The 230686-nt window shown below is 68.0% G+C and carries 203 protein-coding genes (2 of these 203 cut by a window edge); 121 read left to right on the forward strand and 82 right to left on the reverse strand.

Annotated features, from left to right (window positions below):
• On the reverse strand, positions 1-542 hold the start of the coding sequence (locus EV650_RS02705) for a potassium transporter Kup (protein ID WP_134114970.1). It extends 1474 nt beyond the left edge of the window; 542 of the gene's 2016 nt are visible here — the first part of the coding sequence; the start codon lies at positions 540-542; its stop codon lies beyond the left edge, outside the window.
• Between the two features lie 94 nt (positions 543-636).
• On the opposite strand from EV650_RS02705, the gene EV650_RS02710 reads away from it, so the two are divergent.
• Positions 637-1893, forward strand: a complete 1257-nt coding sequence (locus EV650_RS02710; RefSeq protein WP_202874334.1) for an MFS transporter — start codon at positions 637-639, stop codon at positions 1891-1893.
• On the forward strand, positions 1890-2423 hold the full coding sequence (gene cpt, locus EV650_RS02715; protein ID WP_134114972.1) for a chloramphenicol phosphotransferase CPT: 534 nt from the start codon (positions 1890-1892) through the stop codon (positions 2421-2423). The genes EV650_RS02710 and cpt overlap by 4 nt, the downstream gene beginning before the upstream one ends.
• Here cpt and EV650_RS02720 read toward each other — a convergent pair.
• The 3 genes from EV650_RS02720 to EV650_RS02730 are packed head-to-tail and all read right to left on the reverse strand — an operon-like array spanning position 2416 to position 5312.
• Positions 2416-3165 (reverse strand): cysteine hydrolase family protein, encoded by a 750-nt coding sequence (locus EV650_RS02720; RefSeq protein WP_134114974.1) that lies wholly within the window; start codon positions 3163-3165, stop codon positions 2416-2418. The genes cpt and EV650_RS02720 overlap by 8 nt on opposite strands.
• Complete coding sequence (locus EV650_RS02725) at positions 3162-4712, reverse strand: AtzH-like domain-containing protein (protein WP_134114976.1); 1551 nt, start codon at positions 4710-4712, stop codon at positions 3162-3164. The genes EV650_RS02720 and EV650_RS02725 overlap by 4 nt, the downstream gene beginning before the upstream one ends.
• Before the next feature lie 54 nt (positions 4713-4766).
• Positions 4767-5312, reverse strand: a complete 546-nt coding sequence (locus EV650_RS02730; protein ID WP_134114979.1) for a helix-turn-helix domain-containing protein — start codon at positions 5310-5312, stop codon at positions 4767-4769.
• A 121-nt stretch (positions 5313-5433) separates the two neighbouring features.
• Here EV650_RS02730 and EV650_RS02735 point away from each other — a divergent pair, with 121 nt between their 5' ends.
• From EV650_RS02735 to EV650_RS02765, 7 genes are read left to right on the forward strand one after another with little or no spacing between them, the layout of a single operon-like run.
• Positions 5434-6360, forward strand: coding sequence for an MBL fold metallo-hydrolase (locus tag EV650_RS02735; protein WP_134114981.1), 927 nt, complete (start codon positions 5434-5436; stop codon positions 6358-6360).
• A complete protein-coding gene (locus tag EV650_RS02740) occupies positions 6357-7550 on the forward strand; it encodes an amidohydrolase family protein (protein WP_134114983.1) in 1194 nt (397 codons plus the stop codon). Before EV650_RS02735 ends, EV650_RS02740 begins: the two co-directional genes overlap by 4 nt.
• Positions 7547-8275 (forward strand): ABC transporter ATP-binding protein, encoded by a 729-nt coding sequence (locus tag EV650_RS02745; RefSeq protein ID WP_238173991.1) that lies wholly within the window; start codon positions 7547-7549, stop codon positions 8273-8275. Before EV650_RS02740 ends, EV650_RS02745 begins: the two co-directional genes overlap by 4 nt.
• Positions 8272-9075, forward strand: a complete 804-nt coding sequence (locus tag EV650_RS02750; protein WP_134114985.1) for an ABC transporter permease — start codon at positions 8272-8274, stop codon at positions 9073-9075. Before EV650_RS02745 ends, EV650_RS02750 begins: the two co-directional genes overlap by 4 nt.
• 23 nt (positions 9076-9098) lie before the next feature.
• Positions 9099-10268 carry a hypothetical protein gene (locus EV650_RS02755; protein WP_134114987.1) on the forward strand — a complete coding sequence of 390 codons (1170 nt, stop codon included), beginning with the start codon at positions 9099-9101 and terminating at the stop codon, positions 10266-10268.
• Positions 10269-10276: 8 nt separating this feature from the next.
• Positions 10277-11578 carry an FAD-binding oxidoreductase gene (locus EV650_RS02760; RefSeq protein ID WP_134114989.1) on the forward strand — a complete coding sequence of 434 codons (1302 nt, stop codon included), beginning with the start codon at positions 10277-10279 and terminating at the stop codon, positions 11576-11578.
• A gap of 13 nt (positions 11579-11591) precedes the next feature.
• The gene (locus EV650_RS02765) at positions 11592-12356 is read left to right on the forward strand and encodes a creatininase family protein (RefSeq protein WP_134114991.1); all 765 of its coding nucleotides are present in this window, start codon (positions 11592-11594) and stop codon (positions 12354-12356) included.
• On the opposite strand, the gene EV650_RS02770 is transcribed toward EV650_RS02765, so the two are convergent.
• On the reverse strand, positions 12349-12774 hold the full coding sequence (locus tag EV650_RS02770) for a cupin domain-containing protein (RefSeq protein ID WP_134114993.1): 426 nt from the start codon (positions 12772-12774) through the stop codon (positions 12349-12351). The genes EV650_RS02765 and EV650_RS02770 overlap by 8 nt on opposite strands.
• Before the next feature lie 187 nt (positions 12775-12961).
• Here EV650_RS02770 and EV650_RS02775 point away from each other — a divergent pair, with 187 nt between their 5' ends.
• Positions 12962-13360, forward strand: a complete 399-nt coding sequence (locus EV650_RS02775; protein WP_134114995.1) for a DoxX family protein — start codon at positions 12962-12964, stop codon at positions 13358-13360.
• Here EV650_RS02775 and EV650_RS02780 read toward each other — a convergent pair.
• Positions 13281-13925, reverse strand: coding sequence for a TetR/AcrR family transcriptional regulator (locus EV650_RS02780; RefSeq protein ID WP_166677995.1), 645 nt, complete (start codon positions 13923-13925; stop codon positions 13281-13283). The genes EV650_RS02775 and EV650_RS02780 overlap by 80 nt on opposite strands.
• 62 nt (positions 13926-13987) lie before the next feature.
• On the opposite strand from EV650_RS02780, the gene EV650_RS02785 reads away from it, so the two are divergent.
• Both EV650_RS02785 and EV650_RS02790 read left to right on the forward strand, forming a co-directional pair.
• Positions 13988-14998: a glycoside hydrolase family 113 protein gene (locus EV650_RS02785; protein WP_134114998.1), complete on the forward strand. Its 1011-nt coding sequence runs from the start codon at positions 13988-13990 to the stop codon at positions 14996-14998.
• 25 nt (positions 14999-15023) lie between these two features.
• Positions 15024-15614, forward strand: coding sequence for a TetR/AcrR family transcriptional regulator (locus EV650_RS02790; RefSeq protein ID WP_134115000.1), 591 nt, complete (start codon positions 15024-15026; stop codon positions 15612-15614).
• Here EV650_RS02790 and EV650_RS02795 read toward each other — a convergent pair.
• Complete coding sequence (locus EV650_RS02795) at positions 15601-16698, reverse strand: aldo/keto reductase (protein WP_134115002.1); 1098 nt, start codon at positions 16696-16698, stop codon at positions 15601-15603. The two genes, EV650_RS02790 and EV650_RS02795, sit on opposite strands and share 14 nt — an antisense overlap.
• Positions 16699-16770: 72 nt before the next feature.
• Here EV650_RS02795 and EV650_RS02800 point away from each other — a divergent pair, with 72 nt between their 5' ends.
• Positions 16771-18744 carry a GMC oxidoreductase gene (locus EV650_RS02800; protein ID WP_166677996.1) on the forward strand — a complete coding sequence of 658 codons (1974 nt, stop codon included), beginning with the start codon at positions 16771-16773 and terminating at the stop codon, positions 18742-18744.
• Between the two features lie 100 nt (positions 18745-18844).
• On the opposite strand, the gene EV650_RS02805 is transcribed toward EV650_RS02800, so the two are convergent.
• Complete coding sequence (locus tag EV650_RS02805) at positions 18845-19363, reverse strand: VOC family protein (protein ID WP_134115006.1); 519 nt, start codon at positions 19361-19363, stop codon at positions 18845-18847.
• Between the two features lie 82 nt (positions 19364-19445).
• A complete protein-coding gene (locus EV650_RS02810; protein ID WP_238173992.1) occupies positions 19446-20147 on the reverse strand; it encodes a LysR family substrate-binding domain-containing protein in 702 nt (233 codons plus the stop codon).
• Between the two features lie 48 nt (positions 20148-20195).
• Here EV650_RS02810 and EV650_RS02815 point away from each other — a divergent pair, with 48 nt between their 5' ends.
• Complete coding sequence (locus EV650_RS02815) at positions 20196-20582, forward strand: DUF5997 family protein (protein ID WP_134115008.1); 387 nt, start codon at positions 20196-20198, stop codon at positions 20580-20582.
• Here the strand turns inward: EV650_RS02815 and EV650_RS02820 are convergent, their stop codons facing one another.
• Positions 20583-21323 (reverse strand): alanyl-tRNA editing protein, encoded by a 741-nt coding sequence (locus tag EV650_RS02820; RefSeq protein ID WP_134115010.1) that lies wholly within the window; start codon positions 21321-21323, stop codon positions 20583-20585.
• A gap of 24 nt (positions 21324-21347) precedes the next feature.
• On the opposite strand from EV650_RS02820, the gene EV650_RS02825 reads away from it, so the two are divergent.
• The 5 genes from EV650_RS02825 (at position 21348) to EV650_RS02845 (ending at position 25964) form a co-directional block, all read left to right on the forward strand.
• Positions 21348-22082 (forward strand): sugar phosphate isomerase/epimerase family protein, encoded by a 735-nt coding sequence (locus tag EV650_RS02825; RefSeq protein WP_134115012.1) that lies wholly within the window; start codon positions 21348-21350, stop codon positions 22080-22082.
• A 61-nt stretch (positions 22083-22143) separates the two neighbouring features.
• Complete coding sequence (locus EV650_RS02830; protein WP_134115014.1) at positions 22144-23394, forward strand: ABC transporter substrate-binding protein; 1251 nt, start codon at positions 22144-22146, stop codon at positions 23392-23394.
• Between the two features lie 4 nt (positions 23395-23398).
• Positions 23399-24070: an amidohydrolase family protein gene (locus EV650_RS02835; protein WP_134115016.1), complete on the forward strand. Its 672-nt coding sequence runs from the start codon at positions 23399-23401 to the stop codon at positions 24068-24070.
• Positions 24067-24816 (forward strand): amidohydrolase family protein, encoded by a 750-nt coding sequence (locus EV650_RS02840; RefSeq protein WP_134115018.1) that lies wholly within the window; start codon positions 24067-24069, stop codon positions 24814-24816. The genes EV650_RS02835 and EV650_RS02840 overlap by 4 nt, the downstream gene beginning before the upstream one ends.
• Positions 24813-25964: a DegT/DnrJ/EryC1/StrS family aminotransferase gene (locus tag EV650_RS02845; RefSeq protein ID WP_134115020.1), complete on the forward strand. Its 1152-nt coding sequence runs from the start codon at positions 24813-24815 to the stop codon at positions 25962-25964. Before EV650_RS02840 ends, EV650_RS02845 begins: the two co-directional genes overlap by 4 nt.
• Here EV650_RS02845 and EV650_RS02850 read toward each other — a convergent pair.
• Positions 25945-27102 (reverse strand): pyridoxal phosphate-dependent aminotransferase, encoded by a 1158-nt coding sequence (locus tag EV650_RS02850; protein WP_166677997.1) that lies wholly within the window; start codon positions 27100-27102, stop codon positions 25945-25947. The genes EV650_RS02845 and EV650_RS02850 overlap by 20 nt on opposite strands.
• Positions 27103-27125: 23 nt before the next feature.
• On the opposite strand from EV650_RS02850, the gene EV650_RS02855 reads away from it, so the two are divergent.
• A complete protein-coding gene (locus EV650_RS02855) occupies positions 27126-27977 on the forward strand; it encodes an NAD-dependent epimerase/dehydratase family protein (protein ID WP_134115022.1) in 852 nt (283 codons plus the stop codon).
• Here the strand turns inward: EV650_RS02855 and EV650_RS02860 are convergent.
• Positions 27970-29331: an FAD-binding oxidoreductase gene (locus EV650_RS02860; protein ID WP_134115024.1), complete on the reverse strand. Its 1362-nt coding sequence runs from the start codon at positions 29329-29331 to the stop codon at positions 27970-27972. The genes EV650_RS02855 and EV650_RS02860 overlap by 8 nt on opposite strands.
• A 197-nt stretch (positions 29332-29528) precedes the next feature.
• Here EV650_RS02860 and EV650_RS02865 point away from each other — a divergent pair, with 197 nt between their 5' ends.
• Together EV650_RS02865 and EV650_RS02870 are read left to right on the forward strand one after the other, a co-directional pair.
• Positions 29529-35048 carry an ATP-binding protein gene (locus EV650_RS02865; RefSeq protein ID WP_134115026.1) on the forward strand — a complete coding sequence of 1840 codons (5520 nt, stop codon included), beginning with the start codon at positions 29529-29531 and terminating at the stop codon, positions 35046-35048.
• A gap of 9 nt (positions 35049-35057) precedes the next feature.
• Positions 35058-37184, forward strand: coding sequence for a transglycosylase domain-containing protein (locus tag EV650_RS02870; RefSeq protein WP_134115028.1), 2127 nt, complete (start codon positions 35058-35060; stop codon positions 37182-37184).
• Here EV650_RS02870 and EV650_RS02875 read toward each other — a convergent pair.
• The 3 genes from EV650_RS02875 to EV650_RS02885 form a co-directional block, all read right to left on the reverse strand.
• The gene (locus EV650_RS02875; RefSeq protein WP_134115030.1) at positions 37181-37516 is read right to left on the reverse strand and encodes a hypothetical protein; all 336 of its coding nucleotides are present in this window, start codon (positions 37514-37516) and stop codon (positions 37181-37183) included. The two genes, EV650_RS02870 and EV650_RS02875, sit on opposite strands and share 4 nt — an antisense overlap.
• Positions 37517-37642: 126 nt before the next feature.
• Positions 37643-37867, reverse strand: coding sequence for a translation initiation factor IF-1 (gene infA / locus EV650_RS02880; protein WP_134115033.1), 225 nt, complete (start codon positions 37865-37867; stop codon positions 37643-37645).
• 2 nt (positions 37868-37869) lie between these two features.
• Complete coding sequence (locus EV650_RS02885; protein WP_238173993.1) at positions 37870-38619, reverse strand: GNAT family N-acetyltransferase; 750 nt, start codon at positions 38617-38619, stop codon at positions 37870-37872.
• A 250-nt stretch (positions 38620-38869) separates the two neighbouring features.
• Between EV650_RS02885 and EV650_RS02890 the strand changes: the two genes are divergently transcribed.
• Positions 38870-42295 (forward strand): error-prone DNA polymerase, encoded by a 3426-nt coding sequence (locus EV650_RS02890; protein WP_134115037.1) that lies wholly within the window; start codon positions 38870-38872, stop codon positions 42293-42295.
• 20 nt (positions 42296-42315) lie between these two features.
• Here EV650_RS02890 and EV650_RS02895 read toward each other — a convergent pair whose 3' ends face one another.
• Positions 42316-43107 (reverse strand): class I SAM-dependent methyltransferase, encoded by a 792-nt coding sequence (locus tag EV650_RS02895; RefSeq protein WP_134115039.1) that lies wholly within the window; start codon positions 43105-43107, stop codon positions 42316-42318.
• A 176-nt stretch (positions 43108-43283) separates the two neighbouring features.
• Between EV650_RS02895 and EV650_RS02900 the strand changes: the two genes are divergently transcribed.
• Entirely contained in the window at positions 43284-44219 is a 936-nt protein-coding gene (locus EV650_RS02900) for an L-idonate 5-dehydrogenase (RefSeq protein WP_202874335.1), read from the forward strand.
• Between the two features lie 60 nt (positions 44220-44279).
• Positions 44280-45281, forward strand: coding sequence for a DUF2278 family protein (locus EV650_RS02905; RefSeq protein ID WP_134115041.1), 1002 nt, complete (start codon positions 44280-44282; stop codon positions 45279-45281).
• On the opposite strand, the gene EV650_RS02910 is transcribed toward EV650_RS02905, so the two are convergent.
• Positions 45278-45907 carry a LysE family translocator gene (locus EV650_RS02910; protein ID WP_134115043.1) on the reverse strand — a complete coding sequence of 210 codons (630 nt, stop codon included), beginning with the start codon at positions 45905-45907 and terminating at the stop codon, positions 45278-45280. The genes EV650_RS02905 and EV650_RS02910 overlap by 4 nt on opposite strands.
• A gap of 91 nt (positions 45908-45998) precedes the next feature.
• On the opposite strand from EV650_RS02910, the gene EV650_RS02915 reads away from it, so the two are divergent.
• Positions 45999-47294 carry a BNR-4 repeat-containing protein gene (locus tag EV650_RS02915; RefSeq protein WP_134115045.1) on the forward strand — a complete coding sequence of 432 codons (1296 nt, stop codon included), beginning with the start codon at positions 45999-46001 and terminating at the stop codon, positions 47292-47294.
• Between the two features lie 23 nt (positions 47295-47317).
• Positions 47318-48490, forward strand: coding sequence for an MFS transporter (locus tag EV650_RS02920; RefSeq protein WP_134115047.1), 1173 nt, complete (start codon positions 47318-47320; stop codon positions 48488-48490).
• Here the strand turns inward: EV650_RS02920 and EV650_RS02925 are convergent.
• Positions 48411-48995, reverse strand: a complete 585-nt coding sequence (locus EV650_RS02925; RefSeq protein ID WP_134115049.1) for a TetR/AcrR family transcriptional regulator — start codon at positions 48993-48995, stop codon at positions 48411-48413. The two genes, EV650_RS02920 and EV650_RS02925, sit on opposite strands and share 80 nt — an antisense overlap.
• A gap of 79 nt (positions 48996-49074) precedes the next feature.
• Here EV650_RS02925 and EV650_RS02930 point away from each other — a divergent pair, with 79 nt between their 5' ends.
• Positions 49075-50163, forward strand: a complete 1089-nt coding sequence (locus tag EV650_RS02930; protein WP_134115051.1) for a serine hydrolase domain-containing protein — start codon at positions 49075-49077, stop codon at positions 50161-50163.
• Here the strand turns inward: EV650_RS02930 and EV650_RS02935 are convergent.
• A complete protein-coding gene (locus EV650_RS02935) occupies positions 50132-51580 on the reverse strand; it encodes an alkaline phosphatase PhoX (protein WP_134115053.1) in 1449 nt (482 codons plus the stop codon). The two genes, EV650_RS02930 and EV650_RS02935, sit on opposite strands and share 32 nt — an antisense overlap.
• A gap of 245 nt (positions 51581-51825) precedes the next feature.
• Here EV650_RS02935 and EV650_RS02940 point away from each other — a divergent pair, with 245 nt between their 5' ends.
• Positions 51826-52110, forward strand: coding sequence for a DUF8738 domain-containing protein (locus EV650_RS02940; RefSeq protein ID WP_134115055.1), 285 nt, complete (start codon positions 51826-51828; stop codon positions 52108-52110).
• 192 nt (positions 52111-52302) lie between these two features.
• Here the strand turns inward: EV650_RS02940 and EV650_RS02945 are convergent, their stop codons facing one another.
• Positions 52303-53568 carry a S8 family peptidase gene (locus EV650_RS02945; protein ID WP_134115057.1) on the reverse strand — a complete coding sequence of 422 codons (1266 nt, stop codon included), beginning with the start codon at positions 53566-53568 and terminating at the stop codon, positions 52303-52305.
• A 48-nt stretch (positions 53569-53616) separates the two neighbouring features.
• On the opposite strand from EV650_RS02945, the gene EV650_RS02950 reads away from it, so the two are divergent.
• The 3 genes from EV650_RS02950 (at position 53617) to EV650_RS02960 (ending at position 57335) form a co-directional block, all read left to right on the forward strand.
• Positions 53617-56217 carry a CHAT domain-containing protein gene (locus EV650_RS02950; protein WP_134115059.1) on the forward strand — a complete coding sequence of 867 codons (2601 nt, stop codon included), beginning with the start codon at positions 53617-53619 and terminating at the stop codon, positions 56215-56217.
• A 69-nt stretch (positions 56218-56286) separates the two neighbouring features.
• Positions 56287-56868 (forward strand): RNA polymerase sigma factor, encoded by a 582-nt coding sequence (locus EV650_RS02955; protein ID WP_134115061.1) that lies wholly within the window; start codon positions 56287-56289, stop codon positions 56866-56868.
• Between the two features lie 5 nt (positions 56869-56873).
• Positions 56874-57335, forward strand: a complete 462-nt coding sequence (locus EV650_RS02960) for a hypothetical protein (protein WP_134115063.1) — start codon at positions 56874-56876, stop codon at positions 57333-57335.
• Here EV650_RS02960 and EV650_RS02965 read toward each other — a convergent pair.
• Genes EV650_RS02965 through EV650_RS02975 form a run of 3 tightly spaced genes read right to left on the reverse strand, consistent with a single transcriptional unit; the run spans position 57332 to position 60082 of the window.
• Positions 57332-57763 (reverse strand): VOC family protein, encoded by a 432-nt coding sequence (locus tag EV650_RS02965; RefSeq protein WP_134115065.1) that lies wholly within the window; start codon positions 57761-57763, stop codon positions 57332-57334. The two genes, EV650_RS02960 and EV650_RS02965, sit on opposite strands and share 4 nt — an antisense overlap.
• 8 nt (positions 57764-57771) lie before the next feature.
• Entirely contained in the window at positions 57772-58593 is an 822-nt protein-coding gene (locus EV650_RS02970; RefSeq protein WP_134115067.1) for an IclR family transcriptional regulator domain-containing protein, read from the reverse strand.
• Between the two features lie 22 nt (positions 58594-58615).
• A complete protein-coding gene (locus EV650_RS02975; RefSeq protein WP_134115069.1) occupies positions 58616-60082 on the reverse strand; it encodes an amidohydrolase family protein in 1467 nt (488 codons plus the stop codon).
• A 190-nt stretch (positions 60083-60272) separates the two neighbouring features.
• Between EV650_RS02975 and EV650_RS02980 the strand changes: the two genes are divergently transcribed.
• From EV650_RS02980 to EV650_RS03000, 5 genes are read left to right on the forward strand one after another with little or no spacing between them, the layout of a single operon-like run.
• On the forward strand, positions 60273-61400 hold the full coding sequence (locus EV650_RS02980) for a CaiB/BaiF CoA transferase family protein (protein WP_238173995.1): 1128 nt from the start codon (positions 60273-60275) through the stop codon (positions 61398-61400).
• On the forward strand, positions 61397-62173 hold the full coding sequence (locus EV650_RS02985; protein WP_202874341.1) for a citryl-CoA lyase: 777 nt from the start codon (positions 61397-61399) through the stop codon (positions 62171-62173). The genes EV650_RS02980 and EV650_RS02985 overlap by 4 nt, the downstream gene beginning before the upstream one ends.
• Before the next feature lie 11 nt (positions 62174-62184).
• The gene (locus EV650_RS02990; protein WP_134115073.1) at positions 62185-63048 is read left to right on the forward strand and encodes a DODA-type extradiol aromatic ring-opening family dioxygenase; all 864 of its coding nucleotides are present in this window, start codon (positions 62185-62187) and stop codon (positions 63046-63048) included.
• On the forward strand, positions 63045-63404 hold the full coding sequence (locus tag EV650_RS02995; protein WP_134115074.1) for a hypothetical protein: 360 nt from the start codon (positions 63045-63047) through the stop codon (positions 63402-63404). Before EV650_RS02990 ends, EV650_RS02995 begins: the two co-directional genes overlap by 4 nt.
• Positions 63405-63413: 9 nt before the next feature.
• Positions 63414-64496, forward strand: coding sequence for a quinone oxidoreductase family protein (locus EV650_RS03000; RefSeq protein ID WP_134115076.1), 1083 nt, complete (start codon positions 63414-63416; stop codon positions 64494-64496).
• 238 nt (positions 64497-64734) lie between these two features.
• Here EV650_RS03000 and EV650_RS03005 read toward each other — a convergent pair whose 3' ends face one another.
• On the reverse strand, positions 64735-65334 hold the full coding sequence (locus EV650_RS03005; protein WP_166677998.1) for an ATP-dependent Clp protease proteolytic subunit: 600 nt from the start codon (positions 65332-65334) through the stop codon (positions 64735-64737).
• 194 nt (positions 65335-65528) lie between these two features.
• Complete coding sequence (locus tag EV650_RS03010) at positions 65529-66458, reverse strand: nucleoside hydrolase (RefSeq protein WP_134115080.1); 930 nt, start codon at positions 66456-66458, stop codon at positions 65529-65531.
• Between the two features lie 66 nt (positions 66459-66524).
• Between EV650_RS03010 and ftsH the strand changes: the two genes are divergently transcribed.
• Positions 66525-68561: an ATP-dependent zinc metalloprotease FtsH gene (gene ftsH / locus EV650_RS03015; RefSeq protein WP_134115082.1), complete on the forward strand. Its 2037-nt coding sequence runs from the start codon at positions 66525-66527 to the stop codon at positions 68559-68561.
• Here ftsH and EV650_RS03020 read toward each other — a convergent pair whose 3' ends face one another.
• A complete protein-coding gene (locus EV650_RS03020; protein ID WP_134115084.1) occupies positions 68562-69191 on the reverse strand; it encodes a hypothetical protein in 630 nt (209 codons plus the stop codon).
• Positions 69192-69273: 82 nt separating this feature from the next.
• Between EV650_RS03020 and EV650_RS03025 the strand changes: the two genes are divergently transcribed.
• Complete coding sequence (locus EV650_RS03025) at positions 69274-69762, forward strand: MarR family winged helix-turn-helix transcriptional regulator (protein ID WP_202874342.1); 489 nt, start codon at positions 69274-69276, stop codon at positions 69760-69762.
• On the opposite strand, the gene EV650_RS03030 is transcribed toward EV650_RS03025, so the two are convergent.
• The 3 genes from EV650_RS03030 to EV650_RS03040 are packed head-to-tail and all read right to left on the reverse strand — an operon-like array spanning position 69759 to position 74146.
• The gene (locus EV650_RS03030; protein WP_134115086.1) at positions 69759-71192 is read right to left on the reverse strand and encodes a DUF4832 domain-containing protein; all 1434 of its coding nucleotides are present in this window, start codon (positions 71190-71192) and stop codon (positions 69759-69761) included. The genes EV650_RS03025 and EV650_RS03030 overlap by 4 nt on opposite strands.
• A 16-nt stretch (positions 71193-71208) precedes the next feature.
• Positions 71209-72945, reverse strand: a complete 1737-nt coding sequence (locus EV650_RS03035) for a DUF4832 domain-containing protein (RefSeq protein WP_238173996.1) — start codon at positions 72943-72945, stop codon at positions 71209-71211.
• A gap of 55 nt (positions 72946-73000) precedes the next feature.
• Positions 73001-74146 (reverse strand): ROK family transcriptional regulator, encoded by a 1146-nt coding sequence (locus EV650_RS03040; protein ID WP_134115088.1) that lies wholly within the window; start codon positions 74144-74146, stop codon positions 73001-73003.
• A 170-nt stretch (positions 74147-74316) separates the two neighbouring features.
• Here EV650_RS03040 and EV650_RS03045 point away from each other — a divergent pair, with 170 nt between their 5' ends.
• Positions 74317-75297, forward strand: a complete 981-nt coding sequence (locus tag EV650_RS03045; RefSeq protein ID WP_134115090.1) for a Gfo/Idh/MocA family protein — start codon at positions 74317-74319, stop codon at positions 75295-75297.
• 11 nt (positions 75298-75308) lie between these two features.
• Positions 75309-76301: a Gfo/Idh/MocA family protein gene (locus EV650_RS03050; protein ID WP_134115092.1), complete on the forward strand. Its 993-nt coding sequence runs from the start codon at positions 75309-75311 to the stop codon at positions 76299-76301.
• A 48-nt stretch (positions 76302-76349) separates the two neighbouring features.
• On the opposite strand, the gene EV650_RS03055 is transcribed toward EV650_RS03050, so the two are convergent.
• Positions 76350-77258, reverse strand: coding sequence for an SDR family oxidoreductase (locus EV650_RS03055; RefSeq protein WP_134115094.1), 909 nt, complete (start codon positions 77256-77258; stop codon positions 76350-76352).
• An 87-nt stretch (positions 77259-77345) separates the two neighbouring features.
• On the opposite strand from EV650_RS03055, the gene EV650_RS03060 reads away from it, so the two are divergent.
• A complete protein-coding gene (locus EV650_RS03060) occupies positions 77346-77909 on the forward strand; it encodes a TetR family transcriptional regulator (protein ID WP_134115096.1) in 564 nt (187 codons plus the stop codon).
• Here EV650_RS03060 and EV650_RS03065 read toward each other — a convergent pair.
• Positions 77866-79092 carry a low temperature requirement protein A gene (locus tag EV650_RS03065; protein WP_202874343.1) on the reverse strand — a complete coding sequence of 409 codons (1227 nt, stop codon included), beginning with the start codon at positions 79090-79092 and terminating at the stop codon, positions 77866-77868. The two genes, EV650_RS03060 and EV650_RS03065, sit on opposite strands and share 44 nt — an antisense overlap.
• Before the next feature lie 148 nt (positions 79093-79240).
• Between EV650_RS03065 and EV650_RS03070 the strand changes: the two genes are divergently transcribed.
• From EV650_RS03070 to EV650_RS03095, 6 genes are read left to right on the forward strand one after another with little or no spacing between them, the layout of a single operon-like run.
• A complete protein-coding gene (locus EV650_RS03070; RefSeq protein WP_134115098.1) occupies positions 79241-79996 on the forward strand; it encodes an SDR family oxidoreductase in 756 nt (251 codons plus the stop codon).
• Positions 79993-80205, forward strand: coding sequence for a hypothetical protein (locus EV650_RS03075; RefSeq protein ID WP_134115100.1), 213 nt, complete (start codon positions 79993-79995; stop codon positions 80203-80205). Before EV650_RS03070 ends, EV650_RS03075 begins: the two co-directional genes overlap by 4 nt.
• A gap of 13 nt (positions 80206-80218) precedes the next feature.
• The gene (locus EV650_RS03080; protein WP_134115102.1) at positions 80219-81079 is read left to right on the forward strand and encodes an RNA polymerase sigma-70 factor; all 861 of its coding nucleotides are present in this window, start codon (positions 80219-80221) and stop codon (positions 81077-81079) included.
• Between the two features lie 12 nt (positions 81080-81091).
• The gene (locus EV650_RS03085) at positions 81092-81469 is read left to right on the forward strand and encodes a sigma-70 family RNA polymerase sigma factor family protein (RefSeq protein ID WP_134115104.1); all 378 of its coding nucleotides are present in this window, start codon (positions 81092-81094) and stop codon (positions 81467-81469) included.
• A 23-nt stretch (positions 81470-81492) separates the two neighbouring features.
• Positions 81493-82566 (forward strand): LLM class flavin-dependent oxidoreductase, encoded by a 1074-nt coding sequence (locus tag EV650_RS03090; RefSeq protein ID WP_238173997.1) that lies wholly within the window; start codon positions 81493-81495, stop codon positions 82564-82566.
• A complete protein-coding gene (locus EV650_RS03095; protein ID WP_134115106.1) occupies positions 82563-83234 on the forward strand; it encodes an NADPH-dependent F420 reductase in 672 nt (223 codons plus the stop codon). The genes EV650_RS03090 and EV650_RS03095 overlap by 4 nt, the downstream gene beginning before the upstream one ends.
• Here EV650_RS03095 and EV650_RS03100 read toward each other — a convergent pair.
• A complete protein-coding gene (locus tag EV650_RS03100; protein WP_134115108.1) occupies positions 83231-84106 on the reverse strand; it encodes an EamA family transporter in 876 nt (291 codons plus the stop codon). The genes EV650_RS03095 and EV650_RS03100 overlap by 4 nt on opposite strands.
• A gap of 72 nt (positions 84107-84178) precedes the next feature.
• Here EV650_RS03100 and EV650_RS03105 point away from each other — a divergent pair, with 72 nt between their 5' ends.
• From EV650_RS03105 to EV650_RS03125, 5 genes are all read left to right on the forward strand, one after another.
• Positions 84179-85087: a LysR family transcriptional regulator gene (locus tag EV650_RS03105; protein WP_134115110.1), complete on the forward strand. Its 909-nt coding sequence runs from the start codon at positions 84179-84181 to the stop codon at positions 85085-85087.
• A 131-nt stretch (positions 85088-85218) separates the two neighbouring features.
• Positions 85219-85566: a hypothetical protein gene (locus EV650_RS03110; protein WP_134115112.1), complete on the forward strand. Its 348-nt coding sequence runs from the start codon at positions 85219-85221 to the stop codon at positions 85564-85566.
• Between the two features lie 14 nt (positions 85567-85580).
• The gene (locus EV650_RS03115; protein WP_134115114.1) at positions 85581-87773 is read left to right on the forward strand and encodes a hypothetical protein; all 2193 of its coding nucleotides are present in this window, start codon (positions 85581-85583) and stop codon (positions 87771-87773) included.
• Positions 87770-88858: a hypothetical protein gene (locus EV650_RS03120; RefSeq protein WP_134115116.1), complete on the forward strand. Its 1089-nt coding sequence runs from the start codon at positions 87770-87772 to the stop codon at positions 88856-88858. The genes EV650_RS03115 and EV650_RS03120 overlap by 4 nt, the downstream gene beginning before the upstream one ends.
• A gap of 6 nt (positions 88859-88864) precedes the next feature.
• Complete coding sequence (locus EV650_RS03125) at positions 88865-89623, forward strand: hypothetical protein (RefSeq protein ID WP_134115118.1); 759 nt, start codon at positions 88865-88867, stop codon at positions 89621-89623.
• A 13-nt stretch (positions 89624-89636) separates the two neighbouring features.
• Here the strand turns inward: EV650_RS03125 and EV650_RS03130 are convergent, their stop codons facing one another.
• Positions 89637-91367: an L-aspartate oxidase gene (locus tag EV650_RS03130; RefSeq protein WP_134115120.1), complete on the reverse strand. Its 1731-nt coding sequence runs from the start codon at positions 91365-91367 to the stop codon at positions 89637-89639.
• A gap of 141 nt (positions 91368-91508) precedes the next feature.
• On the opposite strand from EV650_RS03130, the gene EV650_RS03135 reads away from it, so the two are divergent.
• From EV650_RS03135 to EV650_RS03150, 4 genes are all read left to right on the forward strand, one after another.
• Positions 91509-92219: an alpha/beta fold hydrolase gene (locus tag EV650_RS03135; protein ID WP_134115122.1), complete on the forward strand. Its 711-nt coding sequence runs from the start codon at positions 91509-91511 to the stop codon at positions 92217-92219.
• 98 nt (positions 92220-92317) lie between these two features.
• A complete protein-coding gene (locus tag EV650_RS03140; protein ID WP_134115124.1) occupies positions 92318-92818 on the forward strand; it encodes a sigma-70 family RNA polymerase sigma factor in 501 nt (166 codons plus the stop codon).
• Positions 92819-92891: 73 nt separating this feature from the next.
• Entirely contained in the window at positions 92892-95666 is a 2775-nt protein-coding gene (locus EV650_RS03145; protein ID WP_134115126.1) for a helix-turn-helix transcriptional regulator, read from the forward strand.
• Between the two features lie 63 nt (positions 95667-95729).
• The gene (locus EV650_RS03150) at positions 95730-97070 is read left to right on the forward strand and encodes an NAD(P)/FAD-dependent oxidoreductase (protein ID WP_134115128.1); all 1341 of its coding nucleotides are present in this window, start codon (positions 95730-95732) and stop codon (positions 97068-97070) included.
• Here the strand turns inward: EV650_RS03150 and EV650_RS40635 are convergent.
• The 3 genes from EV650_RS40635 to EV650_RS03160 form a co-directional block, all read right to left on the reverse strand.
• Positions 97048-97854 (reverse strand): peroxidase family protein, encoded by an 807-nt coding sequence (locus tag EV650_RS40635; RefSeq protein WP_255512071.1) that lies wholly within the window; start codon positions 97852-97854, stop codon positions 97048-97050. The two genes, EV650_RS03150 and EV650_RS40635, sit on opposite strands and share 23 nt — an antisense overlap.
• Positions 97855-97866: 12 nt before the next feature.
• Entirely contained in the window at positions 97867-98388 is a 522-nt protein-coding gene (locus tag EV650_RS40640) for a peroxidase family protein (protein WP_202874345.1), read from the reverse strand.
• A gap of 68 nt (positions 98389-98456) precedes the next feature.
• Positions 98457-100418, reverse strand: coding sequence for a heparinase II/III domain-containing protein (locus EV650_RS03160; protein ID WP_238173998.1), 1962 nt, complete (start codon positions 100416-100418; stop codon positions 98457-98459).
• A gap of 146 nt (positions 100419-100564) precedes the next feature.
• Here EV650_RS03160 and EV650_RS03165 point away from each other — a divergent pair, with 146 nt between their 5' ends.
• On the forward strand, positions 100565-101236 hold the full coding sequence (locus EV650_RS03165) for a class I SAM-dependent methyltransferase (protein WP_134115130.1): 672 nt from the start codon (positions 100565-100567) through the stop codon (positions 101234-101236).
• Here EV650_RS03165 and EV650_RS03170 read toward each other — a convergent pair.
• From EV650_RS03170 to EV650_RS03210, 9 genes are all read right to left on the reverse strand, one after another.
• Positions 101172-101846 (reverse strand): AraC family transcriptional regulator, encoded by a 675-nt coding sequence (locus tag EV650_RS03170; RefSeq protein ID WP_134115132.1) that lies wholly within the window; start codon positions 101844-101846, stop codon positions 101172-101174. The two genes, EV650_RS03165 and EV650_RS03170, sit on opposite strands and share 65 nt — an antisense overlap.
• Complete coding sequence (locus EV650_RS03175; RefSeq protein ID WP_166677999.1) at positions 101834-103216, reverse strand: MFS transporter; 1383 nt, start codon at positions 103214-103216, stop codon at positions 101834-101836. Before EV650_RS03175 ends, EV650_RS03170 begins: the two co-directional genes overlap by 13 nt.
• 76 nt (positions 103217-103292) lie before the next feature.
• Entirely contained in the window at positions 103293-104948 is a 1656-nt protein-coding gene (locus tag EV650_RS03180; RefSeq protein WP_134115136.1) for a glycoside hydrolase family 9 protein, read from the reverse strand.
• A complete protein-coding gene (locus EV650_RS03185) occupies positions 104948-105982 on the reverse strand; it encodes an ABC transporter ATP-binding protein (RefSeq protein WP_134115138.1) in 1035 nt (344 codons plus the stop codon). Before EV650_RS03185 ends, EV650_RS03180 begins: the two co-directional genes overlap by 1 nt.
• The gene (locus tag EV650_RS03190) at positions 105979-106956 is read right to left on the reverse strand and encodes an ABC transporter ATP-binding protein (protein WP_238173999.1); all 978 of its coding nucleotides are present in this window, start codon (positions 106954-106956) and stop codon (positions 105979-105981) included. The genes EV650_RS03185 and EV650_RS03190 overlap by 4 nt, the downstream gene beginning before the upstream one ends.
• The gene (locus tag EV650_RS03195) at positions 106937-107869 is read right to left on the reverse strand and encodes an ABC transporter permease (RefSeq protein WP_134115143.1); all 933 of its coding nucleotides are present in this window, start codon (positions 107867-107869) and stop codon (positions 106937-106939) included. The genes EV650_RS03190 and EV650_RS03195 overlap by 20 nt, the downstream gene beginning before the upstream one ends.
• 83 nt (positions 107870-107952) lie before the next feature.
• Positions 107953-108951, reverse strand: coding sequence for an ABC transporter permease (locus tag EV650_RS03200; protein ID WP_134115145.1), 999 nt, complete (start codon positions 108949-108951; stop codon positions 107953-107955).
• A 28-nt stretch (positions 108952-108979) separates the two neighbouring features.
• A complete protein-coding gene (locus tag EV650_RS03205; RefSeq protein WP_134115147.1) occupies positions 108980-110689 on the reverse strand; it encodes an ABC transporter substrate-binding protein in 1710 nt (569 codons plus the stop codon).
• A 31-nt stretch (positions 110690-110720) separates the two neighbouring features.
• Positions 110721-111656 carry an ROK family protein gene (locus tag EV650_RS03210; protein WP_202874346.1) on the reverse strand — a complete coding sequence of 312 codons (936 nt, stop codon included), beginning with the start codon at positions 111654-111656 and terminating at the stop codon, positions 110721-110723.
• 120 nt (positions 111657-111776) lie between these two features.
• Here EV650_RS03210 and EV650_RS03215 point away from each other — a divergent pair, with 120 nt between their 5' ends.
• The 3 genes from EV650_RS03215 to EV650_RS03225 are packed head-to-tail and all read left to right on the forward strand — an operon-like array spanning position 111777 to position 113829.
• Complete coding sequence (locus EV650_RS03215) at positions 111777-113006, forward strand: ROK family transcriptional regulator (protein WP_166678000.1); 1230 nt, start codon at positions 111777-111779, stop codon at positions 113004-113006.
• A gap of 44 nt (positions 113007-113050) precedes the next feature.
• A complete protein-coding gene (locus tag EV650_RS03220; protein ID WP_134115151.1) occupies positions 113051-113407 on the forward strand; it encodes a VOC family protein in 357 nt (118 codons plus the stop codon).
• A 17-nt stretch (positions 113408-113424) separates the two neighbouring features.
• On the forward strand, positions 113425-113829 hold the full coding sequence (locus tag EV650_RS03225; protein ID WP_134115153.1) for a hypothetical protein: 405 nt from the start codon (positions 113425-113427) through the stop codon (positions 113827-113829).
• Here the strand turns inward: EV650_RS03225 and EV650_RS03230 are convergent.
• Positions 113806-114315 (reverse strand): winged helix-turn-helix transcriptional regulator, encoded by a 510-nt coding sequence (locus EV650_RS03230; protein ID WP_134115155.1) that lies wholly within the window; start codon positions 114313-114315, stop codon positions 113806-113808. The genes EV650_RS03225 and EV650_RS03230 overlap by 24 nt on opposite strands.
• A 55-nt stretch (positions 114316-114370) precedes the next feature.
• Between EV650_RS03230 and EV650_RS03235 the strand changes: the two genes are divergently transcribed.
• Positions 114371-114829 carry a nuclear transport factor 2 family protein gene (locus EV650_RS03235; RefSeq protein WP_238174000.1) on the forward strand — a complete coding sequence of 153 codons (459 nt, stop codon included), beginning with the start codon at positions 114371-114373 and terminating at the stop codon, positions 114827-114829.
• 56 nt (positions 114830-114885) lie between these two features.
• On the opposite strand, the gene EV650_RS03240 is transcribed toward EV650_RS03235, so the two are convergent.
• From EV650_RS03240 to EV650_RS03250, 3 genes are read right to left on the reverse strand one after another with little or no spacing between them, the layout of a single operon-like run.
• Positions 114886-115608, reverse strand: a complete 723-nt coding sequence (locus tag EV650_RS03240; RefSeq protein ID WP_134115157.1) for a DUF4386 domain-containing protein — start codon at positions 115606-115608, stop codon at positions 114886-114888.
• Position 115609: 1 nt separating this feature from the next.
• Positions 115610-115837, reverse strand: a complete 228-nt coding sequence (locus tag EV650_RS03245; RefSeq protein WP_134115159.1) for a DUF8691 family protein — start codon at positions 115835-115837, stop codon at positions 115610-115612.
• Positions 115838-115877: 40 nt separating this feature from the next.
• Complete coding sequence (locus EV650_RS03250; protein WP_134115161.1) at positions 115878-118469, reverse strand: winged helix-turn-helix domain-containing protein; 2592 nt, start codon at positions 118467-118469, stop codon at positions 115878-115880.
• Between the two features lie 105 nt (positions 118470-118574).
• Between EV650_RS03250 and EV650_RS03255 the strand changes: the two genes are divergently transcribed.
• The 13 genes from EV650_RS03255 to EV650_RS03315 all read left to right on the forward strand — a co-directional run bounded on the left by EV650_RS03255 (position 118575) and on the right by EV650_RS03315 (position 137665).
• On the forward strand, positions 118575-120383 hold the full coding sequence (locus EV650_RS03255; protein ID WP_238174001.1) for an ABC transporter ATP-binding protein: 1809 nt from the start codon (positions 118575-118577) through the stop codon (positions 120381-120383).
• Complete coding sequence (locus EV650_RS03260; protein WP_134115165.1) at positions 120376-122160, forward strand: ABC transporter ATP-binding protein; 1785 nt, start codon at positions 120376-120378, stop codon at positions 122158-122160. The genes EV650_RS03255 and EV650_RS03260 overlap by 8 nt, the downstream gene beginning before the upstream one ends.
• Positions 122161-122260: 100 nt before the next feature.
• Positions 122261-123202, forward strand: coding sequence for an ABC transporter ATP-binding protein (locus EV650_RS03265; RefSeq protein ID WP_134115167.1), 942 nt, complete (start codon positions 122261-122263; stop codon positions 123200-123202).
• Positions 123199-124539, forward strand: a complete 1341-nt coding sequence (locus EV650_RS03270) for an ABC-2 transporter permease family protein (RefSeq protein ID WP_134115169.1) — start codon at positions 123199-123201, stop codon at positions 124537-124539. The genes EV650_RS03265 and EV650_RS03270 overlap by 4 nt, the downstream gene beginning before the upstream one ends.
• Before the next feature lie 94 nt (positions 124540-124633).
• Entirely contained in the window at positions 124634-127309 is a 2676-nt protein-coding gene (locus tag EV650_RS03275; protein WP_238174002.1) for an alkaline phosphatase family protein, read from the forward strand.
• A 48-nt stretch (positions 127310-127357) separates the two neighbouring features.
• Entirely contained in the window at positions 127358-128020 is a 663-nt protein-coding gene (locus EV650_RS03280; RefSeq protein ID WP_134115173.1) for a DNA/RNA non-specific endonuclease, read from the forward strand.
• Positions 128017-128397, forward strand: coding sequence for an antitoxin YezG family protein (locus tag EV650_RS03285; RefSeq protein ID WP_134115175.1), 381 nt, complete (start codon positions 128017-128019; stop codon positions 128395-128397). The genes EV650_RS03280 and EV650_RS03285 overlap by 4 nt, the downstream gene beginning before the upstream one ends.
• Positions 128398-128517: 120 nt before the next feature.
• On the forward strand, positions 128518-130545 hold the full coding sequence (locus tag EV650_RS03290; RefSeq protein WP_134115177.1) for a HelD family protein: 2028 nt from the start codon (positions 128518-128520) through the stop codon (positions 130543-130545).
• Between the two features lie 26 nt (positions 130546-130571).
• Positions 130572-131837 (forward strand): hypothetical protein, encoded by a 1266-nt coding sequence (locus tag EV650_RS03295; protein ID WP_134115179.1) that lies wholly within the window; start codon positions 130572-130574, stop codon positions 131835-131837.
• Positions 131838-131904: 67 nt separating this feature from the next.
• Positions 131905-133392, forward strand: a complete 1488-nt coding sequence (locus tag EV650_RS03300; protein ID WP_202874347.1) for a glucose-6-phosphate dehydrogenase — start codon at positions 131905-131907, stop codon at positions 133390-133392.
• 89 nt (positions 133393-133481) lie between these two features.
• Positions 133482-135965, forward strand: coding sequence for a X2-like carbohydrate binding domain-containing protein (locus tag EV650_RS03305; protein ID WP_134115181.1), 2484 nt, complete (start codon positions 133482-133484; stop codon positions 135963-135965).
• Between the two features lie 154 nt (positions 135966-136119).
• Positions 136120-137061, forward strand: a complete 942-nt coding sequence (locus tag EV650_RS03310; protein WP_238174003.1) for a GTP-binding protein LepA — start codon at positions 136120-136122, stop codon at positions 137059-137061.
• Positions 137062-137071: 10 nt separating this feature from the next.
• Positions 137072-137665, forward strand: a complete 594-nt coding sequence (locus EV650_RS03315; protein ID WP_134115183.1) for a TetR/AcrR family transcriptional regulator — start codon at positions 137072-137074, stop codon at positions 137663-137665.
• 17 nt (positions 137666-137682) lie between these two features.
• Here the strand turns inward: EV650_RS03315 and EV650_RS03320 are convergent, their stop codons facing one another.
• Positions 137683-138483, reverse strand: coding sequence for an NPP1 family protein (locus EV650_RS03320; protein WP_134115185.1), 801 nt, complete (start codon positions 138481-138483; stop codon positions 137683-137685).
• A 225-nt stretch (positions 138484-138708) separates the two neighbouring features.
• Here EV650_RS03320 and EV650_RS03325 point away from each other — a divergent pair, with 225 nt between their 5' ends.
• A complete protein-coding gene (locus EV650_RS03325; RefSeq protein WP_134115186.1) occupies positions 138709-138987 on the forward strand; it encodes a hypothetical protein in 279 nt (92 codons plus the stop codon).
• On the opposite strand, the gene EV650_RS03330 is transcribed toward EV650_RS03325, so the two are convergent.
• Both EV650_RS03330 and EV650_RS40235 read right to left on the reverse strand, forming a co-directional pair.
• Positions 138952-139830, reverse strand: a complete 879-nt coding sequence (locus EV650_RS03330) for a helix-turn-helix transcriptional regulator (protein ID WP_134115188.1) — start codon at positions 139828-139830, stop codon at positions 138952-138954. The genes EV650_RS03325 and EV650_RS03330 overlap by 36 nt on opposite strands.
• Before the next feature lie 16 nt (positions 139831-139846).
• Positions 139847-140011: a hypothetical protein gene (locus EV650_RS40235; protein WP_166678001.1), complete on the reverse strand. Its 165-nt coding sequence runs from the start codon at positions 140009-140011 to the stop codon at positions 139847-139849.
• 163 nt (positions 140012-140174) lie between these two features.
• On the opposite strand from EV650_RS40235, the gene EV650_RS03335 reads away from it, so the two are divergent.
• From EV650_RS03335 to EV650_RS03345, 3 genes are all read left to right on the forward strand, one after another.
• Positions 140175-141563, forward strand: coding sequence for an MFS transporter (locus EV650_RS03335; RefSeq protein WP_238174004.1), 1389 nt, complete (start codon positions 140175-140177; stop codon positions 141561-141563).
• Positions 141564-141626: 63 nt separating this feature from the next.
• The gene (locus EV650_RS03340; protein WP_134115190.1) at positions 141627-142397 is read left to right on the forward strand and encodes an SDR family NAD(P)-dependent oxidoreductase; all 771 of its coding nucleotides are present in this window, start codon (positions 141627-141629) and stop codon (positions 142395-142397) included.
• Entirely contained in the window at positions 142394-143671 is a 1278-nt protein-coding gene (locus EV650_RS03345) for a wax ester/triacylglycerol synthase domain-containing protein (RefSeq protein ID WP_166678002.1), read from the forward strand. The genes EV650_RS03340 and EV650_RS03345 overlap by 4 nt, the downstream gene beginning before the upstream one ends.
• Here the strand turns inward: EV650_RS03345 and EV650_RS03350 are convergent.
• Positions 143627-144817, reverse strand: coding sequence for a PucR family transcriptional regulator (locus tag EV650_RS03350; protein ID WP_134115194.1), 1191 nt, complete (start codon positions 144815-144817; stop codon positions 143627-143629). The genes EV650_RS03345 and EV650_RS03350 overlap by 45 nt on opposite strands.
• A gap of 130 nt (positions 144818-144947) precedes the next feature.
• Here EV650_RS03350 and hpnC point away from each other — a divergent pair, with 130 nt between their 5' ends.
• From hpnC to hpnH, 7 genes are read left to right on the forward strand one after another with little or no spacing between them, the layout of a single operon-like run.
• Positions 144948-145793 (forward strand): squalene synthase HpnC, encoded by an 846-nt coding sequence (hpnC, locus tag EV650_RS03355; protein ID WP_238174005.1) that lies wholly within the window; start codon positions 144948-144950, stop codon positions 145791-145793.
• The gene (locus tag EV650_RS03360; RefSeq protein ID WP_134115196.1) at positions 145790-146653 is read left to right on the forward strand and encodes a squalene/phytoene synthase family protein; all 864 of its coding nucleotides are present in this window, start codon (positions 145790-145792) and stop codon (positions 146651-146653) included. The genes hpnC and EV650_RS03360 overlap by 4 nt, the downstream gene beginning before the upstream one ends.
• A complete protein-coding gene (gene hpnE / locus EV650_RS03365; protein WP_134115198.1) occupies positions 146650-148041 on the forward strand; it encodes a hydroxysqualene dehydroxylase HpnE in 1392 nt (463 codons plus the stop codon). Before EV650_RS03360 ends, hpnE begins: the two co-directional genes overlap by 4 nt.
• A complete protein-coding gene (locus tag EV650_RS03370; RefSeq protein ID WP_305000018.1) occupies positions 148038-149078 on the forward strand; it encodes a polyprenyl synthetase family protein in 1041 nt (346 codons plus the stop codon). Before hpnE ends, EV650_RS03370 begins: the two co-directional genes overlap by 4 nt.
• Complete coding sequence (gene shc / locus EV650_RS03375; RefSeq protein WP_202874349.1) at positions 149075-150988, forward strand: squalene--hopene cyclase; 1914 nt, start codon at positions 149075-149077, stop codon at positions 150986-150988. The genes EV650_RS03370 and shc overlap by 4 nt, the downstream gene beginning before the upstream one ends.
• Positions 150985-152478 (forward strand): 4-hydroxy-3-methylbut-2-enyl diphosphate reductase, encoded by a 1494-nt coding sequence (ispH, locus tag EV650_RS03380; RefSeq protein ID WP_134115200.1) that lies wholly within the window; start codon positions 150985-150987, stop codon positions 152476-152478. Before shc ends, ispH begins: the two co-directional genes overlap by 4 nt.
• A 2-nt stretch (positions 152479-152480) precedes the next feature.
• Complete coding sequence (hpnH, locus tag EV650_RS03385; protein ID WP_238174255.1) at positions 152481-153476, forward strand: adenosyl-hopene transferase HpnH; 996 nt, start codon at positions 152481-152483, stop codon at positions 153474-153476.
• Here the strand turns inward: hpnH and EV650_RS03390 are convergent.
• Complete coding sequence (locus tag EV650_RS03390; RefSeq protein WP_134115204.1) at positions 153473-154672, reverse strand: MFS transporter; 1200 nt, start codon at positions 154670-154672, stop codon at positions 153473-153475. The two genes, hpnH and EV650_RS03390, sit on opposite strands and share 4 nt — an antisense overlap.
• Positions 154673-154764: 92 nt before the next feature.
• Here EV650_RS03390 and EV650_RS03395 point away from each other — a divergent pair, with 92 nt between their 5' ends.
• Entirely contained in the window at positions 154765-155331 is a 567-nt protein-coding gene (locus EV650_RS03395) for a putative glycolipid-binding domain-containing protein (protein ID WP_134115206.1), read from the forward strand.
• Here the strand turns inward: EV650_RS03395 and EV650_RS03400 are convergent.
• The 3 genes from EV650_RS03400 to EV650_RS03410 all read right to left on the reverse strand — a co-directional run bounded on the left by EV650_RS03400 (position 155328) and on the right by EV650_RS03410 (position 159264).
• Positions 155328-157670 (reverse strand): GH92 family glycosyl hydrolase, encoded by a 2343-nt coding sequence (locus EV650_RS03400; protein ID WP_134115208.1) that lies wholly within the window; start codon positions 157668-157670, stop codon positions 155328-155330. The two genes, EV650_RS03395 and EV650_RS03400, sit on opposite strands and share 4 nt — an antisense overlap.
• A gap of 36 nt (positions 157671-157706) precedes the next feature.
• Positions 157707-158273 carry a DUF305 domain-containing protein gene (locus EV650_RS03405; protein ID WP_134115210.1) on the reverse strand — a complete coding sequence of 189 codons (567 nt, stop codon included), beginning with the start codon at positions 158271-158273 and terminating at the stop codon, positions 157707-157709.
• 61 nt (positions 158274-158334) lie between these two features.
• Positions 158335-159264, reverse strand: a complete 930-nt coding sequence (locus EV650_RS03410) for a DUF1996 domain-containing protein (RefSeq protein WP_134115212.1) — start codon at positions 159262-159264, stop codon at positions 158335-158337.
• 240 nt (positions 159265-159504) lie between these two features.
• Between EV650_RS03410 and EV650_RS03415 the strand changes: the two genes are divergently transcribed.
• The 3 genes from EV650_RS03415 (at position 159505) to EV650_RS03425 (ending at position 165006) form a co-directional block, all read left to right on the forward strand.
• Positions 159505-161649 carry a discoidin domain-containing protein gene (locus EV650_RS03415; protein ID WP_134115214.1) on the forward strand — a complete coding sequence of 715 codons (2145 nt, stop codon included), beginning with the start codon at positions 159505-159507 and terminating at the stop codon, positions 161647-161649.
• Between the two features lie 18 nt (positions 161650-161667).
• The gene (locus EV650_RS03420; RefSeq protein WP_134115216.1) at positions 161668-162696 is read left to right on the forward strand and encodes a LacI family DNA-binding transcriptional regulator; all 1029 of its coding nucleotides are present in this window, start codon (positions 161668-161670) and stop codon (positions 162694-162696) included.
• Positions 162697-162807: 111 nt separating this feature from the next.
• Positions 162808-165006 (forward strand): discoidin domain-containing protein, encoded by a 2199-nt coding sequence (locus EV650_RS03425; RefSeq protein WP_134115218.1) that lies wholly within the window; start codon positions 162808-162810, stop codon positions 165004-165006.
• Here the strand turns inward: EV650_RS03425 and EV650_RS03430 are convergent.
• From EV650_RS03430 to EV650_RS03440, 3 genes are read right to left on the reverse strand one after another with little or no spacing between them, the layout of a single operon-like run.
• Positions 164993-167260, reverse strand: a complete 2268-nt coding sequence (locus tag EV650_RS03430; protein ID WP_202874353.1) for an FUSC family protein — start codon at positions 167258-167260, stop codon at positions 164993-164995. The two genes, EV650_RS03425 and EV650_RS03430, sit on opposite strands and share 14 nt — an antisense overlap.
• Before the next feature lie 39 nt (positions 167261-167299).
• On the reverse strand, positions 167300-169600 hold the full coding sequence (locus EV650_RS03435) for an FdhF/YdeP family oxidoreductase (RefSeq protein ID WP_134115220.1): 2301 nt from the start codon (positions 169598-169600) through the stop codon (positions 167300-167302).
• Positions 169601-169614: 14 nt separating this feature from the next.
• A complete protein-coding gene (locus tag EV650_RS03440; protein WP_134115222.1) occupies positions 169615-170862 on the reverse strand; it encodes a PucR family transcriptional regulator in 1248 nt (415 codons plus the stop codon).
• Positions 170863-171141: 279 nt separating this feature from the next.
• On the opposite strand from EV650_RS03440, the gene dnaK reads away from it, so the two are divergent.
• The 7 genes from dnaK to EV650_RS03475 are packed head-to-tail and all read left to right on the forward strand — an operon-like array spanning position 171142 to position 178230.
• On the forward strand, positions 171142-173007 hold the full coding sequence (dnaK, locus tag EV650_RS03445) for a molecular chaperone DnaK (RefSeq protein ID WP_134115224.1): 1866 nt from the start codon (positions 171142-171144) through the stop codon (positions 173005-173007).
• Positions 173007-173477, forward strand: coding sequence for a nucleotide exchange factor GrpE (locus EV650_RS03450; protein WP_134115226.1), 471 nt, complete (start codon positions 173007-173009; stop codon positions 173475-173477). Before dnaK ends, EV650_RS03450 begins: the two co-directional genes overlap by 1 nt.
• Before the next feature lie 4 nt (positions 173478-173481).
• Complete coding sequence (locus tag EV650_RS41375; RefSeq protein ID WP_134115228.1) at positions 173482-174453, forward strand: DnaJ C-terminal domain-containing protein; 972 nt, start codon at positions 173482-173484, stop codon at positions 174451-174453.
• Entirely contained in the window at positions 174450-174749 is a 300-nt protein-coding gene (locus EV650_RS03460) for a chaperone modulator CbpM (RefSeq protein ID WP_134115230.1), read from the forward strand. Before EV650_RS41375 ends, EV650_RS03460 begins: the two co-directional genes overlap by 4 nt.
• Positions 174750-174751: 2 nt before the next feature.
• Entirely contained in the window at positions 174752-177355 is a 2604-nt protein-coding gene (gene clpB / locus EV650_RS03465) for an ATP-dependent chaperone ClpB (RefSeq protein ID WP_134115232.1), read from the forward strand.
• On the forward strand, positions 177352-177774 hold the full coding sequence (gene trxC, locus EV650_RS03470; protein ID WP_134115234.1) for a thioredoxin TrxC: 423 nt from the start codon (positions 177352-177354) through the stop codon (positions 177772-177774). The genes clpB and trxC overlap by 4 nt, the downstream gene beginning before the upstream one ends.
• Before the next feature lie 24 nt (positions 177775-177798).
• Positions 177799-178230: a BON domain-containing protein gene (locus EV650_RS03475; protein WP_166678003.1), complete on the forward strand. Its 432-nt coding sequence runs from the start codon at positions 177799-177801 to the stop codon at positions 178228-178230.
• 16 nt (positions 178231-178246) lie between these two features.
• Here EV650_RS03475 and EV650_RS03480 read toward each other — a convergent pair whose 3' ends face one another.
• Positions 178247-179188 (reverse strand): hypothetical protein, encoded by a 942-nt coding sequence (locus EV650_RS03480; RefSeq protein WP_134115238.1) that lies wholly within the window; start codon positions 179186-179188, stop codon positions 178247-178249.
• 100 nt (positions 179189-179288) lie between these two features.
• Entirely contained in the window at positions 179289-180083 is a 795-nt protein-coding gene (locus EV650_RS03485) for a PIG-L deacetylase family protein (protein WP_134115240.1), read from the reverse strand.
• 124 nt (positions 180084-180207) lie between these two features.
• Here EV650_RS03485 and EV650_RS03490 point away from each other — a divergent pair, with 124 nt between their 5' ends.
• Genes EV650_RS03490 through EV650_RS03500 form a run of 3 tightly spaced genes read left to right on the forward strand, consistent with a single transcriptional unit; the run spans position 180208 to position 182787 of the window.
• A complete protein-coding gene (locus EV650_RS03490; protein WP_166678004.1) occupies positions 180208-181188 on the forward strand; it encodes a lysylphosphatidylglycerol synthase transmembrane domain-containing protein in 981 nt (326 codons plus the stop codon).
• A complete protein-coding gene (locus tag EV650_RS03495; RefSeq protein WP_134115244.1) occupies positions 181185-182357 on the forward strand; it encodes a glycosyltransferase family 4 protein in 1173 nt (390 codons plus the stop codon). Before EV650_RS03490 ends, EV650_RS03495 begins: the two co-directional genes overlap by 4 nt.
• 7 nt (positions 182358-182364) lie before the next feature.
• Positions 182365-182787, forward strand: a complete 423-nt coding sequence (locus tag EV650_RS03500; RefSeq protein ID WP_134115246.1) for a hypothetical protein — start codon at positions 182365-182367, stop codon at positions 182785-182787.
• A 263-nt stretch (positions 182788-183050) separates the two neighbouring features.
• Here EV650_RS03500 and EV650_RS03505 read toward each other — a convergent pair whose 3' ends face one another.
• The 3 genes from EV650_RS03505 to EV650_RS03515 form a co-directional block, all read right to left on the reverse strand.
• Positions 183051-183287 (reverse strand): antitoxin, encoded by a 237-nt coding sequence (locus EV650_RS03505; protein WP_134115248.1) that lies wholly within the window; start codon positions 183285-183287, stop codon positions 183051-183053.
• Positions 183288-183302: 15 nt separating this feature from the next.
• Entirely contained in the window at positions 183303-183782 is a 480-nt protein-coding gene (locus EV650_RS03510) for a hypothetical protein (protein WP_134115250.1), read from the reverse strand.
• Between the two features lie 138 nt (positions 183783-183920).
• A complete protein-coding gene (locus EV650_RS03515; RefSeq protein ID WP_134115252.1) occupies positions 183921-184493 on the reverse strand; it encodes a sigma-70 family RNA polymerase sigma factor in 573 nt (190 codons plus the stop codon).
• A gap of 595 nt (positions 184494-185088) precedes the next feature.
• On the opposite strand from EV650_RS03515, the gene EV650_RS03520 reads away from it, so the two are divergent.
• Positions 185089-185586, forward strand: coding sequence for a DUF2505 domain-containing protein (locus EV650_RS03520; RefSeq protein WP_134115254.1), 498 nt, complete (start codon positions 185089-185091; stop codon positions 185584-185586).
• A gap of 2 nt (positions 185587-185588) precedes the next feature.
• On the opposite strand, the gene EV650_RS03525 is transcribed toward EV650_RS03520, so the two are convergent.
• From EV650_RS03525 to EV650_RS03540, 4 genes are read right to left on the reverse strand one after another with little or no spacing between them, the layout of a single operon-like run.
• Complete coding sequence (locus tag EV650_RS03525; RefSeq protein WP_134115256.1) at positions 185589-186761, reverse strand: acyl-CoA dehydrogenase family protein; 1173 nt, start codon at positions 186759-186761, stop codon at positions 185589-185591.
• A 13-nt stretch (positions 186762-186774) separates the two neighbouring features.
• Positions 186775-187560: a poly(3-hydroxyalkanoate) depolymerase gene (gene phaZ / locus EV650_RS03530; RefSeq protein ID WP_202874355.1), complete on the reverse strand. Its 786-nt coding sequence runs from the start codon at positions 187558-187560 to the stop codon at positions 186775-186777.
• 1 nt (position 187561) lies between these two features.
• On the reverse strand, positions 187562-189241 hold the full coding sequence (locus tag EV650_RS03535) for a PHA/PHB synthase family protein (RefSeq protein WP_134115257.1): 1680 nt from the start codon (positions 189239-189241) through the stop codon (positions 187562-187564).
• A complete protein-coding gene (locus EV650_RS03540) occupies positions 189238-190743 on the reverse strand; it encodes a long-chain-fatty-acid--CoA ligase (RefSeq protein ID WP_134115259.1) in 1506 nt (501 codons plus the stop codon). The genes EV650_RS03535 and EV650_RS03540 overlap by 4 nt, the downstream gene beginning before the upstream one ends.
• A gap of 136 nt (positions 190744-190879) precedes the next feature.
• Here EV650_RS03540 and EV650_RS03545 point away from each other — a divergent pair, with 136 nt between their 5' ends.
• Positions 190880-192055: a PucR family transcriptional regulator gene (locus EV650_RS03545; RefSeq protein WP_134115261.1), complete on the forward strand. Its 1176-nt coding sequence runs from the start codon at positions 190880-190882 to the stop codon at positions 192053-192055.
• A 9-nt stretch (positions 192056-192064) separates the two neighbouring features.
• Positions 192065-192241, forward strand: coding sequence for a hypothetical protein (locus EV650_RS40240; protein WP_166678005.1), 177 nt, complete (start codon positions 192065-192067; stop codon positions 192239-192241).
• Positions 192242-192244: 3 nt separating this feature from the next.
• Here the strand turns inward: EV650_RS40240 and EV650_RS03550 are convergent, their stop codons facing one another.
• Positions 192245-193807 (reverse strand): DUF4139 domain-containing protein, encoded by a 1563-nt coding sequence (locus EV650_RS03550; RefSeq protein WP_134115264.1) that lies wholly within the window; start codon positions 193805-193807, stop codon positions 192245-192247.
• A 63-nt stretch (positions 193808-193870) separates the two neighbouring features.
• On the opposite strand from EV650_RS03550, the gene EV650_RS03555 reads away from it, so the two are divergent.
• The 10 genes from EV650_RS03555 to glsA all read left to right on the forward strand — a co-directional run bounded on the left by EV650_RS03555 (position 193871) and on the right by glsA (position 205633).
• A complete protein-coding gene (locus EV650_RS03555) occupies positions 193871-194371 on the forward strand; it encodes a hypothetical protein (RefSeq protein WP_134115266.1) in 501 nt (166 codons plus the stop codon).
• A 33-nt stretch (positions 194372-194404) separates the two neighbouring features.
• Entirely contained in the window at positions 194405-195256 is an 852-nt protein-coding gene (qcrC, locus tag EV650_RS03560) for a cytochrome bc1 complex diheme cytochrome c subunit (protein WP_134115268.1), read from the forward strand.
• Between the two features lie 120 nt (positions 195257-195376).
• On the forward strand, positions 195377-198046 hold the full coding sequence (locus EV650_RS03565; RefSeq protein ID WP_134115270.1) for a winged helix-turn-helix domain-containing protein: 2670 nt from the start codon (positions 195377-195379) through the stop codon (positions 198044-198046).
• Between the two features lie 47 nt (positions 198047-198093).
• Positions 198094-198543 carry a hypothetical protein gene (locus tag EV650_RS40245; RefSeq protein WP_166678006.1) on the forward strand — a complete coding sequence of 150 codons (450 nt, stop codon included), beginning with the start codon at positions 198094-198096 and terminating at the stop codon, positions 198541-198543.
• Positions 198540-199049 (forward strand): RDD family protein, encoded by a 510-nt coding sequence (locus EV650_RS40250; protein WP_166678007.1) that lies wholly within the window; start codon positions 198540-198542, stop codon positions 199047-199049. The genes EV650_RS40245 and EV650_RS40250 overlap by 4 nt, the downstream gene beginning before the upstream one ends.
• An 88-nt stretch (positions 199050-199137) precedes the next feature.
• A complete protein-coding gene (locus EV650_RS03575) occupies positions 199138-199620 on the forward strand; it encodes a DUF1269 domain-containing protein (RefSeq protein WP_134115274.1) in 483 nt (160 codons plus the stop codon).
• 24 nt (positions 199621-199644) lie between these two features.
• Positions 199645-201147 carry a leucyl aminopeptidase family protein gene (locus tag EV650_RS03580; RefSeq protein WP_202874357.1) on the forward strand — a complete coding sequence of 501 codons (1503 nt, stop codon included), beginning with the start codon at positions 199645-199647 and terminating at the stop codon, positions 201145-201147.
• Entirely contained in the window at positions 201144-202811 is a 1668-nt protein-coding gene (locus EV650_RS03585; protein ID WP_134115276.1) for an AbgT family transporter, read from the forward strand. Before EV650_RS03580 ends, EV650_RS03585 begins: the two co-directional genes overlap by 4 nt.
• 7 nt (positions 202812-202818) lie before the next feature.
• Complete coding sequence (locus tag EV650_RS03590) at positions 202819-204615, forward strand: SLC13 family permease (protein WP_134115278.1); 1797 nt, start codon at positions 202819-202821, stop codon at positions 204613-204615.
• 1 nt (position 204616) lies between these two features.
• On the forward strand, positions 204617-205633 hold the full coding sequence (glsA, locus tag EV650_RS03595) for a glutaminase A (protein ID WP_134115280.1): 1017 nt from the start codon (positions 204617-204619) through the stop codon (positions 205631-205633).
• Here glsA and EV650_RS03600 read toward each other — a convergent pair.
• Genes EV650_RS03600 through EV650_RS03610 form a run of 3 tightly spaced genes read right to left on the reverse strand, consistent with a single transcriptional unit; the run spans position 205598 to position 209706 of the window.
• Positions 205598-206689 (reverse strand): S1C family serine protease, encoded by a 1092-nt coding sequence (locus EV650_RS03600; protein ID WP_202874359.1) that lies wholly within the window; start codon positions 206687-206689, stop codon positions 205598-205600. The genes glsA and EV650_RS03600 overlap by 36 nt on opposite strands.
• On the reverse strand, positions 206689-208650 hold the full coding sequence (locus tag EV650_RS03605; RefSeq protein WP_134115282.1) for a hypothetical protein: 1962 nt from the start codon (positions 208648-208650) through the stop codon (positions 206689-206691). Before EV650_RS03605 ends, EV650_RS03600 begins: the two co-directional genes overlap by 1 nt.
• Positions 208651-208686: 36 nt before the next feature.
• Positions 208687-209706 carry a lysylphosphatidylglycerol synthase domain-containing protein gene (locus tag EV650_RS03610; protein WP_134115285.1) on the reverse strand — a complete coding sequence of 340 codons (1020 nt, stop codon included), beginning with the start codon at positions 209704-209706 and terminating at the stop codon, positions 208687-208689.
• Between the two features lie 140 nt (positions 209707-209846).
• Between EV650_RS03610 and EV650_RS03615 the strand changes: the two genes are divergently transcribed.
• The 3 genes from EV650_RS03615 to EV650_RS03625 all read left to right on the forward strand — a co-directional run bounded on the left by EV650_RS03615 (position 209847) and on the right by EV650_RS03625 (position 212339).
• A complete protein-coding gene (locus tag EV650_RS03615; RefSeq protein WP_134115287.1) occupies positions 209847-210062 on the forward strand; it encodes a DUF8691 family protein in 216 nt (71 codons plus the stop codon).
• Between the two features lie 4 nt (positions 210063-210066).
• Positions 210067-210744 carry a GAP family protein gene (locus EV650_RS03620; RefSeq protein WP_134115289.1) on the forward strand — a complete coding sequence of 226 codons (678 nt, stop codon included), beginning with the start codon at positions 210067-210069 and terminating at the stop codon, positions 210742-210744.
• A gap of 83 nt (positions 210745-210827) precedes the next feature.
• Complete coding sequence (locus EV650_RS03625) at positions 210828-212339, forward strand: GntT/GntP/DsdX family permease (protein WP_134115291.1); 1512 nt, start codon at positions 210828-210830, stop codon at positions 212337-212339.
• Positions 212340-212342: 3 nt separating this feature from the next.
• On the opposite strand, the gene EV650_RS03630 is transcribed toward EV650_RS03625, so the two are convergent.
• The 3 genes from EV650_RS03630 to EV650_RS03640 all read right to left on the reverse strand — a co-directional run bounded on the left by EV650_RS03630 (position 212343) and on the right by EV650_RS03640 (position 215669).
• Positions 212343-213932 carry a S53 family peptidase gene (locus EV650_RS03630; protein WP_134115293.1) on the reverse strand — a complete coding sequence of 530 codons (1590 nt, stop codon included), beginning with the start codon at positions 213930-213932 and terminating at the stop codon, positions 212343-212345.
• A 108-nt stretch (positions 213933-214040) separates the two neighbouring features.
• Entirely contained in the window at positions 214041-214568 is a 528-nt protein-coding gene (locus EV650_RS03635; protein ID WP_134115295.1) for a P-loop nucleotide/nucleoside kinase family protein, read from the reverse strand.
• A gap of 219 nt (positions 214569-214787) precedes the next feature.
• Positions 214788-215669, reverse strand: a complete 882-nt coding sequence (locus EV650_RS03640; RefSeq protein ID WP_134115297.1) for a helix-turn-helix domain-containing protein — start codon at positions 215667-215669, stop codon at positions 214788-214790.
• A 129-nt stretch (positions 215670-215798) separates the two neighbouring features.
• On the opposite strand from EV650_RS03640, the gene EV650_RS03645 reads away from it, so the two are divergent.
• Together EV650_RS03645 and EV650_RS03650 are read left to right on the forward strand one after the other, a co-directional pair.
• Entirely contained in the window at positions 215799-216704 is a 906-nt protein-coding gene (locus tag EV650_RS03645; protein WP_134115299.1) for an alpha/beta hydrolase, read from the forward strand.
• A gap of 77 nt (positions 216705-216781) precedes the next feature.
• Positions 216782-217540, forward strand: coding sequence for a hypothetical protein (locus tag EV650_RS03650; RefSeq protein ID WP_134115301.1), 759 nt, complete (start codon positions 216782-216784; stop codon positions 217538-217540).
• Positions 217541-217907: 367 nt separating this feature from the next.
• Here the strand turns inward: EV650_RS03650 and EV650_RS03655 are convergent, their stop codons facing one another.
• From EV650_RS03655 to EV650_RS03675, 5 genes are all read right to left on the reverse strand, one after another.
• Positions 217908-220298: a glycoside hydrolase family 95 protein gene (locus EV650_RS03655; RefSeq protein WP_134115303.1), complete on the reverse strand. Its 2391-nt coding sequence runs from the start codon at positions 220296-220298 to the stop codon at positions 217908-217910.
• 7 nt (positions 220299-220305) lie between these two features.
• On the reverse strand, positions 220306-221661 hold the full coding sequence (locus EV650_RS03660) for an ABC transporter substrate-binding protein (RefSeq protein ID WP_202874361.1): 1356 nt from the start codon (positions 221659-221661) through the stop codon (positions 220306-220308).
• A 22-nt stretch (positions 221662-221683) separates the two neighbouring features.
• Positions 221684-222610: a carbohydrate ABC transporter permease gene (locus EV650_RS03665; RefSeq protein WP_238174006.1), complete on the reverse strand. Its 927-nt coding sequence runs from the start codon at positions 222608-222610 to the stop codon at positions 221684-221686.
• 28 nt (positions 222611-222638) lie between these two features.
• On the reverse strand, positions 222639-223562 hold the full coding sequence (locus tag EV650_RS03670) for a carbohydrate ABC transporter permease (RefSeq protein ID WP_202874363.1): 924 nt from the start codon (positions 223560-223562) through the stop codon (positions 222639-222641).
• A gap of 117 nt (positions 223563-223679) precedes the next feature.
• Entirely contained in the window at positions 223680-224609 is a 930-nt protein-coding gene (locus EV650_RS03675) for a LysR family transcriptional regulator (RefSeq protein ID WP_134119875.1), read from the reverse strand.
• 184 nt (positions 224610-224793) lie between these two features.
• Here EV650_RS03675 and EV650_RS03680 point away from each other — a divergent pair, with 184 nt between their 5' ends.
• From EV650_RS03680 to EV650_RS03690, 3 genes are read left to right on the forward strand one after another with little or no spacing between them, the layout of a single operon-like run.
• Entirely contained in the window at positions 224794-225993 is a 1200-nt protein-coding gene (locus EV650_RS03680) for a mandelate racemase/muconate lactonizing enzyme family protein (protein WP_202874367.1), read from the forward strand.
• Positions 225986-226957: an aldo/keto reductase gene (locus tag EV650_RS03685; RefSeq protein WP_134115311.1), complete on the forward strand. Its 972-nt coding sequence runs from the start codon at positions 225986-225988 to the stop codon at positions 226955-226957. The genes EV650_RS03680 and EV650_RS03685 overlap by 8 nt, the downstream gene beginning before the upstream one ends.
• A 3-nt stretch (positions 226958-226960) precedes the next feature.
• Positions 226961-227824 (forward strand): amidohydrolase family protein, encoded by an 864-nt coding sequence (locus EV650_RS03690; RefSeq protein ID WP_134115313.1) that lies wholly within the window; start codon positions 226961-226963, stop codon positions 227822-227824.
• A gap of 417 nt (positions 227825-228241) precedes the next feature.
• Here the strand turns inward: EV650_RS03690 and EV650_RS03695 are convergent, their stop codons facing one another.
• On the reverse strand, positions 228242-230686 hold the 3' portion of the coding sequence (locus tag EV650_RS03695) for a winged helix-turn-helix domain-containing protein (protein WP_134115315.1). 159 nt of this gene lie beyond the right edge of the window; the window shows 2445 of its 2604 coding nt (coding positions 160-2604); its start codon lies beyond the right edge, outside the window; the stop codon is at positions 228242-228244.

Here is a 230686-nt window from a genome sequence, read left to right on the forward strand (position 1 = left end):
AGTGACGGCTCGACGATCTTCAGGCCCTCGACCGCGGACAGCACCGAGATGGCGGGAGTGATCATGCTGTCGCCGAAGAACAGCGACGCGCCGAAGATGCCGAGCCCGGCGAGCACGAGCGCGCCCTTGCGGCCCGGCTGCTGCCGGCTCCACCGGCGCAGCAGCGTGATCAGCGCCATCAGGCCGCCTTCGCCGTCGTTGTCGGCGCGCAGCGCGAGCAGGATGTAGGTGACTGTGACGATGATCATCACCGACCAGAAGATCAGCGAGACGACACCGAACACGTTCGCGTTGCTGACCGGCACCGGGTGCGGGTCAGCAGGGTTGAACACGGTCTGCAGCGTGTAGATCGGGCTGGTGCCGATGTCGCCGAACACCACACCGAGCGCGCCGACGATCACGGCCAGCCGCACCGTGTCGCGCGCAGTAGGCCCATGCCCGGCCTGCCCAGCGTCCACCGTCTCGGTGTCGACGTCCGGCCCGCTCGCCGAGGTGCCCTCCGTACCCGGGTTGGTTGCCGGCCCCGGCTCTTGATCCGTCACGGGACCGGACGATACCTGGCCCAGGAGGCCTGGCGCTGGATGTCGAGTCCGGCGCCGTGACTCCGACGTACCAGACAACTACGGAGGAGGGACAATGATGACACCGGAGCGGGTACTGCGGACTTACCTCACGCTGGTTGTGGTCTCGACCGGTGCGTCGTCGATGATCTGGGGCATCAACACGCTGTTCCTCCTCGACGCGGGGCTGAGCATCGGGCAGACGTTCGCGGCCAACGCGTTCTTCACCGCCGGCATGGTGCTGTTCGAGGTCCCGACCGGGGTGGTCGCGGACACGGTCGGCCGGCGTACGTCGTACCTGCTCGGGACGGCGACGTTGATCGGATCCACGCTGCTCTACCTGCTGCTGTGGCGGGAGCACGCGCCGTTCGTGCTGTGGGCGATCGTGTCGGCGCTGCTCGGGCTCGGGTTCACGTTCTTCAGCGGCGCGACGGAGGCGTGGCTGGTCGACGGGCTGCACGCGACCGGGTACAAGGGGTCGCTCGACGCGGCGTTCGCGAAGGGGCAGGTGGCGAGCGGGACCGCGATGCTAGGTGGCTCGATCGCCGGCGGGGTGCTGGCCCAGGTGACGAACCTCGGCATGCCGTACGTCGTACGGGCGTTGTTGCTGGCGGCCACGTTCGTCGTGGCGTGGCGGTCGATGCGGGACATCGGGTTCGTCCCGAAGCCGCGGGTGTCGGTGCGGGCCGAGATGGGTGGCATCGTCCGGGCGTCGCTGCAGCACGGCCTGCTGAATCGGCGGGTGCGTTGGGTGATGCTGGCCGGTCCGTTCACCGCCGGTGTCAGCGTGTACGGCTTCTACGCCGCGCAGCCGTACCTCCTGCAGCTCTACGGGCACTCGAACGCGTACTGGATAGCGGGTCTGTCCGCCGGGATCGTGGCCGGTGCGCAGATCGCCGGTGGCGCGTCGGCGTCGTACATCGCCCGCATCTTCAAGGACCGGGTGCTGATCCTGATCGCGGCGATCGTCATCTCCGGCGCCGTGATCGCGTTGATGGGTCTGGTGACGTCGTTCGCCGCGGCCCTGGTGCTGCTGATGGTCTGGGGCACGCTGTTCTCCGCGATGTCGCCGGTCCGGCAGGCGTACCTGAACAGTCACATCCCGTCGGAGCAGCGGGCGACGGTGCTGTCGTTCGACAACCTGATCGGATCGGCCGGCGGGGTCGTGATCCAGCCGGGGCTCGGTCGTTCGGCCGACCTGTGGGGCTACGGGCAGGCGTACCTGCTGGCGGCCGGTATCCAGGTGCTCGCGGTGCCGTTCCTCGGACTGGCTCGCCGTACCCGGAAACCAGTCGAGCAGGCCCCGGCCGAGACACTAGCCTTGCAGGCGTGACGGCTCGACTGATCATCATCAACGGCGGATCCAGCTCCGGGAAGTCCGCGATCGTGCGGGGTCTGCAGGAGGTGCTGCCGGAGCCGTGGCTCGGGTTCAGCGTCGACGACTTCGTCGACGCGCTGCCGGCCGGGTTGGAAGGTTCGGCGGACGGGATCCAGATCGGTCCGGGCGGCGAGGTGTCGGTCGGGCCCGCGTTCCGGGAGCTGGAGGCGGCCTGGACCGCCGGCATCGTGGCGATGTGCCGGGCCGGCGGCCGGGTCATCATCGACGACGTCTTCCTCGGCGGCGCATCCTCGCAGCAGCGCTGGCGGAACGCGATCGGCGACGTCGAGACTCTCTGGGTCGGCGTTCATTGCGACCCGGAGATCGCGGCCGGCCGAGAGCAGGCCCGCGGCGACCGAGCCACCGGAATGGCTGAACAACAAGCCCTCATCGTCCACCAGGGCATCACCTACGACGTCGAGGTGGACACCTCCCACACCACCTCGATCAACTGCGCGCAGACCATCGCGCAGTACCTCAAGTAGCCAAGGTCTGCGCCAGCGCCTGGCTGGTGGTGGTGAAACCGTAGCACTGACGGACGTTGTAGAAGGTGGCGTCGAGGCAATACGACGGGGACGTCGTGCCGACCGCGTCCTCGATCATGATGACGTCGTAGCCGAGGTTCGCCGCGTCGGTCAGGGTGTTGAGGACGCACTGGTCGGCGTTGACGCCGCAGAACAGGAGCGTGTCGACCCGCAGGTTCCGGAGCACCGAGTCGAGCGGGGTGTCGACGAAGCCGCTCATCCGGTACTTGTCGATCGCGAGGTCGCCGGCTTCGACGTCCAGGTCGCCGACGATCGCCGCGGCCCACGAACCGGCTTGCAGGACAGGCGATCCGGACGGGCCGCTGGTCGAGCCGATGCCGTTGCCCTCTCCGGCCGCGTCGTACACGTGACGTACGCCGGGTGGCAGGTTGGCCTGGTCCGGGCGGTTGCCCCAGTTCAGCCAGACGACCGGGACGTCGTACGCGCGGAGCCGGGGGAGGAGCGCGGCCACCACCGGGATCGGTGCCTGAGCACCGGAGATGTCGACGCCGATGCCCGCCAGCCAGCCGTCGGGGTGGCAGAAATCGTTCTGCAGGTCGACCACCACGACCGCCGTGCGGGCGAGATCGATCGTGACCCGCTGTGGCTGAGCATCGAACGAGACAGGTTTCGACGGCATTGCCGGACGGCGCAGGTCGGCCGTGTCCTGGGTCAGAGTCCAGCTGTTGCGGTCGGCAATCATTTGGGCTCCGTCAGGGCGAGTAGTGCCCGGTCGGCGCCGGGACCGGCGGCCAGGCAGAGGCCGACCGGGAGCGTGCCGACTCGCGCGGTGGGGATGCTGAGTGCGGGCAGTTCGGCGAGCGAGGCCAGGCAGGTCAGTCGCAGTGTCGCGCCGCGGATCTCGTCGATCGCGGCGGCGTCCGCATCGATCGGAAGGGCTGGGCTCGACGAGCTGGGCAACGCGAGTACGACGCCGGGCGGCAGGAGCTCATGCAGTCGCGCGCGGGCAGTCGCGAGGACATCGCGGGCCGTCTTCTCCTGAACCTCGTCAACGTCGGCTCCGGAACGGAACCGTGCTTCCACAGCGGGCTCGAACTCGCCCGGATGCGCCGCGACGAAGTCTCCGTGAACCCGCCAGGCTTCGGCGCTCTGGACCTGCCGGAACGCGATGAACCAGTCCTCCAACGCATCCCGGTCGAGCTCGATCCGCCGTACCGGAAGGTCGAGCCGCAGCGCCAGCGCCCGCAGCGCGGCCTCGACCGCGAGGCGGGTGTCATGTTGGGCCAACTCGAGGAGTGTTGGCGCGACCAGCAACTCTCGCGTCGGCACAATGTCGGCTGCGGGCAACAGTGCGTCGGCGGCGGCCGTGAGTACGGCGCTCGTCCGGGCGAGGACGCCGACTGTGTCGAAGGACGGTGCCAACGCGACCAGGCCGGTCCGGTCGACGCTGTCATGGGTCGTCCGCAGACCATAGAGACCGCAGTACGACGCAGGCACCCGGATGGAGCCCGCAGTGTCGGTGCCGAGGCCGATATCCACCTGGCCGGCTGCGACCGCCGCTGCCGGTCCGCTGCTCGAGCCGCCGGTGATGCGACCGGGTGCGGCCGGGTTCGCCGGAGTGCCGTAGTGGAGGTTGGTGCCGGCGAGTGAGAACGCGAGCTCGTCGGTCTGCGCGATGCCGGCGATATCCGCGCCTGCGGTCAGCAGGGCGGCGACCGCGCCCGCGTGCCTGGCCTCGATCGGGACGCCCGCCAACCAGGCCGGGTTGCCCGCGCCGATCCGCTGCCCGGCGACCGCGAACAGATCCTTCACCGCCACACGCATCCCTTGCAGGGGACCGGAGTCGGCCCCGGCCGCAAGTGGTGCGTCTCCCGGAGGAACACGCCAGACCGCTGGGTCGCCGGACCTTGGGGTTTCGACGGCGGGAGGTGCGGTCGAGACGTGCGCGATCGTCACCTGCCACGCGCCGCCGATCCGCTTCCACAGCTGGGTTTGTACGCCGGTGCCGCCGTCCGCGCGCGAGGTCTCAGCGATCAGGACGGCTGAGTCCACCGTCAGTTCACGCACATGCACCCGCTGCAGGATCCGGTCGGGAACCGGTGGACGGCCGGCGCGGAAGGCAGCGATGTGGTCGTGCCCGACGAGCGCGCTGCCGCCATCGGCGCGCACAGTCGTCGAGTCGTCGGCGAAGAGCGCGTCCAACTCGGCGACGTCGTTCGCCAGCAGCGCTCGTTCGTAGCGGCGGAAGGCAGCGAGCAGGCTCGGATCACCGAGAGCGAAGTCGTTCATCGAGGTCGAGCGTAGGCGCGGATGTTGATGTGGTGAACATCTTTCGACAGATGCTTACGTCGGCGAAACATGGTCGTCACCGTGGACCATCAGCACAACGCACGGCTCCGCGCTCGCCCGCCGGAACCGGTGCAGGACGCCACCCGGATAGCTCACCGAATCGCGGGCGTTCAAGGTTCGCAGACTGCTCTCCGCCTGCTCGGACTCGCGCGTCTCCACCTCCAGCGTGCCGGTCACGACGTACAGGAACTCCGGCCGGACGTGGCTGAAGAACTCCTCGAACTCGGTCCCGATCTCGGCGAATTCGGTGATGTCGACCCCGCCCTCGTGCAGCAGCAACCGGGTCCCGGTGCCGATCAGCGGCGGCTCGCCGGCCGGCGGGGTCGCGGCCGCGAGCAGGGTCTGCTGCGTCGTCCCGAGGGCCTCGGCGATCAGGAACAGCGAGCGCATCGACGGCCGGGCCCGGCCGCGCTCGATCTGGCTGAGGAAAGGGTGTGACAGCCCGGTGGCGGTCGCGATCTCCACCAGCGTGCGTCCGCGGGTGTGCCGCAGGGACCGGATCGCGGACCCGAGGTGGGTGTCGATCTCGTCCTGGTTCATAGCTCGCCGTGGTTCATCTCGTCGTGGTTCATACAGCCGGTCCTCCACAGAAATCTGCCCGAAACCGAGCGCCCCTAGGCTCCTGAATGTTACTCACATCAACATTCTGGGGTGAGCGGCTGTGCGCGACTGGTTCGAGATCCGGGACCTCGGTGACGGGTTCCAGCTCATCGCCGAGCCCGGCCATGTCAACAGCTTCCTGGTCACCGGGACGGAGGCCGCGCTGCTGTTCGACACCGGCATGGGCATCGCCCCGATCCGCGCGGCCGTTCGAGAACTCACCGAGCTCCCGCTGATCGTGGTCAACTCGCACGATCACCTCGACCACCGCGGCGGCAACGCGTCGCTGGTCGACGATCCCGGCCTGGTCGCGATCGCGGCCCATCCGCTCGGCGCGCACGCCGCGGTCGACGAGAGCTTTCTTCGGATGTACGAGGACGCGATGCGCTCGGTGTACGCCGATTACCAGCGCTATCTCGCACTCGACCGACAGAGCTTCTTCGTCTCGTCCGCCCTCCCGCACATGCGCCCGATGCCGGACCTGTCCAGCTGGCACGTCCCGGCGATCCCACCCACCCGCACCTTGGCCGACGGCGAGTCGATCGACCTGGGCGGCCGTGTCCTCCGAGTCCTTCACACCCCGGGTCACGCACCCGACGCGATCTGCCTGTACGACGAGGCGACCGGCGTACTGCTGTCCGGCGACACGATTCTCGCGGCTGCCTTCTGGTTGCACGGCGACGACGCGGACCTGACTGCGTTCGCGAAGTCGACGCAACGGCTGGTGGGGCTCGGGCCGTCCCGCGTGCTGGTTGCACACAACCTGCTCGCCGAGCTGCCCGGCCGATCCGTGGCCGCGGTCGCCGAGGCCGCAAACCGTGTCCTGCAAGGCGATTCCGAGCCACTCGCCGACAAGGACCTACTGGGCCGACCCGTAGACCGGCACGAGATCAACGGTGTCGTCATCCTGACCGCTCCAGGCGAGACCGCAAGGCCGCGCGGGACCGGCGGTCCGGGCGGGACTGCGGGTTTGGGTGAGGGCGCATGAACGTGGGGGAGCAGCTCACCGGGCTCACCGGCGTCCGTGCGCCGGACGGCTCCGTCGTCGATCTCACCTTCGCGGACGGGCTCATCGCCGCTGTGCAGCCGAGCGCGTCGCCGGAGTCCGGTGGGTGGCGAGTGCTTCCGGCGGCCGCGGAGCCGCACGCTCATCTGGACAAGGCGTTGACCGCCGACCGAGTCGACACCGAGCAGAACGACCTGCCGGCCGCCATCGCCCAGTGGCGCGACCTCGCCGCCGGACTCGACAGAGCCGACATCTACGACCGCGCCCTCCGAGCGGTACGCCGCTATGTGTCGCAAGGCATCACCACCATCCGAAGCCACGTGGATCTTCCCGGGACAGGCGACCCGATGCGCGGCGTCGACGCCCTGGTGCAGCTCCGCGAGGACCTGGGCGATCGGGTGACTCTCCAGCTCGTCGCGCTGGCCGGTCATCAGACGCCGGACCCGGTCGTCGACGAGGCGCTTGCCCGAGGCATCGACATCCTCGGCGGCTGTCCGCACCTGGCCGACTCGCCGGCGACCGAGCTGAACCGGCTGCTCGACATCGCCGAGCGCACCGGTGCGCCGATCGACCTGCACGCCGACGAGCAGGTACCCGCGACCGACCTGGATCTCGAAGAGCTGGCCAAGCAGGTGATCGCCCGCGGACTCACTCAGCCGGTCACCGCGAGCCATTGTGTGCGGCTCGGATCGTTGTCACCGGAACGGCTTGCGCCCGTCCTCGAGCTGGTCGCCGAAGCCGGCATCGGCATCGTCACGTTGCCGATCACCAACCTCTATCTGCAGGGCCGTGAGGCGACCCACCTGGTTCCGCGCGGGCTGACCGCCGTACGGGCGATTCTCGATGCGGGCATCCCGCTCGCCGCGGGCGGCGACAACCTGCGCGACCCGTTCAACCCCGTCGGGCGCGGCGATCCGTTCGAGACCACGGCCCTGCTGATCGCGGCCGGGCACCTGCGCCCGTCGGAGGCCTTGACGGCCGTGACAACGGGTGCGCATGCCGTGCTCGGTCTGCCGTCGGCCGGTCTGACGCCCGGCAGTCCCGCGGACCTGATCGTCGTACCGGACGCGGATCTCGGTGAGGTCCTCGCAGGCTGGGCCGGCACGCGGACCGTCGTACACGGCGGCCGAGTCGTGTCGAGCACCAGTGTGAACACGGAGGCATTGCTGTGAAGACGTTGGTGATGGAAGAGGTCTCGAAGACGTTCCCGACCGGGACGGTGGCGCTGACCGGGGTTGATCTGATCGTCGCGGCCGGGGACTTCGTGTCCGTGGTCGGGCCGTCCGGGTGCGGGAAGTCGACGTTGCTCCGGTTGGCGGCCGGGCTCGACGACGTGACCGCCGGCCGGATCCAGGTCGAGGCGACCTCGACCAGTTACGTCTTCCAGGAGCCGACGTTGCTGGAGTGGCGGACCGCGTTGGCGAACGTCGAGCTCGTCGGCGAACTGCGCGGCGTACCGAAGGCGGAGCGGAAGGAGCGAGCCCGGGAAGCCTTCGACCTGGTCGGTCTGACCGGCTTCGAGAAGCAGTTCCCGCGGCAACTGTCCGGCGGGATGCGGATGCGAGTTTCGATCGCGCGGTCGCTGGTTGCCGAACCCGAGCTGGCCCTGTTCGACGAACCGTTCGGCGCGCTCGACGAGATCACCCGGCTGCGGATGCAGACCGAGCTGCAACGGCTCTTCCAGCTGAAGGCGTTCGCCGGGCTGTTCATCACGCACTCGATCCCGGAGGCCGTCTACCTCAGCAACCGGGTGCTGGTGATGAGCGGACGGCCCGGCCGAATCGTTGCCGACTTCAACGTTCCGTGGGCGTACCCACGGCCGCCCGAGCTGCGCTACGAGACCGAGTTCACCGCCCTGACCGGCGCCGTGTCGGCCGCCCTAGGGGATCACTCATGAACAAGCGGCCGTGGTATCTCAGGATGCTGCTGTCGGCCGGTCCGATGGTTGGTGCGCTGGCGACCGCGATCGGCCTCTGGTACGCCGTCAGCTACCTCGTGCTGAGCGACGACCGGCGGTTCATGCTGCCGCCACCGCACCAGGTGATCAGGACGTCGTTGCTCGACCCGGTCCACCTCCAGCCGATGCTCGACGCGCTCGCCCTGTCCGTCCGGGTGGCCGTGGTCGGGCTGGTGATCGCGGTCGTGCTCGGCGTCACTCAGGCCGTGGTGATGGTGCAGACGACCTGGCTCGAGAGGGCGCTCTATCCGTACGCCGTGATCCTGCAGACGGTCCCGATCCTCGCCCTGGTGCCGTTGCTGGGCATCTGGTTCGGGTACGGATTCAGCAGCCGGGTCGTGGTCTGCGTGATCATCTCGCTGTTCCCGATGATCTCGAACACCCTGTTCGGGCTGCAGTCGCCGACCGCGGCGGCGCACGACCTGTTCACGTTGAACAAGGCAACGAGATGGCAGCGACTCGTGAAGCTCCAGCTGCCGGCCGCTGTACCCGCGATCTTCGGCGGACTGCGGATCTCGGCCGGACTGTCGGTCATCGGCGCGATCGTCGGCGACACGTTCTTCCGGCAGGGCCTGGTCGGCATCGGCGGCCTGCTGGACATCTACACCGCCCGCCTGCAGACCGAGGACCTGTTCACCGCGATCGGCCTGGCGTCGGTGTTCGGCGTCGCGTTCTTCACGGTCTTCGCCACCCTCGACCGGATCATCGTCGGTCGCTGGTACGGCGTCGTCCGCCGGTAATTCCACATCAGTGAGGAAGAGTCATGAACCGTACGATCCCCATCGCGGTGGCCAGTTGCGCCGTACTCGCACTGTCCGCTTGTGGCAACGGCGCCACCGTCACGACGTCGTCCGCCGGCCAGCAGGTCAGCACGGCCGCGACCGCCGGGTCGGCCAAGGACCTGTCCGCTGTCTGCCCGAAGACCGTGGTGATGCAGCAGGACTGGCAGCCGGAGGCCGAGCACTCGGCGATGTACCAGCTGATCGGCCCGGGCTACACCGTCGACACCGCGAAGAAGCGCGTCACCGGGCCGCTCGTGTCCGGTGGCGTGGACACCGGCGTGAAGGTGGAGGTGCGGGCCGGCGGGCCGTCGGTCGGATTCCAGCCGGTGCCCGCGCTGATGTACCTGGACAAGAGCATCCTGATCGGCGCGGTCAGCTCCGATGCCGCGATCGCTGGCTCGGTCAAGCAGCCGACCACCGCGGTCGTTGCCCCGCTCAACAAGAGCCCGCAGATCCTGATGTGGGACCCGAAGACCTACCCGGACGCCAAGACGATCGCGGACGTCACCAAGACCGGCGCGGTCGTGGTCACCTCCGGCGACATCATCCCGAAGCTGCTGATGTCGAAGGGCATGATCACCAAGAAGCAGATCGACACCGGCTACGAGGGGACACCGGCCCGGTTCGTCGGCGACCCGAAGATCGTGCAGCAGGGCTTCATCAGCGCCGAGCCGTACATCTACGAGCACGAGGTCAGCGCCTGGAAGAAGCCGATCGGCAGCCAGTTGCTCGCCGACATCGGCTACAACATCTACCCGGAGGCCTTCTCGGTCCGGACCGACGACGTGTCGAAACAGTCCGCCTGCTTGAAGAAACTCGTCCCGATGCTGCAGCAGGCGCAGATCGACTACCAGTCCGATCCCGGTCCGGTGAACAACCTGATCGTCGAGCTGGTGCAGAAGTACAACACCGGCTGGACCTACTCCGAAGGCGTCGCGACGTACGCCGCCGACTCGATGGCGAAGAACAAGATCATCGCCAACGACCCGGCCACCGGCAGCCTGGGCGGGTTCGACGACAAGCGGGCGGCCGAGATCATCGCCACCTTCGAGCCGATCCTCAAGCAGGGCGGCGCGTCGATCAAGCCGGACCTGACCCCGAAGGACCTGGTCACCAACGAGTTCATCGACAAGTCCGTGAAGCTGAGCTGAGGAGCCGGATGACCACGACGTCCCTTCGCGAGGCCGGTCGGTTCGCCGAGCTGCTCAGGAACGAGCTCGGCGCGGCGGTGGTCTCGACCGATGCCCGGATGATCCGGCGGGTGTCCTCCGACTGGGCCCGGCTGTCGCCGATCCTGATGGAGAAGATCCCACCCGGCCGGTTCCTCGCCGACGTGGCGGTCCGGCCGACCGATCCTGACCAGATCCCGGCGCTGCTCGCGCTGGCTTACGAGTACGACGTACCGGTGACTCCGCGTGGAGCCGGCACAGGCAACTACGGTCAGGCGACGCCGTTCTCCGGTGGAGTTCTGCTCGACCTGCGCGGGCTGGATCAGGTCGTGGCCGTCGAGGACGGTCAGGTCCGGACCCAGCCCGGTGCGCGGCTGACGATGGTCGATCGCGCGGTGCGTGCGGCGGATGCGGATTTATGGATGTTCCCGTCGACCAAGGGCTCGTCGCTCGGCGGGTTCATCGGCGGCGGCAGCGCGGGCACTGGCACCATCGAGCACGGTACGACGTCCGATGGCTGGGTGCATGAGCTCCGGATCGCGCCCTGCGACGGCAGCGGTACGACGTTCACCGTCGCCGGTGACGACGCGATGGCCTACATCCATGCGTACGGCGTGACCGGTGTCATCACCGAGGTCACGGTGCAGACCGCGCCGGCGCGTGAATGGGTCGCGTTCTATGCCGTGTTCGACACCTACGCGGCCGCGGTCGAGGTGCATCGCGCGCTGCCCGATCTTCCGATCCTGCCGCGGCTGGCGTCGGCGGACGAGCCTCCGCTGGTCGCCAACCTGCCGGCGCCGGTCGACCTCGATCCGGACCGGGTCAGCCTGCGGATCATCCTCGAACCGTCCACGGTGGCGGAGGTTTCGCGGCTCGTCCGGGCGGCCGGTGGTTCGGTGGTCGCCGTACTGGAGGACTACGGCCAGACCGATCGGCTGAGCACGATGTCCTACAACCACCCGATCTTCTTCCTGCAGCAGTCTGGGTACCCGTGCTTCCACCTGGAGGTGGGCGGTCTGCCGTTGTGGGACGACCCGGACGCGGTCCGGTCGGTGTACCCGAACTCGAGGATCCACCTCGAGCTGGGCAACCGCGGGCCGATCGGGATGCTGGTCGCCGACTACGAGAGCGAGGAGCGGGTACTCGCCGGGTTCGCCGAGCTGGAGAGCCTCGGTATCGGGATCCACTCGCCGCATCAGTGGAACGTCGACCGGCACGTCGAGCAGGTCCTCGCGACCGTGCCCCGGACGGATCCGAAGGGCCTGCTGAACCCCGGGAAGCTCAACGTCTGAAGGAGTTTTCGCCATGTACTTCGTGGATCGCACGTTCCCCGAGATCGCCGAGCTGTCACCCGATACGGTCGCCGTCCTGCCGCTCGGTGCGATCGAGCAGCACGGACCGCACCTGCCGGTGTCGACCGACTACCTGATCGCGTCGTCGGTTGCCGAAGCCGCAGTCTCGACGGCGTCGTCGGCCGGGGTGCCTGTCGTCCTGTTGCCGGCGCTCGCCTACACCAAGTCCGACGAGCACGCGTGGGCGCCGGGCACGATCTGGTTGTCGTGGGAGACGTTGATGCGCACGCTGATCGACATCGGCCGGTCGCTCGCGACCACGCCGATCCGGCGGCTGTTCTTCCTCAACGGGCACGGCGGCAACTCGGCTCTCGGTCAGGTCGCGTGCCGTGAGCTGCGGCGCGAGTTCGGGCTGCAGACGTTCCTCGGCCACCCGTCGGTGCCGGTGGACCACGGCGGCCGGACCAGCGAGCCGTCCGAGCTCGGGATGGGGATCCACGGCGGTTTCCACGAGACCTCGACGGTGCTCCATCTGCGGCCCGACCTCGTGCACCTGGAGTTGGCGGAGCCCGCAGTACCCACCGGACTCACGGCGTACCAGCAGATCGGGTTTGGGAAGCCGGTGAGCTTCGGCTGGCTGTCTGACGACTTCGGGCCGGCCGGTCACATCGGCGACCCGACGGGTGCGACCGCAGCGGTCGGCAAGGCGCATTTCGAGGCCGCGGTGGAGACCACAGCGGCCGCGCTGGCCGAAGCCGCCCGCTTCTCGGTCAGCTGATCAGCGCGCTGATCTCCGCCGGGGTCAGCGCGGTGGGGGTGCCGTCGGTGACGAGCTTGGCGAAGCCGCCGTCGTTCGCCATCACCGTGATCGTGAACAGCTTGTCCGTCTCGCTGGTGTTGACGATCCGGTGCTCCGAACCGGGCTGCAGGACGAGTACGTCGCCGGCACTGAGCTCGACCGCGTCGTCGTCGCTGTGGGCCTGGGCCTGACCGGACAGCACGATGAAGATCTCGGCCGAGTCCGGGTGTGAGTTCAGCGGCTGAGCCCCGCCCGGCTCCCAGATCTCCAGGAACACGCTCGTACTCGATCCTTGCTTCGGCCCGGCCAGTTCGGCCAGCCGGACGGTGTCGTCCGGCGAGATCAGGTACGCCGGCACTTCGTGCAACCGGCGGACGACAGGCGGCTCTCCACTCACGGCGTACTCCTTCGCGGATGTTGACCTGATCAACATCGCCACGCTAGCCCGCCGACGTGACGCCGGCGTGACGTCCGTGTGTCAGCCACGGAGCCCGTTCAGTGGTGGATCCGTGGTCGGCACGGATGCTGGTGGCGGGTGGTTCGCGGGATCTTCGTCGTACCAGGAAACGACGAAGGAGGACGTGATGAGTACGACGGTTTCGACGCGCAGGACGGTTCGGCTGGGGACTGTGGTGCTGTGGGCGGTGCAGGTCGTGATGGCCGCGATGTTCGTGGGTGCCGGGCTGCAGAAGTTGTCCGGGAATCAGTTGATGGTCGACATGTTCGCCGATGTCGGCGCCGGTCAGTGGCTGCGGTATCTGGTCGGTGCACTCGAGGTCGCCGGGGCTCTTGGTCTGCTCGTTCCGCGGCTGTGCGGGCTGGCGGCGACCGGTCTGGTCGCGCTGATGGTCGGTGCGACGATCACGAACGTCGCCGTGCTCGGTGCGTCGCCGGCGATCCCGCTCAGCTATCTGCTGGTGGCCGCGGCGATCGCGTGGTTCCGCCGGTCGAGCGTTCGTCAGCTCGCGCGAGGGCTGCACTGATTCGGAGGCGATGGTCCGCGGCGACCAGCTCGGCGTCCTCGCCGGCCATGAGTCGCCCGACCGACTCCAGATGGACGATGCGGTAGGCGGCGACGGTCAGAGCCGCTGTCAGGTTCGGGTCAGGCACGCCGGTGCTCTTCATGGCACCGGCGATCGCCTGTTCGAGACGGTCGAGCAGTTCGCGGGCGCGGGACTGCAGCGCGCGGGACGAGCCGACGACCTCCCAGAAGCGGACGAAGTTCGCCCGCATGGCCGACAGCGGGTGGCCTTTGTCGGCCAGCCGGATCAGCAGGTCGGCCAGCGAGGCGACCGCGGACGTGCCGGCCGGGCGGTCGTTGATCGCGGCAACGACCAGGGCCTCGGCCTCGGGGTAGCGGTCGAAGAGCAGGTCCTCTTTGCGGGCGAAGTGCGCGAACACCGTCGGCCGGGCGACGTCTGCGGCCTCGGCGACCTCGGACACCGACACCGCGTCGAAGCCGCGGTCGAGAAAGAGCCCTGTCGCGACCTCGGAGATCCGGGCCCGGAGCTCGGCCTTCTTCCGCTCCCGGCGGCCCTGTCGGTTCACAGGTTGACCATACCGGATAAAAAGTTGTACCGAGTATGAGTTCAGTTGCTAGGCTGGAGGCCATGCAATCCATCGGGGTGAACTACGACACCGGCCTTGTGTACGAAGGCCGCAGTACGCGCGACCGCTTCGACGCCGAGGCGGTCCGGCAGGAAATGACGGTGATCGCTGCGGAGCTGCATGCTCCGGCGGTCCGGGTGGTCGGCACTGAGCTCGACCGGCTCGCTGTGGCAGGGGAGGCGGCGTTGGCGGCCGGGCTGGACCTGTGGTTCTCGCCGATGCCGATGAATCTGGAGCCTGCCGAGTTCATCCCCTTCCTCACCGACTGCGCCGCCCGGGCCGAGATGCTGCGGCAGTCCGGCCGCGGTGACGTCGTACTCGTGCTGGGGTGTGAGTTGTCCGTGTTCTGCAAGGGATTCGTGCCGGGGGAGACGTCGGGGGAGCGGCTGGCGCTGATGGGCGATCCGGCGACCTGGACCGACCAGGCGAAGCTCGCCGAACTGCATGCCGGGCTCGTGCGTTGGGGCAAGGTGCAGGAGGAGTTGGCGATCGCGGCCCGGAGGGTGTTCGGCGGCCGGATCACGTACGCCGCTGGGATGTGGGAGGACGTGAACTGGGAGCTGTTCGACATCGTCAGCGTCGACGCATACCGGGACGCGGCCAACGCGGCGACCTTCGCGGACGAGTTGGCGGCGCGGTCGAAGTGGGGCAAGCCGGTGGTCGCCACCGAGTTCGGCTGCTGCGCGTACCGCGGCGCGGCCGATCGAGGTGGCTCGGGCTGGATGATCGTGGACCGCAGCGTCGACCCGCCGGTGATCAACGGTTCGTACGAGCGGGACGAGGAGGAACAAGTGGAGTACCTGTTCGAGCTCGTCGAGGAGTTCGACCGGATCGAACTGGCGGCGGCGTTCTGGTTCAGCTTCGCCGGCTTCGGGCTGCCGCACCGGCCCGACGACCCACAGCACGATCTCGACATCTCGTCGTACGGCCTGGTCGCGATCGGAGACGACGGCCAGTGGACGCCGAAGCAGGTCTTCGGCAAGCTGGCCGAGCTCAACGCCAGTCGTCTCTGATGGACCACCGGGTACATTTGGCTGCGTGCTGACAGCGAAGGGCGCGGCGACGCGGGATCGGATCGTGACGGCGGCCGCGGCGGAGATCCGGGAGCGCGGGGTCACTGCGGTGCGGCTGGACGACATCGGCCGGCGCAGCCGGACCGGGAAGAGTCAGTTGTTCCACTACTTCCCCGACGGCAAGGAGCAGTTGCTGCTCGCGGTCGCCGAGCGCGAGGCCGAGCGGGTGCTCGAGGACCAGGAGCCGCAGCTCGGTCAGCTGACCAGCTGGGAGGCGTGGCACGAGTGGCGTGATGTCGTCGTGGAGAAGTACCGGCGGCAGGGCGTGAACTGTCCACTTGGCGTACTGATCACAGAGATCGGACGGCACACGCCGGCCGCGCAGGCGGTGACCGGGAGGCTGCTCGAGCAGTGGCAGCAACGGATCGCGGCCGGCATCGCGGACATGAAAGCCGCGGGCGAGATCCGTGCCGAGGTGGATCCCGCCCGCGCTTCGGCTGCGCTGATCGCCGCTATCCAGGGCGGAGTCGCGATCCTGCTGTCGTCCGGATCGTCGACCCACCTCGAGTACGCGCTCGATCAGTGCCTCGATTATCTCGGGGCTAACGCCAGTTGAGCACCTGAGGCCGGTAGCCGGCCGGCTTGTCGGCGACCTTCGCGCCCGCGTTGACCAACCAGCCCTGGTACTCCGGGGTGAACATCCGATACACCGATTCCGGCGGTACTGCGCTCGCCTCGTCGAGCGCGGTCCGGAGCTCGGCCGGCAGCTCGAAATCGAGCGCCTCGACGCTTGACCGGAGCTGGTCCGGGTTGCTCGCGCCGACGATCGCGGACGCGACGCCCGGCTGGGTGGCAGCCCAGTTGACGGCTACCTGCGCCATCGTCACGCCGAGCTTGTCTGCCACGTCCTGGAGGGTCGTCAGCAGGTCCCAGTGCTGGTCGGACCACGCCCGTACCGGGGCAGCATCGCCGGTGAGCCGACCGTCGCCGGTCACGCCCTGGACGTCGTCGCGCCGGTACTTGCCGGTCAGGAACCCGCTGGCGAGCGGGCTCCACGCGGTGACGCCGAGCCCGAGCTGCTGCGCCATCGGGACGTGCTCGGTCTCGATCGTCCGCTCGGCCAGCGAGTACGGCAGCTGCAGGCTGACCATCGGGGTGAGCGAGTGGGCGTCGGCCAGCGTTTGCGCGCTGGCGGCGTACCAGGCCGGTACGTCGGACAGCCCGGCGTACCGGATCTTGCCGGCCCGGACGAGGTCGTCGAGCGTCCGCAGCACCTCGTCGATCGGGGTGATGCGGTCCCAGGTGTGCAGCAGGAACAGGTCCACGTAGTCCGTGCCGAGCCGGCGCAACGACTCGTCGAGGGCGCGGATCAGGTGCTTGCGGCTGTTGCCACCGGCATTCGGGTCGCCGGAGTCGACGCTATTGGTCGCCTTGGTGGTGAGCACCATCCGCTCCCGAACGCCCGCCTCGGCGATCAGCCGGCCGAGGATCCGCTCGCTCTCACCGGCGGTGTAGAAGTCGGCAGTGTCAATAAAGTTGCCACCGGCATCGACATACGCCCGGAAGATCGCCCGCGCCTCGTCCTCGCTCTTCCCGTACGGCGCATGAAAGCCCGCCTGTCCAAAGTTCATCGTCCCGAGCGCCAGCCGGCTCACCCGCAGCCCCGACCGCCCAAGCAGGTAATAGTCATCAAGTCCCATACCCCCAGCGTCGCGCGCGAAAAATGGACCGGCAAGTACAAACCTGGCGAGGTGGCGTGAAAGGATTTGGCCGTGCCTTTGTCTGAACAGCAACGGATCGTGCTTGAGCGGTTGGCGGAGTTGGCGGTGCCTGCGGATGAGTATCCGTCGGCGGAGGCCGGGGTGGTGGAGTTTGTTGAGCGGGTGCTGGCTGAGGATCGGCCGGACTGGGGCGGGCGGGTGTCTCGGGCGTTGGAGGTTGCGGCGGGGGCCGGGCTCGAGGAGGTGCTGGCTGACGGGGATGGCGCGTGGCTGGTTCGATTGGTGGCTCAGGGGTATTACGCGGATTCGGCGGCCTGGGGGATGGTGGGGTGGCGGACTGGGTCGTTTGAGTCCGTGCAGGCCGAGTTGGTGGTGACGCCGCGGTCGGGGTTGGCGGATCGGTACGACTGTGTGGTGGTCGGGTCGGGGGCCGGTGGGGGAGCGGCGGCTCAGGTGCTGGCCGAGTCGGGTCGGTCGGTGCTGGTCGTGGAGCTGGGTCGGTATCCGACGACGGACTCGTTGAGCCGTGATCACTTGCGGAATCCGCGGTCGGTGTCCGGGTTGCCGGCGGTCACGGATCCGGATCCGGCCGGTCGGCCGCGGGTCTCAGTGGTGGACGGCGTACGGCGTGAGGTGTTGCCGCCGGATGGTGGGTGGGGGAACAACGCGTTCACGGTCGGCGGCGGGACGCGGGTGTACGGCGCGCAGGCGTGGCGGTTCGTGCCACGCGACTTCAGGATGGCCACGACGTACGGCGTACCTGAGGGGAGCGCGTTGGCCGACTGGCCGATTTCGTACGACGACTTGGAGCCGTACTACTCGCTGGCCGAGCAGCGGTTCGGGGTGAGTGGTGGCGGCGTGGATCCGTGGCATGACGCGCGGTCGATCCCGCTGCCGATGCCACCGCTGCCGCGGACCGGGCCGGCTGATCGGTTGGCGGCGGCCGCTGAGCGGTTGGGTTGGGGGACTCTCGACGTACCGCTGCTGATCAACTCGGTCGACTATCAAGGCCGAGCCGGCTGCGTTCGATGCGGGCAGTGTGTCGGGTTCGCCTGTCCGGTCGACGCGAAGAGCGGCACGCACAACACCGCCTTGCCGGTCGCGCTCGCGACCGGGAACTGCACGCTGGTCACCGAGACGACGGCCGAGCGACTCGTCACCGACTCCGCCGGCCGCGTCACCGGTGTCGCGCTCGTCGCGAGCGATGGGTGGCGACGGACCATCTCCTGCGGGGAGGTGGTGGTTGCCGCAGGCGCCTCTGAGACGCCGCGACTGTTGCTGAACAGCGCCCACGACGGCGAGCCGCAGGGGCTCGGCAATAACCAGGATCAGGTCGGCAGGCACCTGCAGGCACATGTGTACGCCGGTGCGGTCGGACTGTTCGATGACGAGGTGGCCGATCTGGTTGGGCCGGGCGCGTCGATCGCGACCTGCGACTTCCGGCATGGGAACGACGGGATCGTGGGCGGCGGGATGCTGGCCAACGAGTTCGTCCCGACGCCGGCTGCGACGTACGACTATCTGACCGGTGCCGGGCTGATCCCACCGGCCGGTGCGGCGGGCAAGCAGGCGATGCGGCGTGAGGCGCGGCGGATGCTGCGGGTGGTCGGGCCGATCCAGGAGGTCTCGTCGGCGGAGTCACGCGTACGCGTTGATCCGTCGGTGGTCGACCGGTTCGGCAATCCGGTCGTGGAGATCAGCGGCTCGATCCATCCGGAGGACGTTCGGGCCCAAGCCTTCATGAGCGCCAAGGCCAAGGCCTGGCTCGAGGAGGCAGGCGCGGTCCGTACGGCGGTCGGCGGCGTCGGGACGTTGGGCCGGGCGAGCAGCGGACAACATCAGGCCGGGAGCTGCCGCATGGGCAACGACCCGGCCAGCTCGGTCACCGACCCGTACGGCCGAGTCTGGGGCCACGACAACGTCTGGATCGCCGACGCCTCGCTCCACGTCACTAACGGCGGCGTCAACCCGGTCCTGACAGTCCTCGCCAACTCACTGCGGATCGCCACCCACCTCTGTACCTAAGGACAGGAGGTGTCCGGCGCTGGGTAGTACACCTGAGCGTGTCCGTGTCAGTGCGTACGGTGTATTGCGGGTGTACTACCTGTTCTTCTGTGCGTCCAGGTCAGCCCAGGACGCGGGAGATGCCGACGCCGCTGCGGGCTTCGCGGCCGTACTTCGCGATCTCGGCGGCGAGGTCGAGTCGGGTGATGCCGGTCTTGTTGCGGTCGGCATCGGTGAGCAGGTCGGCGGGGATGATCCAGACCACCTCGAACTCGAGGCCGTCGGGGTCCTTGCCGTAGAGCGACTTCGTCGTCCCGTGGTCCGAGGCGCCGACGAGTGCGTCGTTGTCGGTCAGCGCGGTCGCCAGCTCCTCGAGGTCACCGAGCGTGTCGACCTCCCAGGCGAGGTGGTAGAGCCCGACCGTGCTGCGGCCGGCGCCGGACGGCCCGGCCTGCGAGCCGATCTGGAACAGCCCGAGGTCGTGGTCGTTGCTCGACCCAGGTGCCCGGAGGAACGCCGCGCCCGGGATCGTGTCGCCGCCCTCGGTGTAGCCGAAGCCGAGGACGTCTCGGTAGAACGCGACGCTCGCCGCGACGTCGCGCACGTACAGGACCGCGTGGTTCAACCGGAAGATCGCCATACTGCGATGGTAGTTGAGGACTCAACCTGGTACCAGGTCCGCCGCGCCAGCCCGGTTCGCCGAGCGAGCTAGCGGCGCCGAGCTAGCGTCGACGTGTCGGCTTGCGCCTGCCGGTCGGAGGCTGCTTTCCGGTCTTCTTGACCGGCGTCTTCTTGGCGGGCTTCTTATCCGGCTTCTTCTCGGGCGTTGGAGCCGTGCCGCGGGTGCTGTTGGCCGTCCGGCCGCGGACGATGCCGATGAACTGCTCCATCAGGTTAGACGGCTCGCCCTCCGGCCAGACGAGCGCGACCTGCGACTCCGGCGCGTCGGTGAGCGGCCGGTAGGTCAGGTCCTTGCGGTGGTGCAGCCTGGCCAGCGACTGCGGTACGACGAGCAACCCGGTGCCCATGGCAACCAAGGCGACCGCTTCCGTCGTAGTCGGCGGACGCTCGTCGATCAACCGACCAGGCGGTCGATCCCAATCGAGTACGTCGTCCTGCGGATGCAGCATCAGCTCGTCGGCAAGGTCGTCGACAGTGACTTCGTCGGCCGCCGTGACCAGATGATCCTTCGGGACCACGACCACCGTCTGCTCGACGTACAGCGGGATCGCGTGCAGCCCGTCGCGGTCGATCGGTAGCCGGAGCAGGGCAGTGTCGACCTCGGACCGTCGTACCAGGTCGGGCGCTTCGGCGGCGGTGACCTGGATGAGTTCGAGCGGGACCCGGGGGAGGCGCTCGGCCCAGATCCGCGCCCATTTCGCGGGGGTCACGCCGGGAACGTAGCCCAGCCGGAATCCGGTCACGCCCGTCAGGTTACCCGGCGTGACGGGGGCACCGACTACGCTGCTGCCATGACAGCGCGCAAGACACCCCAGAAGACTTCGCAGACGATGAAGCCGGCGACGGCGGCGAAGAAGCTGGACGTGTACCTCCCGGCCACTCCGGCGGAGTTCCAGGAGGGCGTCGTGTCGCGCGACGAGCTGAACGCGCTGCAGGCGGACCCGCCGGAGTGGCTGCAGGAGCTCCGCCGGAAGGGACCGCACCCGCGTTCAGTGGTAGCCGCCAGGCTCGGTGTCTCGATCAGCGGCCTGGCCCGCGCTGGCATCACCGAGGCACTGACCAGCGACGAGATCGACGCTATCCGGGACGACAACCCGGACTGGCTCGAGCACGAGCGCGCCACCCAGGCCGAAGTACGCCGCCAAGAGGCCGAGCTGAAGAAGAAGTCCGCCAAGTAGTCAGCTGAAGCGGACGCGAAGGCGGCGGAAGCCGCGCCCCTTGCTTTCCATCTTGACTACGTCCATCCGGCCGATCAGCGCGGTCGACGCGACGTGGGTGCCGCCGTCGGCCTGCGTGTCGAGGCCGGCGATGTCGACGATCCGGACGATCTCGATGTCGGGCGGGAGCAGGTTGGTCGCGGTGCGGATGATGTCGGGGATCGCGAACGCCTCGTCGCGCGGCAGGTTGCTGACCGTGATCCGGCGGTCGGTGCGGATCTCGGCGTTGACCGCCTCGGCGACGCGGTCCTTGAAGTCCGGCGGTACTTCGGAGAGGTCGAAGTCCATCCGGGCGGTGAGCGGTTCCATGTTCCCGCCCGTCACGAGCGCACCGTAGTCGCGGAACACGACGCCGGTCAGCACGTGCAGCCCGGAGTGCGTCCGCATCAGCGCAGTACGCCGTTCGTCGTCGAGCGCACCCCGCACCGCCGTACCGACCGGCGGCACCGGATCACCCTCCTCGGGCACGAGGTACAGCTCGTCACCCCGGACCGTCCCCGCGATCCGCGTCCGTACGCCGCCCCACAACAACACGCCCTGGTCCGGTGGCTGCCCGCCACCGCCCGGATAGAACGCGGACCGGTCGAGCACGATCCCGCGCTCCGGATCCACGCCGACAACCGTCGCATCCCACTCCCGCACCGACGCATCCTCGAGATCCACCCGATGCGTATGCCCGTGCTGACTGCTCGCGTCGCTCATGTCTTCCGATCGTAGAGTGCGGGCATGAAGCGTCCGGTCGCGGTGCAGCTCTGGTCGGTGTTCGCGTTGGCCGAGGAGGACTTCCCGGGGGTGCTGCGGCAGCTCAGTGAGATCGGGTACGACGGCGTTGAGGCGTACGGACTGCATGGGTCGAAGCCATCCGCCGTACGCCGGTTGCTCAAGGATCTCGGCCTCGAATTGTGCAGCTCGCATGCGCCGTTCCCGTCGGGACCGGAGGCGCGACGAGTCCTCGATGAGCAGAGTGAACTCGGCGCGCCCGTGCTCGCGTGGAGTCTCGAGCCGGAGGAGTTCGCCACCGAGGACAGCATCGCGCGTGGGGTGGAGCGAGTGAACGACGCGGCGATGAACGCTCAGGCGTATCGGATGCGGATCGCGTATCACAACCACTCGGCCGAGTTCGACCGGTTGCCTGATGGGCGGCGCGCGTACGACGTTCTGCTGGACAGGCTCAGCCCGGACGTCCTGGTGGAGCTCGATATCTATTGGGCGGCCGCGGCCGGTGTTGACCCCGCTGTGGTGACCCGCGAGCTCGGTGAGAGGGTCCGCTTCCTGCATGTGAAGGACGGAGATCCTGCGGGAGCGATGGTGGCTGTCGGTCAGGGCAGCCTCGACATCCCGGCGATCCTGGCCGCGAACCCGGCGGTGGCCTGGCACATCGTCGAGCTGGATCGCTGCGACACCGACCTGATGACCGCGCTGCGGGAAAGCCACGAATATCTGGCTTCGCTTTTCGTCTAAGTGGTTGACGTCGGCAGGGATGACTCCTGTATTTTCGGTCATGGCCGTAAAGGGAGGTCCGATGAAGATCAGCCGATTCGTGAGGGCGTTCGCCCTGCTGGCGGTGGCAGCCGTGAGTGCGTGCGGGGGTTCGGGTGCGTCGTCGTCCAAGGCGGTCGTGACGGTGTGGATGTACCCGGTGATCGCCGACGAGCAGACAGGGTCGGCGTACTGGGGCCAGATCGAGAAGGACTTCGAGGCGGCCAATACGAACATCGACCTGCGGATCGAGCAGCAGCCGTGGGCGAACCGCGACCAGAAGCTCGCCACCGCGTTCTCCGGCGGCAAGGGTCCGGACGTGCTGCTGCTCGGTCCGGATCAGATCCCGCAGTTCGTCACGAGTGGTTCGCTCGAGCCGGTCGACAAGGTGCTCGAGGCGGACAAGGCGAAGTTCCTGCCGGGTGCGCTGGACGCGCTGACCGTCGACGGCAAGCTGTACGCCGCGCCGATCTATCACACCGTGACAACGACGATCTACAACAAGAAGCTGCTCGCCAAGGCCGGGATCACGAAGCCGCCGGAGACCTGGGACGAGATCAAGGCGGCCGCGCCGAAGCTCAAGCAGGCGGGCGTGGCGACGCTGGACTACTCTGCCTCGCCGGAGGCCTCGCTCAACCTCAGCTTCTACCCGCTGCTGTGGCAGGCCGGCGGTTCGGTCTTCTCCTCGGACGGCAAGAAGGTGGCGTTCAACGAGGCGCCGGGTCTCGATGCGCTCACGTTTCTCAAGACTTTGTACGACGAGGGCGCGATCCCGAAGAGTGCCTTGAGCAACGCCAATGTGGTCGCCGACCAGGCGCTCGGCAAGCAGCAGGTCGCGATGGGGTTCACCAACACGCTGGTCGACGCGAAGACGGTGACGAAGAGCTGGGGTGCTGCGAACGTGATGGTCGGCGTACCGCTGCAGGGCAAGAAGCGCGTTGGATTCGGTCTGCCTGGTGGGCTCTCGGTGAACGCCGGTTCGAAGAACGTCGACGCGGCGGAGAAGTTCCTGAGCTTCATGACGCAGCCGAAGCAGGTCGTCAGCCTCGGGATGGCGTCGAACTTCCTCTCACCGCGGACCGACGCGCCGGTGCCGGCGAACGACGACCAGTCGAAGAAGTTCGAGGAGTCCTTGCAGTACGCGTTCTCCGGGGAGGTCAACCCGGCGGCCCGGCAGGTGATGGCGTTGCTCGGGGTCGAGATCCAGGCAGTGCTGACCGGCAAGAAGGCGCCGCAGCAGGCGCTGGACGACGCGGCCAAGCAGTCCAACGAACTGCTGTCCAGACAGCGCTGACCGGATGCGAGTGATCGACGTCAACCGGATCGTGGGTCCGGTGCCGACAGGCGACGTACCGAGCAATGACGCGCCGGGACTGCTGGGCGAACTCGACCGGCTGGCGATCGACGCGGCCTGTGTCGTGCACTCCCACGATCTGTACTACAACCCGACCGCGGCGGCCGCGCTGCCGGCCGATCCACGGTTGATCCGCGTGCCGGTCGTCGTACCCGGACCGCTGGGGTCGACCGCGTCCGCGAAGCTGGTGCGGATGTGTCCGACTGAGCATCGGTTTCCATTGACCGGTCCGCACGGGCTCGCGGCGGCGCGGGAACTGTCAGAGTGCGGTACGTCGGTGTTGCTCACGCTGGAGAACCTGGGGGAGATCCATCGGCTCGCGACCGAGGTGCCGGCGTTGCGGATCGTGCTGATCAACACCGGATACCGCTCTCTACGCGAGCTCGCCGATCTCATGGACGTCCATCCCGAGGTGCGCGTGGACACCTCGACGCTGTGCGGTCATCTGCACGTCGAGTGGATCGCCGAGCGGTACGGCGCTCACCGGGTCCTATTCGGCACAGGCGCGCCGGTGACCGACGACGCCGGACCGCGGTTCCAGCTCGATCATCTGGAGCTGCCCGCGGCCGACGTCGAGCTGATTGCTGGCGGCAACGTTCTGGAGCTGCTCGGATGATCATCGACGCGCACGGGCATCTCGGATCGTGGTTCGCGTTCGCGATCCCGGACAGCTCGACCGAGAGCCTGGTCCGGGTGATGGACAGCTGCGGTGTGACGACGATGTGCGTCTCGCATCTGCTGGCGATCGGCCCGGACGCACGAGCCGGGAACGCCTTGCTATTGAAGGAAATAGAGCGTTTTCCCGGCCGTTTCCTCGGGTACGCCGTCTACGATCCGCACGACCCGGAGGCGGCGGAACGGACCGCCGACCTGCTCGCGATGCCTGGAGTGATCGGGCTGAAGCTGCACCCGGACACGCACGAACATCCGCTGGACGGTCCGGGATATCAGCGGGCGTTCGAGCTTGCCGCCGAGCATGACTGCATCGTGCTCGCGCACGGGATGTTCGGATCGCCGTGGTGTGGTCCGGATCGGTTCGCGACGGTCGCCGCGCGGCATCCGTCGGTCGAGTTGCTGATGGGACATGCCGGGCTCTTCCCGGCGGGATTCCCGGCCGCGGCCGAGGTCGCCGTACAGCATCCGAACGTGACGCTCGAACTCTGCGGTTCCCGGATGACCGCACGCCATTTGGCTTGGTTGGTCGAGACTGTTGGTGCGGACCGGATGGCGTTCGGCTCTGATGCGTTGTTCCTGGATCTGCGCGTCGGGCTCGGCCGGGTGCAGCTCGCGCCGATCTCTGCGGCCGACCGCGATCAGTTGCTGTTCGGCACGATGACGAGACTCCTGGAGGCACGCCGATGACCCTCGCAATCGACGGCGGTACGCCGGTACGCACGGAGGGCTGGCCGTCCTGGCCGCCGCCCGCGACCCCGGAGCAACGCGAACTCCTCCTCGAAGTGCTCGACAGCGGCGCATGGGGAGCGACCTCAGGTACGAAGGTCGGCGAGTTCACCAAGGCGTTCGCTGCGTCCATCGGAGCGCCGTACGGCGTTTCGGTCGTGAACGGGACGGTCGCGCTGTTCCTAGCGCTCCGGGCGCTCGGAGTCGGCCGCGACGACGAGGTGATCGTGCCCGCCTACACGTTCGTCGCCAGTGCGACCTCGGTCATCCTCGCCGGTGCGCGCCCGGTGATCGCCGACGTCACGCCTGCAACGTTGCATCTCGATCCGGCTGCTGTAGAACGGCTGATCGGCCCACGCACGAAGGCGATCATGCCGGTGCATCTGGCCGGTGCCCCAGCGGACGTCGATGCGTTGAAGGGGTTCGGCGTACCGATCGTGGAGGATGCCGCGCAAGCGCATGGAGCGACGTGGCATGGCCGTCCGGTGGGGACGTTGGGCGATGCGGCGTGCTTCAGTTTCCAGTCCAGCAAGGCGATGACGGCCGGCGAAGGCGGGCTGGTGGTGACGGACGACGAGGCCGTGTATCGGCGGCTCTGGGCGTTGCACAACGTCGGCCGGAGCATCGACGGCGGCTGGTACGAGCACCCGGACGTCGGGTGGAACCTGCGGATGACGGAGTTCCAGGCGGCCGTCCTCCTGCCGCAGCTCGGCGTACTCGATGAGCAGCTTGAGACGCGGCGGCGGGCCGTCGAGTACCTACGCCGCGAGCTGCCCCTTGAGGTACTCGCGGAACCGGCCGGGACGACCCGGAGCAGCCATCACCTGGCATTGCTGCGGTATGAGGCGTTCGGTGGTCGGAGCAAGGCCGACTTCATCGCGGCGATGGCTGCCGAAGGGATCCCGCTCGACGCTGGTTACCGCTCGCTGTCACGGGAGAGCGCGCTCTCGGCGTACACGGAGTTGCTGCCTTGCCCGGTGGCCGAGGCGGCCGCGGACTCGGTCGTGTGGATCAGGCAGAGCATGCTGATGTCCGATGAGTCGGCACTCGCCGACATCGTCACGGCGGCCGCGAAGGTTCGGAAGGCGTTCAGCTCACGAGTGCAGTGAACGCGTCGAGTGCGTGATGGATGTTCTCGACCGAGTTGGCGTACGAGAAGCGCAGATGGTTCTCGCCGTACTCGCCGAACGACGTACCGGGAAGGCAAGCGACGCCTGCCTCGTCGAGAAGGCGGTCGGCGAGAGTCGCCGCGGACTGGCCGAGCTCGCTGATGTTCGGGAACGCATAGAACGCGCCGCCCGGCTCGACACACGACACACCCGGTACGGCGTTGAGCCCGGAGACGATCACGTCGCGCCGTTCGCGGAACGCTTCGAGCATGCGGTCGACGTCGTCCCACGGACCTTCGAGTGCTGCGATCGCGGCGTACTGGCTGAAGGCCGACGTACACGACACCGAGTTGATCATCAGCCGGGTCACCGGCTCGACCAGCGGCTCCGGGAACACGCCGAAGCCCAGCCGCCACCCGGTCATCGCGAACGTTTTCGACCAGCCGTCGAGCAGCACGGTCCGCTCGGCCATTCCGTCGAAATCCAGCACGCTGTGGTGCCGACCGTCGTACCGGAGTGCCCAGTAGACCTCGTCGCTGAGTACGACGAGATCGTGCTCGATCGCGATCTCGGCGATCGCCTGTAGCTGCTCGGGAGTGGAGGCGCTGCCGCACGGGTTGTGCGGTGAGTTGAGGATCAGCAGCTTCGTCCGGTCGGTGACCAGCGAGCGCAGTTCGTCCGGGTCGATGACGAACTCGTTCTCTTCGCGGAGCGGAATCGGGACCGGCTTGGCGCCGGCGAAGGCGGCGATCGAGGCGTACATCGGGAAGCCCGGATCCGGGTAGAGGACCTCGTCGCCCTCCTCGCAGAGCGCCAGGATCGTAAAGAACATGATCGGCTTCGCGCCCGGCGTGATCAGCACCCGATCCGGCGTTGTCCGCATCCGGTCGGTCCGCTCGAGGAAGTCCGCGACCGAGGTCCGCAGCTCCGGGATGCCCGGCGCCGGAACGTAGTGCGTGAAGCCCTTGTCGAGCGCCTGCTGCGCGGCCTCGATCACGTGAGGCGGTGTATCGAAGTCCGGCTCACCGATCTCGAGGTGCACGATCTCCCGACCCTGCGCCTCCAAGGCCTTCGCCTTCGCCAGCACCTCGAACGCCGACTCGGTCCCAAGCCGTCCCATCCGCCCAGCAAGCTTCACACCCCTCACCCTAGTCTGAACGCATGACACGAGTTGCGGTGACCGGGAGCAGCGGCAAACTCGGCCGAGCGGTGGTCGACCACCTGACGGAGCACGGCTGGGACGTCGTCGCGCTCGACCAGGCGGCGCCGGCGCGGGCGGATGTGACGTCGACGCGGCTGGACCTGACCGATTTCGGCCAAACCTACGAAGCGATCGCGGGCATCGACGATCGGCATGACGGTGTTGATGCGGTCGTCCATCTGGCTGCGATTCCGGCGCCGGGGCTGCGGACGAACGCGGCGACGTTCCACAACAACATCACCGCCACCTACAACGTGTTGTCCGCGGCGCTCAGGGCTGGGGTTCGGAACGTCGTGTGGGCGTCGAGTGAGACCGTGCTCGGGCTGCCGTTCGACGAGTTCCCGCCGTACGTGCCGGTGGACGAGGACTACCCGCCGCGGCCGAACAGCACGTATTCGCTGGTGAAGACGCTCGAGGAGGAGCTGGCCCGGCAACTGTGCCGATGGCATCCGGACCTCAAGCTGATCGGGCTGCGCTTCTCGAACGTGATGTACCCCGAGGATTACGCGCGCTTCCCGTCGTTCGACGCCGACGCGCAGGCGCGCAAATGGAACCTTTGGGGTTACATCGACGCCCGCGACGGCGCACAAGCGGTCCGCAAGGCGCTCGAGTACGACGTGACCGGCACGGACGTCTTCATCGTCGCCAATGCCGACACGGTCATGTCACGGCCCAACGAGGAGCTGCTCGCCGAGGTGTTTCCCGGCGTACCGGTGAAGCGGCCGTTCGGCCCGAACGAGACGCTGCTCTCGATCGACAAGGCCCGTCGCCTGCTCGGCTACGAACCGGAGTACTCATGGAGGACTAGCTAGGTCCGTAGGGGAATACCTTGTTCGGGTCGTAGGCGGCCCGTACTCCGGCCAGCCGGGCGAAGGTGTCGTCCGGCCAGGACGCCTTGAACGAACCCGGCAGGGCGAACCCGCCGGCGAAGTTGACCGTGGTCTCCGCGCTGACCCACGGCTCGACCTTCGCCAGGATGCCGTCGACCGTTGCCGGAAGCACCTGTCCGAACAGGCTCGGATCCGGTACGCCGATCATCGTCAAGGTGTACGCCCCGCTCCGGCCACCGACCGCAGTGCCTTCCGGTACGTCGCGCTCCGTCGCCCCACCGAGATGCCGCATCTCGACCGCGATCAACGGAATCTGCTGATCCGGGCCGGCCGCGTCGAGGAACGCTGCCACGAACTCGGCATCGATCTCCTCCAGCAGCATGCCGCGGTCCCAGGACGGCGTCGGGTCCTTCGGGTCGTTGTGGATCAACGCGATATCGCTGGCCGGCATGTCGCCGAGCGCGTCGATCAACGGCGTACCGGCTGCCCGGATCGACCTGAACAGCTTCTTCCCGGCGACCGCTTCGCCGACGTACGCGAAGCGGACGTTGATCACGGTCTTGCCGCGCAGCGGTTCTGGGATGAACTCGAGCGGGGGCAGTCGCAGGACCACGACCGAGGAGTTCGCGTTCTCCGGCAGGTCCTTGGTCCAGCCGACCCAGGTGCTCAGCACGGGAGCGATGTACTCCGCGTCGAAGAACACGGACCCGCCGTACAGGGTGCTGAGCTCGACCAGCTCGAAGTCCATCGACGTGACGATGCCGAAGCCGCCCTTGCCGCCGCGCAACGCCCAGAACAGGTCCTGGTTCTCGGTCACGTTCGCGGTCACGGCCTCGCCGGAGCCCGTGACGATCCGGAACTCGCGCACCCAGTCGGACGAGAAGCCGTAGGTCCGCGCGAGCGGCCCGAGTCCACCGCCGAGCGTGTACCCGATGCAGCCGACCGCGTCGGACGCGCCCGCGATCGGCGCCAGCCCATGCGGAGCGGCGGCCGAGATCACTTCGCCCCATCGACTGCCCGCGGGGATGTGCGCCACCTTGTCCTCGGCGTCCACGATCACACCGGTCATCCGCGTCGTCGTCACCACGATCCCGTCCTGGATCGGGTTCGGGATCCCGTGCCCGGTCGCCAGCACGCGAACCGGCGTACCGCTCTCGGCAGCCGCTCGAACCACGGCCACGGCGTCGGCCTCGGACGTCAGCCCGACCACGATCTCCGGAGTGTGCGTCACCGCCAGGTTGAACCCGGAGAGCTCCTCGGCGTACCCGTCGTCGCCGGCTACCAGAACCGGACCTGCGACCGCGCTGCGTAGCCGGGCGATCAAGTCTTCCGTCATGTTGCTTCCCCTCCCGAAGTCCACCCTTGCCTGGGCAGTTTTCCCCACCCCGGGGTCAGCGCTTTCAGCGGGTCCGAAAAGGCTCGGACACGCTCGGAAGGGGGGCCGACTCGACGGTAACGGTGATGTGCTGAAAACCTGTGCCAGCAGGTGGCGATCCCAACTGCATAAGGCAGGGTGAGACACGGAGGCGGTCGATGTTCAAGCGTATCGCAATAGTGAACCGTGGTGAGGCCGCGATGCGGCTCATCAACGCGGTCCGGGAAGTCAACGCCGAAGGCGGTGACCCGATCGAGACCGTGGCCTTGTTCACCGACGGCGAGCGGACCTCGACCTTCGTGCGCGCGGCAGACATCACCTACCCACTCGGCCCGGCCTCGGCCCGGCCGTACTTGGATCTCGCTGTCCTCGAACGCGCACTCCGGGAGACCGGGGCCGACGCGGCCTGGGTCGGCTGGGGATTCGTTGCCGAGGACCCCGCATTCGCGGAGCTGTGCGACCGGATCGGCGTGACCTTCATCGGTCCGTCGGCCGAGGCGATGCGCAAGCTCGGCGACAAGATCGGGTCGAAGCTGATCGCCGAGGAGGTCGGCGTACCGGTCGCGCCGTGGAGCCGGGGTGCGGTCGAGTCGCTCGACGCCGCGCTGGAGGCGGCCGAGCGGATCGGTTACCCATTGATGCTCAAGGCAACGGCCGGTGGCGGTGGCCGCGGCATCCGGGTGGTTCGGTCCGCCGACGAGCTGTCCGACGCGTACGCGCGGACCAGCGACGAGGCTGCCCGTGCCTTCGGTAGCGGCGTCGTGTTCCTGGAGCGGCTCGTCACCGGCGCGCGGCACGTCGAGGTGCAGGTGATCGCCGACGGCCAGGGGACCGCTTGGGCTCTTGGCGTCCGGGACTGCTCGGTGCAGCGTCGCAACCAGAAGGTGATCGAGGAGTCGGCGTCGCCGCTGCTGTCCGCGTCGCAGGTCGACGACCTGAAGGCCTCTGCTGAACGGCTGGCGCTCGCGGTCGGCTACAAGGGTGCTGCGACGGTCGAGTTCTTGTACCACCCGGGCGAGAAGTCCTTCGCCTTCCTCGAGGTGAACACCCGCCTCCAGGTCGAGCACCCGATCACCGAACTGACCACCGGGTTCGACCTGGTGAAGGCACAGTTGTACGTCGCTTCCGGTGGCCGGTTGGAAGGCCCCAAGCCCGTTGAGAGCGGGCACGCCGTCGAGGCCCGGCTGAACGCCGAGGACCCGGACCGCGACTTCGCGCCGTCTCCCGGACGGATCGCCGTACTCGATCTGCCCGCTGGTCCCGGGATCCGGGTGGACACCGGAGTGAGCGCCGGCGACGGCATCCCGGCCGACTTCGACTCGATGATCGCGAAGATCATCGGGTACGGCCGGACCCGGGACGAGGCGCTGGCCCGGCTGCGGCGGGCGATGGCCTCGACCACGGTGCTGATCGAGGGCGGCGCGACCAACAAGAGCTTCATCCTCGAGCTGCTCGACCAGCCCGAGGTGATCGACGGCAGTGCGGACACCGGCTGGATCGACCGGGTCCGCGGCGAGGGCCGCCTGGTCTCGCACCGGCACTCCGGTATCGCGCTGGTCGCGGCCGCGATCGAGGGGTACGAGGACGCCGAGCGGGTCGAGCGGACGCGTCTGCTGGAGACCGCGCACGGCGGTCGTCCGCAGGTGCAGCACGAGGTCGGCCGCGCGATCGACCTCAAGCTGCGCGGTGCGAGCTACCGGGTGACGGTGGCGCGGATCGGTCCGGAGCGGTTCCGGGTCGGCGTTGGCAACGGCAACGATCACCTCAAGGTCGTGGATGCCGATCTGGAGCGGCTGGACGACTACACGAGCCGGCTGGTGGTCGGCGGGCAGCGGTTCCGCCTGGTGACGGCAACCCACGGCCCGGTGCATCTGGTCGAGGTCGACGGCGTGACCCACCGCGTCAGCCGGGACGAGGGCGGCGTACTGCGTTCGCCCGCGCCGGCACTCGTGGTTGCGACGCCGGTGCAGACCGGGTCCGAGGTCGAGTCCGGTGCGCCGGTGCTCGTGCTCGAGAGCATGAAGATGGAGACGGTGCTGTACGCGCCGTTCAAGGCGACCGTGAAGGAGCTGCTGGTCTCGACTGGCAGCCAGGTGGAGACCGGGGCGCCGTTGCTCCGGCTGGAGCCGGTCGCGGACGAGACCGACGAGCCCGAAGCGACCACTCCGGTGCAGAACGGCGTACAGCTGGATCTGCCGAACGGGTCGGGGGAGAAGTCCGCGGCCGAGCGGGTTGAGCGTGGGCTGGACGATCTCCGGAGCATGCTGCTCGGGTTCGACATCGACCCGCAGGACGAGGGCGGCACGCTCGCCGACTACCTGTCGGCTCGGGCCGAGCTTTCGGCGCCTCCGATGGCTGCTGAGATCGAGCTGCTGACTGTCTTCGCGGACTTCGCCGAGCTGAGCCGGAACCGGCCTGCCGGGACGGACACCACGATCGAGAATCGGGTGCACAGCCCGCGCGAGTACTTCTACACGTACCTGCAGAGCCTGGATCCGGACCGCGGTGGGCTGCCGGCCGAGTTCCAGTCTCGGCTGACGCGGGTGCTGAGCAACTACGGCGTGACCGGGCTGGAGCGGAGTCCCGAGCTGGAGGAGGCGGTCTTCCGCATCTTCCTGGCCCAGCTGCGTTCGAACCCGGACGTCGTACTGGTGACGTCCGTGCTGCAGCGGTGGATCGCGGAGCCGCTGCCGGAGACTCCGCTCGACGAGTCCGTTCACGAACTGCTGGACCGGCTGGTGCTGGCCACGCAGCTGCGGTTCCCGGTGGTCGGTGACCTGGCCCGGAGTGTTCGGTTCCGCTGGTTCGACCAGCCGCAGGTCGACGCCGAGCGAGCGTCGATCATCGCCGGCGTCGGTGACGAGGTCGCCGACCTGGCCGCACACCCGGACGCGCCCGACCGGCAGGAGCGGATCGACGCGCTGGCCGCGATCCCGGAGCCCATCGTCCGGTTCCTGGCCCAGCGGCTGGAGGGTGCCGGGGGCGAGCGTGAGCCGATGCTCGAAGTGCTCGTCCGGCGGCACTACCGCGAGTACGAGCTGCACGACCTGCGCGAGTTCGCGGTCGACGGGCGGCCGTTCACGACCGCCGACTACAGCATCGACGACCGTCCGAGCCACCTCGTCACGACGGTCGGCACGGTAGCGGAGCTCGCCGACCGGGACAGCGGTCTGTCCCGCGCACTGACCGCACAGGTCGACGCCCGTCCGGCCGGCCACGAGGCCGTCGTCGAGCTCTACCTGTACGGCCCGGACCTGCCTGAGTCGCAGCAGGACGCCTCCGACCTGTACCGCCGGATGGTCGCCGACCTGCCGGTCGCCCAGCGGGTACGCCGGTTCTCGGTGGCGGTCGCACCGGGACAGGGCGGGCCGGTCTCCTACTTCACCTACCGCCCGGCCGGCGGCTCGATGACCGAGGACGACAACGTCCGCGGCGTACACCCGATGGTCGGCCGCCGCCTGAACCTGTGGCGGCTGCGCGACTTCCGGATCACCCGCCTCGACGCTCCCGAGGACGTGCTGCTCTACTACTGCGTCGCGCGGGACAACCCGGCCGACCGGCGGCTCGTCGCACTGGCTCAGGTCCGTCAGTTCGTCGTAGTCCGCGACGAGGACGGCCAGGTCACGTCGCTGCCGCACGCGGAGCGCGCGATCGCGAACTGCCTCGAGGCGATCCGCCGCGCCCGATCTGCCCGTGGCGCGGCCGGCGCCAAGCTCGACATGAACCACGTCTGGGTGCAGATCTGGCCGGTAGTCGAGGCCCAGGTCGACGAGGTGACCGCGCTGCAGCGCAACATCGCCCCGCTGACCGCCGGCGCCGGGATCGAGGAGGTCCTGGTCCAGGGCCAGGTCCCGGGTCCGGACGGTACGACGAACCCGGTCGCGGCCCGGTTCTACTACCAGCACGGCGCCGGGGTCGTCGTGTCGATCGAGCAGCCGCCGACCGGACGGCTGCTGCCGCTCGACGACTACGCCCAGAAGGTGCAGCGATCGCGGCGGCGGAACACGATCTACCCGTACGAGGTCAGCGGGATGGTCGCCGGTCAGGGCGGCTCGTTCGTCGAGCACGACCTCGACGACGCCGGCTTCCTGGTTCCGGTCGAGCGAGCGAAGGGTCTGAACAAGGCCGGCATCATCGTCGGCATCGTCACCACACCGAGCGAGCGGTACCCCGAGGGCGTCACCCGGGTCGCTATGAGCGGCGACCCGACGATGGCGCTGGGCGCGGTCGCGGAGGGGGAGTGCTCGCGGATCATCGCGGCACTTGACCTGGCCGAGCAAATGAGAGTGCCGGTCGAGTGGTACTCGCTGTCCGCCGGCGCCCGGATCTCGATGGACTCCGGCACCGAGAACATGGACTGGGTCGCCAAGGCGCTGAAGCGGATCGTCGAGTTCACCCAGGACGGCGGCGAGATCAACGTCGTGGTCGCGGGGATCAACGTCGGCGCGCAGCCGTACTGGAACGCCGAGGCGACGATGCTCATGCACACGAAGGGCATCCTGGTGATGACGCCGGACAGCGCGATGGTGCTGACCGGCAAGCAGACGCTGGACTTCTCCGGCAGCGTCTCGGCCGAGGACAACTTCGGTATCGGCGGCTACGACCGGGTGATGGGCCCGAACGGCCAGGCGCAGTACTGGGCGCCCGACCTGAAGGCTGCCCGGGACGTGCTGATGACGCACTACGACCACACGTACGTCGTACCGGGGGAGAGCGGTCCGCGTCGGGCCGTGACGTCGGACCCGGTCGATCGCGACGTCACGCCGTACCCGCACGACGTGGACGGGAGCGACTTCAAGACGGTTGGTGAGATTTTCTCGACTACGACGAACCCGGACCGGAAGAAGGCGTTCGACATCCGCACGCTGATGCGGGCCGTCACCGACCAGGACCACCCGGTGCTGGAGCGCTGGGCCGGGATGGCCGACGCCGACACCGCCGTCGTGCAGGACGCGCGGCTCGGCGGGTTCCCGGTCTGTCTGGTCGGGATCGAGTCCAAGTCGGTGCCGCGGCGCGGATTCCCTCCCACCGACGGCCCCGACACCTACACGGCCGGCACGCTGTTCCCGCGGTCGTCGAAGAAGGTGGCCCGGGCGATCAACTCGGCCAGCGGCAACCGTCCGCTGGTGGTGCTGGCGAACCTGTCCGGGTTCGACGGATCACCGGACTCGATGCGGAACCTGCAGCTCGAGTACGGCGCCGAGATCGGCCGCGCGATCGTGAACTTCCGGGGACCGATCGTTTTCTGCGTCGTCTCGCGGTACCACGGCGGCGCGTTCGTGGTGTTCTCGAAGTCGCTGAATCCGTCCATGACGGTGCTCGCGGTCGAAGGATCGTTCGCGTCCGTGCTCGGCGGTGCGCCTGCAGCCGCGGTTGTTTTCGCGGGTGAGGTCGATGCGCGAACGGCTGCGGATCCGCGGGTCGCATTGCTGGCCGAGCGGGTCGGCGAGGCCACCGGAGCGGAGCGGGCGGCGCTGGCGACGGAGCTTGCGGACGTGCGAACCGTCGTACGAGCAGAGAAACTGGGCGAGGTCGCGACCGAGTTCGATCGGGTGCACAGTATCGAGCGGGCGCGCGACGTCGGATCGGTCGATGCGGTCATCAGTGCAAGGGAATTGCGGCCAAAGTTGATCGAGGCAATCAATTCCGGGGTACCGGGAGTTCGATCACTCGACTAGCCTGGAGGTATGCGTACCGGCAGGGGCGGTCGCAGTCGGGCTCGCTCGTTGATCACCTTCCTCGGCGTGAGTGTGCTGTCGGGCGCGCTCGCGGCGGGGTTCGCGGTGCCGTTCGCCGGTTTCGCCGGGCGCGGGTCGGCCGAGGTCGCCGAGACCGTCCAGACCCTGCCGAAAGAGCTGGTGGTCGATCCGGTCGCCGTCCGCAGCCGGATCCTGGCCGCGGACGGCAGCCTGATCGCCACCCTCTACGAGCAGAACCGGGTGCCGGTGCCGCTCAGCTCGATCAGCCCGATCATGCGCAAGGCGATCGTCGCGATCGAGGACTCCCGGTTCTACGAGCACGGCGCGCTCGATCTGAAGGGCACGCTGCGGGCGATGCTGCGCAACCAGACCGAGGGCGAGGTGCAGCAGGGCGGGTCGAGCATCACCCAGCAGTACGTGAAGATGAGCCTGGTCGAGAAGGCGAAGACCGCGGCCGAACGCGCGGACGCGACTGCGGTCACGTACCAGCGCAAGCTGACCGAGCTGCGGTACGCCGTCGCGATCGAGGACCAGCTGTCCAAGGACGAGATCCTCGAGCGGTACCTGAACCTGGCGAACTTCGGCGACGGCACGTACGGCGTCCAGGCCGCGGCCCAGCACTACTTCCGGACCACCGCCGACAAGCTCACGCTCCCGCAGGCGGCGCTGCTGGCCGGCCTGGTGAAGAACCCGACCGGGTACGACCCGACCAACGACCCGGTCCGGTCCAAGGCCCGCCGCGACGTGGTGATCAAGCGGATGCTCGAGCTCGGCGTGATCACGGTGCACCAGGCGAACCAGGCGCTGCGGACGCCGGTGATCAACCCGGCCGCCGTCGAGCCGGTGCCGAACGGGTGCGCCAACTCGCGGTACCCGTTCTACTGCGACTACGTGGTCTCCAAGCTGCTGGCCAACCCGGCGCTCGGCGCGACCGTGAAGGACCGCGACCACTACCTGAAGACCGGCGGGCTGCTGATCCGGACCTCGATCGACCCGCGGATGCAGGCGGCCGCGCAGGCCTCGATCGACCAGCACAGCAAGACCACCGACACCGCGATCGCGGCGATCACGGTCGTCCAGCCCGGTACCGGGCTGGTCAAGGCGATGGTGCAGAGCAAGCCGTACGGCAACGGGCGCAACCACACGAACTACAACTACAACGTCGAGAAGTCGTACGCCGGCGGGTTCGGCGGGTTCCAGAACGGCTCGACGATGAAGGCGTTCACGATCGCGGCGGCGCTGTCCAGGGGCATCCCGATGGACTACCGGATCAACTCGCCGGAGCAGATCGACCTGCGGAACAAGAAGTTCCGGACCTGTACGGGGTACACCCGCGACCCGACGTACCAGCCGAAGAACTCGACGCACAGCGGTGACCTGACGATGGTCGAGGCGGCCCGGTTCTCGACCAACACCTACTTCCTGCAGCTGTCGCAGCGGACCGGGTTGTGCCCGATCGCGAGGATCGCGGCCAAGCTCGGGATGTACAACGCCCAGACCGGCGGGCCGCTCGACCAGGTGGCGTCGATGACGCTGGGCGTCGGGTACGTGACGCCGCTGATGCTGTCGAACGCGTACGCGACGTTCGCGGCGCGGGGGAAGTACTGCGCGCCGCTGGTCGTCACGTCCGTCCGGGACAAGTCCGGACGGCCGGTCCCCGGTCCCGGCATCAATTGCAAGCAGGCCATCCCGCGGCAGGTCGCCGACGGCGTCAACCGGGTCCTGAGCGCTGTGATGATGCCGGGCGGGACCGGCGGCCACCTGCGGTTCGGGACCCGCGACATGGGCGGCAAGACCGGCACCATCCAGCAGAACCTGGCCGTCTGGTTCGCCGGCTACACCCCGAACCTCGCCGCCGCGGCGGTCGTGGCCGACGCGAGTCTGCCGTACACGAACCTGATGTTCGGCCACGACCTGAACGGTCAAGACATCGCCGACCCGACCGGCTCCGGCACCGCCGGCCCGCTGTGGGAGACCGCCATGCAGGGCGCAGTCCACGGCCTTCCGGTCGTACGTTTCGTGGCCCCGCCCCGCAAGATGATCGGCGATCCCAACCCCAAGCCGCCGCCGGACAACGGCAAGAAACCGAAGCCGAAGCCCAAGCCCAACCGCTAGAGGGGCCGGAGGTCGGTGCCAGGGACCCAGGTGATGCCGCCGTCCTTGTCCCGGACGCGGCCGAGCCACTCGCCGTTGTCGCGGATCCAGACGTCGAGCTCACCGGTGGACCAGGTGGCTCGCTGGACCTTCTGGGCCGGGTCGACGTGGCGGACGGCGTCCGCCGCTCTGGGACCGTGAGCGTCGTACTGCACGTCGAGGTCGGAGGCCAACTCACGCGCCTTGACCTCGTCGTCGATACCAGTTGCACGCCACCCGTTGACCGCACCGTCCCAGACGCCGAATCTGTTCGATCCGTCGTCGGACGGGCGCACCGTGAACCGACCAAGCATGTTTTCAGATTAGCGCCTGATCGAACATATGTTCTAGTCTTGATCTCAACGGAAGGTGTGTGCGATGGGCCACGCCCGGCAGCCGGGACTGCCGGGCGAGGGGCGGTGTCATCGGTGGTGGGGAGGTCAGTTTCGGTAGCGGAAGATGATGCGGCCCCGGTTCAGGTCGTAGGGGCTGAGCTCCACCAGGACGCGGTCCTCGAGGACGATCTTGATGTAGTTCTTCCGGATCTTCCCGCTGATGTGCGCGAGGACCTTGTGGCCGTTGGTGAGTTCGACCCGGAAGGTCGCGTTGCGGAGGCACTCGACGACGGTGCCTTCGACCTCGATGCCGTTTGCTGTTCTGGGCATGGTCAGGCCTTTCCCGGCCGGCTGATCAGTTCCAGAATGCCGCCCGTACGACGAGCGCCGAGGCCCTCGAACAGCGCCAGCGCTGCCGTGTTGGTCTCGTCGATCTCCGCCGTGGCCGCTTCGAAACCGGAGCGGTGCAGGTTGGCCAGCACCTGACTCAGCAGAGCCCGGGCGATGCCTTGTCGTTGCTCGTCGGCCAGTACTGCGACCAGCCCGATGCGCGGGCGCCGGGTCATCGTCGCCACCCGGACAAGTCCGACGTACCGGTCATCCCGTACTGCGACCGTGTACTTGGACGGGTCGAGCGGCCTGGTCCCGCCCTGCCAGGGCAGCACCTCCGCCGGCATCGTCTGCCAGCCGACGCTGGACTCGACCTCGGCACGAATCGCCTGATCAAGCTCCCGCAGCGGAGCCTCTTGGGCGGTCGTGATGACTACTCCGTTAGGTGCAGCTGTCGGGGTGAGATCCGTGGGTACGGCGAACTCCGATTCGCGGCGCCAGGTCGTCAACCCGGCGCGTTCCCAGTTGGTTGTGAGGTCGTGGTCGGTTTCGTCGACGACCGTGTACTGCGGTGTCGACTGGTCGGCGTCGGTCAGCATCGCGGCGGCGAGCCGGTCGAAGACGGCGTCTCGCCAGGTGTCGATGCTGAGGAAGGTCCGACCGTCGAGCCGGCGCGAAGCGTGACCGCGGCCGACGACCAGGTCGTTCTCGATCGCGTGCCACTGGTTGTCCGCGACACGGGAGATGGTCACGGCACCGAGACTCGCTTTGTGAGGCAAAGGATTCATAGGTGTTTCCTTTCGGGAGCTTCTGGCGGCGCTCCCGACGACACCTACGTCAATCGCCTGCCCGTGACCACGGGAAGGGGAGCACCCACTGCGCTGATGCGTTCATTGGGGCCTCACCTCCAGGTGTGATGTCACGGACCATCGCACGGTACCAATCCGGGCACGGCACCAGTCAACCGATTAAAGTGTCGAACACATGTTCTAGTATGTCTTCGTGGGATACAACAATCCGCCGATCAAGTGGTCCGAGCTGGAGCGCAAGCTGTCGGACCGCTCCCGCCCGGGCAGCCACGGCGGGCGGCCAGTGACAGCCGACGGCGGCGACAGCCCGGCCTGGTCCCAGCACCGCGGGCCGTATGTGCCTGACGTCGTCCGCCGCCCCGAGCACGCCGTTCCGTATGCCGAGCTCCACGTCCATTCGAATTTCTCCTTCCTGGACGGCGCCTCCCAACCGGAGGATCTGGTCGAGGCCGCGGTCCGCCAGGGGCTGCATGCGCTCGCGCTGACCGATCACGACGGGTTCTACGGCGCGGCCCGGTTCGCCGAGGCTGCAGCGGCGTACTCGCTGCCGACGGTGTTCGGGGCGGAGTTGTCACTCGGGCTGACCGGCCCGCAGAACGGCGTGGCCGATCCGGAGGGCAGTCACCTGCTGGTGCTGGCCGAGGGGCAGGAGGGGTACCACAAGCTCGCCGGCGCGATCACCGAGGCGCAGCTCGCCGGCGGGGAGAAGGGGAAGCCGGTCTATGACCTGGAGGAGCTGGCTGCCGTGGGGAGCAAGCACTGGATGATCCTGACCGGCTGCCGCAAGGGGCTGGTCCGGCAGGCGCTCGAGCTCGGCGGACGTGCCGACGGTCCGGCCGCCGCCGGTCGCGAGCTGGACCGGCTGACGGCCCTGTTCGGGAAGGACCGGGTGGTCGTCGAGCTGATCGACCACCACCTCCCCGCGGACACCACCCGGAACCGGATCCTCGCCGGCCTGGCCGCCGACCGCTGCCTCCCGGTAGTTGCCACCAACAACGTTCACTACGCGACCCCGGTCAAGCACAAGCTGGCCGCTGCGCTGGCCGCGGTCCGGGCCCGGCGCGACCTGGACTCGATGGACGGCTGGCTGCCGCCGAGCGGGATGGCGTTCGTCCGCTCCGGAGCGGAGATGACAGCTCGCTTCCGCCGGTACGACGGGGCCGTGGCGCGCTCGGTCGAGCTGGCCGGCCAGCTCGGGTTCGACCTCGCCCGGGCGAAGCCGAAGCTGCCGCTGCGCGACGTACCGGACGGTCACACCCCGATGTCGTGGCTGCGGGAGCTGACCTTCGCCGGCGCCGCCGGGCGGTACGGGACCCGTGAGCAGCGCCCGGACGCGTACGAACGGCTGGAGCGGGAGCTGGCCGTGATCGCCGAGAAGGGCTTCCCGGGGTACTTCCTGATCGTGCACGACATCGTCAAGTTCGCGCACGACGAGGGGATCCTCTGCCAGGGCCGTGGCTCGGCGGCGAACTCGGCGGTCTGCTACGCGCTCGGGATCACCGCGGTGGACAGCATCCTCTACAACCTGCCGTTCGAGCGGTTCCTGGCCACCACCCGGGCCGAGGAGCCGGACATCGACGTCGACTTCGACTCCGGCCGCCGCGAGGAGGTCATCCAGCACGTCTACAAGAAGTACGGTCGGCACAACGCCGCCCAGGTGGCGAACGTGATTTCCTACCGCCCGAAGTCCGCCGTCCGCGACATGGCGAAGGCCTTGGGGTACTCCGTCGGTCAGCAGGACGCGTGGTCGAAACAGGTGGACGGCTGGAGTCCGGAGATCACCTCGACCGAGCACGACATCCCGCCGCAGGTGGTGGCGATGTCGACCGAGTTGCTGAAGTTCCCGCGGCACCTCGGGATCCACTCCGGAGGGATGGTGCTGACCGAGCGCCCGGTCGGCGAGGTGGTGCCGATCGAGCACGCCCGGATGGAGAACCGTACGGTCCTGCAGTGGGACAAGGACGACTGTGCCTGGATGGGGCTGGTGAAGTTCGACCTGCTCGGGCTCGGCATGCTGGCCGCCCTGCAGTACTGCCTGGACATGGTCCGGGAGGAGATCGGGGAGTCGTGGGAGCTGCACACGATCCCGCGGGAGGAGGCAGGGGTCTACGACCAGCTCTGCCGGGCGGATTCGGTGGGTGTGTTCCAGGTCGAGTCCCGCGCGCAGATGGCGACGTTGCCGCGGCTGAAACCACGGAAGTTCTACGACCTGGTCACCGAGATCGCGCTGATCCGGCCCGGCCCGATCCAGGGCGGCGCCGTCCATCCGTACATCCGCCGCCGGACCGGGGAGGAGCCGATCACCTACCTCCACCCGAAGCTGCAGCCGGTGCTGGAGCGGACCATGGGCGTGCCGCTGTTCCAGGAGCAGCTGATGCAGATGGCGATGGCGGTCGGCGAGATCGACGGCGACGAGGCCGACCTGCTCCGCCGGGCGATGGGATCCAAACGCGGCATCGAGAGGATCTCGTCCCTGAAGGACAAGCTGTACGCCGGGATGGCGCGCAACGGGATCACCGGGGACCTGGCCGACGAGATCTACGACAAGATCGAGGCGTTCGCGAACTTCGGGTTCGCCGAGTCGCACTCGATCAGCTTCGCGCTGCTCGTCTACTCCAGCACGTGGCTGCGGCTGCACTACCCGGCCGCGTTCCTGGCCTCGCTGCTGCGGGCTCAGCCGATGGGGTTCTACTCACCGCAGTCGCTGGTGGCTGATGCTCGCCGCCACGGTGTCGAAGTACGCCGTCCGCACCTGCATCTGTCCGGGGTCGATGCGGGGCTGGAGCAGTTGGTCGACGGGCAGGAGCTCACCGGGCCGACCGGGTCACCGGGTTGTCTGGCGGATCCGCAGCCGTTGGTGGGTCCGTTCGATCCGAAAGCGCCGTCCGACACGACCGCGCATCGCCGCGACGGCGCGTTCGCGGTCCGGCTCGGGTTGTCCGAAGTACGCACGATCGGGGAGAAGGGCGCGAAGCTGATCGTCGAGGAGCGGGAGCGCGGCGGGCCGTTCAGCGAGATGGCCGACGTGGTCCGGCGGACCGGGATCACCGCGGCGCAGGTCGAGGCGTTGGCGACGGCCGGCGCGTTCGACTGCTTCGGCCTCGACCGGCGGCAGGCGTTGTGGGAGGCGGGTCGGGCGGCCGAGGAGCGTCCGGGCCAGCTGGCCGGGATCACCGCGGCCGGTCCGCCGCCGACACTGCCCGGGATGAGCGACATCGAGGCCGACATGGCCGACCTGTGGTCCACCTCGATCACTACGACCAGCCACCCGATGGAACGCGTCCGCGACCAGCTCCGCGCCGAAGGCATCCTGTCCGCGGCCCAACTCCGCGAAGCCCCCGACGGCGCCCGGGTCCGGGTCGCCGGCGTGGTCACCCACCGCCAGCGCCCCGCGACCGCCTCGGGCGTCACCTTCATGAACCTCGAGGACGAGACCGGCATGGCCAACATCGTCATCACCGTCGGCTGCTGGCACCGCCACGCCGCGGTAGCGCGCAACGCCGCGGCCATGATCATCCGAGGCCGCGTCGAACGCGCCGGCGAAGTAACCAACCTCTCCGCCGACCACCTCCAACGCCTCCCGCTCTCCGCCCAAACCAGATCCCGAGACTTCCGCTAGTTCAGGACCCAACGGCTGGGTCAGCCTGGCTTGACTGCCAGCGTCGCGAAATAGCCCGACATGTACTGAGCGGATGCGTCGGAGTGGTGCGGCGCTTCCGCGAAGCCGGTGAGGACGAACCCCGCGGCGAGTTGCCCGCCGATCTGGGCGGTGAGGGTGTGGCTGTATTCGAGAGCGGCATCCGCGCCGAACTTCGTGGCGCGTTCCTCGGCGGAGTAGTGCGTGACATCGCTGTAGGGCAGCTTGTGCACGACGATCAGCTCGCCGCGCTCGTCGAGCGCCTCGTGGTCGAACAGGTACGCATCAGGGTTGAGGAAGCCCGCGAGCAGAGTTCCGCCCGGTCGCAGGACGCGGAAGCACTCACGCCATACCGGCGCCAAATCTGGTACGAACAGGTTGGAGACCGGGTGGAACACGACGTCGAAAGTTGCGTCGCCGAAGGCGCTGAGGTCGCGCATGTCGCCCAGCACGGTGCGCAGGTCGAGCCCGTCGCGCGCCGCCACCAGCTGATCCTGGCCGAGCTGTCCGGGTGAGTTGTCGAACACGGTGACCCGCGCCCCCGCGGCGGCGAGGATCGGACCCTGCTGGCCACCACCGGAGGCCAGGCACAACAGGTCCTTCCCGGTCAGATCCGCCGGCAGCCAGGACCGGTCGACGGGCTCACGCCCGATGAGAACAATCGACCACTCACCCCGGCGGGCGCGCTCGACCTCCTCGACACTCACCGGCGTCGACCACTCATTACCCTCCTGGACATACTTGTCCCAAGCCGCCCGATTGTGGGCAACGGGATCGACATCACGGTCCGGCACATCAACTCCCTACTACAACCAAGCGGACACCTGCGGCACTGACAGTAGTCCGGATACTGTCGGTGGACGGCGACTTGAGGGTGGTGGGTGGTTTGTACGGGTGTGTGGTGCATGGGGCTGGGGATTTGCGGGTTGAGGAGCGTAGGGCGGTGGAGGCGGGGGTGGGGGAAGTTGCTGTGGGCATTGAGTTTGGGGGGATTTGTGGGTCGGACCTGCATTACTACCACGATGGTGGGGTGGGGGACTTCCGGATTCGGGAGCCGTTGGTGTTGGGGCATGAGGTGGTGGGGCGGGTCAGTGCGGAGGCGGACGGGTTTGCCGTTGGTACGGCGGTCGGGATTCATCCGGCGACACCTTGTGGGACGTGTGCTGAGTGTGTTCGGGACCGGCGGAATATCTGTGCCTATAGCAACTATCTGGGAAGTGCGGCGAGGGATCCGCATATCCAGGGTGGGTTCGTTCAGGAGTTGATCGTGCCGCTCGAGCAGGTGCGGGTGTTGCCGGCCGGGCTGGAGTTGCGTACTGCGGTCCTGGCTGAACCGTTGTCTGTCGCAATCCACGCAGTCCGGCAGGCGGGATCCGTGGATGGCAAGCGGGTTCTGGTCACCGGCGCGGGACCGATCGGGCTGTTGGTCGTGGCTGCGTTGCGCCAGGCTGGCGCGGTCGAGGTGATCGCAGTCGATCTGCACGAAACTCCGCTGACACTGGCGACCCAAGTCGGCGCGACGACCACGATCCAGGTCGGCGAGACGGACTGGCCGGACGAGATCGACGTCGCGATCGAGGCGTCCGGTACGGCGGCCGGGTTGCGGACCTGTCTGGAGCGGGTACGCCGTGGTGGCGCCGTCGTACAGGTCGGGACACTGCCGCCCGGCGACACCGCGTTCGCGGGGAACGTACTGATGACCCGCGAGCTCACGCTGACCGGCGCATTCCGGTTTGACCACGAGTTCGACTCCGCGATCGCCCTGCTCGCCGGTGGATTGAACGTCGCGCCGATCGTCACCCACACGTTCCCGCTCGGCGACGCACTCTCGGCGTTCGAGCTGGCAAGCGATCGCACCACCGCGTCGAAGGTGCTGCTGGATCTGACCGGTAGTCGGTCGGCCTGAACCAGGTCTGTATCACTCCGGCCGCAGGGCGCCTCCTCAAAGCAGGGGAGAGGAGGCGTCATGCCACTGACGTCGTACGGCGTTCTGGTCGGCCGGGCGGTCGACGCGCGCCGGGAGGGTGGAACGGACACCCCGCACTACCAGATCCGCGTAGGTGCGGATGGCGTGAGCTACCGGATCGCGGTGAACGTCCGGTCGCAGGACTACCCGTCGGAGCTGCTCTACCGCGTCGACGAGGACTTCCGGCATCCGATCACCGCGCAACTCACCAGCCTGACGCCCGGCTGGCATCTGCTCGACAACGGACCGGCCGGCGTGAATCTGGACTACGTCCGGCAGACGCTCTTCGACCGGACCCTGCTGCGTCCGCTTCCCGCCGACGTGGCCGGACCGGGCAATGACCTCGGCGATCTGCTCGACGACCAGGTCCAGCGTGCGATCCGGGAGCCGGCCGCGGTCGTGTACTCGTTCGGTGAGCGGTGGCCGTCGGAGAACGGCGTACCGGACAAGATCTTCGGGTTCCAGCCGGGCAACGGGGTGCACGACATCCACATGAATCAAGGCAATGTCGGCACGTTCCGCAAGGACGACGGCGTCTGGCAGGACGGCGCGCTGCTGATCGCGTTGCCGGACCAGCAGCGCTGGGTCGGCATCTTCCTCGCGTTCCAGAGTCAGTCCTGGCACACCGACGACAAGACCGGCCACACGCTGGTCGACGCGCCGATCGAGGAGTTCGGCGCCGAGCCGGTCCGGATCGTCGCCGCCCTGATCAACCCGGTCGGCCCCGCGCCCGAGGCCGAGACGGTCACCCTGCTGAACGCGTCACCCAACCCGGTCGACCTCACCGGATGGCACGTGGTCGATCGCGCCCTCCACGTTGGCCCGCTGCCATCCGCCGTACTCGAACCGGGCGCGACCCTCCTCGTCCACCTGCCGCCGACCGTCCAGCTCGGCAACAAAGGCGGCGAGATCACCCTCCTCGACAGCAAAGGTCTGAAGATTCACGGCGTCGCCTACACCGCCGACCAGGCCGCCCGCTCAGGCTGGACCGTCGTCTTCTAACGCAGCAAGGCGAGCCGTACGCCGAGACCGATGAAGATCCCGCCCGTGGCCGTGTCGATGCGGCGACGGGCGGTACGGCGAGCGCGCAGCCAACTGCCGATCCGCCCCGACAACAGCCCGACCGTGCCGTCGACGAGGAACTCCAGCACGATCAAGATCGCGCCCAGCACTGCGAACTGCAGCCACACTTGACCCCGCGCCGGCACCACGAACTGCGGCAGGAACGCGATCGTGAACGTCACCATCTTCGGGTTCAGCAGATTCGTGGTCAGACCGGTCAGATACGCCTTCCGCCCCGACATCGCCGCCGCGGCCGGCTCGTCGTCAACAGCGTCCTTCCGATGCCGGATCATCTGCACGCCAAGATAAATGAGGTACGCCGCCCCGACGATCCGCACTGCGGTGAACGCGACAGGCACCGCGGCGAACAAGGCAGCCAACCCGGCCGCCGCGACCGTGACATGCACGGCCTCACTAGTCGCAACCCCGGCCGTCGCGAGCAGACCTGCCCGCGGACCGCTGCGCATCCCGCATCCGAGGATGTAGAGCATGTCCGGCCCAGGCGTGATCATCGCGACCATCGTCGTCAGCAGAAAGGCAAGCAGAAGGTGCGGGTCGATCGGCATACCCCGATCCTCGCACGAGCATCTGACAAGGCTGACCACATGCTGGCAAGCGCTTACCCAAACGGGTCGAACTCTGAAACACTGAGCGACCATGGATGAGCCTCGGGTGATCAATGACAACGGTGCTTGGTGCTGGTTCCAGGACGAACGGGCCTTGGTCGATCCGGACGGCGGAGTGCTGGTCGCCGGTTCGATCGCGGCGCCGGAGGGACCAGGCGGAGTCGATCGGGCCGGCAACGTCGAGTTGACCGTGGTGGATCTGCGGTCCGGTTCGACTGAGGTCGTCGTACTGCACGAGCGGTTCGAAGCGGACGATCACGACGTACCGGCGTTGTGGCGACGCCGGGACGGTCGCTGGCTGGCGGTGTACACGAAGCACAAGACGGACGACCTGACTCGGTGGCGGGTGAGTGAGCCCGGTGATCCGCGGACGTGGGGACCGGAGAAGACGTTCGACTGGAGCGAGTTCACCGGCGGTCGCGGCGTCACGTACTCGAACCTGCATGAGCTCGACGGCCGCCTCTACTGCTTCGCCCGAGCAGTGAACGACGACCCGTGTGCACTGGTGTCGGACGACGAGGGTGACACCTGGGAGTACGCCGGGAAGCTGTTCACCCGCCCGAAGGTCGGCTACGTCAACGGCTACACGCGCTACGTCTCGACGCCCACGCGCGTCGACCTGATCACGACCGACCACCACCCGCGCGACTACAACAACTCGATCTACCACGGCTACCTGGAGGGCGGCGCTCTGCATCGGACCGACGGCACCGTCGTGGATCCGATAGCGCTCGACGCGGACGCGCCGTCGCAGGTGGAGCTGACCACGGTCCTCGCCGCGGACTCGGTCTGGGACAGCGAGCCGATGACCCACTGCTGGACAGTCGACATCCGCCGCGGCGAGGACGGCTCGCTCGCAGCGGTTCTGCTCGCGCGTCACGACGTACCGGAGAAGCCGGAGGATGCGTTCGCGCGACAGCATCCGGTGCCGGATCACCGCTTCTTCTATGCACGCCTCGCGCCCGGAGGCACGTGGCAGGTGCGGCAGTTGGCGAAGGCCGGCCACGGTCTGCTGGTGCACGAGAACGACTACACCGGCCTGGTCGCGATCGATCCGTACGACCTCGACTCGCTCTACGTCTCGACACCGATCGACCCGCGCGACGGCGCCGCCCTCAAGCATCACGAGATCTTCCATGCCCGTACGGCGGATGACGCGACAACGTGGACGCCGGTGACGGAGAACTCCGCCGTCGACAACCTCCGGCCGATCGTCGCGCCCGGCGATCCCGGTCGCGTCCCGCTGCTCTGGTTCCGCGGTGAGATGACCGCGTCGCAGCACTACGCGTGTGAGGTCGTTCTGCTGGACCGCGCGCGACAGAGATAGTAACAAGCGGTACTATCCCATCCATGAGCGTTCCGGTGCGGCGGTTGTGGGTGGCGGTGCTGGCTGGGTACCTCGCGTTCGGTGCCACGTTGCAGGCGTTGCCGTCGTACGTGCCGGAGAAGTTCGGCGGTGGCGCGCTGGCGAGTGGGACCGCGGTCGGGATCGCCTTCCTGGCAACGGCTTGCGGGCGGCCCTTCGCCGGGTGGCTGGCGGATGCGGGTTGGTCGCGGCCGGTCGTGGTGACCGGGGGAGTGCTGGCGGCGGTCGGGGGCCTCGGGCAACTGCTCGCGCCCGACCTGGCCCTGCTGCTGGTCGCGCGGCTGGTGATGGGCGCCGGTGAGGCGGCGTTGTTCTCGGGAGCGCTGCCGTGGGTGCTGTCCGGTACGCAAGCGGCCCAACGCGGTCGATTGGCCGGCTGGTTCGGGTTGTCGATGTGGGGCGGGTTGGCCGCCGGCCCGGTGATCGCCACGATTGTCGGCGACCGAGTCTGGTGGGTGGTCGTCGGGTTGGCGCTCGCCTCGGCCGCGTTGGTGCTGACGACCCGTTCCGATCCGGGCCGGCACCAGCCGCTGGTGCGGATTCGCCGGCCTCGCGACCTGGTACCGGCCGGCGTACCATTGCCCGGAGCAACCATCGGCCTGGCCGCCTACTGCTACGGGACGGTCGCTGCGCTGCTGGTACTGCGGTTGCGCGCCGACGACATCGGCGTGGACAACATCGCGCTGGCCGTGTTCGCCGCCGCGTTCCTGATCGCGCGGTTCGCCGGCAGTCCATTGGTCGATCGGTACGGCGGCCGCGTGGTGGCGGCATCGACCGTCCCGATCGCGATCGTTGCACTGGTTGGCATCGCGCTGGCTGACGGACCGGTCACGGCGGTGGTGTGTACTGCGTTGGCCGGACTGGGGCTGGCCCTGGTCTATCCGGCTTGCATCTCGATGACTCTGGATCGGGTGCGTGGGCTGCGGCCGGGCGTGTCGATGGGCGTGATGACGTCGTTCTGGGATCTCGGGGTGATGGCCGCGGGTCCGCTCGGAGGGCTGATCGCCGAGCAGGCTGGCTATCGCCAAGCGTTTCTCGTGGCGGCCGGAGCTGGGCTGGCGTGCGTCCTGGTCGCGCTCAGAGTGCCGAGTCGAGCAGTGTCTCCACGATCGCCCGAGCCTCCGCGCCCAGTCCCGGATCCTGGTCGACCGCGCTGATCAGCGTCGCGCCTTCCAGTACGACGACCAGCTGCCGCGCCGTCGTACCCGGATCACGCGCCCCGGCCTGCGTCAACAGTCGCTCGAAGAGCTCCCGGTAGAAGGCGAGATGGTCGCGCGCGAGCCGCCGGGGCGCGCCGTCCTGACCACGATCCTCGGTCGCGGCGTTCATCATCGCGCAACCGCGGAACCCGGTTTCGGCGTACCAGCTGGCGACGAGGTCGAAGACGGCCAGGATCTGCTCCCGGCCGGGTGGCGCCTGCTCGACCACTGAGTTGTGCCAGGCGCGGACCCGATGGGTGCGGTCGGTCAGGACCGCCTCGACCAGGCCTTCCTTGGAGCCGAAGTTCTTGTAAATGGTCAGTTTGGACGCGCCCGCCGCCTCGACCACCTCGTTGATCCCGGTCGCGTGGATCCCGCGCCGGCCGAACACCTCCGCCGCCGCCTTCAGGATCCGGGCCCTCGTCGCCTCCGGATCCAACCGCTCCCCAGCCTTGACCGGCATCGTGCAACCACCTCCACGATCAATAATACCGATCGGTGTTATCTAGACCTAGATGAGAACGATCGGTACTATCAATTGCATGCCGACAGGATACGAGCACGTGGCCGAAGCCTTCGAGCGGAACTTCACCGAGCGGGGCGAGCTCGGTGCGGCCTTCGCGGCGTACCACCGTGGTCGGCTGGTGGTCGATCTGTGGGGCGGGACTGCCGACCCCGAGACCGGCAGGGCATGGGACCGAGACACGATCCACCTGATGTTCTCGGGGACCAAAGGCCTCACGAGCGCCTGCATCCTGCTGCTGGTCCAGCGTGGTCAGGTGTCGCTGGACGATCCACTGAGTCGCTACTGGCCCGAGTTCGGTGCCGAGGGCAAGGAAAGCATCACGATCGCCGAGGTGTTGTCGCACCAGGCCCGGCTGCCGTGGGTCGACGCCGGGTACGCCGACCTGCTCGAGCATGACGCGATGGCCGCACACCTGGCCGCGCAGGCGCCGGCGTCCGATCCGCGCGCCGGGTTCATGTACCACCCGGTCACGTGGGGCTGGCTGCTCGACGAGCTGGTACGGCGGGTTGACGGCCGGACCGTGGGCCGGTTCTTCGCGGACGAGTTCGCCGTACCGCTAGGGCTTGAGGTGTGGATCGGGCTGCCTGAGGAACTGCACTGGCGGGTGGCGACGATGGTCGCGCCGGACGGTGTCCTCGTCGACGGGCCGTGGACCGAGCTCAACAGGCCGAATCCGCTGTGGGTGCCGGGCTCGGAGAAGATCTGGAACAGCGCCGAGTACCGCAACGCCGGGCTGGCCGCGGTCGGCGGATACGCGACGGCTCGCGGGATGGCCCGGTTCTACGCGTCCCTGCTCGGCGAGGTGGACGGTGTACGCGTCCTGACGCCGGAGACGGTCGAGCTCGGCCGCCACGAGATCCGGCGAGGGGTGGAGCCGACGTGGGGGAGCCCGATGGCTTACGGCGCCGGGTTCGAGTTGCAGACCGGCGACGGTCCGGCGGACGCGTTCGGTCACCCAGGGGCCGGCGGCTCGCGGCACGGCGCTTGGCCGAGCCGCGAGACCGCCTACTCCTACTTGATGAACGAGGTGCGCGTCGGTCCGGACGACCGTCCGCTCACCCTGCTGGATGCACTCAGCCGAGGTAGTCGCGCCACGGACCGGTGATGGCCAGCGTGATCCCCGGCGTCTGGATGTTGACGAACAGCACCTTGCCGTCGGCCGAGAACGTCGGGCCGGTGAACTCGGAGTCGTTCAGCATGTTCCGGGCGATGGCGTACGTCGGGCCGCCCGGCGTCGCGCTCAGCACGTGGCTGCTGGCCTGACCGTCCTCGGCCAGGATCAGCGAGCCCCACGGCGTGACCGTGACGTTGTCCGGGCTGTCGAAGTTCAGGTCGTCGTACTTCGCCTCGGGGCCCTTGTTCGCGGCCGCGTTCTCCGGGAAGTACGTGACCAGCTGGATGGTCCGGGCGTCGTAGTTGTAGAACCACACCATGCCGTCGTGCGGTACGGCGTCGGCGGGCAGGTCGGCGGTGCCGGACTCGGCGTACGAGTTGACGACGTACACGCCCTGCTTGGTGCCGTAGACGCCCTCGAACTTCTTGCCGCGGGTGATCTGCCCGTCGGTGAACTGCTTGCGGACCGAGGTGGTCGCGCCGTCGCGGTCCGGCACCGGCACCCACGCGGTCCGGAACGGCCGGAGCAGCTGGGCCGAGGTCAGGTACGCGACGTCCGGGATCGGCTTGCCGTCGTCACCGAGGATCGCCAGCGCCTCGAGGGTGCCGAAGTCCTTGTTCTGCAGGTCCTGCCAGCTGCGCGAGCTGAGCTTGTAGCCGCGCGGCGCCGACCAGCGGTAGAAGGTGCCGTTCGGGCCGGAGGCGTCCTCGGACAGGTAGACGTGGGTCCGGTCCTCGTCGATCGCGAGGGCCTCGTGCGCGTACCGGCCGAGCGCCTTGAGCGGCACCGGGTGCGCGGTCTTGCCGTCGGCCCAGACCTCGAAGACGTAGCCGTGGTCCTTCAGCCGGGTAGTGCCGTTGGCCTTGTTCTCGGTCTCCTCGCAGGTCATCCAGGTGCCCCACGGCGTCGGGCCGCCGGCACAGTTGGTGATCGTGCCGGAGATGCCGACCCATTCGCCGAGGTTCTTGCCGTCGCGGTCGACCGAGATGACCGTGCAGCCGCCGGCCGCGCCAACGCCGCTGTCATAGACGGTGCCCTCGATCGCCGGTACGCCGAGCGGGTCGGCGGCGCCGATCTCGTGGTTCTGGATCAGGGTGTAGGTATCGTGCCGGCTGCCCTTGAAGACCGCCGTACCGTCGTGCAGGGCCGGGGTCGGGTGACCGCTCTTCAGCTTGGTCTCGCCGGCCTGCGTGACGACCCGGTATTTGAACCCGGCCGGCAGCGCGAGGAGGCCCTTCGGGTCGTCCAGCAGCGGCGGGAACGGCTTGTGCTGCGGGAACGGCGTGTGGCCCTGGTGCGACGCCGGCGCGGCCTCGGCAAGCGTCGGTACGGCGCCGACGGTGGTGAAACCGACTCCGGCCGCGCCCACGGCGGCTCCTCGGAGGACGGAACGACGATCGACAGACATGCAATGCTCCTTGGACAGGCGGTTCCCGAGATTCCTCCGATCCAACAGGCCGTGGGACGACGCGCGGGAAACAGAACCTGAACAACATTCGTGCCATCCATCTGCAACGAATACATATTCGCCAGCGTCTACTGTGGGAGGTGATGGTGATGCGCAGAGTGAGCGTCCTGCTGCTGATGGCCGGCCTTTTGGTTGCCTGCGGCAATGACACTGGAAGCAATCCCGGAACTGGAGGAACCCCCTCGATGACCAGCAGCCCCCCAAGCAGCGCGCCTTCCGGCGGCCCGGTCGAGCAGGCCAAGGCCGACCTCGCCAAGCGGCTGAACGTCGACGCCGCGCAGGTGACCGTGGTCAGTTCGGAGGAGATCACCTGGTCGGACGGCAGCCTCGGCTGCCCGGAGCCGGACATGCGCTACACCCAGGCGCTGATCCAGGGAAACCGGACGGTCCTCGAGGTCAACGGGACGCAGTACAACTACCACTCCGGCGCGGGCCGGCCACCATTCCTCTGTGAGCACCCGACCGGTTGAAAAGTTTCCTCGTAACTGGGTGTATCAATCCGGACCGGGCAGTCTCCGCAGAAGTGGGGGGATGCCTTCGGATCGTCGCAGGGGGGAGGACGACCCGAAGGCACGCAGAGGGGGAGGCTGACGCGGTGCGGAAGGTCCGGCGGTGAGGCCGGTAGCCCCGCACCGCGTCGGTGCGTTGACTCGGTGCGTCGCCTACAGGGAGTTGAGCGCGTCGCCGGCCCGCAGTACCGGACCGACGCCTGCCTCCGGCTGGGTCAGGGCGAACGCGAGCAACGCGTCGGAGGCCTGTTTGGCGTTCTCACCGGTGACCGACATCCGCCCGGCGATCAGGCCGGCCACGAGCGGCGTCGCGAACGACGTACCGCTCCAGCGCGCCATCCCGGCGAACGACCGCACGTCGCCGGCGTTCGGCGGTTCGGTGCACTCGTAGTCGCCGGTGAGGAATGCGTTCACCAGATTCTCGCCCGGTGCGTAGACATCGACCCATGCGCCGAAGTTGCTGAACGACGCCCGGTCCCGGCCGTTTTCCGCGAGTGCCCCGACACCGACGGTCTCCGGGAACGCGGCCGGCCAGAAGTAGTCCCTGGTCGACTCGTTGCCCGCGGCAGCGACCAGCGTGAGGCCGTTGACCCGGTCCAGCCTGGTCCGGATGAAGACGTCGAGCCCGAGCGCCGGCAGGTCGAACCGCGTCCGGGTGCCGGCCGACAGGCTGATGATGTCCGGCCCGAGATCGAGTACTTCGTCCAGTGCCTCGGCGAGATCGAACTCCCACATCGCGCCCGCGCCGGTGAAGTAGCTCTTCACCACGATTTCCACATTCCGCGCGATCGCCCGCATCACGCCCGCGATGAACGTCCCGTGCCCCGCATACGGCCGGATCCGGCCCGAAGGGTCGAACGCGTTCTCCGGGTCGCCGGTCACCCCGGCCAGCCAGTACGCCGCCGGTGCGTCGGACCAGCCGACATCGAGTACGACGACCTTCACGCCACGACCGTCCGCCGCGCCGGCGGGCAGGTACGGCGTGGGCAGCACCGGGTCTGGCGGGATCCCGGGCGGCACCTCTTCCGGCTCGGTCGCGGGGCACGGGCTGACGCTCGGAGTCACGTAGAACAAGTGCTCCGGCGTGACCACGCCGCGCCCGAGCCGCAGGTCGGCGTACTTCAGGAATCGTTGCGTGACCGAACGGTCCTCCGGCGCTTCCGGCGGCACCTTGTCCGGCAGTCGCAGCCGGGTGACGCCGGCGATCCCACCCTCGCCGGGCTGCCCGCCCTGGAAGAGTTCGACGACCCGAGTCAGGTCCTCGTCGCGCACCAGGACGACCCCGGTGCGGTACAGATAGTCGGCCCCCTCCGGCTGCTTCTGCCACTCCTCCGGGAACACCTCGACCTCGCGCCCGTAGGCCTGGATAATCAGTTCGATCTGATCGACGTATTTTCGGTCGCTCGTTTGATCGGCCATTTCCCGATTTCCCCCCTTGGATGAATGAATCGCCGTTATCCTTTCAGAATGCCGACGGCTGGGGGGAGTGCCGGGGCAGTAGAAAATCTGCTGCCGCTCGCTTTGTCGCGGCCACACGACGCGATCGCGGCCGCGCGCACCCTGCTGGCCGGTGCGCCGGCGGCGGTCGACGCGTCGATCGCCCATCAAGCCTGGGGTATCGCGCTTCGTCAGCTCGGTGATGTGCTGGCAGCGGTTCGCGAGCTGCGGACCGCACTGCGACTGGCCGAGCAGTCCGGGCGTTCGAAGCGCGAGGCCGATGTCCTTGCCACATTGGGCGCCACGCTTGGCCGGGCCGGCCAGAGTCGCGAAGGGCTGGCGCGGCTCGATCGCGCTGTCGACCTCAGTCGCGGAGCCCTGACCGGGCGCGTGCTGTTGCGGCGGGCCGACGTACTGCTGGTGCTAGGAAGGCATCGCGAGGCGCTGGACGACCTGCGGTCGGCGATCACCCGGTTGCGGCGGTCGGGCGATCAGGTCTGGGAGGCGCGGTCGCGGAACTATCGCGGCTTCATCCAGCTCGCGTTGGGCGGGACGAAGCGGGCGGACGCGGATTTCGCGGTGGCCGAGAAGTTGTATGCCGCAACGGGTCAGGAGTTCGAGTACGCCGAAGCCCGGCAGAACCGGGGATTGGTCGCGTACTCGCGTGGCGATCTGCCAGCGGCCCTGCGGTACCTGGACGAAGCTGGACGGCGGTTCGCTGCGGTCGGTGTGGCCTGGCCGGACCTCGCGATCGACCGCTGCGGCGTACTGCTCGCGGCCGGGCTCAGCGCCGAGGCGTTGGCCGAGATGGACCAGGCGATCGCCCAGATGGAGGCCGAGGGCGGTACGGCGACCAAGCGCGGCGAACTGTGGTTCGCGGCCGCGACGGCTGCGCTGGCGGCGGGTGACCCACAGGCCGCTCAGGAGCGGGCCGATCGGGCGCGGCGGTTGTTCTCCGCGCAGCACCGGGAGTGGTGGTCGGTGCGTTCGTCGATGGTGCAGTTGGAGGCTCGCTATCAGGCCGGAGAACGCGGGGAGCGGTTGCTGCGTCGGGTGACCGCGGCGGCTCGGCGGCTCGACGCGTTGGGTTCGTCCGAGGCGTCGGCCGCGCATCTGCTGGCTGGTCGCCTCGCGTTGGCCGACGGACGGTCGCGGGCCGCGGATCGTCAACTGGAGTTGGCCGGACGGCATAGCAGGGATGCGCCGCCGATCGCTCGGAGTGCGGCCTGGCTCGGGAAGGCGTTGCGGGCGGAGGCCCGGTCCGATGTGCGCGGCACGTTGTCGGCGTGCGCTCGCGGTCTGGATGCGTTGGACGAGCATCGGCTGACGATGGGGGCGACCGAGCTTCGCGCGTTGGCGACGGGTCAGGGTGCTGAGTTGGCTGAGTTGGCGCTGCGCGATGCGTTGCGGCGGGACGACGCGCGGAGGTTGCTGAGTTGGGGGGAGCGGTGGCGAGCGACGGCGCTCGGAGTTCCTCCGGTTCGACGGTCGGACGACGTACAACTGGCGGCGGAGCTCGCGGCTTTGCGTGACGTCGTACGGCGTTTGGATGCTGAGCCGGATCCTGGGTTGGAGAAGGAACGGCGGCGGCTGGAGAAGGCGGTTCGCGATCGGGCGTTGCGTGCTGAAGGTGGCTCGTTGGGTGGGATGGTTCGGTTTGATGTCGACGAGCTGGTCGAGGCATTGGGTGAGACGGTGCTCGTTGAGCTGATCGAGGTCGACGGCGTACTGCATGCGGTGGTGGTGCGGGATGGACGGATCACGCGGCATGAGGTTGGGCCGTTGGCCGCTGCGGCGATTGAGGTCGAGCGGTCGCGGTTCCGGTTGCGGTGGTTGGCGCATGGCAGATCGGATAGGACGCAACGCGGTCCGTCGCTGGACGTACTTGGGACGCGGCTCGGCTCGGCGATCCTCGGGCCGGCGCAGGAGTTGCTCGGTGATCGGCCGGCCGTGATGGTCCCGCCGAGTCGGTTGCAGGCGTTGCCTTGGGGATTGGTGCCGGCACTGGCCTCGCGTGCCGTCAACGTCGTGCCGTCTGCCGCGACCTGGTTGCGGGCACGACGGTTGCGGCCGCCGGCCGATCGACGCGTGGTGCTGGTGCTGGGTCCGGGGTTGTCGGCCGGTCGGACCGAGGTGATGCGGTTGGCCGAGAAGTACCCGGACGCGACCGTGCTCGCGGACGGCGATGCGACCGCGGAGAAGGTACTGCGGGAGCTCGACGGGGCCTGGGTCGCGCATATCGCAGCACACGGGACGTTCCGCTCGGACAGTCCGTTGTTCTCGTCGTTGCGGCTCGACGACGGGCCGATGACTGTATACGACTTCGAGCGGCTGCGGAGGGCGCCGTACCGGATGGTGTTGTCGAGTTGCGATTCAGGGCTGGCGAAGCCGGTCGGCGCGGATGAGCTGCTCGGGTTGAGCAGCAGTCTGATTCCGTTGGGGGCGGCGGGGATTCTGGCGAGCGTCGTACCGGTGAACGATCCGGCGACCGCGCCGTTGATGCTCGCGGTCCACGAAAACCTTCAAGCCGGTCAGTCGCTGGCTTCCGCTTTTGCGGGCGCCCGTTCCGAGGCGCGCGGCGACCCGGTCGCAGATGCGGCAGGCCGATCGTTTGTCGCCCTCGGTGCATAGATATGTATCAGCAGTCATCCGGAGCGACTCTGTACTAGTGAGCGGTCCGGTGTTGAAGAGGGGGACGGCATGCGGGACGACCCGACAGTCGTCGACCTGGTCACCCGGGCCAGGGACGGCGAGAAGAAGGCCTGGGACGAGCTGGTGGAGCGTTACGCGCCGCTGGTTTTCTCGGTCTGCCGGCGGTATCGGCTGGCGCAGCCCGACATGGACGACGTCGGGCAAAGCGTGTGGTTGCGGCTGGTCGAGCACTTGCCCGGTCTGCGCGAGCCGGCGGCGTTACCGGGCTGGATCGCGACCACGACGCAACGCGAGTGCTTCCGGCTGATCCGGACGACCAATCGGGTCGAACCGGTCGACCTGGCGGACTCGCCCGACGTACCCGAGGATGCGATCGCGGAGGAGGAAGTGCTGCGGCACGAACGGCGCGCGATCCTGCGGACCGCGTTCAGTGAGTTGTCGCGTCGCTGCCAGATCCTGCTCGCCCTACTGACGCAAGACCCGCCGACGCCGTACGACGAGATCAGCCGGCGACTGCACGTACCGATCGGAAGCATCGGGCCGAACCGGGCGCGTTGTTTGACCAAGCTGCGGCAAACTCCGGCGCTGGCGTTGCTGGCGGATGGACCTGACGAGAGAACGAGGAGGTGAGAACCGTGGCAGATCTGGACTGGAACGACGACGAACAGATGATCGAGGCCTTGCGGGACGCGCTCGCGTCCGCCGACGAGGTGCCGACGGCGTTCGTCGAGGCCGGCAAGGCGGCGTTTTCGTGGCGGACGATCGACGCCGAACTGGCGGCGCTCACCTACGACTCGGCCTGGGACACCCTGGACGCATTGGCGATCCGGTCGGAGAGCGCGATCCTGCGGTCGCTTACCTTCGCGTCCGACGGCTGGACGGTCGAGCTCGAGCTGACGCCCGACGCCGTACTGGGTCAGCTGGACCCGCCGGAAGCCGGCACGGTCACCGCCCGCGGCGAGGGCGGCAAACTGGCCACGGCGGACATCGACGACCTCGGCTTCTTCGCACTCCGCCCGGTCCCGACCAGCCCATACCGCTTGGTCTGCACAGCCGCCTCCGGCACCACGATCCTGACAGGCTGGATCACGCCCTAGGCGGCGAAGACCTGGGAGTCGTCGGCGAAGGCTTTGAACTCCAGGGCGTTGCCGGCTGGATCGAGGAAGAACATCGTCCACTGTTCGCCGGTCTGGCCCTGGAAGCGGACGTACGGCTCGATGACGAACTCGGTGCCGGCCGCCTTCAGCCGCTCGGCGAAGGTCTGGAACTCGTCGACGGTCAGGATCAGTCCGAAGTGCGGCACGGGTACGTCGTGACCGTCGACCGGGTTGTGGATCCGTTGCGGTCGCTCGGGAGCGACGTGGGTGACGAACTGGTGGCCACGCAGGTTCCAGTCGATCCAGGTCTCGGAGCTGCGACCCTGCTCGAGGCCGAGTACGTCGCCGTAGAAGTGCCGCGCCGCGTCGAGGTCGTCGACCGGCATCGCGAGATGGAAGCGGGGGATGGGGGAGTCGAGAACGGTCATGCAGTTATTCAAGCAGTCGTCTCATGTCGTTGCTCGATCTCGACGTGGGGGCGAGATTGCCAGAGGGCCCACTCCGCGCTGACGTCGCCCGCCGTACGGAGGAGGAGCGGGAGGTGGTCGTGCAGCAGTGTGTCGACCGAGGTCTCGGCCGCGTGCACGGTCACGTTCATCGCAGCCCGGACCGTGCCGGTGCCGTCGCGGACCGGTGCTGCGACCGAGCGGACACCGGGCGCGAGCTCCTCGTCGGCCAGCGCCCATCCACGGGCGCGGATCTCGGTCAGCTCGTCGTACAACTGCTCCGCGGTCCGGCCGATGTACGGCGGCAGTCCGGCGCGGCTCGGTTCGGCGAGGACCTCGGCCAGTTCGGCGGGGGAGAGCGCGGAGAGCAGCACCTTGCCCTGCGAGGTCTGCGCGGCCGGGAAGCGGGTGCCGATGTCGACCCGGAGTGCGATCAGCTTCGGCACCGAGACGCGAGCCACGTAGACGATGTCGGAGCCGTCGAGCTGCGCCATCGACGACGACTCGCCGGTCCGGGTGACGAGCGACTCGAGGTGCGGTTTCGCGATGTCCCACAGCCCGAGCGAACCGACGTACGCCATCCCAAGGGTCAGGACCTTGGGGGTGAGCTGGAAGGCGCCGTCGGTGGTGCGGACGAAGCCGAGCTCCTCCAGCGTGAGCAGCAGCCGGCGCGCGGTCGGCCGGGCGAGGCCGGCCGCGGACGCGACCTCGCTCAGCGACATCGTCCGGTGGTCGACGTCGAAGCAGGCCAGCACGTCCAGCCCGCGAGCCAGCGACTCGACGAAATCCGGACCCGCACCACGGCCTGCCATAGATCGTCCTCCAGTCGATTGACTACGGTTCACCGAAGATGGTGCCACGGGCCTCGCGGGTCGAGTCGGACTTGTAGTCCGTGTACTGGTACGGGTTGTCGAACACCTCGCCCTTCGGCAGCTCCGGATTCATCCCGCTCCGCCACGCCTCCTCGCCGAGGGTCGAGCGCAGATGGTCGACGGTCGCCTCGACCTCACGCCGTACGGCGGGCAGGTCGCAGCCGACCAGTTGATGGGCGAACTTCACCACGCGGCCGTCGACGATCACGGTGTGTACGTCGCCGCGCTGGGACTGGAACGCCACCTGGCCGTACGGGTTGATCAGCGGGAACGAGACCGGTGACGAGTCGTTCTTGATCAGGATGACGTCGGCCGTCTTCCCGGGTTCGAGGCTGCCGAGGTCGTCGCGGCCGAGCGCCTTCGCGCCGCCGCGGGTCGCCCAGTCGACGACATGCTCGGCGCGGAGATGGCTGTGGGTCACGGTGGCGCCCTTCATGTGCGCCTCGAGGTGCTCGCGGGCCCGGTCGGCGCCGAGCGTGGTCCGCATCGCGCTGAACAGGTCGCCGCTCCACCACACGCTGGTGTCCATCGACAGCGAGACCGGAATGTTGTGCCGGCGGACCTGCCAGGTCGGCGGGTAGCCCTGGCCGGCGCTCTGCTCGGACTCGGTGGAGACCGAGATCGAGCCGCCGGTCGCGGCGATCCGCTGGTACGAGTCGGTGGTGAGGGTGGCCGCGTGGACGTAGATGTTCTGCGGCGTCATGAACTCGTTCTCGTGCATCAGCTTGATGCCGTTGTCGTTGGTCGCGCCCCAGACACCGGCGTGCGTGGTCACGCCGAGCCCGAGCTCCCGGGCCACCTCGAACGCGGCCCGCTCCGGGAAGGCCGGGTCGCCGGTCACGTCGAAGGCCAGCTGCAGACCGAGCTGCGAGTCGTCCCGCAGCCGCTCCAGGAATGCGCGCACCGACGGATCCGCGGTCCACTCCCACGGCCCGGCCTGAATGTTGCCGTAGGCAAGAACGAACCGCCCGGGTACGGCGCGCAGCGCGTCGGCGGCCGCCTCGGCGTGGTCGACACTCTGCAGTCCGTGCGACCAGTCGACCGTTGTGGTGACGCCCGCCTCGAGCGACTCCCAGGCCGAGGTCAGGTTGCCGGCGTGGATGTCCTCGGGCCGGAACGTCTTGCCGTGCTCGAGGTAGTACCAGACGAAGTACTGCGTCAGCGTCCAGTCGGCGCCGTACGCGCGCATCGCGGTCTGCCACATATGCCGGTGGGTGTCGATCATGCCCGGCATCACGATGCCGCCGGTCGCGTCGACCACCTGGGTGTTCTCCGGGACGTCGAGCGCCTGGCCGACGGCGGCGATCTGATTGTCAACAATCAGGACATCGCCATTGTCAACAATCGTGTGGTGGTCGTCCATGGTCAGCACGGTGCCGCCGCGCAGCAGGATCGGCCGGCCCGCCAGCGGCGTCGCGGCAGTGGTCATGATTCCCCTCCAGAAGAGATCCCGGACATGCGTCCGTATGACGGTCATCGGGGCGATGAGACTCACTATCTGAGCGGCTGGATGGACTGTCAAGAGTTCAACCTGGTGGTTGACAGGCGAGCGAGGGCGGTCCGAGACTGAAGCGATCTGGTCGTGCGGACAACTGTCCGTGATCCTCCTGGGAGGTTGTGTGACGGGTCCGCTCTCCGGGCTGCTGGTGGCCGACTTCTCCCGGATCCTGGCCGGCCCGTACGCGACCATGCTGCTGGCCGACCTCGGCGCTGACGTGATCAAGATCGAGGCGCCCGGCGGCGACGACACCCGGTCCTGGCAACCTCCGGTCCGCGACGGCATCTCGACGTACTACCTCGCGGTGAACCGGAACAAGCGGTCGATCGCGCTCGACCTGAAGGACCCCGAGGACCTGGCCGCCGCGCAAGAGTTGGCACGGCGCGCGGACGTGCTGGTGGAGAACTTCCGGCCGCGTGGACTGGCCCGGTTCGGGCTTGACTACGAGACCGTTGCCGACGGCAACCCCAAGCTGATCTACGCGTCGATCAGCGGGTTCGGGTCGGGGCCGAAGGGTGCAGAGCTGCCCGGGTACGACCTGATCGTGCAGGCGATCTCGGGCTTGATGAGCCTGACCGGTGACCCGGACGGCGAGCCGTTCCGGGCCGGGATCTCGGTCTTCGACGTGATGGCCGGCCTGCACGCCACCATCGGCGTACTGTCCGCGCTGAACGCCCGGCACGAGACCGGACGCGGTCAGCACGTCGAGGTGAACCTGCTGTCGTCGGCGCTGTCCGGCCTGGTCAACCAGTCGAGCGCGTACGTCGCGGGTGGCGTCGTACCGCTGCGGATGGGGAACAGCCATCCGAGCCTGTTTCCCTATGAACCGCTGCCTTGTGCGGACGGGGAGTTGATCATCACGGCCGGAAACAACGGGCAGTTCCGCAAGCTGGCGGAGGTTCTCGGCGTACCGGAGCTGGCCGACGATCCGCGGTTCGACCGCAACGAGAAGCGGACCGCGAACCGCGACGTACTGCGGCCGTTGCTGGTCGAGCGGCTGAAGACGCGGACGAAGCTCGAGTGGTTCCGCGACATCATCGCGGCCGGGGTGCCGTGTGGACCGATCAACACCGTCGACGGCGGGGTGGCGTTCGCGGAGGACATCGGGCTGGATCCGGTCGTGACGGTCGGCGAGATCCCGACCGTGCGCAATCCGATCACGTTCTCGGAGAGCGCGGCGTCGTACCGGTTGCCGCCGCCGTCACTCGACGAACACGGAGGTGAGCTACGCAAATGGCTGACGGAATGAAGTTTCCGACCTCGTTGGGTACGTCGACAGCTGACGAGATCCGGCTGCTGGGGCAGGACCTCACCGCAGATCTGATGGGGAAGGTCGGGTTCGGTGAGTTGGCGTTCTGGCTGGTGACGCTGCGCCGGCCGACGCCGTCCGAGACGCGGGTGTTCGAGGCGGTACTGGTCGCGCTGGCGGACCACGGGTTCACACCGACCGCGATCGCCGCGCGGGTCACCTACTTGTCCGCGCCGGATTCCCTGCAGGGTGCGCTCGCCGCCGGCCTGCTCGGTGGTGGATCCCGGTTCCTCGGCGTGACCGAGGACTGTGGAATGTTCTTGCACGAAGCCCTCGACGGACGGGATCTACCGACCGATGACACCGGCTGGGACGCCCTCGCGTTGGAGGTTGTCTCCGCGGCCCGTGAGTCCGGCAAGTACCTCCCCGGTCTCGGGCATCCGGTACACAAGGTGCTCGACCCACGGACGCCTGTGCTGATCGGCATCGCTCGTGAGGAAGGGCTGGAAGGCCCGCATCTACAGCTGTTCCAGGCGATCGGCCGCGTGCACGAGCAGGTCCTTGGCCGCAAGCTCCCGTTGAACGGCGCCGGGGTCTGTGGCGCCGCGCTCGCCGACCTCGGGTTGCCGGTCGAGATGCTGCGCGGATTCGCCTTGCTGGCAAGGGCTGCTGGGCTGCTCGGTCAGCTTGCCGAGGAGCGTCGCCGGCCGATCGGGATGGACATCTACTCCACCATCGACCGCAACGCCGTCTACGTTGATCCGGAAAGCTGAAGGAGCACCGCATGGCCACAGTCGCCGCTGTGATCGCCTCTACGCACCACCCGTTCTACTATCGCGCCAGTACCGCGACAGGTGCCGACCGGCCGCCGTTCGCCGACGAGTGGGTGGCGAAGATCGAGGCCTTCCGGGAGACCTTGACGAAGGCGCGCCCGGACATCCTGGTGATGGTCGGCAGTGACCACTTCCACCAGCTATGGCTGGACAACATGCCACAGTTCCTGGTCGGCAAGGCGCCGTACTTCGACGCGAACTGGTACAACGAGGAACGCGAGTTCGGGCTGCCGCGGATGCGGCTGGCCGGTGACGAGCAGCTGGCCGGACACATTCTGCGGAACGGGCTGGACGCCGGCTTTGACCTTGCCTTCAGCAACGAACTCCGGATCGACCACAGCATCACCTGCCCGATCATCACGCTCCGCCCCGACGCGGATCTGCCGATCGTGCCGATCTACACCAACATCTTCGCGCCGCCCCTGCCACGGCCGGGGCGGTTCGTCGAGCTGGGCCGGACGATCCGGCAGCTGGTCGAGTCGTGGCCGAGCGACAAGCGGGTGGCGATCATCGGCACCGGACACTTGTCGCTGGAGTTGGGCGGGCCGCGGCAGTTCGGTGCGCACGGGCCGGATCCGGAGTTCGACCGGAAGGCGGTGGAGTGGATCGCGCGCGGCGACGTCGACGGTTGCCTGTCCGAGGTGACGCTGGATAGCCTGCACGAGCCGGGCAACGCGACCCACGGGTTCATGGACTTCATGCTGATGATGGGTGTCGCGGGTGCCGGGGCGAAGGCGGATCACGTCGACTCGCTGGACCTGTTCCACACGATGGAGGCGTACTTCACCTGGTACCCGAACGGGGTGCCGGCATGAGTAAGTACTTGCTGAACAAGTTCCTGTACACCATCGATCGCGACCCGGAGCTGGTCGAGCGGTACCGCGAGGACGCCGCCGGGACCGTGAGCTGGTGGGAGCAGGAGCTGGCGAACGAGATCCTGAACTGCCACACGGGAGAGCGGTCCACGTGGCTTAGTTTCACCGACGAGGAGCGGCGTGCGCTGCGGGAGCACGATCATGTGGCGCTGTTCGGGCTTGGGGCTCATCCGTTCCTGACGCTGACGTTGTTCATCGCGATGTTCGAGCGTGATCACGGGCCGCTCGAGTACCAGAAGGCGTACGGGCGTGCTTTGCAGCACCTGTCACTGCCTTATCCCGATATCGCTACCTGAGGAGGCCGCGTGCGAGCCGCAGTACTGCACACCCACGGCGAGCCACCGACACACGGCGAACACCCGGACCCCGTTGCCGCGGAGGGCATCTCGATCGTCCGGGTCACTGCCGCGCCGGTCGTCCCGCTCGACCTGTTGTGCGCTTCGGGTACGTCGTACTTCGGCCCGCCGGGGCTGCCGTACGTCCCTGGCGTGCAGGGCGTCGGCGTGATCGAACAGTCCGAGATCCTGGAGCCCGGCACCCGAGTCTTCTTCGCAACCACAGCAGGAATGGCCGCCGGCAACGGCAGCTTCGCCGAACGTGCCGCCGTACCGGACGACGCCCTCGTCCCACTCGACCCTGCGCGACCGGCAGCACCGGAAGGCGGCGGACGCGGCCCACTCGACGCGACTGCGCCGAATGGCGAGGCGGCGGCCGGCGGCGTGGCGGATGCTGACGTGGAGGGCGGGGCGATCGGTGTGGTGGGGGATGCGGCGGTGGCGGCTATTGGGTTGTCGGGGGTTGCGGGGTGGATGGCGTTGACGTGGCGGGCGCGGATGGAGCCGGGGGAGCGGGTTCTTGTGCTCGGTGGTGGGGGAGCGGTCGGGCAGGTGGCGATCGGGGCGGCGCGGGTGCTCGGGGCCGCGCGGGTGGTTGCGGTGGTGCGGTCGGATGCGGCGCGCGAACGAGCGCTCGGGGCCGGTGCGGACGAGGTGGTTGCCTTGAGCACCGATGTCGACGAACTGACGCGGCGGCTCGGCGATCCGACGTACGACGTGGTGATCGACCCGGTCTTCGGCCCGGCCGCGACGGCCGCCGCGCGGGTGCTCGCAGTCGGCGGGCGGCTCGTCAATCTCGGTGGGGCGTCGGGTGATGAGGCGGTGTTCTCGTCGGCGGTACTCCGCAGCCGGACGGCGAGCGTACTCGGCTACACGAACAACGCACTGACCACCGACCAGCGACGTGACGCGCTAACCGCCGTACTGCAGCACGCGGCAACCGGCGCGATCGCGATCGCCCACGAAACCGTCACCCTCGCCGACGTCGCCACCGCCTGGCAACGCCAAGCAACCGGCAACACCACCGGCCGCCTCGTTCTCACCACCACCTGAACAAAGGTCCCGGAGTCTTTCCGTCCTGCCGCGCGTAACCTCGCCCCCTGAGCTGGGGTTGCCCATTGAGGTAGAGGGTTGCCCCCTCGGATTCTCAGTGGGCAACCCTCCAGTTGGGTGGGCGCCCCGTGGGTTAGAGGGTTGCCCCCTGAGGTGGGGAGTTGCCTGCTGAGGTGGAGGGTTGCCCGCTCGGATTCTGAGTGGGCAAACCTCTAGCTGAGTGGGCAACCGCGAACTGTCAGAGGAGGCGGGTGATTAGGCCGTAGTCTCGGGCCTCTTCGGCGGTGAGGATTCGGCCGGGGTCTAGGTCGGTGGCGATCTCGTCCGCCGGGCGGCCGGTTGCTTGGGCGATGAGGTCGCGGAGGCGGGCGACCTGGCGTTCGTGCTGGTCGGCAAGGGCGGCTAGTTGGTCAGCGGTGCCCTCAGCTGAGTAGTGGGGCGAGGAGAGGACGAACATTGTGTGGCGGTGGGCTTCGCGCTGCTCGGCGGCTGCGAGTACGGCGATTGCCGGGCCGCGCAGGGTGCCGCGGGCAACGGCATGTACGGGCGAGGTGATCAGGTCGATCGCAGCGGCGACCGAGAGGGCTGCGTCTAGGCTGGATTCCGACGAGGACAGGTGCAGCGTGATCGGGTCGTTGCTGCGGGCATCGAGTAGGAGCAGCTGCGCCGCCACGTGACTCGCCAGCGCGTCGTCCAACCGACCGTCGACCAGGATCGTCCGCTGCTCGAGCAGTCGGTCGGCGAGCTCCCGCTCGAGACTGATCGAGTTCGGCTCGTACCACGACGGCAAGATCGGCTGCGGCGACACCCCAGGCTGCGGACCTCTGGGCCCCGGCACTCCTGGACCTGGACCGGGTACGCCGGGCCTCGGTGGAACCGCAGGCCACGGCTTCGGGATCTCCGGCTCTCCCGGCGGCCAGGTTGCGGCGGGCTTCTCCAAGTACATGCTTCCTCCCGGATGCGTCGTCCCCTCCACCCTGCGGCACATCGCAGGTAGGGAGAAGGCTCTTCCGCTACCAGCAGACGAAGCAGTCAGCTGAGGGCGGTTACGGCGGCGACGATCCTGTCCCAGAACGCGTCCTGGTCCAGCTCGACTGCGATTCGGGCGTTCGCCGGCCGTCCTGTGTAGCCATCGAGGTCGACCACTGTCGCGCCGGACGTCCACTCGCCCTGGGTTTCGATTACGAGGTTCGCCTCGATGCACCGGACGATCGCTGGATCGATCACCCGCGCCACAGCGGCCGGGTCGTGCAGCGGCGGCGCTTCGAATCCGAACAGGTCCCGGTACGTCGACGCGAAGAACGTCATCCACTCACTACACACCCGCGCCAACGGCGTCCCGATCCGATCGAACCGCTCAAGGACCTCCTCCGTCACCAATGCCTGATGCGTGACGTTCAACCCGCACATCGTGAACGGCACACCCGACCGGACGACCAGATCAGCCGCGTCAGGATCGACGTACGCGTTCGCCTCGGCGAGCGGTGCGATGTTGCCGCGGTCGGTCGATCCGCCCATCCAGACGATCTCGGTGATGTTCGCGGCCAAGCCCGGCTCCTCCGAGAGCAGCCGCGCGATGTTGGTCAGCGCCCCCGTCGCCACGATCGTCACCGACCTGGTCCGCAGTACGTCGACCAGCACCTCATGCGCCGAGTACGGCGACTCCGGCACGGACGGCTCGTCCGTGAACAGCGGCCCGTCGAGACCCGTCTGCCCGTGTACGTCGTCCGCGATGCGCAACCGTCGTACCAGCGGCCGGTCCGCACCGCGCGCGACCGGGATGCCGGACGCGCCGGCGAGCGAGAGCACCCGGCGGGCGTTCAGCGTGCACTTGTCGACGGTCTGGTTGCCGGCCACGGTCGTCACGGCGAGCAGGTCGACGGCCGGATCGGCCACCGCGAGCAGGATCGCCATCGCGTCGTCGTGGCCGGGATCGCAGTCGAGCACGAGTGGGGTGGGCATGCGGGCCAGGGTACGACCATGGAGTCGTTGCTGTTTCCCAGCCGATTCAGGTCCTATGTTGGCTGTATGAGCGAGAAGGAGCAGCCGCCGAAGGACCCGTCCACGGCCGACCGGGGCACAGATCCCGATCAGAGTGACCGCAACGGCGGGTCGTCAGAGCGGCCGCCTCACAAGCCGTGGCGGACCGAGGGACTGCCGGCTGGGCACGGTGACAGCGAGAAGCCGCGGCGGCCGCGCTGGTGGAAGTGGGCCGCGTGGATCGTCGGTGGGTACCTCGTGCTCTTCCTGCTCACCACCATGCAGGATCAGATGGCCGGCGGCCAGCAGACCATCGCCTACACCGACTTCACCGCTCAGGTGCAGAAGCAGAACGTAGCCGAGATCTTCGCCCGCGGCGACACCATCCAGGGCCGGCTGAAGGCGGCCGCGCCGGTGCCGGGCAAGACCGACCAGAACTACACGAAGTTCACCACCGAGCGGCCGACGTTCGCCAACGACAATCTGTACGGCGATCTGCAGAAGGGCGGCGCCACCGTTCGGGCGACGCCGGTGGTCGCGCAGCGTGGCGTGCTGGTGAACCTGCTGATTTCGCTCGGCCCGTTCCTGCTGATCGCAGCTTTCTACTGGTGGCTGATCCGGCGGCAGCGGGCCAGTGGCGGTCTGGGTGGTCTGGGCGGTCTGTTCGGTGGCAGCGGCCAGCAGAAGAAGCCGGTCGACCCGAGCACTGTCCGAGTGACGTTTGCCGACGTCGCAGGGATCGATGAGGTCGAGGCCGAGATCGAGGAGGTCGTCGACTACCTGAAGGATCCCGAGAAGTATCGGCGGCTGGGTGCGCGGGCGCCGAAGGGCGTGCTGCTGTCCGGTGCGCCGGGCACCGGCAAGACCCTGCTGGCGCGGGCGACCGCGGGGGAGGCCGGCGTACCGTTCTTCTCCGCGAGCGCTTCGGAGTTCATCGAGATGATCGTGGGCGTCGGCGCGAGCCGGGTGCGGGAGCTGTTCGGCGAGGCGCGCAAGGTGGCGCCGGCGATCATCTTCATCGACGAGATCGACACCATCGGCCGTGCCCGCGGCGGCGCGCGGTCGGTCGGCGGGCATGACGAGGGCGAGCAGACGCTGAACCAGATCCTCACCGAGATGGACGGGTTCTCTGGGACCGAGGGCGTCGTCACGCTCGCGGCGACGAACCGCGCCGACGTGCTCGACCCGGCGCTGCTGCGACCCGGCCGGTTCGATCGCACGATCACCGTGAACGCACCGGACCAGCCGGGCCGGGAGGCGATCCTGAAGGTGCACGCGCGCGGCAAGCCGCTGGCCCCGGACGCCGACCTCAACGCGCTGTCCAAGTCCACGCCGGGGATGACCGGCGCCGACCTTGCGAACCTTCTCAACGAGGCAGCGCTCGGCGCAGCGCGGAAGGGCGAATCGCAGATCACTCAACGCGACCTGACCGACGCCCTGGAGAAGATCCAGCTCGGCACCGCGCGGAACGTGGTGATGCCGGCTGAAGAGCGGCGGCGTACGGCGTACCACGAAGGCGGGCACGCGCTGCTCGGGATGATCCAGAAGGGCGCCGACCCGGTCCGCAAGGTGTCGATCATCCCGCGCGGCCGGGCGCTCGGCGTGACGCTGTCGACGCCCGACTCCGACCGCTACGGGTACGACGTGGAGTACCTGCGCGGCCGGATCATCGGGGCGCTCGGCGGGATGGCGGCCGAGCAGGAGGTCCTCGGGGTCGTCACCACCGGCGCCGAGAGCGACCTGGAGACCGCCACCCGGATCGCACGTTCGATGGTCGGCCGGTGGGGCATGTCCGACGCGATCGGCCCGGTCTCGATCCTCCCGGCGGAAGGCGATGCGCGTTCGGCGGGTGTCTCCGACCAACTCCTCAACACCGTCGATGAAGAGATCCGCAGCCTGATCGAACAGTGCTACGCCGAGGCCCGCCGCCTGCTCCGCGACAATCGCCCGAAGCTGGACTCGATCGCCGCCCAGCTCCTCGAGCACGAAACCCTCGACGAGGCCGACGCGTACGCCGCCGCCGGCATCACCCACTCCACCCGTCCAGACCTCGCACCGCAGCCGGCCCCGCGCGACGCGACCTAGTCAGCTGTGGGTCGAGACCGCTTGGACAGGAGGGAGCGGTGAGCGCCGGCCGCCGGTCGGCACCAGGCGCGTGACTGCTTCAGGCATCGGCCCAACCGTGAACGCGTACACAGCTGAGCCGACGGACACCGTGACGAACGACGCCACGGTCGGGATCTCATCGGGGAGCGGAATGACGTGCTCCCCGGCATCGAAGCGGGTCTCGATCACCCGCATCGAGGCGCTCTTCGGCTCGGGCGGCGTGAACGACGTACCCCAGAACGCCTCGACAACAACCTCGGCCGGCTCCTTCAAGGTGAGCTGCACCGTCCTGTTCTCGTAGGCCACCCCGTCGGCAGTCGAGCCGATGCCCTCGACCTGGGCGGCGATGAGCCCGGCGATTCCGGCGAGTCCCTGGACGAACGTGACGTGGTCGTTGACCTTGGAGATCTCGTCCCTCAGTTGCCGCTTGGTGTCAGCCGGAACCATGCCACCGAAGAGCACGACATCGAAGTCGGTAGCGTCGTACTCCGTCAGTACTTCGTCGAACTGGTTCGTCGCATCGGCCCGAAACCCTTTGTTTCTAAGGATGTCGGCAGCGTCGAGGATCACGCTCGGGCTTCTGCCGATGATCAGGATCCGTTGGTCCATGAGTTGGTCTCCCGGCTGATTGAGTGTTGGCTCGACCAACATAGCCGATGTTGGCCGCGCCAACAACTGGTACCGTCTACCCATGCCGATGCATCACCCGCCGAGCCGCACTCTCGCCCGCGTCGAAGATCGTCCGACCTGGCTGATCAGCCGGAACTTCCAGCGCTCGTCGGGACTGCTCGCCGCTGCCTTCGAGTCAGCTGGCGATGGTCTGCGCAGTTACCACTACCGCCTGTTGGCCGCGCTCGACGAGTGGGGGCCGGCGAGCCAGGCCGACCTCGGCCGCGGGACCGGGATCGACCGCAGTGATGTCACGGCGGCGCTGTCCGAACTCGAGTCGCGCCGGCTCGTGAAGCGTTCGGTCGACCCCGCCCACAAGCGCCGCAACATCGTCACGATCACCCCGGCCGGGGTCGAACGACTCCTGGAACTCGACGCGATCGTCGACGACGTCCAGGAGCAAGTTCTGAAGCCGCTGACCGTTGCGCAGCGGCGGCAGTTCATCGCGTTGATGGTGAAGGTCCTGGCCGCCGAAGACGAGTCACTGACTTCGGCGGCCCCGAACCCTTAGCCGATAGTCACCGTCTGCTGCAGATCGTTGTAGCCGGTGCTCGACTGCCAGGTGCCGTTGTTCGCCAACTGCACCGCATACACGGCGTTGTAGGTCTCCGCGGAACCCGGCAGGTGAGCCTGTGACTGCAGTTTCGGATCCGCGATGTTGAGCAGGACCTCGTATTTGCCCTTGGGCAGCTTGACGCTCCAGTTCAGGCTCACGGTCTGGCCGGCGCCCCAGCGACGCGGATCGGCCGGCACATTGATGCGGTAGGTGTGCTTGCTGTTCTGGAACACCAGCTGGACCTGACGTGGGTTGTACGGCGCCGCCCAGCCGTCGTTCCGGATCTTCACGCCGACCTGGACCTTGCCGTGCGACTGGCTGACGGTGCTCTGGGTCAGTGCGAACCGGTAGCCGAGCTTCTGCTTGGCGATCTCGATGTTGCTACCCCAGCTGGCCAGCACGTCCGGGTGGTACTCGATGTTCAGGAACGAGAAGTGCAGCTGGGCCATCTCGGCCGCGGCCGACGGCCACTCCGACCGAGGTGCGTCCACGCCGCAGGTCTCGCCGCCTTCGGGCACGTAATTGGTGTCCTGGGCAACGAAGTCCTTGTCCAGCTGAAGCGGATCGCTCAGATACGTGCCGAAGTCGTCCGGGCTGGCCAGGAAGCAATCGTTGTGCTGCCCGATCCGCGCCAGCGCCGAACCGTCGTACGCCTGATCCGCGGTCAGCCCTCCCGCGGTTCCCGTCGGTACGTCGTACATCCGCTGCTTCATGTACGGCGTCCGTACCTGGACCATCTTGTCCTTCGGTAGCGCCTGGAGCAGCGCATCGATGACGGCCTTGCGGTCGGCCCAGTTCTGGTCGGACACCTGGCTCGGGTCGGCCGGGTTGGAGAAGTAGTCCGTGTAGTAGCCCTCGCCCCAGAGGCCGACGAAGCCGGACTGGACGACCGCGATCATGTCGGCGTTCTTCCGCAGGATCGGCGTCAGCTGCTTGATCTGCTTGACCACCCGCGCGACCGGCGCGTCGCCGTACGGCGTGGGCGGCGGCCAACCGTCACCCGGCAGGGCGTAGGCGAACCGGACGATCATCTTGACGCCGGCCGCTCGCGCGGTGTTGAAGTCGGCCTGCATCAGGTCGAGGTAGTGCTTGTCGATCACGTCCTGCTTGGAGAACTTCTCCAGGTAGAACAGCCGGAGGATCTGGGTGATGTGCTCTTGCGTGCGGAAGTTGCGGAGCGTGGTCACGTTCAGCGGGACGTAGCCGGAGTTGTCGGCGTAGTAGTGCGTCTCGGCGTGGTGGTAGAAACCGCGCTCCTGGTTGGAGATCACCTCGTCGGAGGTGGTGTAGGTGCGGGTCGTGGACGGGGGAGCGTTGTGCGCCAGTGCTTGCTGCGTCGGCAGTAGCAGGCTGATCGCCGCGAGAGCTGCGGCAAGCCGTCTCATGGGGTATCTCCTCGAACTAGCTGACGGTGAGGGTCTGCAGGAGCGAGTTCATTCCGGTGGCCGCGTCCCAGGTGCCTTGGTTCGCGAGGCGGATGGAGTACTCGGGGCGAGTGGACAGGAGGGGATCCGGCAGGTTCAGTAGCAGGGAGTACGAACCTGCCGGAAGACTGGTCGGCAGCGTGAGGGTCTGCGACACGGTGGTCGACGTACCAGCGGTCCAGCGACGTGGGTCGGAGTTCATCGCGAGCTTGTAGGTGGAGCCGGTCGACGTGTTCCGCAGTACCAGCTCGAGGTTGCGTGGGTTGAACGGTGTCGAGTAGCCGTCGTTGTGGACGGTGAACGAGATCGGCAGGCTGCCGCCGGGGGATGCGGTCGCGGGGTACGTGCCGGACTCGAGGCGGAAGCGGTAGCCGAGATTCTTGCTGATGTCGGCGAGGCAGCCGCCGGTGTTCCACGAGTTCAGGACGGTCGGCTCGTAGTCGGTATTGATGAACGACCAGTGGAACTGCGCGAGCTCGCTGGTCGCGGTCGGGCAGTCCGAGCGGGGTGGGTTCGAGCCGCAGGTCTCGCCGCCCATCGCGACGTACGTCGTGTCGGCCTGGAGGTACGGGTACTCGACGGCGGTGTTCTCGTAGGTGCCGAAGTCGTCGGGGCTGGCGAGGAAGCAGTCGTTGTGATGACCGATCCGAGGCAGCGCCGAGCCGTTGTAGGCGTCGCTCGGTTGTACTGCGCTTGTCGAGTACATGGTCCGCTTGAACTTCGGCGTACGGAGCTGGATCATCCGGCTCGACGGAACGACGCTCAGCAGCTTGTCGGTAACGGCCTTGCGGTTGGCCCAGTCCGTGCTCGAGACAGTGCCGGCGTTGCCGAAGTTCTGCGTGTAGTACCACTCACCCCACGCGCCGATCAGCCCTGCCTGGACGACCGCGATCACGTCCTGACCAGCGCTGAGGTACGGCGCCAATTGGTCGAGATGCGCCAGGATCCGGTCCTTGGTGGTGTCGTCGCCCGCGGTCGAGGTGGTGTAGGCGAACCGGAGGACCATCTTGAGACCGGCCGCGCGGACGGTGTTGATCTGCTGCTGGAGTTGGTCGAGCGCGGCCTGGGCGATCGGGCCGTTCTTGTACTCGGCCAGGTAGAACACGCACATCACCAGCGAGATGCCCTGGCCGGTGCGGTAGCTCTCCAGCGTGCTCTGCGAGAAGTCGGCTTTGTCGCAGTCGCCGGTGTGGTGGTAGAAACCGCGCTCCGGATTCGCGAAGTTCTCCGAGGACGGTGTGTAGGTCACGTCGCCGCTGGAGCCGCCGCCGGAGTACGTCTGGGTGTACTTCGTTGAGGTCTCGAGGGGAGCTTCGACCTGGAAGATCAGGTCGGCGTCGCCCGGGGTGGCGGTCTCGGCGAGGTCGGCCCGGTCGACTGTCCACTGGGCGACTCCGCCGGTGCGGGAGAAGGTGACCGTGCGGACGAGCGTCCAGCTCCAGCCGGTGCCGGTGTGTTGGTAGAGGGAGCCGTTCTCCAGCAGGTAGTCGGCGCCGATGCCGGCCTGCGCGAAGCCGGTCGACGGGTTGCGGTCGGTGTCGACGTACGCCCGGAGGAACTGCGGGGAGCCGGTGTAGGAGAAGCGGTAGGTGACGGTGGTGGCGGTATTGGTCGCGGTGGCGCCGCTGATCGTGGCTTGGGCGGGGGAGACCAGGAGGGCGGCGAGCAGCGCGCCGACGACGAGTGCACTGAGCAGGCGGAACGGACGCATCATGCTTCCTCTCGCTGGGCGGGCGATGAGGATAATCATGGAGTCCAGGGAAATTATGTCAAGGTCTCAGGCCGGTGGTGATGGTGGATTCGACCTCCTCGAGCGCCAGCCGGACGGCGCCGAGCGCGACCCCTTCGTCGGCGAACGCGGACACCCGGATCTCCGGAGTACGCAGGCACCAGCGGTCGAGCTCACGCCGCAACGGCTCCACCATCACGTCCGCCGACCGGGAGAACCCGCCCCCGATCACGACCAGCTGCGGGTCCAGCGTCAGCACGAGGGCGGAGGTCCCAACCGCAAGATCACGCACGTAGTCACGAACCGCCTGCAAAGCCCCCTGATCACCCGCCCGAGCAGCAATAAACACACTCTCGAACCCAACCGACGTCGAGGCGTCCCGCCGGGTCGTGGTCTCGAGCCACGCGGTGAGGTGTTCGGGGGCTCTTAGCCAGCCTGCTGCTGGTAGGGCGCCGATCTCGCCTGACCAGTTGGCGAAGCCTCGGTGGAGTTTGCCGTCGATGATGAGGCCCGCGCCGGTGCGGAGGCCGGCGAGCAGGAACACCACGTCCTTCGCGTAGCGAGCGACCCCGTGCCACGTTTCGGCGAGGGCGGCGAGTTTGCAGTCGTTCTCCACCCGGACGGGGCCCGGCACCAATCGCCGTACATGAGCGGCGAGATCGACTCCGCTCCACTCCGGGAGCGAGTCGGAGAGCATCACCTTGCCGGAGCCGTCGACGAGGCCCGTCGTCGCCACGCCGGTGGACCAGATCTGGCCCGCCTCGACGCCGGCTCCGGTCAGCGCCTTCGTCACGCAGCGGTCCATCACGGCGAGCCGCTCGCGCCGACCCGCCTCGGGGTCGACCGCGATGCGCGTCTGGTTCAGCACTTCGCCGTCGAGATCGGTGACCAGGGCAAGCACCTTGTGACCGCCGATGTCGACCCCGAGCAACCGGCCGGCCCCGGCGTTGAACCGGTACCTCCGCGCAGGCCGCCCGACGGACCCCAGCGCCGGCGCGACCTCGGCCAACCAGCCGCGTCCGAGCAGGTCGCGTGCAACATCTTCGGTCGACGCCCGGGACAGCCCGGTCCGCTTCGACAACTCGGTGAGCGTGAGCGGCTGATCGCCCCGCAACTCCCGCAGTACGGCGGATGCGTTGAGCTGCCGCAACCGGGATAGATCCCCGCCGACCGGCTCCTCGCTCATCGCGGCTCCTCACGTTATCCAGGACTCCCGGATAACTATAAGCACTCGGACTGCGCACGGATCTCACCGTGTGGAAGGGCGCGCCGCACCCCTGTCCAGACCTGATGACAACGTTGTACCGTGATCTGCCGACGGTCGATTCGAAACGTTTTCGCATCAGGAGGACCAGAGTGTCCAACCCACTCAAGATCGCGACCCTCAGCTTTTGGCACGTCCATGCCGGCGACTATTCGAGGCAGGCACAGGCACATCCCGGGACGGACCTGGTGGCCGTCTGGGACGACGACGCGGACCGCGGCAAGTCCGCCGCCGAGCAGTTCGGGGTGGAGTTCACCGACGACCTCGACGCGCTGCTCGCCCGCGACGATCTCGACGGCGTGGTGATCACGACGCCGACCGACGTACACCGGGACGTGATGGTCAAGGCGGCCCGGGCCGGCAAGCACATCTTCACCGAAAAGGTCTTGGCGCCGACGGTCGCCGAGGCCGAGGAGATCGTCGCCGCGACGGATGCGGCCGGCGTGAAGCTGACGGTGTCCCTGCCGCGGCTCTACCACGGCTACACGCAGGCGATCAGGGAGGTGATCGACGACGGCACGCTCGGCACGATCACCTACGGCCGGGTCCGGCTCTCGCACGACGGCGCCATCCCGCGGGACGGGGTCGAGGGCTGGTTGCCGCAGCGGTTCTTCGAGCCGTCGACCGCGATCGGCGGCGCGCTTACCGACCTGGGCTGCCACCCGGTCTACCTGACCCAGTTGTTCCTCGGCGCGCAGCCGGACACGGTCAGTGCGACGTACCGCTCGATCGCCGAGCGCGGTCTCGAAGACAACGCTGTCGTGGTCGTCGGGTACCCGGACCAGAAGATCGGCGTGATCGAGGCTGGGTTCGCCAGCAACAACCCGTTCACGATCGAGCTGTTCGGCACCGACGGGACGCTGACGTACACCGATGCCGGCAATGTGCTCACCGTGAACGGCGAGCAGGTGCCGGTGCCCGAGCACTCGCAGGACGCCTTCGCGCAGTGGGTCGACCACATCAACAACGGCACCCGCGCGGACGAGAACATCGCCCGCGCGACCGAGTTGACCCGATTGGTGGTGGCCGCGAACGAGGCCGCCAAGACCGGTAGCGCCATCGCCTACAGCTGAGGAGTACTCCGATGATCAAGGTAGGACTCATCGGTGCCGGCGGGATCGCGTCGGCCCACATCAAGGGATACCAGCAGCACGCCGACAAGATCGGTATCACCGCGGTCGCGGATGCCGTCGAGGAGACGGCTGCGAAGCGCGGCGAGGAGCTCGGCGCCACGCCGTACACGGATTATCGCGAGATGCTCGCCAACGAAGACCTGGACGCGGTCGACATCTGTCTGCCGCATCACCTGCACCGGGACGCGATCGTCGCGGCGGCGGAGGCGGGCAAGCACGTCCTGTGCGAGAAGCCGCTCTGCCTTTCGGCCGAAGAGGCAGCGGATGTGCGCAAGGCGGTCGTCAAGAGCGGTGTGACGCTGATGTGCGCGCACAACCAGCTGTTCATGCCGGCGGTGGCGAAAGCGAAGGAGTTGCTGGAGGCCGGCACGATCGGCACGGTCTACGAAGTACGGACGACCGACAGCTTCTACAACGACTTCGACCCGAGCTCGATGGGCTGGCGGGCCAGCGCCAAGACAAGTGGGGGTGGCGAGCTCATCGACACCGGGTACCACCCCACTTATCTGATGCTGCACCTCGCCGGCGGGCTGCCGGTCGAGGCCACCGCGATGCTCTCGACGCACCGGTTGAAGTTCATGGAGGGCGAGGACTCCGCGCAGGTGCTGATCAGGTTCGACAACGGAGTCGTCGGTCAGCTGGTGACCAGCTGGGCCTACCAGCCGGCCGCCTCGACCGAACGCTTCTCCGCCGTCGGCGAACTCGGCTCACTGACCAGCGACGGTACGACGTTGTCCTACCGCCTCCGGTCCGGCGAGACCGAGTCCTTCGACTTCGAACCGGTTGACACCTTCATCGCCGAGATCGGCCACTTCGCCGACTCACTCGCCGGCAAGACGCGTCCGCTGCACACCGAGGAGGAAGGCATCGCCGTCCTCGGCATCCTGCTCGCCGCGTACGAAGGCTCCCGCTCGAAGACCATCGCGCCGGTCCTGAAGGTCTGATCGTTGCGTCCGAAGAAGTGTGGTCTACAGCCCACACTTCTTCGGACGTCAGGCCTCGTGGAAGTAGAACGGCTTGGCCAGGTCGTCGAGCAGGTCCGGGTGCGTCGGGTGCCAGTCGAGCAACTCGGTCGTCCGGGTCGCGGTCGCCGGGTTGTCGATGGTGGCGAAGGTCGCCAGGAACCCGAGGTACTCCGGCGCCTGCTCGGGCGTGATCGAGCCGGCCGGGAGGTTCAGCCCATGACCGATCGCCTCGGCAAGTCGGCGCACCTCGATGCCTTCGTCCTGGACGGCGTGCAGGCGACTGCCTGCGGGAGCCGACTCGAGGGCGAGCCGATAGAGGCGGGCGGCGTCGAGGGTGTGCACGGACGGCCAGCGGTTCGAGCCCTCGCCGACGTACGCCGCGAACCCGTTCTTCCGGGCGAAGGTGATCATCGAAGGCGCGAAGCCGGTGTGGTCGAGCTCGCTGTGGGTGATCGGTGGTAGCCGGACGATCGACGTGCGAATGTCCTTGGCGGCCGCGTCGATGACGAAGTTCTCCGCGTCGATGCGGTAGCCGCTGGGCAGGGTGTCGTCCTCGGTTCCCGTGCGGTCGAGCGCGGCGAAGGCGAGCATGCCAGTGCCCGACGTCCCGACGAACGGCTTGCCGGTGCCGGCCAGAACCTGCGTCATCGCGCGGATGGCGGCGAGGTCGGTCTCCGCTGCGCCGGCCCGGTCGCCGGTAACCATCCAGTCGTGCCGGAAGGCGAGGTGTACGACGCCGTCGGAGGCGTCGGCCGCGGCGCGCAGGCCGTCGAGGTCGTTCAGGTCACCGCGGACCACGTCGGCGCCCCACTCGGTAAGCCTGGCCGCGGACGCGTCGGAGCGGGCCAGGCCCGCGACCGAGTGGCCGTGTTGCAGGAGATCCGGGACGAGGGCGGAGCCGACGTGACCGGACGCTCCGGTGATGAAGACGCGCATGAGAGTTCCCTTCGAGTGATGTCATTGACTGACATCACGATGCTACACCTTCTGATGTCAGTCAATGACATCAGCTAGGATCGATCCATGGGACGGTGGGAACCGGATGCGGCCGGGCGGCTGCGTGAGGCGGCGATGGCGCTCTATGCCGAGCGCGGGTTCGACGGCACGACCGTCGCCGACATCGCCGACGCGGCTGGTGTCACCGCACGTACGTTCTTCCGGCACTTCGCGGACAAGCGCGAGGTGCTGTTCGCCGGGTCCGAGCAACTCGAGCAGCACATGGTCCTGGCGCTGGCCGAGGCGCCGACCGAGGCGACTCCGATGGAGGCTGTCGCTGCGGCTGTCCTGGCCTCGGCCGAGTTCTTCGACGGGATGCGCCGGGACTACTCGCGACGCCGCGCGGCGGTCATCACCGCGACGCCCGAGCTGCGTGAGCGCGAGCTGATCAAGATGGCTACGTTGACGTCCTCTCTCACCAAGGGTCTGCTGGACCGCGGCGTCGCCCCGGACGTCGCCGCGCTGGCCGCCGAGACCGGGGTCGCAGTCTTCCGGGTGGCCTTCGAACGCTGGCTCGTCGAGCCCGACAGCGTCCTGATCGCCGACGTCATCCGCTCGACCCTGAAGACTCTTTCGGGCCTGACTGCCTGACGCTCTCGCTCCACGAGGCGATGCCGACCAAGGCGACGCAGGTGGCGGCGATGAGCGCGAGGTCGGCGACCGATCCGATCTGCGGTGTCGCGATCGGCAGCACGAGCAGGACCGCGACGCCGGCAATCGCCGTACCCAGATAGGCACGGGACGGCTCCGAGATGATCCTGTGCACGCCCCACAAGAGGCCGACGAAGCAGGCGGCCGGTATGGCGACGGCGTAGCTCGCGGCGGTGGGGGAGAGGTGCAGCTCGTGGCTGGTCTGCTCGACGACGACCTCCAGGCCGGCGCCGAGGGCGGCGAGCGACGCGAAGATGCCGAAGTGTCCGTAGCCCCAACGGTACGAGCGGTCTCGCCGGTCCTCGAGCCGCGGGCCGGCGGGATGCAGGAAGTACAGCCACCACAACGCGAACAGGATGACCAGGCCGCAGCCGGCGACCGCGATCAGTTCGGCTCCGACCTCGGTGTCCTCGACGGCCCGGCGTACGCCGTTGGACGCGGCCAGGACCGCCTCGCCCAGCAGGATGATCGTGAACAACCCGTACCGCTCGGCGATGTGGTGCGGATGCCAGTGCGTGGCCCGCGGCCGCTCGGCCCAGAGCGGTACTGACAACTCGAGGATCGCCAGGATGATGAAGGCGGCGAGCAGCACGCCGTCGGACGCGCCGCTGTCAGCCAGATACAGCCGGGCGAACCAGCCGACCTGCAAGGCCCCGATGCCGAACGCGTACCGGAACGCCGTACGACGTGAGTCCGGATCCTCGATGCCTGCGCGCAACCAGAGCGAGATCAGCCCGAGCCGCATGACCAGATAGCCGACCGTGATCATCAGGTAGTCGCCGTGGTCCGCGGCCGGCGGGACGCCGGCGGCGAGCAGCAGCACGCCGGCCATCTGCACCATGGTCAGGATCCGGTACGTGACGTCGTCGGTGTCGTACGACGAGGCGAACCAGGTGAAGTTCATCCACGCCCACCAGATCGCGAAGAACACCTGCAGGAACGGCAGCACCCCGTCGCCGGCATGACCGTCGGCGATCGTGTGCGCGAACTGCTCGGTGACCGCGGCGACCGCGATCACGAAGGTCAGGTCGAACAGCAGCTCCAGCTGGCTGGAGACCCGGTGCGGCTCGTCGATCGGCCGCGCCGTCATCCGGACCCGGATGCGGATGGTCGGGTTAGGCACGGCGGCTCCGTTCGTCGTCGGTCGTCAATCAATGAGACAGCACACAGGTCGCGGATGTGACTGTGGTGCGGCTGTCACAAGGCCGAGGGGTGCCCTGTCTTATCTGGTGACGGCTCGAAATTCTGGAATCAATCGAAGGAGTCCTGCGATGAAGATCGTCGTGATCGGCGGCACCGGCCTGATCGGCACCAAGTTGGCGGCGAAGCTCACCGAGCACGGGCACGAGGCGGTGCCGGCCGCGCCGAGCACCGGCGTGAACACCATCACCGGTGAGGGGCTGGACGAGGTCCTGAAGGGCGCCGACGTGGTCGTCGACGTGGCCAACTCGCCGTCGTTCGAGGCGGGGCCGGTGATGGAGTTCTTCAAGACCTCGACCGGGAACCTGCTGCAGGCCGAGGATGCGGCCGGGGTCCGGCACCATGTCGGGATCTCGATCGTCGGCACCGAGCGGCTGCCGGACAACGCCTACTTCGCCGCCAAGATCGCCCAGGAGGAGCTGATCAAGGGCTCCGGCATCCCGTATTCGCTGGTGCACGCGACCCAGTTCATGGAGTTCGTCGCGGCGATCGCGGACGAGGGCACCTGGGACGACGGCAAGGTGCACATCGCGCCGGTCGCGTGGGCGCCGATCGCCGCCGAGGACGTCGCCGCGAACCTGGCTAGAGTCGCGACCGGTACGCCGCTGAACGGGCGGATCGACATCGCCGGGCCGGACGAGTTCCGGATGGACGAGTTCTTCCGCAAGGCCTTGGCGGAGCGCGGCGACGCCCGCGAGGTCGTCGCCGACGAGCACGCCCGGTACTTCGGCTCCGAGCTGACCGAGCGCAGCCTGGTCCCGATCGGCGAGGCCACCCTCGGCGAGCTCCACTACGACGAGTGGTACGCCGGGCAGGCCGGCCGATGAGCAACGAGGAGCAGTTCCTGCGGCAGCTCGAGGTCGAGGTCGACGCTGACATCCAGCTGAACGCGGCAGGCACACCACCCGAGGACGATGCCGACTGGTTGCTGGATCCGTATGAGGCGCAAGCTGAAACGGCCGATCTGCACAGCCTGAAGGCTGCGATCGAGGTCTTGGAAGGCGAGGATCAGCCGTATCCTCCAGCGGAGAACTGACAGAGGGGTGTCGATGGAGCTCGACGACGCGGTCGTGGTGTTCAACGAGGCGCGGCCGCGGTTGATGGGGATCGCTTACCGGATGCTGGGCAGTCACAGCGAGGCCGAGGACCTGGTGCAAGAGGTGTGGCTGCGCTGGCAGGCGGCGGACCGCAGTACGGTCCAGAGTCCGGTGGCGTACCTGTCAACCGCGGTGACCAGGCTTGCGATCAACGCGAGCCAGTCCGCCCGTGCCCGTCGGGAGACGTACATCGGTCCCTGGCTGCCCGAGCCGGTCGACACCAGCGCCGATCCTTATCTCGGTGCTGAGCGCGGCGAGGCGTTGAGCTTCGCCGTACTCCTCGTGCTCGAACGGCTCTCACCCACCGAGCGCGCGGCGTACATCCTCCGCGAGGCCTTCGACTACCAGTACGACGAGCTTGCCGCCGTGCTGCAGTCGACCCAGCCGGCGGTGCGGCAGCTCGTCAGCCGGGCACGCAAGCGGATCCGGGCAGAACGCCGTACCGAGGTCAGCGGAGGCGAGCAGAAGAAGTTGCTCACGGCATTCGTCGCGGCGGCGCGATCGGGCGATCTTGGTGAGCTGGAGCAGTTGCTGGCCAAGGAGGCGATCAGCTACTCCGATGGCGGCGGCGTGGCCCGGGCGTCGAAGTTCCCGGTGGTCGGGCGGGAGCGGGTGGCGAAGTACTACCGCGCGTTCCACACCCGGTTCTGGCAGGGCGTCGAGGTCGAGCTCGGCACGATGAACGGGCAGTCTGCCGTGATGTGCAAGCGCGACGGCGAGCTGTTCGCCGTCTGCACCGTGATCGCGTCGCCCGACGGCATCGACGAAGTGCTGTGGATGATGAACCGGTCCAAGCTCACCGCCGTCGCTTGAGCTGGAGGACCTATGTTCAAGCGGAGCGATCATGCCGTCGTGCACCGGTTCGCGACAGCATGCCGGGCCGGCAGCCCCGGTGCGATTCGAAGTCTGCTGGCGCCGGAGGTGGTCGCGGTCAGCGACGGCGGTGGGCGGGTGCTCACCGCGGTGAGCCCGGTCCGTGGGCCGGAGCTGGTCGCGCGGTCCGTGACAGAGCTGATGAGTCCGGACATCGCGTTGAGCGTCGAGTCCGTCAACGGCGAGCCTGGTGTCGTACTGCGAAGAGCCGGTGGAGTGGTCGCTGTGGTCAGTCTGAGGGTGGCGGGCGCGAAGGTCGCCGCCGTCTGGATCATCCTGAACCCCGACAAGCTTGGGCACTGGAATGAACCCCGCCCGGTTCGGTGTTGACATGTCAACCTAGACTTGTTGTGGTGACTGGACAGGAGAGTGTGGACATGGCCGAGGTGGCTGCGTTGAATTTCGGACTAGACACCTTCGGGGACATCCCGGTGGACGACAGCGGCGCACCGGTGACGGCTGCCGCCGCGATCCGGCAGGTTGTCGACGAGGCGGTGCTGGCGGACCAGATCGGCGTGAACGCGATCGCGCTCGGAGAGCACCACCGGCCCGAGTTCTCGATCTCTTCGCCGGAAACGGTACTGGCGGGCATCGCGACCCAGACCTCGAACATCAAGCTCGGCTCCGGTGTGACCGTGCTGAGCTCGGACGACCCGGTGCGGGTGTTCCAGCGGTTCTCCACCGTCGACGCGCTGTCGAACGGGCGCGCTGAGGTGATCCTCGGGCGTGGTTCGTTCACCGAGTCGTTCCCGTTGTTCGGATACGACCTGAAGGACTACGACGTGCTGTTCGAGGAGAAGCTGCAGTTGTTCGTGCAGCTCCTCGACGAGAAGCCGGTGACCTGGGAAGGGACCGTCCGGGCCGCGCTCGACAACATCGACGTCTACCCGAAGACCGAGTCCGGCCGGCTGACCACCTGGGTCGGAGTCGGCGGGTCGCCGCAGTCCGTCGTACGCACGGCGTACTACGGGTTGCCGTTGATGCTCGCGATCATCGGTGGGGCTCCGGACCGGTTCGCGCCGTACATCGATCTGTACAAGCGGGCGGCCGGGGAGTTCGGGACCGTCGCGCATCCGGTCGGTATGCACTCGCCGGGGTTCGTCGCTGAGACGGACGAGCAGGCGAAGGAGATCTACTACGGGCCGTACAAGGTGATGCGGGACCGGATCGGCGCGCTGCGCGGCTGGCCGCCGTTGAAGCGTGAGGAGTTCGAGTCCGAAGTACTGCACGGATCGATGTACGTCGGTTCGCCGGAGACGGTCGCCCGCCGGATCGCAGCCGCGGTGAAGACGCTCGGGGTCGAGCGGTTCGACCTGATCTACTCGGGTGGGCCGCTGCCGGTCAGCGCGCGGATGAAGGCTGTCGAGCTGTACGGCACGAAGGTGATCCCGCTGGTGCGGGAGATTCTTGCGGAGGAGTCGAAGTGACGACGATCGGGATCCTGGGGGCCGGGAAGGTGGGAACCGTCCTGGCCCGGCTCGCGGTCGCTGCCGGCTACCGCGTGCTGATCGCGGGATCGGGTGAGGTTTCCCGGATCGCGCTGATCGTGGACGTGGTGACGCCGGGCGCCATCGCGACAACGGCCGCCGAAGCCGCGGCCGAGGCCGATGTCGTGATCCTGGCGCTGCCGCTCGGGAAGTACCAGACGATCCCGGTCGAGGCGTTGCGCGGCAAGCTCGTCATCGACGCGATGAACTACTGGTGGGAGATCGACGGCATCCGCGACGACCTCACCGACCCACGCTCGTCGTCGTCGGAGCTCGTCCAGGAGTTCCTCCCGGAGTCCCGCGTCGTTAAGGCCTTCAACCACATGGGCTACCACGACCTGGACGAGGGAGCCCGCCCCGCCGGCGCCTCTGACCGCAAAGCAATCGCGATCGCGGGGGAGCCCGCGGACGCGGCCGAGGTCGCGAAGCTCGTCGACGCGCTCGGCTTCGACCCGGTCGTCGCCGGCCCGCTGTCCGACGGCGTGCGGCTGGAGCCGCACACCGAGATGTTCGGCGCCAACGTCACCGCGGGCGAGGTGCGCACCCTCCTCGACCGCTTCCCCGAAACCCAACGCGGCCAACTGGTAGCCAAAGCCCGCACTGCCTAACCAACCACCCCATCGGCGACCGGAAGTCCGTCGCTGGTGGGGTGCTTTGCGCCTCGCTCGGCGCCGACTCCGGCGGCCACCACGCACGCGATGCCGAAGACTTGGAGGAGACCCGGTGCTTGGCTGAGGAAGATCCAGCCGATCAGCAGGGCCAGCGCCGGCTCGAGGCTCATCAGGGTGCCGAAGACGCCTGCGTCGAGTCGGCGGAGAGCCAGGTATTCCAGGCTGAACGGGATCACCGGCAGGAGCAGCGCCAGCCCGAAACCGATGCCGACCAGCTGCCACGTCATCACCGGGATCGTGCTCGGCCCGGCGATCACCGTCGCGACCACGGCGGCGACAGGAATCGACACACCCATGCCCTGCAGGCCGGTGACGTTCCCACCGACATGCTGCGTGAGCACGATGTACGCCGCCCAGCACGCGGCCGCACCCAGCGCGAACAGCACGCCGAGACCGTCGACCGAACCGTGCCACGGCTGGGTCAGCAGCATCACCCCGGCGAACGCCAACCCTGGCCAGATCAGCCTGCCGCGACTCCGAAGTACGGCGACCGATAACGGGCCGAGGAACTCCAGCGCACTCGCGGTACCGAGCGGCAGCCGGGCCACGGCGGCCATGAACAGCAGCGTCACCCCACCGGTCGCGATGCCAAGACCGACTGCGGCCAGGAACGAGTTGCGGTCGAACGAACTCGGGCGCGGCCGGAACAGTACGAGCACAATCAGCCCAGCGCAGGCCAGTCGCAGCCAGGCCGCACCCTCCGGCCCGACCCGGTCGAAGAGCCCGACGGAGGCGGCCAGTCCGAGCTGGACCATCGTCATCGACAGGACCGCGAAGGCCACGCCGGTCCGGCTGTCATGTCTGCGCATGCTTTCCAGTGAAGCTCGCGATTTCATTCGCGTCCACGTGTTAATCCTGGACAAATCGTTCATGATTGATGAATGGAAGTACGGCGTCTCGAACTCCTCCTCGCCCTGTCCCGGCAGGGCTCGATGCACGCGGTCTCGGAGACCCTCGGCGTCACCACGTCGACCGTTTCGCAACAGATCGCCGCGCTGGCCAAGGAGGTCGGTACGCCGCTGCTCGAACGCGACGGTCGCCGCGTGCGGCTGACGCCAGCGGGCCGACGACTAGCCGGGCACGCGGTGAACATCCTGGCCGCGCACGAGGCAGCCCGCGCAGACCTCGATCCGTCGGCCAAGCCGGCCGGAACAGTTCGCGTGGCCGCCTTCCATACCGTGATCCGGGACAGCCTGCTGCCCGTCGTACATCAGCTGGCCGCCGAGCATCCCGCCGTACGGCTGGAGATCCAGGAACAGGAACCACCCGAGGCGCTCGCCCTGCTGGAACGCGACCAGGTCGACCTCGTCCTCAGCTACGACTACAACCTCGCGCCCGCCGCCGTGGACCCGGCGCTCGAATCCTCCCCACTCTGGGAGTCGACCTGGGCACTCGCCGTACCGTCACGCTCCCGCCGCACACCCGGTACGACGGCCGACGTCCTAACCGCCTTCGCCGACAGCGACTGGATCGTCAACTCCCGCCACACCGCCGACGAACACGTGGTCCGAACCCTCGCTGCCCTCGCCGGATTCGAACCCCGCATCACCCAACGCGCCGACACCCTCCAACTCGTCCACGAAATGATCGTCGCCGGCCTCGGCGTCGCCCTGATGCCCGCCACCTACCCCAAGTCGACCGGCGTCTCACTCCGCGGGCTCCGCGACCCCGAACCACGAATGCGCGCCTACACCCTCACCCGCCGAGGCCGCACCGCCTGGCCGCCGTTGTGCCTCGTCCTCGGCCTGCTGTCGCCCACCCGTAAGCGACCGACCACGATCGGCTTGTAATTCGGCAACAAATCACTCACAGGTGTAGTCCTGAATAGTTGCGCGTTGAGCCTTTGCGTAGTCGTCACTGTGCGCTACGCTCCAGCAATTGGGTCGCCGGGGAGGGGTGGCCCAAGGGGGGAGTTGTGGTGATGTCTGATGTAGTGAGTGAGGCTGCGCAGGTTCTGGTGCCGCTACTGGCGGCTGGGGCGAGCACTGCGGTGGAAGAGGCCTCCAAAGAAGCGGGGAAAGAATTCGCCCACGCTGTCGGGTCGGTCGTCGAGCGCATCGGGAAACGTCTGCGCGGAGCGCCGAAAACGACGGAACTGGCTGCCACTTTGCAGGCCTGTGTCGACGACGACACGATCAAACTGGCTGACCTCAAGGAAATCGTGCGTTTGTCCAGGGCGCGTGTCGGTGATACCCACGTGAAAGTCACCGGTGACAACGCCAAGGTCCTGACCGACCCGATCTTCAACGACCCGGTCACGTTCAACTAGCCGGCTCGAAGGTCATGGCGGAGGAACGGGAGGCCTCCGCGGGTGACGAGCGCCAGAACGGCGATCAACAGCCCGCAGAGGCAGCAAAACAAGGGGAAACAGGCACGTCCAAGCCGGCCGGGGAAGCTGGCGACGAGGCCGAGAAGTCGACTCCACAGGAGTCGTCAAAGGTGCCGAAGGAGAAGGAAGCGCCGGAGAAGGTCCGATCGGACCTGGACGAGGATGCGACTACTCCGACGCAGTCCGTCGACGCCGATGTCCGCGCCAAAAACGCGTTGATCAACCCGAACTTCTATGGCGCGGTGTTTTTCCAGACGAGTTCCGGAAGGCGACGGCACTCGAGCAACCAGACTGGGCTTGCCGCCGACCTGGCGGAAAGGCATGTCGAATCTGGGACGTTGACCGCACTGGGTGAAGCATTGTCCGCCGGCGGCGCGATTGTCGCGGTGTGTGGCACCTCTGGTATGGGAAAGAGATCTGCCTGCCTGGTCGCCCTCCACCGCGCCGGAATGACGCCGATATTCCGGCTGCCGGGCGATCTCGGGTTCGAAGATGTGGCTGGTTCAATCGAACAGCTGAAAACAAAGCATGAAAACGCTTGCTTCCTGATGGCGAATGCTCCGGTGTCGTTCGTGGAGACACTGAACGATTTCGAACTCGAGATGCTGAAAGAGAAGCTGGGCGAGTCGGGGCACTCCCGGTTGCTGATCACGACGCACGGAACGCCGTCGAAGACCGATCGGACCATGGTCGTCGTCCAGGCAACGGAGGTGCCGAGGTTCGCACTCGTCACGGCGTACTTCGAGCGGCACCCGGCCGACGACGAGACCGTACGGCGGATCAGGCGGGTCACCGGCGCGCAGTCCGGGACGGTCTCGTTCGCCGTACTGGACACCATGGTCGCCAGGCTCCGCGCGGAACCGGACGCGTCCGACGACGATCTCCTGCGGGCGTTGCCGGGGGTGGTCACGACGGACGCGCTCGACACCTGGTTCGAGACCGAGCGATCGGCGCGCGACGTCGCCGCACTTGCCTGTGTGGTGACCTGCGAGGGCGCGCCGCGGTCGGATCTGGAAGAGCAGATCGACATCCTCGAGGCCAAGCTGCTCGGGGACGACGCGAAGCCGGGCTTTCGGAGGACGTCCGCCGCTGCTCTGGCCGAGGGCCTGGTCACGACGACGACCCGGCCGGTGGAGTCCCGGTACGGCGGGGTCCACGACGAGTCCGTTTACGTGCTCGAGGAACGTCTTGACCGGCATCAGGCGCTGGAATATCTCTGGGAGCATGAGGGCGCCGGATTCCGCACAGGAGTCCTGAGTTGGCTCACGAAGCTGGCCGGCCGTCCGTCGGAGTTGTGGGCGGGCGCGGTCTGGGCCGCCGGGGTGCTGCTGACGATCGACCCGCGCTACGTGGAGTCGAATCTGATCCGTCCGTGGGCGCTGGGTCGCTACTGGCCATCGGTCGCGGCCGCGCAGGCTCTTGGAGTTCCGACGATTCTGAACATTCCCAGCGACATCGGCCAGCGTCTGGCCGATGCCTGGATCGCCGGCAGCAGTTTCGACCTCCGGTTCTGCGCGATTGTCGCGTACGGCGGTCTGCTCGGCGCGTGGGACGTCGAGTCCGAGGCGCCGGTCCGGCTCTGGCTCGAGACGTTCGCGGAGGACGATCTGGCGCCCGTCGCCGCAAGACGGCTCGGGATGCTCTGTGCTGCCGGCGACGACGCTCGGCTGGTCCGGTTGACGGTGCTGAACCTGCTGCTCGAGATCTCGTCCGGTCAATGGGCGGGGACCAGGCCGGAGATGCGGCAGGCGATGTGGGTCTTCGGGTATGCCGTCGACTCGCTGGCCGACGAGGACGAGGCATCGTCGGATTCGCTCCGGTCACTGCTGGGCGGCGAGGAAGCAGAGGCGAGGGACGCCTTCGTCGAGCTGCTGGCGAGGACCTGGTCGGCGCCATACGCACGGTGGGCCACGGAGAAGACCGTCACTGCCTTGGTCCATGCGGTGGAGGGCGAGGTGATCGAGCGGCGGGTTCTGGCCGAGCTGATCCGGTGCGCGAAGGACGCCGCCAGGAAGCTCGGCACTCTCGCCGAACTGGGCGGAGCACTATGTCGTGCGCTGGCCCTGGAACGCCGCAAGAACCCAGACGGCGTGGTCGCACGCCGGCTGCTGGATCAGTTTTTTCCGACTCGTGAGGTGACCAGATGACACAGACCCAGATCGATCGCCCGCTGGTGGTGCGCAGCGGCACGTTCGAACCAGACCGGCGCCGGTTCAAGTTCCGTCGGCTGCCCCTGGAGCTACCAGACCTCGAGCACGGTCAGCAGTTGATCCTGCTCGACAGCACTGGGCAGGCGACGATCGCGACCGGATCCACCGGCGGCGAGCGTGCCTTCGCCGGCTACGTGTCGTGGGTGGTCGTCGACGGCGGCGGACGGGACCTGCAGCTCGACTACGACGATGTCTTCAGTACGTCGTACGCGCGCTACACAGTCACCGTCGACGCGCATGTGGACGTGTATATCGACGCCGGCTTCGGGCGTCAGCTCGCACTGTCCGGCATCACCTCGCTCGAGGCGCAGTTCCGCCCGACCCTGTCGGCATTGCTGAAGCGCACGCTGCGGAATCAGGAGTTCCCGACCGAGAACCTGGCTGATCCGGTCCTCCATCTTCGCAAGCTCGCGGAGGACCTGCTGAACGACGAGTTGGTCGGCAGGACGCTGGCCGACCTCCCGCCCTGGCTTACGGTGACTGTTCGCGACATCGTTGTCCGCGACGACGCCGCGGCCGCCGGTCACCTTGCCGAGCTGCGCCACGCACGGAATGCCAAGCAGCTGACTCTGGCCAAGGGTGTCGACAAGCTGGCCGGTCTCGAGCTGACGCTCAAGCAGCGAGAGCTTCTGGAGCAAGCGATCGGCGGCAACCTGACCTCGGCCAGTGGCATGGCGATGGAGCAGGTGCTGCTCAATCCTTCTGCACAGAACATCCAGGCCGCCATCCAGACGCTGCAGGCGTCGGAGGCGAACGAGCAGACCATGTTCCTCAAGTTCGTCGAGCAACTTGACGGCCGCGATCTCGCGGCTGATCCGGAGAACCCGGCCAAGGGCGTCGCGGCCTTCATAGACGCCCAGCGGCACCGCGACGTGATTGCCGCGGTCAGCGCGGTCGACGCCACGCCGGATCCGCAGGTGGAGAGCGGCCCAGCGACCGATCGTCCCAGTCCGGCGCACCGTGCGGACCCGGCCGACGACGACCACCGACCCGACGACTCGAATTTCAGCCAGGACGGGTGAGGTGCGATGAATGCGCTCGGTTGGCTGCTGGACGATCTGTCGTTCCTGCCGCTCTGGGTTCGGCCGTGGACGTTGAGCTTGCTGGTTCTGGCGGCGGTCTGGTTCGTCTTCTTCCGCTCCGGGCCGAAGCGGGTCGCGGTGCTGGGTCTTCGGCTGGTGCTTCTCGCTGGAGTCGTCGTACTGACGGTCCCGCTGGCGGTCGAGTACACGAACACCCGGCGCAGGCGGGAGGCAGGCAAGTCGCCCGGGCAAGTTGGAGCCGCGGTGAGTGAGGTCGCGGAGGCGATCTCCCTCAACCTCGCCGGCGTCGACCGGCGGCTGGCGAAGACGACGTACCCGAACAAGCGCTGGCCGCGCAAGACCATGGCCCTGCTTGCCGGTGCCGGCATTCTGTCGTGGATCGTTTTCGCTGCCTCGCCCGCGTTGGCGGCGCCGACGGCGGTCGGTGGCAAGGCGTACGGCTGGTACCGGGACTTCGAGCAGTGGGCGGGCGGCGGCGCGCGGATCGCCGTACCGGACGAGGAGGCGGTGCCGACCCTGATCGGACGGAAGTCGGACGTCATCCTCAGCACCTCGCCCGCGCATCACGGCGAGATCGCGCAGGTGAGCCCGGTCGGCCAGGAGAAGCGGGCGATTCGGCTCCTGCTCGACCGGAGCGGTAACGCAGTCATTCATCTGACCAGGGCGAACAGCGCCACGTACGTTCGTGGTGACGTCTACCTGATCCAGGCGAAAGACCTGCGCGTACTCGTCCGCCTTCAGTGACTGGCCTGTCACCTCATTCGACGAGTTTGCCGGTGGTGGTGACTTGGCGCATTAGGGGGCGGAGGTTGGTTGGGATTAGTGGGATCGGTTCGGGTTTGAGGTCGGCGGGGCCGGACCAGACGAAGTTCACCTGGAGCGATTCGTCGAGGTCGGGATAGTCGGAGCGGTTGTGGCAGCCGCGCGTCTCCCGTCGTGCCAGGGCTGCGTCGAGGGTTGCGCGGGCGGCCATCGCCGATGCCTTCAGGTCGAAGGCGTGGGCCAGGTCCTGGAAGCCGGCGATGTCCGGGTGGACGCCCACCTGCGTCATCCGCTGCTCGACCTCGGCCAGCTCCGACAGTCCGGCGTTCAGACCGTCCTCATCGCGTACGACGCCGGCGCGGGCGGTCATCGTGTCGCGTAGGGCGCGTTGCAGGGCGCGGACGTTCTCTGGGCCGTCATTCGTCAGCAGGTGGTCGATCTCGGCCCGCGCTTCCGCCACCGCGTCGGCCGAGCGAAGCTGCGCCTGCCGGCCGATCGAGTACTTCGCGGCTTCCTCGGCGACGATCCGGCCGAACACCAGCAGCTCGATCAGTGAGTTGCCGCCGAGCCGGTTCGCGCCGTGCAGTCCGCTGGCGGCCTCGCCGATCGCCCACAGCCCGTCGACGCCGGTGCTGTGGTCCTCGGGCCGGACCCAGACGCCGCCCATCGAGTAGTGCGCGGTCGGGGCGATCTCGATCGGCTGCTTGGTGATGTCGAGCATCTGCAGCTCGAGCAGCGTCTGGTACACGCGGGGGAGTCGCCGCATGATCGTGTCCCGGGGGAGGTGCGAGACGTCCAGCCAGACGCCGCCGTTCGGGGTGCCGCGGCCTTCCTTGATCTCGGTGTACTCCGCGAGCGCGACGCGGTCCCGCGTCGACAGCTCCATCCGCTCGGCGTCGTACCGGGTCATGAACCGTTCGCCGAGTGCGTTGCGCAGCTGACCGCCCTCGCCGCGGGCCGCCTCGGAGACGAGCGTGCCGGCCGCGTTCTCCGGCTCGATCAGCCCGGACGGGTGGAACTGGACAAGCTCGGGATCGCGCAGCTTCCCGCCCGCCAGCACGGCGAGACGGAACGCGTCACCGGTGTTCTCGTCGCGGCGGGACGACGTACGGCGCCAGATCCGGGTGTGGCCGCCCGCGGCCAGGATCACCGCGTCGGCGTGGATGACATAGCGCCGCCCGGTGGTCAGGTCGAACCCGTACGCGCCGAAGACGGTGTTGTCCTTCACCAGGATCCGCGTGACGTAGACCGTGTCCAGGATCGGTACGCCGAGCTGGACCGCGCGGTTGATCAGCGTGCGCTGGATCTCGAGCCCGGTGTAGTCGCCGGCGAACGCCGTACGGCGGTAGGTGTGCGCGCCGAAGAACCGCTGCGAGATCCGGCCGTCGGCCTCGCGGGCGAACGGCATGCCCCAGCGCTCCAGGTCCTCGATCCCACGGGCGGCGCCTTCGGCGACAATCTGGACCGTGATCGGATTCGCGAGCAGGTAGCTCTCCTGCAGCGTGTCGGCGGCGTGCTGCTGCCAGGTGTCCTCGGGGTCCATCGTGGCCAGCGCCGCGTTGATGCCGCCGGCGGCCAGCGAGGTGTGCGCGTCGGATCGCGGACGCTTGCCGAGGGCAAGGACCTCGACGCCCTGCTCGGCCAGCTCGATCGCGGCGCGCAGGCCGGCACCACCGGTTCCGATCACCAGGACGGAGGTGGCGATCTGCTGTTCGGTGATGCTCATCGGTTCTCCCTCGCGTTCGGTGCTCTCACTAACCAGGACAACGCAGGGTGCCGATCTGTGACTGTCTCGCCGGTCACAATCCCGCTGTCTGTTCGGTCTCTTCAGGTAACCCGAGAGAAGTGCCGAAAGAAGGGAAGTCCCATGAGCGAGAATCCGGTCGTCGTCCTGGTGCACGGTGCGTTCGCCGAGTCGGCCAGCTGGAACGGCGTCGTCGAGCGGCTGCGAGCGCGCTCGATCGAAGTCGTCGCGGCGCCGAACCAGCTGCGCAGCCTGGAAGGCGACGCACAGTACGTCCGCGACGTGATCGCCGGCATCGGCAAGCCTGTCGTGCTGGTCGCCCATTCGTACGGCGGCATGGTGATCACCGAGGCCGCGGCGGACAACGACGCGGTCCAGGCGCTGGTCTACGTCTGTGCCTTCGCGCCCGACCAGGACGAGAGCGCGTTCGCGCTGTCCGCCAAGTTCCCGGGCAGCACGCTCGCGGACGCATTGAACGCGTACCCGGTCAGCACCGGCGGCAACGACCTCGCCATCCGGGCGGACGTGTTCCATCAGCAGTTCTGCGCGGACGTATCGGCGGAGCAGGCCGCATTGATGGCCGCGACGCAGCGCCCGGCGACAGAGGCCGCGCTGACCGGTGGCCTGCGCACCGCAACCCCGGCGTGGCAGTCGATCCCGTCCTGGTTCGTGTTCAGCGACCAGGACCTGAACATCCCGGTGGCTCTGCATCGCTTCATGGCCGAGCGGGCCGGCGCGAAGGACACCCGTGAGATCGCGGGTGCGTCGCATGCCCTGAGCGTGTCCCAGCCCGAGGCGGTGACCGCCACGATCCTCGACGCACTGGGTGCCTGAGGCCACGGACCACGGACTCGACCACGAGGTTCCAGGGCGCGATGAGGGGCTGCCTACGGCGACGCTGAGACAGCCCCCCAGCGCAAGGAGTCCGGATCATGAGTACGGCGGGATTGGACGAGTTCCTCCAGGCACGGCCACGGCTGTTCCGGATCGCCGGTCGGATCGTAGGCAATCCGCACGAGGCGGAGGAGCTCGTCCAGGACGTCTGGGTGCGCTGGCAGGCCACCGACCGGTCGGTGGTCGCGGACCCGCAGGCATTCCTGGCGACGACGGTGTCGCGGCTCGCGATCAACGTGGTGCAGTCGGCCCGGCGACGGCACGAGACGGCGATCGGCTCGTGGCTCCCGGACGAGCGGGTCGTGAGTGCAGACGATCCGCATCAGTACGCCGAGAACCAGGAAGCGTTCGCGGTCGCCGTACGGCTGTTGAAGGAGCGGTTGTCGCCGGCCGAGCGCGCGACGTACGTACTGCGGGAAGGGTTCGACTACCCGTACCGGCAGATTGCCGAGACGCTCCGGATCCCGGCGCCGAACGCCCGGAAGCTGGTCGAACGGGCCCGCTACCGGCTGGCTGACCTGGCCCAGGAAGCGGTCTGATCCGGAGTTTCGGCACCTGATGGTCCTGTACCCGCCCGGTCGTTCGCCTTAGCCTCTGTTGAGGGGGTGAGCGATGGCGAACGATGGGTTCGACAACCTCGCGCCGGAGCTACGTGGGCGCCGGGCGGAGTCCGCACGGCTGGACCAGGTCGTGGCCGGAGTCCGCTCCGGCACGGGCCAGGTGCTCATCGTCCGCGGCGACGCCGGGATCGGGAAGTCGGCCCTGCTCGAGTACCTGGTCGGCCGCGCCGAGGGGTGCCGGGTCGTCCGCGCGTCCGGAGTCGAATCCGAGATGGAGCTGCCGTTCGCGGGTCTCCACCAGTTGTGTCTGCCGTTGCTCGACCGCAGCGACCGTCTGCCAGGCCCGCAGCGCGAGGCGCTGGAGGTCGCGTTCGGACTGAGTGCGGGCGGGCCGCCGGATCGCTTCCTGATCGGCGCGGCCACGCTGAGCCTGCTCTCGGCGGCATCCGATCGCAAGCCCCTGCTGTGCGTCATCGACGACGCGCAATGGCTGGACCAGGCATCGGTCCAGACCCTGACCTTCGTCGGCCGCCGGCTGTTCGCGGACCGCATCGGCCTGGTCTTCTCGCTGCGCGAGCCGGTAATCGGGCCGGAGTGGAGCGGCTTCCGCGAACTGCCGGTCGTTGGTCTGTCCGACGAGTACGCCGGCGCGCTGCTCGACGCCGTCGTACCCGGTCGGCTGGACGAACATGTGCGAGACCGGATCGTCGCGGAGACGCGCGGCAACCCGCTCGCGCTGATGGAGCTGCCGCGGGGCATGAGCGCTGCCCAGTTGGCCGGCGGGTTCGAGCGACCCGATGCCCGTCCGCTGGCGAGTCAGATCGAGCAGAACTTCGCCCGGCGGGTGCAGACGCTGCCCGCGGACACGCAGCGCTTGCTGCTGACCGCGGCGGCCGAACCGGTTGGCGACGTACCGCTGCTGGTCCGTGCCCTGACTCTCCTCGGGGTTCCGATGAGTACGGCGGCGCCGGCCGAGGCCGCGGGGTTGATCGATATCGCGGCCCGGGTCCGCTTCCGGCATCCGCTGGTTCGCTCTGCGACGTACCGGGCCGCCGACCCGGCCGATCGACGGATGGTTCATCAGGCGCTGGCCGAGGCGATCGACCCCGGCGTCGATCCGGACCGCCGCGCCTGGCACCAGGCTCAGGGGGCGGACGGTCCGGACGAGGATGTCGCCACCGAGCTGGTCAGCTCCGCCGGCCGGGCCCAGCAGCGCGGTGGAATGGCCGCGGCGGCGGCCTTCCTCCAGCGCGCGACCGAGCTGACGCCGGACCCGGGCATGCGGGCAGCCCGGGCGCTGGCCGCGGCCGGGGCCACCCTGCAGGCGGGTGCATTCGAGACCGCGCTGCGTCTGCTGGTCATGGCCGGCGATGGCCAGGGTGACGACCTTCATCACGCGCGAGTGGACCTTCTGCGGGCACAGATCACTTTCGCTTCAGGCCACGGGCTGGAGTCCGGGCCGATGCTCCTCGGCGTGGCCCATCGCCTCGAACCGCTGGATCTCGAACTCGCCCGCGACACCTACCTGCAGGCGCTGGTGGCGGCGCAGTACGCCGGACGGTTCGGCGCCACCTCGGGACCGGGCGGGATCAGCGCGCTGACCAGCGCCTCACAGCTAGCCCGAGCGGCTCCGACCACCGTTCGGCACCGCAAGCACGACGTACTGCTGGACGGCGTCGCAGTGCTGTTCTCGGACGGGTATCCCGCGGTCGTGCCGCTGGCCCGGGAGGCGGTCCGGTTGTACTCCTCGCCGGACGGGACGAGCGATCTGGACGATCTACGGTGGCTCTTCCATGCGGAGCTGATGGCGGTCGATCTCTGGGACGACGAGGGCTGGGACGCGCTGGCCACCCGCCACCTGGGGATCGCTCGGGGACTCGGTGACCTGAACGAGCTCCTGCTCGCGCTGCACCACCGCGTGCACCTCGACCTCTTCTCCGGCGAGCTCGCCTCGGCCGCGGCGCTGCTCGCGGAGGCCAAGAACATCAAGGACGCGACGGGCACGGACCTGGCGCCGTACGGCGAAATGGGGCTGGCGGCTTGGCGGGGGCGCGAGGCGGCGGCCACGATGCTGATCGCCGCCGGCATCGAGGACGCGACCACCCGCGGCGAAGGCGGTGGGCTGACGACCTGCCACGTCGCGAACTCGATTCTCTTCAACGGCCTGGCCAGGTATGACGAAGCGCTGGCGGCCGCCCGGCTGGCGACCGCTTATCCGGCCGAGTACGGCGTGGCGAACTGGGCGCTGCCCGAGCTGGTCGAGGCGGCCGTGCGCAGTGGCCACCCCGAGCAGGCGACCGAGAGGTTCGAGCTGTTCGAGCAGATCGCGACGTCGGCCGGCACCGATTGGGGGATGGGACTGCTCGCCACGGCGCGCGGCCTGCTGGCTCACGGGCGCGCGGCGGAATCGGCGTACCAGGAGGCGATCGAGCGGCTCAGCCGGACGCGGATGCGGATGCACCTCGCGCGGGCGCAGCTGGCGTACGGCGAGTGGTTGCGACGGGAAGGACGACGGCAGGACGCCCGCGGGCAGCTGCGGGCGGCGTACAAACTGTTCACTGAAGCCGGCGCCGGTGCGTTCGCCGAGCGGGCCGGGCGGGAGTTGGCCGCGGCCGGTGAGGTGCTGGACGAGCGCCGGGCGGACCACAGCTCCGGCCGGGAGTCGCTGACGGCGCAGGAGGCGCACATCGCCGAGTTGGCCGGGGCCGGGCTGACCAATGCGGAGATCGGGGCGCAGATGTTCCTCAGTCAGCACACGGTGGAGTGGCATCTGCGCAAGGTCTTCGCCAAGCTTGGGATCGCGTCGCGGAAGCAGCTCCGCCCCTGAGGTCGTCACATCCGGCGCGTGCGAGTTGTCTTACCTGATAGAGGCTACGGACGGAGAGTTCTGGTGCGCAGGATCTTGGTGGTGGGCGGCGGGTATGCGGGGTTTTACACGGCGTGGCGGTTGGAGAAGAAGTTGCGGCGGGGTGAGGCCGAGGTGGTGCTGGTCGACCCGCGGCCGTACATGACGTACCAGCCGTTCCTGCCCGAGGTGGTCGCCGGGTCCGTCGAGGCTCGGCACGCGGCGGTGTCGCTGCGGCGCAACCTGCGGCGGACGAAGGTCGTGTCCGGGATGGTCGTCAACATCGCGCATGCCGACCGGACGGTGACGATCCGGCCGGCGCAGGGGCCGGACTACACGATGACGTACGACGTGATCGCGGTGACCGCTGGCGCGGTGACGCGGACCTTCGACGTACCGGGTGTGGCCGATCGGGCCATCGGGATGAAGCACGTCGAGGAGGCGGTCGCGATCCGGGACCGGCTGTTCACCGCGTTCGACGAGGCGGCCGGGCTGGAGCCGGGACAGTTGCGGCGGAAGCTGCTGACGGTCACGTTCGTCGGCGGCGGGTTCTCCGGGGTCGAGGGGTTCGCCGAGCTGCTGTCGTCGGCGCGGGCCCTGCTGAAGAAGTACCCAGAGCTGTCCGAGAGCGATCTCGCGTTCCACCTGGTCGAGGCGACGCCCCGGATCCTGCCCGAGGTCAGCGACAAGCCGGGCGAGTGGGTGGTGAACCTGCTCGAGAAGCGCGGCGCACAGGTGCATCTGAATACGACGATGAAGTCGGCCGACGACGGGCACGTGGTCCTGTCGGACGGGTCGGAGTTCGACTCGGAGCTGATCGTTTGGACGGCGGGCAACGCCGCGACCCGGCTGCTGCAGAACCACAGCGACCTGCCGCACAACCAACGCGGGATGGTCCAGGTGCGTGCCGATCTGCGGATCGGGACCGACGCCGAGGTGATCGAGGACGCGTGGGCGGCCGGTGACGACGCGGCCGTTCCCGACCTCACGTCCTCGATCCCAGGCGCTTACACGGTGCCGAACGCGCAGAACGCCGTACGGCAAGGGAAGTTGCTGGCGAAGAACTTGCTGCGGTCGCTACGTGGGCGAGAGCCGAAGAAGTACGAGCACCACAGCCTCGGGGTGATCGCGACGCTCGGCCTCGGGTCCGGCATCTTCCAGTACAAGCGCCTCGTCATCAAGGGTGTGCTCGCCTGGCTGATGCACCGCGGGTACCACGTCCTTGCGGTCCCGACGTGGGACCGCAAGGTGCGGGTGCTCGCGATCTGGCTGGCGGCGTTCTTCTACGGCCGCGACATCGTCTCGCTGGCCTCGGTCCAGAGTCCGCGCGAGGCGTTCGAGGCCGAGGCCAAGGCGCGGTCGCTCAGTGCGAGCCGGCCGGGATGAGCAGGTCGGTCAGGCCGAACGTGTCACCGGCGGCGGGCAGCGTCGGCTGCCAATCCGGCTCGACGCTCAGGTAGCTGGCCGGGTCGGCCCGCAGCAGCCCGATCAGTACTTCAGCCACGATCCGCCCGCCGACCGGCCCGAGCCGGTCGCCGTCGGCAAGGTACTCGGACTCCTTGAGGATGTAGAACCACAGCGGCGTACCGCCAGGCCAGGTCTCTTCGGTCAGCGGCGGTACGTCGAGCAGTTTGGCGACCTCCTCGCCACTGGGCAGACCGGTCGTGTCGCCGCGCAGCAGGTCGCGAACGGCCAGCGACCGGTACGCCGTCTCGTCGACTGCGCCGGTGATCCGCTCAGGCAGCCCGATCAGGCTCGCAGCGAGCCGGCCGTCGAGTCGCTTCGCACGTTGGGCCGGCGGCCGGCCTGGTACGTCGAAGATCTGCGCCAGATCGAGCCGGTGGTCCTCGGGCAGTGGGCCGAAACCGACCAGATCAGGGAAGAGCGGGAGCTCCGGGCCGCCGTCGACCAGGTGGTAGGCGTGCCGGATCTGACCGTGCCCGTAGCGGTACGCCGCGTCCGCGTACTCCAGCGGAATGAACGCCTGCATCGGCTCCGGGGCGAACCACTTCCCGCCGTCCTCGAGCACCTCGTCGACGAGCGGACGCCCGACGAGACGCGGCAGGAAGTCGTGGACCACGACCCACTGGTGGTGCCAGGTCAGCGTCGTCCGCGCCTGCTCGAAGACGTCTGCCTCGGCCACGCCGCTCGCGCGCAGGTGGTCGACGATCCGGTTGTGCGCCTACAGCAACGCCACATGCAGACTCAACGAGAAGATGTGCACGTCGTTGCGCGGATCGCCGATCAGCGCAACACCTTGCGGGTTCCGCGGTACGTCATACCCATCCGGGCTGAGCAGGAACTTGGCGGCATCGTCGAGGTCGAACATGTACGGCGAGCCGACCGGTCCGTCGGCGTACAGCATCTCGAGGTTGAGCCGGGGCGAACGCGCGTTCCGCAGCGCGTCGGTCTCGACGCCGCCCATCAACGGCGATCGATCCGCCGTCGTGTCGTGCGCCAGCAACTGCCCGAAGAACGGCCAGCCGGCCGCCTGCACCGCGTCATCCCCGCCGGCGCCGAGATCCAGCTCGGCCGCGGCATCACAGATCCCGCCGTCCCCACCGGCCCGCATCAACACGTGCGGATCCGTCCCGAGCGGCTCCAGCCGCGGAAACATCCGCCCGTACCGCGCGCCACCAGTCGGACGATCCACACTGCGTGACGGACTGAGGCAGTGGTCGCGCGCTGCCGGATGCGTAGTCATTCCCAGCCTCCCGAAGATTCGACTTCACAGAGGAAGACAGGCCAAGCATGCCGGATGTGACCGACAGTTCAGTTGATCCGGGTGAGGCGGCCGTCGGGGAGGACGCGGACGGTGGTTTTGCGGGCGCCGACGGTGAGGTCGACGAAGAACATCGAGCCGATGGTCCGGGTCTTGTAAGTGACTGTTTCGGAGGAGCCGGCCGGGACGATCGCGGACAGGATGGTCGCGTCCGTGCCGTTGCGGTTGAACTTGACCACGGGTGCGGACTGCCGGTGGAAGATGTCCGGGTAGTACCAGCCTTGCACCGGATCCTGCTGGCCCTGGACCACGGTGATGCCGTCGGACGGCGGCGTTTGCTGGTAGGGGATCTGCAGCAGGTACGTCTTCGACTTGTCGCCGGGTTTGGCGGCGATGGCCGTGGTGGGCGACTGGACCGTGACCTTCTGATCCGGTGCGAGGTGCCAGAGCGTTTCGTACCGCTGGCTGGTCGGCGACTGCCCGCGATCCAGCGTGATGATCAGATCGGGATCCTTCAGCACCAGTACGTCGCGCTTCCGGGTCACGTCCGGTGCCGGCGAGTCGGCCAGCGAGTACGACTCCCAGGTCGGCGTGATCGCCGCCCGTACCAGCTGGGTCTGCACGGACGCCGTCGTCGCCGACGGGATCGTCATCACGTTGTGCGCGGCCGCGCTCTTGGACCAGGCCTGCCACTTGTCGAGCTGATAGCCGGAGTGACCCGGGTCGATCAGGATGTCCCGGCCGTGCGACGAATAGGTGATCGACATGTGGTCGTCGTGACCGTGCAGTGTGCGGGCGGGACCGTACCGGATGCTGTACGTCGACTCCTGCGTGAACGGCCGCGTCTCACCCCACCCGGTCCGCCCGAAGATGTACCCGGCGTCGAACACCGCGGCCCGCTTCTTCGGCTTGGTCCCGTGCTTCCCGAGCGAGGCGACGTAGTCCAGTGAGGTCCCGGCCGCGCCGGTCGGCTTCTGCCGGACCGCGTCACCGACCTGCTGCAGCTCGCCAGTCGACTTGGTCGCGAGCGCCAACCACTCGGACAGCGCGGCCCGCCGCTGGGAGATCACCTTCCCGGGATCGGATCCGCAGCGCTGCAAGGCCGTAGTCGCCCGACCCCACAGCAGATAGTTGAACATCCCGTACCCGACCGACTGCTCGTTCGTCGAACCCTGCGGGTCGATCGCGGTCGTAATGGCCTGCGTCAGCCGCTCGACGGCCAGCTGCTTCAGCTCCGGTTTCTTCAAGGTGCAGCCGACCCCGAACAACGCGATGCTCTCGTCCGTACCGTGGTTCGACGACCCGCTCCAGTTCACGATCATGAACTGCGCATGGTCGATCAACGCCTTGTCCAGCCAGGCGTACTGCGATGGCAGCGAGCTGACATGCATCCCGGTGAGCACGGCCTGGCGGGCGCACAGCAGCACGTTGGTCCGGTGCATGGTCGCTTCCCACGCACCGATATCGCTCTTCCAGCTGTACGGGTTGTCCTGCACCCAGTCGTGGATGATCGCCATCGTGTGCGCCAGCACCTTGCGGTCACCGCGCTGCCCGGCCTCGATGCCGTTCCCCAGCCAGCGCAACGAATGCAGCCACATGTACCAACTCGGCTTGTGGTACGGGTCGGAGCGCCAGTTGATGTCGCCCTTACCGTCGCCGACCTTGTACGGCGGATCGTCGCCCCAGGAGAACGTGTCGTTCATCAGCATCGACACCGGCACCGCGATGCCGCTGAACCCGGGGCACTCGTACGTCCCGGTGTTGGCGACCGGCGTCGCCGGCGGGGGAGTGGCCGGGGTGTCCACGCCCGGGAGCGGCTCGTCGGTCGAATCCGGGAGGCTGGGCTTCGGGCTGGGCGTACTGGGTTTCGGCTTGCTCGGCGTGGGCGAACCGCTCGCGACGACCGGCGTACCGCGGTCGCGAGCACCGGGCATCAGCACGAAGACCGCGCCGGCGAAGGCCACCCCACAGACCAGTACGCAGGCAAGTGTCAGCGCGACGGTCGTGCCCAACCGCCTCTTCCGCTGCGCCGCCACTCGTTCCCCCCACCCGGCTCTGTAGAAGCAGAACGCTCCGACCCGTCCAATTCGTTGCGTCCGGCCCTCGAATGAGCGAATTCTTCAAGATCCAGCATGCCCGTCCCAGGAAAGCTACCGGCATGACCGAAAGAGCGTTCACACCGGCCCTGGGACGGTTCCTTCCCACGAGGTACTACGACATTGTCGCCTCTCTGGTCCGCGAGCGACTGTGGCGCGGCCTGGTCGTCCGCGAGGCGGCTCCAGCGCCCGGCGACCTGATCGTCGACGTCGGCTGTGGAACCGGATCCCTCGCTCTACTGCTGCACCAGGCCGAGCCCGCGGCGTGGGTGATCGGCGTCGACCCGGATCCCGCCGTCCTGGCGAGGGCGAAACGCAAGGCCGGACTCGCTGGAGTCGAGTTTCGAACCGGGCTGGGCGACGAACTGGCCGACGTCGTCGGTTCGGAGATCGCGGATGTCGCGGTGTCGAGTCTGGTCCTGCACCAGTGCCCGCTGCCGGTCAAGCGGGCGATCCTTGCCGCGATGTACGACGTACTCCGGCCTGGCGGGCGCCTTGTCATCGCGGACTACGGACTGCAGCGCACGCGGGCGATGCGGCTCGCGTTCCGGATCGTGCAGTTGGCGGACGGTTTTCAGGACACCCGGCCGAACGCGGACGGGATCCTGCCGTCGCTGATCGCCGAAGCCGGGTTTCGAGATGTCCGCGAGGTCGAGGTCGTGCCGACGATCACCGGCTCGATCTCGGTGCTGACGGCGTACCGCGGAGCGCTGGGAGGACCTCTGTCGGCGTGAGCCCGATCATCTCGCGCATCCATCGGGTCAGATGGGCCTGATCGGCGAAGCCGGCCGTCACGGCGGCATCGGCGAGCGACTGCCCAGCGGCGAGCGCCTCGGCAGCCCGGCGCAGCCGCGTCCAGATCCGCCACCGCGAGAGCGGCATCCCGAGCGCCTCGCGGGCGACCGAGCGCAGGCGTTGCGGCGAGATCCCGACCCGTGCGGCGAGCTCGGGCATCGACAGCTGCCACTCGGTCAGCGTCAGTTCCATCGCCTCGACCAGGCGCGGATCGAACCCGCCCGACGCCCGCGTCGCCGCCGGGCCGAGATCCTCCTCGCGCAACCCGCGGAGTGCGTCCGCCACCGTGATCCCGTCGTACTCGCGCAGCCGGTCGGCGAACGCGCACTGCGGCTCGATGAAGTACGTCTGTACGTCGTCCGACGGGAGCAGCCGGTGCCAGGTCATCGGGGGCACGACGAGCGCCGTACCGCGGTGGCACACGTCATCGTCGTCGACCATCGCGACGTCCGAGCCGATCGCGAGCTGGAACGCGGCGTGCCGGTGCCTCGAGCCGCCGGCCACGGGACCGCGGTAGGACGCGTAGCCGTCGCGGATCACGAATCGCATGCGGCCGAGGGTACGGGCACCGGAGTACGGCGGCCGATGGCGGCGAGGGCGGTTACGCACAGGCCGACGATGCTCGCCGCTGCGGCGACGATCGTGCAGGTGATGAAGCCGGTGGTCAGGTTGTGGGCGGTGCCGAGGAGTGGGCCGAAGGTCGCGACGCCGATCGCTCCGCCGATCTGGCGGGACGTGTTGAACGCGGCCGAGGCGGCGCCGTGCAGGTCAGGTTCGACGGCGGCGATGGACTGCGCGGTCATGGTCGGGACGAGCAGCCCGGAGCTGAAGCCGATCGGAACTAGGGCGACCACCATCGGCCAGACGGCGGACGACGTACTGGCCCAGGCGAGTCCGAGTAGTGCGATCGTCAGGATGGCCTGGCCGATGCCGAGTACGGCCGGTCGGCCGAGGCGGCGGGTGAGCGGTGCCGAGCAGAGATTGGCAATCGAGATCAAACCTGTCAGCGGTAGGAACAGCAGGCCGGTGACCAGCGGACTGAGACCACGGCCCTGCTGCAGCAACAGGCTCATCGTGAACAGCACGCCGTAGAAGGCGAAGTTGAGCAGCGTGCCCTGTGCGGCGGCGGCCGCGAAACCGGGATCGGCGTACAGCTTGGGTGGTAGGAGCGGTGCTCGGACGGACCGCTCGATCCAGACGAAGGCGACCAGGCCGGCGACTGTTAGCGCTGTCGCACTGAGTACAGCGGGGTCGAGCCAGCCGCGCGTTGGTGCTTCGATCAGCGCGAAGACCAGGCCGCCGATGAACGCGGTCGCGGTCAGCATGCCGGCCCAGTCGAGTCGTCGGGCTCGGCGTACAACTGCCGGCATCGAGCGGAGAGCCCAGATTGCGGCCGGGATGCCGATGACCACGTTGACTGCGAAGACCGCCCGCCAGTTCGCGAGGGCGACCAGGCCGCCGCCGAGGAGCGGGCCGGCTGCCATCCCGGCGCCGCCGGCCGCGGCCCACCAGCTGACCAGGCGGTGCCGGGTGTGTTCGTCGGTCGCGGACGCAGTCGCGAGGATGAGCGCGCTGGGGAGGAGCAGGGCGGAGCCGGCGCCCTGGACGAGGCGGGCGAGGTTGAGCATCAGCATCGAGCCGGCCGCCGCGCAGACCGCTGAGGATGCTGTGAACACGACGAGTCCGGTCAGGAACGCTCGCTTCGCGCCGAGGGTGTCCGCGATCGCCCCGGCGCCGAGCATCAGCGCGGCGAACGAGAGCGTGTACGCGTTGAGGGACCACTCGAGCTCGGCCCGGGATGCGTGCAGGTGAGTGGCGAGCTGGGCGAGGGTGACGTTCACGATCGTGCTGTCGACGAACACCATGAACGAGGCGATCAAGGCGAGGGTGACAACGGACCGGCGGTGCTCTAGGGGCATGCCAACCACCCTACGACATTGTTCGACGCAGGTCGAACAGTATCCCATTGGGCAGGGGATGGTAAGCCGACGGTGGTTACGGGGCGGAGGCGGTGGCTAGGAGGTACCAGGCGGTGTGGGGGATCCATTGTTCGGCCCAGCGCCAGTGGTCGGATTCGGGGGCGTCTGGTGGGAGGAAGGCGATGTCTTGCTCGTTCGTCCAGCCTCCGGTGATGCCGTTGATGATGCCGCCGGGGAGGTTCGGGTAGTCGGAGTGGTAGTCGACGTTGTTGCGGCCGCGGCCTTGGAGCATGCAGACGTCGTACGGGTTGCGGCCGAGGATCCAGGCGAGTTGGTCGGCGGCGAAGGTCTTCAGTCTGTGCTTGTCCGCGTCGGGTACGTCCGGGAGGTGTGCGCAGGCGCTGGCTGCCGCGGAGAGGGAGGCGATGGCGGCGTTCTCGCCTTGCCACCAGTAGCCGGTTTCGTTCTCGTGCGGGAAGAAGAAGCCGGCGGGTGAGCGTGGGTAGCCGAACGGGTTGGGTACGGCTGCGGTGCGGTCCAGTACGTCGAGCATTGCCCGTACGGCGGTCGTCCGGGCGATGCTCGCCTGCCGACTGGTCGGGAACACCTCGGCGAACCGCAGCAACGCGAGGATCGGCAGCCCCGGCTCAACCGCGTGCACGAACGGACGCCCGTCCTCGTCGGCCCGAAACCATCCGGGCCCATCGCCAGGGGACACATACCGCGAGACCAACGACGAAGCCCTCCGCCAAGCAGCGTTTGCCGCCACCCGCACACCCTCTGCGTCATCCGCCGTGCGGAGGGCGGCGGTTAGTTCGGTGGCGGCTAGGAGGGCGCAGTAGTCGTCGATGATGGATTCGGTGTGGTCGAAGAGGTATTCGCGGTTGTGTTGTTCGAGGTGGGTGAAGGCTTCGGACGCCGCAGCCAGGTAAGTGCTGCGCGGGTAGTCGCCATCAGCATCCGTGGTCGAGGCCCGAGCCAGCGCAGCGATCGCCAGGCCGCCGCCGTGACGGTAGGCGGACTGATACCGAGCCGTACGCACGGAGTTCTGCAGCGGCGCCGTGATCACACGTTCATCCAGCTGCTTCGTCAGCGCGTCGAAGATGCCGGTATAGAAGTAACCCTCAGGGGAGCGGAACCGGACCAGAAAGTCAGCCCCGAACAGCGCCTCGTCACGCAATCGCGACCCCAACAGCCGAACCAGCGCAGGATGCCAAGCGCTGATCTGATCCCGCGCCGCGAGCATCGCCCAAGCACGCAACGGGATCTGCTGCGGACTCATCGTCGACGTATACGTCAGATGCGACAAGAACTTGCTCGTGTCCCCACTAGCGTCCAACCACCCGCCCCGCGCGTCCACAGTCGTACCAGACTCGTCACCCCACAACCGAGCAGCCCGGTCCTTGCGATCGATCTCACCACTCGACCGCATCGCCTTGAAATACGCCAGTACGTCGGACATCGTCTGCCGCTGCACCCGATCCGGCTCGACCACGAACGGCTCGGACTCCACCGAGCCGACCCGCACGACGTACGTCCCGGGAGACAGCTCGTCCGGCAGGACAACCCGCGCGCAGGACCCGATCGACCACCCCGGCACAGACTCGACCGGCCCCAGCTCAAGGGTGACAGCCCCGACCAGTTCCGCCGTCAACTGTCCGTCGACCCCGAGGACGACAACCGAACGTCCCACCCCGGTCCCGTAGCCGAGGTGGGAGGTCAGGATCTGCATCAGCCGGCGACGCCCGCGTCCGCTTCGGCCACATGGCAAGCGGCCTCGTGGTTCTCGCCGAGGCGGCGGAGGACCGGCGTCTCCACGTGGCACCGATCGATCGCCAGCGGGCAACGCCACCGGAACCGGCACCCAGGAGTCGGGTCGACCACCTTCGGCGGTTCGCCGGTGTCGCCTTCGATGCCGAGGCTCAACGGCGCCCGCGGATCCGGCACGGCGCCGAGCAGCAGGTCCGTGTACGGGTGCTTCGGGTTCGCCAGCACCGACTCGGCCGGACCGGTCTCGACGATGTGACCGGCGTACATGATCATCAGCCGGTCGGCGACGTACCGGGCGCTGGCGATGTCGTGGGTGATGTAGAGGAACGAGACGCCGGCCGAGCTGCGCAGTTCGGCCATCAGGTTCAGCAGGCCGATCCGGATCGACACGTCCAGCATCGACACCGGTTCGTCCGCCAGGATCAGCTTCGGCTTGTGCGCGAGTGCCTGGGCGAACCCGATTCGTTGCCGTTGGCCACCACTCAGTTCGTACGGGTACCGGTCCATGATGTCGCCGGCCGGTGTCAGTCCGACCGCCTCGATCACCTGTGCGGCTTCGTCCTGCCGCTGCTGCCGGGTGAGCTCGGGCCGGTGCAGCTTCAAGCTCCGCAGTACGCCGTGTGAGACCCGGAACGCCGGGTTGAGCGAGCTGAACGGATCCTGGAACACCATCGGTACGTCGCCCCGGTAGGACAGCTGGTCCTTGCGGGACTTGAACGACGACATCGGCCGGCCCTGGTAGAAGATCTCGCCGCCGGTCGGCTTGTACACGCCCGCGAGCAGCCGTGCGATCGTGCTCTTCCCGCTGCCGCTCTCACCGGCCAGCGCGACGATCTCCTGCCGGCCGATCGAGAAGCTCACGTTGTCGACGGCATGCAACTGCTGCTTCGAGAAGAACCCCCGCCCGACCCGGAAATGCCGGCTCAGATCCCTGGCCTCGATCACCGGCGTCGCGGCCGATTCGGTCACGCCGGGTTCAACATCTACCGATGTCATGAGACCTCCTTGGCCGACTCGATCGACGGGGCGTGCAGGAGGCAGCGGGACTGGACGGCGCCGACCTGGTAGAGCTCCGGTTCGATCTTCGGGCAGTCTTCGAACGCCTTCGGGCAGCGCGGCTGGAACCGGCAGCCCGGCGGCGGGGAGGCCAGGTTGGGCGGGGCGCCGGGTATGCCGGTCAGCGGCACCTTCGGTCCGCGGATCGATGGGAACGCGTCCAGCAGACCCTCGCTGTACGGGTGCTCCGGGTGGTCGAAAACCGCGCGGGTGTCGCCGAACTCGACCACCTGACCGGCGTACATCACCACGAGTTTGTCGGAGAAGTGGCTGACCAGCGACATGTCGTGGGTGACGAAGATGACCGCGAACCCGAGCTTGCGCTGCAGTTCCTTGATCTGCACCATCAGCGACCGCTGCGCGACCACGTCGAGCGCGGACGTCGGCTCGTCCATGATGATCAGGTCCGGCGTGAACAGCAGCGCCATCGCGATCATCGCCCGCTGCCGCATCCCGCCGCTGAGCTGGTGCGGGTAGCTCTTCAGGTGGATCGGGTCGATGCCGACCAGCCGCAGTACCTCGGCCGGGCGGTTGTCGTCGACCACCTCGTCGTGGGCCATGATCGTGTCCTGGAACTGCGCGCCGATGCTCTTCACCGGGTTCAGCGCGTTCATCGCGCTCTGCATCACCACCGAGAAGTCACGCCAGCGCAGCGCGGCCAGCTTCTTCTCGCTCATCGTGACCAGGTTCTGGCCGAGGAACTTCACGCTGCCGCCGGTGATCGCGGCCGGCGAGCTCAGCAGTTGCGCGATCGCGAACAGCAGCGTCGACTTTCCGCAGCCCGACTCGCCGACGATGCCGACGAACTCACCGGCCTGTACGTCGAGATCCACATGGTCGACCGCGACGACCGGGTGTTCCCCGGTGTCGTAGGAGACGGTGAGATCACGGACCTCAAGAAGCTGATCGGGCACGACGCCTCCGAACCGGCCGTAGCGCGGGGTTGCTGATCTCGTCGAACGCATAGTTGAGCAGGGCAAAGGAAACACCGAGCAGCGCGACCGCCAGACCCGGCGACAGCGCCCACGCGGGCAGGCCGTTCACCAGGGCGCCCTGGTTCTGCGCCCAGTAGAGCATCGTGCCCCAGCTCAGCGAGTTGGGATCGCCGAGGCCGAGGAACTGCAGTCCGGCGGCGGTGAGCACGGAGTACAAAGCGGCGCCGAGGAAGTTCGCGACGATCAGCGAGGTCATCGTCGGCAGCACTTCGACCACGATGATGTACGACGATCGCTCGCCCCGGACCCGGGCCGACTCGAGGAAGTCCCGGTTCCGCAGCGACAACGCCTGCGCCCGCATCTGTCTGGCCCCGTACGACCAGCCGGTCAGGATCAGCACGATGATGATCACGGTCAGGTTGCCCTTGCCGGCGTACGTCGCCAGCACGATGATCAGCGGGAACGTCGGGAGCACCAGGAAGACGTCGGTCAGCATCGACAACCCGTCGTCGGCGAACCCTCCCAGATAGGCGGCCGAGACGCCGATGATCACCGACAGGATCGTCGCGCCCAGACCGGCGACGATCGCGATCACGAGCGACTCACGGGTGCTGTAGACGAGTTCGGCGTACACGTCCTGGCCGAGGCCGGTCGTGCCGAGCCAGTGTGCGCCGGACGGTTTCGCCAGCGGGGTGTCGCCGATCGCGCGGGGATCGCCGTGCAGCCAGGGCACGAACAGATGCGGGAACGCGGCGAGCAGGATGAACAGCAGCAGCAGGGCCGCACCGACCATGGCCTTGCGGTTGTGTAGAACGGCTCGGAACAAGCCACCACGCGGACGACGGGTTGCCGCGGTAGTCGGGGCGGCAGTCCCGGCAACGATCGCACTCATCGGCGTCCTCGCTTCGCTCCGGGCGCCGATGAGCGCGGGGCGCTGTGCTTGATGATGACCTCGCTACGCTCGCTCATGGTCGGCTATCCCTTCGTCCGGGCTCGGGGGTCGAGCAGGAACACCGCGAAGTCGCAGAGCAGGACACAGATCAGCACCGCCAGTGTCACCAGCAGGAAGAGGGCCTGTAGCAACGGATAGTCGGTGCTCACGGTGGCGTTGTAGAACATGTAACCCAGGCCGGGGTAGTTGAACACGTACTCGACCAGGATCGTGCCGGAGATGACGAAGCCGAGGGACATCGCGAACCCGGACAGGTTCGGCAGGAACGCGTTCCGGCCGGCGTACCCGAACATGATCCGCCGGCTCGGGATGCCCTTGGCCCGGGCCATCCGGACGTAGTCCTCGGCCAGCGTCGTGACCATGTTGTTCCGCATGGTCAGGATCCAGCCGCCGACCGCGGTGATCAGAATCGTGCCGGCCGGCAGGATGCCGTGCTTGAGCACGCTGAGAATGAACTCGCCGTTGAAGCCCGGCGTCAGTCCTTGGTCGTAGTTGAAGTCGTTCGGCAGGATCGGATGGTCGCCGATCGCGAACAGCGAGATGAACAGCAGCGCCACCCAGAAGTACGGCAGCGCCGACGTGACGATGAAGACCGGCGGCAGGATCCCGTCGATCAGCCCGCCCCGCCGCCAGCCGGCGACCGTGCCGATCAGCGTGCCGATCGCGAACGCCAGGACGGTCGCGATGCCGACCAGGCCGAGCGTCCACGGCAGCGCGTCGCCGATCAGCGTGGTCACCGGGACGCCGAGGCTGCTGCCGATCGACACGCCCCAGTGCCCGGTGACCATCGCCTTCAGGTACTCGAGGTACTGCAGCACGATGTTCTTGTCCGGCTCGAAGCCGAACTCGGCCAGCACGGTCCGCAACTGGTCCGCCGTGACCACCGAACCGCCCTTGCTGAGCCGCTCCCGCAAAGCCTCCTCGGGACTGCCGGGCATCAGCCGTGGGATGAAGAAGTTCAGGGTCATCGCGGCCCAGAGCGTGAGCACGAAGAACCCGAGACGTCGTAGCAGGTACCTCACAAACAGCTCCTCGTGCTCACGCCGGACGTTACTTCTGGGCCGACTTCGAGTACAGGTTCGCCAGCACCTGTCCGGCGTCCGGGATGTTGTACGGCGCCGGCTGGGCGTACGGGTTGTCCTGCGTCGGCCAGCCCTCGATGTCCTTGGTGTTGTACTGGTACCAGTCGACCGACTCGGTGGTCGGGATGAGCGGCACGTCCTTGATCATGTACGACGAGATCTGCTTGACCAGCTTGATCTGGGTGTCCGGATCCGCGCTGGCGTACTGGTCGAACAGCTTGTCCACGTCCGGGTTGCTGTACCGCGAGTAGTTGCTGTTGGCCTGCTTGCCGATCGGCGCGGTGTTCTTCGAGTACAGCAGCTGCCGCAGCTCGTAGTACGGCGTGGGGCCGCCGGACAGGCTGGAGTAGGCGAGGTCGTAGTCACCGGTGTAGAGCTTCTGGTTGTACGACTGCTGCTGCAGGTCCTGGATGCTCAGCTCGACGCCGACCTTGGCGAGTTGCTGCTTCACGACCGCGAGCGACGCGTCCCAGTCGGTATAGCCGGTGACCGTGATGACGCTGAGCTTGAGCGGGTTCGACTCCGAGTACCCGGCGCCCTGCAGGAGCTGCTTCGCCTTGTCGAGGTTCGGCTTGTCGTACCCGGCAGCGGCCAGGGCGTCCTTGTCGAAGTACTTGTCGAAGGTCGGGGTGACGACGCCGGTCTGGTTCGCGGCCGGCTGGTAGCCGCTCTCACCGATCTTCGAGATCTGCTCCCGGTCGAGCGCGTACGCCAGTGCCTGCCGGACCGCCAGTTTGCTGGTCGCCGGGCGGGACGGGTCGTTGTTCGGCACGAGTGCCACGTTCGCGGTCGGCGGGAACCAGTAGTTGTTCTGCGGCGACTTCGACTTGTAGAAGTTGTCGATGTTCGGGATGTACTGACCGCCCCACTGTGCCTTGCCGCTGGCGAGGTCGAGGTTGGCCGGGTTGTTGTCCAGGTACGCCGGGTACTGGACCTTCTGGATGTACGGCTTGCCCGGCTGCCAGTAGCTGCCGTTGGCGGCGTACGAGATGTTGTTGCTGGTGCAGGACTCGACCGTGTACGGCCCGGTGCCGACCGGCTTCGGGTCCGCCCAGGTGGCCGGCTTGGAGGCCGCCTCACCGGTCGACCAGATGTGCTTCGGCACGATGTTGACCTGGTTGGCGAAGTTGAAGAAGTACGGCTCGGCCGCGCCCTTGAACTTCAGCGTGACCTTGTTGCCGGCCGCGGTGACACTGGTCAGCCCCGCGCCGGTCCACAGCGCGTAGATGTCCAGAGCGGGCTGCTGCTTCATCAGGTTGAACGTGTAGACCACGTCGTCGGCGCTGAACGGCTGCCCATCGCTCCACTTCACGCCGTCGCGGATGGTGAAGACGATCGAGTCCTTCTTCGGCGACCAGGCGAAGTCGGTGGCCAGCATCGGCGTGGTAGCGCCGGCCTTCAGCACGTTGACGAACGTCAGCGGCTCGTAGACGAACCCGCCCGCGACGCCGTTGACGGACGGGTTGAACGGGTTGAACTGACACGGCCAGGTCTGCCCGCCGACGTTGGCGATGGTGACCGTGCCGCCCTTCTTGTACTGCCCCCCACCGTTGCTCGACGAGGACGACGGGTTACCCGCCGACGACGTACTCCCGATCGGCTTGTCCCCACCGCCGCACCCGGCGGTCAGCGCGCTGACCGCCACCACGGCGACGGCGATACGTTTGATGCCCCTCATCGACTTTGCCTTTCGCTACTGGGAATCCTGTTCATGCGAACGCCTCCGTGCCGAGAACAACGCCCGCCGCCTCGACGCCTAGGGCGAGTGCCCCGATCAGCGGTGCCTCCGTTGGAAACCGGGCCACTGACAGCTCCGGTGGAAAAGGGACGGCTGCGTCGAGGGCGCGGCGCAGACCGGCTTCGATCTGGTCCCAGGAACGCACCAGTCCACCGCCGACGACGATCCGGACCGGATCGACCGCGATGGCCAGGTTGGCGAGATGCATCGCCAGTTCCCGGACGAACTCGTCGGTGAGGACGGCGGCGTCCGGCTGGGTCCGCGCCATCGTGAAGACGTCGGCGGCCGTGACCGGCTGCCCGAGCCGGGCGGACCCGGTGGTCTCGAGCGCCTGACCGCTGACGACGTGCTCCAGGATCGTGCGCTCGTCCATGTCGACGTACACGTCGCCGGCCGAGCGCAGGTTGTAGCCGATCTCGCCGGACGCGCCGTGCGCGCCGGTGATCACGGTGCCGCCGGCAACGATCGCGATCGCGAGACCGGTGCCGAGATTGACGTACAGCCCGGGGTCGCAGTCGGCGAGCGCCCCCCAGCGGAGCTCGGCCGCCGCGGCCGCTTTCACATCGGTTGCCAGCCGCACGGGTACGCCGGGAAACGCGTCGCGGACCAGTTGCCCGAAGGGAAGCTCGTCCCAGCCCGGAAAGGTCGGTGCCAGCTCGACGTGATCGTCGTACGGGATGCCGAGGGTGGCGGCGCCGACGCCGGCGAGCTCCTGGCCGGGTGCGACCTCGGCGAGCAGGTCGTGGGCAGCGGCCAGGCCGCGAGCCAGCGACTGCTCTGCGCCACCCGACTCGGCGCGGCTGTCGATGGTGGTCCCGCCCAGGCGGCGGCCGGACAAGTCGCCGACGGCAACGGCGATCTTCGTGCCGCCGAAGTCGAGCCCGAGCACGACCGGTGTCGGAATCACGGGGTGGCACCTCCTCGCCTGGACCAATAGAATCGATTGGAAACTAACTTAACAATCACCGTGACCACAAGGGCTAACTCGCACTTGTTGGCCGAGTTGTTAGCGAGCGAGGGGGGCGGCGTGACAGTTGTGACCGGAGGCGTTGCCGGCGGTGTTGGTGACGGGGTTGGTGGTGCCTCGGCAGCCCGTCCGCAGCTGATCCGTGAGATCAACGAGCGCGTGCTGCTCGACCACATCAGGCGGTCCGGACCGATATCCCGCACCGAGCTCGCCGGTCTGACCGGATTGTCGAAGCCGACGGTGTCGGCCGCGCTGAGCTCGTTGGAGCGATCCGGTCTTGTCCACGTGACCGGCCAGCGCACCGGCGTACCAGGTCCGGCTGCGAGTCTGTACGAAGTACGTCCGGAGGCGGGGTATGTACTCGGGCTCGATGTCGGGCGAGAGTTTCTGCGCGGCGCGATCTCGGATCTCAGCGGGAGCGTTCGCGCGCGGTTGAGTGTGCGGACCAAGGCGGGTGACGCGATGGCCCGCATTCAGGAGCTGGCGGACCTGGCTGTCACGCTGGCGACCGAGGCGGGTATTCAACTGACCCAGCTCACCCAGACCGTGCTCGGTAGTCCTGGTGTCTACGACCCGCGGCTCGATGCGCTGACTCTGACCGGCCGCCTGTCCGGATGGGACTCACCTGCGACGCTGGCGGCACTGCGCGATCGCTTCGGGTCGTCACTGATGATCGAGAACGACATCGATGCGGCGGCGATCGCCGAGCGGGTGCACGGACATGGCCGGAACGTCGACAGCTTCGCCTTCGTTTCGGTCGGCACCGGTATCGGCATGGGTCTCGTTCTGGACGGGAAGCTCCGGCACGGATCGCACGGCGTCGCGGGCGAGATCGGCTACTTGCCGTTCACCGAAGGTAGCGGCAGCGATCCGCGGGATGCCCGTAAACGCGGCGGATTCGATGCGTCGGCGTCGGCGGCGGCAGTGGTCCGCGCGGCCCGGCGGGCCGGCGTTCGCGGTACGTCGACCGCCGAGAAAGTGTTCGCAGCCGCCGCCCGTGGTGACGTCGTCGCAGCCGCGGTCGTCGCCGAGGAAGCACTCCTCGTGGCCAAGGCGGTCTGCACAGTGATCACCGTGGTCGACCCCGACCTGATCGTGCTGGGCGGCGGTATCGGACAAGCACCCGGCTTCCTGGAGGCCGTGGTCAAGCAACTTCGCCAAATGGCCCCGGTCCTGCCCGACGTGAAGGCCAGCGTCCTCGGCACCGAAACCGTCGTAGCCGGCTGCCTCGCCGCAGGCCTCGATCGGTCGTGGCAGAGTCTTGTCGGCCGCACCGCAAACTCGGTGTAACAACCGGACGCAAACCGTCCGGAATGGTCAGTAGGGTGCGTTGCATGATCGCTATGTATCCGAGTTTCGTGATGGATTGTCCCGACGCCGGGGCCCTGGGTCAGTTCTACGGAGAGATCCTGGGCTGGAAGGTGGAGGCCCGCGACGGGTGGGCCGACATCAAGCCTGAGGACGGGAGCAACTGCATCTCGTTCCAGCAGGTGGCCGATTACAAGGCGCCGAGCTGGCCGACTCAGGACGTTCCGCAGCAGCTGCATCTCGACGTGATGGTCCGGGACCTGGACGAGGCGGAGCCCGAGGTGCTGAAGCTGGGCGCGACCAAGCCCGAGCATCAGCCGGGTACGTCGTTCCGCGTCTTCCTCGACCCGGCCGGGCACCCGTTCTGCCTTTGCACCGGCTGAGCGCCTTAGGGTGAGGCGTGACGAGTTGGCGTGACGAACGACGACAGGCGGCGGCCGAACACGCGGCCGCCCTGGAACGCCGGAAGGCCTCGGAGACCGCTCAGGCCCGCGAGCTGCTGACCGATTTCATCGCGACGCTGAAGGAACGCGGCGTCGAGCCCGAGCCGTTGCGTGCGCAGGTCGTCGGATCGAACGCGAGCTACCGGACCAACCTCACCGGCTGGTACCTGCGCCGTAACCGCTCGCTGGCCGTGGACGTCGAGGGGAACTTCTACATCCTCGGCGTCCAGCCCAGCCTCAAGGCCCGCGTGGCCGGAGTCCACGTGCTGCCGTCCGATCCGCCGATCATCGTCGGTCAGGGTGCTCGCGACGGCGAGTCGATGCCGCTGGCCGAGTTGCTACGCCTTCGGCTTGAGTCCTGACAGCACGCTCTCGATTAGCGCAGTACCAGGCGCTGTTCGGCCGCCTGGTCCGGGGGACGGCGCGACCTCGTCCATCTGCAACGCCTCGCCGCACTCCGAGCAGCAGACCGTTGCCGTCGTCACCTTTCCGCAGGTCGTGTGGGTGAACCGGAGCGGTTGGCCGGCCGGGGGAGTCGCCCAGCGGTCACCCCATGCCGTCAGCGCGATCAGGATCGGCACCAGCTCCTGCCCGGCGTCGGTCAGCTCGTAGCTGTAGCGGACCGGGTTCTGCTGGTACGGCGTACGTCGTACCAGGCCGCCGTCGACCAGTGTGGTGAGCCGGTCGGTCAGCAGGTTGCGGGAGATGCCGAGGTCGGTGACGAACTGGTCGAAACGGTTCAGGCCGAGGTAGAGGTCGCGCAGCACGAGGGGAGTCCACCAGTCGCCGATCAGCTCCAGCGACTGGGCGAGCGAGCAGTGCATCGAGGCGAAGCTGGTGTTCCGCATGCGCCCGAGTGTAGTCAGTTGCGTCATTGAACTCACTACCCCTAGGGTGGTCGGCATGGGTATCTACCACTCGATCGTGGCGCGGCAGGTGCGGAACGCGTTCGCACAGATCAGCGCCGGCAACTGGGAGGCGATGGTGGCCGGGATGGCGCCGACGTTCACCTACCGGTTCTACGGGGACCACGCGCTGGGCGGCGAGCGCCGGACCCACGACGCGCTCCGTCGCTGGTGGGAGCGTTGTTTCCGGCTGCTCCCGAACACCCGGTTCGAGGTCCAGGACGTGCTGGTCAGCGGGTGGCCCTGGAATACCCGGGTCGCCACCGCGGTCACTGTCCACGTCGGCGTTGTGGACGGATCGACGTACGAGAATGTCGTCCATCAGTTCCTGCGGATCCGGTGGGGGAAGATCACCGAAGTACGGACGCTCGAGGACACTGCGGTGCTGGAACGGACCCTCGACCGGCTGGCCGCCGCGGGGTACGCCGAGGCGCACGCGGAGCCGATCGTCGGTTGAGACGTGACGAAGCCGGGACGGTTGCTGGTGACAACCATCCCGGCTTCTTCTTCGGGTCAGCGGACCGGCTTGAATCCCTTGAAGGTCATGTAGAGGCCGATCGACAGCTCCCAGAGGGCGACGGGCAGCGTGGCGACCGCCGACACGACGGACAGCTGGGTGTTGTGTCCGAGGACGGTCAGGATGTTGACGGTGAGGAGCAGCGGCGCGCCGACGAGACCCATGATCGGCATGAACCGCGGCACGCGGCGGGACCTGTACAGCAGGATGCCGAGCAGGATGGCGCTGAAGGCGGGCATGGTGCCGCCGCCGAAGAGGAAGGTCCAGTCGCGGACCTCGACGAGCGCCCGGCCGATGGTGGCGAGTGCGGCTTGGTCGGTGCCCTGGGCGCCGGCGAGGTCCTGTCGCAGGTTGACGACGGCGACGAGACTGACGACACCGATCATGATCACGGCGGCCTCGAGCGTCCGTGACGTGACGAAGCCGAGTGCGAGCGACTCCTTGTAGCGCTTGATCACCGGGAACAGCGCGACGGCGCTGCCGATGCCGGCCAGGGCGTTGACGAAGTCGAGCAGGCAGCCCACCAGCACCCGGGTGTCGTGCCCGCCGCCGATGATGTAGTTGTGGTCGTTCAGCACCGGCCCGATCAGGAACAGCGCCGGGAACGAGGCGGCGAACGTCACCAGGTAGAAGATGCCTGCGGCCCGGACGTGGTTGCGGGTCGGATCGGCTGAGCTGTGAGTGGCAGCCGGTGTCGGTGTCGGTGCGGTGATGGTCATGTCAATCTCCTGGGTTCTGGATATGCCGATCGACCGAGAGCAACGGCAGCCCGAGGTCGCGGAGTCGCTGGAGCAGTCCGTGCAGGGCTGCTTGGTCGGCCACACGGCCGTGGATGACGGTGGTGCCGTCGGAGTGCGTGGTCAGCGTCATGCCGTCGAACCATGCGGCCCACCGTGGGTCGAGACGCCCTTGGAGGCGAATGTCGTACCAGGCTGCGTCGTGGTCCATAGCCGCAAGTTACGAACGGACCTGGTGACCGCGCATCACATCATCTGGTGATCTTCAGCAGGCCCAGCTGATGAGCCCGCCGGACCGCTGCGCGTCGGCTGTTGACGCCGAGCTTGGTGTAGATGTGCTTCGTGTGCGTACGCACGGTGTTGAGAGACACGACGAGTTCCCGGGCGATCGACGGACCGTCGAGCTCGCTGGTGAGCAACCGGAGTACGTCGATCTCGCGGTCGCTGAGCGGATCCAGCAGACTCTGTGGAGCGACCGGCTCGCGGACCTGAGTGCGCCGGTCGAGCAGCGTTCGCGGGTAGGCCCAGTCCGGGCGGCGCCGCTGCAGAGTCGACAGCAGCGACATCATCGGCGCCCCTTCGGCGATGAAGGTCCGGACGTACCCCTCTGGCTCGGCGATGGTCAGTGCTCGTTCAAGGACGGCTGGATCGCGAGCCGCGAGAGCCTGAAGGACGAGGATCTCGATCAGGGTGCCGGTCCGGCCGCCATTCTCTGTGGCGGCGCGCAACCGTTCGAGGAGTCCGGCGCAGTCTCGGTGTTGGGCGATCATGAGTCTGGCCAGCGTCACATGTTCGTACTCGTGCAGGTAGGAGTCGCCGATCGGCAAGCTGTCAGCCCATTCCTGTGCCGCAACCAGCTCGCCTCGGGCGATCAGTAGTCGGGCCCGGACCGCGGTCAGCGGGCGGACGGTCGGGGAGAAGTCGCCGACGTACACCCGGATGGCCGCGTCGAGGAGCTCCAGGGCTGTGTCGAGATCGCCTTCGGCTTCGCGGATCCGGGCCATCGCGACCCGCCAGCGGTACGGATTCTGTGGGAGGTCCGCGTCCAGGTCTTCGCTGCGGCGCAGGTAATCGGCGGCGAGGCCGAGGTCGTTGCGTTCCCAGGCGAGCTGGCTCAAGCCGACGTACATGTCGGACGTTCCGCGCAGCTTCTCCTCGCCGGCCAGCTTGAGCGCTCGTTCGAACGTTGCCTGTGCCTGACGGAGATGGCCTTGGGTGATCTCGAGATCGGCCAGGGTGATCGAGCAGCCGAGGACGTCGGCGATGTGCCCGATCCGTTCGAGGCCCTCGGCGCCGGCGGCGTACCCGCGGTGCGCGGCCTCGATGTCTCCACCAGCCCACGAGGCAAGGCCGGACAGCGCGGAGGCGGCCGAGGTGGTGAGATCGTCGCCTTCGACGGCGAGCCGGATCGCGTCCGCGGCGTGGTCGATCGTGCCGGCCGGATCCCCTGCAATCAGACAGAGTGCGGCTCGGTAGGTCTCGATCGCGCCCGGCAGCCGGTCGAGCTCCTGGGGATCGACGACCACCAGTGCGTCGACGGGGCCGGCCAGCTGTCGTTCGATGTCCTGGATCCGTTGTTCGACACCCTGGAACTGGTTGCCGGCCATCAGCGCCCCGACGAATCCGATCGCGAGGACCGGTCGGCGCCGGACGAGCTCGTCGGGGATGACGTCCAGCCAGCGCAGGATCGTGGCTTCTCGTCGTTCCCGCTGCAGGTGAGGGACAGCGAGCTCGATCAAGTCGGCGGCGTGGTCGACGTCGCCGGCCGCGACGGAATGGCGGACGGCTGCGACCGTGTCGCCGGTTTCGCCGTACCACTGGGCGGCGCGGCGGTGCAGGTCGGTGATGTCGCTGCGCTCGGCGAGCAGCCGCGCTCGCAGGACGTCCGCGAAGAGATGGTGGTAGCGGTACCACTGGCGTCGGTCGTCGAGCGGTACGACGAACAGGTTCCGTCGTTCGAGCGACTCGAGCATCGCGCGGCCGCCGGGCTGTCCGGTGACGGCGTCGCAGAGCGGGCCGGTCAGCCCGTCGACCACGCTCGTTTCGAGCAGGAACCGGCGTACCGGCGCTGGTTGGCGATCGAGGACCTCGTCGACGAGGTAGTCGACGACGTATCGATCGTCTCCCGCGAAGCCGTCGATGAACCCCGCCGCATCGCTGCGGCCCTGCAAGGAAAGGGCTGCCAGTCCGAGGGCGGCGATCCAGCCTTCGGTTCGTTCCTCGAGAGTCGCGACGGCTTTGGCGTCAAGGCCGAGACCGGTCACGTCGTTGAGGTAGGCGTGTACTTCGTCGAGGGTGAAGCGCAGATCGGCAGCACGGACCTCGACGAGCTCACCACGACTGCGCAGACGTGCCAGTGGAAGTGCGGGGTCGGCTCGGGTGCTGATCAAGATGTGCAGCTGGGGCGGGAGATGGTCGAGCAGATAGGTCATCCCGCGGCTGATCTCCAGGCCGTCGGCGAGGTGATAGTCGTCGAGGACGAGGTCCACCTGGTCAGGCAGAACGCTCAGCTCGTTGAGGACGACGGCGAGGACCGTTTCGATCGGCGGCGTACCTGATTGCAACACCGCCAGAGCGCCCTCGGCGACGCCAGGTGCCGCGCGCTCCAGGGCGGTCAGGACGTAGGTCCAGAAGGTGACGGGCTCTTGGTCGCTGGCCTCCAGCGAGACCCAGGCCGCGTTCTCGGCCGCCCAGGCCGAGACCAGTGTCGTCTTGCCGAAGCCCGCCGGCGCGGACACCAAGGTGAGACCGGCGCCGTCCTTCTGCAGCAGGCGCGGGCGTTCCACCAGACCCTGGCGGCTCCGCGGCCGGTAGAGCTTGGTCTCGACGAGCAGGCCGACCATCACACCCCCCGGTTCGATGTCGTTGTGATGAGAGTAAGCCCCGCGATTGTGGAGCGGACCGAAACTCGGATGCTTTTGTCGGTGCGGGTCGTTACGGTCGGTTGGGTGCTGACTCTGCTTCGCTACGGCGTTCGTGTTGCACCTGGGAGCACGCTTCTGACGATGGGTCTGGCGGTCCTCGGCTCACTGCTGGGGATGGCGGTCACGTTGCTGACCGGCCGGGTCGTCGGGGCGGTGCCAGGTGTGATCGACGGACGCCCCGGAGCGATGTCGCTCGGCGAGTTCGGCTGGGTGCTCGGCGGGCTGTTGGCGGTGTTCGTCATCGACAGTCTGACGCCGGCGTTGCAGCAGGTTGCGTCGCTCATGATGGACGCCGGCCTGGTCCGCGCGATCGGCACCGGCATCACCGAGCCGCTGCTGCGGCCGCACCGGATTCAGCACCTCGAGGACGCCGAGGTCCTGGACGTGCAGGAGCGGGCGAAGGGCAAGGGCGGATTCCATCTCGCTCAAGGGTTGAGTCAGCTGCCGTGGCTGCTGGCCAGTCGGGTCACGCTGATCGGATCCGCGGTGATCGTGGGCGTGATGTTCGCCTGGTGGATCGCGGTCATGCTGGTCGCGGTGACGGTCCTGCTGGAGTGGTACGGCGGTCGTCTGGTCGAGCGTGAGGTCGATGTCTGGTGGGGCAACACCGAGGAGCAGCGCCGGGCGAACTACCTGTTCGACCTGGGTATGCGGGACGCCCCGAAAGAGCTGCGCGTCTTCGGTCTGCACAACTGGCTGGTCGAGCGGTATGTCCGCGAGTGGACGGCCGGCTACCGCCCGGTCTGGGCCCGCAGACGGAAGAACCTGAAGTTCTCGATTCTGATCGGCGGCGTGCACCTGATCGCGAACGGCATCGCGATTCTTGCCGTCGGCCGCGCTGCCTTGAACGGCTCGCTTCCGCTCACACAGGTGGCGACCACCTTGCCCGCGATCCTTGCGATCGGCGCAGCGAGCAACGGGTACGGCGTCGTGCAGGTCCGCCGTGGACTCTCGGCGTACCGGGCGATGCGGGACCTGCCGGAGACGATCGCCGAGCGGCACCCGGAGCCGGTGGCAAGCACGAAGTACCGGATCGAGACGATGCCGGCGCGGGAGATCCGCTTCGAGAACGTCAGCTTTCGCTACCCGGGGTCGGAGGTCGACGTACTGCGCGACCTCGACCTCACGATCCACGCGCATGAAGCGCTCGCGCTTGTCGGGATCAACGGTGCCGGCAAGTCGACGCTGGTGAAGCTGCTCGGTGGTGCGTACAAGCCGACAAGCGGCCGGATCACCGTCGACGGGGTCGACCTTGCGGACCTTGACCTGGCTGCCTGGCAGCGGCGGGTGGCCGCGATCGTGCAGGACTTCTTGCGGTTTCCGCTGTCGGTCACGGACAACGTCGTGTTCGGTGCGGTCGAGCGTGCGGATGACGAGCTGACGCTGGCCAAGGTCGCCCGCGAGTCCGGGATCGACAAGGTCGTCCGCGGTCTGCCGAAGGGCTGGGACACCGTGCTGGACAAGACGTTCGACGGTGGCGTCGACCTGTCCGGAGGCGAGTGGCAGCGGGTCGCTCTGGCCAGGGCCTTGTTCGCGGTTCACGCCGGCGCGGGCGTCCTCGTGCTGGACGAGCCGGCTGCGGCCCTCGACGTACGCGCCGAGGCTGAGTTGGTCGAGCGGTATCTCGAGCTGACCTCAGGGGTGGCGTCGCTGATCATCTCGCACCGGTTCTCGGTGGTCCGCAACGCCAACCGGATCTGTGTGCTGTCCAACGGACGGATCGTCGAGGACGGCACGCACGAAGAGCTGCTGGCTCGCGAGGGGGAGTACGCCGGGATGTTCAGGCTGCAGGCCGAGCGGTACGTGACCGGTCCGGAGGCAGTCGATGTCTAAGACGACACGGATCCTCTGGCTCTGGCTGAGCACATCGTTCCGGGCCGCACCTTGGCTGATGACGATCTCGGCCGCGCTCGTTGCGGCCCGCGCCATCACCGCACCGACCCAGACGTACGGCGTGAGCCGGCTGGTCGACGGGATCGCGTCGGACCGGTCGAGCACGATCGCGCTGGGGATCGCGATCATCGTCGGCGGCCTCGCGGTGTCGTTCGTCGCGGACGGACTGGGCTGGCCGTTGCAAGACACCGCGCAGGAGCGGATGGCTGGTCGTGTGCACGCCGACCTGCTCGACGTAACGACCGGGATCCCCGGACTGTCGCAGCACGAGCGGCCCGATGTCGCGGACCGGCTGGAGTTGGTGCGTGAACGCGCGTGGCGGATGGGCGTTGGTGCCGAGGTGCTGCTGTGGGCGTTCGCCACGGTGACGAACACCGCGACCGTGCTCACGCTGCTCGGGTCCGTGCATCCGTTGCTGCTGGTGCTCCCGCTACTGGGTGGCGCGCGGATCTGGTCGGCGTACCTGAGCAGCACTCGGCAGCAGAAGGCTTGGGAGGAATCGCTGCCGCAGGAGCGGTTGGTCGACCGGCTGATCGAGGCGGCCAAGGATCCACGGACTGGTCTGGAGCTGCGTGTGTTCGGGCTCGGGAAGGTCTTGCTGGACAGGATCTTCGCGTTGCAGACCGAGCGGTTCGAGCGCCGGGTCGCGGCGGCGCGCTGGGGCGGCAAGGTCGACGGGTCGGTGCGGCTCGTGTTCGGTCTCGCGTACGCCGCGGCGATCGTCTGGGTGATCTCGCGGGCGCGGCACGGGCAGGCCAGCGCGGGTGACGTCGTACTCGTGCTGTTGCTCGCGCCGCAAGTCGATCAGATGACCGGCGGTATCGCCCAGAATGTGTACTGGGTCGGCGAGGTCGTGCGGAGTTTCAGCAGATACGACTGGTTGCGCGAGTACGCGAATCAGAACTCGTGGCGGTCCAGTGCGACGCCGGTGCCGGAGCGGCTCACGTCAGGTATCGAGCTGCGGAATGTCGGATTCTCCTACCCTGGTTCGGATTCCGCGGTCCTGAGCGACATCAGTCTGACCGTGCCGGCCGGGGCGGCGGTGGCGCTGGTGGGGGAGAACGGTGCCGGCAAGACGACTCTGGTGAAGCTGCTCGCCCGCATGTACGACCCGACTACTGGACGGATCCTTGTCGACGGCGTGGACCTGGCGACCATCCAGCCGGACGAGTGGCGGTCGCAGCTGTCGGCCGGCTTCCAGGACTTCGTGAAGTTCGAGCTCACCGCGCGCGAGGTCGTCGGGATCGGCGACGTGGCGCGGGCGTCGGACGAGGTCGCCGTACGGACGGCGATCGTGCGCGGAGATGCGGAGTCGGTCATCGCCGGGTTGCCGAACGGGCTGGATTCTCAGCTCGGCAAGAAGTTCACCGACGGTGTCGAGCTGTCCGGCGGGCAATGGCAGCGGCTCGCGCTGGCCCGTGCGTTCATGCGCGAGCGACCGCTGTTGTTGCTGCTCGACGAGCCGACCGCGGCTCTTGACCCGGAGGCCGAGCACCGGCTGTACGAGCAGTACGCCCGGGCAGCGAAGGTCGCCGCCGCGGAGACCGGTGGGATCACCGTCCTGGTCTCACACCGGTTCTCGACCGTCCGGATGGCCGATCTCATCGTCGTCATGCACAACGGCCGGGTCGAGGAGTACGGCACCCACACCGATCTGCTCGCCGCCGGCGGCCGGTATGCAGAGCTCTTCGAGCTCCAGGCGCGCGCCTACCGCTGAGAGATCGCTGAGAGGTTTGGCCGAAGGAGTTGCCGCTAGTTCGCCATTTGTTAACGTTCGGTCTTCACCTGACCGTACATTCCTTCCTAATGTATTAACCATGGACACCCCGCCTGCTGTCCGTGCCCGTGGCCTGACCAAGTACTTCGGTGAGGTCGTCGCGCTCGACGGCGTCGACCTCGACGTCGCACCCGGCCAGATCCATGGCCTGGTGGGACCCAACGGAGCCGGCAAGACCACGCTCCTCGGCCTGCTCCTCGGCCTCGCCGTTGCCGACAGCGGCACTCTCGAAATCCTCGGTACGCCGGTCGGCCGCGCGCTCGCCGTACCGGAAGGTGTGGCCGGCTTCGTCGACGGCCCCGGGCTCTACCCATCGATGACCGCCAAGCAGAACCTGGCCGCCCTGGCTCGACTCCGCGGCGACGACGCACAGACCATGAACATCGACGAGGCGATCGACCAGGTCGGCCTGACCGATGTCGCCGACGACCGGGTCCGCGGCTTCTCGCTCGGCATGCGCCAGCGCCTCGGCCTCGCCGCCGCGCTGCTCACCAAGCCACGGCTGCTGGTCCTCGACGAGCCGTCCAACGGCCTCGACCCGGCCGGCAAGAAGCACGTGTACGGCGTACTGACCCGACTGGCCGCGGACGGTACGGCGGTGATGCTGTCGAGTCACCGGATGGACGATGTCGAGTCGCTCTGCTCCGACGTGACCATCCTGTCCACCGGACGGGTCGCGTTCACCGGGCCGATCAGCAAGCTGGCGTCGGAGGACAACGAGCTCGACTACCGCGTGCTCACCTCGAACCCGGCCGCCGCCCGCCGGCTGGCTCGCCAGACGAACGGGATCAAGCTGCACGACGACGACCTCGTCCACGACGGCGTCGAGCTGCTGGTGATCTCCGCGCCGGTGCCCGCCCTCGACGAGTTCGTGAAGCGACTCGTCCAGGACGACATCGCGATCCGCGAACTGGCGCCCGTGGTGTCGCCCCTCGAAGCCGCCTTCCTCGCCCTCACCGAGCAGCAGGAGAACAACGAATGACGGCCATCACCGCGGATGCCCCGGTGGCTCGCCGCGTCTCGGTTGCCCGCGGGTACCGCTTCGAGCTCGTCAAGCTGCTCTCGCAGTGGCGAGTCCGGGTCCTGATCATCGCCTGCTGGATCGCGCCCGCGCTCTTCGTCGCGGTCATCAGCCAGCAGGCCTCGCTGCCGGTCGACACCCTGTTCGGTCGCTGGATGCACGCCACCGGATGGGCCGGACCGCTGGTCCTGCTCGGGTTCTCCGGATCATGGGCGCTGCCGCTGCTGACCTCGCTGATCGCCGGTGACGTGTTCGCGTCCGAGGACCGCCTCGGCACTTGGCGCCATCTCTTGGTCGCGGTCCGCTCGCCGCGCAGGATCTTCGTCTCGAAGACGCTCTCCAGCTTGACCGTGATTCTCGTGATGGTGATCGGCCTCGTGGTGTCGAGCACGGCCAGCGGCCTGCTCGTCGTCGGCAGCCGTGAACTGATCGGCCTCGACGGCCATCTGCTCTCACCCGGCGACGCGGCCGCCAGGGTCCTGCTCGCGTGGCTGTGTGCGCTCGCCCCGACGCTGGCCCTCGCCGCGATCGGTCTGCTCGGCTCGGTCGCACTTGGCCGGTCGCCGATGGGCCTGCTGCTCCCGGCGGTGGTGGCGCTCGCGATGCAGATCGTCCAGCAGCTCCCGATCCCGGTCGCTTTCCGGCTGGCCCTTCCCGGCTATGCCTTCATCAGCTGGAACGGCTTGTTCACCAGCCCGATGCAACGCGGACCACTACTGATCGGAGTCGCGGTCAGCCTGGTCTGGGCCCTGGTCGCAACTGGCCTGGCGTACTTCCTCTTTGTACGCCGCGACTTCACCAACCCGACTCATGACGGCTCCGGCCGGCTGGCGATCACGGCCGGTCTGGTGCCCCTCGTCGTACTGCTCGGTCTCACCACCGCCGTACTCGCTCCGGTGACCGGCTTCGGTTCGGGGATCGATCAGGACAAGGTGCAGCGCGCGGTCGCGGTCGAGTTCGCGCACCTCTACCGGCTGCAGACCAAGCAGCTCAACCGGGCCGACGTGACCGAGGCGCAGCTGCAGAGCGCGGCCGAATGCACCAAGGGCGGCGACCAGGTCGCCGCGCGCGGACCCGGCAACGACTGGCGCTGCGTGATCAGCTGGCACATCCCCGGCGTGGAGGCCGCCGGCTCGGCGATCTACCAGCTCGACATCAACCCACTCGGTCGGTACGTCTCCGACGGGGACGGACCGAAAGAAGTGAATGGCTTCTTTCTGGTCCGCACCCCGTCCGGGGACGAGCCGAACCCACTGTGGCAGTTCGACGGCAACATCGAACTGCTACCTGCCAACTGAAGGCCAACCCGAAGGGATCCATCCCATGCAGGTAACACGCCGCCGCAGGCGTGACGTAGAGGGCTCACGCAGTCCCCTCCGGCGCAGATTACCATTGCTGACCGCGGGCACCACCGCGCTCGCGGTGACCCTGGCAGGCACCGCCGTCGCGTCGACGACGGGCTTCGGTCACGACCAGGTCGGCCAGGTCACGGACAAGGGCGAGGTCATCTCGTCCGACCAGTACCTCAAGCCGATCGGCGATCGTCTCGTCCTCCAGGACGGCAAGATCATGTCGTCCACGGTCAGCCCGGACGGCAGCCATATAGCCGCCTCCGTGACCGACGGCGGGATGGCGCTGGCGATCGTCGACCTGAAGAACTGGAAGGTCCAGCAGTACATCGGCAACAACGCCGCCGCCGACCTGAAGATCCCCGGCAACGACATCGGCCAGGAAGGCCCGACGTACTCGCCGGACGGTAAGCAGGTCTGGCTGGGGCAGACCGACGGCTACCGGAAGTTCGACGTGAACGCCGACGGCTCGCTCGCGAACCCGACGTTCGTGGCGATCCCGGCTGACGGTGCGAAGCATTCGCTCGCCGCGGAGGCCGTGTTCTCCGCGGACAGCTCGACCGTGTACTCCGCGGTCAACGGCCAGAACCGCGTGATCGCGATCGACACCGCGACCGGCACCATCAAGCAGAGCTGGGCGACCGGCAACGCGCCGCGTGACCTGGTCATGGTCGACGGCAAGCTGTACGTGAGCAACGAGGGTGGCCGGACCGCGCGGGCCGGCGACACCACGCTCAACTCGTACGGCACCGCCGTCGTCGCGAACCAGAACTCGATCACCACGACCGGTACGGTCAGCGTGATCGACCTGAAGAACCCGGCTGCCGCCGTCGCCAGCATCGACGTCGGTCTGCACCCGACGGCGCTGTACGCCAAGAACGGTGCCGTGTTCGTCGCCAACACCGCGACCAACAGCGTGTCCGTGATCGACACCCGGCGCGGGCGGGTCGTCCAGACCATCGCCACGCAGCCGTGGCCGGAGGCCTCGGTCGGGTACGAGCCCGACGGCATCACACTCACCAACGACGGCCACCTGCTGGTCTCGCTCGGTCGTGCGAACGCGATCGCGGTCTACAAGTACCGCAACCCGCTCGAGCCGGTCAGCTACGTCGGCCTGCTGCCGACCGACTACTTCCCGGCCGAGCTCGCTCAGGTCGGCAAGGACATCGTGGTCTCGAACACGCGCGGTATCGACGCCCTCCGGACGACCACGGCGGCCGGTCACGGCACGCACGACACCACGTCGAGCCTGACCAAGTTCCGGCTGCCCGACGACCACGCCATCCAGAAGCAGTACACCGGCCAGGTCTTCGAGCAGAACGGCTGGACCAAGGGCTCGGCCCAGCTCGCGACGGACAAGGGCCACCGCAAGCCGGTGCCGGTCCCGGCCAAGCTCGGCGACCCGTCGACGATCAAGCACGTCTTCCTCCTGGTCAAGGAGAACCGCACCTACGACCAGGTGTACGGCGACATCCCCGAGGGCAACGGTGACCCGGCGCTCGCGCAGTACGGCGAGAACGTGACGCCGAACCAGCACGCGCTGGCCAAGCAGTTCGGGCTGTACGACAACACCTACGACGTCGGCACGAACTCCGCGGAGGGTCACAACTGGCTGATGCAGGCCGACAACCCGGAGTACACCGAGTCCTCGGCCGGTGAGTACCTGCGCAGCTACGACACCGAGAACGATGCCCTCGGCCACCAGAAGAGCGGCTTCATCTGGACCGGTGCGCAGGCGGCCGGTAAGTCGGTCAAGGACTACGGCGAGTTCCAGTCGGTCGAGCAGAAGCCGGCCGGCGCGACCTGGCAGAACCTGTACTGCGACACCAAGACGATGGAGTCGACCGGTGCCGCGACGCAGTACCCGATCCAGGTCGGCTCAGCGATCCCGTCACTGAACAAGGTCTCGGTGCCCGGCTTCCCGCTCTTCGACACCAGCGTTCCGGACGTCTACAAGGAACAGATCTGGAAGCAGGACTTCGAGAAGAACGGTCCGGCCAACCTGAACATGTTCTGGTACTCCAACGACCACACCGGCGGGACCGCGAACGGCCCGGCCCAGGTGGCCGACAACGACCTGGCCGTCGGCCGGACCGTGGACGCGATCACCCACAGCAAGTACTGGAAGGACTCGGCGATCTTCATCGTCGAGGACGACTCGCAGGCCGGCCTCGATCACATCGACGGGCACCGGGCGCCGATCCAGATCATCAGCCCGTACGCGCAGCACGGTGCGGTCGACAGCCACTACTACACCCAGATCACGATGATGCGGACCATCGAGCAGATCCTCGGGATCCACCCGATGAACCAGAAGGACACCGCGGCCACCCCGATGTTCGGCGCGTTCACCAGCAAGCCGAACTACGCGCCGTTCACCGCGCTCCCGAACCGGACCTCGCTGACCGGTGGCGTCAACCCGCTGCCGACCTGTGGCGCGGACGTTCCCGCGGCGCAGAACCCGAACGTCGCAGCGGCGCCGACCGCGGCCGTACCGGCCGGCATGGCGTCGATGGCGGCGACCTGGTCGGCGTGGAAGGACCAGCAGCGGACCACCGGCCCGAACGCCAAGGCCGACTACGCGAACCCGTCCCAGATGAACCACTACGACTGGTACGAGGCGCACAACTGGTCCACGCCGTACCCCGGCGAGACCAAGATCGTCGCGCCGAACGACGTGCCGGGAGCGATCATCCCGGCCGCCGAGAGCGACGGCTGAACACCCGGAAGTAACGACAAGTTCAGAACCGTGCTGTAGAAACACTGCATGCCAGCAACGCGGGCGTCGGCCCGGATCGAGCAACCAGCCGATCCGGCCGACGTCCGCGCCGTCGGTTACGGACCCCGCGACGTACCGAAGGTGCCGGAGAAGTACGACGGCCTGCCGGTCCGCAAGGAGAAGTCCGGCCGGGTCGACCACTGGAACGCCGACCTGATGGACCCGGAGCCGTCGACCGTGTACATCGTCGACGACCGGTACGTGTTCGTGACCGACAAGCGCGGACGGGTCGTGCACGCCGAGGGCTGGCTGGGCTGGCGTCCCGGCAAGGAGGACAACGAGAACCACCGGAACCTCGACGCCCAGTTGGAGGCGGGCGAGCCGGACCGGCAGGCGGCCGACGACGGCGGGCACCTGTTCGCCGCGATGTTCGGTGGTCCGGGGGAGTCGTTGAACCTGACCGCGCAGTCCCGTGAGCAGAACCGGGCGGTCGCGGGCAGCAACAACTGGCGCCGGATGGAGGACGCCTGGCGGGCCAAGCGGGCCGCGGGGCTCCCGGTGCACGCTGCGATCGACGTACAGCACGCGAATCAGCAGACCCGACGGCCGTCCAGCCGGTCGGTGACCGACCGCAGCGAAGGGCAGCGGTCACCCCGGCGTATCTTCAGGGAGACCAAACCGCAGCCGTCCCGGGGATACGAGAGACCATGAGCGAGATCGGCACGATCGACACCATTGCCCGCGCCCTGACAGCCAACCTGCCCGCGGGATGGCATCAGGTGACCGGGGTCTATCGGTCGACGACGTCGTACTCCGAACTGGACGCGACCGTGGACGGCGCGCAGCTCGATCCGCTGCCGGAGGGGCTCGAGGACCACTTCGAGCAGCTGCGGCGGGAGATGTACCAGCCGGGTAAGGGGACCTGGCTGACCGCTCAGGTGAGCGTCACGGCCGACGGGCACTTCGCGACCGACTTCGACTACGACGACGAGCCGGCCTGGTCGATTCCTGTCGACACAGCGATCTACGCGGCCGATCTGCGCGAGTTCCCGCGGGACGCCGAGCACACGCCGGAGTGGCTGACTTAATTGGGTGGCAGGCCGACGTGGCCGCTGGTAACGTCGCCGGTCTGTCTTTTCGGGATCGAATCGAACCGGATGGATCTGCTCCGGGGCGGGACCCAGCTCACGATTCGAGGCTGCTCACCCATGGCCGAAACAGAACTTGAGGCCGAACGCGCTTTCCTGACAACTGCCCACAGCGCCCTGCGCCGGATGTACGCCGAGGTCGTCGACCGCGACGTCCAGGTCATCGGCGGCGAGGACAACGACGAACGCTTCACCAACGAGGCCAACCAGCGGGCCAAGGAGATGCGTACCCACGCTCTCGTCGACCTGCCCGACGTACCGCTGTTCTTCGGCCGGCTCGGCTACGAGCACGGCACGATCCAGGACATCGACCAGATCTACATCGGCCGCCGGCACGTGCACGACGGCAGCGGCGTACCGCTGGTGATCGACTGGCGGGCACCGGTGTCGGTGCCGTTCTACCGGGCGACGAACAGCGATCGGCAGCGGGTGCTGATGCGCCGCCGGTACGGGTTCTCGGACCACGCCGAGCTGACCGGGTTCGAGGACGAGTCGCTGACCGCGGCCGTGGCGACGGATCAGGCGGACGTCTTCCTGCGGGCCGAGATCGAGCGGCCGCGCACCGGTCCGATGCGCGACATCGTGGCCACCATTCAGCCCGAGCAGGACGATCTCGTCCGGGCGCCACTGCATCCGAGCGTGTGCGTGCAGGGTGCGCCTGGCACCGGCAAGACCGCGGTCGGACTGCACCGCGTCGCGTACCTGCTCTACACCGAACGCGAGCGACTCGGCCGCGGCGGTGTCGTCATCGTCGGACCGAACCGTTCGTTCCTCTCCTACATCCGCAAGGTCCTGCCCGCGCTCGGCGAGGTCGACGTCCGGCAGATCACCATCGACGAGCTCCTCACCCGGCCGACCACGGCGACCGACGAGCCGGAGGGGGAGCGGCTGAAGGGCGACGCCCGGATGGCCGACGTACTGCGGCGTGCGTTGTGGTCGTACGTCGGTACGCCGACCGAGGGAGTCCTTTACAGCAAGGGATCCCGGCGTTATCGCGTCCACGACTACGAGGTCGTGAACATCGTGTCGGACCTGCGTGAATCCACTCGCTACGCGCCGGGCCGGAACGCTCTCGCGCAGCGGATCGCGCACGTCGTCCTGGTCCGGATGGAGGAGCGGGCCGAGTCTCCGGACGACCGCGTCCAGAACGCTGTCGCCCGTTCGAAGCCCGTGAAGGACGTGCTCGACTCGGTCTGGCCCCGCGTCGTACCCGAGCAGGTCCTGCACCGGCTCTTCTCGAACGCGGACTTCCTCGCCCACGCCGCTGCGGCGCTGACAGATGAGGAGCGTACGGCGCTGTTGTGGGACAAGCCGGCGCGGTCGTGGAAGTCGGCGAAGTGGTCGTTCGCCGACAACGTCCTGCTTGATGAGCTGGAGGACCTGATCGAGCGGCGTACCGGATCGCTCGGTCACCTCGTCCTGGACGAGGCGCAGGACCTCTCGGCGATGCAGCTGCGGGCACTGGGTCGGCGATGCCGGACCGGTTCGGCCACGGTGCTCGGTGACCTCGCGCAGGCGACGACGGCGTGGGCTGCGGGCTCCTGGGACCTGGTGCTCGGTCATCTCGACAAGACCGACGGCGTGGTGGCCGAGCTCGACCGCGGCTTCCGGGTGCCGGAGCAGATCATCAACTTCGCCGCGAAGCTGTTGCCGGAAATCGCCCCGACGCTGAGCACGCCGAGCGGGGTCCGCACGGTCGCCGACGCGTTGAGCATCGTCTCGGCCACCGAGTCGACGTTCGCCGACGAGGTCGTCGCCGCCTGCCGGTCCGCGCTCGCCGGCGAAGGATCGGTCGCCCTGATCGCAGCCGACGACCAGGTCGGCCGGCTCCGGGACGCGATCGCCGCCGCCGGTCTCGAGGTCGCACTGATCGGCGAGACCGAGGACGAGATCGACACCGTCCGCCTGGTCTGCGTGCCGGCCACCCTGGCCAAGGGCCTCGAGTTCGACGCGGTCATAGTCGCCGAACCCGCCCACATCGTCGCCGCCGAACCCCGAGGCCTCCACCGCCTCTACGTCGTACTGACCCGAGCCGTAAGCCGCCTCCAAATCATCCACGCCGACCCCCTGCCAGGAGCCCTGGGCTGATCCCCTAGCGCCGTTATCGTGGCGCGATGAAGCTCTTCGTGGTGGTCCTGATCGTGCTCGGCGCGGCCGGGATCACTTGGGGCATCGTCGCGCTCGTACGGCGGCAGCGGTACATCGACTCGTTGCGGAAGCGGGGCTGGAACTTCGTCAACAGTCCGACGTTCGACGCCGTGGCCCGGTTGAGTAATCCGCCGTTCGGGCTCGGGTTTGTTCGGAAGCCTGACGACCAGATCACCGGGCTGACCGCGGTCGGGCGGCCGTTCCAGGTGATCGAGTACAGCTCCGCGCACTGGTCGGGGTGGGTCGGCATGGTGACGCTGTCGCGCCGGCTTCCCGAGTTGTGGATCACCGGCGGCGACACCAAGCCGCGGTACGGCGTCCTTGCCCACGCCGTGCCTGCTCCGGCGCAGCTTGGTCCGGGCTGGCAGGTCGGCGTACTCGATCCTGCTTTTGCGGCTGAGGTACTGACTCCGCAGGTGTCATCGCAGCTGACTGCCTTCGCCGCCGGACAGGCGGGAGTGAACGTCTGCATCGACGGCGATCAGCTTGTCGTGCTCAATCCGCCGCGTGAGAAGCCGGACCTGCTCGCGCCGTGGCTGGAGCAGCTCGGTGCCATCGCGGCGGCGATCGACGCGACGCCGCTCGACCACTGGATCCAGCCCGAGGTGCCGCCGCGGCTGACCTTCTATCACCACCCGGACTGGTACTGGATCGGTGTCGACGACAGCCTGCTGGAGTTCACGCCGGTGGCCCGCGGCGGTCACGGCCACAGCACCAGCGAGGTGATCCGCGGCCGGGACGGCGACGGGCCGCCGTTCGTCGCGTTCACGCATCACTGGAAGACGACGCGCACCGAGACCTACACCGACAGCGAGGGCCGGACGCAGACCCGGACCGTGACAGAGAACCACAGCGAGCCGATCCTCGGGTTCCAGCTGCCGGTCCGGATGCCGCGGCTGCAGGTCGGGCGGAAGAGCTTCGGCAATCGCGGGATCAGCTTCGAGAGCCAGGCGTTCAACGACAAGTTCGCCGTCCACGCGCAGGACACGAAGTTCGCATACGACGTGGTCCATCCGCGCCAGATGGAGTACCTGATGGCGAATCCGCCGGCGGCGTTCCGGATCGAGGAGGGCTGGGCCTGGTTCTCACCGGGCGTGCACAGCCAGCCCGCGATCGCCCACAGCTCCGATTTCCTCCGCGGCTTCCTGTCCCGGGTCCCGCGCTTCGTCTGGCGCAATCTCGGCCTGCAGGACTCGCCCTACCCAGCAGTCGAGATAACCCGCGTCCAGTAAAAGGGAATGCGGTTACCCTCGGCGCGGTTGCTTCTGTGGGTGTGGCTCCACGGATGAGCCACCAGTTTTGGGAGGCATCATCACTACGCATGCGGCCCTGCTGCCGGTCGAGGAACATTCGGCGGGTGCAGGTCAACATACCGGCCAACGAACCCTGGTCATCTTCGGCGCCAGCGGCGATCTGAGCTCACGGTTGCTGCTGCCCGGTCTGGGCAGTCTCCTCGCCGGACAGCGCGCGACCAGCGTGCGGATCATCGGCACCGGGCGGTCTCCGCTCGCGGCGGACGAGTGGACGGACCGGGTCCGATCTGCTTTCGCGAGCGTAGCGAGGGAATCAGACGGCACTGCCGCGACCCGTGGCGAGATCGGTCCCGTGGCGGCGGAGACCCTCGCAACGACGGAGTACGTCGCCGGTGACCCGACGGACACCGATCACTTGCGTGCGCTGCTCGAGCTCGCCGGTCCGGCCCCGGTCCTGTACTTCTCGCTGCCGCCGGCCGTGACCACCGCGATCGTCGCAAAGCTCCGCGAGGTCGAGCTGCCGGAAGGGACCGAGCTGGCGTTCGAGAAGCCGTTCGGCACCGACGCCGCGTCCGCGGCCGCGCTGAACCAGCTCGTCGGCTCGTTCATCCCCGAGGAGAACGTGCACCGCGTCGACCACTTCCTCGGCCGGACCGCGGTCCTGAATCTGATCGGCCTCCGTTTCGCCAACCGCCTGTTCGAGCCGGTGTGGAACGCCGAGCACATCGAGAGCGTCGAGATCGTGTACGACGAGACGCTCGGGCTCGAGGGACGCGCGCAGTACTACGACAACGCGGGCGCGCTCGTGGACATGATCCAGAGCCACCTCCTGCTCGTCCTCGCGCTCCTCGCGATGGACGCCCCCGCGACGATGGACGCGGTCGAGGTCCGCAGCGAGATGGCCCGCGCACTCCGCAGTACCCATCTCTACCGAGGCTCCGCGATCGAGGCCGGCCGGCGGGCGCGCTACACCGCGGGGATCGCCGACGATCGCGTGGTTCCGGCGTACGCCGATGAGGCCGGTGTGGACCGGGACCGGGCCACCGAGACGCTCGCCGAGGTGACCGTCGAGCTGGACACGAACCGCTGGGCCGGCGTCCCGTTCACGCTGCGATCGGGCAAGGCGCTCGGGGTCGCGCGCAAGGAGATCGTGATCAAGTTCAAGCCGCTGCGGCACCTGCCGTCCGGCCTGAACGGCGCGCGCGACGGCGAGACGCTCCGCATCGGTCTGAACCCGGGCGAGCTGTCCCTGTCCGTCCCCGCGCTCGGCGTCGACGGCCCGTACACGATGGGCCAGGTCTTCCTCGACGCGACGCTGCCGTCGTCCCCGGTCCTGCCGTACGGCGAGGTGCTGAGCGGCATCCTCCGTCGCGACCCGCTCCTCTCGGTCCGTGGCGATGTGGCCGAACGCTGCTGGGAAATCGTCGAACCTGTCCTGACCGCTTGGCGTGCGGGTGAGGTCCCGTTGGAGGAGTACGAAGCCGGCTCGGATGGCCCGGCGGACTGGCAGGAGAGCACCGAATCGGCGGCCTGATTCCACCAGTTTTCGGGTTGAATCTTGACAAGGTTAAGTAATAGTTCCAATATCCTATCCGATTCGGTTCTCTCAGAGAGGTCACCGCCATGACCAGATCCGTTCGGAAGAGGATGTCCCGTGCCGTGCTTGTGGGCTTGGCTGGTGCCGGGCTGCTCGCGACCGGTCTGACGCCAACGTCTTCCGCCGTACCGCCACCCCAGAAACCAACCGTGCAGGCAGCGGCGACCCCCAAAGTGCAGACCGCCGCGGCCACGGACCTGCTGTCCGGGCCGGCGGGGGACAAGGCGCTGAAGCCGTACATGGGCTGGAGCAGCTACAGCAACCAGGTCTACAACCCGAACGGCGGCAGCTGGATCACGGCGGCCCAATTGATCGCGCAGTCCGACGCGATGCACTCCAAGCTGCAGAAGTTCGGGTACAACTACATCAACATCGATGCCGGCTGGAACGACGGGGTCGACGCCTACGGCCGGCCGACGCCGAGCAAGAAGCTGTACCCGAACGGGTTCCAGGCGGTGGTCGACCACATCCACGCCAACGGCCAGAAGGTCGGCCTGTACTCGATCCCCGGCATCAGCCAAGCGCTGATCGACGCGAACCTGCCGGTGTACGGCGCTCCGGAGTGCAAGACTGGTGACCTGCCCGTCCGGCCGCTGCAGAAGGCGGACTACTGGGGTATCGGCTTCCGCCTCGACTTCTCCAAGCCCTGTGCGCAGAAGTACATCGACTCGATCGCGGACCTGTTCGGCTCCTGGGGCCTGGACTTCCTGAAGTTCGACAGCGTCACGCCGGGCTCGGGAGTCAGCGACCTCTCGCTGGACGCCCGCGACGACGTGAAGGCCTGGTCGCAGGCGCTCACCAAGCACAAGATCTGGCTCGAGCTGTCCTGGGCGGTCGACATCAACTACGCCGACACCTGGAAGCAGTACGCGAACGGCTGGCGGATCGAGTGGGACGTCGAGTGCTACTGCACCGGGGTCGCGTACACGAGCTGGCCGAACATCAACCGGTTGTTCCCCAAGCTGGCCGACTGGTGGCGCTACGCCGGGCCGGGCGGTTGGAACGATCTCGACTCGCTCGACGTCGGCAACGGCCAGATGGACGGTCTCACCAAGGACGAACGGCGTACGGCGGCAACGCTGTGGGCGGTCTCGGCGGCGCCGATGTACATCGGCAACGACATGACCAAGCTGGACTCGTACGGTCTCTCGCTGCTGACCAACCCTGAGGTGATCGGGGTCAACCAGGCCGGTCGTCCGGCGCAGCCGGTGTCGACGAAGACCAACCGCCAGGTCTGGTACTCGCTCAACCCGGACAACAGCTACACCGTTGCCCTGTTCAACCTCGGCCAGACCGACGCCGACATGACGGTCAACTGGTCCGACCTCGGTCTGACCGGAGCCGCGAAGGTGCGGGACCTGTGGGCGCGCAAGGATCTCGGTCAGTTCGCGAGCGGCTTCACCGGGAAGGACATCCCGATCCACGGGGTCCAGCTGCTGAAGGTCACACCGCAGAAGGGTTCCGCGATCCGCGTCAACGACGACGACCTGCGGGTGTCGTACGACGGCGCGTGGCAGCGCAACAACAACTTCGAAGTACCCGCGGTGTCCGAGCCGCTGACCGTCGCGGTCACCGACTCCAGCCAGGCCAAGACCGCGGATGTGGGCTCGCGGACGATGGAGATCAACAACGACAACTCGCAGATCGTCTACACCGGCTCGTGGAGCCAGAGCACGGGTCGCGGTCTCGGTGACTACAAGGACGATGTGGCCTGGACGGAGACCGACGGCGACTCGTTCTCGTACAACTTCGTCGGGACCGGCGTCGACTACGTGACGGAGACCGATCCGGGGCAGGGCGACGTCGACATCTACATCGACGGTCAGTTCAAGCAGACCGTGAGTACGTACCTGGATCCGTCGCAGGGACACAACAAGCCACAGCAGGTCGTCTACAGCGTTTCGGACCTGCCGAACGGCTCGCACACGATCCGCGCGGTGAAGAAGTCCGGTCAGTTCATGCTGCTCGACAAGCTGAACATCCGGCAGGAGAGTCTGCTGAACCCGGACAGCGCGACCTTCGACAAGGGTGCGCCGGCGGATGTCAGCGTGCAGATCGGCCGCGAGCCGGGCGAACTGGCGGGCATCTCGAAGGCCGGTCAGGATCTGGTCAAGGGCACCGACTACACCGTCGCTGGCAACGTGGTGACGGTCAAGGCGGCGTACCTCGCGGCGCAGGCGGTGGGCAGCGTGGCGCTCGACTTCCGGTTCCGGGGTGACTACCGCGACGACATCCACGCGGCCCAGGCGAACGGCGCGGCGGTCAGCTTCACCTTCACCGGGACCGGCGTCGGGTGGAGTACGGCGCTCGCTCCGGACCAGGGCAACGCCGACGTCTACATCGACGGCAAGCTGGTGAAGCGGGTCAACCTGCACGGCGACGCGCGGCTGACCAACCAGCAGGTGTTCAACGCGACCGGTCTGAAGAACGCCCAGCACACGCTGCGGATCGTCAAGGTCGACGGCGACGTACTGCGGAACGACGCGATCAGCTACACGATGGCGAAGTAACACTGCGCTTCGGCGGGTGGTGGTCTGGTGACCGCCACCCGCCGTTGTGTTGTCCGGCTCACAGCCTCTGACTGACTGATCAGTCAGTTACCTTGTTAGGCTTACCTCTCGGGGGATCGAGTTGGCATCCCTGTCGAACGAGTGAGGTGCCGCCATGTCGATGAGGTCGTTGAGCAACATCACCGCTCCGCTCCGGCGAGGCCGCCGGCGGGAAGACTCCCGGCTGGCCGACCATGTCGACCGGCTCGGCGAGGAGCACCCGCCGATCCCGCTCGAGAGCGTCGACTACACGATGAAGAAGCCGAATCTGCTGGCCGAGCGGTTCGGGTCGGTGCTGGCGTACATGACCCGGGTCGAGCTCGAGGTCGAGCGGAACGTGCTCGAGCTGAACATCCTGCTGCCGGATCCGCCCGAGGTCGACCGGCGGTTCTACGCCGACGTGTGGATGCCGCAGGAGACCCGGCACGGGTTGATCCTGGACAAGATGCAGCAACTGGCCGGCATCGTGCCGCACGAGGCGAACCTGACCGATGTCGACTTCAAGCTCAAGCTACTCGGTGCCCTCGGCAAGGTTCCCGGCGTGCAGGACATCAGCCGGATGCTGTACTACCTGACCGGGCTGGCGACCGAGCGGTCCGCGGTCCTTGCCTACAACAAGCTTCATACCGGGCTGATCGAGCTCGGCGAGCGCGCCATCGCCGCAACGGTGGTCGCACCGATCAAGCGCCAGGAGCCAGGCCACTTCGCCTACTACCAGATGGCCGCCCAGGAGCTCTGGGGGCAGCTGTCCGGTTGGCAGCGGTGGCTGACCCGTTCGCTGCGGAAGCGTACGTTCGAGGTGGTCGGTGCGTACAACAAGCGGCAGGTGACCGAGTTCGGCGACGTGATGGACGCGCTCGAGGTCAGCAGGGGTGGCGAGGCCGATCTGCGCGACTACGCGCGGCAGGTCGGGCGGGCCGAGTACGAGCTGATGTTCGCGGAACGGCACGGGTTGCGAGTCCCGGACTACGTCTTCAAGTCCCTGCGGCGGGCTGCCGAGCTCGCCGCCGAGCGGAAGGGTGAGACCTGGCCCGCGGCCGAACCAGCCCCATTATGAAGGCCACAGCATGACTGCTCCCGCGCACGCGCGGCACACCAAGCGGCAGGTCATCATCGAGACCGCCGAGCGGCTGTTCGCCGAGCACGGGTACGACGCCACCTCGACGGCCCGGATCGCGCACGAGGCCGGCGTACCGTCCGGGCTGGTGTTCTACCACTTCGCGACCAAGCTCGACTTGCTGCTCGCGATCGTGCAGGAGCGTCCGGCGCCGAGCGAGGTACTGCGGTCGGCCGCTCGAGGCCGGACGGTACGACGGCGGTTGAAGGCGATCGTGGCCACGATGGCCGAGGAACTCGAGCACGATCGTGCGGCCCGGATCATCGTGTTCCGGGAGGCGCAGGGCCGCCCGGAGATCGCTGAGCGGGCGGCGGAGCTGTTCGCGGAGGCGACTGAGACCGTGGCCGACGTACTGGGTGGGGCCGAGGATGTGGTCGCCGATCCGGACCGGGTGCAGAGTGCCGCGGAGCTCGTGGTCAGCCGGGTCTTTCTCGATACCGTCGCGCTGGGTCAGGCCGACACCGCGGCCACGCGGCACGCGGCGATGATCGACCTGATCGCCGACTCGTTGACGACACCGGACGGCGGGCACGCTCAGGACTGAGCGCGCCCGCCTTGTAGTTAGGCCCAGGGGTCGAACGGGATCCCGGACGGCTTGGACGCGTTCAGCAGGTTGCGGAAGCGGTCGTCCTTGTCGGTGATCTTGATGGTGGCCGAACCGAAGTCGGCGTTCATCAGGGTGTCGCGCAGGGACGTGCTCGGGTAGCCGTCCCAGCCGACCAGCGGCGGGTAGCGCCAGTTGTGGTAGTGGTTCTCCGGCGGCTCGTCGTTGGTGTTGGCCAGCCGGAAGTAGTGCGTGCTCGCGCCGTCCTTGTGGTAGACGACCTTCGGGTGCGATCCCTCGAACAGGACCTGCGAGCGGGTGTAGGTGACCTGGCTCGAGTGCTGGGTCGTGGTGACGTACTCGACCTGGTTGGACGCCTGGTTGATCCAGGAGATGACGTGCTCCCAGTCGTGCCGGTGGCCGCCGAGGCTGCTGCCGGGCAACGCCTGGTCCTTCTCGAAGTAGCTGGCGTAGACGACCGCGCACCAGCCGTTGTTGCACTTCTCCCGGGAGTAGGTCTGGGAGTTGTCGAGGTCGGACTGGTCCCGGCAGTTGCCGTTCAGGGCGCCGGTCGGGTTCAGGCCGGGGTTGAGCGTGCCGTCGGCGCCGATGGCCGGGGTGGCGTAGCAGCCGTCGGTGTCGTAGTCGTAGGCCGGTGAGAACGACTGCTCGTACCCGTCGGCGTTCTGCGGCAGGTTGGGCGGCGGCTCGGCGAACGCGAAGGCGGCCGAGGTGACCATCAGCGCGCTGGTTCCGAGGAAGACGCCGAGCAGCCGGCGCAAGCGCCGGGGTCGACGAGGTGGGGCGGAATCTTGCATCGATTGCTCCTTCGAGACTTAGTTCAGGGCGGAAAGGAACGACACGACAATGCCAGCCCCGATGCACCAGCGCATATACGTCACGTGCCTACAGATTGACGGTCTGTGAACAGCCGGAATTCGTGGCTGCAGGGTCTCGTATAGGTAGTGCACAGTGGGGTCTGACACCTGGCCGGCTGGGGATGCTGAGGAGCGAACGGCAGGTGGTTCCTGGGGAGGAACGCTGTGCCTTTTGAGGAGAAGGTTGTGCTGACGGACGTACGTCAGCCGCCGCCTGCTTTGCCCGACGGGTCGATGCCGACGTACGGCGGTCACGCACTACACGGATCGGCCGCCGGCGGGACACCCCTGTCGCCGTTCGGCTGGGGCCGCGACATGACCTACTTCGACCAGACTGCCCGCACACCGACGCACACCAGCCGTGTGCTCCCGTTCATCGCCTTCCTCGTCCTGTACGGCGGAATCGTCTCAGCCCTCCTGGCCACCCTCGCCGTTCGCGCCTAGCGAGGCGGGTGCTGTCCAGCTGCCGAGGATGCTCATGGCTTCGGCGGTCGGTGATCCTGGTTCGACGGTGTAGACGAGCATGACCAGTCCTGGGTCGGTGGACAGTTCGAAGGACTCGTAGCCGAATTCGAGGTCGCCCACGATCGAGTGGGTCAGGAGCTTGGCGCCGGACCGGTACCGGAACACGTCGTGGTTTGCCCACAAGATCCGGAACTCGTCGCTCTGGGTGGACAGGGTCCCGACGATGTTGATGAGTTCTTTGTCGTGGGGGTCGTGTGCGGTGGCAGCGTGGAGGAGTGCGACGACGTTGTGTTTGGCGGTCGCGAAGTCGCGGTGGAAGTCGGCGGCCTGGGCGTTGAGGAACAGGTAGTGGGCGTAGTTGTAGTGGTCTTGCGAGCCGTTGTCGGGCAGTGAGTACAGGGCGCGTCCGATGCGGTTGGACGCGAGCCGGTCGAGGCGGGCGTTCTGGACGAAGGCCGGTGTGTCGATCGAGTCGAGGACGCGCTGGATGCCGGGCCGGATCGTCGTACGGCGGGGCTTTCGGGTGCGGGCCGGGCGGTGTCGGGTGAGTTCGACGAGGTTGAGGAGGTGGTCTCGTTCGTCGTCGTCGAGTTGCAGGACGCGGGCGATGGCTTCGATGACTTCGCGGGAGGCGCCGGCCATCTTGCCGCGTTCGAGCCTGGCGTAGTAGTCGGTGCTGACGCCGGCGAGTTGGGCGACTTCTTCGCGGCGCAGGCCGGGGACGCGGCGTTTGCCGCTGTAGAGCGGTACGCCGGCCTGTTCGGGAGTCAGGTTGGCGCGCCGTGAGGTGAGGAAGCTGCTGATCTCGGAGCGCGGATCCATGGCATCTACTCTAGGTTCACAGGTTGGTCTGGGCTTCGAGGAAGTCGGGGTAGCGGCCGCCTGCGATGGTGATCGCGGCGGACGCCTCGATCAGGTCGATCAGCTCGGGCGAGTAGCCGACATGGATGCTTGTCTCCTCCGTAGCGGTGTGGTGCCTGCACTGTTCGACGTCAGGAGACACGTGTCAGCTGCAACAGGACCTGTCAGACCACGTCTCAGCAGGTCCTTCCGCGCTCGCGCGGGACCAGGAATCGTTGTCGGCATCGTCATGGTTACGCTCGGCCTTGGGACACTGCTGGTCATGGCGCGCCTGTCAGCCTCCAGATCCCCGCAGGAGAACCACGATGGCCAGCCCTGGATCGATGACACCGCTGGTCGCCGCCGCGGCTCCTGATGCGCCGCACGCCCGGATCGTCGTTGCGATCGCGTCGCTGGGGTTCTTCCTGATCACGCTCGACATCTCGATCGTCAACGTCGCGCTCGCCCAGATCAGGACCGAGCTCGGCGGTGGTACGACCGGACAGCAATGGATCATTGACGGCTACACCCTGCTGTTCGCGGCGCTGCTGCTGTTCGCCGGCAATCTCGCCGACCGCATCGGAGCCAAGACGGCGCTGTCGGCCGGCATTCTCGGCTTCGGACTCGCCTCTGCCGCCTGTGCCGCCGCGCCCACGATCGAAGCATTGGTCGCTGCCCGCGCCGCCCAAGGCGCAGCCGCGGCCATCATGCTGCCCGCATCCATGGCCCTGGTCCGCGAAGCCTTCCCCGATCCCCGTCGCCGCGCCACCGCGCTCGGCATCTGGGCCGTCGGCGGTGCCGTTGCCGGGCTCATCGGCCAGCCGCTCGGCGGACTGCTCACCACACTGGACTGGCGCTGGGTCTTCACCATCAACCTGCCCGTCTGCGCGGCCATGATCGCCTTCCTCACCGTCGTGGCGGCCCCACCGACCCGGCGGGCGCCTTTCGACTGGGCCGGGCAGATCCTCGCCGTCATCGCCCTGGCCGGCCTCGTCTACGGCCTCATCGAAGGCGGTCACCGCGGCTTCACCCAGCCCACCGTGATCGCTTCCCTCGGACTCGCTGCGGTCACCCTCGCAGGCTTCCTGCTGATTCAGGCTCGCGTCCGGCACCCGATGATGCCGCTCGACCTGTTCCACGCCCACGGCTTCCGGCTCGCTCTCCCGGTCGGATTCGCGTTCATGGTCGGCAACTACGGCAACGTGTTCGTCGTCAGCCTCTTCCTGCAGCAACACCTCGGACTGACCCCACTCCACGCCGGCCTGGTGTTCCTGCCATCGGCCTTCTTCGCCATCGCGGGCAACCTCGCCAGCGGACCCGTCACCAACCGATTCGGCGCCCGCGTGCCCGTCGTCGCCGGACTCCTGTCGATGACCGCCGGCCTCATCGCCCTGCTCCTCACAGCACCACTCGGATCACCGGTCATCACCGCTCTGTGCGTCATCCCGATCGGCGCCGGCGGCTCCCTCGCCATGCCCTCTGTCACCAGCGTCGTCCTCGAAGGAGTCCCCGCCGAGCGCGCCGGGACCGCCAGCGCCGTCTTCAACACGTTCCGTCAGATCGGCGGAGCGGTCGCCATCGCCGTCTTCGGCGCTCTCATCGCCAACCCCGGCACCTTCCTCACCGGCCTGCGGATCAGCCTCGCGTCTGCAGCGGCCCTCCTGCTGCTCGCAGCACTCAACAGCACCCGGATCCGCGCGCACCTGACCGACTAGTTGCTGTCGGCATCTGGTGATGGGGTAATGCTGGTAGGACAAGGCCAAGCAACCGGAGGTGCGATGCGACTGGATGGGAAGGTCGTGCTTGTCACCGGTGGGTCGGCGGGGATCGGGGCGGCTGTTGCCGAGCGGCTTGCGGCGGCGGGTGCTCGGGTGGTGGTGCATGGGCGGGACTCGGGACGGACCGCGGCTGTCGCTGCGCGGGTTGGGGGAGCGGCGGTGCTGGGCGATCTCTCGACGCCCGGAGGGGCCGCTGAGGTCGCGGCGGCGGCCGTCGCCGTGCACGGTCGCGTCGATGTTCTGGTCGCGAATGCTGGGCTTGGGTGGTCGGGGCCGTTCGTGGAGATGCGGGATGACGAGATCGATCGGTTGGTTGCGGTGGATCTGGTGGCGCCCTTGCAGTTGGTTCGTTGTTTGCTGCCGGGCATGGTTGAGCGGGGCAGCGGGCACATCGCGCTCGTCGGGTCGATTGCGGGGCGTACGGCGGTTGCCGGTGAGGCCGTGTACGCCGCCACGAAAGCCGCGCTGGATGTCTTCGCGGAGAGCCTTCGACTGGAGGTTCGTGGTAGTGGTGTATTCGTGAGCATGACCATCCCAGGCGTCGTGGACACCGGCTTCTTCACCGCCCGCGGCCGACCGTACGACCGCAAGCGTCCGCGCCCGCTGCCCGCATCCGACGTCGCGCAGGCCCTGGTCGATGGCATCACCAACGATCGCGCGGAGACGTGGATCCCCGGCTGGCTCCGTATCGCACCCGTCGTACGCGCACTCGCTCCCGGGCTCTATCGACGGCTGTCGGCACGCTTCGGCGAGCAGGTGATGCCACGGTGAAGGGCATCGTCGTACCGTCGGCTGACGCGTTCTTCCTGCACATCGAGCGTACAGGCGCCGCTCAGCACGTCGGCGGAGTCGTGGTGCTCGAACCCTCCGACCAGCGGCCGTCGATCGACGAGGTACGGGCGCTCGTTGCCAAGGGATTCGCCCAGCTGCCGCGGATGCATCAGCGCCTCGCGCAGGCGTCCCGCTGGCGTCGGCCGCGCTGGATCGAGGCCGAGCACGTGGACCTCGACTGGCATGTGATCGAGCACCAGTCGACCAACGGCTGGGCCGGGCTGACTCGGTTCGTCGGCGACCTGGCCGAGCAGCCGATGCCGCGAGACCGGCCGATGTGGCGGATCGCGATGGTGCGCGACATCGGCCCGGATGGTGCCGACGCACTCGTCGTGCTGGTCCACCATTCGATTGCCGACGGCATCGGAACGGTGCTGCAGACGTTCAGCATGTTCGAGCCCGCGCCGATGCTCACCATGCCGTCGGGCAAGGCTCCCGGACGGCTGGCGCGGGCCGCGGCCGTGACCGTCGGACTTGCCCAGCTCGCGACCGACGGCACCGCCACAAGGTTGCCGTCGGCCTCGCTGCGCCGCGACTTCGGCGTCGCCGACGTCGAGCTTGACGTCGTACGACGGGCCGCGGTGGCGCACGGCGTCCGGGTCACGGACCTGTTGATCGCCTTGCTCGCCGACAGCCTGTACGCCGTGGCGCCCGAGCTCGCCCGGTCGGTCGGCGGACAGCTGCGGTTCTCGATCACCACGATGGTGCGGACGCCGGACAGCGCGGCCGAGGGCAATGCGACCGCGGCGATCATGGTCGAGGTGCCGATCGACGGTCGTCCGTTCGACGAGCTGCTCGCCGAGGTGTCGGCCCGGACGAAGCGTCGGTTGCGCCGGCCGACCCGGGCGTTGGCGTCCCGGTTCGTGATGACGCCCGGGCTGCGGATCGTGCCGGAGCCGTTCGTGCGGTGGTTCGCGCCAACCGTCTACGGGGACCGATTCCTGCATGCCGTGGTGTCGAACATGCCCGGTCCGACGAACCAGATGTACTTCGCCGGCGTACCGCACCACCGCGTGTACCCGATCCTGCCTTTGGTGCCGGGGACTCCACTCGCCGTCGGGGCGCTCAGCTGGACAGGCGTTCTGGGCATCGGGTTGGCAACCGATCCGCAGCTCGTCGACGGTCCGGCGCTGGCGACCCAGCTGAACCAGTCGCTGGCACGGCTGCGCTCAGGGACCCGCCCACTCGAGGGCGAGGAAGAGGCGAGCGCGTGACTCGGGGTCGTCCAGGCGGTCGCCGTACAGGGCTCTGAGCCGCGCCATCCGGTAGCGGACGGTCTGTGGGTGGATGCTCAGCTCGTGGGCGATCGCCTGCCGGTCACCGAAGTGCCGTAGCCAGCTGGCCAGCGTTTCCGCGAGCCGTTCGCGGGCGGCCTCGGTCTCGCCGGCGAGCGGCGCGAGCATCTCCTCGCGCAACGCCGCGACCAGCGCCTCGTCCCGCCAGACGATCAGCGCGTCGAGATGCTCGTCGGCAAACACGGGATCATCGGTGAGTACGCCGGTGTTCCGCAGCCGGACCGCGATCCGGGCGATCTCCAGGCTGCGCGGGAGTTGGGCCAACGCCACCGAGTTGCCGACCACTGCACCCATGCCGGCCAGCTCCCGGCTCAGCTGGAGGCGGCGACCCGGACCGGACGGTTCCGGAACGATCGCACCGACCACGACCGCGTTGCGGCGGATCGGCAGCGCGCCCGGCTCAAGCCGCGCGACGAGTGTCCCGGACGGTTCCTGGTCGCTGTCGCCGTAGATGACGACTGCGGCCGTTGCTGGGATGCGCCACGCGGCCTGCTGAGCGGCGGTCCGGATCGCCTCGGTGCCGGCCCGGCCGGACAGCAGCAGGTTGGCGAGGTCCTCGCGGCGGCGTTCGCGCGCCATTGCGTCGTCGATCTGCTCTTGCAGATAGCCGTTTGCTGCGGAGAAAGACAGTTGGTTGACGAACACAAATACCGAGTCGGCCAAGGCGGCGAGGTTGTCGGGCGCGAAGTCCAGGCGCAGCGCGGTCGCGGCAACATGCCGCCAGGCGACTCGTGCTCCGAGCTGGAACGCGGTGAGCAGCCGGGTGAGGTCGTTGCCCTCCCGCAGTTGGAGACGGCCGATCTCCTCGAAGACCCGCCGTACGGTCTCGTCGGCGCTCTCGAACATGGTCTGCTCGGGGCTTTTCAGGTTGGCGATCGACATGTCCAGCAGCCGGTGCACGAACAGCTCGGCAGGCTTGACGACGGCGTCCCGGTCGGTGTCGAGGAAGGCAGCGTAGTCCGGCCAGTGCTCGGCCAGCCGGTCCCGCACCTCGGCGACCAGATCAGGCAGCCCTTTGATCAGGGCAGTCTCCAGCCGAGCGCGGTCAAAGGTTCCGATGGTCATGCGGAGAACTCCCACGCGTTCCACTTGGGGAACTTCATCGGGGCAACTGTAACTCCGTGACAAGTTTTGCCGCCGCGAATGTTCGTAATGGGGGCAGAGTTGGCATGAAACCGCTTCCCATCATGGAACTGTGCATCCAGACGGACTGCAGAACGTCGCAACGGATCGGCAACTGGGCAGAAGGGAGCACAGCGAGAACTTCCCCGTAGCACTGAAGTTGCTACCAGCCGCTCATCGAGAGGCGCTGCACGCTGTCTACGGTTACGCCCGGACGGTCGACGAACTGGGCGACAGTTACACCGGCGACCGTACGGCGGCCCTGCGCGCGTTCATGGTCGATCTCGACCGCATCTGGGCCGACGAGGAGCCCGACCATCAGGTACTGCGCCGCCTCGGCCCGGTCGTCCGGCAGCACGACCTGACCGCCGATCCCTTTCACCACTTGATCCAGGCCAATCTCCAGGACCAGACGGTCACGCACTACCGGACCTTCGAGGACCTGCTCGGCTACTGCCGGCTCTCCGCCGATCCGGTCGGCCGGATGGTGCTCGGCGTCTTCGACGTCCACGATCCCGAGACCGAGCATCTGTCGGACCTGGTGTGTACGGCGTTGCAGTTGGTCGAGCACTGGCAGGACGTGGCCGAGGACTGCCGGGCCGGGCGGATCTACCTGCCGCAAGAGGACCTGACGACGTACGGCGTTGCCGAGACGGATCTCGATCAGCGGGAGGCGACAGCACAGTTGCGGGACTTGATGAATTTCGAGACTGCGAGGGCCGCGAAGATGCTCGACGAAGGGGCGGCGATCGTCCGGCGATTGCACGGCTGGGCTCGGATCTCGGTGGCCGGGTTCGTGGCCGGCGGTCAGGCGACGGTCCGCGCGTTGCGTCGTACCGGCGGCGATGTGCTGGCGCAGCAAGCGCGGCCGTCGAAGGTCGACACAGTGCGGCTGCTGGTCAAGGCGGTGGCGCGATGACGGTTGCGGATGCGTACGCCGCTTGCCTGGACATCACCCGGACCGAGGCGCGCAACTTCTACTACGGCATCCGGCTGCTGCCTCCGCCGAAACGGAACGCGCTCTCGGCGCTCTACGCACTGGCTCGACGGATCGACGACATCGGCGACGGCGATCTGCCGCTGGAGGAGAAGCGCACCGCGCTGGCCGGAGTTCGCAAGGATCTCGGTCGGCTCGACGACCTCGACGAGCCCGTGTACGTCGCGGTTGCGGACGCGGCCCGTCGATATCCGGTGCCGCTCGGCGCGTTCGAGGAACTGGTCGCGGGTGTCGAGACCGACCTGACGGACGTTCGGATCGCCGACTTCGACGAGCTGGTCGTGTACTGCCGGCGGGTCGCCGGTTCGGTCGGGCGCCTGTGCCTGTCGATCTTCGGGCCGACCGGCGACGCCGACTTCGAGACGCTGTCCTTGTACGCTGACCAGCTCGGGATCGCGTTGCAGCAGACGAACATCCTCCGCGACATCCGCGAGGACCTGACCAACGACCGGATCTACCTGCCGGCCGACGAGCTGGAGCGCTTCGGCGTCCGGATCGAACTCGACGAGCACGGCAACCTCGACGATCCGCAGGGCCGGCTGGCTTCCTACATCCGGTTCGCGACCGGCCGGGCGCAGGACTGGTATTCGCTCGGCTGGCGGCTCCTGCCGTACCTGGACTGGCGCAGCGGCGCGTCCTGCCGGGCGATGTCGGGCATCTACCACCACCTGCTCCGCCGGATCGGCGCGAACCCAGTGCTGGTGTACGACCAGCGGCTGTCGTTGTCAGCGGGGGAGAAGGCACAGGTGGCGCTCGCCTCACTGGCCGGAGCTCGCTCATGAGAAGGGTTGCTGTCGTAGGAGGTGGTCTCGCGGGGATCACCACAGCACTCCGGTTGGCGGATGCGGGGTGTGCGGTCGTGCTGCTGGAGGGCCGGCCGAAGTTGGGTGGGCTGACCCATTCGTTCGAGCGGGACGGGCGGTGGATCGACAACGGGCAGCACGTGTTCCTCCGGTGCTGTACGTCGTACCTGGGGCTGCTCGATCGGCTGGGGGTGCGGGATCAGGTGCACCTGCAGCCGAGGCTCGACGTACCGGTGCGGAGTGGGGTGCACCCCGGTGTGGGACGGATCCGGCGGAACGGGATGCCGGCGCCGTTGCATCTCGGGCCGGCGTTGGCGACGTACCGGTGGCTCAGTGTCGGGGAGCGGGTTGCCGCCGTCCGTGGTGCGTTGGCGATGGGGCGGGTGGATCGGACTGCGGCGGAGACGGATGCGCAGTCGTTCGGGGGTTGGCTGGCTGCGCACGGGCAGGATGCGCGGGCGGTGGAAGCGCTCTGGGAGTTGATCGGGATCGCCACTCTCAATGCGCGTGCGGACGACGCGTCGCTGGCGGTGGCGGCGACTGTGTTCCAAGTCGGTTTGCTCGAGAAGAGTGATGCTGCGGATATCGGTTGGTCGTTGGCGCCGTTGCAGCAGTTGCACGGCGAGGCCGCTGCGCATGCACTGACGGCTGCGGGGGTCGGGGTTCGGCTGCGTGCTCGCGTCCGCGGGATCGAGGCGGTCGACGGCGGATGGACGATCGAGGGGGAGAGGTACGACGACGTCGTACTGGCGGTGCCTCCGGCTGAGGCCGCGGGGCTGCTGCCGGACGGTGCGGTGGATTTGCCGGCCGGGTGGGCGGAGGCACTCGGCAGCTCTCCGATCGTCAACGCACACGTGGTTTTCGACCGGATGGTGCTCGACGAACCGTTCGTTGCCGGCGTCGACAGTCCACTCCAGTGGGTCTTCGACCGGACCGTCCAGAGCGGCGGTGGCGATCGAGATGAGCAGTACATCGCGGTGTCGCTGTCGGCGGCGGACGAGTTGATCGACACCCCGGTGGCCGAACTGCGCGACGTGCTGGTGCCTGCCCTCCGGCAGCTGCTTCCGGCGGCTGCCGACGCGCATGTGAAGGAGTTCTTCGTGACCCGAGAGCGACAAGCCACCTTCCGGCCGGCCCCAGGCTCCGGCCGGTTCCGTCCCGGCGCGACCACAGCACTCCCGGGACTCCACCTCGCCGGCGCGTGGACCGCGACCGGCTGGCCCGCCACGATGGAAGGCGCCGTCCGCAGCGGCGAGGCCGCGGCCGCCTCCGTCCTGCACGCCCCGGCGGCCTTGCCGTCCTCCGCGCCGTCACCCTCTGCGGCGCCGTCGGCGTCGGCCCTGTCGTCGAAGGACGTGGTCTCGTGACAGCGATAGAGCGGATGCCTTCGGCAACTAACGTGCTTGATCTGCTGGCCCGTGGCCGGGAGCTGGTCGACCCGTCGCTCCGGGAAGCGGTGGATCGGCTCGACGAGCACAGTCGACTGGTCTCGTCGTACCACTTCGGCTGGTGTGACGAAGAGGGACGGCCGACCGGCGCGAACTCCGGCAAGGCGATCCGTCCCGGACTGACCCTGCTCGTCGCCGAGGCGGTCTGCGGTTCGCCCGAGCCAGCCGTGCCCGGCGGAGTCGCAGTGGAGCTGGTCCACAACTTCTCCCTGATCCACGACGACCTGATGGACCGCGACACGCAGCGGCGCCATCGTCGTACCGTCTGGGCGATCTGGGGCGACGCCACCGCGGTCCTCGTCGGCGACGCTCTCGCCTGTCTCGCCGACGAGGTGCTTGCCGAGTGCAACTCGCCGTACGCCGTCCATGCCGGACATGCACTGGCCGTCGCCACCCGGGAGCTGATCCGCGGACAGGTCCTCGATGTGGCGTTCGAACGCCGCGAGACGGTCAGCCTGGCGGAGTGCGTGGACATGGCTTCCGGGAAGACCAGTTCGTTGCTCGGGGCATCGGCAGAGCTCGGCGCGATCCTGGCCGGTGCTGATTCGGCGACGCGTGCGGCCTTCCGGACGTACGGCTGGGAGCTCGGTCTCGCGTTCCAGCTTGTCGATGATCTGCTCGGCATCTGGGGAGCGCCGGAGAAGACCGGCAAGCCCGTGTTCTCCGACCTGGTTGCCCACAAGAAGACGCTGCCCGTCGTTTGGTCCCTTGAGTACGGCGGTACGCACGGCCGCGAGCTGGCCGCCTGGTTCGCGGAGCCGGGTACTCCATCCGAGGACGACGTACGGCGGGCCGCCGTACTGGTTGAGAATGCGGGCGGTCGGGAGTGGGCGTTGGCGGAGGCTGAGGAGCGAGTGCGGAAGGCCGGGAAGGCGCTCGACGCTGCCGGGATTGCGCCGGCCAATCGGGATCAGCTGGATCAGTTGGCCCAGTTTGTCGCGGAGCGGCAGCTGTGACGGCGGAGCGGGTGGCGGATGAGGAACGGTCCGATGTCCGTGCGTCCGAGTGCCTTGATGCGGCGGTCGAGTACCTGCGCTCGCTGCAGCACGATGACGGTTGGTGGAAGGGTGATCTGGCAACGAACGTGACGATGGACGCTGAGGACCTGATGCTGCGGCACTTCCTCGGCGTGGCGACGGCGCAGACCGATGCGGAGACTGCTCGGTGGATCCGTTCGCAGCAACGCGACGACGGGACCTGGGCGACGTTCCCGGGTGGACCTGGTGAATTGTCTACAACCGTCGAGTCGTGGGTCGCGTTGCGGATGGCGGGCGACGATCCGGCGGCGCCGCACCTCGTGAAGGCGGCCGAGTTCATCCGTTCCGCGGGTGGCGTCGAGAAGGCGCGGGTGTTCACGCACATCTGGCTCGCGTTGTTCGGTCTGTGGAAGTGGGACGACTGCCCGGATCTGCCGCCGGAGCTGATCTTCCTGCCGAGCTGGGTGCCGCTGAATGTCTACAACTGGGCGTGCTGGGCCCGGCAGACGATCGTCCCGTTGACCATCGTGAGCGCACATCGCCCCGTGCGTCCGGTTGCCTTCGGCATTGATGCGCTTCGGTCTGGTACGACGGCTGGGCGGCCAGCGGGATCGTTGACCGTTGAGGGTGCGTTCCAGCGGCTGGACGTCGTACTGAACGCGTACTCGCGGTGGGGACCGCGGGGACCGTTCAAGGGGTTGCGTCAACTGGCGATGCGTCGGGCGGTCGAGTGGATCGTGGCTCGGCAGGAGGCCGATGGCGGGTGGGGTGGGATTCAGCCGCCGTGGGTGTATTCGTTGATCGCCCTGGATCTGATGGGCTACGCGATCGATCATCCGGTGATGGCGGCCGGGTTGCAGGGGCTCGAAGGGTTCACTGTGCACGCGGAGACGGATGACGGGCCGGTGCGTTGGCTGGAGGCTTGTCAGTCGCCGGTGTGGGATACCGGTCTGGCGGTGGGTGCGTTGATGGACGCGGGCGTCGAGCCGGACGACAAAACGGTGCTCAAGGCAACGGATTGGTTGTTGGCCGAGCAGATCCATGCGCCTGGGGACTGGCAGGTGCGGAGGCCTGGGTTGGTGACGGGCGGGTGGGCGTTCGAGTTCGCGAACGACGGGTATCCGGACACCGACGACACGGCGGAGATCGTCCTCGCGTTGCGGCGGGTGGATCATCCCGAGCCCGGTCGGTTGCGGAAGGCGTTGGACGATGCGGTCGCTTGGACGACTGGGATGCAGTCGGCTGACGGTGGTTGGGGTGCGTTCGACGCCGACAACACCGACACGACGCCGTTGAAGTTGCCGTTCTGCGATTTCGGCGCGGTGATCGATCCGCCGTCGGCTGATGTCACCGCGCATGTCGTGGAGATGTTGGCGGCCGAGGGTCGGACTGATTCCGAGGAGTGCCGGCGGGGAGTGCGGTGGTTGCTCGACTCGCAGGAGAAGGACGGATCGTGGTTCGGCCGCTGGGGGACGAACTACGTGTACGGCACGGGTGCCGTCGTACCGGCGTTGATCGCGACCGGGATGTCTGCGGGCGATCCGGTGATCCGGCGGGCGGTGCGGTGGGTGGAGGAGCATCAGAACGCGGACGGCGGGTGGGGTGAGGACCTGCGCTCGTACGTCGATTCGTCGTGGATCGGTCGCGGCGACTCGACTCCGTCACAGACCGCTTGGGGGCTGCTGACGCTGCTGGCTGCGGGGGAGCAGAGTGAGGCGGTACGGCGGGGAGTCGGGTATCTCGTTGACACACAGCGGGTCGATGGCGGGTGGGACGAGCATCGGTACACGGGCACGGGGTTCCCGGGCGACTTCTACATCGGTTATCACCTGTATCGGTTGGTGTTTCCTATCTGGGCCCTCGGTCGCTACCTGGGGAGAAACCGATGACCGTCTGCACCCCGCTGTACGCCGAATGGCTCGCCCTCCGCGGCAAACTCACCACACCAGTAGTCCGCACCGGCCGATCGAAGGGCACGCCAATCCAAGGCCCGCTCCTCATCGCAGGACTCGCCGGCGCTCTCACCGATGACATCGCCCCAGGCGACCTGGTCGTCGCAAGCGAGATCCGCTACTCCGGACGGACTGTCCCGCGCGATGAAGGCGGTGGTCAGGCGGGGCGGGTGGTGGAGAGTTTTGCGGCTGGGTTGGTGGCGGGGGAGTTGCGGCGGCTTGGGTTGACTGTTCATGTCGGGCCGATTGTTACTACCGATCACGTCGTCGAGTCTGCGGCTGAGCGGGCCGCGTTGGCGGCGACTGGAGCCATTGCCGTTGACACCGAATCTGCTCTGCTGGCGGGCGACGACGGGCAGACGATTGTCGTCAGGGCGATTGTTGACAATCCGACGCAACCGCTCAAGCGACTGGGTATGCCTGCTCGTGGTCTCAAAGCACTCGCCCAACTCCGCCGAGCAGCCCCAGCTATCAACGCCTGGTCCGCCGCAACCGCCGAACGTGAGCTGCTTCTCGCCGGTCCCCGCTCCTTCTGTGCCGGCGTAGAACGCGCCATCGAAACCGTTGAGCGTGCCCTCGACCGCTTCGGCGCTCCGGTCTACGTCCGTCGTCAGATTGTCCACAATCGTCACGTCGTACAAGATCTCGAGCGCCGCGGCGCAGTCTTCGTCGAGGAAGTAGACGCAGTCCCCGACGGCAGCCTCCTGGTACTCGCGGCTCACGGCGTCGCCCCCGCCGTACGCGCGCAAGCAGCAGAGCGCCACCTCCGCGTTATCGACGCCACCTGCCCCCTCGTCGCCAAGGTCCACCACGAGGTACGCCGGTACGCCGCGCGCGACCGCACCGTCATACTCATCGGCCACCCCGATCACGAGGAAGTGGTCGGCACGATGGGTGAGGCGCCGGACCACGTGATCGTCGTCGCCGGCCCAACCGAGGCCGAGACCGTGCAGGTCCCCGACCCGACAAAGGTCGGCTACGCCATGCAGACCACGCTCGCCGTCGAAGAGGCCACCGAAACAGCCGCCGTACTGCGCAGACGCTTCCCGACGCTGACCGGTCCACGCAGAGACGACATCTGCTACGCGACCAGCAATCGTCAGGCCGGCGTTCGCGAGATCGCCGAACAGTCGGACCTGGTGATCGTGCTGGGTTCGCAGAACTCCTCCAACTCCCGGCGGCTTGCCGAAGTCGCCGAGGCCGCAGGCACCCCCGCAGTACTCGTCGACGACGCGAGCGAGGTCGAGCTGGACCGGCTGGCCGGCGCCCGCCGGATCGGCATCACCGCAGGAGCGTCGGCGCCGCCGGCGCTCGTCGACGAGTTGGTCCGGTGCCTGTCCGGACTGGGACCGGTGTCCGTCACCGAGAACGGGACGCTGACCGAGGACGTCCGCTTCGCGCTACCGAAAGAGGTGAGTCAGCCGTGAGCATGCCGCTACGGCAGTCCATCCGCCTTGGCGGATACCTGATGAAGCAGAAGGTCCGCCGCCGGGAGAAGTTCCCGATCCTGCTCGAACTCGAACCGCTGTACGCCTGCAACCTCAAATGCGCGGGCTGCGGCAAGATCCAGCAGACCCACGACTGGCTGAAGAAGCGGATGTCGGTCGAGCAGGCGGTCGCCGCGGTCGAGGAGTGTGGCGCGCCGATGGTGTCGATCGCCGGCGGCGAACCGCTGATGCACAAGGAGATCGACGAGATCGTCCGGCAGTTGCTTGCCCGGGGCAAGATCGTGTTCCTGTGCACGAACGCCGTGCTGATGCCGAAGCACCTGCACAAGTTCGCGCCGCACAAGAACTTCGCCTGGATGGTGCACATCGACGGGCTGCGGGAGCGGCACGACCAGTCGGTGTGCAAGGACGGGGTGTTCGACGAGGCCGTTGCCGCGATCAAGCAGGCGCAGGCGGCCGGGTTCCGGGTGATGACCAACACGACGTTCTTCGACACCGACAGCCCGCAGGACGTGATCGACGTACTCGACTATCTGAACGACGACCTGGGTGTGGACAACATGCAGATCTCGCCCGGGTTCGCCTACGAGAAGGCGCCGGACCAGGAGCACTGGCTCGGCCCGGAGGAGACCCGGGCCCTGTTCCGGAAGGCGTTCGGGGACGGGCGGCGGAAGAAGTGGCGGCTGAATCACTCGCCGCTGTTCCTCGACTTCCTCGAGGGCAAGGTCGACTTCGACTGCACGGCGTGGGCGATCCCGCTGTACTCGCTGAAGGGCTGGCAGCGGCCCTGCTACCTGATGGATGACGGGTACGTCGAGACCTACCAGCAGCTCCTGGATGAGACCGACTGGAGCAGCTACGGTCGCGGCAAGGATCCGCGCTGCGCCAACTGCATGGCCCACTGCGGCTACGAACCCACCGCAGTGGTCGCCACCCTAGGCTCCCTCCGCCAGTCAATCCGAGCCGCCATCGGCTAGCGGAGACGAGCTTCCCTGACGCTCAGGATGGTGAAGGCGGCGATCGAGAGCGTGGTGAGGGCGGCGGGGATGAAGAAGACGTGGGGGAGGCCGATCGCGGCGACGCCGATGCCGCCGATGGTGCCGCCGATGGCCGAGCCCAGTGGGATCGCGCTGAGGAAGACCCCGGAGGCGGTGCCGACGCCTTCGGGGTAGAGGTGCTGGGCGATCGAGACGCCGAGCGCGCCGACGCACGCCCACAGACCGGCGGTCAGCGCCTGCCCGAGGAACAGACCGGCGACCGACGTACTGAGGGCGTACGCGAGGTTGCCGGCCAGACCGAGTACGGCGCCGACCGTCATGGCTCGTATCGGGCCGAAGCGGTCGGCGAACCGGGCCACGACGGGTAGCAGGAGCAGTTCGAGCAGCGGCTGGATGCCGATCACGGCACCACGAACCGAGTCGGAGACGTGCAGCTGCTCGGCCATGTAGATCGGCAGGTAGCCGAACTTGATGGTGTCGCCGGTCATCGCCAGTACGCAGACCGCGGTGAACACCAGCAACGGCATCATGTGGTCGATCTGCCGTCGTTCCGGTCTCTCAATGAGAGTCGGGTCGTCGAAGCGTTCGACCCGTTGCCCGCCGAGCGGGATCATCTGACCGAACACGCAGACCGCGGTCCCGACCAGCAGCGCTCGCAGCCCGAACGCCCCACCGAACCAGCTGCCGAACACCGGCCCAATGATCCAGCCCGCGGTGAACGCCATCCGGATCGTCGCGATGATCCGGTTCTCGACCCGGGTCGGGTGGCGACTCAGCTCGTCACGGCACGCGGCGAACAGCGTGGCCATCGACCCACCGGCAACGCTGAGCGCCACGGCGCTGACGACGAACGGGATCCAGACCGCGTTCGCCGCCGCCATCGCCAGCCAGCCGATGCCACCGACCATCGAACACAGCCGGAACCACAGCAGCCGGTCCTGGGTCCGGTCAGACCACCGCCCGACCAGGAATCCGGCCAGCGGCGCGGCCAGGTTCGTTACGTAGTACAGCCCGGCGACCGGCAACGGCGTACCGAGGTCGCGGACCAGAAAGAGCGTCAGCTGTGGGGTTGCTGCCGACATGCCGATCCCGGCGATGAGTAACGACAGGAACGCCGAGCGGTAGAACCGCGACCGGAGCACGATGCCCAGGGCCGACTCCGACCGATCCAGCATCCACCCCTCCACGGAAAGCGCCTGCCGAGAACGATAGGCGCTTCCTCCGCCGGGCGCCGGATTGTGTCAGTCCTCGAACATAGGCTCTGGTCATGGACCTGCTTGCGATGCCCTCAGCCGCCTCGTGGACGCACGTTGGGGTGCGGGTCGGTTTCGAGGTGCTGTTCGTCGATCACCACCGGCTGCGCGGCCGTACGTCGGCTCGCGAGGGAGCCTCGACCTGGTACGTCGGTTATCAGATCGACGTCGACGCGGATTGGCGGACGAGGTCCGTGCATGCGGTGAACTCGACAGCGTCGGGGGATCGGGAGGTCGTGCTTGAGCGGACGGCAGATCGCTGGACTGTAGACGGGGTGGCGCGGCCCGACCTCGACGGGTGTCGGGACGTGGACTTCGAGTCGTCGGCGGTGACGAACACGTTGCCGGTCCACCGGCTTCCGTTTGTCCTCGGCGAGACCTTCGAGGTTCCGGCCGCGTTCGTCCAGGCGGATGACCTGAGCGTGATCCGGATCGAGCAGCGGTACGCGTTGCTGAGCTCCGACGAGCAGCACCACGTGTTCCGCTACGAGTCCGCGACGTTCGACTTCGAATGCGACCTGATGTACGACGCCTCGGGCCTCGTGCTGGACTACCCAGGCATCGCGATCCGCGACCGTTAGTGGTCGATCGGCGCCGTTCCCCAACTGGACGGCGTGGCGCCCATCCCGACGGTGATCCGTCCACCGCGGTTGACGAACGACTCGGGCAGCCACGACTCGGCCCGCGGCCGACCGTTCAGAGTGAGCGATTGGACGTACTGGTTCGCGTCCGAGGTGGACGGCGCCTCGACGGTCAGTCGTACGCCGTTGCTCCGCCGTACCTCGACCTTCGGGAACAGCGGACTGCCGACCAGCAGTTCCGCCCGTCCCTGGGTCTGCGGGAACAGGCCGATGGACGCGAAGATGTACCAGGCGGACAGCGTGCCCAGATCATCGTTCCCCGGCAGCCCGGACGGACCAGTTCCGTACACGGTGTCCACGATCTCCCGAGTCGTCTCCTGCGTCTTCGACGGCGCACCGAGCCCGTTGTAGAGCCACGGAGCGTGCAGCCCCGGCTCGTTGGTCGGGTCGTACCGCAGCGGACTGCCGCCCTTGACCGCCCAGTTGCCGTCGGCATCATGGAAGAACGTGTCGAGCCGCTGCACCGCGGCCGCATCCCCACCCATCAACGAGGCGAGACCCGACACGTCTTGCGGAACCATCCAGGTGTACGTCGACGTGGTGCCCTGAGCGAATCCGACATCGGTCGACGGGCTGAATCCGTCCTGCCAGCTGCCGTCCGCCTTCCGCGCCCGCTGGTATCCAACGGCCGGGTCGAAGGTGTTCTTCCACCAGCTACCGCGGTCCTTCAGATCGGTGACATCGGCACCGATCCGCGTACCCCACTGAGCGAGCGAGTAGTCCGCCAGAGAGTTCTCCAGCGTCTCGGCGGCGCCGCCCCAGCAGTGGCAGGCGTCCTGCGGCGCGTAGTGCTTGGCGAGGTAGGTGTTCAGCGCCGGTCGTTGCCCGGTGCATTGTCCTGGGCAACCACCGTCGTTCTCGGCGTCGGGGTTCTGGACCCGGGCCTGATGAGCGAGCGAGTCGAACGCGCCGCGAACGTCGAAGTTCCGTACGCCCATCGCGGCGAACGTCGCCAGCGTCGGCGCGGCCGGGTCGCCGGTCATCACATGAGTGTCGCCGTTGTTGTGGAGCCAACGGTCCCAGATCCCGTTGTTTTGCTGGGCAAACTGGTACATCGACTGCGCAAAGTCACCCGCGACATCGGGCTTGAGCAGCGCGAGCAGCTGGATGTGGGCGCGGTACTGGTCCCAGCCGGAGAACGTTCCGTACTGCGCTCGCTGCCCGGGTGCGAGTCGATGGATCTTCTGATCGGAGCCCAGGTAGCGTCCGTCGACGTCGTTGAACACGTTCGGCTGCAGCAGCGTGTGATAGAGCGCGGTGTAGAAGGTGGTGCGCTGGGCGTCGGTCCCGCCGGTGACGCGGATCACGTTCAGCTCGCGCTGCCAGTCGGCGTACCCGTCGCTGGCGACCTTGTCGACGGTTGCGTTCGGCTTGAGTTCGGCGCGCAGGTTCTGCTCGGCGCCGGCCAGGCTGACGTACGAGATGCCGAGCCGCATCCGGACCGCGGCGCCTGGCGCGAACGTCACGTAGCCACCGGAGCCGCGACCGGCACGGTCCGCGCCGGTGGCGTAGCCCTCGCCGCCGGTGGCGTGGGTGCTCCCGGGCGTCAGGGTGCTGTCCTTCCAGGTGCCGTTGGCAACGATCGGCTGGTCGAAGGACGCGGTGAAGTACAGCCGGTAGTAGGTCTTGCGGTTGTTCGTGCCGCCGTTCGCCCGCCGCCCGCAGAACGCACCGGTCAGCACTGACCCGGTCACCTTGCGGTGGCTCGCGTCGATGGTCACCTCGGCGTCCTCGCTGCCGTTGAGCGAGTTCGACGTACGGAACAGCAGGTTGGCGGCCTGATCACTCGGGAACGTGAATTCGCCGACGCCGGCGCGGGTCGTCACGGCGAGATCGGTCTTGACGCCCGAGTCGAGCGTCACGGTGTAGCGGCCGGGGCGGGCGGTCTCGTTCTCGTGCTTGAAGTTCGTGGCGTACTTCGCGTCCGTGGTGTCGGCGGTCGGCGAGGAGTCGACGGCCCCGGTGATCGGCATGATCGGGATATCGCCCGCAGCTCCCGGGTTGCAGCCGGCACCACTGAGGTGGGTGAGGCTGAAGCCGCGGACCCGGGTCGTGTCGTACTGGTACCCGTTCGCGGCACCCGTACTGGTCTGGTCGCCCCGGGTACTGGTCGGACTCCACGAGATCATCCCGAACGGCCGCACCGCCCCCGGCCAGGTCGTCCCGTCCCGCGCGGACCCGATCATCGGGTCGACGTACGACGCCGGATCTAGGGAAGCATGCGCCGGTACTGCGGGGACCAGCAGAGCAACCGTGAGACCAAGAGCGACCAAGCGCATGCGACAGCCTTCCGTGGGCGGAGACGGAACTGGCTATCACGATAAAGGAGTTTGGTGACCAACGCCTGATGTGCGGACGAACACGAGTTGTTGGGTGCGAGCCTTCTCGATCCGGGTGGCGAGCGTTTTGAGGGCGGGGGAATGACCGGCGGCCTTGACACTGCGGGTGACCAGCGCGGACTGACTGAGATGGTCCTGGATCTCCGAGGCCAGGACCTTGTCGAAGGCAGCGCCCCTGAGATTGCCGATGGCAACCACCTCGTCGGCGGTCATCATGCCCGGCATGTCGTGACCCTCGTGCAGGTTGCTGGTAGGCAGTCCGGCTTGGGTGCGAAGGGCAACGAGCTGCTGGAGTTCTGTCCGGTGACCGGGAGCGAGTTGCGCGGCGAGTCGGCGTACGGCGGGGTTGGTGGAGTGGGTCGGGGCGAGGTCGAGGATCTGCAGGAACTGTTGGTCCATCGGGATCATCAGCTCGAGCCAGGCGGCGTCGGTGGGGTTGTAGGCGGGGTTGACGGTGGCTGTTGGTGGGGGCGGCTGGGTGGCGGGGGCCGCGCAGGCGGTCAGGACGCCGAGGAGGAGCAGGGCGGTGAGCCGGAGAGGCATGAGAGTTCCCAGGGATCGACCTGCGGTGCCGGGGTCTGCCCACGCCCGGCACCGCAGGAGGTTAGGGCCGGCCGGGGAGGCGGTAGTTGTCGCCGAGGGCCTGGCCGCGGTCGGGCTTGTACAGGTCGAACCCGCGCGAGTCGCACTGCAGACCACCGTTGATGCAGTGGCTCACCAGGGCAGCGAGAGTTGGCGGGTCCCAGGCGTTGAAGAAGTCGTAGTGCCAGGAGAATCCGCGACCGCTGGCCAGCCGGATCCCGGCCAGGTCACCGTCGGCCGGGAACGCGATCTTGAACTCAAGCATCGGCACGGGGACCGGATGCGTCGAGGGGCAGACGCCGTTGACCGGGTACGCCATGTGGCTCTTGTGGTCGGCGGAGTCGAGGTCGTGGCCGTTCCAGCAACTCGGTGCCTGGTAGCGGATGTTGAGTTGAGTACCTGCGGGACAGCTGACCGGGAAGTCCCAGTTGTGGAAGCTGTCTCCACACTCCCAGCCCTCGACGGCGCCCGGTGCGGTCCGGAACGCGTCCTCGGTGGCAGCCGGGCTGCCGACGACGAACCGGATGCCCTGCGGGAACGGCTGGACCGCCTGGTAGTCGAGGATGCCGGACTTGTAGTAGATGGTCTGTGCCCAGGTCTGGATCACCGGCTGGTCGCCGCGGAACATCGTCGGCCACCAGTAAGCGGACAGGTCGTCGGGGTTGAGGCACGTGGTCGAGTAGGCGCCGGCAGCGTTCAGGCTGTCGAGCGTCGTGGCCGCGTTCGTCGTCGTGTTGCCGACGAAGCTGTGTTCGTGGGAAGCGCCCGGCATGTTCGGGAACACGATCGGGTCGTCGGTTGCGCGGTGGTGGACCGTGCAGTTGACCTGGAACTCGTGATGCGTGACCAGGTCGTCGGCCTGCGCGGACGAGCCGGTCAGGGCGGTCAGCAGGGCGGCGATCACGCCGGCGGCGGCGCCACCGGCATACAGGACTTTCTTTCTGGGGAACACGGAACTCCTCCGGTCGGGGGGATTCCGCGGGGGCGGTGGATCGGGCAGCCCGCGGGTGGACGAATCGCGGGAGAGCGCTCTCTGAAACACCTTGTTCCGGCCGTCGAGTGGTGTCAACCCTCCGCCGGTTCCGGAACCAGCTGAGCGTGATCGAGGCATTGACAACCGGTGATGAGGTCGGGAACATCGGAGCCGCGAGAGAGCGCTCTCTCATCTCTCTCCCGAAGGAGTTCCGCCCCGATGAAACTCTTCTCATTCACGGCCGTCACGGCGGCAGGCCTGTTGTTGCTGGGCAGCCTGGTCCAGCCGGCGGCTGCCCACGAAACGTCCGCCCAGGCTGGAAGTCTGCTCTCACAGGGAAAGCCGGTCACGGCGTCGTCCAGCGAAGGTGCGGGTACGCCGGCTTCGGCCGCGGTCGACGGTGATCTCGGCACCCGGTGGTCGAGCACGTTCGCGGATCCGCAGTGGTTGCAGGTCGACCTCGGCGCCACCGACACGATCGACCAGGTCGTGCTGCGCTGGGAAGCGGCGTACGCGACGGGCTACCGGATCGAGGTGTCGGCCGACGGGCAGCAGTGGAATCCGATCTACAGCACGACCACCGGCCACGGCGGGACCGAGACGCTCGCGGTGAACGGCACCGGTCGCTACGTGCGGTTCTACGGGACCCAGCGCGTCGGCGGCTACGGTTACTCGCTCTGGGAGTTCCAGGTCTACGGCACGCCCGGGACCAGCGGACCGCCGCCTGGTTCGGGCACCGTCCGCGTCGCCGGCAGCCAAGGCAACTGGCAGCTGCTGGTGAACGATGCGCCGTGGACCGTCAAGGGTCTGACTTGGGGGCCTCCGGCAACAGAAGCGGCGCAACGACTGCCCGAACTGAAGTCGATCGGCGTCAACACCGTGCGTACGTGGGGGACTGACGCGAGCTCCAAGCCGCTCTTCGATGCCGCGGCTGCGAACGGCATGCGAGTGGTTGTCGGCTACTGGCTCCAACCTGGTGGTGGACCCGGCAGCGGTGGTTGCGTCAACTACGTCACCGACACGAACTACAAGACCACGATGCTCGGCGAGATCCAGCGCTGGACGACGGAGTACAAGGACAACCAAGGCGTCCTGTTGTGGGACGTAGGCAACGAGTCCGTGCTCGGGCTGCAGAACTGCTACTCGGGCGCCGAGCTCGAGCAGCAGCGGATCGCGTACGCCACGTTCGTCAATGACGGCGCCAAGGCGATCCACGCGATCGACCCGAACCACCCGGTCACGTCAACGGACGCGTGGACGGGAGCGTGGCCGTACTTCAAGCAGTACGCACCCGACCTCGACCTGCTCGCGGTCAACTCGTACGGGCACGTCTGTCAGGTCAAGCAGGACTGGATCGACGGCGGTTACAACAAGCCCTACATCCTCACCGAGAGCGGACCGGCCGGTGAGTGGGAGGTGCCGAACGACGCGAACGGCGTACCGAACCAGTCGACCGACGTACAGAAGCGGGACGGTTACACGCAAGCGTGGAACTGCATCATCGGGCACACTGGCGTCGCACTGGGCGCCACGCTGTTCCACTACGGCAGCGAGAACGACTTCGGCGCAGTCTGGTTCAACCTCACGCCCGGCAACGAGAAGAGCCTCGCTTGGTACGCCGTTCGGCAGGCGTACGGCGGTCCGTCCGGTGGGAACACGGCTCCGGTGATCACTAACATGACGCTGAGCCGGACCACCGATGTACCGGCTGGCGGGACGATCACGGTCAACGTGGCCGTCAGTGATCCCGATGGCGATGCGCTCACGCACGAGTTCAAGGTTGGCGGGAAGTACATCGACGGGAGTGGTGCGCTCGTGACGACGTCGTCGAGTGGGAACGGGCCGTTCACGGTCACGGTGCCGCAGCGGCTCGGGGTGTGGAAGTTGTACGACTACGTCCGTGACGGGCATGGCAACGTGGGGATCGAGACTCGGTCGTTCCGGGTGGTCGCGCCGCCGGTGCAAGGGACGAATGTGGCCCGCGGAAAGCCGGCGACGGCTTCGTCGTACCAGCAGGTCGGCGACGGTGCGCCGTACCCGCCGTCGAACGTGACCGATGGGAACAACACGACTCGGTGGGCCAGCGACTGGGCCGATCCGCAATGGGTGCAGGTCGATCTCGGACAGGTGACCGCCTTCGATCACCTCCAACTGGTCTGGGAGTCGGCGTACGCGCGGGCGTATCGGATCGAGGTGTCCGACGACGGCAACAACTGGCGAGAGCTCTACAGCACCACTGACGCCAACGGTGACGTCGACGACCTCGCGGTCGGCGGCTCCGGGCGCTACGTCCGGCTGACCGGCACCCAACGCGGGACCGGGTTCGGCTACTCCCTCTACGAGTTCGGTGTGTACAAACAGTGAGAGATACGATCCGGTCCCATGACGAGTGAGGCATCGCGTCGTACGCCGACCTTGGAAGATGTAGCCAAGGCCGCCGGTGTCTCGCGCGCCACTGTGTCTCGGGTCGTCAACGGGATCACCTCGGTCGATCCGCGGATCCGGACCGTGGTGACGCAGGCGATCGAGGCCACCGGGTACATCCCGAACGCCGCGGCCCGGACGCTGGTCAATCGGCGCTCCGGGACCGTGGCGCTGGTGATCTCCGGGTCCGACGGGTCGGCCGACCAGATCTTCCGGGATCCGTTCTTCGGGCGGATCGCCGGGGGAGTGGTCCGGCACCTGCGGTCCGGCGGGATGCATCCGACCCTGATGCTCGCCGACTCCGACCAGGCCCGGCGGGACGCGGTCGACTTCGTCCGCCGGGGCAACGCGGACGGCGCCTTGCTGGTGTCGACGCACGCCGGGGATCTGCTGCCCCGGTTGTTCGTCGACGCCGGCATCCCGGCCGTCCTGTTCGCGCGGCCCGCGGTCCCGGTGCCGATCAGCTTCGTCGACCTGGACCACGAGGCCGGCGCGGCCCTCGCTGCCGACCGGCTGGCCGACCTCGGCTGCCGCCGGGTCGTGACAATCGCCGGCCCAGCCGATCTGCCTGCTGCGAACGACCGGTTGTCCGGGTTCCAGCGTGCGATGGAACGACGCGGCGTGCCGTACGTCGATGTTGTCCGCGGCAACTTCACCGCGGAGAGTGGCGAGCAGGCGATGGCCGAGCTGCTCGACGCGGTCCCGGATGCCGATGGCGTGTTCGCGGCGAACGACCTGATGGCGGTCGGCGCGCTCCGGGTGCTGCACGAACGCGGTCGGTCGGTGCCGGGCGACGTCGCGCTGATCGGCTTCGACGACAGCGAACCCGCGCTGATGGCACGGCCGCGGCTGACCACGGTCGCCCAGCCGGTCGAGGACATGGCCGCGCGAATGACCGCGATCCTGCTGGACCAGCTTGGTACGCCGGCCACCAAGCTGACCTCGGTCGTCTTCACCCCGGAACTGATCATCCGCGAATCCGCCTAGCGGTTCCGGAACAGTTCCGGGAACGGCAGCCCCTTGACACTGCCTCGCGCGGACGACGACTCTCGAAGAGAGCGCTCTCTCAGTAACCGCCCCAACTGATTGGTCCGCCCCATGTCCCTGAAACTCCTGCGCTGTCTCGTCGCGCTGCTACTCGTTGCCGGCGGCATCGGCGCTGGTGACGCCGTGGCCGCCGTCGACGCCTGTGGAACCACGAACGCCGCCCTCAACCACCCAGCGACCGCCTCGTCCACCGAGAACGCCGGCCTCCCCGCCTCCGCCGCGGTCGACGGAAATCCCGGCACCCGCTGGGGGAGCGCGTTCTCCGATCCCCAGTGGCTGCAGGTCGATCTCGGTTCCAGCGTCGCGGTCTGCCAGATCGGGCTCAGCTGGGAAGCGGCGTACGGCAAGTCGTTCCGGATCGAGTTGTCGGACGACGCCAGTACCTGGCACCAGATCTACGCGACGACCACCGGCACTGGCGGCAACCAGACGCTCGATGTCACCGGCAACGGCCGGTACCTCCGGATCACCGGCACCGAACGCGGCACCGGGTACGGGTACTCGCTGTGGGAGGTCGCAGTGCACACCACCGACGACGGCAGCGGCCCGGTCGTACCGCCGACCGACCCGGCAAACCCGGACCTCGGGCCGAACGTTTCTGTCTTCACCCCGAGCACCCCGCAGGCCGACATGCAGAACCGGCTGAACCAGATCGCCGCCGAGATGCACACCAACCAGTTCGGCACCCAGCGGTACGCCGTCCTGTGGAAGCCTGGCACGTACACCGCGGACGTCAACCTCGGCTTCTACACGCAGGCGGCAGGCCTCGGCCTGTCACCTGACGACGTCAACCTCAACGGCCACGTCCGGGTCGAGGCGGACTGGCTCCAGCAAGGTGACGACCCGAACAACAAGGGCAACGCGACCCAGAACTTCTGGCGGTCCGCCGAGAACCTCTCGGTCACCACGCCGCCCGGTCAGATCGAGCGCTGGGCCGTCTCGCAAGCGGCGCCGTACCGGCGGATGCACCTCAAGGGCGCGCCGGAGATCCAGCTCTGGAACGGCGGCGACGGCTGGGCCAGCGGCGGACTGTTCGCCGACACCAAGATCGACAACACCGTGGTCTCCGGGTCGCAGCAGCAGTGGATGTCGCGCAACTCCGAGTTCGGCGGTTGGAACGGTTCAGTCTGGAACATGGTCTTCACCGGGACCACCGGCGCACCGCCGCAGAACTTCCCGAACCCGTCCCACACGGTCGTCGGCCAGACGCCGACGGTTCGCGAGAAGCCGTTCCTGTACGTCGATGCTGCCGGCAACTACAACGTGTTCGTCCCGGCGCTGCGATCCAACTCGGCGGGCACCAGCTGGTCGCACGGACCGGCGGCCGGAACATCGATCAGCCTCGCCGACTTCTACGTCGTCAAGCCCGGTGCGACCGCTGCAACGATCAACGCTGCCCTCGACGAGGGCAAGCATCTCCTGTTCACTCCGGGCATCTACCACCTGGACGACACGATCCGGGTCACCCACCCGAACACCGTCGTACTCGGCCTGGGGTTGGCCACGTTGACCCCGGATACCGGCCAGCCGGCGATCAGTGTCGCCGACGTCGACGGGGTCAACCTCGCCGGTCTGCTGGTCGATGCCGGTCCGGTCAACTCTCCGGTCCTGATCCAGGTCGGTCCGCCCGGTTCGACCGCGAGCCACGCGGCGAACCCGACCTCGCTGCACGATGTGTACGTGCGGATCGGCGGAGCCCACGTCGGCAAGGCGACGGTCAGTCTTCAGGTCAACAGCAACGACGTGATCGGCGATCACCTCTGGCTGTGGCGCGGCGACCACGGTGACGGCGTCGGCTGGAACGTGAACACCGCCGCCAACGGATTGGTTGTCAACGGCAACAACGTGACGATGTACGGGTTGTTCGTCGAGCACTACCAGCAGTACGAGGTGCTCTGGAACGGGAACGGCGGCCGCACGTACTTCTTCCAGAACGAGTTCCCGTACGACGTCCCGGACCAGGCCTCGTGGTCGAGCGGCGGTGGAACGCAGGGCTGGGCGGCGTACAAGGTCGCGGACAACGTCACGTCGCACGAGGCATGGGGCGTCGGCAGCTACTGCTTCTTCAGCCCGAACACGTCGATCGTGGCCTCCCATTCGTTCGAGGTGCCGAACACGGCGGGCGTCCGTTTCCACGACCTGGTGTCGGTCTCACTCGGCGGCGTCGGCACCATCGCCAACGTCATCAACAACACCGGCGGCACCGCCAACACAGCCAACCAGCAGCGCTACCTGGTCAACTACCCATGACGCTGGTGTGGCTGGCGGCTGTGGCGAGACTGGGTTGGAGGCGGCGCAGGACTTCTAGGTGATCGCTGGTCCAGAGGATGCGGATGGCGGTCGGTGTGGCTCTGCCGTTCTCGTCGTGGAGGTCTCGGCGTACTGCTTCGAGGAGCTGGGCTTTGGTGGAGTGGTCAGGTGCCACGGGTTTCGGCACCTGACCCTGGCCCTCCAGCGCGGTCGCCAGGTCGGCGTACCACTGCCGGATGGCCTCAGCCAGCACGATCAGCTCGCTGTGCGCAGCGATCCGATCGGCCAGCGGCAAATCGTCGTCCACGAAGGTTTCCCACAACTCGAGTACTGCGTCAGCGACCAAGCGGACTCCGACCACGCCGGTGACCAGCGTGGTCGCGTCGCTCAGTGGAGTGGACTTCGCGCCGCGTTCGGCGAGGTAGGTGCGGAAGGCGTCGTCCAGTCGCCGGGCCGCGGCCGCGGCCCGGCGACCGTCTCGCGGAGATCCGGGGGCTGTGCCTGGATTACAGCATGCGACGGCGTAGTCGACCGCGTTCAGTAGGTATTGGGCGCTGTCGGCGTACGCCTCGGCGAGGGCCTTGTCGACGGCGGAGGTCGCGCCGCGCGGCCAGAAGAACAGGCCGACGACCAGGCTGACGGCGCAGCCGAGCGCGATGTCCTCGATCCGGAACAGGATCAGCGACCAGCCTTCCGGCTGGGCGATGTTGAAGAGGATCACCAGCGTGACGGTGAACGCGGCCTGTCCGGTGGCGAACGAGATCGCGGCCGGGACGATTCCCGCGATCAGCACCGCGATCGGCAACAGGATCCACAGCACCGTGGTGTCGGTCCCGATGAGTTGGAGTAGACCGGCGCCGACGATCGAGCCGACGACGGTGCCGGCGAGCGCCCGGAACGCGTTCTGACCGGTGTTGAGCGCGTTGGATCGCAGTACCGACAAGGCGCCGAGGATGACCCAGAACGCGTGCTGTACGCCGGTCACGTCCGCCAGCGCGACCGCGATCGCCAGACCGACGGCGCCGCGGATGCTGTTGTGTAGCCAGACCGAGTGCGGCTCGATGTGCGCGGTCGCGCGTTCTACTGCACTGGCGAACGGGCTGGTCAGCGAACCGGGTTCGCGACCGAGGAGGCGGTCCGGCCAGCTGCGTCGGTCGGCGGCCCGGGCGACCTCGATGTTCTGCGCGATCTGCAGTACGCCGAAGGAGATCTCCTGCGCCCGGAAGGAGACGTTCAGACTGCCGAAGAACTCGTGCATGTCCGAGTCAGCGGCAGCCGGCAACCGACCCACCGCACTCTCCTCCAACGCACTGACGGCTTTGCGCAAGTCGTCAGCCGCGGTGTGCAGCTCCGCTGTGCCGAGCCGCGGGTCCGCGAGCACGTCTGCACACAGCTCCAGTACGGTCGCAGCCGCCAGCCGGACCGCGGAGGATTCGGGATCCCGCGCCGATTCCGGCAATGTCGCAGGGGAGCCTTCGTCGAGGATCGTGCTCAGCCAAGTCAGCTCGTCGACGAGCCTGACCAACGCCCGGGAGCCGGTCGACAGCCCGGTCGGACGGTACGGCGTCGCGGTGAAGGTACGCCGGAGTTCCTCGGTGGCGGCGGTCGTCGCCTGACCAACCAGACGGCAGGTCTGCAGGCTGGAGCCGGTCGAGAAGTGCTCGGCGTCAGCCCGCAGCTGCTTCGCGGCGGCCCGACAGACCTGGGCCGCCGGCGCGACCAGCGGATCGACAGTCATCCGCGGCCAGAGCAGCCGGACCGCGAGGATCGCCGCACAGCCCGCGATGGCCACGCCGGCCAGCCGTTGCGGCAGGAGCGACAGCGGAGCGGGCGTCGATACGGAGAGGATGAACGCGAGCAACAACGACGTACTCGCACCTGCGAGGACCGAGCTGACCACGCCGGAGAACAGCACCAGGAACGCGACGACGACCGTGGCCAGGGTCGCGGTCCACACCGACTGTCCGGCAAGCGTTCCCAACGAGACGAGCACCAGCCACGCCACTGCGAGTCCGAGGTGCGCCCGCAGCCGCTGAATCGCCGTACCGGAGAAGTCGACCAGCAGCAGCATCGCAAAGGCACCGAAGGCGGCGAACGTCGCCACGATCGGCGCGTGCAGGACCTGTGCACAGAACGCGAACAACGACGGCATCACCAACGCCGTCCGTGCCGCGCGCCGGGTCGCGGCCAGGCCAGGATCCCGCCGCCGCAACCAACCTGTGAGCCGCCCAGCGAGCGTCGTCACCCTAGCCACGACCGAAGCATCGCACGAACCTGGCCGGGAACACGCGGACTAATGCGGCGTGACGCGGATCCGGATGTTCTTCATCAGCGGCTGGTCGCTCTGAGTGCTGTAGTCGTTGGCAGCGACCAGCACGTTCATCTCCGGCATGTACCCGGCGGAGTTCCCACGCGGCATGTCGTAGCGGAGAGCGCGGTACTCGCGCAGGACTCGGGTCGAGCCGTCCCGCGCGGTCGCGGTGATGTCGACCAGATCGCCTTGCTTGATGCTGCGGGCACGCATGTCGTCCGGGTTCATCAGGATCAGCGTGCGGAGGTTCTTCACGCCCCGGTAGCGGTCGTTGTCCGAGTAAATCGTGGTGTTCCACTGATCATGCGACCGCATCGTCTGCAGGATCAGTACGTCGCCCTCGGCCGGGACCACATCGGGCAGATCAGCGGTGGAGAACTCGGCGCGGCCGCTCGGAGTGAGGAACACCAGCTCCCGGGCGGGTTGCCGCAGCCGGAAGCCGAGCGGGTGCCGGACGCGGCGGTTGAAGTCCTGGAAGCCGTCGAGCGCCTTCGCCATGACGTCCCGGATCCGGTCGTAGTCCTCGACGTACGCCGTCCATGGTGTCTGAGACCTCGGCAGGGTCGCCTGTGCGATGCCGGCGATGATCGCGGGCTCGGACAGCAGGTGGGGTGAGGCGGGACGTTTGCGGCCGATGGACAGGTGGACCATGCTCATCGAGTCCTCGACCGACACCGACTGCGGGCCGGCGGCCTGTACGTCGGCCTCGGTGCGGCCGAGGCACGGCAGGATCAGCGCCTGGCGACCGTGGACGAGGTGGCTGCGGTTGAGTTTGGTGCTGACCTGGACCGTGAGTTCGCAGGCTCGGAGACCTTCGCCGGTCGCCGCGGTGTCGGGTGCGGCGAGGGCGAAGTTGCCACCCATGCCGACGAACACCTTGACCGACCCGTCCCGCATCGCGGCGATCGTCCGTACCGTGTCGAGGCCGTGTTCGCGCGGCGGATCGATCCCGCAGGCGGTCGCGAGCCGATCGAGGAACTCCGGGCTCGGGCGATGGTTGATGCCGCAGGTCCGGTTGCCCTGCACGTTGCTGTGACCGCGGACGGGCGACGGCCCAGCGCCCTCCCGGCCGAGGTTGCCGCGCAGCAGCAACAAGTTGACGATCTCGCGGACGGTGTCGACGCCGTGCTCGTGCTGAGTGACACCGAGGCACCAGCTGACCAACGTACGCCGGGACTGCGAGTAGATCGTGGCCGCGCGGCGGATGTCCGCCTCCGTCAGCCCCGACTGCCGCTCGAGGTCGGCCCACTCGGTGTCCTCGCACACCTTCTGGTACGCCGCGAAGCCGTCGGTGTGCCGCTCCAGGAAGACCTCGTCGAGCGCCTTGCGATCGGTGCGCGCCTCCTCGAGGACCGCCTTCGCGATGCCACGCAGCAGCGCGAGGTCACCGCCGACCCGGACCTGCAGGTTGAGCGTGCTGGTCGGAGTGGCCTTGAACAAGGCCATGTCGACGAACTCGTGCGGCACGATCGTGCGCCCGGCGGCAGCCTCGACGAGCGGGTTGATGTGCACGATCTGAGCGCCTCGCCGGTACGCGTCCGAGAGTGCGGTCAGCATTCGGGGCGCGTTCGACGCTGCGTTCACACCGAGGATGAAGATCGCCTCGGCGGTCTCCCAGTCGCGCAGGTCCGCCGTACCTTTGCCGGTGCCGAGGGCTGCTTGGAGGGCGCGACCGGAGGCTTCGTGGCACATGTTCGAGCAGTCCGGCAGGTTGTTGGTGCCGTACTCGCGGGCCATCAGCTGGTAGAGGAACGTCGCCTCGTTGCTCAACCGGCCCGACGTGTAGAAGGACGCCTGGTTGGGGGATTCGAGCGCGCGGAGCTGGGCGCCGATCAGGTCGAAGGTGGCCTGCCAGCTGATCGGGACGTAATGGTCCGTGGCCGCGTCGTACACCATCGGCTCGGTCAGCCGACCGACGTCCTCCAGTGCGAAGTCCGTCCAGGTCTCGAGCTCGGTGACCGTGTGCTCGGCGAAGAACTCGCGGCCGGCCCGCTTCGGGGTCATCTCCCAGACGACGTGCTTGACGCCGTTCTCGCACAGGTCGAGCTTCAACCCGTCAGTCGCGTCCGGCCACGCACACCCGGGACAGTCGAACCCGCCGTTCTCGTGGTTCATCCTCAGCATCGCCCGCGGCCCGGAGGTGACCGCGTGCTGACGGCCGAGAACCTGGGCCACCGAGATCGCGGCACCCCAGCCGGCGGACGGGTGGTGATAGTCCTGCTGCGACCACTGGGTGTGAGTTTCCGGCCCGTCGCCGCCGTCGTTCACCTTGTCGTCGGTCATGTTGCTCCCTCCGCCTAGGGACGAGTTTGCACCTGCCGGTCGATCCTGGCCGAGACGTTGTCGCCCCCGACAGCGGCTGTCGTCACCGGCAACAGCCGGACGGCGTACGCCGCGGCCGCGAGCTCGGACGCCTGTCGCGGATCGGACAACGAGCGCCCGGTCAGCTCCTGCAGGCGGCGCAGGCGGTAGCGGACCGTGTTCGGATGACAGTGCAGTATGTCGCCGGCCTGCTCGGCCGAACCGCCGTGGTCGAGGTGAGCGTTGAGCGTGTCGAGCAGTACGGCGCGATCGTCGACCGCGAGTGCGAGGACCGGGCCGAGCACCTGCTGCGCGATCCGCCGGCCCTCCCGCGGATCCATCGCCATCAGCCCGGCGAGCGGGCTCGCGTCGAACACCTGAACCTCGATCCGACCCGTCGGCAGCATGACCAGCGCCGTACGCGCGAGTTGCAGTGCCCGCGGCGTCTCGGACAGCGAGTGGTACGGCGGACTCACGCCAGTCCGCGCGGTCGCCGCCTTCTGCAGGATCGACAGGACCGCGTCGCCGGACGAGGCCGGTAGCGCGACCAGTCCGAGGTGCAGGGCCGGCGTGAGCCTCCAGCCGGAGACGACGCCGTGGCCGGCCAACTGCTTCTCGATACCGGGCAGACTCTCCTCCGCCAGCCCGCGCGTCTCCGCGGCAACCACCACGAGCTGTCCGTCAGGCGGGAAGCCGAGCAGCGACGCGGCCTCCCACGGGCCGCCATCCGGACCTGGATGACCGGTCATCAACGCCTCGACCAGCGCCGACCTGCGTTGCTGACGGGCGAGCAGGAGCTCGGCGGTCGCCGCACGGTACGCCTCGGTGACGGCAATGGCGTGTTCGTCGGTGAGCTGCCAGATCAGGCTGACCGCGGTCAGTAGTGCGTCGACCTGAGCCGGGTGACGGTTCCTCCGCGCCTGCGCGACCAGCGCGTCCCAGAGCGTGGCGAAGCAGATTCGATACGCCTGGAGTACTTCGGGCAGCGGAGCGGACTGCTGCGCCCGGCGGCGGCCGGTCTCCTTCGGGGCACGCAGGTCGAGCGGGGCGTGCGGATCGCGCAGCGCTGTGACCAGGAACCGCAGGTTCTGGCCGACGGATCGACGGAGTTCGGGCACCTGAACGACAGAGGCGTCCCGGTAGAACGGGATGCGCGCGAGGATCGCCCCGCAGGCCTCCTCGGTCAGCTCGGGCAGGCGGTCCTCCGCCCACGCGATCAGTGCCGCGAGCTCCGTGTCGGTCATCTGGCTCTCCCTTGCATCCCCTCATCTCAACACACTGTGCCTGCCCTGCCCGGGAGGGCGACAGGGATTGTCTGGCCACCCGGACAACCGGATCTGTTGGCCTGGACAAACTTTGTCATCGTCCACAGCCGCTGCCGGAACGCCGGCAGTAGCGTTCCGGCGGGCCACAAATCCAGCCCGAGAACCCACCGCGAGAAGCCGGCACGACGGACGGTCTGATGCCTGGGGCAACCGTTTCCGTGCGGCCGAGCGGCGTACCGAGACGGACGGGAGACGGACATGGCGAAGGCGGTCGGCATCGACCTCGGCACCACCAACTCGGTGATCGCGGTGGTGGAGGGTGGTCACCCGACGGTGATCGCGAACGGTGAAGGGTCCCGGACCACGCCGTCGGTGGTGGCGTTCACCGACGACGGCGAGCGGCTGGTCGGCCAGCTCGCCCGGCGGCAGGCGATCCTGAACCCGAAGGGCACGATCTACTCGGCCAAGCGGTTCATCGGCCGGCGGTACGACGAGGTCACCAGCGAGATGACAGCGGTGTCGTTCGACGTCGTCGAGGGTCCCGACGGCTCGGTGCGGTTCGACGTCCGCGGGAAGCTGCACGCGCCCGAGGAGATCTCCGCGCTGGTACTGCGGAAGCTGGTCGAGGACGCGTCGAAGTTCCTCGGGGAGAAGGTGACCGAGGCGGTCATCACGGTGCCGGCGTACTTCAACGACACGCAACGGCAGGCGACCAAGGACGCCGGCAAGATCGCCGGTCTCGAGGTACTGCGGATCATCAACGAGCCGACCGCGGCCGCGCTGGCGTACGGGCTGGACAAGCAGGAGAACGAGACCGTCCTGGTGTTCGATCTCGGCGGCGGGACGTTCGACGTGAGCATCCTGACGGTCGGCGACGGCGTGGTCGAGGTGCTCTCGACGTCCGGTGACGGGCACCTGGGTGGTGACGACTTCGACCGTCGGTTGGTCGACTATCTGGCCGACGAGTTCAAGAAGGCCGAGGGCGTCGATCTGCGTGAGGACGCGCAGGCGTTGCAGCGGTTGTTCGAGGCGGCCGAGAAGGCGAAGGTCGAGCTGTCGTCGGTGTCGCAGACGCAGGTGAATCTGCCGTTCGTGACCGCGACGTCGACCGGGCCGAAGCACCTGGTGGTGACGGTGATGCGGTCGACGTTCGACGAGATCACCCATGACCTGGTCGAGCGGTGTCTCGGGCCGGTGCAGCAGGCGATGGCGGACGCGAAGGTGACCGCGAACGACATCGACGAGGTGATCCTCGTCGGTGGCTCGACCCGGATTCCCGCCGTACAGCAGCTGGTCCGGCGGCTGACGGGTGGCAAGGACCCGAACATGACCGTGAACCCGGACGAGGTGGTCGCGATCGGCGCGGCGACCCAGGCCGCGATCATCAAGGGCGAGCTGAAGGACGTGCTCCTGCTCGATGTCACGCCGTTGTCGCTCGGTGTGGAGACGCTCGGCGGGATGATGACGAAGGTTATCGAACGGAACACGACGATTCCGGCCCGGCGGACCGAGACGTTCAGTACTGCGGACGACAACCAGAACGCGGTCGACATCGTCGTACTGCAAGGCGAACGGGAGCGGGCCGCGGACAACCGGGTGATCGGACGGTTCCGGCTGGAGGGGATCCGCCCAGCCGGGCGTGGTGAGCCGCAGATCGAGGTCACCTACGACATCGACGCGAACGGCATCCTGAACGTGGCGGCGAAGGACAAGGACACCGGGGTCGAGCAGACGATCACGATCACCGAAAGCTCGGCACTGGACGCGTCCGAGGTTGATCGGATGGTCGCGGACGCCGAGCAGCACCGGACTGAGGACACCCGGTTGCGTGAAGAGGTTGACGCGCGCAATGAGTTGGACGCGGTCGCGTACCAGGTCGATCGCCGGCTGACCGAACTCGGCGACGCCGTTGCGGTGCACGAGAAGGCTCGGGCGGAGACGTTGGTGGCGGATGCCCGGCAGGCGGTGAAGGAGGGCGCGGGGACTGAGCGGGTGCGGCCTCTTACTCAGGAGTTGCAGCAGGTGTATCAAAGTCTGCTGGCTGCGCGCAGCCCACAAAGCGAGGCAAAGCCGGATGAGCCTGGTGACGACGATGTGATCGACGCCGAGTTCACGGTCGACTGATGCCGGACGAAGCGGAGGTCCCGGACGAGCAGCCGTCGGCCGCCGAGCAGCGCATCGCCGAGTTGGAGGATCAGCTGCTGCGTACGGCGGCTGACCTGGACAACCTGCGCAAGCGCTACCAGCGGGATCTCGACCGGGCCCGGTCGGTGGAGCGGGCCCAGCTCGCAGCGGCCTGGTTGCCGGTCGTGGACAATCTCGAGCTGGCGTTGCAGCACGCGGACTCCGATCCGGATGGACTGGTGAAGGGGATCCGGGTGATCCACGAACAGGCCGTCGCGGCGTTGGCTCGGCTCGGGTTCCCGGCGTTCGATCCCACCGGCCAGCCGTTCGACCCGGTGTTGCACGAGGCGGTCAGCACGCTGCCGTCCGAGGACGCGACGCCGGGCACGGTGCTGGCCGTCGTACGGCCGGGATACGGGACCGCGGACGCGCTGCTCCGGCCGGCCTCGGTCGTCGTCGCGAAGCGGTAGTGCCATGGCCGACTTCTACGAGCGGCTCGGAGTGGGCCGGGATGCGACGGCTGACGAGTTGCAGCGTGCCTATCGGAAGCTGGCTCGGCAGTATCACCCGGACATCAACAAGGACCCTGGGGCTGAGGAGAAGTTCAAGCAGGTCTCCGAGGCGTACGACGTGCTGTCGGATCCGGACCAGCGGAAGCGGTACGACGCGTTCGGCGACGACTTCCGCCGGGTGCCGCCGGACGTCGATCCCGAAACCTGGGCCCGCGCCCAGCGAGCCGGCGGCGCCGGCCGCGCCGCATCCGGCGGGCGAGCCGGCGCGTCGCAAGGCGCGTGGGGCGGTTCGGCCGGACCTGGCGGCTGGTCAGGTGGTTGGTCCGAGGCCGATGGGGACGTGGATCTTGAGGATCTGTTGGGTGGGATGTTCGGTGGGCGGCGCGGCTGGGGTCCGATCCCGGGTGCCGACCAGGAGGTCGGGTTCGACTTGTCGGTGCCCGAGGCATACTGGGGCGGGCACCGGCGACTGACGATCTCCGGCCCGGACGGCGGCCGGACCGTCGAGGTGACAATCCCGGCGGGCGTCACCGACGGCCAGCGGATCCGGCTCGCCGGCCAGGGCGGCCAGGGGAGTGGCGACGCTCCCGCCGGCGACCTCTACCTGGTCGCGCACCTAGTCGGTGACCGTCGCTACCGGGTCGAAGGCCGCGACATCTACGTCGACCTCCCGGTCTCGCCGTCCGAAGCCGCCCTCGGCGCCCGAGTCGCCCTGGAAACCCCAGGCGGCGAGGTGAAACTCCGCGTACCCGGAGGCACCTCCAGTGGGAAACGCCTGCGCCTGAAGGGCCGTGGCCTCGGCGCGAAACGCAACCCCGGCGACTTGTACGCCGAGGTCCGCATCGTGCTGCCCGACAAGCTGTCCGACGAGGAGCAACGCCTCTACGAGCAACTCGCCGCCGCAACCACCTTCGACCCACGGAGGCAGCGATGAGCACGGCTCTCGCCCGTCCACTGCTGCTCGACCTGGACACGTTCGCGCGACTGACCGGCGTACATCCGCAACTCATCCGGCGGTACGTCGCACTGGGATTGCTGGAGCCGACGCGCGTGACCGCTGGACGCGTCTGGTTCGGGTACGCCGACATCGCGGTCGTCGCGCGGATCCAGCGACTGCGGGCGGCCTTCTCGCTCAACTATGCAGCGCTCGGCCTGGTGATCGATCTGCTCAATCGCATCGCGGCACACGAGAACGTTCCGCGTGGTCGCACCCGACTCTCGGGAGACTGACGATGGACTCGAACAAGCTGACCCAGAAGTCCCAGGAAGCCCTGCACGACGCGCAGACCAAAGCCCTCCGCTTCGGGCACACCGAGGTCGACGGCGAGCATCTCCTGCTTGCATTGCTCGATCAGCCCGACGGCCTAGTGCCCAAGCTACTCGCCCAGGCCGGCACCGACCCGGACCGGCTGCGCGCCGACATCGAATCCGACCTGAGTCGCCGGCCCAAGGTCAGTGGCCCCGGTGCGCAGCCCGGACAGGTATTCGTCACGCAGCGACTGTCCCGGCTCTTCGACACGGCCGACCGCGAGGCGAAGCGGCTGAAGGACGAGTACGTCTCGGTCGAGCATCTCGTGATGGCGTTGCTCGAGGAGGGCGCCGAGACCGCGACCGGCCGTCGAGCGCGCGAACAAGGGCTGACCCGGGACAAGTTCCTCCAGGCGCTGACCGCGATCCGCGGGAACCAGCGGGTGACGTCGGCGATGCCGGAGGCGTCGTACGAGGCGCTGGAGAAGTACGGGCGTGAACTGGTCGCGGACGCGAAGACCGGGCGGATGGATCCGGTGATCGGGCGGGACCAGGAGATCCGGCGGACGATCCAGATCCTGTCCCGGAAGACGAAGAACAACCCGGTGCTGATCGGTGAGCCCGGGGTCGGGAAGACGGCGATCGTGGAGGGTCTGGCGCAGCGGATCGCGAACGGCGACGTGCCCGAGGGGTTGAAGGATCGGGCCGTGTTCTCGCTGGACCTGGCCGCGTTGGTGGCGGGAGCGAAGTACCGCGGCGAGTTCGAGGAGCGGCTCAAGGCGGTGCTGAACGAGGTCACCACGGCCGAGGGACGGATCCTGCTGTTCGTCGACGAGCTGCACACCGTGGTCGGCGCGGGCGCGACCGAAGGCGCGATGGACGCGGGCAACATGCTCAAGCCGATGCTCGCGCGGGGCGAGCTGCACATGATCGGTGCGACCACGCTCGACGAGTACCGCAAGCACATCGAACCCGACGCCGCCCTCGAACGCCGCTTCCAGCCGGTCGTGGTCGACGAGCCGACGGTCGAGGACGCGATCTCGATCCTGCGCGGGCTGCGGGAACGGCTCGAGGTCTTCCACGGCGTGAAGATCCAGGACGGCGCGCTGGTCGCTTCCGTCGTACTCAGCCATCGCTACATCACCGACCGGTTCCTGCCGGACAAGGCGATCGACCTGGTCGATGAGGCGTGCGCGATGCTGCGGACCGAGATCGACTCGATGCCGGCCGAGCTGACCCGGCGGGTACGGCGGCTGGAGATCGAGGAGGCCGCGCTCGCCAAGGAGGACGACGCGGCGAGCAAGAATCGGTTGGAGGAGCTGCGCAAGGAGCTGGCCGATCTCCGCGCCGAGTCCGACGCGATGCGCGCGCAGTGGGAGTCCGAGCGACAGGTGGTACGGCGTACCCAGGACCTGCGGAGCCAGATCGAGCAGGTGCGGCAGGACGCCGATCAGGCCGAACGCGAGTACGACCTGAATCGGGCGGCCGAGCTGCGGCACGGGCAGTTGCCGGAGTTGGAGCGGCGGTTGCTGGCTGAGGAGGAGCAGCTCGCGACGAAGCAGGGGAGTGGCCGGTTGTTGCGTGAGGTGGTGACCGAGGACGAGATCTCCTCGATCGTCGCGCGCTGGACCGGGATCCCGGTGACCCGGCTGCAAGAGGGCGAACGCGAGAAGATCCTGCGGCTGGACGACGTACTGCACGAACGGGTCGTCGGTCAGGACGAGGCGGTGCAGCTGGTCGCGGACGCGATCGTCCGGGCCAGGTCCGGGATCAAGGACCCGCGGCGGCCGATCGGGTCGTTCATCTTCCTCGGGCCGACCGGGGTCGGTAAGACCGAGCTGGCGAAGGCGCTGGCGGGGGCGTTGTTCGACACCGAGGACAACATCGTCCGGATCGACATGAGCGAGTACCAGGAGCGGCACACGGTGAGCCGGCTGGTCGGCGCGCCGCCCGGGTACGTCGGCTACGAGGAAGGCGGTCAACTGACCGAGGCGGTACGACGCAAGCCGTACTCCGTGGTGTTGTTCGACGAGATCGAGAAGGCACACGCGGACGTGTTCAACACGCTGCTGCAGGTGCTCGACGACGGTCGGCTGACGGACGCCCAGGGCCGGACGGTCGACTTCCGCAATACGGTGATCATCATGACATCGAATATCGGATCGTCGTACCTGCTGGACGGCGTCACGCCGGACGGTCAGATCAAGGAGGACGCGCGGGACGCGGTGATGGCCGCTCTGCGGCACCACTTCCGGCCGGAGTTCCTGAACCGGGTCGACGAGATCGTGCTGTTCAAGCCGCTCACGCTGCCCGAGATCGAACACGTGGCCGAGCTGATGTTCGGCGACCTACGGGACCGCCTCGCCGACCGCCGGATGACACTCGTCGTCACCCCGGACGCCCTCCGCTTCATCGCCGAGCAAGGCTTCGACCCGGTCTACGGCGCCCGCCCACTCCGCCGGTTCATCTCCCGCGAGGTGGAAACGCGAGTCGGCCGTGCCCTGCTGAGCGGCGAGGTCCTGGACGGCGCCCAGGTCGACGTCGAGCTCGACGACGGCGTACTCGCGGTTAGGTACGAAAACCCATGATCACCTGCCCGCACTGCGGTCGCCGCAACCGGGTGCCGGCGGTCGCCGACGGCACGCCTCGGTGTGGTCAGTGCAAGGAGCCGTTGCCCTGGATCGTCGATGCCGGCGACAACGACTTCGCCGAGGTGGTGGAGATGTCCAAGCTGCCGGTCCTCGTCGATCTGTGGGCGCCGTGGTGCGGACCCTGCCGAATGGTCAGCCCGGTGCTCGAGCAACTCGCCACCGAAAAGGCCGGCCAGATCAAGCTCGTGAAGATCAACGCCGACAACGCACCGGACATCTCCCGCCGGTTCGATGTCCGCTCCATCCCCACCCTGATCGTCTTCCGCGCCGGCCGCCCCATCAGCACCCAGATCGGCGCCGCCCCCGCCGCCAAACTACGCCCCTGGCTAGAGAACGCCCTGAAAAAGAAGGCCTGAAGGTACTGATCCCGGAGGTTGATGATGAGTGATGGACAGTTGCAGGGGGAAGTGAATACGGCGATCTTCTTTGATCCGTCGGTGGACAGCGTGGCGATTGTGGCTGAGGTTGACGGGGGTGCCGTGACGCTGCGGGGGACGGTGGGCAGCGTGCGGGAGAAGGAGCAGGCGGAGCAGGATGTACTGCGGGTTGACGGGGTGACCGGCGTACACAACGAGCTCGTGGTCACCGCGCTGGACGCGGCGACCAGGGATGATGCCGATCTGCGCGGCGCCGTCCTCCAGGCGCTGGGCCTGGAGGACGGCGTACCGGAGTCCATCGACGCGGACGTCAAGGACAGTTGGGTCACGTTGAGCGGCACCGCGACGCACGAACAATGCGACAAGGCCGAAGCCGTGGTGACCCGGATGGAGTCGGTCAAAGGCGTAACAAACGACGTACAGGTCGTCGCCTAGATCTAGGTGCCTAGGACTAGCCGCCGTTGAGGGGGTCGGACTGGGGGGCGATGCGGAAGTACTGCGGGTCTGAGAAGGTCAGCGGGACCTTGCCCAGGCTCTTGATGACCGTGCTGGCACCGTTGGCGTGACCAACGGCGTACAGGTAACCGGACTTGGTGTCCCGGTCGATGCCGAGCAGGAGCGTGCCGTTCGCGCCGCACTTGGTCGCGATCAGCTGCTCGAAGCCCTGCCAGGTCGCGGTGCGAACCGGCCGGCTGCTCGGTACGGCGTTGTACTTCGTCGGCCAGGTCACTGTCACCAGTGCGCCGGACCGGGTGTTGGCGATGAAGGTTTCAGCGGTGTCGGTGCGGCCGATCAACGTCATCGACTTCACCGTGGTGAGGCCGCCGACCCCACCGGTCGCGCGCCAGCTGGTGCCTTCGGCGACCCACCGGTTGGTGACGCCGTCGGTCCGCTGGCCGTAGAGCGTGGTCCGGGCCGGGGTCCCCGAGTCCGCCGACCGATGGATGGACTCCTCGATCCAGCGGTAGTTCCCCCAGCCGCCGCCGACGCGGAGGTTGTTGTGCGGGTAGTGCGGGTCGATCTGGCTTTCACCGTCGACGACGAACGAGCTCGTGTACAGCGCGCCGCCCATGATGGTCAGCCCAGACCTCGACTCCTCGCCGGCGCCCAGCCCCCGGCCGACGAAGGTGCTGATGTGCTGGACCTGGTTCGCCGGGAACACCCCGGCGGTGCCCCGGACACCGCCGACGGTGATCGGTGCCGTGGCGTTGAGCATCCGGCTGGTGAAGGCGCCGGTAGCGGTCACCGAGCCCAACCGGAGCGCGCAGGCCGCGGTGGTCGCCGACGTGCCGCTCTGTGCGGACGGCTTGGCCTGTGCCGACGGCCCCATGGCCGCGCCGAGCGCCAGCGCGAGTACCCCAGCCGAAGCCAGACTTGCGGTCTTGCGAAACATCTGGATCGTCCTCCCCTCAGCGGAGGCGTCCTCGCCTCCGTCGTACCGGGTTGGAATCCGGCCACCGCCGAAAAGTTCACAGGAAAATCTCAGCGCGGAGCTAGCGGAGGCTGGCGAAGATGTCGTCGAGTGGAGCGCTGGGGGTTCGGCCGTGTTCGACGTACCACTCGCGGCCGAGCATCAGCCGGAACAACGAGGGTGGCAGCTTGAGCAGCAGCGCCAACGTGCGCGCTCCGTCGTCCGAGCTCGCCTGGCTGGCATGGGCCTCGAACGACCGGCGCTTCTCCGCCATGTACTGACGTACGTCGACCCGGTGCGTGATCGCCGTACCGGGGGAGTAGGCGTGGTTGTAGTCGGCCGCTGAGACGTTCGGGAGTACGCCGGGAATCGCCTCGACGACCCGGATCAGCCGGCGGATCAGCCGCCGGTCGATGGTTGCTTCGAGCACCAACGGCGTACCGGCCTCGGCGGCGGCGTACGTCCCGACCGTATGCACCCGCCTATGATCCGGATGCCCGTATCCGCCGGCCGGATCGTAGATCGTCAGCGCGTCGGCCTGCTCATCGCGCAGCAGCTCGATCAGAGGTGCGGCGGCCTCCTCGACCGGGAGCGTACTGAACCCATCGAGGGCTGCGGGCCAGCCCGAGTCCTTGAACCCGAACCGCACCACCCGCGCACAGCCGAGTGCCGCCGCCGACCGATCCAGCTCACTCCGCCGGTACGCCGCCAACCGGCCGGCGCTCCCGTACGACGAAGCCGCCGCACCGGCCTCGCCATCGGTGGCGACCGCGAGCACGACGCGATGCCCTTCCGCGGCGAGTCGCGCCAACGTGCCACCCATCAGGAGTGCCTCGTCGTCCGGGTGCGCGTGGAAGGCCACCAGCGTGAAGGCCATGATGTGAGCATTGCACGCCGCTCGCCGTCGGACCAGTTGCACTCAGCACCCTCTCAGCCCCAGGAATCCAGGCTGGGTGGCGATGAGCGAACACGAACGGCACGCAGGATGGCGAAGGCGACTGGTGACCTCCGTCGTGAGCGGCCTGGTGACTGCAGCGTTGGTGGTGTTCCTGCCGCGAGCGGTCGGTGCCACCTGGAGTCAGGTCGGTGTCGTGCTCGGTGGAGTGTCGATCGGGGCGTTGGCTGTGCTCGCGGTGGTCTGGATCGCCGGGCTGTGGGCGCACTCGTTCGTGTTGGCCGCATCCTTACCAGGGTTGACGAAACGGCGCGGCCTGACGCTGAGCCTGACTGGCAGTGCGGTGGCGAACGTTCTCCCGCTCGGCGGAGCCGCGGGTACGGCGCTGAACTTCACCATGGTCCGCCGGTGGGGGTTCAGCGCGCGGGCCTTTGGTGGGTTCCTTGCGGTCACGACCTTGCTGAATGTCGTCTCGAAGCTTGGCGTGATCGCGGTGGCGCTCGGTCTGATACCGATCCTGCACAGCGCGTCGGCGTTCGGTCCGGCGAGTCTGCTCTTCGCGCCGGTCCTGGTCGCGGTGGTGGCCGGCGCATGGGTTCTCGTGGACGAACGTGCGGCCGTGATGATCGGCGGCGTACTGGACAAGGTGTTCCGCCGGTCGCGGCTGAAGGAGCGGCTGCCGAGGTTTCGACGGTCGACGCTGCAGCTGATGCGGACCGGTTGGCGCCGGATGGCGGCCGGGATGGTCGCGTACCTCGCGCTTCAGCTCGCGTTGCTGTGGCTGTGCTTCCACGTTCTGCACGTCCCGCTCGGTCTTCCGATCCTCTTCACTGCTCTGGCAGTAGAGCGTCTGCTGACGCTGGTGCCGATCACACCGGGTAGTGCAGGTGTCGTCGAGGTCGGGACGACTGCGGCTCTGGTCGCCCTCGGCGGTGATCCGGCGGGCGTCGCAGCTGGTCTGCTGTTGTTCCGCGGATTCACGTACCTGATGGAGATCCCGGTCGGCGGCGTGCTGCTCGCCGTCTGGTCGTGGCTGCAGCACCGGACCAAAACCGAGGCGCGACAGCTGGAGGCTGTGGCGGGATGAGGATCGCGCTCGTCAGTGACTGCTATCTCCCGCGGCTCGGTGGCATTGAGTTGCAGGTGCACGACCTCGCCGTACAACTGATCCGCGCCGGCCACGACGTGACGGTCTTCACGGTCACCGACGGACCATCGGCCGACATACCCGTTGTCAGGCTTCCTGCGATCGCCGGCGTACCGCTGGCTGGGGCCATCGACCGTCTGCGCGTCGAGCTGGAGTCCTTCGACGTCGTCCATGCTCACTCGTCCTTGCTATCGCCATTGGCCTGGCATGCGGCACGCCTGGCTCGGGCCGCCGTCATCACCGTGCACTCGTTGCCAGGGCCAACGATGCCGTGGCCGATCGCACAGATCGACCGGTACGCCGGCAACGTCGGATGGACCGCGGTCAGCGAGGCGGTCGCCAACGTGGTCCGGCGAGCGCTGCCTGGCCGGACGGTCGACGTACTGCACAACGGCGTCGACCCGAGGGCGTGGCGACCGGTCGGACGCGCCGATCATCCGCTGACGATTGTGAGCACGATGCGACTCAGCCGGCGGAAGCGGCCGATCGCACTGCTGCACACGCTCGCGATGATCCGCGATCTCGTGCCGGCGGACGTCTGCCTGCGAGCGGTGATTGTCGGCGCGGGCCCTCGGGAACGCGCGGTCGAGGCTCGGCGCCGCGCGCTTGCGCCCTGGGTCGAGCTGCCCGGTCGGCTGAGCCGGTATGAGATTCAACAGCTCTACGCGTCGGCTGATTTGTATCTCGCGCCGGCCGAGTTGGAGTCGTTCGGCGTTGCGGCTCTCGAGGCCCGGTGTGCCGGTTTGCCGGTGGTGGCGATGGCGTCCGGCGGCGTCGGTGAGTTCGTCCGGCCCGGTATCGAGGGCTACTTGGTTGAGAGCGATACCGAAATGGCCCGGACGGTGGCGGAGCTGTTGTCCGACACCGACGTACTGACCCGAATCCAGCAACACAACCGGCTGACGGATCCGCTAATGACGTGGGATCACGTGATCGCTCGGCATCTTGTGACATATGCGACTCGGATTGCGTTCGCTGATGGTTCAACGGGGCGTGTGAAAGACGCCGTGCGGACCGGGTACCTGATAGACACGGGACCTGGCGCCGGCGGCAGACAGGGAAACAGCTTCGATGGTGATGGCATGGCGGTTCGGCGCCGTTGGCGTTGATGCCGTCATGGCGGTGATCCAGGACCCGGCGACGTTCGCGGACTGGATGATCGCCGTACCGTCCGAGCTCCGTCCCGGGCCGAACTGGCCGGAGACCGGCAGCTTCGTCGAACGCGACACCGGCCGGGAGTTGCGCGGCCGCCACATGCACAACCGGCACCTGATCGTCGCGATTGTCGAGAGGTGGCGACCCGATCACGAACTGGTCGTCCGTTTGCGAAGCGGCCTCGGCGGTTGGGTGCAGGTGGCAATCAAAGTGCAGTCGCGGCCGGGTGGCGCGTTGATCGAGGTCAGATCCGAACCGCTGACCGCCACCGCCCGCCTCCGCTACGCCGGCGCAGCCCGCACCCGAGCCGAAGAACGCTGCGCCCAAGTAGCCGAACGCCTCATCGAACTAGCAACCCCAGAACCCCAACCCGACTGGCCGTAGTGCTGCATCAAGAAACGTTCGGGTCGTCGGACGCTTCCCCGCACAGCCCGAGGTGAGCTGGATCGTTTGAGGGGTTGACCCCTGGGATTGCCGGTTGTCCCGTCTGCATGCAGGGTGTCAACCGACCATCTCGGGGGTTGACCCCTGAGACGGACCGCGCGGTTGCGCGTACTGCGGCTTGTCGGCGGTTGTTGGTTGTGGGGGCGTTTCACGCCTGAGGCGGTCGTGGGTAGGCCCACGACCGCCTCGGTTTCGGCGTTGGATCAGCCCTGGTTGTCAGGGATGTCGTCGTTCTGGCCGTCCAGGTTGTCGAGCTGGCTCTTGGCCTGGTCGACGCCCTGGTCGATCTTGTCGCCGTACTTGCCGCCGGTCTTCTCGTCGACGAAGTCGCCGGCCTTGTCCAGGCCTTCGCCGACCTTGTCGCCGTGACCGTCGACGAGGTCCGAAGCCTTGTCCTTCAGGCTTTCAGCCGCGTCCTTGAGGTTGTCGAATACGCCCATGATCCAGATCCCCGTTCAGTTCCCGTAGGAGTTGTTGTTGTCGTCGCTCGACTGGTAGCCGCCGCCGGACTGGCTGTCGCCGCCGTAGCCGCCGCCGCTGGAGTCGCTACCCGAGTCGTTGCCCGAGTCATCGCCGGAGCCGTAGCTGCTGCCGCCGTCGTTCGAGTCGTTGCCGGAGTCGTTGCCGTAGCTGCTGCCCGACTCTTCACGCTGACCGTAGTCGCTGCCGGAGTTGCTGTCGGACTCGTTGCCAGAGCGGTCCGAATCGCCGCCCTGGTTGCCGTACGAGTTCTCGCCGCCGGATTCCCCTCCGCTGGAATCCGAGCCGAAATCGTTGCCCCGGTCATCAGAGTTGCCAGAGTCACCAGAGTCGCCGGAACCGTAGTTGTCCGAGCCGGACTCGCGCCCCGACTGCTGGCCGTACTGGCTGTCGTTCCGCTCGTCGTCGTTACCGCCGGAACGGTCGGACGAGCCTTCGTCGTAAGGATTCGACATGCGATATCTCCCCGTGAGATATGGGTGGAACGGCCGCATCGCGACCGTGAGCCGGATGGCACCCGCCCTTTCCTACCCGAACGTAGGAGTCGGCGCAAGCACTCCGATCCCGTGTTGTGCCGCCGTTCACCAACGGGCTCAGAGATCCTTGATCAGACGGCGCAGGCGATTGGTGGCGCGGAACTGCAGTTGCTTGATCGCGCCGTCGGTCCGGTCCATCGCAGCGGCCGTCTCGTTGATCGACAGGCCGGTGAAGAACCGCAGTACCAGGCATTCGCGCTGGTCGTCGGGCAGGTGTGTCAGCGCGTCGCGGACCGAGGCCGTGCTCATCGACGCGAGCGCGGACTGCTCCGGCCCCATCGACTCGTCGACCTGTGGATCGACCTCGTCGGTGACGACCGCCAGCCGGCTCCAGCCCGAGCGGTGGTGGTCGATGACCACGTTCCGGGCGATGGTGATGAGCCAGGCCGCGAAGTTCAGGTGTGCCCGCGGCCGGCGGGCGATCGCGCGGAACGCTCGCAGGAACGTTTCGCTGGTCAGATCCTCGGCCGCGCTGCGGGACGAGGTCTTGCTGTAGGTGTACCGGTAGATCGACGGCAGGTACCGATCGTAGAGCCGCCCGAAAGCGGCACCGTCACCCGCTTGGGCGAGCCGGATCAGTTCGTCCTCGTCATCAACATCGTTGGCAACAGTGGCAAGTGTCGTGGACATGTGAGAGTCACACACCGCCACTAAAACTTCGTGCGTCATCGTCGATGGTCATGCGCTTCCCAAGCCCCGTTCTCAGTCAGCTATGCGGTGAACATCACGAAAAGGTTACCGAAAGTCGCGCACCGTGTCACTCCCCTTCCGCTGCGTTGTGGAAAACACTGCGAGGTTCGTTGACAGGTTGGTGCTGACCCCGCTCCGGGCAGACCATCGAAGGACGAGTGACTTCCCGCGTGACCAGAGAAAAGGATGGCGATCGAACCGCGCTCTGTCCTGGTGCCCGACCTGTCGATGCTGTCGGTCACCCTGCAGGCGTTGCTCGGCGACGGCAAGGGGATCCCGAAGCCGCTGCGGCTCAGGTTGCTCTCAGTTATGCACACTCCGGCGGGGCTCGAGTCGGCCGGTCTGGTCGAGCGCATCCGGCAGGGGCAAGAGCATCCTGGTCCGCCGCACCAGCCGCGGCGCGGGACTGGTGGAGCTGTTCAGCTGAGACCGTTGCCCAAAGCAACTTTCCGGCGAAGTGTGACGCTTCCGACAACGGCAGGCAGGAAGCTGCAGCGGCAGCGACCGGACCTCGTGGTCGGTGCAGTATTGGCCCATGCGTCTGTCTCTCGCCACGTCGTACGACGCCTCTCCGGAGGAAGTGTTCGCGATGATCACCGACATCACGTTCCAGGAACAGGTGTTCGAGCGGCTGCAAGTGCCGTCGTACGACGTGATGGTGGGCGGCGACGGCGATGATCTGGCCGTGCAGTTCCACTGGCAGACGAGGGCTTCCGACGTACCGGTCGTGGCTCGCCGGTTCGTCGGGCACACGTTGGAGCTGGCGCAGTACAAGGTTTGGCACCGTGCCGATGTCAACGGCGCGCGGGAGGCCGATGTCGACGGTGAGGTGACCGGGGTGCCGGTGAAGGTGACCGGCACGACGCGCATCGTGCCGGCCGGTCGTCGTACGACACAGGCGTTCGAGCTGCACATCACGGCGTCGGTGCCGGTGGTGGGCAAGGGCCTCGAACAGGTTGTCGCCGACGCGGTCCGGGTGCGGCTGGAGAAGAAGTTCGAGGTCGCCTGGTCGTGGTTGTCGGGCTCGCTCTGAACTCAGGCGAACGCTGACTGACCGGTGATCGACCGGCCGACGATGAGGGTGTTCATCTCGCGGGTGCCTTCGTAGGAGTAGATGGCTTCGGCGTCGGCGACGTAGCGGCCGACGTTGTGTTCGAGCAGGATGCCGTTGCCGCCGAGCAGCTCGCGCGCGTAGCCGACGGTTTCGCGCATCCGCATGGTGCAGAACATCTTCGCGAGTGACGCGTGCTCGTCGTACGCAGCGCCGGCGTCCTGGAGTTGGGAGAGCCGGGCGCACAGCGTGGCGGACGCGGTGGTGTTGGCGAGCATGCGGACCAGCAGGTCCTGCACGAGCTGGAACGCCGCGATCGGCTTGCCGAACTGCTCGCGTTGCTGCGCATAAGCGAGGGCGTGCCGGTAGGCGCCGCGTGCACACCCGACCGACATCCACGCGACGCCGGCCCGCGTCATCAGCAGCACCTTGGCCGTGTCCCGGAACGAGTTCGCCTCGGCTAGCCGATTCGCTTCGGGGACGCGTACGTCGTCCAGCGTGATCAGCGCGTTCTGGACCACGCGCAGCGCCATCTTGTCCTCGAGCTTCGCGGTCGTGAACCCTGGTGTGTCCTTCTCGACGACGAAGCCCTTGACCTGTCCGTCCTCGACGTCGCGGGCCCAGATCACGGTCAGATCGGCGAAGGTCGCGTTCCCGATCCACTTCTTCTGACCGTTCAGCACCCAGGTGTCGCCCTCGCGCCGGGCGGTCGTCTTGAGACCGCGGGAGGCGCCGGATCCGACGTCGGGTTCGGTCAGCCCGAACGCGCCGATCTTCTCCAGCCGCGCCATCGCCGGCAGCCAGCGTTCCTTCTGCTCCTCGGAGCCGCACAGGTAGATCGAGCCCATCGACAGTCCGCTGTGGACGCCGAAGAAGGTCGCGATCGACGGGTCCGCCGTACTCAGCTCCATCGCGAGCAGGCCGTCGAGCAGGAAGCTACGGCCGGGACAGCCGTAGCCGGTGTACGGCGTACCGACGATGCCCAGGTCGCGCAGCGCGGGGAGCAGCTCGAACGGGAACGTCGCGCGGGTCCAGTGGTCGTTGATGATCGGGGCGACCTGCTTGTCGCCGAAGTCGCGGACCGCGTGCAGCAGCGAGCGATCGCTGTCGTCCAGCAGCAGTTCGAGGCCGTAGAAGTCGATCGGGTCGGTGGTCATGATGGTTTCCCCCTCAGCGAGACAGGAAGCGGGTGATGACAGGCACCAGCGTTGATGCCTCGGTGACTAGCTCGACGTGTCCGCCGTTGTAGATGTGCAGCTCGGCATGCGGGATCAGCCGAGCGAGGATGCGTCCGTTGATGACCGGGATGATCGGGTCGTCGTCGCCGGTGAGTACGAGCGTCGGCTGCCGGATCAGACTGAGAAACGGCAGGCTGGTCCAGCAGGCACCGGCGGCCAGTTGGTACAGGTAGCCGCGCAGAGATCCGCCGCTGACCTGGTTCTTGAAGACCGCGAGGATGTCGCCCGCGTGCTTCCGCGCCGTGCCGCCGTACAAGAGTCCGGCGACGCCGGCGGCGTACCCGGGATCGCGGAAGCGCCGGGGCGTGATCATCCGCAGCAAGGTGGTCGGCTTCCCCGGCACCATCAGTGCGCCGGTGCCGGTGCTGACCAGGACCAGCCGGCGGACCCGCCGCCGGTGCTGGGCCGCGAGTTGCTGGGCGAGCGCTCCGCCCCACGACAGTCCGAGTACGTCGACCTCGTCGTACCCGAGCTGGGTCAGCATCCGGTCGACCATCCACGCCATCCGGGGGATGCCGTCCGGGAACAGACCGCTCGGCGAGCCGCCGACACCGGGTACGTCGAACCGGATCACCGTGCAGTCCAGTACGTCGACGGTGGGCTGCAGGACCTCGAAGCCGGCGCCGATACCGCAGCACATCAACAGTGGGGTCTTATCGGGATCACCAGGTGTCACGTCGTACCGGATCCGGCGGCCGCCGGCGGTCAGGGTCTCCACGTCAGGACTCCCGCACGTAGGTGCCAGGGGCTTCGTCGAGTGGCTCCAGTCCACCACCGCCGAGGCGCTTCGGCGCCGCCTTCAGCCGGCCGCTGCGCTGACCGAGCCAGGCGATGTAGTCCGGCCACCACGACCCCTGCTCGGTGGTTGCCGTGCGCAACCACTCGTCGGGATCGGCGGGCGTGCCGTCGTTGACCTGGAACGTCGCCTTCGGGTTCGTCGGCGGGTTGACCATCGAGGCGATATGACCGGCCGTGGACAGCACGAACCGGGTCTCGCCACCGAGCAGCTGCGTACTGCGGTAGCACGACTGCCACGGGCAGATGTGGTCGGCGATCCCTGCGATCACGTACGACGGTGTGGTGACCTTCCCGAGGTCAACGGGCGAACCGAGCATCGTCGCCGCGCCGGGATGAGTCAGCGCGTTACTCATCGCCAGCTCGACGAACCCGCGGTGCAGCGCGGCGGTCATCCGGGTCGTGTCAGCGTTCCAGAACAGTACGTCGAACGCGGCCGGCGTCCGGCCCTGCAAGTAGTTGTTGACCCAGTAGCTCCAGATCAGATCGGTCGGACGCAGCCAGGCGAACACCTCGGCCAGCGCCCGTCCGTCCAAGTAGCCTCTCGATGCCGACGACGCGATCGCGGCCGCGGCCATCCGCTCGTCCATGACGGCCGACGCGAATCCGGCCCGGCTCTGGTCGAGCACCGCGACTGCGAGCGTGAAGCTGGCGACCCGGTCGAGCTGGCCCTGATCCGCCAGGTGTCCCATCAGCATGGAGGCCAGGATCCCGCCGGAACAGGTCGCGAACAGATGGGTGCTGTCGGTCCGGCAGATCCGTTGTACGGCGTCCATCGCGTCCAGGATCGCCTGCCCGTAGGTGTCGAGGTCCCAGTCGCGGTGCCGGGCATCTGGGTTCCGCCACGAGATCGTGAACACCTGCTGACCCTGTCCGACGTAGTACTCGACCATGCTCCGACCCGGTGCGAGGTCCACGACGTAGTACTTGTTGATCACCGGCGGGACGATCAGCAACGGGATGGTGCGGACCTTCTCGGTCTGCGGGGTGTATTGGATCAGCTCCAGGACTTCGTTGCGGAAGACAACCGATCCGGGGGTAACGGCGACGGTCTCGCCGACCTCGAACGCGGTCGGCTCGATCATGCTCGGCACCCGTGGCGCGGTCGCCAGATCACGGACCAGGTTGCGGGCGCCGACCAGCGAACTGAGGCCGGCCGTGTCGATCAAAGCCTTCCAGGCCATCGGGTTGAGCGCCGGGTTGTTGCTCGGGGCAAGCGCCTCGACGAGGTTGTCGACGACGAAGGTCATCCGCTGCCGGTCCCGCCAGTCCAGCTCTGCGTCCCCGGGCAGGGCGCTCGCGGTGTCGGCCGCGGCCAGGTAGGCCTGAACGATCCGGCGCAGGAACGGGTTCTGGGTCCACGCCGGATCGGTGAACCGACGGTCGCGGCGGGACGGCGTACGGTCGGACTGGCCGATCGCGATCCGGCCCAGTTCTGCGGCCAGATCGGCGGCCCGGTGTGCGGCGGTCCGCGGCCGGGCGGCCAGTCCGGTCGCCATCCGGGCCCAGGCCGCGTTCGGCGTGAACCGGCGCAGCGGTCCGGCTGCGGCGCTGGTCAGCAGCAGGTCGAGCGGGGCGGCGAGTTCGTCGGCGGGCGTGCTCATGACAGGACTCCTTCGGGTACGACGACGTCGCGGCGCTGGATCTTGCCGGTCGGGCCCTTCGGCAGACCGTCGACGATCCACACCGCCCGCGGGTACTTGTAGGCGGCGATCCGGCTCTTCACGAATTCGCGCAGTTCCTCCGGTGTTGCCGTCTCGCCGTCCTTGAGCGCGATGGCGGCGCCGATCTCCTCGCCCAGCGACGGATGCGGGATGCCGACCACGGCCGCCTCGGCGACGGCCGGGTGCTCGTACAGCACCTCTTCCACCTCGCGCGGGTAGACGTTGTAGCCGCCGCGGATCAGCAGGTCCTTCTTCCGGTCGACGATGAAGAAGTAGCCGTCCTCGTCCTGCCGGGCCAGGTCACCGGTGCTCAGCCAGCCTTCCGCGTCGACGGCGGCGGTGGTGTCCGCGGGCTTGTTCCAGTAGGACTTCATCACGTTGTGCCCGCCGATCTGGATCTCGCCGATCTCACCAGCCTGCACCGGGTTGTGCGCTTCGTCGACGACCCGCATCCGCACACCTTCGATCGGCGTGCCGATCGAGCCTGGTTTGCGGACCGCGTCCGGGTGGTTGAACGACGCGACCGGCGAGGTCTCGGACAGTCCGTAGCCCTCCAGGATGATGGCGCCGAATGCCTCCTCGAACCCGCGCAGGACCTCGACCGGGAGGGCAGCCCCACCGGACACACAGGTGCGCAGCGTGCTGACGTCGTACTTGTCCCGATCCGGTAGGCCGAGCATCGCGGAGTACATCGTCGGCACGCCCTCGAAGACTGTGACCTTGTCGCGCTGGATCACCTCGAGAGCCTTGGCGGGGGAGAAGCGGGGGATCATTGTCAGCGTCGCGCCGTTGGCGATCGCGGTGTTCAGGCCGCAGGTCAGTCCGAACACATGGAACAGCGGCAGGCAGCCCATCACCACGTCGTCCGGTCCGATCTTGAACAGCGTCCGCGCGCTGACGGCCTGGTTGGTGTTCAGGCCGGCGTGGGTCAGTTCGGCGCCCTTCGGCCGGCCGGTGGTTCCCGACGTGTACAGGATCACCGCGGTGTCTTCGCCGTCCCGGCTGGCCGGGTCTGTCGCCGGTTCACGGGTGCCGACGAGTGCGCGGAACTCTTGCGGCGCGACCGTCACCAAGTCGGTCCCGGCGGCCTTGGCTCCGGCTTCGGCCTCGGCTGCGATCTCGTGCCAGCCGAACAACACGCGTGCGCCGGAGTCGTCCAGGTAGTACTCGACCTCGCGCCGCTTGAGCAGCGGGTTCATCGGTACGGCGATCCCGCCGGCCCGCAGTACGCCGTAGAAGACGATCGCGAACTCGGGGACGTTCGGCAGCATCAGACCGACGCGGTCGCCGGGCTGTACGCCGTACTCCCGGAGCAGGGTCACCACGCGGGAGGCGGCGTCGTCGAGGTCGTTGTAGCGGAGGACATCGTCGTCCAGCCGGATGGCGGGGTGGTCCGGGTACATGGCGGCGGACTCGGAAAGGTTGAGGCTGAGGTTTGTCATCGCTGGCTCCGGTGGTGTGGCTCGGTTCGTGCTTCAACCATCGGGCCGGAGACGGGCGGAAGCGATGGGGCGGCGGCCAACGTGACGGGCCTGCGAATGTCGCCGCGAACAACGGGGTCGGGCCTATGCTCCAAAGATGAGCACGGACGCCGACCGGAAGATCGAGGAGCTGATCGACCGGTTGCGGACCCGGTCCGGCGAGTTGACCGACGCGATGACGGCGCGGATCCAGACCGAGATCGAGTTCTACCGGACCGGTGGACTGGTGCCGCGGGAGGCGTTGCGGGCGTCGTGCGGGGCGAACGTCGAGTTCATGCTCGAGTCGCTGGTGGGCGACGGCTCCGACCCGGTGTCGGCACGCGAGACCGGTCGTCTGCGGGCCGAGCAGGGTGCGCCGCTGGCGGACGTGATGGCGGCGTACCGAGTCGGGACGCGGTACCTGTGGGACGCCGTACTCGAGGAGGCGGCGTCGGCCGGGATCACCGATCAGGTCCTGGTGATCCTGTCGAGCCGGTTGTGGCAGATGCAGTCGTCGTACACCGACGCGATGACCGGTGCGTACCGCGACGTGCAGTCGCGACGGCTGCTCGACCAGGATCAGCAGCGCTCGGCCCTGGTCGAGGCGCTGCTCGAAGGTCGGATGCCTGGTGGCGGCACGGTCTGGGAGGCCGCCGAGTTGCTCCGGCTGCCGTACAAGGGACCGTTCGTGGTCGTCGCGGCCGCGGTGCCCGAGGTCGGTCGTCAGGCGCTGCCCGGAGCAGAGGAACGGCTGCGGTCCGTCGGTCTGCCCTCGGCCTGGCGACTGCTGCCCGAGCTACAGATCGGAGTGGTGGCTGTGGCGGCCGGGCGTCTCTCGGTACTTGTTGATCTGCTGAGTCGGTCCGCGACGGGGTGCGTCGGCGTCAGTCCGCCGTACGACGACCTGGACGGGACCGGCCAGGCCGTTCGGTTCGCCCGGGTCGCGCTGGCGGGGTCGACGAAGGATTCGGCGGTGACGTTGTTCGAGGAGTCTCCGCTGACGATGGCGGCTGTCGCGGCACCGGACGTGATGCAGTACTTCGTCCGCAAGGTGCTCGGCGGACTCGACGAGCTCGCGCCCGACGATCGCGAGGTGTTGCTCGACACGTTGGCGGCCTGGTCGACGCACAACGGCTCGGCCACGGAGACCGGCGAGTACCTGTACTGCCATCCGAACACCGTCCGCCACCGCCTGCACCGCATCGAAGAGCGCACCGGCCGGTCGCTGAACGATCCTCGCTCGGTGGCCGAACTCCTGCTGGCGCTCGAGGCCGCCCGGACGGTCGGGGCTTAGGGTGAGGGGATGGAGAGCGATCCGGAGGAAGTGGCAGCCGTCGCGTCGCACGAGCTGCACGCGGCAGAGTCGAGCGAGCCGGCCGAGGACGAGGACGACCCGGACTACGACCCGACCGCGACGAGGGACCTCGAGTCGGACCTCGAGAACCTGAAGGGCGCGGCCGAGGAACTCGAGGACGACTGAGTTCTACTCACGCCAGCCGGTGAGGTCGACGGACTTCCCGGTGTCGACGCGGAACGCGAGTTTGAGCGTCGTCTCCTTGCCGGCGGCGAGGTCGAGCTTCCAGGTGATGACGCCGAGGTCGGTGGTCTCGGCGGGCTCCGGTTCGGCGGTGAGCGGCTTCACGGTGATCTCGTGATCGCGCGCTACCGGCAGCTGATCGAGAACGGTGATCCGGGCGTCGCGAGGCGTGTGGTTCTCGATCTTGGTCTCATACTCGACCTGGCGCCGGCGCGTTGATCCCAGAGTCGCCTTGCTCGCCTCCCGGCGTACCAGCTTGCGCTCGACGCGGATCCGGTCGTCCAGCCCGAGTGCGAGCTCGACGTCCTCACCAGGTGCCCATAGCGGCAGTGCGGCCGAGCCGACGAAGTCCGCGTCGTGGAAGACGGAGGCCTTCCCGGTGGGCAGCGTGTGCGCGGACGAGTTCACGACGGTGGCCCGCAGGTGTACGTCGGTCGAGCGGACCGGCGCCGTGACGTAGTCCAGCTTGGCGTCGAGGTCGATCGCGGCGATCGTCGCGCGGTGCGTCGCCCCGTCCGCGGGTACGGCGACCCGCCGCGGCGGGGTGTAGCTCGCAGCGGTCACGCCCTGCTCGACGGTCGCCTGTTGCTGCCCGAAGGCGGACTGCTCCTCGATGGCGGCCGACAGGAGCCGGTCCCGGCGGCCGGCGCCTCTGGCTTCCATGCCTGGTGCGGCAGCCGCCAACGGCACTGGGTGGGCGAAGCGGTCGAGGTACCACGGGTCGAGCTCGGGGACCTTCGCGTTCACGGTCGGCCGGGCTGTCGACAAGGTGAGGTCGCACTCCGGCCAGTCCTCGCCGGTTCGCTGGGTGATCAGGCCGTACCAGTTCAGCGTGAGCCGGTCGCCGGTCAGGCGAACGTCGTACGAGCTGCTCCAGCCGGCGGCGGGAACGACGTACGAGAGCTCGACCTCCACCTCGGCCTCGGCGGCCAGCTCCAACGCGATCGCCGCGGAACGCCGGTCGGGCTTGACCTGCTGGTAGATCTCGGCCAGCCGACGATCCACGGCGGCGAGACGCTTCTCGGCCTCGCGCCGCTGCGCTGCGAGCCCTCTCCGAGTCGCCCGTACGGCGGCCATCCGGTCCGTGAGCGACTCGGTGAATCCGGTCAGCTCGGCGCCCGGCTCGCCGGAAGCCAGCGTGCGCGCGAAGCTGTTGCCGGCCCGTCGAGCCAACTGCGCCAGGAATGTATCGAGCTGCTCCTGTACGTCGTCAGCATCGGTCAGCTCCGCGACGAGCTCCTGCACCTCGAGGCGTTCCCGCTCCACCTCGGCCACAGCCTCTTCCGGCGACTGCGCATTGTGCTGCATCGCCACGTCCACCCCGAGCACGGTCGCCGGCCCGCGACCGGCCACCCGGACCGAGTCGTCTTCCAGGGCGAGCGGCAGCGGCTCGACGTACACGGTCTGATCGCCGGCCGGCACGATGATGCGCCCGCGCCTGGTCACCCGCGCGCGATCCGGGTAAACGGTCACGGCGACGATCGGCGCATCCACCACGAGTCGGCTCATGCGACGACAGTATCCGTCGGCCGTTCCACGACGTAGTCTGCGAATGGCGGCAAGGAGACTGCGATGAACCAAGGTTTGCTGAACTCGTTGACCGATACCGAACGTCTGCTGGTTGCGGAGACCGAGCGGGACGCGCTGAAAGGCCTGGACGAAGACGGGCTGCTGGATCTGCACCAGCGGATTCGGCGCGCGCGGACGAAGTACGTGAAGAACTACCGGCGCGCGGCGAGCGCGGCGGTGCCGGGCGTGGGCGGCCGGGGCATGTCCTATCCCCGCAACCAGCGCGATCGCGACAAGGCAGAGCTGTTCGAGTCGGTGCTGGCAAAGGTCAGTCGCGAGGTTGCGGTGGCGGCCAACCGCGCGTCGATGGAGCTGCGCACCGAGCGGATCGAAGCGGCGCGGGCAGCGAAGTCCGCCGCGCCGGCGGCACCTGCGGCCGACCAGCCGAAGAGCGGGACGATCACCAGGCCGCGGGCGACGAAGAAGACCACCGGCGGAGTGAAGAAGGATGCGTCGACGCGGGCCATGGGCGCCCGCCGGCAAGCGAAGCGCGACGCTCGCTGACCCAAAACCTCACCCGATTCGGGGGATCACATCATGCGCTCAGTTGGGTCTGCTGGTGCGGTGCGCCGAGGGAGACTCGCGAAGACACTGGTGATCGGCGCGGCGCTGGTCACGGTCGGCCTCGGGTACGGCGTCCTGATGCCCGGCGGCGCGTCGGGCGCGGACGGGCCGCAGTCGGATCAGATCGAGGCCGGCCGGCGGCTGTTCGCGGTCGGCTGCTCGAGCTGCCACGGCCTGCACGCCCAGGGCGGCACCAACGGCGCGGGCCGGATCGCCGGGCCTTCGCTGATCGGCGTCGGCGCGGCCGCGGTCGATTTCCAGGTCAGCACCGGACGGATGCCGGCCACCCAGACCAATGCCCAGGTGCCGGCGAAGACCCCGGTCTACACCGCGGAGGAGACCGCGGCGCTGGCGGCGTACATCGCGTCGCTGGCTCCCGGACCCGCGATCCCGGCGTCCGAGTCGTACGACGTCAGCAAGGTGACGCAGCCCGAGATCGCCCGTGGCGGTGAATTGTTCCGGACCAATTGCACGGCCTGCCACAACTTCGCCGGCCGCGGCGGCGCGCTCCCGAACGGTCGCTACGCGCCGTCCCTGATGAGTACGACGCCGCGGAACATGTACCAGGCGATGCTCACCGGCCCGCAGGAGATGCCGGTCTTCTCCGACCACGTCCTGCTCCCCGACGACAAGCGCGCGATCATCGCTTACATCGTTGCCCTGCAGAACCAGGACGACCCGGGCGGGTTCGGACTCGGGCGGCTCGGACCGGTCTCCGAGGGCCTGTGGGGCTGGCTCGTCGGTATCGGCCTGCTCGTCGTGGTCGCCGTCTGGATCGGGGCCAAGGTGCCCCGGATCCACCGCCGCAGTAACAAATCCGAGTAACAAGTCCGAGTGTCAAACCCTGCCGCAAACACGCCGAACCGGTTAGTCTCGATTTCCGAGGCACGTAGGAGGAAGGTAGCTACTAGCAACCACTAGGGCACGCCCACCCAGGGGAGGGGTGTGACGCGCGTGACGGGCCCAGGGCTCGATCGAGAGCGCGAAGCGTTCCGGCAGTCGGCGGAAAGCAAGACTCCGCGGCCGCCGCTCACGCTGGTGACCCGCGAGCGGTTGCACTCCGCGCTAGACCTTGGCGTGCGCGCGCCGCTGACCCTGGTGGTCGCACCGGCCGGCACCGGGAAGACCGTGCTGCTGTCGGACTGGGTGACGCGCCGGCGGCTGCTGGGGCAGAAGGTCGTCTGGGTGCCCGGGCAGACTCCGGGTTCGCTGCACGGATTCCTCGAGCGGGCGGCCGAGCTCGAGAGCGCGCTGATGCTGGACCCGATCGTCATCGACGACGCTCATTTGCTTCCGGCATCGACCGTCACCGAGATGGCACGGGTCCTGCAGCAGTCGCCGCACGCGGTCCGGCTGCTGCTCGCCACCCGGTACGACCTGCCGTTGCCGATCTCCGAACTCGAGATCAGAGGGATGGCGCTGACCCTGCGCTCGCGGGATCTGCGGTTCAACGACGCCGAAGCCACGCTGCTCGTGCAGGCGCACGCCGAGGACGCGACCCCGGACGCCATCGCCAGGGTGCAGGAGAAGACGGCCGGCTGGGCCGCCGCGCTGGTGCTCGCCGCCCGAACGCTGCAGTCGTCCGGTGACGTCGTCTGGCCGCTGGCCAGCCAGCGTCCGGTGCTCGACCTACTGTTCGGCGAGACGCTGAACACCCTCGATCCGCGGGTCCAGGCAATGCTGCTGAGCACCTTCGGCGTCACCTCGCTGACGCCGCAGCTGGCCGCCGTGATGAGCGGCGACGGCGAGGCCGGCTCGATGCTCGAGGACCTCGCCGGCAGCGGTCTCCTCGTTACGGCGTACGCCGATTCGCCGTCGAGCACTCCGCTCTACCGGTACCACCCGCTGCTGGTCGAGCTGCTCCGGCGGCGGATCGCGATCAGCGTCGACGACCGCCAGTTGGTCGTCACCGCGCAGCATCGTTCCGCCTTGTACTACGAGAGTCGCGGGGACAGCGAGGCCGCGTTGCGGAGCGCGCTGCTTGCCGACGACGCGGAGCTGGTGGCGCGGATCCTGCTCGGCCACGGGCCTGCCCTGCTCACTGCGGGAGAGGCCGCGCTGGTCGAGGCAGCCTTCGACGTACTCCCGGCCGGCTACGTCGAGCAGCATCCACACCTGTTCGGTGTCCGCGGGTTGCTGCGGCGGGTCACTGGCGACGTTGCCGGCGCGGTGCTGGATGCGGCGTCGGCCGACGAGAGGACGGCCGAGAGTACGGCGGAGGCCCGTCCAGCCCGGCCGGAGGACGACGCGTTGGCGGCGGACGCCGTACTGCTGCGGCTGTGGGAGTCGCGGTACGGATGGCAGGACGTGCACGCCGCGATAGAACGGGCCCGGTCGCTGCTGAGCCCGGTCCCGGCAGCAGGCGACACTCCGCACGCTGTGCTCGGTCCCGAGCGGCTGGCCTGGTTGCTGATCGAGCTGGCGGCCGCCGAGACCTGGGCCGACGAGCTGGACGCGGCGCTCAGCCATCTGGACGAGGCGTTGGTGACCGCCCGGATGGCGGGCCATCACCAACTCATCGCAGCGGGTCTCGCTCACCGGGCGGTCGTGCAGCACGTACGGGGTCAAGGCCAGAACGCGGCCTGGTCGGCGCAGGCCGCCCTTGACGCGGCGGGCGAGCAAGGACTTCCGCAGGAGTACTGCGCTCGCGCTCAGGTCGTACTGGGATTTGCGGCGGTGAGCGGGCTCGATCTCGACTCAGCCTCGAAGTACTACGAGCAGGTGGCGGTGGCCGACGTGGCCGGATCCGACACAGTGGTCGCGGGACTGCGGACGATGTTGCGGACCATGCTCCTGGTCGAGCAAGGTCGGCTCGGGGACGCTCTCACCGAGCTCACCACCGACCCGGTCGCGGCCGGCCCGCTGCCGTCGTACCTGTCCCGCGATCTGGCGCTGCTGCGGTGCTGGCTGGCGACCCTGCTCGGCGACAAAGCCACGGTCGACACCCAGGTGAGCGTGCTCGAGCGCACCGGCAACACGACCGAGGCCGAGCTGGTCCGGGCGATGACTTCGATGGAGGACGCCCAGGCCGCGCTGAAGCTGATCGAGGCCGGGCTCGACCGGCCGGACATCTACCCACCGCTCGCCTCGGCGGCCGCGTCGTTCCGGACCGTCCTGCTGGTCCGGGCGGGTGACGAGCTGGCCGCCGAGGCCGCGCTGGTCGACACCCTTAATCGGATCACGCCGCAGCGCATGCTGCACGTTCTCGCCACTGCCGGCGGTGAGCCGGCGTTCCTGGACCGGTTGCGCAAGCACCTCACCGGTCCGAACCCGCATCCGTTCGCGGCCGCCGCGCTCGAGAAGCTGTCCAGTTACCAGCCGGCCTGGAGCGAGGCCGGCGGGATGACTCCGCTGGCCCGGACTCGGCCCGACGCTCACACCCCGCCGCCGCGCCGGCTCGAGGCGGTGATCAACGGTGCCCGGATCAAGCTGACGGCCCGCGAGGCCGAGGTGCTCGACCAGCTTGCGCTCGGCAGCTCGTACGCCGAGGTCGCGCAGGCACTGTTCATCACCGAGAACACGGTCAAGACGCACCTGATCTCGCTGTACCGCAAGCTCGGGGTGGACAAGCGGTCTGCGGCGTTGCGAACCGCGCGCACGGTCGGCCTGCTGTAGGTGCTTGTTTGTTGGCCGAGATCACCTGGAGCGGGTGAGGAGGATCAATGGCAGTCCTGGGACGACTGGCCGGCAAGGTCACGGGCCGGGTGGTCGAATCCGTTCAGCCGGACGTCATCCTGTCCCATATCGACCTCGACGCGCTGCTCGACCGGATCGACCTCAACCGCCTGCTCGACCGCATCGACGTCGAGCGCCTGGTGGCCCGCATCGACGTCGAAGACCTGATGGACCGCGTCGATGTCGAACGGCTGCTCGAGCGCGTCGACCTGGACCGCCTGGTCGAGCGGCTCGACGTCGAAACCCTGGTACGTCGGTCCGGCCTGCCCGAGGTGGTCGTCGAGAGCCAGGCCCGGCTCGCGGGCTCGGTCATCGACCTGGTCCGACGGCAGCTCGCCGGACTGGACGCCGTACTCAATCGGGGTGTCACGCGGCTGCTGCGCAGAGATCCGGACTCGTTGCCGATCGCACCGCGGCTGCTCGAGGATTCGGAGTGAGCGGGCGGCTGACCGTCACCGGTCACTACGCCGGCGCGGTGAGCCGAGCTACCGCCACCGCGCTCGATCTCTTGCTCATCGCAACGACCTTCACGATCGGCCTGGCCGGCGTCAACCTGCTGACCACCTCCTTCTGGGGTGTCTCGGTACGACGCGCGCTGCCGGCAACGATCGCCGTCGTGGTGCTCGCGTTCTGCTACGTGTTCGGATTCCTCGCGATCGCCGGTCGTACGCCCGGCCAGGGCATCGTCGGTCTTCGGGTTGTGCGGTCCGACGGCGGCCCGATCCGGGCCGGAAACGCCCTGCGGTGGGTGGTTGCGTTTCCGTTCAGCGTCGTACCGGCCGGGCTGGGTTTCGTGCCGATCGTGTTCCATCGCGAGCATCGGGCGCTGCACGATCTGATCGCGGGGACCGCGGTGGTCTACGACTGGGGCGAACGGCCGGCGGAGCTGCCGGGACCGCTGTCAGCGTTTCTCGCGAGGCACGACGATGGGGGTTCACCCTAATCGGTGGAGGCCGGTCGTGGGCCGGGTTGATGGGATGAGGCCGTCCAGCGCGGAAACACTGACGCGCCTGCCCATCGAGGAGTTCTTCATGACCCACCTGGTGGTGCTAGGTCTGGACAGCCGCGACGACGCCGAGCGTGTCATCCAGCTGACCGAGGACCTGGCGAAGCAGCAACTCCTGCAGCGCGAAGACGCGGCGTACGCCTACAAGGACGACAAAGGCAAGGTTCGCATCCAGCAGACCATCAACCTCACCGGCGCCGGCGCCGCGAGTGGCGCGCTCTGGGGCACGCTGATCGGACTCATCTTCCTGAACCCGCTCGCCGGCTTCGCCGTCGGCGCGGCCTCCGGTGCGCTCTCCGGCAAGCTCACCGACATCGGCATCAACGACGACATGATCAAGCAGGTCGGCCAGGAGTTGCAGGAGGGCCACGCCGCGGTGTTCCTGCTGGCCCGGTCGGCAACCGTCGATCGAGTGGTCGACGCACTCAAGCCGTTCAGCCCGACGATCATCCAGACCAACCTGTCGAAGGAGCGCGAGGACGAGCTCGTCCAGGCCCTCCAGAGCTGATCCCCGTACGTCGGAGGAGGTTTCGTGAACACGATCCCGCGTGACTTCGATCCGATTCCTTCGACCCGGAACCGGGTTCGGGTCGGTGTTGCTTCACTCAAGCAGGCGGCCGACGAGGCGGATGCCCTCGCCGTACCGGTCGGCGCCGATGCCGAACCACCGGAGGAACTGGGTACCGATCTGGCCGGGCTGGCCTCGGCCGGCTTCACGGGCCGGCGCGGCGAGACGCTGGTCCTTCCGCGCGCCGACGGCCCGGTCCGGGTCGCGGTCGGGATCGGCGGCCGCGGCGAGATCGACGCGACCGTCGTCCGTGACCTGGCCGCGGAGTTCGCCCGCGCCGTTCCCTGGCACCGGAAGCTCGCGATCGAAGTGGCTGCCGGGGACGTCTCGGTGGCCGACTTCGCCCAGGCCGTGACCGAGGGCGTCTTGCTGGCGCGCTGGCGGTACTTCGTCGGTCGTGACGCCGATCAGCCCACGCTGGACTCGCTGCTGATCGTGGCCTCCGACGAGGACACCCCGGCGGCCGAGGCCGGTGTCGAACGCGGCCAGATCGTCGCCGCGGCCTACAACCTGGGCCGCGACCTGGCCAACTGCCCGGCGACGACGCTCTCTGCTGTCCGAATGGCCGAGGTGGCTCTAGAGGTCGGTACGGCGTCCGGCCTGGAGGTCGAGGTCTTCGACAAGGACCAGCTGATCGCCATGGGCTGCGGCGGACTCCTCGGGGTGAACCGGGGCAGCGTGGAGCCGCCCCGGATGATCCGGCTGCGCTACCAGCCGACCGATCCGACCGGCCGGATCGCCCTGATCGGCAAGGGGATCATGTACGACTCCGGCGGCATCAGCCTGAAGCCGAGCGACGAGTCGCACGCCCAGATGAAGAACGACATGACGGGCGCTGCCACCGTGCTCGCATCGATGACGGCCCTGCGTGACTTGGGATGTACGACGGCTGTGACCGGCTACCTGATGTGCACCGACAACATGCCGTCCGGGTCGGCGATGAAGCTCGGCGACGTCCTGACCATGCGGAACGGTACGACGGTCGAGGTGCTCAACACCGACGCCGAAGGGCGTCTCGTGATGGCCGACGCACTCGCGCTGGCGACCGAGGAGCCCGTCGACGCGATCGTCGACATCGCGACCCTGACCGGCGCGTGCCTGCGCACGTTCGGTGTAGAGATCGCCGGCGTGATGGGCAACAACTCGGCCGTCGTGGAGCAGTTGCGGCGCGCGGGTGACACGGTCGACGAGCCCGTGTGGGAGCTGCCACTGCACCGGTCGTACCGATCCCAGCTCGACTCGACGATCGCCGACATGACCAACATGGGCGGGATCAATGCCGGCTCCATCACGGCCGCACTGTTCCTCGAAGAGTTCGTCGCCGGCCTGCCCTGGGCCCACGTCGACATCGCGGGTACGGCGCAACTGCCGGCGCCGCGAACCTGGCGGAACAAGGGTGCGACCGGCTTCGGCACCAAACTCCTGATCGAATTCGCGCTGCAGTTCGCCCGGCCGGAGGAATCATGAGCACCGAGGCGCTCGGCGACAAGCCGGTCAAGAAAGGCGGGATGCAGCGCATCCTGGACGGGATCGAGCGGGTCGGCAACAAAGTCCCGCACCCGGCGATCATCTTCCTGGCGCTGATCGTCATCGTCATCGTGCTGTCCCAGATCCTGTCCTGGGCCGGGACCAGCGTGACCACCGAGGTCGCGGAGCCGGCCACGGTCCAGGTCGCGCCCGACTACGAGGGCGGCACCAGCGTCGCCGGCAACGACGCCCCGCCCGCGCAGGCAATCCCGCAGTACGAGGTGAAGCACGAGACGATCAAGGCCGAGAGCCTGCTGACCGGTGATGGCATCCGGTTCATCTTCACCACGGCGGTGCAGAACTTCAACGACTTCGGCGTGGTCGCGGTGATCCTGGTCGCGATGATCGGGGTCGGCGTCGCCGAGGAGGCCGGGCTGATCGCCGCACTGATCCGGAAGATGGTGAAAGTCGCGCCGAAAGCCGCGATCACGTTCATCATCGTGCTGCTCGGCGGCATCTCGAGCGTCGCGTCAGATGCGGGCTATCTGGTCCTGATACCACTCGGCGCAGCCGCGTTCGCATCGCTCGGGCGACATCCGCTGGCCGGTATCGCGGCGGCGTACGCCGGGGTCAGCGCGGCGTTCTTCGTGAACATCCTGATCACTCCGGCCGACGGGATCATCACCGAGGTCACCAACGAGACGATCGGGCTGGTCGCACCCGACGTACACCTGAACGTCACGCACAACTTCTACTTCAGCATCGTCGCGACGCTGTTCTGCGCCGCGGTGATGACGCTGATCACCGAGCGCATCCTCGAGCCCCGGCTCGGCAAGTACGACCCGGCCGAGGCGCCGTCCGACGCGCCGGTCGACCACAAGCCCAGCGAGGAGGAAATGGCACTGGAGTCCCGCGGGCTGCGGTTCTCGGTCTACTACCTGCTGGTCGCGGTCGTGATCGTGTCCGCGCTGACCTTCATCCCCAAGGCCCCGCTGCGCAACCCGGACACCGGTGAGATCTTCGGGAACTCGCCGTTCATGAGCAGCCTGCTCTTCATCATCTCGATGCTGTTCCTGGCCGCCGGTCTGGGTTACGGCCAGGGCGCGAAGTCGCTGACCGGGAGCACGAACGTGATCAACGCGATCGTGAAGACGTTCAACGGCCTCGGCGGACTGATCTTCCTGATGCTGCTGATCGCCCAGTTCATTGCCTACTTCAACTACACGAACATCTCGACCCTGGCCGCGACCGGTCTGGCCGACCTGCTCGAGCGCGCCGACATCGGTCCGCTGCCGCTGCTGATCGGCTTCATCCTGCTGGTCTTCATCATCGACCTGATCATGCCCGGGGTGATCCCGAAATGGGCCATCCTGGCGCCGATCTTCATCCCGCTGTTCTACCGGCTGGGGATCGCGCCGCAGACCGTCGTCGCGGCGTACCGGGTCGGCGACGGTCCGGCGAACGTGATCACGCCGCTGATGGTGTACCTGCCGTTCATCGTGCTGGTCTGCCAGCGGTACCGGAAGAAGGCGGGGATGGGCACCGTGGTGTCGATGATGCTGCCGTACACCGGGATCGTGCTGGTGTCGTGGACGCTGTTCTACATCGTGTGGTACCTGATCGGGATTCCGTGGGGCCCGGGCGCACCGGTGCACCTCGGGTAGGCCCGCCATGGATGACGGCACGATCAGCCTGATCATCCTCGGAGTGGCCGTCGTACTGTTCGTGTGGAACAGGCTGCCCGTGGATGTCGTCGCGGTGCTGGTCGCCATCGCCTTGTGGGCAACGGGTGTGCTCGGCTTCACCGACGTACTCGCGGGCTTCGGCGATCCGGTGGTGATCTTCATCGCCACGCTCTTCGTGGTGAGTGAGGGAGTCGACTCGACCGGCGTGACCGCGTGGGCCGGCCAGACGATCGTCCGGTACGCCGGAACCACCCGGACCCGGCTGTTGATCGCGGTCACCGCGTTGTGTGCCGTGCTGTCCGCCCTGATCACGTTGAACGGAGCGGTCGCGGCCCTGCTCCCATTGGTGGTCATGCTCGCGATCCGGATCGGGCAGCCGCCGTCGCGGATGCTGATGCCGCTCACGTTCGCGGGCAGCGCCGGTTCGTTGCTGATGCTGACCGGGACACCGGTCAACATCATCGTGTCGGAGGCGGCGAGCGATGCCGGCGCGGGCCCCTTCCCGTTCTTCTCCTTCGCGATCGTCGGAGTACCGCTCGTCATCGGCACCATCGCGATCTCGGTGCTCCTCGGCCCCAAGCTGCTGCCGGCCACCCGGCCCGCGCATCCGGCCGTCGACCTTGCCGTGCACGCCCGGACGCTCGACGTTCACTACGACCTGCAGGACGGGTTCTACCGACTGAGAGTGCGGGAGCTCTCGCCCTTGCTCGGACTCGTCGTCGGCGACGTGGATCTGACGCCGTACCCTGGGGTCGCGATCGTCGGCGCACAGGACGGGCAGGGCCGGAACCGGATGGACGCGGCCATCGACGTCGGCGACGTGCTCGTGGTGATCGGGCCGTCGGAGCAGGTCAGCAGGCTGACGGCCGACACGTTCCTCTCCGTCAGCATGGCGCCGACGCCGGTCGACGGCCTGCTGACGCGCGAGTCCGGCGTGGTCGAGGCCGTCATCCCGCCGCGGTCGGGGCTGGTCGGCGAGACCGTGTTCCCGGGGATGCATCGCGGACGTGATCTGGTCATCATCGCCGTACAGCGGATGGGCAAGGACCGCGGCAACCGGCACACGCAGCTGGCCGAGGGCGACGCGATCCTGGTGCACGGTCCGTGGGAGACGCTCGAGGAGCTCAACCGGGACCGGGACATCCTGCTGGTCGACTCGCCGGAACTCGTCCGGCGGCAGGCCGTGCCGTGGGGGCCGAAGGCATCGATCGCGGTCGGGATTCTGGCGGCGATGGTGGTGCTGCTCGCGACCGGCGCCGTACCGCCCGCGATGGCGGGCGTGCTGGCGGCGACGGCGATGGTGCTGACGAAGGTGGTCAGTCCATACCAGGCTTATCGCGCCATCTCGTGGCAGATCGTCGTACTGATCGGTGCTCTGATTCCGTTGTCGGGTGCGATTCAGTCCAGTGGCGGCGCGGACCGGATCGCCGATCTCATTGTCGACGCGGTCGGGCCGGGCCGGCCGTATTTGTTGCTGTTGGCCCTCTTCTTGCTGACGGCGGCGCTCGGTCAGATGGTCAGCAACACCGCGACTGTGCTGATCGTCGCGCCGATCGCGGTGGCGGCGGCCGAGGGGACCGGTACGTCGGTGAAGCCGGTGTTGATGTTGATCGCCGTTGCCGGTGCGGCCTCGCTGCTGACGCCGATCTCCACGCCGGCCAATATGATGATCATGAGTCCGGCGGGCTACCGGTTCGGCGACTACTGGAAGCTCGGCCTGGTCGTGATGGCGTGGTGGTTGCTGATGGCAATCATCATCGTCCCGCTCGTCTGGCGCTTCTGACATGACGGCCGGCAGGTACGTTTCGACCGGCGGCCTGCCCGATCTGGCGACGGTGGCCGAGCTTGTGCAGGCGGCGTACGAACGTTTTCGGGACGTCGGCGACGGTGTGGTGTCGGACGTGTATCCGGCGTTGGCCCAGGTTGATCCGGACTCGTTCGGGGTCTGCGTGGTGGCGACCGACGGCCGGCTCTTCGAGGCCGGCGACTCACGGCGTCCGTTCACGATCATGAGCGTGGCGAAGCCGTTCGTGTTCGCGCTGATCTGCCAGGCGGTCGGCGTCGAGGCGATCCGCGCGCTGGTCGGGGTGAATGCGACCGGCTTGCCCTTCAACTCGGTCCAAGCAGTCGAGCAGTCGGCCGCGGGCCGGACCAACCCGATGGTGAACCCCGGTGCGATCGCGACGACCAGCCTGACGCCGGGCGAGTCATTGGAGAACCGCTGGCAGTTCATCGTCGACGGTCTGTCCCGCTTCGCCGGTCGTCAGCTCGAGCTGGACTCGGACGTGCTGGAGTCGGCGCTGGCTACGAACCATCGCAACCGGGCGCTGGCGGCTCTGCTGAAGAGCGTCGGCGGGCTGGCCGGCGATCCGGCCGAGGCGGTCGAGTTGTACACCAGGCAAAGCTGCTTGAGCGTCGCGGCGACAGATCTGGCGGTGATGGGTGCGACGCTCGCGGACGGTGGCGTGTGCCCGGTGACCCAGCAACGAGTGGTCGACGAGGATGTCGCGCGGGTGACGCTCGTGGTGATGGCGATCGCGGGCCTGTACGAGACCTCCGGCGACTGGCTGCTCGATGTCGGAGTGCCGGGAAAGAGCGGGATCGGCGGCGGCATCGTGACGGTCTCGCCCGGCAAGGGCGCGCTGGGAACCTTCGGGCCGCGGCTCGATCAGGCCGGCAACAGCGTCCAGGGGCAGCTGGTCGCGCAATTCCTGGCTCGGCAACTCGGCCTCGACCTGCTCGCCTCGCAGCCCGTCCCACCGGCACTAAGGGGCGGCGAGCGTGAGGGTCGTGTCGGTTGAAGTGCCTGCTCGTACGTACGTCAGCTTGAGGTCGTCTCCGGCCTGGCGAGTCAGAGTCGCGACCACGATCTGCTCACTGCTGACCGCCGGTTGACCGTCGACCTTGGTGATGACGTCGCCCGGCTTCAGGCCCGCCGTCACGGCCGGCCCGGTCGAGGCGAGGACGAAGAGTCCGGCCGGAGCGCCCGACGCCTGCGCGACCGCGGGCGGGATCTCCTGAACCTGCAGGCCGGTCGTCGGGTGTCCGGGCTTTCCGGTCTTGATGAGTTGGTCGGCGATCGGTTTCGCCAGGTCGACCGGGATCGCGAAGCCGAGACCGACGCTGCCGCCGCCGCTGACTCCGGAGGCGTTCGGGACGGTGGCGATCGCGGCATTGACGCCGACCAGCTTCCCGGCGCAGTTGACCAGTGCGCCGCCGCTGTTGCCCGGGTTGATGGCCGCATCGGTCTGGATGGCGCCGATCAGGTGGTGAGTCACGTTGTCGCCCGGCACCGGTACGTACCGGTCGAGCGCGCTGATGATGCCGGACGTGACTGTGCTCGCGAGGCCGAGCGGAGCACCGAGCGCGACGACAGGCTGGCCGACCTGCAGATCGGCGGACGAGCCGAGGCCGATGACGGGATAGCCCTTCGCCTCGTCGGCGGCCTTCAGGACGGCCAGATCGGTGCTGGGGTCACGGCCGACGATGGTCGCGTCGGAGTTGTGACCGTCGCTGTACTGGACGGACACAGAGCCGCCCGCGCCGCCGGCGGCCGGTGAGATGACATGGTCGTTGGTGAGGATGTAGCCGCCGTCGCGGAAGACCTGGCCGGAGCCGGTGCCACCCTGGACGCCTCGGCTCGCCGAGATCGTGACGATCGAGGGCAGGACCTGGTTCGCGAGCGGGATCGCGGCGCACATCGCCGTACCGGGGTCTGCCTGGCCGGTGGCCGACGAGGCGTTGGCCGTCCCGCCGCTGCGCCGGATGCTGACGACGACCAGCGCGATCACGAGCGCGGCGACGATCACAGCCTCCGCGATCGCGACGATCAGGAGACGGCTTCGGGCGACGGACATCACGACCTCCCAGACTGAGAATAGGTACGGTCCGGTCCGGCCAGGTCACCCGATCCGGGCGACCTCGGTGGCACAGATTCGGTTTCGGCCCGGTCGAAGTACAGGTAGACGACCGCGGCCGCGACGAGGGGCATCGCGACGGCGAAGAGCAGTGAGGACACCACGTTGATCAGCGTGGGCTGCAGATCCGTGGCGAGCAGCAGGACGATCCCGGCGATCGGCCCGATGGCCAGGCCGAGCCCGACGATGATCGCGAGCGGCGCGGCGGTTCGCCACCATCGCCCCTTCACCAGCAGTCGGCTCCGGCGCAACGCCGTACTCGAGGAGACCTGCTCCGCCATCACGGCCGGGATGGCGAAGGCGCGACTGGCCGCGTAGTAGATGGCCACCGGGATCGTCGCCACGATGATCGTCAGTACGGCGATGACGACGAAGTACCGCACGGCCACCGCGGCCAGCGGCCGGGCGCGCGCTCGCAGATCGGCCCAGGTGAACGCGGCGGTCACCGGGACATTGCGGTCCAGCCGGTCGAGGGTCGACGTGACGACGGCCAGCAGTGCGACGTACGTCGCGGCCGTGAGGACTGTGATCGCGAGGGCGAGCACCGAGGCCCAGAAGCCGGTCGCGTTCTCGGTCGGCGCGCCCAGATCGGTCGGCGAATCGTGCCGGGCCGCCTGCAGTTCGGCCAGGCCGAGGGTCGCGAGGCCGAGCACGACGAAGGCGGCGGCGAACCCGCCGAACATGACCGGTCGATGTCGGAGCAACCGCAGCGCGGCCACCACCGTCTGCCCCCACGCACGGTGCCTCCGGGCCGGTAGTGGCGTGGAATCACTCCAGCGGGTCCGGCTGGCCGCGAACCAGATCAGCACGACGAGTGCGGCGAGGATGAGCCCGAGCAACCAGGTCCGGTCGAGGGTCTCGCGGAGCAGGTTCGATCCGGTGCCTACCGCCGTACAGAAGGCGCCTGTGCTGCTGGGTCCGAGCAGTCTGCCGGCCGGCACGGTCGTGCTGTCGTCCCGCCAGGACGACTCGGCATCCTGGATGGGATGCAGCCAGGACGTCTTCTCGTTGGGGCCTGTCGGGCCGTCAAAGAACGACCGCTGCCGTTCGCCCCACCGGCCTTCGAAAGCCAGCCAGGGGTACTGCTTCAGGTAGTCGGCCCGCGCCATCGGCACGTACGCGACGTAGGGTCTGAGCTCGGTCGCCGGCCGGGTCGTGTCGTCACAGCCGAGACCTTCCGAGCCACGGCCGAGGTACAACCGCTGCCCGTACTTGTTGGCGTGCGAACCGGCCGCGGGATAGACGACCGGATGCGTGCCGTCGAGGATCTCGAGCTTGGAGTCGCCCCACCGCGCCCGCTCGGCACCGCCGTGCTGGCTGTAGCCGATGGCCGTCGGGTTCGTGGCCAACGCGGCCTCCGGCGTCGCCGCGTCGAAGACGAGCTGGACCGACTCCCAGTCGCCTTCGTGCGTGTTGTTGTAGTCGTTGAAGATGTAGAAGAACCAATATTCCAAGGAGAGCTGGCCGGGGTACCCCGGATCCGCGACCACGTGGGCGTACACGGTGGCTGGATGCGTGCTGTTGATCCGCGCGGACCACTCCGCATAGTCGCAGCCCGGACGGAGTGGGTCGCCGGGGAAGTCGAGGAAATGGCCGGGATAACCACGACCGAGGTCCGTGCCTTCCGGCTGGAGCTTGACCAGGTCGGGCGGTCGCCAGGGTCCACGGAGGGCGACCTGCTGATCACCCAGTACGGCGTTGACGTCGGTGGGCTGGAACTGCTCGCCGCTGTCGCAGTTCGAGCCGAGCGCCTGCAGCCTGACGACGGGGGAGTAGCGGTCGGCGAGCGTTTGCGCCGCGGTGTCGCCCGGCGAGTCCGCTGCAGCCGGCTGTTGGGACAGTCCGAGGAACAACACGCTGGCCGCGCAAAACATGGCGAACACCAGCGGTTTCGTCCTCATGCGAACAAGGGTGTCCACCCACCGTCGCCGCCCGGGTCACCCGTTCCAGGTGAACCGCCGCCACAACACGACCGTCAGTAGGCCGACGACGACCGGCAGGAGCTGTACGGCGACCCGCCAGACGAGCAGCCCCGCAACGAGGTCGGTCGCCTCGATGGTGCTGTGGTCGGCGACAAAGGCGGCGTACGTCGCATCCAGTACGCCGGCGCCCATCAACGGCAGCCCGGTCAGCGGATAGATCACCATGAAGCTGCAGAACATGACGATCACGGTCGGACCGTCTAGATGCACCCCGACGAAGGCCAGACACATCACGAGCACACCCGCCTCGACGACGATCAGGATCAGCTGGCTGAGTACGGCGAGCCATCCGCGCTGATGCATTCGCGCCGCGCTGTGCGACTGGAACGAGACGAGCCGCTCCTCCCAGACAGCCGGGCCCGGACTGGAACGCCGTACCCGCTGGATCAGCCGTCCGAGCAGCCGGCCGATCGTTGCCGCCGTACGTTCGGCGCGCAGCGCATAGAGCAGGCCGCCGAGCAGTACGACGGCTCCGGCGCCGAAGACCAGAGCTGCCCAGGCGAACGGGGCGTAGAAGTCACGGGCGGCCAAGAAGATCACGAAGCCCATCACCGGTGCGGTCAGCCGGGCGACGTAGAACAAGGTCGTGCTGAGTGTCAGACCCGATGCCGCGTCGGTGGTGTCGATACCCCACGAGCGCAACATGGCAAGTCGCAGTACGACGTCGCCGGGGGAGGGTGCGATCGTGGCGACGGCCGCTGCCGCGACATCGCTGACCATCGCCCTCAGGTAGCTGAGGCCGGCGATCAGGAGGGCGAGCGGAGCGGCGAGGATCGAGCGGCGGATCAGGATGGCGACCAGAAGGATCGCGATCTGCTCGACGCTGAGGTGAGTGAGGGCATAGCCGACGTCGCTCCAGTCCACGCCACGCAGCAGCCGCAGCAGGAGCCAGGCCACCACGGCGATGAGGAGCAGCCGGACGATCCAGACCACAGGCTTCGGGATCTTCCGCCGAGCCGTTGGTTGAGTTGGCATCGCCGGCTCTGGCGAGGAGGACTCGGCCACAGCCCCAGCCTGGTGACCGCGGCCGCAACCACCATCCCCCGATCCGGGGGAGCCGAGTTACCTGCGGTGGCAGCAGAGTCGTGGCGAAGGGCCGTGAAAGGGGGCGTCTCATGGGGCACTACGTCATCCGGGTGAAGGGCACTTTGTCGCGCGACCTGACCGACGCGTTCCCGTCGCTGACCGCGGATCCCGAGCCCGCGCAAACCGTTCTGCACGGCTACCTGGACGACCAGGCGGCGCTGGCCGGGATCCTGAACCACCTGGACATGCTGGGGATCAGCATCGTGGAGGTCCTGCAGATCCCGCCGCTGGCGAACGGCCACTGAGCCCGTGTGGCCTGTCGTCGGAGCGGTTCTGCCGCAGGCGATGGCCATTGCGCTGAGCCCGGTGCCGATGATCTGCATCGTCCTGGTCCTGCTGGCTCCTCGTCCGGTCCGAGCCGGGCTGTGCTTCGCGGTCGGGTGGCTGTGTGCGCTCGCGATCGCCGTCGCTCTCGTTGCGTGGCTGACGGACACCGTCGCGGACGGCCACGAAGACGGCGCGCGTGACGGGATTGACGTGGTGCAGCTGGCAATCGGCGTACTGTTCGGCGTTCTCGCCGTACGGTACTGGCGGAAGCGGCCGGAGCCCGGGACAGCACCGCCGCGGCCGGCCATCGTCGATCGCATCGCGACCCTGTCTGGCCTGGGGCTGGTGCTGACTGGAGCCGCCGCGGCGCTGGCGAACCTGAAGAACCTTCCGCTCGTCGTCAGTGCCGGCAGTCAGCTGGGCGGAGCCGGTCTCAGCTCTGCTTCCTTGATCGCGGCGGCAGTGATCTTCGTCGTCGCAGCGTCGATCACGGTCCTCGGTCCGCTGCTGGCCGTCGTATTCGTCGGCTCCGAGCAGTCGGCCCGCGGCCTCAGAAGCGTCGAGACCTGGCTGCTGGCCAACCTGAACACGATCACGGTCGTCCTGCTCGCGGTCCTGTCCGCCGTGCTCGTCGGCCAGGGCCTCGATCTGTTCCGCTGAGTGGGCGGCGCGCCGTTGACAGGTTTTGGCGCGGACGCGGTGGGAGACTGCGGGAGTACGACGGTCTCGAGGAGCGTGAAGTTATGAGTCTCATCGATGGTGTCATTACGGTTCCGCTGGTGGCCGAGGCCGATGTGCACGCGCCGTGGAACGGGCACGACACCCGGGTGCTGATCGTTGCCGTGATCGGGATCGCGATCATCGTCGCGCTGATCGTGGCGTTCAAGGTGCATGCGTTCCTGGCGTTGACGATCGGGTCGCTGTTCGTCGGGCTCGCGTCCGGGATCGCGGCCGGTGGCGTGACCAAGTCGTACGAGAACGGGGTCGGAAGCGTCCTCGGGTACGTCGGTGTGCTGATCGCGCTCGGGGCGATGGTCGGGAAGTTGCTGGCGGACTCCGGTGGCGCCGATCAGGTCGTCGATACGCTGCTGCGCGGCAAGGCGTCCGTACTTCCGTGGAAGATGGCGCTGGTCGCCGCGATCATCGGCATTCCGATGTTCTTCGAGATCGGGCTGGTGCTGCTGGTCCCGGTCGTCGTGCTGGCCATTCGGCGGTCGGGCGCGAAGGCGATGCTGCTTGGCATCCCGGCGCTGGCGGGTCTGTCGGTGTTGCATGGCTTCGTGCCGCCGCACCCGGGTCCGCTGGCCGCGATCGGGATCCTGCACGGAAACGTCGGTATCACGCTGGCTCTGGGTCTGCTCGTGGCGATCCCGGCTGTTGTCATCGCCGGGCCGTTGTTCGGGCGGCTTGCTGCCCGCTGGGTCCCGATCGGCGCGGGTGGTGCCGCGCTGGAGGTCACGGGCGGGGCGGGTCGTCAAGACACGGTGGCCTCGTCGGAGCCACGGACCGACGGTTCATCTGAGCCACGGGCCGAGGGCTCGGCGGTGTCGCTGGCCGAGGGCGCGGCGGGGGATCCTGAGCGGACCAGGACTCCGAGTTTCACCATGACGATCGTGACCGTGCTGAGCCCGGTCGTGCTGATGCTGCTGAAGGCCGCCTCGGATGTCTGGATGAGCCCGGACAACGCGCTCTACCCGGTGCTGCAGTTCATCGGCGATCCGGTGTTCGCTCTGCTGTTCGCCGTACTGCTGGCGATGTACACGTTCGGCACGGCGATCGGCTTCGGCATACCGGTCCTGAGCAAGAAGATCGGCGCGAGCCTGCTGCCGATCTCCGGCGTGATGATGATCGTCGGTGCCGGCGGCGGGTTCAAGCAGGTCCTGGTCGACGGCGGGACGGGTACGGCGATCGCCAAGATCGCGATCGCCGCGAACCTGTCCGCACTCCTGCTCGGCTGGATCGTCGCCGTACTGATCCGGCTGGCCACCGGGTCCGCAACCGTTGCCACCGTGACCGCGGCCGGCATCGTGGCACCGCTGGCCACCGGTCAGAGCACCACTCAGATCGCGCTCATCGTGCTGGCGATCGGCGCCGGGTCGTTGTTCTTCTCGCACGTCAACGACGCCGGCTTCTGGCTGGTCAAGGAGTACTTCGGCATGACCGTTGGCGAGACCATCAAAACCTGGTCGGTGATGGAGACTCTCATCTCCATCATCGGCCTGGGTATGACGTTGCTCTTGTCAGTCTTCTTCTGACGCCTACGCAGTCAGTTCCTTGATCAGTTGGGCGATGTCGGGTACGCCGAGGCCGGTGACCTCGTCGTACCCGGCGCCGGCGTGGAAGGCGCCGTTGGTGCCGGTGGTGATGTCACGGAAGCACGGCCCGTCGCCGAGTGGGTAGAGCTGCGGGTTGAGGAAGCCGAGCCGTGGTTTACCAGCGTTGACGCGGGCCTCGTTGATGAGGGCGCAGAATCCCGCCCACACCGGCGCGCTCCAGCTCGTGCCGCCGATCTGGATCCCTTTGCCGTTGAGGATCAGGAAGGCTCCGGTGCCCGGGTCCGCGACCAGACTCACATCCGGGACCAGGCGCATCGTTCCAGCTGGTACGCCGGTGCCGGTCTGCCAGACGGGTCGAGTGAAGAAGATGCTCGCGCCGCCGCCGCTACCGGCCCACCCGGATTCGGACGCCGCCGTACCCTGGTCCGTCAGGTGCAGCGACGTACCGCCGACGCCGACGACCGCCGGGTCCGACGACTCGTACTCGGCCTGCAGGGCGCCGTGCGAACCGTGCCCGGTCTGATCGGGGTTCGAGCCCGCATCGCCGCTCGAGACGAACACGTTCACCCCTGCCGCCGCGAGCCGCAGGAACTTCTGGTGCTGGGTCGCGACCTCGCCCTGCGGTCCACCCATGAAGGTCTCGCCGAGACCGAGACTGATCGACAGTTGCCGAAGGCCCGGATTCTTCGGCAGGTCCGCGATGATCCGGTCCAGGGCCCGGTCCAGCGCGACGAACGACAGCGATCCGCTCGCGTACACCCGGATCTTGGCGCCCGGCGCGATCCCGCTCGACCAGGCGACGTCCAGCGTCTCTTCGCCCTCGGCCGGCGGCAGCGTCCCGCCGTTCACGTTGATCTTGCGGATCCGCGACGTCTTGACGCTCAGCCCGTTGGCCTTCCAGAACGCGGTGATGTCGGACGTCTTCGGCACCGTGTCGATCAGGATCGCGATCGTCTGCTTCGAACCGTCGACGCCGAGCCCGCTTGCGCCGTACGCGCTGAGGATCTCGGAGACGAGGTACGGCGGTGAGTTCGGGACCTTGACCGCCTGCGCTGCCGGGACGGCGGGTTCCGGCAGCGAGCGGAAGTTCTTGTTGGCGCGGCGGAACGGCTGCAACCCGATGATCGCCCGGACGCCGTCACCGACGGTCGACGGCAGGCTCGGAGCGTTGCGCGCCGCGGTGAACGTGATGCCGTCCTTGGTCACCCGGACCATGTCGACCTGGAGCTGCTTGCCCAGGTTGTCGACGGTGGACGTGGTGTAGATGCTGGTCCCGTCCGCGGACACGTGGTCGACGTCGAACCCGTGCGCTTCCAGCCACGTCTGCAGCTTGGCGCGCTCCTTGTCCGGCGCCTTCATCGACTCGAGCTCGCCGGCCGGTACGACGTCGCCGCGGGCGACCGCGTCCTCGAGACTCTGCTGCGCGTCCGCGGGCAGCGCGAGCGAGAACATCACGTCCATCTGCTCTTTCGCGTCCCGCGGTGCGGCGGCTTGGACGACAAGCCCGTTCGCCGCCAATCCATCCTCAGCCGGTAGCGGAACAACGCTGTCTTCGAACAACTTCCTGGCCATGTTTCCCCCTAGTGGTGCTATGTATTACCCCTCTTTCGACACTCCTCCTTACCCATACGAAGGTCAATGCTCAGATCGTCCAGCTCCCTCAAGCAAACGCATGCTGCCTCAGCTTTTTGTGCGGAGTTTGGTGACGATGTCGTTCAGGTCCTGTTCGCTGGTGGTGTGGCGGGCGTCGATGATGATCGGATCTTCGTCGATCGGGTTCTCGAAGCCGGCCGTGTGCTCGGCCAGGACCGCGTCGACGACGTCGTGACGTGACAGGTCGGAGCGGTTGGCTCGGACCCGCTCGCGTTGTAGCTCGGGGTCGATCTGCACCCAGACGAGCGCGAACGCCGTACCGGCTCGGCTCGCGGCCGCGCGCCACTCGTCGCGGATGAACCGCGGCGACCCGGTGTCGTCGATGACGACGTGTCGGCCTGCCCGGAGCAGCGTGGTCGCCCGCCCGTGCGCGATCCGGTTGGTCTTGGCCCACTCGTCGACCGGAATACCCTGCCCGCCGTCGAGCCCGCGTTCCAAGTTGATGGCATCAAGGCTGATCAGTTCCGCGTCGAGCCTCCCGGCGAGCTCCCGCGCAACCGTGCTCTTGCCGGAGAACGACAGCCCACACATCAGAGTCAGCACCACACGCGCCATGCCGGCGAGGATATCGACCTCTTCGCTCGCCCCGCGGACACACCTCTCGCCGCCGCCGGCTCCGCCCGCGCCCGCTCGCGCCGCCTGGGGGTCACTTTGTGCACCGGTGCCGTACGCCAAGACCGCCGTCGTACGGCACCGGTGCACAAAGTGGAGCGGAGCGGGGCGCCTTTGAGGGCGGGGCGCGCGTGGCCCGCCGGCGGTGGCTGGGGGCAACGGTTAGTGGTTGGGTGGGGGTTTGGCTAGGTGGGAGGGGTGTTCGGTTTCGTGCCAGGAGGTGAGGATGCGGAGGGCGTCGCCGGAGCTGCTGGCGGGTTCGGCGGAAAGCATCATCAGGCGCTGGCCGCTTCCGTCGGGGCTGTTCCAGGTGTCGACGTCGAGGTTGAGCTCTCCGACGAGTGGATGCTGGTAGCGCTTGATGCCTTCGTACCTGCCGGACAGTTGCTGCTGCGCCCACCAGACCCGGAAGTCGTCGTCCTTCATCGAGAGCTCTCCGACCAACTGCGTCAGTACGGCGTCGCCCGGATTCTTGGCCGACTCGAGGCGGACAGTGCCGAGCGCAGCGCGGGCGTCGTACTCCCACTCGCGGTGCAACGCACGGAAGCCGGGGTGCAGGAACATCAGCCGCAGGTAGTTGCGTTCGTTGACGGGCAGCGCGCCGAAGTCGAGGTACAGAGCGACCGCGGCCTCGTTCCAGGCGAGGATCTCCAGACATCTGCCGAGCACAATCGCCGGCGTACCTTCGAGCCGATCGAGCAGTCGCCGCATCGCCGGCTGCGCGGTCCCGCGCAGCCGGGTCGGCTGGGGTTGATCGTCGGTTCGGTCCGCGAGCTCGTAGACGTACCGCTGCGCGTCCTCGTCGAGTCGAAGCGCTCGGATCAGGGTGTCCAGGACCGCGGCCGACGCACGCACGCGGCCCTGCTCGAGACGGGTGTAGTACTCGATGCTGATGCTGGCGAGTTGCGCCACCTCGGCCCGCCGCAAACCCTTCACCCGCCGCTGTCCCGCACCGGGAGGCAGTCCGGCGTCCTCCGGAGAGAGCGCTTCCCGCCGCGCCCGCAGGAATGCGCCCAGGGTGCGCCAGTTCGCGGGGTTGCTCATGTCAACCATTGTCCCCCGGCCGGGCCGCCAGCTGGGTGGCCAGGATCGTTACCCCCCACAGATTCGGTCTTCTTCACCTGCGCGCGCCCGGCAAAAGTGCAGCTGTAACCACCTGCACAAGGAGACCTCATGCAACCCGTGACCTATGACAGCGCCGGAATCACCATCGCCGGCCACCTTTACCTACCAAGCGACTCCGCAGAGCGCTCTCCTGCGATCATCGTCGGACATCCGGGCAGCGGGGTGAAGGAACAGGCGTCAGGTTTGTACGCGCGGCTTCTCGCCGAGCGGGGGTTCGTGACGCTGGCGTACGACGCGGCTTTCCAAGGCGAGTCTGGCGGCGAGCCGAGGGGTCTGGAAGATCCCGCCCATCGGATCGAGGACATGAAGGCCGGCGTCTCGTTCCTGACCACACAGCCCGCAGTCGACCCCGACCGGATCGGCATCCTCGGCATCTGCGCCTCGGGTGGCTACTCCCTGGTCGCGACAGCCTCCGACCACCGGATCCGCGCGGTAGGCACGGTCAGCGGCGTCGACATCGCCCGCCACTTCCGCGTCGGACCAGACGGTACGGCGGACACCGCGACGTACGACGCGCTCCTCGACCAGGCCGCCATCGCGCGGAGTGCGCGGGCGCGAGGCGAGGACCCGGGAAGCATGCCGCTGTTCCCCGTCTCCTTCGAGGAAGCCCGTGCGCTCGGGGAGTACGCGGGTGAAGGCTTCGAGTACTACTGCACGGCTCGCGGTCAGCACCCGCGCTCGGCGAAGGCGCTCGACTGGACCAGCATCGATAAGCTCGCCACCTTCGACGCGTTCTCGCCGATCCCGATGATCGGGCAGCGTCCCGCGATGATCATCGCGGGGCGCCGTGCCGTCACCGCCTGGATGTCCGTCGAGGCCTTCGAGCGGCTCGAGGGCCCCAAATCGTTTCACTGGATCGAGGGCGCCAGCCACAACGATCTCTACGACAAGCCGGAGTACGTCGGCCCGGCCGTGGACCTGCTCGCCGAGTTCTACTCCGACAACCTCGACTAGCAATCCCTTGGTTGCCAGGAGGTCTGGAGGCTGGGGGGAGTGGTCTCACAGGGTCAGAAGAGACGCTGGGTTCGTCGGTGAAGAACGACGAGGAGCGGATGATGACGGACGAGCCTGTGAAGGAATCGAAGGTACGGCGGGTGTTCGCGGGACCGCGGCGGCTGATCGCGATCGCGGTGCTGATCTGTGCGGTGGCCGGATCGGCGGGGTATGCCGTGGCGCGATCGTCCAACTCGGATGCGGCCGCCGCCCCACCCGCGGCCGCGGGAGCTCAGTTGCCTGGCGGTGAAGGTGGATCGAACGCGCGGTCCGGTCCGGCCGCGGGCGGGTCCGTCGGCACGGTGAGCAATGTTTCCGGATCGACGTTCACGCTGACGACTTCGGCCGGCGAGAAGGTGACGGTCAACGTGACGTCGTCGACGACCTATTTGAAGGGTTCCAGTGCGGCGACTCAGGCGGCCGTGACGAACGGTGCGTCTGTGCTGGTGCTGGGTACGACGGACAGTACGACGATCACCGCCGGGCAGGTCGTCGTCGACCCGGCAACTGGGTCGGGATCGCCCGGTGGGCAGGTGATCCCGTTCCAGCAGGGGACGCAGAGTGCGGCGCAACAGGTCGGTCAGATTCCCGCGGACTACACCGAAGGCGACGGTACGGTCGTCAGCGGCACGACGGCGTACAAGGCCACCCAGGCGGCGCTTGCTGCGTATCCGGGTGGTGTCGTGGACCGCGTCGTACAGCTGAGCAGCGGCGAGTACGAGGTCCACAACATCGGCGTCAACTGGCCACACCACATCTTCGTGAACTCGTCGTTCCAGGTCGTCGGTGCTGAGTGAGCTAGTGCCTCGGCAAGGAACGTTCAGGTCCTAATCCATCAGGCCGGTTTGGCCGGATCGGTCGTGCGGCCTGCAGCTCGACAGGACGTGTCGGGTGGCGGGGTAGTGCACCTGAGCGTGATCGAGTCCGCGTGTACACCGTCTCGGTGGTGCTCTACCTGTCGAGCTGCCGATCAGCGCCCGGCAGCGAGCCATTCACGGCCGCCACGCACAACGGCACTTGCTACCCAACGGAGAAGCCACCAGCCAAAATTCGCGCCGGAACTGGTTGGTGGCTTCTCAAAGTTGGACAGACCGAGGCGGAGTGGGGGTACTCCGCGTTGGCCGAGGTGGCTTGATTACGTCCTCGACGTTGGTTGACGAGGCACTAGGCGGTCGGGCGGATTGTGGTCACCCCGTCCAGAGTGAGCTCGGTGGTCTCGGCGTCGTACCGGATCCGTTGGGTGGTGGGTCGGTCCGGGTGGATCGTTGCCTCGTCGAGGCGACCGTTGGTCCAGGTGAGGTCGATGGTGAGGCCGCCGCGGGCTCGGAGGCCACGGACCGAGCCGGTGGTCCAGGTTGCTGGGAGGGCTGGGAGGAGTTCGAGTTCGGTGCCGTCGGATTGGACGAGCAGCTCGGCGATGGCCGCTGTACCGCCGGCGTTGCCGTCGAACGAGTAGATGTTCTGGGCGGCGCCGGCGATGCCGCCGACGGAGTAGCTCAGCAGGTTCGCTTCGCTGGCATCGGCGACCAGGCTGGTGAGGTGGGCCAGGGCTTTGTCGCCTTGCTGGAGCCGTGCGAAGAAGAGGGCGAAGTTGGCCTCGACCCACTCCGTCTGTTCCCAGCCGGCCGCACTTTGACGGCGCTCGATCGTGACCTCGGCCGCTCGTGCGAGTTCGGGTGTTGCCTGAGGTGAGATCTGTCGTTCTGGGTAGAGCGCGCAGAGGTGGGAGGTGTGGCGGTGGGCAGGGTCGGCTTCGTCGAAGTCGTGCAGCCATTCCTGCAGTTGGCCGTGCTTGCCGATCTGGTACGGCGTCAAGCGGGCGCGGGCGGCGGTGATCTGCTTGCGTAGTTCCGGGTCGGTGTCGAGCACGGTGGCTGCGGCGGCGCAGTCGCGGAGGATTGCTTCGGCGAAGACTCGGTCGACGGTGTTGCCCATGGCAACCGAGCAGCGGTTGCCGTCGGGGGCGACGTACCAGTTCTCGGGGGATTCGGAGGGGCCTGCGACTAGGTGGCCGGTTGTCGGGTCCTCCGTTAGGTAGGACAGGAGGAATTCGGCGGCGCCTCGGAGGACTGGGTAGGCGATGTCACGGAGGAAGTTGTCGTCACGGCCGTATTCGTAGTGTTCCCAGAGGTGTGTGGCGAGCCAGGCGCCGCCGGTGACGTTGAGGCCCCAGCCGAGGTCGCTGCCGGGGGCGGTGTAGCCCCAGGCGTTCGTGACGGTGTGGGCGACCCAGCCGGGGGCGTCGTACATCTGGGTCGCGGTGGTCTGGCCGGTGTCGGCTAGGAGTTGGAGGAAACGGAAGAGCGGGGCGTGGCATTCGGCGAGGTTGGTTGGCTCGGCGGCCCAGTAGTTCTGCTCGGTGTTGACGTCGAGGTGGAAGTCGTTGCTCCACGACGCGCTGCTGGCCAGACCGTCGTTCCAGAGGCCCTGGAGTGCGAGCGGCAACGGCGAGTCGGCGCGAGACCCGGCGACGGTGAGATACCGCCCGTACTGGAAGTACAAGGCAAGCAGCCCGTCATCCCGCCCACCCCCAGCCACCCGCTCCCGCCGCCGATCAGTCGGAAGCCCGCCGCCCGCCTCGGCCGCCGGCTCGGTGCCTGATACGGCGCTGTCGGCGCTGCCGGCTCCGAGGTCGATCGAGACCCGTCGCATCAGCGCGCTGTGGTCCTCGACGTGCGCGGACCGGATCGCGTCGTACCCGGCCTCGACCGCGGCCGCCGTCAGCGCCTCGACGCGCTGGACCGGATCCTCGCCCGCCCAGTCGGTGCCAACAGCAATGAACAATACGACGGAGTCCGCGCCGACAACCTCGTACGTCTCACCCGTCGCCCGAACACTCCCGCCCTCGGCCACGACCTGAACCCGGATCTCGACCGCCGCACCCACAGTCCCGTCACTGTGAACCGACTCAACAGCCCGACCGCTGAACGCGAGACCCGCCTCAGTAACCGACGTCCGGCCCGGGAACACCGCACCGCTGATACCAAGCGTGAAGCTGATCGCCCCGGGCTGATCTGCGCCCGCGCGATCTGCGCCCGCCCGGTCTGCGCTGAGCCGTAGGGCGATGACTTCGTGTGGGTGTGAGGCGAAGATCTCTCGGGTGAAGCGGGCTTCGTCCAGGTCGTAGGTCACTGACACGAGGGCGGTGTCTAGGTCCAGGGATCGGCGGTAGTTAGTGGTCGGCGACCCGCCGAACTTGAGGGATACCTGGGGGAGTGGGAGGTTGGTGCCGAAGGAGGCTCGGGTTCCCAGTAGGTGCTCACCTGCGAGTTGCTGCGCCTTGGCATACTCACCGGCGAACAGGAGCTTCCGGACCGCCGGTAGCTCCGCCCGGGCGGTGGGACTCAGGTCTGCGGTGGACGGCCCGCCGGACCACGCGGTGGACTCCGACAGGTCGATGCGTTCTGCGGGTACGCCGCCGTACACCATGCCGCCCAGGCGGCCGTTGCCGATCGGTAGCGCTTCGAACCAGCGCGCGCCCGGCCGGTCGTACCAGAGCACGCCGGCCGGGGTGACGGGACGTCGCGGTTCGGTCGCGGGTGAAGCGATCAGCATGGTTCTCCTACTTCTCTTCGGCCAGCAGTGTCCGGCTCTGCTCCTGCAGCTTCGGGAAGATGCTCTCATCCGCCTTGTTCGTGAAGTAGGCCTCGAACTGCGGAATCATCGCGTTGGTCAGCGCGGCGCCGTTGTTGTAGATCGGGCACGGCACCAGCTCACCGCTGGTCAGGTAGTTGTTGAAGACCGAGAAGTCCACGCCCTTGGCGGTCTGCTGGTCCGACAGCGCCTTCATCGACGCGGCGATCGAGGGGAAGAGCGAGGCGTTGTACTTCGCTGCCGTGGTCTGGCACTCCTCGCTCTCCTGGTACTTGACCCACTTCCAGGTCTGGTCCGGATGCTTGCTGCCGGCCCACATGTTGTTGCCGTTGGCATTGGTCATCAACGCGCGCTTGCCGTCGGCACCGGCCGGCAGCGGAGCGGTGCCGATCTTGGTGTTCTTCAGGCCCGCGTAGGTGGCGGCTTCCCAGGTACCGCCAACGGCCATCGCGACCTTGCCGGAGCCCAGCTGCTGGCTGTTGGCCGTGGTGAACTGGTTGAGCTTCGGCGTGAACCCGTCGTTCGCAAGCGTCCTGACCAGCTGGACCGACTTGACCACCTTCGGGTCGTTGTAGTTGAAGACGGTGGCCCACTGCTGCTTGTCCGGGATGTTGACCCCGTCGTTCGGAAGCAGCCACCCCCAGGCGTTCTGGCCGAACGGGTCACCCGTGGACTCGATGTTGCCCAGGCCGTAGGACTTCACGGTGTTGGCATTGAAGCCCGGCTGGTCGCCACGCTTGCCCGCGGCATCGACCGTCAGGTGCTTGACCATCTTCCAGAGCGTGCCGCCGCCGTCGTACGTCCAGTTGAGCGAGGCAACGTCCTTGTCGGTGTACCCGGCCTTGGCGAGCAGATCCTTGTTGTAATAAAGGGCTCCGGTGGCCCAGTCCATCGGCAGCGCGTACTGCTTGCCGTCCTTGTACTTCCAGCCCTCGGCGCCGATCGCGTACTGCCCGAGGTCCAGCTTGTCCTTGGCGATGTAGTCGTCGAGCGGCAGCAGTTGGCCCTGACCGGCGTACGACTGCAGGAACGTGACGCTGTTCATGAACGCGTCCGGGGCGTCGCCGGAGACGAACCCCGAGGTCAGCTTGGTGAAGTAGTCGCTGACGTTGTAGTTGGTGATCTTGACCTTGATGTTCGGGTTGGCCTTCTCGAACGCCGGCACGCACTGCTGGTACGCGATCGCCTGGTCGGGCGACCAGGTCCACCAGTTGACAGTGGTCGCCTCGGTGGAGTCGCCTGAGCTACCTCCGGAGCAACCTGCCACAGCTGTGATGACCGCCGCCGTCAGTGCGGCAGCGCGGATGAATCGTGATCTTGACACCCTAGTCCCCTTTCGGAACGGGTTAGCGGATACCGGTGAAGCCGATCGAGTCGACGATGCGCCGGCCGAAGAGGATGAAGATGACCAGCATCGGGAAGGCGGCGACGAGGGTCGCCGCCATCAGGCCGGCGAAGTCCGGCTGGGTCTGCGGTGAGGCCTGCTGGAAGACGCCCAGGGCAACGGTCAGTGGCCGTACGTCGGAGTTGCCGGCGATCATCAGCGGCCAGAAGTAGTCGTTCCACGCGTTGATGAAGGTCAGCAGGGCCAGCGTGGTCAGCGGCCCCTGACTCATCGGGACGGTGATCCGGAACAGCAGCCGGAACCGGCCGAGTCCGTCGATCAGCGCCGCGTCCTCGATCTCGGTCGGTAGGCCGAGCATGAACTGACGCAGGAAGAAGATGCTGAACGCCGAGAACAGCGCGCCGGGCAGGATGAGGCCGGCGAAGGTGTTGGTGAGACCCAGGTCGTGGATCAGCACGAAGTTCGGCAGCAGGGTCATGATGCCCGGGATCATCAGCGCACTGAGGAAGATGCCGAACACCACGTCCCGGCCGCGCCAGTGCAAGCGGGAGAAGGCGTACGCCGCGAGCAACGAGCTGAGCACCACGAGCACAGTCAGCCCGGTCGCGTAGATGACCGAGTTCCGCAGATACAACCCCAGCTGGATGGTGGCGCCGGAACCGCCTTGCGCGACGGCCTGTTCGCGGGTCGCCAGGCCGAGGACCCGTTCGAACGGGCCGAGGGTCAGGTCGACCGGGAGCAGCGACGACGGGTGGTCGATCAGTGAGTAGTTGTTCGACAGCGCCGTACGGAGAATCCAGTAGAACGGGAAGATCGTGACCGCGAGGAAGCCGATCAGGTAGACCCACGCGACCGTTTTGCCGATCGGCGGACGGCGGCGCTGCGACCGCCGCTCCGGCGTCCGGGGCGTGCTCCGGGCAGGGGTCACCTGGGGGAGTGTGCTCGTCATGGTCGCCTCAGTTCGTGTCGGACTCGTTGGCACGCAGCAACCGCAGCTGGACGAACGTGATCGTCAGCAGCAGCACGAACAACGCCATCGACATGGTCACCGCGTAGCCGAAGTCGAACTCGGTGAAGCCCTTGGAGTAGATGTAGAGCGGCAGCACGTTCGACGCGTTGGCCGGCCCGCCCTTCGTGGTCACGGCGACCAGGTCGAACACCTGGAACGAGCCGATCACGGTCAGCACGACCACCATCGCCATGATCGGGCGCAGCAGCGGCAGCGTGAGATAGCGGAACATCCGCGGCTCACTCGCGCCGTCGATCCGCCCGGCCTCGTAGATCTGCGGCGCGATCGTCTGCAGTCCGGCGAAGATCAGGATCGCGTTGTAGCCCATCGACTTCCACACCCCGATCAGCGACAGCGTCGGGATCACCCAGCCCTGCGAGCCGAGGAAGAGGACGTTGTGCCCGGTCAACGCCTTGACGACGATGTTGACGATGCCGAGGCCCGGGTCGAGCATCCACTGCCACACCAGCGCGGCGACGACACCGGACACCAGGAACGGCAGCAGTACGATGCCGCGGACAACGGTCGACCGGGTCAGCCGGTGCATGATGACCGCGGTTGCCAGTGACACCGCGAGCCCGAGTACGACGGAAAGTACGACGTACTCGACCGTGACGCCGAGCGACTTCCAGAAGACGTCGTCGCTGAGGAGTCGCCGGTAGTTGTCCAGTCCGGTCCACCGAGGTGGCGTCAGGATCCGGAATCTCGTGAAACTCAGGTAAATGCCGCGAAACACCGGTACGGCGCCGAACACAATGAAGCCGACGGTGGCAGGAAGAATGAGCACGGCCGCCAAGCGCCAGTCGCCGCGATGCGCGGGTCCGGTGTTGTTCCGGCGCCGAGACGCGGTGCCGGCGGCAAGTGTCGCCACAGTGGGGCTCCTTCGCGGACAATTCCGGGGTGTCGTTTCCAGAATTCAGTCACGCACGCGCCCTGGGTGCAACGCCGCATATCGGATGTGCGTTATTCGTCCGGCGAATAGCCCCGCTCAGTCCGGGACCGGAAGCGTGCCCGGCGGCCGATCGGCGGCGAGCACGAGATCGACGAAGGCCTGCGCCGCCCGGCTGAGCGGGCGCTCGGAGTGCCACCACAGGCCGACGTCGCGGTACAGGTGCTGGCTCGTCAGCTCGCGTACTTCGAGGCCGTCGGTGCGCACCATCGCCGCCGCCAGACTGTTGACCAACCCGATCCCGTGACCGGCCCGGACCATCGCCGCGAGCGTGGTCGGCTGGTGCGAGACGACACCCGCGGCGGGCTCGATCCGGCTCGCCTGCATCGCCGACCACGCCTCGTAGCCAAGGCTCGGGTCGCCGAGCGGGTCGCCGATCGTGATCACCGGGTACGCCGCGACCTCGTCGAGGCCTATCGAGTCCACGGCGAGCAGCGGGTGCCCCGGCGGCGCCAGTACGACGAACGGCTCCCGCCAGATACCGCGGTGGATCAGGGTGTGCTCAGCCGGCTCGGGCCGTAGCGGGCGCAGTGCGACCGCCGCTCGCCGGTCCGACAGCCAGTCGTCGATGACCTGGACGTCTCCGTCCAGTACGGCGATCTCGAGCAACGGATGCGATCGCCGCAGCTCCATCAACAGGTCCGGGAGGAACTCGGAGCTCGCGCTGGCGAAACTCGCCACGGCCAGCTTCCCGGTGAACGAGCCGGCCGTCGCCCGCATGTCGGAGACCGTGTCGTCCATCTCGGTGACGATCCGCCGAGCCCGGGGGAGCAGGCGCTGGCCGTCGTCGGTGAGGGTGAGCGGACGCATCCGCCGTTCGATCAGCACGCAGCCGAGCGCACGCTCCAGGCTCGCGACCCGGGCGGACACCCGCGGCTGAGACAGGTGCATCCGTGCGGCCGCCCGGGCGAATCCGCCCGAGTCGACCACTTCGATCCAGGTCCGGAGCCAGGCCAGCTCGACATCCATCACGGGCTGCCTCCTCCGCAGCGGAATGATCACTTGGTTCGGACGCTACCAGTCGCGCCCGGACGGGATTCACGCGCCGGTATTCGTCGGACGAAAGCACTCCATTCGTTTTTCGGCGTTGTGGTCGACCAGCCCGGCGTGCCTGAATACCTGTGCTGGATTCGTGCGAATAGAGGGGCTTCGAGTGGAATTCGAGCTGCCGGATGATGCGCAGGGCCTGTTGTCGCCCGCGCCGACCGATCTGGTCCCGGGCGACGAGGGCAATGTCGTCGTCTCGGTCGAGACGTACGCGCTCGCCGTACCGCTGGCCCAACGGACCGCGGACGCGACCGCGGCGCTGACGTCATGGATCGTCCCGGTGGTCGAGATCCGCACCGCGGACGGCCGGGTCGGGACCGGTATCTCCGGGGTGCACTGTGCGCCGGAGCTGCTGTGTCAGGTGATCGATCGGTACTACGCTCCCGCGCTGCTCGGCGCGTCGTCCGAGGACATCCTCGGCACCTGGAAGCGGCTCTACTGGTTGCCGACGCACTGGATCGGCCGGGCCGGCGTCGTGCACATGGCGCTGTCGATGGTCGACATCGCGCTGTGGGACCTCGCGGCGCAGCGGGCCGGCGTACCGCTGTGGCGGTTGCTCGGTGGGTCGGCTGATCCGATCGAGACCTACAACACCGACGGCGGCTGGCTCAGCCTGAGCGTCGCTGAGGTGGTCCGCGATCTCGGTTCGCTGGTCGACCGTGGCTGGCGCCGGGTGAAGATCAAGGTAGGTTCGGAGGACTGGCGGGCGGATGCTGCCCGGGTCCGAGCCGTGCGGAAGGCGGTCGGATCGGACATCACCGTGATGGCGGACGCCAACCAGCGTTGGGATATCGCCACCGCGAAGCGGATCCTGCCGGTGCTGGCCGAGGTCGGCATGGACTGGATCGAGGAACCCGTGCACGCCGACGACCTCGCCGGGCATCAACGCCTGCAGGCCGTCGGGACGGTGGATGTGGCGGCCGGCGAGAGTCTGTACAGCTACCACGCGTTCGCCAGCTTCATGGCCGCGGACGCCCTCCGCGTGGTCCAGCCGGACGTGACTCGGCTGGCCGGGGTGACCGAGTGGCTGCAGGTCGCTCACCAGGCCGCCGGGCACGGTCTGCGGTTGGTGCCGCATGCCGGGGACATGATGCAGGTCCATCAGCATCTCGCCGGCGTCGTCCTCACCGAGAGTCCTCCGCTGCTGGAGTTCATCCCGTGGACGCAGGAAGTCTTCGAGCACCGCAGCGTCGTCAGCGACGGGTACGCCGAACGCCCACAAGCTCCTGGTGCATCGACGGCAGTGACACCGCAGGCCCGGGAGAAGTGGCAGGTCAAGGGCGTCGGAATGAACTCGCATGACTGACCTGAACTTCCCGGAGATCGGTCTGGGAACGGCTGCCCTAGGCAACTTTCAGCAGGCGATCACCGACGACGACGCCATCGCGGTCGTGGATCGCGCGCTCGCGCGTGGCGTCCGCTATCTCGACACCGCGCCGCTGTACGGGCACGGTCTCGCCGAACGCAGGGTCGGCGCGGCCGTTGCGGATGTGCCGCGTGACGACCTGATCGTTTCAACGAAGGTCGGCCGGTTGCTCCGCGAGGACGCTCCGCGGGACGAATCGCAGTACCACGATGGCGTCCCGTTCTACCTGGATGTGCCGTCGGCCGGGCCGGTGTGGGACTTCAGCTACGACGGCATCCGGCGCTCGGTCGAGGAGAGTCTGGAGCGGACCGGCCTCGATCGGTTCGACATCCTGCTGCTGCATGACCCGGACAACCACCTCGCGGAGGCCGCTTCCACCGGGTACGCCGCGCTGCGCGATCTGCGGGCAGTCGGGACGGTACGGGCGATCGGCGCCGGGATGAACAACTCCAAGCCGCTGACCCAGCTCGTCCGCGAGTGCGAACTCGACCTCGTCCTGCTCGCCGGCCGCTACACGCTGCTCGACCAGTCCTCGCTGGCCGATCTACTGCCGGCCTGTGCGGAACGGGGTACGTCGGTCGTGATCGGCGGCGTGTTCAACAGCGGAGTCCTGGTCGATCCCGCTCCCGGCGCATCGTTCGACTACATCCCGGCCGCCGACGGTGTCGTCACGAAGGCCCTCGCGATCCAGGAGGTCTGCAAGCGGTACGACGTACCTCTGGCAGCTGCTGCGTTGCGATTCCCGTTGGCACATCCGCAGGTCCGAACAGTGCTCGTCGGCGCGCGGACGGTCGACGAGCTGGAGATGGATCTCGGCCTGTTCGAGACCGAGATCCCGGGCGCGCTGTGGGCCGACTTGCGGAGCGCAGGACTGATCGAGGCCGACGTACCGACACCGGAGTGAGCCATGCGAATTGACGCGCACCAGCATTTCTGGGACCCGACGCGCTACTCGTACCCGTGGATGGACGGCGACGCGATGGATCCGGTACGGCGTGCTTTCACGCCGGACGACCTCCGCGCTGCGTTGTCGGACGGTGATCGCACGATCCTTGTGCAGACGTTGTCGAGCCTGGCCGAGACGCAGGAGTTCCTCAGCCTGGACGCCGACTTCGTTGCCGGTGTCGTCGGGTGGGTCGACCTGACTTCGCGTGCGGTCGGTGACGACCTGGACGAGCTGATCGACGGTCCCGGCCGGCTGGTCGGCATCCGTCACCAGGTCCACGACGAGGCCGACCCCGAGTGGTTGCAGCGGGACGACGTACGGCGTGGTCTCGCCGCCGTGCAAGACCGAGGACTGACGTACGACCTCCTGGTCCGAGCACGCGAAATCCCCGCGGCGGTCGACACCGTACGAGCGTTCCCCGAGCTGCAGTTCGTCCTCGACCACATCGCCAAACCACGCATCGCCGACGGCTCGGATCCGCTGTGGACCGAACGGCTACCGGCTCTCGCGGCCGCACCGAACCTCGCGGTCAAACTATCCGGCATGGTTACCGAAGCCGATTGGGCGAAGTGGACCGCCGAGGACCTACGTCCGTTCGTCGAACAGGTGGTGGAGTGGTTCGGCACCAACCGCCTCCTCTTCGGCTCAGACTGGCCGGTCTGCCTCCTAGCCGCCTCCTACGACGACGTGCGCACAGCCCTCGACACAGCCCTACCGACAATGAGCCCCACCGAGAAGAACCTCCTGTACGGCGGCACCGCCGAGCGCGTGTATCACCTGATGCCCCGCCAATCACCATCCGGATCCCCACACGTCCCCGGATAACTCCCATCACCCGCCCGGCCCCCGATCCCCGGATCGATGGAGGGTTTTCGGCTGGGGAGCGCATGCACTTCGCGCCCTGACGTCTCCCCTCCGTCGCGCCGCCTGAGCGGGTTCCGTTCGCCGAGTCGTGGGCCTGATCCGCGCCCGCGTCGGTCCAGAGAGTGGTCGGCGTCGCGGTTTGGGGTGTCCGGCCCGGTCTGACCGATGCGCAGGGAGCCGAGACGTGGCTCGTATGGCGAGGTGGGGAGGATTCCTGCCCGCTGCGGGTAGGAGATCCTCCCCAGGTCAGGCTTTGAGGGTCAGGCGAGCCTCGGGTTCAAGCCCGCGGGTGATTGCCCAGGGCATCGGTAGCGGCTTGTTTCTCCGCTGGCCGGTTGTAGGGCGTTATCGGCGAAATAACCTGTCAGCGGGAGTGCGTCACGACCGGCCGGCTGAGAGTAGGCGTAGGTCTCGGGCGCGTTGGACGGCTGTGGAGCGGTCGGTGGCGTTGAGTTTGGCGTAGATGTGGCGGAGGTGGGTGTTGACCGTGTTCAGCGAGACGGACAGTGCGGCGGCGATCTCCGGGCGGGTGAGGTTCGTCGGGAGATAGCGGAGTACCCGTAGCTCGCTTGGGCTGAGGTCGCCGGTGGAGGTCGCGCGGTCGGGTTCGGTTCGGGCGGCGTCGAGGATGTCCGCGATGAGTGCGGCATGCGACGTACCGTGTGGTGGGAGATCCTCGAGCAGCTGCCAGGCACCGGTCATCGCGAACGGCAGGATCACGCGGTCCGGCTCGGCCAGATTGAGCGCCCGCTCGACCCCGGCGCGCGCCGCTCGTAGGTCACCAAGTGAGCGGCAGGCGAGTGCGTCCAGCAGACAAGCCTCGATCAGGGTGATGACCGGGTTGATCGGCGCACTGCCATCGAGGACGGCTCGAACCGCGTCCCGCGCGCCAGCCGGGTCTGCTTCCGCAAGCCGCAGTACGGCGATCGCGTTCCGCAGCTCACCGGTCGCGGCCAGCTCCTCGTCGACGGCGACGACCGCGTCCCGTGCCTGATCAATCGAGCCGAGACGGACCTGAGTAGCGATGGACCAACCAACGATCCGCGACAGCAGCGCGTGCCTCCCGGCCATCTCGACCCGCTGTGCTGCGTCGAACTCGGCCAGCGCCTCGTGGTCCCGCCCGCGCGCCGCCTGCAAGATCGCGGCCGCGAGATGGATCACCAACCGGAGACCGGGTTCGGTACCACCCTGGGTTGCCCGTTGAGCGCGCTGCAGCCACAGCTCGGCCTGGTCGTAATCGCCTGTCCAGCTGAGGATTCCGGCGAGTGTCGCGTACGCCGGCGCGATCACCGGCTCGTTGTCCCACCCATGCCTGGCCGCTTCCGCGACCGCGTCCTCGCAGTACTGCCTGGCCCGGGCGATCGACGTCCCGACCGCGGCGAACCCGAGGTGAGCCATGCAGGCCACCTCGAGGTACGGCCGGCCGATGTCGCGGGCCAGGTCGGCGCCCTCCGACAGGTACTTCTCACTCTCGGCCAGCCGCAGCGACCAGGCGTCGCTGACACCGAGGTTGAGCAGCGCGATCGCCCGCAGATCGTTGCTGAGCGCAACCTCCGAGGCAGTCCACCGGGGATCGGGAGTCGGTAGCGCGTCGACCTGCTCGAAGACCCCGTCGAAGTTCCCGCGCAGCCGGGCGGACAAGAGCTCGAGCGAGGCGATCGCAGTTCGCAGCCGGTACTGCCGGTCGCGCGGCGTCGTCGCGGCGTACGCCCTGACCACGTTCAAGTGTCCTGCAGCCTGGTCGAGCCGAAGCTCGTCGAGATCGGCGATCGCGTGGACCAGCGCCAGGCCGGGGGAGTCCTCTTCGAAGCGTGGCGGGAACGACCGCAGCAGCGCCGCCACCGTCCCGGCCTTCCCGTCGAGGGTCAGGCTGAGCGCGTGATCGGTGAGCACGCGAGCCGCCAGGGCCCAGTCGCCGGCCGCCTGCAGGTGCCGGATGAACTCAGTCGGCTCGGCCCGCACGGCGAACCATCCGGCCGCGAGCCGATGCAGCTCGGGGATGTCGCCAGGCGTCGTACGGCGTAGTTCGAGGCGCAGCAGATCCCGGAAGAGATGGTGGTACCGGAACCAGGTCCGGCCAGGATCGAGGGACACCACGAACGCGTTGGCATCCTCGAGTTCGAGCAGGATCCGCTCCGACCCGGTGCCGCCGGTGAGGAGGTCGGCAAGCTCCCCGTTGACCTGGTCCAGCACCGACGTCCGCAACAGCAGCCGCTGTACGTCGGCCGGCTGCCGTTCGAGCATCTCGGCCATCAAGTATTCGGCGATCGTCCGGTCGTTCCCGGAGAACTCGGCCACGAACCGGGACGGATCCGGATGCCCGGCCAGCGCCAGCACCGCCAACCGCAACCCAGCCGCCCACCCCTCGGTCCGCTCATGCAGTACGGCGACATCCGCATCAGTCAACGTGATCCCGGCAGCCGCCACGAGCGCCCGGGTCTCCGCCAGGCTGAACCGGAACTGTCCCGCCCGAATCTCCGCCAGCTGACCGGCCAGCCGAAGCCGATGCAGGCGAACCGGCGACTCACCACGCGTCGCCACGATCGCGTGGACGTTCGACGGGAGGCTAGTCAACAGCGTCGCGAGCTGCTCGGCGGCCTCGGTCGTGCTCAGCTCGTGCAGATCGTCGATGACGAGGATGAACGGGTCGCCCGCCTCGACCAGTTCGGCGCGCACCTTGTCGACCATGGCCGGACCGTTGAACCCAGGTGACGGAGGCGGCGGCTCGGACCCACCCGTCGCCGCGCGCAGAGCGCCCAGCAACGCCAGCCAGAACAGCTGTGCGTCCTGCTGATCGGGCCGGACGGACACGAACGCAGTCCT

Origin of the sequence: Kribbella kalugense (assembly GCF_004365875.1) — a bacterium.
Taxonomy (GTDB): Bacteria; Actinomycetota; Actinomycetes; order Propionibacteriales; family Kribbellaceae; genus Kribbella; species Kribbella kalugense.

Coding starts and splice junctions, on each gene's coding strand:
- EV650_RS02820 (WP_134115010.1), bottom strand. CDS start 21,323: ATGAGCGACGCGAGCAGTCAGCACGGGCATACGCATCGGGTGGATCTC.
- EV650_RS03285 (WP_134115175.1), top strand. CDS start 128,017: ATGAGCGAGATCGGCACGATCGACACCATTGCCCGCGCCCTGACAGCC.
- EV650_RS03590 (WP_134115278.1), top strand. CDS start 202,819: ATGGATGACGGCACGATCAGCCTGATCATCCTCGGAGTGGCCGTCGTA.
- EV650_RS03205 (WP_134115147.1), bottom strand. CDS start 110,689: ATGAGGGGCATCAAACGTATCGCCGTCGCCGTGGTGGCGGTCAGCGCG.
- EV650_RS03245 (WP_134115159.1), bottom strand. CDS start 115,837: ATGGACCACGACGCAGCCTGGTACGACATTCGCCTCCAAGGGCGTCTC.
- EV650_RS03120 (WP_134115116.1), top strand. CDS start 87,770: ATGACACAGACCCAGATCGATCGCCCGCTGGTGGTGCGCAGCGGCACG.
- EV650_RS02860 (WP_134115024.1), bottom strand. CDS start 29,331: ATGACGGAAGACTTGATCGCCCGGCTACGCAGCGCGGTCGCAGGTCCG.
- EV650_RS03685 (WP_134115311.1), top strand. CDS start 225,986: ATGACTGACCTGAACTTCCCGGAGATCGGTCTGGGAACGGCTGCCCTA.
- EV650_RS02815 (WP_134115008.1), top strand. CDS start 20,196: ATGACAGCGCGCAAGACACCCCAGAAGACTTCGCAGACGATGAAGCCG.
- EV650_RS02720 (WP_134114974.1), bottom strand. CDS start 3,165: ATGATTGCCGACCGCAACAGCTGGACTCTGACCCAGGACACGGCCGAC.
- EV650_RS03350 (WP_134115194.1), bottom strand. CDS start 144,817: ATGACCATCGGAACCTTTGACCGCGCTCGGCTGGAGACTGCCCTGATC.
- EV650_RS02920 (WP_134115047.1), top strand. CDS start 47,318: ATGAGCGTTCCGGTGCGGCGGTTGTGGGTGGCGGTGCTGGCTGGGTAC.
- EV650_RS03615 (WP_134115287.1), top strand. CDS start 209,847: ATGGGGCACTACGTCATCCGGGTGAAGGGCACTTTGTCGCGCGACCTG.
- EV650_RS03125 (WP_134115118.1), top strand. CDS start 88,865: ATGAATGCGCTCGGTTGGCTGCTGGACGATCTGTCGTTCCTGCCGCTC.
- EV650_RS02990 (WP_134115073.1), top strand. CDS start 62,185: ATGGCCACAGTCGCCGCTGTGATCGCCTCTACGCACCACCCGTTCTAC.
- EV650_RS03070 (WP_134115098.1), top strand. CDS start 79,241: ATGAAGATCGTCGTGATCGGCGGCACCGGCCTGATCGGCACCAAGTTG.
- EV650_RS03495 (WP_134115244.1), top strand. CDS start 181,185: ATGAGGATCGCGCTCGTCAGTGACTGCTATCTCCCGCGGCTCGGTGGC.
- EV650_RS02870 (WP_134115028.1), top strand. CDS start 35,058: ATGCGTACCGGCAGGGGCGGTCGCAGTCGGGCTCGCTCGTTGATCACC.
- EV650_RS03605 (WP_134115282.1), bottom strand. CDS start 208,650: ATGAGGACGAAACCGCTGGTGTTCGCCATGTTTTGCGCGGCCAGCGTG.
- EV650_RS03055 (WP_134115094.1), bottom strand. CDS start 77,258: ATGCGCGTCTTCATCACCGGAGCGTCCGGTCACGTCGGCTCCGCCCTC.
- EV650_RS03110 (WP_134115112.1), top strand. CDS start 85,219: ATGTCTGATGTAGTGAGTGAGGCTGCGCAGGTTCTGGTGCCGCTACTG.
- EV650_RS02955 (WP_134115061.1), top strand. CDS start 56,287: ATGCGGGACGACCCGACAGTCGTCGACCTGGTCACCCGGGCCAGGGAC.
- EV650_RS03520 (WP_134115254.1), top strand. CDS start 185,089: ATGCGTCTGTCTCTCGCCACGTCGTACGACGCCTCTCCGGAGGAAGTG.
- EV650_RS02785 (WP_134114998.1), top strand. CDS start 13,988: ATGCAATCCATCGGGGTGAACTACGACACCGGCCTTGTGTACGAAGGC.
- EV650_RS03550 (WP_134115264.1), bottom strand. CDS start 193,807: ATGAGCCGACTCGTGGTGGATGCGCCGATCGTCGCCGTGACCGTTTAC.
- hpnE (WP_134115198.1), top strand. CDS start 146,650: ATGAGAAGGGTTGCTGTCGTAGGAGGTGGTCTCGCGGGGATCACCACA.
- EV650_RS03260 (WP_134115165.1), top strand. CDS start 120,376: ATGTCTAAGACGACACGGATCCTCTGGCTCTGGCTGAGCACATCGTTC.
- trxC (WP_134115234.1), top strand. CDS start 177,352: ATGATCACCTGCCCGCACTGCGGTCGCCGCAACCGGGTGCCGGCGGTC.
- EV650_RS41375 (WP_134115228.1), top strand. CDS start 173,482: ATGGCCGACTTCTACGAGCGGCTCGGAGTGGGCCGGGATGCGACGGCT.
- EV650_RS02760 (WP_134114989.1), top strand. CDS start 10,277: ATGACCACGACGTCCCTTCGCGAGGCCGGTCGGTTCGCCGAGCTGCTC.
- EV650_RS02740 (WP_134114983.1), top strand. CDS start 6,357: ATGAACGTGGGGGAGCAGCTCACCGGGCTCACCGGCGTCCGTGCGCCG.
- EV650_RS03535 (WP_134115257.1), bottom strand. CDS start 189,241: ATGAGCACGCCCGCCGACGAACTCGCCGCCCCGCTCGACCTGCTGCTG.
- EV650_RS03310 (WP_238174003.1), top strand. CDS start 136,120: ATGTCGATGAGGTCGTTGAGCAACATCACCGCTCCGCTCCGGCGAGGC.
- EV650_RS02970 (WP_134115067.1), bottom strand. CDS start 58,593: ATGGCAGGCCGTGGTGCGGGTCCGGATTTCGTCGAGTCGCTGGCTCGC.
- EV650_RS03585 (WP_134115276.1), top strand. CDS start 201,144: ATGAGCACCGAGGCGCTCGGCGACAAGCCGGTCAAGAAAGGCGGGATG.
- EV650_RS03195 (WP_134115143.1), bottom strand. CDS start 107,869: ATGAGTGCGATCGTTGCCGGGACTGCCGCCCCGACTACCGCGGCAACC.
- EV650_RS02950 (WP_134115059.1), top strand. CDS start 53,617: ATGCCGACGGCTGGGGGGAGTGCCGGGGCAGTAGAAAATCTGCTGCCG.
- EV650_RS03025 (WP_202874342.1), top strand. CDS start 69,274: ATGCCGATGCATCACCCGCCGAGCCGCACTCTCGCCCGCGTCGAAGAT.
- EV650_RS03340 (WP_134115190.1), top strand. CDS start 141,627: ATGCGACTGGATGGGAAGGTCGTGCTTGTCACCGGTGGGTCGGCGGGG.
- EV650_RS02865 (WP_134115026.1), top strand. CDS start 29,529: ATGTTCAAGCGTATCGCAATAGTGAACCGTGGTGAGGCCGCGATGCGG.
- EV650_RS03675 (WP_134119875.1), bottom strand. CDS start 224,609: ATGGATGTCGAGCTGGCCTGGCTCCGGACCTGGATCGAAGTGGTCGAC.
- EV650_RS03425 (WP_134115218.1), top strand. CDS start 162,808: ATGTCCCTGAAACTCCTGCGCTGTCTCGTCGCGCTGCTACTCGTTGCC.
- EV650_RS03630 (WP_134115293.1), bottom strand. CDS start 213,932: ATGGCCAGGAAGTTGTTCGAAGACAGCGTTGTTCCGCTACCGGCTGAG.
- EV650_RS03250 (WP_134115161.1), bottom strand. CDS start 118,469: ATGGTCGGCCTGCTCGTCGAGACCAAGCTCTACCGGCCGCGGAGCCGC.
- EV650_RS03270 (WP_134115169.1), top strand. CDS start 123,199: ATGACGGCCATCACCGCGGATGCCCCGGTGGCTCGCCGCGTCTCGGTT.
- EV650_RS02975 (WP_134115069.1), bottom strand. CDS start 60,082: ATGACCACTGCCGCGACGCCGCTGGCGGGCCGGCCGATCCTGCTGCGC.
- EV650_RS03435 (WP_134115220.1), bottom strand. CDS start 169,600: ATGACCGACGACAAGGTGAACGACGGCGGCGACGGGCCGGAAACTCAC.
- EV650_RS03075 (WP_134115100.1), top strand. CDS start 79,993: ATGAGCAACGAGGAGCAGTTCCTGCGGCAGCTCGAGGTCGAGGTCGAC.
- EV650_RS03515 (WP_134115252.1), bottom strand. CDS start 184,493: ATGTCCACGACACTTGCCACTGTTGCCAACGATGTTGATGACGAGGAC.
- EV650_RS02940 (WP_134115055.1), top strand. CDS start 51,826: ATGACCAGCAGCCCCCCAAGCAGCGCGCCTTCCGGCGGCCCGGTCGAG.
- EV650_RS03545 (WP_134115261.1), top strand. CDS start 190,880: ATGAGCACGGACGCCGACCGGAAGATCGAGGAGCTGATCGACCGGTTG.
- EV650_RS03500 (WP_134115246.1), top strand. CDS start 182,365: ATGGCGGTGATCCAGGACCCGGCGACGTTCGCGGACTGGATGATCGCC.
- EV650_RS03265 (WP_134115167.1), top strand. CDS start 122,261: ATGGACACCCCGCCTGCTGTCCGTGCCCGTGGCCTGACCAAGTACTTC.
- EV650_RS03170 (WP_134115132.1), bottom strand. CDS start 101,846: ATGCGATTCGTGATCCGCGACGGCTACGCGTCCTACCGCGGTCCCGTG.
- EV650_RS02730 (WP_134114979.1), bottom strand. CDS start 5,312: ATGAACCAGGACGAGATCGACACCCACCTCGGGTCCGCGATCCGGTCC.
- EV650_RS03405 (WP_134115210.1), bottom strand. CDS start 158,273: ATGCCTCTCCGGCTCACCGCCCTGCTCCTCCTCGGCGTCCTGACCGCC.
- EV650_RS02825 (WP_134115012.1), top strand. CDS start 21,348: ATGAAGCGTCCGGTCGCGGTGCAGCTCTGGTCGGTGTTCGCGTTGGCC.
- EV650_RS03175 (WP_166677999.1), bottom strand. CDS start 103,216: ATGCCCCTAGAGCACCGCCGGTCCGTTGTCACCCTCGCCTTGATCGCC.
- EV650_RS03600 (WP_202874359.1), bottom strand. CDS start 206,689: ATGTCCGTCGCCCGAAGCCGTCTCCTGATCGTCGCGATCGCGGAGGCT.
- EV650_RS03235 (WP_238174000.1), top strand. CDS start 114,371: ATGGGTATCTACCACTCGATCGTGGCGCGGCAGGTGCGGAACGCGTTC.
- EV650_RS03390 (WP_134115204.1), bottom strand. CDS start 154,672: ATGCTGGATCGGTCGGAGTCGGCCCTGGGCATCGTGCTCCGGTCGCGG.
- EV650_RS03575 (WP_134115274.1), top strand. CDS start 199,138: ATGACCCACCTGGTGGTGCTAGGTCTGGACAGCCGCGACGACGCCGAG.
- EV650_RS03080 (WP_134115102.1), top strand. CDS start 80,219: ATGGAGCTCGACGACGCGGTCGTGGTGTTCAACGAGGCGCGGCCGCGG.
- EV650_RS03020 (WP_134115084.1), bottom strand. CDS start 69,191: ATGGACCAACGGATCCTGATCATCGGCAGAAGCCCGAGCGTGATCCTC.
- EV650_RS03480 (WP_134115238.1), bottom strand. CDS start 179,188: ATGTTTCGCAAGACCGCAAGTCTGGCTTCGGCTGGGGTACTCGCGCTG.
- EV650_RS03360 (WP_134115196.1), top strand. CDS start 145,790: ATGACGGTTGCGGATGCGTACGCCGCTTGCCTGGACATCACCCGGACC.
- ftsH (WP_134115082.1), top strand. CDS start 66,525: ATGAGCGAGAAGGAGCAGCCGCCGAAGGACCCGTCCACGGCCGACCGG.
- EV650_RS03295 (WP_134115179.1), top strand. CDS start 130,572: ATGAAGCTCTTCGTGGTGGTCCTGATCGTGCTCGGCGCGGCCGGGATC.
- EV650_RS02775 (WP_134114995.1), top strand. CDS start 12,962: ATGAGTACGACGGTTTCGACGCGCAGGACGGTTCGGCTGGGGACTGTG.
- ispH (WP_134115200.1), top strand. CDS start 150,985: ATGACCGTCTGCACCCCGCTGTACGCCGAATGGCTCGCCCTCCGCGGC.
- EV650_RS03050 (WP_134115092.1), top strand. CDS start 75,309: ATGATCAAGGTAGGACTCATCGGTGCCGGCGGGATCGCGTCGGCCCAC.
- EV650_RS02845 (WP_134115020.1), top strand. CDS start 24,813: ATGACCCTCGCAATCGACGGCGGTACGCCGGTACGCACGGAGGGCTGG.
- EV650_RS03280 (WP_134115173.1), top strand. CDS start 127,358: ATGCCAGCAACGCGGGCGTCGGCCCGGATCGAGCAACCAGCCGATCCG.
- EV650_RS03420 (WP_134115216.1), top strand. CDS start 161,668: ATGACGAGTGAGGCATCGCGTCGTACGCCGACCTTGGAAGATGTAGCC.
- EV650_RS03610 (WP_134115285.1), bottom strand. CDS start 209,706: ATGCCAACTCAACCAACGGCTCGGCGGAAGATCCCGAAGCCTGTGGTC.
- EV650_RS03335 (WP_238174004.1), top strand. CDS start 140,175: ATGGCCAGCCCTGGATCGATGACACCGCTGGTCGCCGCCGCGGCTCCT.
- glsA (WP_134115280.1), top strand. CDS start 204,617: ATGACGGCCGGCAGGTACGTTTCGACCGGCGGCCTGCCCGATCTGGCG.
- EV650_RS03060 (WP_134115096.1), top strand. CDS start 77,346: ATGGGACGGTGGGAACCGGATGCGGCCGGGCGGCTGCGTGAGGCGGCG.
- EV650_RS03115 (WP_134115114.1), top strand. CDS start 85,581: ATGGCGGAGGAACGGGAGGCCTCCGCGGGTGACGAGCGCCAGAACGGC.
- EV650_RS03100 (WP_134115108.1), bottom strand. CDS start 84,106: ATGCGCAGACATGACAGCCGGACCGGCGTGGCCTTCGCGGTCCTGTCG.
- EV650_RS03010 (WP_134115080.1), bottom strand. CDS start 66,458: ATGCCCACCCCACTCGTGCTCGACTGCGATCCCGGCCACGACGACGCG.
- EV650_RS02935 (WP_134115053.1), bottom strand. CDS start 51,580: ATGTCTGTCGATCGTCGTTCCGTCCTCCGAGGAGCCGCCGTGGGCGCG.
- EV650_RS02965 (WP_134115065.1), bottom strand. CDS start 57,763: ATGACCGTTCTCGACTCCCCCATCCCCCGCTTCCATCTCGCGATGCCG.
- EV650_RS03130 (WP_134115120.1), bottom strand. CDS start 91,367: ATGAGCATCACCGAACAGCAGATCGCCACCTCCGTCCTGGTGATCGGA.
- EV650_RS03140 (WP_134115124.1), top strand. CDS start 92,318: ATGAGTACGGCGGGATTGGACGAGTTCCTCCAGGCACGGCCACGGCTG.
- EV650_RS02750 (WP_134114985.1), top strand. CDS start 8,272: ATGAACAAGCGGCCGTGGTATCTCAGGATGCTGCTGTCGGCCGGTCCG.
- EV650_RS03180 (WP_134115136.1), bottom strand. CDS start 104,948: ATGCAGATCCTGACCTCCCACCTCGGCTACGGGACCGGGGTGGGACGT.
- EV650_RS03690 (WP_134115313.1), top strand. CDS start 226,961: ATGCGAATTGACGCGCACCAGCATTTCTGGGACCCGACGCGCTACTCG.
- EV650_RS03305 (WP_134115181.1), top strand. CDS start 133,482: ATGACCAGATCCGTTCGGAAGAGGATGTCCCGTGCCGTGCTTGTGGGC.
- EV650_RS03555 (WP_134115266.1), top strand. CDS start 193,871: ATGAACCAAGGTTTGCTGAACTCGTTGACCGATACCGAACGTCTGCTG.
- EV650_RS40640 (WP_202874345.1), bottom strand. CDS start 98,388: ATGACTACGCATCCGGCAGCGCGCGACCACTGCCTCAGTCCGTCACGC.
- EV650_RS03510 (WP_134115250.1), bottom strand. CDS start 183,782: ATGTCGAATCCTTACGACGAAGGCTCGTCCGACCGTTCCGGCGGTAAC.
- EV650_RS03165 (WP_134115130.1), top strand. CDS start 100,565: ATGACCGAAAGAGCGTTCACACCGGCCCTGGGACGGTTCCTTCCCACG.
- EV650_RS02985 (WP_202874341.1), top strand. CDS start 61,397: ATGAAGTTTCCGACCTCGTTGGGTACGTCGACAGCTGACGAGATCCGG.
- EV650_RS02805 (WP_134115006.1), bottom strand. CDS start 19,363: ATGGCGATCTTCCGGTTGAACCACGCGGTCCTGTACGTGCGCGACGTC.
- EV650_RS02910 (WP_134115043.1), bottom strand. CDS start 45,907: ATGCCGATCGACCCGCACCTTCTGCTTGCCTTTCTGCTGACGACGATG.
- clpB (WP_134115232.1), top strand. CDS start 174,752: ATGGACTCGAACAAGCTGACCCAGAAGTCCCAGGAAGCCCTGCACGAC.
- EV650_RS03240 (WP_134115157.1), bottom strand. CDS start 115,608: ATGACCATCACCGCACCGACACCGACACCGGCTGCCACTCACAGCTCA.
- EV650_RS03415 (WP_134115214.1), top strand. CDS start 159,505: ATGAAACTCTTCTCATTCACGGCCGTCACGGCGGCAGGCCTGTTGTTG.
- EV650_RS02995 (WP_134115074.1), top strand. CDS start 63,045: ATGAGTAAGTACTTGCTGAACAAGTTCCTGTACACCATCGATCGCGAC.
- qcrC (WP_134115268.1), top strand. CDS start 194,405: ATGCGCTCAGTTGGGTCTGCTGGTGCGGTGCGCCGAGGGAGACTCGCG.
- EV650_RS02840 (WP_134115018.1), top strand. CDS start 24,067: ATGATCATCGACGCGCACGGGCATCTCGGATCGTGGTTCGCGTTCGCG.
- EV650_RS02925 (WP_134115049.1), bottom strand. CDS start 48,995: ATGCCGGTCAAGGCTGGGGAGCGGTTGGATCCGGAGGCGACGAGGGCC.
- EV650_RS02915 (WP_134115045.1), top strand. CDS start 45,999: ATGGATGAGCCTCGGGTGATCAATGACAACGGTGCTTGGTGCTGGTTC.
- EV650_RS02930 (WP_134115051.1), top strand. CDS start 49,075: ATGCCGACAGGATACGAGCACGTGGCCGAAGCCTTCGAGCGGAACTTC.
- EV650_RS03145 (WP_134115126.1), top strand. CDS start 92,892: ATGGCGAACGATGGGTTCGACAACCTCGCGCCGGAGCTACGTGGGCGC.
- infA (WP_134115033.1), bottom strand. CDS start 37,867: ATGCCCAGAACAGCAAACGGCATCGAGGTCGAAGGCACCGTCGTCGAG.
- EV650_RS02855 (WP_134115022.1), top strand. CDS start 27,126: ATGACACGAGTTGCGGTGACCGGGAGCAGCGGCAAACTCGGCCGAGCG.
- EV650_RS03635 (WP_134115295.1), bottom strand. CDS start 214,568: ATGGCGCGTGTGGTGCTGACTCTGATGTGTGGGCTGTCGTTCTCCGGC.
- EV650_RS40245 (WP_166678006.1), top strand. CDS start 198,094: ATGGCAGTCCTGGGACGACTGGCCGGCAAGGTCACGGGCCGGGTGGTC.
- EV650_RS03220 (WP_134115151.1), top strand. CDS start 113,051: ATGATCGCTATGTATCCGAGTTTCGTGATGGATTGTCCCGACGCCGGG.
- EV650_RS03525 (WP_134115256.1), bottom strand. CDS start 186,761: ATGACCACCGACCCGATCGACTTCTACGGCCTCGAACTGCTGCTGGAC.
- EV650_RS02765 (WP_134114991.1), top strand. CDS start 11,592: ATGTACTTCGTGGATCGCACGTTCCCCGAGATCGCCGAGCTGTCACCC.
- EV650_RS03035 (WP_238173996.1), bottom strand. CDS start 72,945: ATGATGCGTCCGTTCCGCCTGCTCAGTGCACTCGTCGTCGGCGCGCTG.
- EV650_RS03030 (WP_134115086.1), bottom strand. CDS start 71,192: ATGAGACGGCTTGCCGCAGCTCTCGCGGCGATCAGCCTGCTACTGCCG.
- EV650_RS02905 (WP_134115041.1), top strand. CDS start 44,280: ATGCCACTGACGTCGTACGGCGTTCTGGTCGGCCGGGCGGTCGACGCG.
- EV650_RS02710 (WP_202874334.1), top strand. CDS start 637: ATGATGACACCGGAGCGGGTACTGCGGACTTACCTCACGCTGGTTGTG.
- hpnH (WP_238174255.1), top strand. CDS start 152,481: ATGCCGCTACGGCAGTCCATCCGCCTTGGCGGATACCTGATGAAGCAG.
- EV650_RS03135 (WP_134115122.1), top strand. CDS start 91,509: ATGAGCGAGAATCCGGTCGTCGTCCTGGTGCACGGTGCGTTCGCCGAG.
- EV650_RS03290 (WP_134115177.1), top strand. CDS start 128,518: ATGGCCGAAACAGAACTTGAGGCCGAACGCGCTTTCCTGACAACTGCC.
- EV650_RS03085 (WP_134115104.1), top strand. CDS start 81,092: ATGTTCAAGCGGAGCGATCATGCCGTCGTGCACCGGTTCGCGACAGCA.
- EV650_RS03230 (WP_134115155.1), bottom strand. CDS start 114,315: ATGCGGAACACCAGCTTCGCCTCGATGCACTGCTCGCTCGCCCAGTCG.
- dnaK (WP_134115224.1), top strand. CDS start 171,142: ATGGCGAAGGCGGTCGGCATCGACCTCGGCACCACCAACTCGGTGATC.
- EV650_RS03645 (WP_134115299.1), top strand. CDS start 215,799: ATGCAACCCGTGACCTATGACAGCGCCGGAATCACCATCGCCGGCCAC.
- EV650_RS02830 (WP_134115014.1), top strand. CDS start 22,144: ATGAAGATCAGCCGATTCGTGAGGGCGTTCGCCCTGCTGGCGGTGGCA.
- EV650_RS03400 (WP_134115208.1), bottom strand. CDS start 157,670: ATGCGCTTGGTCGCTCTTGGTCTCACGGTTGCTCTGCTGGTCCCCGCA.
- EV650_RS03475 (WP_166678003.1), top strand. CDS start 177,799: ATGAGTGATGGACAGTTGCAGGGGGAAGTGAATACGGCGATCTTCTTT.
- EV650_RS02875 (WP_134115030.1), bottom strand. CDS start 37,516: ATGCTTGGTCGGTTCACGGTGCGCCCGTCCGACGACGGATCGAACAGA.
- EV650_RS03185 (WP_134115138.1), bottom strand. CDS start 105,982: ATGACATCGGTAGATGTTGAACCCGGCGTGACCGAATCGGCCGCGACG.
- EV650_RS03330 (WP_134115188.1), bottom strand. CDS start 139,830: ATGGATCCGCGCTCCGAGATCAGCAGCTTCCTCACCTCACGGCGCGCC.
- EV650_RS03640 (WP_134115297.1), bottom strand. CDS start 215,669: ATGAGCAACCCCGCGAACTGGCGCACCCTGGGCGCATTCCTGCGGGCG.
- EV650_RS03040 (WP_134115088.1), bottom strand. CDS start 74,146: ATGAGCGAGGAGCCGGTCGGCGGGGATCTATCCCGGTTGCGGCAGCTC.
- EV650_RS02795 (WP_134115002.1), bottom strand. CDS start 16,698: ATGGGACTTGATGACTATTACCTGCTTGGGCGGTCGGGGCTGCGGGTG.
- EV650_RS02755 (WP_134114987.1), top strand. CDS start 9,099: ATGAACCGTACGATCCCCATCGCGGTGGCCAGTTGCGCCGTACTCGCA.
- EV650_RS03105 (WP_134115110.1), top strand. CDS start 84,179: ATGGAAGTACGGCGTCTCGAACTCCTCCTCGCCCTGTCCCGGCAGGGC.
- EV650_RS03440 (WP_134115222.1), bottom strand. CDS start 170,862: ATGACCGACACGGAGCTCGCGGCACTGATCGCGTGGGCGGAGGACCGC.
- EV650_RS03450 (WP_134115226.1), top strand. CDS start 173,007: ATGCCGGACGAAGCGGAGGTCCCGGACGAGCAGCCGTCGGCCGCCGAG.
- EV650_RS02725 (WP_134114976.1), bottom strand. CDS start 4,712: ATGAACGACTTCGCTCTCGGTGATCCGAGCCTGCTCGCTGCCTTCCGC.
- EV650_RS03460 (WP_134115230.1), top strand. CDS start 174,450: ATGAGCACGGCTCTCGCCCGTCCACTGCTGCTCGACCTGGACACGTTC.
- EV650_RS03540 (WP_134115259.1), bottom strand. CDS start 190,743: ATGACAAACCTCAGCCTCAACCTTTCCGAGTCCGCCGCCATGTACCCG.
- EV650_RS03625 (WP_134115291.1), top strand. CDS start 210,828: ATGAGTCTCATCGATGGTGTCATTACGGTTCCGCTGGTGGCCGAGGCC.
- EV650_RS03315 (WP_134115183.1), top strand. CDS start 137,072: ATGACTGCTCCCGCGCACGCGCGGCACACCAAGCGGCAGGTCATCATC.
- EV650_RS03320 (WP_134115185.1), bottom strand. CDS start 138,483: ATGCAAGATTCCGCCCCACCTCGTCGACCCCGGCGCTTGCGCCGGCTG.
- EV650_RS03485 (WP_134115240.1), bottom strand. CDS start 180,083: ATGGCCTTCACGCTGGTGGCCTTCCACGCGCACCCGGACGACGAGGCA.
- EV650_RS40240 (WP_166678005.1), top strand. CDS start 192,065: ATGGAGAGCGATCCGGAGGAAGTGGCAGCCGTCGCGTCGCACGAGCTG.
- EV650_RS02835 (WP_134115016.1), top strand. CDS start 23,399: ATGCGAGTGATCGACGTCAACCGGATCGTGGGTCCGGTGCCGACAGGC.
- EV650_RS03505 (WP_134115248.1), bottom strand. CDS start 183,287: ATGGGCGTATTCGACAACCTCAAGGACGCGGCTGAAAGCCTGAAGGAC.
- EV650_RS03655 (WP_134115303.1), bottom strand. CDS start 220,298: ATGCTGATCGCTTCACCCGCGACCGAACCGCGACGTCCCGTCACCCCG.
- EV650_RS03395 (WP_134115206.1), top strand. CDS start 154,765: ATGGACCTGCTTGCGATGCCCTCAGCCGCCTCGTGGACGCACGTTGGG.
- EV650_RS02945 (WP_134115057.1), bottom strand. CDS start 53,568: ATGGCCGATCAAACGAGCGACCGAAAATACGTCGATCAGATCGAACTG.